This window comes from Pseudomonas sp. Irchel s3f10 (assembly GCF_900187515.1).
Taxonomy (GTDB): domain Bacteria; phylum Pseudomonadota; class Gammaproteobacteria; order Pseudomonadales; family Pseudomonadaceae; genus Aquipseudomonas; species Aquipseudomonas tensinigenes.
The window spans coordinates 111,982-342,667 of the sequence record NZ_FYDZ01000003.1 but is presented as its reverse complement, the minus strand read 5'-3'; the positions used below and the strand labels follow the sequence as shown (position 1 = coordinate 342,667).

Annotated in this window: 210 protein-coding genes and 1 pseudogene (2 of these 211 running past the window's edge); 86 read left to right on the top strand and 125 right to left on the bottom strand. The window is 58.8% G+C overall.

Features of this window, described 5'->3' with window-relative positions:
- A protein-coding gene (locus tag CKW17_RS10720) for a phospholipase D family protein (protein ID WP_095119817.1) crosses the window boundary here: on the top strand, nt 1-165 show its 3' end. It extends 1,404 nt beyond the left edge of the window; 165 of the gene's 1,569 nt are visible here — the last part of the coding sequence; the start codon falls outside the window, past its left edge; it ends in the stop codon at nt 163-165.
- 87 nt (nt 166-252) lie between these two features.
- Here CKW17_RS10720 and CKW17_RS10715 read toward each other — a convergent pair whose 3' ends face one another.
- A complete protein-coding gene (locus CKW17_RS10715) occupies nt 253-1,398 on the bottom strand; it encodes an MFS transporter (protein ID WP_095119816.1) in 1,146 nt (381 codons plus the stop codon).
- A gap of 191 nt (nt 1,399-1,589) precedes the next feature.
- The gene (locus CKW17_RS10710) at nt 1,590-3,083 is read right to left on the bottom strand and encodes an aldehyde dehydrogenase (RefSeq protein WP_095119815.1); all 1,494 of its coding nucleotides are present in this window, start codon (nt 3,081-3,083) and stop codon (nt 1,590-1,592) included.
- Between the two features lie 239 nt (nt 3,084-3,322).
- Between CKW17_RS10710 and CKW17_RS10705 the strand changes: the two genes are divergently transcribed.
- Together CKW17_RS10705 and CKW17_RS10700 are read left to right on the top strand one after the other, a co-directional pair.
- Entirely contained in the window at nt 3,323-3,685 is a 363-nt protein-coding gene (locus tag CKW17_RS10705; RefSeq protein ID WP_016985820.1) for a cupin domain-containing protein, read from the top strand.
- Between the two features lie 159 nt (nt 3,686-3,844).
- Nucleotides 3,845-4,054: a peptidase inhibitor gene (locus tag CKW17_RS10700; protein WP_095119814.1), complete on the top strand. Its 210-nt coding sequence runs from the start codon at nt 3,845-3,847 to the stop codon at nt 4,052-4,054.
- Between the two features lie 76 nt (nt 4,055-4,130).
- On the opposite strand, the gene rpmG is transcribed toward CKW17_RS10700, so the two are convergent.
- Both rpmG and rpmB read right to left on the bottom strand, forming a co-directional pair.
- Nucleotides 4,131-4,286 carry a 50S ribosomal protein L33 gene (gene rpmG / locus CKW17_RS10695; protein ID WP_003177274.1) on the bottom strand — a complete coding sequence of 52 codons (156 nt, stop codon included), beginning with the start codon at nt 4,284-4,286 and terminating at the stop codon, nt 4,131-4,133.
- Nucleotides 4,287-4,297: 11 nt separating this feature from the next.
- Nucleotides 4,298-4,531, bottom strand: a complete 234-nt coding sequence (gene rpmB, locus CKW17_RS10690) for a 50S ribosomal protein L28 (RefSeq protein ID WP_007920377.1) — start codon at nt 4,529-4,531, stop codon at nt 4,298-4,300.
- Between the two features lie 448 nt (nt 4,532-4,979).
- Here rpmB and CKW17_RS10685 point away from each other — a divergent pair, with 448 nt between their 5' ends.
- Complete coding sequence (locus tag CKW17_RS10685) at nt 4,980-6,569, top strand: ABC transporter substrate-binding protein (RefSeq protein ID WP_095119813.1); 1,590 nt, start codon at nt 4,980-4,982, stop codon at nt 6,567-6,569.
- 77 nt (nt 6,570-6,646) lie between these two features.
- On the opposite strand, the gene radC is transcribed toward CKW17_RS10685, so the two are convergent.
- Entirely contained in the window at nt 6,647-7,321 is a 675-nt protein-coding gene (radC, locus tag CKW17_RS10680; RefSeq protein WP_007920367.1) for a DNA repair protein RadC, read from the bottom strand.
- A 133-nt stretch (nt 7,322-7,454) separates the two neighbouring features.
- Here radC and coaBC point away from each other — a divergent pair, with 133 nt between their 5' ends.
- The 9 genes and pseudogenes from coaBC (at nt 7,455) to CKW17_RS10635 (ending at nt 15,128) form a co-directional block, all read left to right on the top strand.
- Complete coding sequence (gene coaBC, locus CKW17_RS10675; protein WP_095119812.1) at nt 7,455-8,663, top strand: bifunctional phosphopantothenoylcysteine decarboxylase/phosphopantothenate--cysteine ligase CoaBC; 1,209 nt, start codon at nt 7,455-7,457, stop codon at nt 8,661-8,663.
- A gap of 5 nt (nt 8,664-8,668) precedes the next feature.
- Nucleotides 8,669-9,124 carry a dUTP diphosphatase gene (gene dut / locus CKW17_RS10670; protein WP_034152055.1) on the top strand — a complete coding sequence of 152 codons (456 nt, stop codon included), beginning with the start codon at nt 8,669-8,671 and terminating at the stop codon, nt 9,122-9,124.
- Between the two features lie 243 nt (nt 9,125-9,367).
- A pseudogene (locus tag CKW17_RS10665) lies at nt 9,368-10,744 on the top strand (phosphomannomutase/phosphoglucomutase); the annotation flags it as partial.
- A 17-nt stretch (nt 10,745-10,761) separates the two neighbouring features.
- Entirely contained in the window at nt 10,762-11,667 is a 906-nt protein-coding gene (gene argB / locus CKW17_RS10660) for an acetylglutamate kinase (RefSeq protein ID WP_007954443.1), read from the top strand.
- 209 nt (nt 11,668-11,876) lie between these two features.
- Nucleotides 11,877-12,128, top strand: a complete 252-nt coding sequence (locus tag CKW17_RS10655; protein WP_095119811.1) for a hypothetical protein — start codon at nt 11,877-11,879, stop codon at nt 12,126-12,128.
- Between the two features lie 18 nt (nt 12,129-12,146).
- Complete coding sequence (locus CKW17_RS10650; protein ID WP_007920355.1) at nt 12,147-12,719, top strand: hypothetical protein; 573 nt, start codon at nt 12,147-12,149, stop codon at nt 12,717-12,719.
- Nucleotides 12,706-13,089 carry a hypothetical protein gene (locus CKW17_RS10645; protein ID WP_095119810.1) on the top strand — a complete coding sequence of 128 codons (384 nt, stop codon included), beginning with the start codon at nt 12,706-12,708 and terminating at the stop codon, nt 13,087-13,089. Before CKW17_RS10650 ends, CKW17_RS10645 begins: the two co-directional genes overlap by 14 nt.
- 123 nt (nt 13,090-13,212) lie before the next feature.
- A complete protein-coding gene (locus tag CKW17_RS10640; protein ID WP_095119809.1) occupies nt 13,213-14,271 on the top strand; it encodes a type IV toxin-antitoxin system AbiEi family antitoxin in 1,059 nt (352 codons plus the stop codon).
- On the top strand, nt 14,259-15,128 hold the full coding sequence (locus CKW17_RS10635) for a nucleotidyl transferase AbiEii/AbiGii toxin family protein (RefSeq protein ID WP_095119808.1): 870 nt from the start codon (nt 14,259-14,261) through the stop codon (nt 15,126-15,128). The genes CKW17_RS10640 and CKW17_RS10635 overlap by 13 nt, the downstream gene beginning before the upstream one ends.
- A gap of 51 nt (nt 15,129-15,179) precedes the next feature.
- Here the strand turns inward: CKW17_RS10635 and pyrE are convergent, their stop codons facing one another.
- Nucleotides 15,180-15,824, bottom strand: coding sequence for an orotate phosphoribosyltransferase (gene pyrE, locus CKW17_RS10630; RefSeq protein ID WP_008078597.1), 645 nt, complete (start codon nt 15,822-15,824; stop codon nt 15,180-15,182).
- An 82-nt stretch (nt 15,825-15,906) separates the two neighbouring features.
- Here pyrE and CKW17_RS10625 point away from each other — a divergent pair, with 82 nt between their 5' ends.
- Nucleotides 15,907-16,686 (top strand): exodeoxyribonuclease III, encoded by a 780-nt coding sequence (locus CKW17_RS10625; RefSeq protein ID WP_007920349.1) that lies wholly within the window; start codon nt 15,907-15,909, stop codon nt 16,684-16,686.
- Between the two features lie 80 nt (nt 16,687-16,766).
- On the opposite strand, the gene gltS is transcribed toward CKW17_RS10625, so the two are convergent.
- The 3 genes from gltS to rph all read right to left on the bottom strand — a co-directional run bounded on the left by gltS (nt 16,767) and on the right by rph (nt 19,455).
- Nucleotides 16,767-17,978: a sodium/glutamate symporter gene (gltS, locus tag CKW17_RS10620; protein ID WP_095119807.1), complete on the bottom strand. Its 1,212-nt coding sequence runs from the start codon at nt 17,976-17,978 to the stop codon at nt 16,767-16,769.
- Nucleotides 17,979-18,335: 357 nt separating this feature from the next.
- Nucleotides 18,336-18,704 carry a DUF4870 domain-containing protein gene (locus CKW17_RS10615; RefSeq protein WP_095119806.1) on the bottom strand — a complete coding sequence of 123 codons (369 nt, stop codon included), beginning with the start codon at nt 18,702-18,704 and terminating at the stop codon, nt 18,336-18,338.
- 28 nt (nt 18,705-18,732) lie between these two features.
- Nucleotides 18,733-19,455, bottom strand: coding sequence for a ribonuclease PH (rph, locus tag CKW17_RS10610; protein ID WP_027610407.1), 723 nt, complete (start codon nt 19,453-19,455; stop codon nt 18,733-18,735).
- A 270-nt stretch (nt 19,456-19,725) separates the two neighbouring features.
- On the opposite strand from rph, the gene CKW17_RS10605 reads away from it, so the two are divergent.
- The 6 genes from CKW17_RS10605 (at nt 19,726) to CKW17_RS10580 (ending at nt 25,029) form a co-directional block, all read left to right on the top strand.
- Nucleotides 19,726-20,589: a YicC/YloC family endoribonuclease gene (locus CKW17_RS10605; protein WP_095119905.1), complete on the top strand. Its 864-nt coding sequence runs from the start codon at nt 19,726-19,728 to the stop codon at nt 20,587-20,589.
- Nucleotides 20,590-20,601: 12 nt separating this feature from the next.
- Complete coding sequence (gmk, locus tag CKW17_RS10600; RefSeq protein WP_008078609.1) at nt 20,602-21,222, top strand: guanylate kinase; 621 nt, start codon at nt 20,602-20,604, stop codon at nt 21,220-21,222.
- Between the two features lie 167 nt (nt 21,223-21,389).
- On the top strand, nt 21,390-21,653 hold the full coding sequence (rpoZ, locus tag CKW17_RS10595) for a DNA-directed RNA polymerase subunit omega (RefSeq protein ID WP_016985812.1): 264 nt from the start codon (nt 21,390-21,392) through the stop codon (nt 21,651-21,653).
- A gap of 57 nt (nt 21,654-21,710) precedes the next feature.
- The gene (gene spoT / locus CKW17_RS10590; protein ID WP_007954439.1) at nt 21,711-23,816 is read left to right on the top strand and encodes a bifunctional GTP diphosphokinase/guanosine-3',5'-bis pyrophosphate 3'-pyrophosphohydrolase; all 2,106 of its coding nucleotides are present in this window, start codon (nt 21,711-21,713) and stop codon (nt 23,814-23,816) included.
- Between the two features lie 24 nt (nt 23,817-23,840).
- A complete protein-coding gene (locus tag CKW17_RS10585; RefSeq protein WP_003229509.1) occupies nt 23,841-24,221 on the top strand; it encodes a RidA family protein in 381 nt (126 codons plus the stop codon).
- Nucleotides 24,222-24,288: 67 nt separating this feature from the next.
- Nucleotides 24,289-25,029: a hypothetical protein gene (locus tag CKW17_RS10580; protein ID WP_095119805.1), complete on the top strand. Its 741-nt coding sequence runs from the start codon at nt 24,289-24,291 to the stop codon at nt 25,027-25,029.
- Nucleotides 25,030-25,168: 139 nt separating this feature from the next.
- Here the strand turns inward: CKW17_RS10580 and CKW17_RS10575 are convergent, their stop codons facing one another.
- Nucleotides 25,169-26,026 (bottom strand): SDR family oxidoreductase, encoded by an 858-nt coding sequence (locus CKW17_RS10575; protein WP_095119804.1) that lies wholly within the window; start codon nt 26,024-26,026, stop codon nt 25,169-25,171.
- Between the two features lie 188 nt (nt 26,027-26,214).
- Between CKW17_RS10575 and exbB the strand changes: the two genes are divergently transcribed.
- From exbB to CKW17_RS10545, 6 genes are all read left to right on the top strand, one after another.
- Entirely contained in the window at nt 26,215-27,168 is a 954-nt protein-coding gene (gene exbB, locus CKW17_RS10570) for a tonB-system energizer ExbB (protein WP_095119803.1), read from the top strand.
- Between the two features lie 6 nt (nt 27,169-27,174).
- The gene (gene exbD, locus CKW17_RS10565; RefSeq protein WP_007920333.1) at nt 27,175-27,603 is read left to right on the top strand and encodes a TonB system transport protein ExbD; all 429 of its coding nucleotides are present in this window, start codon (nt 27,175-27,177) and stop codon (nt 27,601-27,603) included.
- Nucleotides 27,600-28,346, top strand: a complete 747-nt coding sequence (locus CKW17_RS10560; protein ID WP_095119802.1) for an energy transducer TonB — start codon at nt 27,600-27,602, stop codon at nt 28,344-28,346. Before exbD ends, CKW17_RS10560 begins: the two co-directional genes overlap by 4 nt.
- 183 nt (nt 28,347-28,529) lie before the next feature.
- Nucleotides 28,530-29,459: a hydrogen peroxide-inducible genes activator gene (locus CKW17_RS10555; RefSeq protein ID WP_007920331.1), complete on the top strand. Its 930-nt coding sequence runs from the start codon at nt 28,530-28,532 to the stop codon at nt 29,457-29,459.
- 9 nt (nt 29,460-29,468) lie between these two features.
- Entirely contained in the window at nt 29,469-31,544 is a 2,076-nt protein-coding gene (gene recG / locus CKW17_RS10550; protein ID WP_095119801.1) for an ATP-dependent DNA helicase RecG, read from the top strand.
- Between the two features lie 79 nt (nt 31,545-31,623).
- Nucleotides 31,624-33,024: an aminoacyl-tRNA deacylase and HDOD domain-containing protein gene (locus CKW17_RS10545; protein ID WP_034152069.1), complete on the top strand. Its 1,401-nt coding sequence runs from the start codon at nt 31,624-31,626 to the stop codon at nt 33,022-33,024.
- Nucleotides 33,025-33,120: 96 nt separating this feature from the next.
- On the opposite strand, the gene CKW17_RS10540 is transcribed toward CKW17_RS10545, so the two are convergent.
- Nucleotides 33,121-33,504, bottom strand: a complete 384-nt coding sequence (locus CKW17_RS10540) for a helicase (protein ID WP_095119800.1) — start codon at nt 33,502-33,504, stop codon at nt 33,121-33,123.
- Between the two features lie 581 nt (nt 33,505-34,085).
- Between CKW17_RS10540 and CKW17_RS10535 the strand changes: the two genes are divergently transcribed.
- On the top strand, nt 34,086-34,457 hold the full coding sequence (locus tag CKW17_RS10535) for a DUF6124 family protein (protein ID WP_016985802.1): 372 nt from the start codon (nt 34,086-34,088) through the stop codon (nt 34,455-34,457).
- A gap of 112 nt (nt 34,458-34,569) precedes the next feature.
- On the opposite strand, the gene CKW17_RS30340 is transcribed toward CKW17_RS10535, so the two are convergent.
- From CKW17_RS30340 to tssA, 39 genes are all read right to left on the bottom strand, one after another.
- A complete protein-coding gene (locus CKW17_RS30340; protein WP_176470057.1) occupies nt 34,570-34,731 on the bottom strand; it encodes a hypothetical protein in 162 nt (53 codons plus the stop codon).
- A gap of 280 nt (nt 34,732-35,011) precedes the next feature.
- Nucleotides 35,012-35,443, bottom strand: a complete 432-nt coding sequence (locus CKW17_RS10530; protein WP_095119799.1) for a hypothetical protein — start codon at nt 35,441-35,443, stop codon at nt 35,012-35,014.
- Nucleotides 35,444-35,509: 66 nt separating this feature from the next.
- Nucleotides 35,510-36,583 carry a M48 family metallopeptidase gene (locus CKW17_RS10525; RefSeq protein WP_095119798.1) on the bottom strand — a complete coding sequence of 358 codons (1,074 nt, stop codon included), beginning with the start codon at nt 36,581-36,583 and terminating at the stop codon, nt 35,510-35,512.
- A gap of 2 nt (nt 36,584-36,585) precedes the next feature.
- Nucleotides 36,586-36,714, bottom strand: a complete 129-nt coding sequence (locus tag CKW17_RS29790; RefSeq protein WP_256586220.1) for a hypothetical protein — start codon at nt 36,712-36,714, stop codon at nt 36,586-36,588.
- 38 nt (nt 36,715-36,752) lie between these two features.
- Complete coding sequence (locus tag CKW17_RS10520; protein WP_095119797.1) at nt 36,753-37,301, bottom strand: hypothetical protein; 549 nt, start codon at nt 37,299-37,301, stop codon at nt 36,753-36,755.
- A gap of 19 nt (nt 37,302-37,320) precedes the next feature.
- Entirely contained in the window at nt 37,321-37,692 is a 372-nt protein-coding gene (locus tag CKW17_RS10515) for a hypothetical protein (RefSeq protein WP_095119796.1), read from the bottom strand.
- Nucleotides 37,693-37,696: 4 nt separating this feature from the next.
- A complete protein-coding gene (locus CKW17_RS10510) occupies nt 37,697-38,152 on the bottom strand; it encodes a hypothetical protein (RefSeq protein ID WP_095119904.1) in 456 nt (151 codons plus the stop codon).
- An 88-nt stretch (nt 38,153-38,240) separates the two neighbouring features.
- Entirely contained in the window at nt 38,241-38,993 is a 753-nt protein-coding gene (locus CKW17_RS10505; protein WP_238785182.1) for a hypothetical protein, read from the bottom strand.
- Entirely contained in the window at nt 38,986-39,474 is a 489-nt protein-coding gene (locus CKW17_RS10500; RefSeq protein ID WP_095119795.1) for a cell division protein, read from the bottom strand. The genes CKW17_RS10505 and CKW17_RS10500 overlap by 8 nt, the downstream gene beginning before the upstream one ends.
- A 138-nt stretch (nt 39,475-39,612) precedes the next feature.
- The gene (locus tag CKW17_RS10495) at nt 39,613-40,977 is read right to left on the bottom strand and encodes a lysozyme inhibitor LprI family protein (protein WP_095119902.1); all 1,365 of its coding nucleotides are present in this window, start codon (nt 40,975-40,977) and stop codon (nt 39,613-39,615) included.
- 20 nt (nt 40,978-40,997) lie between these two features.
- Nucleotides 40,998-41,459, bottom strand: a complete 462-nt coding sequence (locus tag CKW17_RS10490) for a hypothetical protein (RefSeq protein WP_095119794.1) — start codon at nt 41,457-41,459, stop codon at nt 40,998-41,000.
- Nucleotides 41,460-41,497: 38 nt separating this feature from the next.
- A complete protein-coding gene (locus tag CKW17_RS10485) occupies nt 41,498-42,427 on the bottom strand; it encodes a type IV pilus biogenesis/stability protein PilW (protein WP_095119793.1) in 930 nt (309 codons plus the stop codon).
- A 211-nt stretch (nt 42,428-42,638) separates the two neighbouring features.
- Nucleotides 42,639-43,367, bottom strand: coding sequence for a hypothetical protein (locus tag CKW17_RS10480; protein WP_095119792.1), 729 nt, complete (start codon nt 43,365-43,367; stop codon nt 42,639-42,641).
- Between the two features lies 1 nt (nt 43,368).
- Nucleotides 43,369-46,419, bottom strand: coding sequence for a hypothetical protein (locus CKW17_RS10475; RefSeq protein WP_176470056.1), 3,051 nt, complete (start codon nt 46,417-46,419; stop codon nt 43,369-43,371).
- Between the two features lie 16 nt (nt 46,420-46,435).
- A complete protein-coding gene (locus CKW17_RS10470) occupies nt 46,436-47,449 on the bottom strand; it encodes a tetratricopeptide repeat protein (protein ID WP_095119791.1) in 1,014 nt (337 codons plus the stop codon).
- A gap of 5 nt (nt 47,450-47,454) precedes the next feature.
- Nucleotides 47,455-49,491 (bottom strand): type VI secretion system tip protein VgrG, encoded by a 2,037-nt coding sequence (locus CKW17_RS10465; RefSeq protein WP_095119790.1) that lies wholly within the window; start codon nt 49,489-49,491, stop codon nt 47,455-47,457.
- 28 nt (nt 49,492-49,519) lie between these two features.
- A complete protein-coding gene (locus tag CKW17_RS10460; RefSeq protein ID WP_095119789.1) occupies nt 49,520-50,521 on the bottom strand; it encodes a serine/threonine-protein kinase in 1,002 nt (333 codons plus the stop codon).
- Nucleotides 50,518-51,246, bottom strand: coding sequence for a PP2C family serine/threonine-protein phosphatase (locus tag CKW17_RS10455; RefSeq protein ID WP_038359322.1), 729 nt, complete (start codon nt 51,244-51,246; stop codon nt 50,518-50,520). The genes CKW17_RS10460 and CKW17_RS10455 overlap by 4 nt, the downstream gene beginning before the upstream one ends.
- Nucleotides 51,246-54,785 carry a type VI secretion system membrane subunit TssM gene (gene tssM, locus CKW17_RS10450; RefSeq protein ID WP_095119788.1) on the bottom strand — a complete coding sequence of 1,180 codons (3,540 nt, stop codon included), beginning with the start codon at nt 54,783-54,785 and terminating at the stop codon, nt 51,246-51,248. Before tssM ends, CKW17_RS10455 begins: the two co-directional genes overlap by 1 nt.
- A gap of 13 nt (nt 54,786-54,798) precedes the next feature.
- Nucleotides 54,799-55,674, bottom strand: coding sequence for a type IVB secretion system protein IcmH/DotU (icmH, locus tag CKW17_RS10445; protein WP_095119787.1), 876 nt, complete (start codon nt 55,672-55,674; stop codon nt 54,799-54,801).
- 5 nt (nt 55,675-55,679) lie between these two features.
- The gene (tssK, locus tag CKW17_RS10440) at nt 55,680-57,011 is read right to left on the bottom strand and encodes a type VI secretion system baseplate subunit TssK (RefSeq protein WP_007920300.1); all 1,332 of its coding nucleotides are present in this window, start codon (nt 57,009-57,011) and stop codon (nt 55,680-55,682) included.
- 2 nt (nt 57,012-57,013) lie between these two features.
- A complete protein-coding gene (gene tssJ, locus CKW17_RS10435; RefSeq protein WP_095119786.1) occupies nt 57,014-57,514 on the bottom strand; it encodes a type VI secretion system lipoprotein TssJ in 501 nt (166 codons plus the stop codon).
- A gap of 5 nt (nt 57,515-57,519) precedes the next feature.
- Nucleotides 57,520-58,716: a type VI secretion system-associated FHA domain protein TagH gene (gene tagH / locus CKW17_RS10430; RefSeq protein WP_077575068.1), complete on the bottom strand. Its 1,197-nt coding sequence runs from the start codon at nt 58,714-58,716 to the stop codon at nt 57,520-57,522.
- Nucleotides 58,717-58,734: 18 nt separating this feature from the next.
- Entirely contained in the window at nt 58,735-58,875 is a 141-nt protein-coding gene (locus CKW17_RS10425) for a hypothetical protein (RefSeq protein ID WP_007920296.1), read from the bottom strand.
- A gap of 93 nt (nt 58,876-58,968) precedes the next feature.
- Nucleotides 58,969-60,489, bottom strand: coding sequence for a sigma-54-dependent Fis family transcriptional regulator (locus CKW17_RS10420; protein WP_095113199.1), 1,521 nt, complete (start codon nt 60,487-60,489; stop codon nt 58,969-58,971).
- Nucleotides 60,490-60,499: 10 nt separating this feature from the next.
- Nucleotides 60,500-63,157 (bottom strand): type VI secretion system ATPase TssH, encoded by a 2,658-nt coding sequence (tssH, locus tag CKW17_RS10415; RefSeq protein ID WP_095119785.1) that lies wholly within the window; start codon nt 63,155-63,157, stop codon nt 60,500-60,502.
- Between the two features lie 11 nt (nt 63,158-63,168).
- Nucleotides 63,169-64,176 (bottom strand): type VI secretion system baseplate subunit TssG, encoded by a 1,008-nt coding sequence (tssG, locus tag CKW17_RS10410; RefSeq protein ID WP_034152087.1) that lies wholly within the window; start codon nt 64,174-64,176, stop codon nt 63,169-63,171.
- Nucleotides 64,140-65,927, bottom strand: a complete 1,788-nt coding sequence (tssF, locus tag CKW17_RS10405) for a type VI secretion system baseplate subunit TssF (protein WP_007920286.1) — start codon at nt 65,925-65,927, stop codon at nt 64,140-64,142. The genes tssG and tssF overlap by 37 nt, the downstream gene beginning before the upstream one ends.
- 27 nt (nt 65,928-65,954) lie before the next feature.
- Nucleotides 65,955-66,380: a hypothetical protein gene (locus tag CKW17_RS10400; RefSeq protein ID WP_095119784.1), complete on the bottom strand. Its 426-nt coding sequence runs from the start codon at nt 66,378-66,380 to the stop codon at nt 65,955-65,957.
- Nucleotides 66,373-66,789 (bottom strand): hypothetical protein, encoded by a 417-nt coding sequence (locus CKW17_RS10395; RefSeq protein WP_095119783.1) that lies wholly within the window; start codon nt 66,787-66,789, stop codon nt 66,373-66,375. Before CKW17_RS10395 ends, CKW17_RS10400 begins: the two co-directional genes overlap by 8 nt.
- A complete protein-coding gene (locus tag CKW17_RS10390; RefSeq protein WP_095119901.1) occupies nt 66,789-67,163 on the bottom strand; it encodes a hypothetical protein in 375 nt (124 codons plus the stop codon). The genes CKW17_RS10395 and CKW17_RS10390 overlap by 1 nt, the downstream gene beginning before the upstream one ends.
- Before the next feature lie 23 nt (nt 67,164-67,186).
- Nucleotides 67,187-67,594 carry a hypothetical protein gene (locus tag CKW17_RS10385; protein ID WP_256586219.1) on the bottom strand — a complete coding sequence of 136 codons (408 nt, stop codon included), beginning with the start codon at nt 67,592-67,594 and terminating at the stop codon, nt 67,187-67,189.
- Between the two features lie 22 nt (nt 67,595-67,616).
- Entirely contained in the window at nt 67,617-67,961 is a 345-nt protein-coding gene (locus CKW17_RS10380) for a hypothetical protein (RefSeq protein WP_095119781.1), read from the bottom strand.
- The gene (locus CKW17_RS10375) at nt 67,951-68,775 is read right to left on the bottom strand and encodes a hypothetical protein (RefSeq protein WP_095119780.1); all 825 of its coding nucleotides are present in this window, start codon (nt 68,773-68,775) and stop codon (nt 67,951-67,953) included. Before CKW17_RS10375 ends, CKW17_RS10380 begins: the two co-directional genes overlap by 11 nt.
- Before the next feature lie 14 nt (nt 68,776-68,789).
- A complete protein-coding gene (locus tag CKW17_RS10370) occupies nt 68,790-69,290 on the bottom strand; it encodes a PAAR domain-containing protein (protein WP_095119779.1) in 501 nt (166 codons plus the stop codon).
- An 11-nt stretch (nt 69,291-69,301) separates the two neighbouring features.
- Nucleotides 69,302-69,709, bottom strand: a complete 408-nt coding sequence (gene tssE, locus CKW17_RS10365) for a type VI secretion system baseplate subunit TssE (RefSeq protein WP_007920274.1) — start codon at nt 69,707-69,709, stop codon at nt 69,302-69,304.
- A 9-nt stretch (nt 69,710-69,718) separates the two neighbouring features.
- Nucleotides 69,719-71,194 carry a type VI secretion system contractile sheath large subunit gene (gene tssC / locus CKW17_RS10360; RefSeq protein WP_016772499.1) on the bottom strand — a complete coding sequence of 492 codons (1,476 nt, stop codon included), beginning with the start codon at nt 71,192-71,194 and terminating at the stop codon, nt 69,719-69,721.
- A gap of 25 nt (nt 71,195-71,219) precedes the next feature.
- Nucleotides 71,220-71,723, bottom strand: a complete 504-nt coding sequence (tssB, locus tag CKW17_RS10355) for a type VI secretion system contractile sheath small subunit (protein WP_003229587.1) — start codon at nt 71,721-71,723, stop codon at nt 71,220-71,222.
- 32 nt (nt 71,724-71,755) lie between these two features.
- Nucleotides 71,756-73,318, bottom strand: coding sequence for a type VI secretion system protein TssA (gene tssA, locus CKW17_RS10350; protein WP_007920270.1), 1,563 nt, complete (start codon nt 73,316-73,318; stop codon nt 71,756-71,758).
- A gap of 715 nt (nt 73,319-74,033) precedes the next feature.
- On the opposite strand from tssA, the gene CKW17_RS10340 reads away from it, so the two are divergent.
- The 6 genes from CKW17_RS10340 (at nt 74,034) to CKW17_RS10315 (ending at nt 81,315) form a co-directional block, all read left to right on the top strand.
- Complete coding sequence (locus tag CKW17_RS10340; RefSeq protein ID WP_095119777.1) at nt 74,034-76,058, top strand: type VI secretion system tip protein VgrG; 2,025 nt, start codon at nt 74,034-74,036, stop codon at nt 76,056-76,058.
- A complete protein-coding gene (locus CKW17_RS10335) occupies nt 76,055-76,903 on the top strand; it encodes a DUF4123 domain-containing protein (protein ID WP_095119776.1) in 849 nt (282 codons plus the stop codon). Before CKW17_RS10340 ends, CKW17_RS10335 begins: the two co-directional genes overlap by 4 nt.
- A complete protein-coding gene (locus tag CKW17_RS10330; protein ID WP_095119775.1) occupies nt 76,900-77,691 on the top strand; it encodes a hypothetical protein in 792 nt (263 codons plus the stop codon). The genes CKW17_RS10335 and CKW17_RS10330 overlap by 4 nt, the downstream gene beginning before the upstream one ends.
- Nucleotides 77,688-78,530: a hypothetical protein gene (locus CKW17_RS10325; protein WP_095119774.1), complete on the top strand. Its 843-nt coding sequence runs from the start codon at nt 77,688-77,690 to the stop codon at nt 78,528-78,530. The genes CKW17_RS10330 and CKW17_RS10325 overlap by 4 nt, the downstream gene beginning before the upstream one ends.
- The gene (locus tag CKW17_RS10320; RefSeq protein ID WP_095119773.1) at nt 78,527-80,863 is read left to right on the top strand and encodes a lipase; all 2,337 of its coding nucleotides are present in this window, start codon (nt 78,527-78,529) and stop codon (nt 80,861-80,863) included. Before CKW17_RS10325 ends, CKW17_RS10320 begins: the two co-directional genes overlap by 4 nt.
- Before the next feature lie 95 nt (nt 80,864-80,958).
- Nucleotides 80,959-81,315 (top strand): hypothetical protein, encoded by a 357-nt coding sequence (locus CKW17_RS10315; protein ID WP_095119772.1) that lies wholly within the window; start codon nt 80,959-80,961, stop codon nt 81,313-81,315.
- A gap of 96 nt (nt 81,316-81,411) precedes the next feature.
- Here CKW17_RS10315 and CKW17_RS10310 read toward each other — a convergent pair whose 3' ends face one another.
- The 3 genes from CKW17_RS10310 to CKW17_RS10300 all read right to left on the bottom strand — a co-directional run bounded on the left by CKW17_RS10310 (nt 81,412) and on the right by CKW17_RS10300 (nt 83,215).
- A complete protein-coding gene (locus CKW17_RS10310; RefSeq protein ID WP_003213368.1) occupies nt 81,412-81,687 on the bottom strand; it encodes an HU family DNA-binding protein in 276 nt (91 codons plus the stop codon).
- 190 nt (nt 81,688-81,877) lie between these two features.
- Entirely contained in the window at nt 81,878-83,026 is a 1,149-nt protein-coding gene (locus tag CKW17_RS10305) for an NAD(P)/FAD-dependent oxidoreductase (RefSeq protein WP_095119771.1), read from the bottom strand.
- A gap of 21 nt (nt 83,027-83,047) precedes the next feature.
- On the bottom strand, nt 83,048-83,215 hold the full coding sequence (locus CKW17_RS10300) for a rubredoxin (protein WP_003177199.1): 168 nt from the start codon (nt 83,213-83,215) through the stop codon (nt 83,048-83,050).
- Between the two features lie 201 nt (nt 83,216-83,416).
- On the opposite strand from CKW17_RS10300, the gene CKW17_RS10295 reads away from it, so the two are divergent.
- The gene (locus CKW17_RS10295; RefSeq protein WP_095119770.1) at nt 83,417-83,977 is read left to right on the top strand and encodes a chorismate lyase; all 561 of its coding nucleotides are present in this window, start codon (nt 83,417-83,419) and stop codon (nt 83,975-83,977) included.
- The gene (ubiA, locus tag CKW17_RS10290; protein WP_095119769.1) at nt 83,977-84,867 is read left to right on the top strand and encodes a 4-hydroxybenzoate octaprenyltransferase; all 891 of its coding nucleotides are present in this window, start codon (nt 83,977-83,979) and stop codon (nt 84,865-84,867) included. Before CKW17_RS10295 ends, ubiA begins: the two co-directional genes overlap by 1 nt.
- Nucleotides 84,868-84,979: 112 nt before the next feature.
- On the opposite strand, the gene CKW17_RS10285 is transcribed toward ubiA, so the two are convergent.
- Complete coding sequence (locus CKW17_RS10285; protein WP_095119768.1) at nt 84,980-85,363, bottom strand: hypothetical protein; 384 nt, start codon at nt 85,361-85,363, stop codon at nt 84,980-84,982.
- A 151-nt stretch (nt 85,364-85,514) separates the two neighbouring features.
- Here CKW17_RS10285 and phoB point away from each other — a divergent pair, with 151 nt between their 5' ends.
- From phoB to CKW17_RS10270, 3 genes are all read left to right on the top strand, one after another.
- A complete protein-coding gene (phoB, locus tag CKW17_RS10280) occupies nt 85,515-86,204 on the top strand; it encodes a phosphate regulon transcriptional regulator PhoB (RefSeq protein WP_007896474.1) in 690 nt (229 codons plus the stop codon).
- A gap of 139 nt (nt 86,205-86,343) precedes the next feature.
- On the top strand, nt 86,344-87,630 hold the full coding sequence (gene phoR / locus CKW17_RS10275) for a phosphate regulon sensor histidine kinase PhoR (protein WP_238786360.1): 1,287 nt from the start codon (nt 86,344-86,346) through the stop codon (nt 87,628-87,630).
- Nucleotides 87,631-87,740: 110 nt separating this feature from the next.
- The gene (locus CKW17_RS10270; protein ID WP_095119766.1) at nt 87,741-89,081 is read left to right on the top strand and encodes a hemolysin family protein; all 1,341 of its coding nucleotides are present in this window, start codon (nt 87,741-87,743) and stop codon (nt 89,079-89,081) included.
- Nucleotides 89,082-89,195: 114 nt separating this feature from the next.
- On the opposite strand, the gene CKW17_RS10265 is transcribed toward CKW17_RS10270, so the two are convergent.
- The 8 genes from CKW17_RS10265 to CKW17_RS10230 form a co-directional block, all read right to left on the bottom strand.
- Nucleotides 89,196-90,092 carry a M23 family metallopeptidase gene (locus CKW17_RS10265; protein ID WP_095119765.1) on the bottom strand — a complete coding sequence of 299 codons (897 nt, stop codon included), beginning with the start codon at nt 90,090-90,092 and terminating at the stop codon, nt 89,196-89,198.
- 209 nt (nt 90,093-90,301) lie between these two features.
- Entirely contained in the window at nt 90,302-91,258 is a 957-nt protein-coding gene (locus tag CKW17_RS10260) for a response regulator (protein WP_095119764.1), read from the bottom strand.
- 176 nt (nt 91,259-91,434) lie between these two features.
- Nucleotides 91,435-92,196: a phosphate signaling complex protein PhoU gene (gene phoU, locus CKW17_RS10255; protein WP_007954334.1), complete on the bottom strand. Its 762-nt coding sequence runs from the start codon at nt 92,194-92,196 to the stop codon at nt 91,435-91,437.
- A gap of 121 nt (nt 92,197-92,317) precedes the next feature.
- A complete protein-coding gene (pstB, locus tag CKW17_RS10250) occupies nt 92,318-93,151 on the bottom strand; it encodes a phosphate ABC transporter ATP-binding protein PstB (RefSeq protein ID WP_095119763.1) in 834 nt (277 codons plus the stop codon).
- Nucleotides 93,152-93,244: 93 nt separating this feature from the next.
- Nucleotides 93,245-94,915, bottom strand: coding sequence for a phosphate ABC transporter permease PstA (pstA, locus tag CKW17_RS10245; protein WP_077575089.1), 1,671 nt, complete (start codon nt 94,913-94,915; stop codon nt 93,245-93,247).
- A 16-nt stretch (nt 94,916-94,931) separates the two neighbouring features.
- Nucleotides 94,932-96,965, bottom strand: coding sequence for an ABC transporter permease subunit (locus CKW17_RS10240; RefSeq protein WP_176470059.1), 2,034 nt, complete (start codon nt 96,963-96,965; stop codon nt 94,932-94,934).
- A gap of 422 nt (nt 96,966-97,387) precedes the next feature.
- A complete protein-coding gene (locus CKW17_RS10235) occupies nt 97,388-98,386 on the bottom strand; it encodes a phosphate ABC transporter substrate-binding protein PstS (protein ID WP_007920246.1) in 999 nt (332 codons plus the stop codon).
- Nucleotides 98,387-98,620: 234 nt separating this feature from the next.
- Nucleotides 98,621-99,919 (bottom strand): MFS transporter, encoded by a 1,299-nt coding sequence (locus tag CKW17_RS10230; protein WP_095119761.1) that lies wholly within the window; start codon nt 99,917-99,919, stop codon nt 98,621-98,623.
- A 376-nt stretch (nt 99,920-100,295) separates the two neighbouring features.
- Between CKW17_RS10230 and CKW17_RS10225 the strand changes: the two genes are divergently transcribed.
- Both CKW17_RS10225 and CKW17_RS10220 read left to right on the top strand, forming a co-directional pair.
- The gene (locus CKW17_RS10225) at nt 100,296-100,700 is read left to right on the top strand and encodes an acyl-CoA thioesterase (RefSeq protein WP_003229628.1); all 405 of its coding nucleotides are present in this window, start codon (nt 100,296-100,298) and stop codon (nt 100,698-100,700) included.
- Nucleotides 100,701-100,758: 58 nt separating this feature from the next.
- On the top strand, nt 100,759-101,658 hold the full coding sequence (locus CKW17_RS10220) for a D-hexose-6-phosphate mutarotase (protein ID WP_095119760.1): 900 nt from the start codon (nt 100,759-100,761) through the stop codon (nt 101,656-101,658).
- A gap of 123 nt (nt 101,659-101,781) precedes the next feature.
- Here CKW17_RS10220 and CKW17_RS10215 read toward each other — a convergent pair whose 3' ends face one another.
- From CKW17_RS10215 to CKW17_RS10195, 5 genes are all read right to left on the bottom strand, one after another.
- A complete protein-coding gene (locus tag CKW17_RS10215; RefSeq protein WP_007920225.1) occupies nt 101,782-102,318 on the bottom strand; it encodes a DUF3299 domain-containing protein in 537 nt (178 codons plus the stop codon).
- A gap of 92 nt (nt 102,319-102,410) precedes the next feature.
- Nucleotides 102,411-102,656, bottom strand: a complete 246-nt coding sequence (locus CKW17_RS10210; protein WP_007920223.1) for a GlsB/YeaQ/YmgE family stress response membrane protein — start codon at nt 102,654-102,656, stop codon at nt 102,411-102,413.
- A gap of 112 nt (nt 102,657-102,768) precedes the next feature.
- A complete protein-coding gene (locus CKW17_RS10205) occupies nt 102,769-103,851 on the bottom strand; it encodes a 5-(carboxyamino)imidazole ribonucleotide synthase (protein WP_095119759.1) in 1,083 nt (360 codons plus the stop codon).
- A 10-nt stretch (nt 103,852-103,861) separates the two neighbouring features.
- Entirely contained in the window at nt 103,862-104,353 is a 492-nt protein-coding gene (gene purE / locus CKW17_RS10200) for a 5-(carboxyamino)imidazole ribonucleotide mutase (protein ID WP_007920220.1), read from the bottom strand.
- Between the two features lie 331 nt (nt 104,354-104,684).
- Entirely contained in the window at nt 104,685-105,593 is a 909-nt protein-coding gene (locus tag CKW17_RS10195; RefSeq protein ID WP_064116481.1) for a LysR substrate-binding domain-containing protein, read from the bottom strand.
- A gap of 180 nt (nt 105,594-105,773) precedes the next feature.
- Here CKW17_RS10195 and aspA point away from each other — a divergent pair, with 180 nt between their 5' ends.
- From aspA to CKW17_RS10165, 6 genes are all read left to right on the top strand, one after another.
- Nucleotides 105,774-107,198, top strand: coding sequence for an aspartate ammonia-lyase (aspA, locus tag CKW17_RS10190; protein ID WP_007912102.1), 1,425 nt, complete (start codon nt 105,774-105,776; stop codon nt 107,196-107,198).
- A gap of 531 nt (nt 107,199-107,729) precedes the next feature.
- On the top strand, nt 107,730-109,178 hold the full coding sequence (locus CKW17_RS10185; RefSeq protein ID WP_095119758.1) for a sodium:alanine symporter family protein: 1,449 nt from the start codon (nt 107,730-107,732) through the stop codon (nt 109,176-109,178).
- A 170-nt stretch (nt 109,179-109,348) separates the two neighbouring features.
- Nucleotides 109,349-110,353, top strand: coding sequence for an asparaginase (locus CKW17_RS10180; RefSeq protein WP_095119757.1), 1,005 nt, complete (start codon nt 109,349-109,351; stop codon nt 110,351-110,353).
- A 247-nt stretch (nt 110,354-110,600) separates the two neighbouring features.
- Nucleotides 110,601-111,593 carry an AraC family transcriptional regulator gene (locus CKW17_RS10175; RefSeq protein WP_095119756.1) on the top strand — a complete coding sequence of 331 codons (993 nt, stop codon included), beginning with the start codon at nt 110,601-110,603 and terminating at the stop codon, nt 111,591-111,593.
- Between the two features lie 127 nt (nt 111,594-111,720).
- Entirely contained in the window at nt 111,721-112,752 is a 1,032-nt protein-coding gene (locus CKW17_RS10170) for a histone deacetylase family protein (protein ID WP_095119755.1), read from the top strand.
- Nucleotides 112,753-112,882: 130 nt separating this feature from the next.
- Nucleotides 112,883-117,496, top strand: a complete 4,614-nt coding sequence (locus CKW17_RS10165) for a dermonecrotic toxin domain-containing protein (protein ID WP_095119754.1) — start codon at nt 112,883-112,885, stop codon at nt 117,494-117,496.
- On the opposite strand, the gene CKW17_RS10160 is transcribed toward CKW17_RS10165, so the two are convergent.
- Nucleotides 117,453-119,006 (bottom strand): PLP-dependent aminotransferase family protein, encoded by a 1,554-nt coding sequence (locus CKW17_RS10160; RefSeq protein ID WP_095119753.1) that lies wholly within the window; start codon nt 119,004-119,006, stop codon nt 117,453-117,455. The two genes, CKW17_RS10165 and CKW17_RS10160, sit on opposite strands and share 44 nt — an antisense overlap.
- A gap of 92 nt (nt 119,007-119,098) precedes the next feature.
- Between CKW17_RS10160 and CKW17_RS10155 the strand changes: the two genes are divergently transcribed.
- The 3 genes from CKW17_RS10155 to CKW17_RS10145 are packed head-to-tail and all read left to right on the top strand — an operon-like array spanning nt 119,099 to nt 120,863.
- Nucleotides 119,099-119,722, top strand: coding sequence for an FMN-binding negative transcriptional regulator (locus CKW17_RS10155; protein WP_095119752.1), 624 nt, complete (start codon nt 119,099-119,101; stop codon nt 119,720-119,722).
- A 10-nt stretch (nt 119,723-119,732) separates the two neighbouring features.
- Entirely contained in the window at nt 119,733-120,179 is a 447-nt protein-coding gene (locus tag CKW17_RS10150) for a GNAT family N-acetyltransferase (RefSeq protein ID WP_095119751.1), read from the top strand.
- A 12-nt stretch (nt 120,180-120,191) separates the two neighbouring features.
- The gene (locus tag CKW17_RS10145; protein WP_095119750.1) at nt 120,192-120,863 is read left to right on the top strand and encodes a GNAT family N-acetyltransferase; all 672 of its coding nucleotides are present in this window, start codon (nt 120,192-120,194) and stop codon (nt 120,861-120,863) included.
- A 101-nt stretch (nt 120,864-120,964) separates the two neighbouring features.
- On the opposite strand, the gene CKW17_RS10140 is transcribed toward CKW17_RS10145, so the two are convergent.
- Nucleotides 120,965-121,864 (bottom strand): homocysteine S-methyltransferase family protein, encoded by a 900-nt coding sequence (locus CKW17_RS10140; RefSeq protein WP_095119749.1) that lies wholly within the window; start codon nt 121,862-121,864, stop codon nt 120,965-120,967.
- 113 nt (nt 121,865-121,977) lie between these two features.
- Between CKW17_RS10140 and CKW17_RS10135 the strand changes: the two genes are divergently transcribed.
- Complete coding sequence (locus tag CKW17_RS10135; RefSeq protein WP_095119748.1) at nt 121,978-122,799, top strand: ABC transporter substrate-binding protein; 822 nt, start codon at nt 121,978-121,980, stop codon at nt 122,797-122,799.
- Complete coding sequence (locus CKW17_RS10130) at nt 122,796-123,632, top strand: amino acid ABC transporter permease (protein WP_095119747.1); 837 nt, start codon at nt 122,796-122,798, stop codon at nt 123,630-123,632. Before CKW17_RS10135 ends, CKW17_RS10130 begins: the two co-directional genes overlap by 4 nt.
- Before the next feature lie 32 nt (nt 123,633-123,664).
- On the opposite strand, the gene CKW17_RS10125 is transcribed toward CKW17_RS10130, so the two are convergent.
- On the bottom strand, nt 123,665-123,943 hold the full coding sequence (locus CKW17_RS10125; RefSeq protein WP_095119746.1) for a helix-turn-helix domain-containing protein: 279 nt from the start codon (nt 123,941-123,943) through the stop codon (nt 123,665-123,667).
- Nucleotides 123,940-125,292 (bottom strand): HipA domain-containing protein, encoded by a 1,353-nt coding sequence (locus CKW17_RS10120; RefSeq protein ID WP_095119745.1) that lies wholly within the window; start codon nt 125,290-125,292, stop codon nt 123,940-123,942. Before CKW17_RS10120 ends, CKW17_RS10125 begins: the two co-directional genes overlap by 4 nt.
- Before the next feature lie 228 nt (nt 125,293-125,520).
- On the opposite strand from CKW17_RS10120, the gene CKW17_RS10115 reads away from it, so the two are divergent.
- Nucleotides 125,521-128,478 carry an autotransporter domain-containing protein gene (locus CKW17_RS10115; protein ID WP_095119744.1) on the top strand — a complete coding sequence of 986 codons (2,958 nt, stop codon included), beginning with the start codon at nt 125,521-125,523 and terminating at the stop codon, nt 128,476-128,478.
- 199 nt (nt 128,479-128,677) lie between these two features.
- Nucleotides 128,678-130,855, top strand: a complete 2,178-nt coding sequence (locus CKW17_RS10110) for an autotransporter domain-containing protein (RefSeq protein ID WP_095119743.1) — start codon at nt 128,678-128,680, stop codon at nt 130,853-130,855.
- A 198-nt stretch (nt 130,856-131,053) separates the two neighbouring features.
- Here CKW17_RS10110 and oadA read toward each other — a convergent pair whose 3' ends face one another.
- Together oadA and CKW17_RS10100 are read right to left on the bottom strand one after the other, a co-directional pair.
- Nucleotides 131,054-132,862 carry a sodium-extruding oxaloacetate decarboxylase subunit alpha gene (gene oadA / locus CKW17_RS10105; protein WP_095119742.1) on the bottom strand — a complete coding sequence of 603 codons (1,809 nt, stop codon included), beginning with the start codon at nt 132,860-132,862 and terminating at the stop codon, nt 131,054-131,056.
- 101 nt (nt 132,863-132,963) lie between these two features.
- Nucleotides 132,964-134,379, bottom strand: coding sequence for an acetyl-CoA carboxylase biotin carboxylase subunit (locus CKW17_RS10100; protein ID WP_025112637.1), 1,416 nt, complete (start codon nt 134,377-134,379; stop codon nt 132,964-132,966).
- A 190-nt stretch (nt 134,380-134,569) separates the two neighbouring features.
- On the opposite strand from CKW17_RS10100, the gene CKW17_RS10095 reads away from it, so the two are divergent.
- Nucleotides 134,570-135,532, top strand: coding sequence for a LysR family transcriptional regulator (locus CKW17_RS10095; protein WP_095119741.1), 963 nt, complete (start codon nt 134,570-134,572; stop codon nt 135,530-135,532).
- Here the strand turns inward: CKW17_RS10095 and CKW17_RS10090 are convergent.
- The 3 genes from CKW17_RS10090 to CKW17_RS10080 all read right to left on the bottom strand — a co-directional run bounded on the left by CKW17_RS10090 (nt 135,474) and on the right by CKW17_RS10080 (nt 139,781).
- The gene (locus tag CKW17_RS10090) at nt 135,474-135,677 is read right to left on the bottom strand and encodes a PA3496 family putative envelope integrity protein (RefSeq protein WP_008078845.1); all 204 of its coding nucleotides are present in this window, start codon (nt 135,675-135,677) and stop codon (nt 135,474-135,476) included. The two genes, CKW17_RS10095 and CKW17_RS10090, sit on opposite strands and share 59 nt — an antisense overlap.
- A gap of 239 nt (nt 135,678-135,916) precedes the next feature.
- Entirely contained in the window at nt 135,917-136,783 is an 867-nt protein-coding gene (gene hexR, locus CKW17_RS10085; protein WP_008078846.1) for a transcriptional regulator HexR, read from the bottom strand.
- Between the two features lie 127 nt (nt 136,784-136,910).
- Nucleotides 136,911-139,781 (bottom strand): bifunctional diguanylate cyclase/phosphodiesterase, encoded by a 2,871-nt coding sequence (locus tag CKW17_RS10080; protein WP_095119740.1) that lies wholly within the window; start codon nt 139,779-139,781, stop codon nt 136,911-136,913.
- 257 nt (nt 139,782-140,038) lie between these two features.
- Between CKW17_RS10080 and uvrD the strand changes: the two genes are divergently transcribed.
- The 3 genes from uvrD (at nt 140,039) to CKW17_RS10065 (ending at nt 143,941) form a co-directional block, all read left to right on the top strand.
- The gene (gene uvrD / locus CKW17_RS10075; protein ID WP_016984013.1) at nt 140,039-142,222 is read left to right on the top strand and encodes a DNA helicase II; all 2,184 of its coding nucleotides are present in this window, start codon (nt 140,039-140,041) and stop codon (nt 142,220-142,222) included.
- A 297-nt stretch (nt 142,223-142,519) separates the two neighbouring features.
- Nucleotides 142,520-143,395, top strand: coding sequence for a Tim44 domain-containing protein (locus CKW17_RS10070; RefSeq protein ID WP_095119739.1), 876 nt, complete (start codon nt 142,520-142,522; stop codon nt 143,393-143,395).
- Nucleotides 143,396-143,533: 138 nt separating this feature from the next.
- Nucleotides 143,534-143,941: an SMI1/KNR4 family protein gene (locus CKW17_RS10065; protein ID WP_003187120.1), complete on the top strand. Its 408-nt coding sequence runs from the start codon at nt 143,534-143,536 to the stop codon at nt 143,939-143,941.
- Nucleotides 143,942-143,962: 21 nt separating this feature from the next.
- Here CKW17_RS10065 and CKW17_RS10060 read toward each other — a convergent pair whose 3' ends face one another.
- Nucleotides 143,963-145,726 (bottom strand): cation:proton antiporter, encoded by a 1,764-nt coding sequence (locus tag CKW17_RS10060; protein ID WP_095119738.1) that lies wholly within the window; start codon nt 145,724-145,726, stop codon nt 143,963-143,965.
- A gap of 279 nt (nt 145,727-146,005) precedes the next feature.
- Here CKW17_RS10060 and CKW17_RS10055 point away from each other — a divergent pair, with 279 nt between their 5' ends.
- Nucleotides 146,006-146,488: an acyl-CoA thioesterase gene (locus tag CKW17_RS10055; protein WP_003229693.1), complete on the top strand. Its 483-nt coding sequence runs from the start codon at nt 146,006-146,008 to the stop codon at nt 146,486-146,488.
- A 101-nt stretch (nt 146,489-146,589) separates the two neighbouring features.
- On the opposite strand, the gene pdxY is transcribed toward CKW17_RS10055, so the two are convergent.
- The gene (gene pdxY, locus CKW17_RS10050; RefSeq protein WP_095119737.1) at nt 146,590-147,462 is read right to left on the bottom strand and encodes a pyridoxal kinase PdxY; all 873 of its coding nucleotides are present in this window, start codon (nt 147,460-147,462) and stop codon (nt 146,590-146,592) included.
- A 117-nt stretch (nt 147,463-147,579) separates the two neighbouring features.
- On the opposite strand from pdxY, the gene CKW17_RS10045 reads away from it, so the two are divergent.
- Nucleotides 147,580-147,993: a DUF3301 domain-containing protein gene (locus CKW17_RS10045; RefSeq protein WP_026000521.1), complete on the top strand. Its 414-nt coding sequence runs from the start codon at nt 147,580-147,582 to the stop codon at nt 147,991-147,993.
- A 6-nt stretch (nt 147,994-147,999) separates the two neighbouring features.
- On the opposite strand, the gene CKW17_RS10040 is transcribed toward CKW17_RS10045, so the two are convergent.
- The gene (locus CKW17_RS10040; protein WP_095119736.1) at nt 148,000-148,965 is read right to left on the bottom strand and encodes a GTP-binding protein; all 966 of its coding nucleotides are present in this window, start codon (nt 148,963-148,965) and stop codon (nt 148,000-148,002) included.
- 29 nt (nt 148,966-148,994) lie between these two features.
- On the opposite strand from CKW17_RS10040, the gene CKW17_RS10035 reads away from it, so the two are divergent.
- Nucleotides 148,995-149,351 (top strand): NADH:ubiquinone oxidoreductase, encoded by a 357-nt coding sequence (locus CKW17_RS10035; protein ID WP_095119735.1) that lies wholly within the window; start codon nt 148,995-148,997, stop codon nt 149,349-149,351.
- Between the two features lie 4 nt (nt 149,352-149,355).
- Here the strand turns inward: CKW17_RS10035 and CKW17_RS10030 are convergent, their stop codons facing one another.
- Together CKW17_RS10030 and zigA are read right to left on the bottom strand one after the other, a co-directional pair.
- Nucleotides 149,356-150,000, bottom strand: a complete 645-nt coding sequence (locus tag CKW17_RS10030; RefSeq protein ID WP_095119734.1) for a DUF1826 domain-containing protein — start codon at nt 149,998-150,000, stop codon at nt 149,356-149,358.
- Entirely contained in the window at nt 150,000-151,205 is a 1,206-nt protein-coding gene (zigA, locus tag CKW17_RS10025; protein WP_095119733.1) for a zinc metallochaperone GTPase ZigA, read from the bottom strand. Before zigA ends, CKW17_RS10030 begins: the two co-directional genes overlap by 1 nt.
- A 221-nt stretch (nt 151,206-151,426) precedes the next feature.
- On the opposite strand from zigA, the gene CKW17_RS10020 reads away from it, so the two are divergent.
- Complete coding sequence (locus CKW17_RS10020) at nt 151,427-151,804, top strand: glutamine synthetase (RefSeq protein ID WP_095119732.1); 378 nt, start codon at nt 151,427-151,429, stop codon at nt 151,802-151,804.
- Here CKW17_RS10020 and CKW17_RS10015 read toward each other — a convergent pair.
- Nucleotides 151,801-153,003 carry an N-acetylmuramoyl-L-alanine amidase gene (locus CKW17_RS10015; RefSeq protein WP_095119731.1) on the bottom strand — a complete coding sequence of 401 codons (1,203 nt, stop codon included), beginning with the start codon at nt 153,001-153,003 and terminating at the stop codon, nt 151,801-151,803. The two genes, CKW17_RS10020 and CKW17_RS10015, sit on opposite strands and share 4 nt — an antisense overlap.
- 84 nt (nt 153,004-153,087) lie before the next feature.
- Between CKW17_RS10015 and folE2 the strand changes: the two genes are divergently transcribed.
- The 6 genes from folE2 to CKW17_RS09985 are packed head-to-tail and all read left to right on the top strand — an operon-like array spanning nt 153,088 to nt 158,294.
- Entirely contained in the window at nt 153,088-153,984 is an 897-nt protein-coding gene (folE2, locus tag CKW17_RS10010; RefSeq protein ID WP_095119900.1) for a GTP cyclohydrolase FolE2, read from the top strand.
- Nucleotides 153,981-154,649 carry a metal ABC transporter ATP-binding protein gene (locus CKW17_RS10005; protein WP_095119730.1) on the top strand — a complete coding sequence of 223 codons (669 nt, stop codon included), beginning with the start codon at nt 153,981-153,983 and terminating at the stop codon, nt 154,647-154,649. Before folE2 ends, CKW17_RS10005 begins: the two co-directional genes overlap by 4 nt.
- Nucleotides 154,649-155,515 (top strand): metal ABC transporter permease, encoded by an 867-nt coding sequence (locus CKW17_RS10000; RefSeq protein WP_095119729.1) that lies wholly within the window; start codon nt 154,649-154,651, stop codon nt 155,513-155,515. Before CKW17_RS10005 ends, CKW17_RS10000 begins: the two co-directional genes overlap by 1 nt.
- An 11-nt stretch (nt 155,516-155,526) precedes the next feature.
- Nucleotides 155,527-156,402: a metal ABC transporter substrate-binding protein gene (locus tag CKW17_RS09995; protein ID WP_095119728.1), complete on the top strand. Its 876-nt coding sequence runs from the start codon at nt 155,527-155,529 to the stop codon at nt 156,400-156,402.
- The gene (locus CKW17_RS09990; protein ID WP_095119727.1) at nt 156,399-156,959 is read left to right on the top strand and encodes a carbonate dehydratase; all 561 of its coding nucleotides are present in this window, start codon (nt 156,399-156,401) and stop codon (nt 156,957-156,959) included. The genes CKW17_RS09995 and CKW17_RS09990 overlap by 4 nt, the downstream gene beginning before the upstream one ends.
- Before the next feature lie 3 nt (nt 156,960-156,962).
- Complete coding sequence (locus tag CKW17_RS09985; RefSeq protein WP_095119726.1) at nt 156,963-158,294, top strand: dihydroorotase; 1,332 nt, start codon at nt 156,963-156,965, stop codon at nt 158,292-158,294.
- A 113-nt stretch (nt 158,295-158,407) separates the two neighbouring features.
- Here CKW17_RS09985 and CKW17_RS09980 read toward each other — a convergent pair whose 3' ends face one another.
- On the bottom strand, nt 158,408-158,926 hold the full coding sequence (locus CKW17_RS09980) for a DUF3617 domain-containing protein (protein ID WP_095119725.1): 519 nt from the start codon (nt 158,924-158,926) through the stop codon (nt 158,408-158,410).
- A 131-nt stretch (nt 158,927-159,057) separates the two neighbouring features.
- Here CKW17_RS09980 and cls point away from each other — a divergent pair, with 131 nt between their 5' ends.
- Complete coding sequence (gene cls / locus CKW17_RS09975; RefSeq protein WP_095119724.1) at nt 159,058-160,497, top strand: cardiolipin synthase; 1,440 nt, start codon at nt 159,058-159,060, stop codon at nt 160,495-160,497.
- Nucleotides 160,498-160,545: 48 nt separating this feature from the next.
- Here cls and cfaB read toward each other — a convergent pair whose 3' ends face one another.
- The 5 genes from cfaB to hflK (CKW17_RS09950) all read right to left on the bottom strand — a co-directional run bounded on the left by cfaB (nt 160,546) and on the right by hflK (CKW17_RS09950) (nt 167,852).
- A complete protein-coding gene (gene cfaB, locus CKW17_RS09970) occupies nt 160,546-161,733 on the bottom strand; it encodes a C17 cyclopropane fatty acid synthase CfaB (RefSeq protein WP_095119723.1) in 1,188 nt (395 codons plus the stop codon).
- A gap of 167 nt (nt 161,734-161,900) precedes the next feature.
- Nucleotides 161,901-163,808 (bottom strand): cation-translocating P-type ATPase, encoded by a 1,908-nt coding sequence (locus tag CKW17_RS09965; protein ID WP_095119722.1) that lies wholly within the window; start codon nt 163,806-163,808, stop codon nt 161,901-161,903.
- Nucleotides 163,805-164,854 carry a protease modulator HflK gene (hflK, locus tag CKW17_RS09960; RefSeq protein WP_095119721.1) on the bottom strand — a complete coding sequence of 350 codons (1,050 nt, stop codon included), beginning with the start codon at nt 164,852-164,854 and terminating at the stop codon, nt 163,805-163,807. Before hflK (CKW17_RS09960) ends, CKW17_RS09965 begins: the two co-directional genes overlap by 4 nt.
- Nucleotides 164,851-165,891, bottom strand: a complete 1,041-nt coding sequence (hflC, locus tag CKW17_RS09955) for a protease modulator HflC (protein ID WP_095119720.1) — start codon at nt 165,889-165,891, stop codon at nt 164,851-164,853. The genes hflK (CKW17_RS09960) and hflC overlap by 4 nt, the downstream gene beginning before the upstream one ends.
- Nucleotides 165,888-167,852 (bottom strand): protease modulator HflK, encoded by a 1,965-nt coding sequence (hflK, locus tag CKW17_RS09950; RefSeq protein WP_095119719.1) that lies wholly within the window; start codon nt 167,850-167,852, stop codon nt 165,888-165,890. The genes hflC and hflK (CKW17_RS09950) overlap by 4 nt, the downstream gene beginning before the upstream one ends.
- Before the next feature lie 212 nt (nt 167,853-168,064).
- On the opposite strand from hflK (CKW17_RS09950), the gene lpdA reads away from it, so the two are divergent.
- Nucleotides 168,065-169,465, top strand: coding sequence for a dihydrolipoyl dehydrogenase (lpdA, locus tag CKW17_RS09945; RefSeq protein WP_095119718.1), 1,401 nt, complete (start codon nt 168,065-168,067; stop codon nt 169,463-169,465).
- A gap of 130 nt (nt 169,466-169,595) precedes the next feature.
- Here lpdA and CKW17_RS09940 read toward each other — a convergent pair whose 3' ends face one another.
- Nucleotides 169,596-170,069 (bottom strand): Lrp/AsnC family transcriptional regulator, encoded by a 474-nt coding sequence (locus tag CKW17_RS09940; protein WP_095119717.1) that lies wholly within the window; start codon nt 170,067-170,069, stop codon nt 169,596-169,598.
- A 144-nt stretch (nt 170,070-170,213) separates the two neighbouring features.
- On the opposite strand from CKW17_RS09940, the gene CKW17_RS09935 reads away from it, so the two are divergent.
- A complete protein-coding gene (locus CKW17_RS09935) occupies nt 170,214-170,843 on the top strand; it encodes a LysE family translocator (RefSeq protein WP_095119716.1) in 630 nt (209 codons plus the stop codon).
- Here the strand turns inward: CKW17_RS09935 and CKW17_RS09930 are convergent.
- From CKW17_RS09930 to CKW17_RS09900, 7 genes are all read right to left on the bottom strand, one after another.
- Nucleotides 170,840-172,978, bottom strand: coding sequence for a hypothetical protein (locus CKW17_RS09930; protein WP_095119715.1), 2,139 nt, complete (start codon nt 172,976-172,978; stop codon nt 170,840-170,842). The genes CKW17_RS09935 and CKW17_RS09930 overlap by 4 nt on opposite strands.
- Nucleotides 172,965-174,149, bottom strand: coding sequence for a DUF3142 domain-containing protein (locus CKW17_RS09925; RefSeq protein ID WP_095119714.1), 1,185 nt, complete (start codon nt 174,147-174,149; stop codon nt 172,965-172,967). The genes CKW17_RS09930 and CKW17_RS09925 overlap by 14 nt, the downstream gene beginning before the upstream one ends.
- 135 nt (nt 174,150-174,284) lie before the next feature.
- A complete protein-coding gene (locus tag CKW17_RS09920; RefSeq protein ID WP_095119713.1) occupies nt 174,285-175,124 on the bottom strand; it encodes a class I SAM-dependent methyltransferase in 840 nt (279 codons plus the stop codon).
- Nucleotides 175,118-176,272 (bottom strand): acyltransferase, encoded by a 1,155-nt coding sequence (locus CKW17_RS09915; protein WP_095119712.1) that lies wholly within the window; start codon nt 176,270-176,272, stop codon nt 175,118-175,120. The genes CKW17_RS09920 and CKW17_RS09915 overlap by 7 nt, the downstream gene beginning before the upstream one ends.
- Complete coding sequence (locus CKW17_RS09910; RefSeq protein WP_095119711.1) at nt 176,269-177,144, bottom strand: class I SAM-dependent methyltransferase; 876 nt, start codon at nt 177,142-177,144, stop codon at nt 176,269-176,271. Before CKW17_RS09910 ends, CKW17_RS09915 begins: the two co-directional genes overlap by 4 nt.
- Nucleotides 177,141-178,445 (bottom strand): glycosyltransferase, encoded by a 1,305-nt coding sequence (locus CKW17_RS09905; RefSeq protein ID WP_095119710.1) that lies wholly within the window; start codon nt 178,443-178,445, stop codon nt 177,141-177,143. Before CKW17_RS09905 ends, CKW17_RS09910 begins: the two co-directional genes overlap by 4 nt.
- Nucleotides 178,439-180,055 carry a glycosyltransferase gene (locus CKW17_RS09900; RefSeq protein WP_095119709.1) on the bottom strand — a complete coding sequence of 539 codons (1,617 nt, stop codon included), beginning with the start codon at nt 180,053-180,055 and terminating at the stop codon, nt 178,439-178,441. The genes CKW17_RS09905 and CKW17_RS09900 overlap by 7 nt, the downstream gene beginning before the upstream one ends.
- A 427-nt stretch (nt 180,056-180,482) precedes the next feature.
- Between CKW17_RS09900 and CKW17_RS09895 the strand changes: the two genes are divergently transcribed.
- From CKW17_RS09895 to CKW17_RS09860, 8 genes are read left to right on the top strand one after another with little or no spacing between them, the layout of a single operon-like run.
- A complete protein-coding gene (locus tag CKW17_RS09895; protein ID WP_095119708.1) occupies nt 180,483-181,397 on the top strand; it encodes a GDP-mannose 4,6-dehydratase in 915 nt (304 codons plus the stop codon).
- Nucleotides 181,394-182,365, top strand: a complete 972-nt coding sequence (gmd, locus tag CKW17_RS09890; RefSeq protein ID WP_011336673.1) for a GDP-mannose 4,6-dehydratase — start codon at nt 181,394-181,396, stop codon at nt 182,363-182,365. Before CKW17_RS09895 ends, gmd begins: the two co-directional genes overlap by 4 nt.
- Nucleotides 182,366-182,368: 3 nt before the next feature.
- Entirely contained in the window at nt 182,369-183,811 is a 1,443-nt protein-coding gene (locus tag CKW17_RS09885; protein ID WP_095119707.1) for a mannose-1-phosphate guanylyltransferase/mannose-6-phosphate isomerase, read from the top strand.
- Nucleotides 183,812-184,609, top strand: coding sequence for an ABC transporter permease (locus CKW17_RS09880; protein WP_095119706.1), 798 nt, complete (start codon nt 183,812-183,814; stop codon nt 184,607-184,609).
- Nucleotides 184,609-185,874: an ABC transporter ATP-binding protein gene (locus tag CKW17_RS09875; RefSeq protein ID WP_095119705.1), complete on the top strand. Its 1,266-nt coding sequence runs from the start codon at nt 184,609-184,611 to the stop codon at nt 185,872-185,874. The genes CKW17_RS09880 and CKW17_RS09875 overlap by 1 nt, the downstream gene beginning before the upstream one ends.
- Nucleotides 185,871-187,247, top strand: a complete 1,377-nt coding sequence (locus CKW17_RS09870; RefSeq protein ID WP_095119704.1) for a glycosyltransferase family 1 protein — start codon at nt 185,871-185,873, stop codon at nt 187,245-187,247. The genes CKW17_RS09875 and CKW17_RS09870 overlap by 4 nt, the downstream gene beginning before the upstream one ends.
- The gene (locus CKW17_RS09865; protein ID WP_095119703.1) at nt 187,231-188,361 is read left to right on the top strand and encodes a glycosyltransferase family 1 protein; all 1,131 of its coding nucleotides are present in this window, start codon (nt 187,231-187,233) and stop codon (nt 188,359-188,361) included. Before CKW17_RS09870 ends, CKW17_RS09865 begins: the two co-directional genes overlap by 17 nt.
- Nucleotides 188,362-189,492: a glycosyltransferase family 4 protein gene (locus CKW17_RS09860; protein WP_095119702.1), complete on the top strand. Its 1,131-nt coding sequence runs from the start codon at nt 188,362-188,364 to the stop codon at nt 189,490-189,492.
- Between the two features lie 132 nt (nt 189,493-189,624).
- Here the strand turns inward: CKW17_RS09860 and CKW17_RS09855 are convergent, their stop codons facing one another.
- The 24 genes from CKW17_RS09855 to rpmH form a co-directional block, all read right to left on the bottom strand.
- Nucleotides 189,625-191,655 (bottom strand): pyridoxamine 5'-phosphate oxidase family protein, encoded by a 2,031-nt coding sequence (locus CKW17_RS09855; protein ID WP_095119701.1) that lies wholly within the window; start codon nt 191,653-191,655, stop codon nt 189,625-189,627.
- Nucleotides 191,656-191,700: 45 nt separating this feature from the next.
- A complete protein-coding gene (locus tag CKW17_RS09850) occupies nt 191,701-192,327 on the bottom strand; it encodes a glutathione S-transferase family protein (protein ID WP_007911967.1) in 627 nt (208 codons plus the stop codon).
- Nucleotides 192,328-192,432: 105 nt separating this feature from the next.
- Nucleotides 192,433-193,359, bottom strand: a complete 927-nt coding sequence (locus CKW17_RS09845; protein WP_095119700.1) for a LysR family transcriptional regulator — start codon at nt 193,357-193,359, stop codon at nt 192,433-192,435.
- Between the two features lie 75 nt (nt 193,360-193,434).
- Nucleotides 193,435-195,267 carry a glutamine--fructose-6-phosphate transaminase (isomerizing) gene (gene glmS / locus CKW17_RS09840; RefSeq protein WP_095119699.1) on the bottom strand — a complete coding sequence of 611 codons (1,833 nt, stop codon included), beginning with the start codon at nt 195,265-195,267 and terminating at the stop codon, nt 193,435-193,437.
- Between the two features lie 2 nt (nt 195,268-195,269).
- Nucleotides 195,270-196,046: a DeoR/GlpR family DNA-binding transcription regulator gene (locus CKW17_RS09835; protein ID WP_095119698.1), complete on the bottom strand. Its 777-nt coding sequence runs from the start codon at nt 196,044-196,046 to the stop codon at nt 195,270-195,272.
- A gap of 160 nt (nt 196,047-196,206) precedes the next feature.
- Nucleotides 196,207-197,574, bottom strand: a complete 1,368-nt coding sequence (glmU, locus tag CKW17_RS09830; RefSeq protein WP_095119697.1) for a bifunctional UDP-N-acetylglucosamine diphosphorylase/glucosamine-1-phosphate N-acetyltransferase GlmU — start codon at nt 197,572-197,574, stop codon at nt 196,207-196,209.
- A 118-nt stretch (nt 197,575-197,692) separates the two neighbouring features.
- Complete coding sequence (locus CKW17_RS09825) at nt 197,693-198,118, bottom strand: F0F1 ATP synthase subunit epsilon (protein ID WP_007954164.1); 426 nt, start codon at nt 198,116-198,118, stop codon at nt 197,693-197,695.
- A 45-nt stretch (nt 198,119-198,163) separates the two neighbouring features.
- On the bottom strand, nt 198,164-199,543 hold the full coding sequence (atpD, locus tag CKW17_RS09820) for a F0F1 ATP synthase subunit beta (RefSeq protein ID WP_007911961.1): 1,380 nt from the start codon (nt 199,541-199,543) through the stop codon (nt 198,164-198,166).
- A gap of 27 nt (nt 199,544-199,570) precedes the next feature.
- Complete coding sequence (gene atpG / locus CKW17_RS09815) at nt 199,571-200,431, bottom strand: F0F1 ATP synthase subunit gamma (RefSeq protein WP_016984063.1); 861 nt, start codon at nt 200,429-200,431, stop codon at nt 199,571-199,573.
- Nucleotides 200,432-200,481: 50 nt separating this feature from the next.
- Entirely contained in the window at nt 200,482-202,026 is a 1,545-nt protein-coding gene (gene atpA, locus CKW17_RS09810) for a F0F1 ATP synthase subunit alpha (protein ID WP_095119696.1), read from the bottom strand.
- A gap of 21 nt (nt 202,027-202,047) precedes the next feature.
- The gene (locus tag CKW17_RS09805; RefSeq protein ID WP_007911956.1) at nt 202,048-202,584 is read right to left on the bottom strand and encodes a F0F1 ATP synthase subunit delta; all 537 of its coding nucleotides are present in this window, start codon (nt 202,582-202,584) and stop codon (nt 202,048-202,050) included.
- Between the two features lie 12 nt (nt 202,585-202,596).
- Nucleotides 202,597-203,067 (bottom strand): F0F1 ATP synthase subunit B, encoded by a 471-nt coding sequence (locus CKW17_RS09800; protein WP_003229781.1) that lies wholly within the window; start codon nt 203,065-203,067, stop codon nt 202,597-202,599.
- Between the two features lie 59 nt (nt 203,068-203,126).
- Nucleotides 203,127-203,384 carry a F0F1 ATP synthase subunit C gene (atpE, locus tag CKW17_RS09795; protein WP_003097235.1) on the bottom strand — a complete coding sequence of 86 codons (258 nt, stop codon included), beginning with the start codon at nt 203,382-203,384 and terminating at the stop codon, nt 203,127-203,129.
- Between the two features lie 133 nt (nt 203,385-203,517).
- Complete coding sequence (atpB, locus tag CKW17_RS09790) at nt 203,518-204,387, bottom strand: F0F1 ATP synthase subunit A (RefSeq protein ID WP_007911917.1); 870 nt, start codon at nt 204,385-204,387, stop codon at nt 203,518-203,520.
- A gap of 16 nt (nt 204,388-204,403) precedes the next feature.
- Nucleotides 204,404-204,811 carry a F0F1 ATP synthase subunit I gene (locus tag CKW17_RS09785; RefSeq protein WP_003229783.1) on the bottom strand — a complete coding sequence of 136 codons (408 nt, stop codon included), beginning with the start codon at nt 204,809-204,811 and terminating at the stop codon, nt 204,404-204,406.
- 148 nt (nt 204,812-204,959) lie between these two features.
- On the bottom strand, nt 204,960-205,832 hold the full coding sequence (locus CKW17_RS09780; protein WP_034152184.1) for a ParB/RepB/Spo0J family partition protein: 873 nt from the start codon (nt 205,830-205,832) through the stop codon (nt 204,960-204,962).
- Nucleotides 205,833-205,841: 9 nt separating this feature from the next.
- A complete protein-coding gene (locus CKW17_RS09775; RefSeq protein ID WP_008084406.1) occupies nt 205,842-206,639 on the bottom strand; it encodes a ParA family protein in 798 nt (265 codons plus the stop codon).
- A gap of 18 nt (nt 206,640-206,657) precedes the next feature.
- Nucleotides 206,658-207,302 carry a 16S rRNA (guanine(527)-N(7))-methyltransferase RsmG gene (gene rsmG, locus CKW17_RS09770; RefSeq protein WP_095119695.1) on the bottom strand — a complete coding sequence of 215 codons (645 nt, stop codon included), beginning with the start codon at nt 207,300-207,302 and terminating at the stop codon, nt 206,658-206,660.
- Nucleotides 207,299-209,197: a tRNA uridine-5-carboxymethylaminomethyl(34) synthesis enzyme MnmG gene (gene mnmG / locus CKW17_RS09765; RefSeq protein WP_016984066.1), complete on the bottom strand. Its 1,899-nt coding sequence runs from the start codon at nt 209,195-209,197 to the stop codon at nt 207,299-207,301. Before mnmG ends, rsmG begins: the two co-directional genes overlap by 4 nt.
- Before the next feature lie 552 nt (nt 209,198-209,749).
- The gene (gene mnmE / locus CKW17_RS09755) at nt 209,750-211,120 is read right to left on the bottom strand and encodes a tRNA uridine-5-carboxymethylaminomethyl(34) synthesis GTPase MnmE (RefSeq protein WP_095119694.1); all 1,371 of its coding nucleotides are present in this window, start codon (nt 211,118-211,120) and stop codon (nt 209,750-209,752) included.
- Between the two features lie 81 nt (nt 211,121-211,201).
- Nucleotides 211,202-212,884 (bottom strand): membrane protein insertase YidC, encoded by a 1,683-nt coding sequence (yidC, locus tag CKW17_RS09750; RefSeq protein WP_095119693.1) that lies wholly within the window; start codon nt 212,882-212,884, stop codon nt 211,202-211,204.
- A 2-nt stretch (nt 212,885-212,886) separates the two neighbouring features.
- The gene (yidD, locus tag CKW17_RS09745; protein ID WP_010465488.1) at nt 212,887-213,132 is read right to left on the bottom strand and encodes a membrane protein insertion efficiency factor YidD; all 246 of its coding nucleotides are present in this window, start codon (nt 213,130-213,132) and stop codon (nt 212,887-212,889) included.
- Nucleotides 213,125-213,526, bottom strand: coding sequence for a ribonuclease P protein component (rnpA, locus tag CKW17_RS09740; protein WP_016984072.1), 402 nt, complete (start codon nt 213,524-213,526; stop codon nt 213,125-213,127). Before rnpA ends, yidD begins: the two co-directional genes overlap by 8 nt.
- Nucleotides 213,527-213,542: 16 nt before the next feature.
- Nucleotides 213,543-213,677: a 50S ribosomal protein L34 gene (gene rpmH / locus CKW17_RS09735; protein ID WP_003213577.1), complete on the bottom strand. Its 135-nt coding sequence runs from the start codon at nt 213,675-213,677 to the stop codon at nt 213,543-213,545.
- Nucleotides 213,678-214,244: 567 nt separating this feature from the next.
- Here rpmH and dnaA point away from each other — a divergent pair.
- The 5 genes from dnaA (at nt 214,245) to CKW17_RS09710 (ending at nt 222,728) form a co-directional block, all read left to right on the top strand.
- Nucleotides 214,245-215,774, top strand: coding sequence for a chromosomal replication initiator protein DnaA (gene dnaA / locus CKW17_RS09730; RefSeq protein WP_034152191.1), 1,530 nt, complete (start codon nt 214,245-214,247; stop codon nt 215,772-215,774).
- A gap of 39 nt (nt 215,775-215,813) precedes the next feature.
- Nucleotides 215,814-216,917: a DNA polymerase III subunit beta gene (dnaN, locus tag CKW17_RS09725; protein WP_007911887.1), complete on the top strand. Its 1,104-nt coding sequence runs from the start codon at nt 215,814-215,816 to the stop codon at nt 216,915-216,917.
- A 14-nt stretch (nt 216,918-216,931) separates the two neighbouring features.
- Nucleotides 216,932-218,035 carry a DNA replication/repair protein RecF gene (gene recF, locus CKW17_RS09720; protein WP_003220208.1) on the top strand — a complete coding sequence of 368 codons (1,104 nt, stop codon included), beginning with the start codon at nt 216,932-216,934 and terminating at the stop codon, nt 218,033-218,035.
- A 5-nt stretch (nt 218,036-218,040) separates the two neighbouring features.
- Nucleotides 218,041-220,458 (top strand): DNA topoisomerase (ATP-hydrolyzing) subunit B, encoded by a 2,418-nt coding sequence (gyrB, locus tag CKW17_RS09715; RefSeq protein ID WP_007911885.1) that lies wholly within the window; start codon nt 218,041-218,043, stop codon nt 220,456-220,458.
- Between the two features lie 146 nt (nt 220,459-220,604).
- Nucleotides 220,605-222,728: a DUF6311 domain-containing protein gene (locus CKW17_RS09710; RefSeq protein ID WP_095119692.1), complete on the top strand. Its 2,124-nt coding sequence runs from the start codon at nt 220,605-220,607 to the stop codon at nt 222,726-222,728.
- A gap of 47 nt (nt 222,729-222,775) precedes the next feature.
- Here CKW17_RS09710 and CKW17_RS09705 read toward each other — a convergent pair whose 3' ends face one another.
- Complete coding sequence (locus CKW17_RS09705) at nt 222,776-223,495, bottom strand: response regulator transcription factor (protein WP_095119691.1); 720 nt, start codon at nt 223,493-223,495, stop codon at nt 222,776-222,778.
- A gap of 169 nt (nt 223,496-223,664) precedes the next feature.
- Between CKW17_RS09705 and CKW17_RS09700 the strand changes: the two genes are divergently transcribed.
- On the top strand, nt 223,665-225,197 hold the full coding sequence (locus CKW17_RS09700; RefSeq protein ID WP_095119690.1) for a HAMP domain-containing sensor histidine kinase: 1,533 nt from the start codon (nt 223,665-223,667) through the stop codon (nt 225,195-225,197).
- Between the two features lie 168 nt (nt 225,198-225,365).
- On the opposite strand, the gene CKW17_RS09695 is transcribed toward CKW17_RS09700, so the two are convergent.
- The 4 genes from CKW17_RS09695 to glyQ all read right to left on the bottom strand — a co-directional run bounded on the left by CKW17_RS09695 (nt 225,366) and on the right by glyQ (nt 229,777).
- Entirely contained in the window at nt 225,366-226,145 is a 780-nt protein-coding gene (locus tag CKW17_RS09695; protein WP_095119689.1) for a 1-acyl-sn-glycerol-3-phosphate acyltransferase, read from the bottom strand.
- A gap of 83 nt (nt 226,146-226,228) precedes the next feature.
- On the bottom strand, nt 226,229-226,768 hold the full coding sequence (gmhB, locus tag CKW17_RS09690) for a D-glycero-beta-D-manno-heptose 1,7-bisphosphate 7-phosphatase (RefSeq protein WP_175552759.1): 540 nt from the start codon (nt 226,766-226,768) through the stop codon (nt 226,229-226,231).
- 4 nt (nt 226,769-226,772) lie between these two features.
- Nucleotides 226,773-228,827: a glycine--tRNA ligase subunit beta gene (gene glyS / locus CKW17_RS09685; protein WP_095119687.1), complete on the bottom strand. Its 2,055-nt coding sequence runs from the start codon at nt 228,825-228,827 to the stop codon at nt 226,773-226,775.
- Entirely contained in the window at nt 228,824-229,777 is a 954-nt protein-coding gene (gene glyQ, locus CKW17_RS09680; protein WP_034152298.1) for a glycine--tRNA ligase subunit alpha, read from the bottom strand. Before glyQ ends, glyS begins: the two co-directional genes overlap by 4 nt.
- A gap of 81 nt (nt 229,778-229,858) precedes the next feature.
- Here glyQ and CKW17_RS09675 point away from each other — a divergent pair, with 81 nt between their 5' ends.
- Nucleotides 229,859-230,416, top strand: a complete 558-nt coding sequence (locus tag CKW17_RS09675; RefSeq protein ID WP_034152197.1) for a DNA-3-methyladenine glycosylase I — start codon at nt 229,859-229,861, stop codon at nt 230,414-230,416.
- 40 nt (nt 230,417-230,456) lie between these two features.
- A protein-coding gene (locus tag CKW17_RS09670; protein ID WP_008084359.1) for a lysophospholipid acyltransferase crosses the window boundary here: on the top strand, nt 230,457-230,686 show its 5' portion. 658 nt of this gene lie beyond the right edge of the window; the window shows 230 of its 888 coding nt (coding positions 1-230); its start codon is at nt 230,457-230,459; its stop codon lies off the right edge, out of view.

Genomic DNA, 230,686 nt, shown 5'->3' with positions numbered 1-230,686 from the left:
ATGGCGCCAGCGCTGAGTTACGAGGCGAAGTTACAGGATGGCCGGATTGTCTGGGTCACTGAGGACAACGGCCAGATGCACACCCTGACCAAGGAGCCGGGGAGTTGGTGGCGGCGGTTCAACGCGTGGTTCAGCACTACTGTCGGCCTTGAACGAATGCTTTGAAAAGCAAAGGATCGCAGCCTTCGGCAGCTCCTACAGAACGAATGCATTTCAACTGTAGGAGCTGCCGAAGGCTGCGATCTTTTGATCTTAGGCAGGCTCGGTTATCGGTCCGAATGCCCCTTGGCGCAAAAGCAGAATCACCAAACCAAACGCCCCAATCGCCATCAACAACGGCAACGCATGCCCATTGATCCACTGGCTGCCCGCCCCGGCCGCGAGCGGCCCGACCAGACATCCCACGCCCCACAGCTGCGCAATATGCGCATTCGCCCGCACCAGCGCATCGTCACGATAACGCTCGCCGATCAGAATCAGCGACAGCGTGAACAAACCACCGGCACTCGCCCCGAATAGCACCCACAACGGCCAGATCAGCAGCGTGTCGAGCAACATTGGAATCGCCAGACTCGACAGCATCAACACCACGGCGCAACCGGCGAATAGCGTACGCCGCGACAAGTAATCGGCCAACGCGCCAATCGGCAACTGGAGCAACGCATCGCCGACCACCACCGTGCTGACCATCGCCAGCGCGATTTCAGCGGTGAAGCCCTGTTGCAGGCAATACACCGGCAGCAACGTCAGGATCATCGCCTCGAACGCGGCGAACAACGACACCGCCCAGGCAATTGCCGGCAGCTCGCGAGCAAATCCCCACAGATCGCGGAACGTCACACTGCTGGCTTCACTGCTCGGTGCACCACTGCGGCCCAATAGAAGCAAAGGCGAAACCAACAGCAGACCGACGCCGACCCAGAATCCGTAATCCTTTTCGGTGCCGAGCGCACCCAGCAGCAATGGGCCAGACAACTGGCTCAACGCATAGCTGCTGCCGTACAGCGCCACCAAGCGACCGCGCCAGTGCTCGACCACCAGTTGATTGATCCAGCTCTCGCCGAGGATGAACACGATGGTCAGGATCACTCCGATCATCAGCCGTAGGACCAGCCAGACCGGATAGCTCGGCAGCAGCGCCAACAAACCGATCGACAGCGCCCCGGCCCACAGGCACAGGCGCATCAGGTTCGCCGTACCGAAACGTGCCGCCAGATGGCTGGAAATTTTCGCGCCCAACAACACGCCAATCGCCGGCATCGCCGCCATTACCCCAATGGCGAAGGAACCGTAACCCCAGCCTTCCAGGCGCAACGACACCAACGGCATACTGACCCCCAGGGCCAGACCGACACTCAAGACAGACGCCAACACGGCGAAATATGTCGCCCACCGCATGTTCCACGCTCCTGTGGATAATTATTTTTAGAGACCACATCAAGCAAATGTGGGAGCGAGCCTGCTCGCGAAAGCGGTTTCACATTCAGCACATGGGCTGACTGATACACCGCTTTCGCGAGCAGGCTCGCTCCCACAGGGATCTGCCTCGTCTGGAGGATCTGCTCTTGCGAACAGACCCTCCTAACGGCTTACAGCTTGATCCACGTCGCCTTCAGCTCTGTGTACTTGTCGAATGCGTGCAGCGACTTGTCGCGGCCGTTGCCCGACTGTTTGAAGCCGCCGAACGGCGCAGTCATGTCGCCGCCATCGTACTGATTGACCCACACGCTGCCGGCACGCAGGGCCTTGGCGGTCAGGTGCGCCTTGGAGATGTCCTGGGTCCAGACCGCAGCGGCCAAACCATACGGCGTGTCGTTGGCGATCTGGATGGCTTCTTCAGCGGTATCGAAAGCGATAACCGACAGCACTGGCCCGAAGATCTCTTCCTGAGCGATCTTCATCGCATTGCTCACGCCGTCGAAAATCGTTGGCTCAACATAAGTGCCACCGGTTTCCTGCAGAATGCGCTTGCCGCCAGCCACCAGTTTGGCGCCATCGGTATGACCGGATTCGATGTACGACAGCACGGTGTTCATCTGCTGGGTGTCGACCAGCGCACCGACGTTGGTTGCCGGATCCAGCGGATTGCCCGGCTTCCAGGTTTTCAGCGCCTCGATCACCATCGGCAAGAACTTGCCTTTGATGGAACGCTCGACCAGCAGACGCGAACCAGCGGTGCAAACTTCGCCCTGGTTGAAGGCGATGGCGCTGGCGGCGGATTCGGCAGCGGCTTGCAGGTCCGGCGCATCGGCAAAGACGATGTTCGGGCTCTTGCCACCGGCCTCCAGCCAGACGCGTTTCATGTTCGATTCGCCGGAGTAGATCATCAGTTGCTTGGCGATCTTGGTCGAACCGGTGAACACCAGTGTGTCGACGTCGTTGTGCAGGGCCAGCGCCTTGCCAACGGTATGACCATAGCCCGGCAGCACGTTGAGCACGCCTTTCGGAATACCGGCCTCAACGGCCAGCGCAGCGATGCGGATGGCGGTCAGCGGGGATTTTTCCGACGGCTTGAGGATCACCGAGTTACCGGTCGACAGCGCCGGGCCGAGTTTCCAGCAGGCCATCATCAATGGGAAGTTCCACGGTACGATGGCGCCGACTACACCGACTGGCTCGCGGGTCACCAGACCCAGTTGATCGTGCGGAGTCGCCGCGACTTCGTCGTAAATCTTGTCGATCGCTTCACCGCTCCAGCTCAGCGCTTGCGCCGCGCCCGGGACGTCGATGTACAGCGAATCGCTGATCGGCTTGCCCATGTCGAGGGTTTCGAGCAGGGCCAGTTCTTCGGCGTGCTGCTTGAGCAGGCCGGCAAAACGGATCATGGTGGCTTTGCGTTTGGTCGGCGCCAGGCGCGACCAGACGCCGGAATTGAAGGTGGCGCGGGCATTTTCCACGGCGCGTTGAGCGTCGGCGGCGTCACAGCTGGCAATCTTGCCGAGCAGACGGCCATCGACCGGGCTGATGCACTCGAAGGTCTCGCCGGAGACGGCGTCAGTGTATTCGCCATTCAGGTAGGCGCGGCCTTCGATTTTCAGGTCGCGGGCGCGTTGTTCCCAGTCGGCACGAGTCAGGGTGGTCATTTCGAGTGTCCTCCGCTTGTTGAATACGAGCGCCGCGCGATCTTCGCCAGCGTCCTCAAGAATTCTGCCCGGCCAGCCGGTTTTTCGGCCAGAGGCACCCGCCACCCTAAACCAGCGGCCGGGGTTGTTTCAATATATTTGACATAAGGTGGCCATACGGCCTTGCGGTGTTGATTTTAATCAACATAGACTTTGGCCCTTTCCAGCCAATCGCGCCGTATTCACGGGGGATAACAACAATGAACATCCAGAACGTCGTCGACATCAGCCTTACCAGCAGCGAAGCCGAACGCTATCGCCCGGATCCGGCGAAAGTGCTCAAGGGCGATCCTGAACAAGCTGTGTTCCATCAATACGACAGCCCGTGTGGGCAGATGGGCGTTGGCGTGTGGGAAGGTGCGGTTGGGCAGTGGACGGTGAACTACACCGAGCATGAATACTGCGAAATCCTCCAGGGCGTTTCGGTGCTGCGTGATGGTGAGGGCAATGCCAAGACGTTGCGCGTCGGCGACCGGTTTGTGATTCCGGCGGGGTTTCGCGGCACTTGGGAAGTGCTTGAGGCTTGCCGCAAGGTCTATGTGATCTTTGAACAGAAAAGCTGATCCGACACACACGGTGACGAGCAGGGTAAGGCATATCCAGCAGGTTTGAGTGAAACTTCGACTGGTCGCTTAGGAATCGAGAAAAGATCAGTCAAACCAAGAGGTTAGTCTGATTCGATGAATAAGGGGCCTTAACTCAAACCAAAGCAAGGAGGCACAATGTCCAGCCAATGCAATCTCTACAACGCGCAATTTTTCCTCGGTGATTTTGCTACTACTGACAATCTGCTCGCTGTGCGCAACGCAGCCGGAGTAACAAAGCATCGCCTCGAAGTGCCGGACGGCATGTACAACCTGCGCACTGATGCGGACCGCATCAGGGTCCTGGTCAACGAGAAAAACGAGATCATTGAACTGATCTGTGGTTGATCGATCACGCTTCAAGGCAACAAAAAAGGCCCGTATCGTGAGATACGGGCCTTTTTCGTAAGTCCGGAAAAATCAATTACTTGATTTTGCCTTCCTTGTAGATCACGTGCTTGCGAACAACCGGATCATATTTCTTGATCTCGATTTTGTCCGGGGTAGTACGCTTGTTCTTGTCGGTAGTGTAGAAGTGACCAGTACCGGCGCTCGAGATCAAACGAATCAATTCACGCATGATTAGCTCCCTTAAATCTTGCCATCGCGGCGAAGTTCGGCGAGCACGACAGTGATGCCACGCTTGTCGATGATACGCATGCCTTTGGCAGATACGCGCAGACGCACAAAACGTTTCTCTTCTTCAACCCAGAAGCGGTGATGCTGCAGGTTCGGCAGGAAACGACGACGGGTTTTGTTGTTTGCGTGGGAAATGTTATTCCCAGTCACCGGACCCTTACCGGTAACTTGACATACTCTCGACATGCCTCAGCCCTCTAAAACCACATGCCCAACCCGGCATGGGTTGGCCGCTTAATCTCTCAGTCATTTGGCGCCAGGCGCCGCGTTTCTTTAGAGGTCTTACCGGCTACACCTACAGTGAAGGAACCGGGCCCCTAGAAAAGAGCGCTGCTTTATACCAGAAAGACTTCGGAGCAACAACAATCGGTGTGCAATCAATCGGTAAAAAGGCGTTTTTTTGGCCCGCGAGCGCCTTGGATAAAGGCTGGCAACGGTTTTTACCACTCGTCGCAGAAAACCACCCTTGCCGGCGGTTCAGACTTTTTAACGCGCGCCACGGTCTGAAAAACCGCCATCACTGTGCCCCGAAAATGCAAAAGGGGGATAGTCATTTGTAATCCAGACCTCTAGGGTAGGCCTTTTCCAGACTGCACTTGCAGATGGGCCTTCGATCTGTAAAAGGAAACCGACCATGCGCCTCGCTGCCCTACCCCTGTTGCTCGCCCCGCTCCTGCTGAGCCCCCTGGCCCAGGCCGCCGCGCTGAGCGTCTGCACCGAGGCCAGCCCTGAAGGGTTCGACGTGGTGCAATACAACTCGTTGACCACCACCAACGCCTCGGCGGACGTACTGATGAACCGTCTGGTGGATTTCGACACCGCCAGCGGCAAAGTCGTGCCGAGCCTGGCCGACAGTTGGGAAGTCAGCACCGATGGCCTGACTTACGTGTTCAAGCTGCGTCCGCAGGTGAAATTTCACACCACCGAATACTTCAAGCCAAGCCGTGAACTGACCGCCGAAGACGTCAAATTCAGCTTCGACCGCATGCTCGACCCGGCCAATCCGTGGCACAAGGTCGCCCAGAGCGGCTTCCCGCATGCGCAATCGATGCAGTTGCCCGCGCTGATCAAGAAGATCGACGCGCTCGATCCGTTGACCGTGCGCTTCACCCTTGATCACCCGGACTCGACCTTCCTGGCGACTCTGAGCATGGGCTTCGCTTCGATCTACTCCGCCGAATACGCCGACAAACTGATGAAGGCCGGCGCGACGGACAAGCTCAACAGCCAGCCAATCGGCACCGGCCCGTTCGTGTTCAACCGCTTCCAGAAAGATGCAGCCATCCGCTACAAGGCCAACCCGGATTACTTCCGCGGCAAGCCTTCGGTTGACCCGTTGATCTTCGCCATCACCCCGGACGCTAACGTGCGCCTGCAAAAACTGCGGCGCAATGAATGCCAAATCGCCCTCTCGCCAAAACCTTTGGACGTACAGGCCGCGCTGAAAGAGCCGACGCTAAAAGTCGAAAAGACTGACGCGTTCATGACCGCTTTCGTTGGCATCAACAGCCAGCATCCGCCGCTGGACAAGCCGGAAGTGCGTCAGGCGATCAACCTCGCGTTCGACAAGGCCAATTACATCAAGGCTGTGTTTGAAGACACCGCCGAAGCGGCCAACGGCCCTTACCCGCCGAACACCTGGAGTTACGCGAAGAGCTTGCCGGGTTACCCGCACGATGTTGCCAAAGCCAAGGCGCTGATGGCCAAGGCTGGATTGAAAGACGGTTTCCAGACCACGATCTGGACGCGTCCGTCGGGCAGTCTCCTCAACCCGAACCCAAGTTTGGGTGCGCAGATGTTGCAGTCGGATCTGGCGGAAATCGGCATTCAGGCGGAAATCCGCGTGATCGAGTGGGGTGAATTGATCCGCCGCGCCAAGGCCGGCGAGCATGATCTGTTGTTCATGGGTTGGGCGGGTGACAACGGTGACCCGGACAACTTCCTCACGCCGCAGTTTTCCTGTGCGGCGGTCAAGTCGGGCACCAACTTCGCCCGCTACTGCAATGCCGATCTGGACAAGTTGATCAGCGCCGGCAAGACCACCAGCGAACAAGGCGTGCGCACCAAGCTGTACGAACAGGCGCAGACGCAGATTCAGCAGCAGGCGTTGTGGCTACCGCTGGCGCACCCAACCGCCTACGCACTGACGCGTAAAGACGTGCAGGGTTACTCCGTGAGCCCGTTTGGCCGGCAGGACTACTCCAAAACCAGCGTCAAGCCGTAAGCGACAAGCCTCAAGCTAGAGCCCTCCGCGCATGGCTCTAGCTTGCCGCTTGCCGCTCGATGCTTGCCGCTGCTTTTTTACATCCAGCCACACTCCGCCATCGACAGCGGCTCCCCATCGCCAACGATGAAGTGATCGAGCACCCGCACATCGATCAACTCCAGCGTCTTCTGCAGACGCTTGGTCAGCAATCGATCTGCCTGACTGGGGTCGGTATTCCCCGATGGATGGTTGTGGCACAGGATCAGCGCCGCCGCGTTATTGGCCAGACATCGCTTCACAACCTCGCGGGGATGCACGCTGGTGTTGTCGATCGAGCCACGAAAAAGTATCTCGAAATTCAGTACTTGATGTTTGGAGTCGAGAAACAGGCAACCAAACACCTCATGCGGTTCGTGACGCAGCATCGATTTCAGATAATCGCGAACGACCTGAGGGTTTTCCAGGGCTGGTTTCTGCCGTGATTTCTCAGCCAGATGCCGCCTGTTCATTTCCTGAGCCGCCTGCAGTTGCGCAAACTTCGCCGGCCCGAGCCCTAATTGTTTGCTGAATGCGTGCTGATCGGCCTCGAGCAGCAAACGCAGGCTGCCGAATTGAGTCAACAGATTGCGCGCCAGGTCCACAGCGCTTATTCCGGGCAATCCGGTGCGCAGAAAAATCGCCAGTAACTCAGCGTCCGAAAGACTCGCTGCCCCGTGTTCCAACAACCTTTCCCGCGGGCGTTCCGCCGCAGGCCAATCGCGAATACTCATACACATTCCCTGTCTGTGGGCGCCGCTGTTCCGTAGCGGTCGCTGTGATATCGTAGCCCATCTTTTTTGCGGTCGATTCAACCCTGGGGAGGGGCATCGCATCGCAGTCATCAACGAAATGAAAGGCAGACCTATGCAGCGGCTGTATCGGAAACGCATCGTTCTGGGCGTCGGCGGCGGCATCGCGGCCTACAAGAGCGCTGATCTGGTTCGTCGCCTGATCGACCAGGGCGCCGAAGTGCGCGTGGTCATGACCCACGGTGGCGCCGAGTTCATCACCCCGCTGACCATGCAGGCGCTGTCCGGCCACCCGGTGCACCTCGACCTGCTCGACCCGGCCGCTGAAGCCGCGATGGGCCACATCGAGCTGGCCAAGTGGGCCGATCTGGTGCTGATCGCCCCGGCTACCGCCGACCTGCTCGCCCGACTGGCCCAAGGCATCGCCAACGATTTGCTGACCACCCTGGTGCTGGCCACCGACGCCGTCGTCGCTGTTGCTCCGGCAATGAATCAGGCGATGTGGCGCGATCCGGCGACCCAGGCCAACCTGCAACTCCTGGAAAGCCGTGGCCTGAAGACCTTCGGCCCAGCCTCCGGCAGCCAGGCCTGCGGCGACGTTGGCATGGGCCGCATGATGGAAGCCACCGATCTGGCGCAATGCGCAGCCGACTGCTTCCAGCGGCAGGCGCTGACCGGTAAACACGTGGTGATTACAGCCGGCCCGACACAGGAAAATATCGACCCGGTGCGCTACATCACCAACCACAGCTCCGGGAAAATGGGCTTTGCCCTCGCCGAAGCCGCGGTTGAAGCCGGCGCCCGCGTCACGCTGATCAGCGGCCCGGTGCACCTGCCGACGCCGGATCGCGTCACCCGTATCGATGTGGTCAGCGCTCGCGACATGCTCGCGGCTTGCGAATCGGCGATCCCGTGCGACGTGTTCATCGCCTCGGCAGCGGTCGCGGACTACCGCCCAGAAGTGGTTGCCCCGCAAAAACTCAAGAAAGATCCTACGAGCGGCGACGGTTTCGTCCTGCAAATGGTGCGTAACCCGGACATCCTGGCCACCATCGCGACCCGTCCCGACCGTCCGTTCAGTGTCGGCTTTGCCGCCGAGACCGAACACCTGCTCGACTACGCTGCACGCAAGCTGAAGGACAAGAATCTCGATTTGATCGTCGCCAACGACGTCGCCAACCCGAGTATCGGTTTCAACAGCGAAGAAAACGCCTGCAGCGTGATTGACCGTGCGCTGCACGCCACGGTTTTCGCCCAGACCAGCAAGAGCAAGATCGCTCGCCAACTGGTCACTTTTATCGCCGAACGTCTGAACCAGGTTTAATTTACATGCACGCTTTGCAAGCCAAGATCCTCGACCCACGCATCGGCACCGATTTCCCGCTGCCGCAATACGCCACCCCGGGCTCCGCCGGCCTCGACCTGCGCGCCATGCTGGATCAGGACATCGTGATCAAACCGGGTGAAACCGTGCTGATCCCGACCGGTCTGTCGGTTTACATCGGCGACCCGAACCTCGCCGCGCTGATCCTGCCGCGCTCGGGCATGGGCCATAAGCACGGCATCGTGCTGGGCAACCTCGTGGGTTTGATCGACTCCGATTACCAGGGCCCGCTGATGGTTTCCTGCTGGAACCGTGGCCAGTCCGATTTCACCATGACCGTCGGCGAACGCTTGGCGCAACTGGTACTAGTACCTGTGGTGCAAGCGCACTTCGAAATGGTTGAAGAGTTCGTCGAAACCGAACGCGGCACCGGCGGGTTTGGCCACACCGGCACCAAATAACCGAGTACATCTCCTACAGGGGAAATTTGTGCAGTTTCAGCGACAGGTTTTAACACCGTAAATCAAGGTTTTGCCGGCCCAAAGCCACGCCCGCCGAGGCGTCATGGCCCTTTCACACCACGAACTCTCTGTGAAAAACGCCGTCATACCCTTCAGTTTGAGCCTGCCGTCGAACGATTCGTCGGTCTGTCCCGCCCCTTTCGAGATGGAGCATTTCCGTAGATGAGCACCCCAGCCAAGATCGCCCCGAAGCTGCCCGACAGCATTTTCCGCGCCTATGACATTCGTGGCACCGTGCCGGAATTCCTCAATGCCGAAACCGCTTACTGGATCGGCCGCGCCATCGGTTCGCAGAGCCTGGCCCAAGGCGAGCCGAATGTATCCGTCGGTCGCGACGGTCGCTTGTCCGGCCCGGAGCTGGTTGCAGAACTGATTCGCGGTATCGCCGAGAGTGGCTGCCACGTCAGCGATGTCGGCCTGGTGCCAACGCCGGCGCTGTACTACGCCGCCAACGTGCTGGCCGGCAAATCCGGGGTGATGCTCACCGGCAGCCATAACCCGTCGAACTACAACGGTTTCAAGATCGTCATCGCCGGCGACACCCTCGCCAACGAACAGATCCAGGCCCTGCACGAGCGCCTCAAGACCAACAACCTGAGCAGCGGCACGGGCAGTGTCACCCAGGTCGAGATCCTCGACCGCTACAACACCGAAATCGTCCAGGACATCAAACTGGCGCGGCGCATGAAGGTCGTGGTCGACTGCGGCAATGGCGCGGCCGGTGTGATCGCCCCGCAATTGATCGAGGCGCTGAACTGCGAAGTCATCCCGCTGTTCTGCGAAGTCGACGGTAACTTCCCGAACCATCACCCGGATCCGGGCAAGCCTGAAAACCTCGTCGACCTGATCGCCAAGGTCAAGGAAACCAACGCCGACATCGGCCTGGCCTTCGACGGCGACGGCGACCGTGTCGGCGTGGTGACCAACACCGGTAGCATCGTCTACCCCGATCGCCTGCTGATGCTGTTCGCCCGTGACGTGGTGGCGCGCAACCCGGACGCGGAAATCATCTTCGACGTCAAATGCACCCGTCGTCTGGTACCACTGATCAAGGAATACGGTGGTCGGCCGCTAATGTGGAAGACTGGTCATTCGTTGATCAAAAAGAAAATGAAACAATCCGGCGCGCTGTTGGCCGGTGAAATGAGCGGGCATATCTTCTTCAAAGAGCGCTGGTTCGGTTTCGATGACGGCATCTACAGCGCCGCACGGCTGCTGGAGATCCTCAGCAAGGAAAAATCCACTGCGGAAGAGTTGTTTGCGACCTTCCCGAACGATATTTCTACGCCGGAAATCAATATCCATGTGACCGAAGAGAGCAAATTCAGCATCATTGATGCACTGCACGACGCACAGTGGGGCGCAGGCGCTGACCTGACCACCATTGACGGCGTGCGAGTCGATTACGCCAAAGGCTGGGGCCTGGTGCGCGCCTCCAACACCACACCGGTGCTGGTGCTGCGCTTCGAGGCCGATGACGAGGCTGAATTACAGCGCATCAAGGACGTGTTCCACGCCCAATTGAAACGCGTTGCACCTGATCTCCAACTACCGTTCTGATCCACCCGGAGCCCTGAATGACCCTCGAACGCGATGCCGCCGCCAACACTGCCAAGGTCCTGTCCGAAGCGCTGCCTTACATCCGACGCTATGTCGGCAAGACCCTGGTGATCAAATACGGCGGCAACGCGATGGAAAGCGAGGAGCTGAAAACCGGCTTCGCCCGCGACATCGTGCTGATGAAAGCCGTGGGCATCAACCCGGTGGTCGTGCACGGCGGCGGCCCGCAGATCGGTGATCTGCTCAAGCGCCTGTCGATCGAAAGCCACTTCGTCGATGGCATGCGCGTCACCGACGCGGCGACCATGGACGTGGTGGAAATGGTCTTGGGCGGTCAGGTCAACAAGAGCATCGTCAACCTGATCAACCGTCACGGCGGCAGCGCCATCGGCCTGACCGGTAAAGACGCCGGGCTGATTCGTGCGAAGAAGCTCACCGTGACCCGCCAGACTCCGGAGATGACCCAGCCGGAAATCATCGACATCGGTCACGTCGGCGAAGTGGTCGGCATCAACACCGAACTGCTGAACCTGCTGGTCAAAGGCAACTTCATCCCGGTCATCGCGCCGATTGGTGTGGGTGAGAACGGCGAGTCGTACAACATCAACGCCGATCTGGTGGCCGGTAAAGTCGCCGAGGCGCTGAAAGCCGAGAAGCTGATGCTGCTGACCAACATCGCCGGCCTGATGGACAAGTCGGGCACCGTACTGACCGGCCTGAGCACCCAGCAGGTCGACGATCTGATCGCCGACGGCACCATCTACGGCGGCATGCTGCCGAAGATCCGTTGCGCACTCGAAGCGGTTCAGGGCGGCGTGGGCAGCTCGTTGATCATCGACGGTCGAGTACCGAACGCAATCCTGCTGGAAATCTTCACCGACACCGGTGTGGGCACGCTGATCAGCAATCGCAAGCGTCCTTGATCGGTAACCGCTGAAAAGCAAAAGATCGCAGCCTGCGGCAGCTCCTACAAAAGCGAATTTCGTATGTATGAAATTTCTGTAAGAGTTGACGAAGTCTGCGATCTTTTTTATGCGCGAAAGAAACGTCCGACTTAACACAGCGAAACGTCCGACATCACCTCAGAACAAATCTCCCTAGGATCTTCCCTTCATCCACCGGAGATTGACTCATGCAAAAAGACTACGTCCCTTACGGCAGCGATGTTTCCCCAGGCACTTACGAGTGCGTTGATTGCGGCCATCAGTATTCCAATCAAGCCAAAACCTCGATGCCACCGTGCCGACAGTTTCGCAAAACGGCGCATGCGTTAAATGGCTGGAAAATCCTCACCGGGCAAGGTGATGCGATCAAAGACCCTTATCCAGAACAGCCTGCCAACATCAAAAGCGCCGAGGTCATCACGCCCTCGAACAAAAAATAACCCCGGAGCGCCTGAGCCATGCAGATCTCGTTCACGATCGACGCCGACGCTTTCGAGCTGGAACAAAAGGAACCGGTCAAGAAAACCTTGCGCATCGGCGACGCGGAAATCGCCCACGCCTTGCAGCGTATCGCCAAGGCCAGCCTGACCGAGTACCTGAAAATGCTGGTCGAGGGCGGCATGCCCAGCCGTGCTGACGAGGCCAAGCAGGATCGTCTGCTTTATCTGATTCAAAGCTACTTCGGGCAGACACTGCCGACGGAATCGCAGATCTCGACGATCTTTCAGCTGACCCAAAGCCAAAGCAAAACCTTGCTGAAGAACACCGTGTCGCGGTTTCGCAATCAGCTCGACGACATCCTCCAGCACAGCATGCGTGCCGTGATCGAGACCGCAGAGCACGCGCAAACCGTGTTTCTGGTGGTCATCAGCTCGGACGTGATACGCGATGAGCTGAACATGCTGATCACGCAGAATGAGCCGACCTTCAAACCCATTACCAAGCGCAAGGGCAGCGCCGGGCAGTTCGAGATCAGCGAGGATTCTCACGCCTTGCTCTGCGCGACGTTGGGGCTCAATGCCGTTCAGTGACATCGTCGCGGTCAGTGGCTTGCTGCTGACTCTGACCACGTTCATGTTCAATCTGGCGTGGCCAGCACTCAGTGCAGCGTTGGCGCTGGATGAATACCAGTCTGGTCCACAGAACCGAAGGCGCAATCGAGAGAAAGTAGGGAAGGCGTTTTATTCGCGGGCGCTGCCGTTGACGTGCGCGTTTGTGGGGCTGTTTTACGTCAACCTACCCTCGGCCATTCGCATCTTGAGTACCAGCACACTGGATCTTTGGAACTTCGACGTGAGCAGTACCCTTTACGTGATGGTCGTGTGGGTACTTCTGGTTTTGGCACTGTTCAGCGGGCTGATTGCGGCAAAAATCGCTCTTAAATGGAGGAGCCTCCGCTGAAACAGCGGCGGCTTCACTTTTTCAGGCTTTTTCAACAAACGCTGAAATACTACATTTTAGTGAAATATCGACAAATTTCACCAGAATAGCTATTTTCAACATTCGCTGAAAAGGTCGATAGCAATGAAAGATCTAGATAACCGCTCAAGAGAAAAACTAAGTGATCTCCTGAACAGAATTCCTATTCTGGTAGTAGAGACGTTGAAATCCGCCCCGCCCGCAAATCGCTGGAATCCTGACTTCATTGTAGAAACCAGGGTATCCGGAAAGCCCCACCACCTGATTTGCGAAGTGAAGGCAAATGGGCAGCCGCGATTTGTCAGCACAGCGATTCTCCAGCTGCGCGACTATGTTTGTGACTCACCCGTAAGCTCCACTCCCATCCTCATAGCGCCCTATCTGTCGCCTGCCGCGAGGCAGCTTTGTCGCGAAAAGAGCGTCGGTTATCTCGATTTGGAAGGCAACTGCTGGATCGCATTCGACGGTATTTCCATTGATCATCAAGTGACAGACAAACCGGCTACAGAGCGCAGAGAGTTAAAGTTTCTCTTCAAGCCTAAATCTGCTCGAATCATGCACACCATGCTTCAAAAACCAGAACATGCGTGGCGCGTTGTAGAGCTTTCCGAAGCGGCGGGAGTGAGCTTGGGCCAAGTCAGCAATGTGCGCAAAGCACTACTGGACAGAGAATGGGCCGACTCAACGAACGAAGGAGTACAGCTATCTGACCCGACTGCGCTGCTCGATGCATGGGTTGAAGTTTATGAACCACCCGTGGCTGCGCGTAAAACGTTTTACACCACATTACATGGACATGCTTTGCAAGAAGCAGCGCGCAATGCGCTTAGCGACCGCAGCAGTGGAAGCGCCGTTTTTTCTTCATTTTCTGCTGCTCAATGGCTCGCGCCCTATGCACGAATAAACACGAGTTTTTTCTATGCAGATAACGAAGGGCTGGAAAAACTGATCAACGCATTGAAGCTCGTTCCTGCTTCGAAAGGCGAAAATGTCGTCATCAATGTCACCCAAGACGAAAGCTTACTGCTAGATACCATTGAACCTGCTCCAGGCATCTTATGCACGAGCCCGGTTCAGACTTATCTGGATCTGAGTGTTGCTGGTGAGCGCGGCAAGGAAGCAGCGGAACACTTGCGCGAGGAAAAACTCATATGGCCGCTCTGATCCCTCAAGAACCCCAGTCAGCTTCGGATTATGACGATCGAACAACGAAGGCCGTGAAGACGGTACTTGTTGAAATGGGGCAGATACTGGGTAGCTTCAAAGGTAAATTCGTGGTGATCGGCGGTGCCGTGCCATGGTTGTTGCTTGCAAATGAGGATATGCAACACGTTGGCACGCTCGATGTGGATTTAAGCCTGGACGCAGAAGCTCTCGGGGATGGGGAATACGCAACGTTAGTTGAGGCCCTTATGGGCAACGGGTACGAGCAGAGAGGGGAATTACGCCGCTTTCAACTCGTCCGCCAAGTACCCGCACAGAACGAAGGGGCTGCTATAGATGTGATCGTGGACTTCCTGATGCCACGTGACGCTGAAATCATCCAGAACAAGCCACCTATTCTCACCGAGTTTGCAGTTCAGCGTGCTGATGGGGCCGATCTGGCGCTGCGATTTTATCAAATGGTTGCGATTGAAGGCCCCATGCCAATGGGTGGGACGAATCGCGTCGAGGTCGCTGTTTGTTCAATCCCCGCATTGCTGGCGATGAAAGGGTTCGCGCTAAATGGCAGGTACAAACAGAAAGATGCTTATGACATTTATTATTGCGTGCGCAATTTCCCTGGAGGAATAGAAGCGCTCGCTGATGAGTGTCAGCCCGTTCTCGCAACGGGAAACGGTGAGCAAGGCTTCCTTCACATCAATGAAAAATTTGATGTCGTTGGTGGTTACGGACCCGTGTCAGTAAGACGATTCGTAGAAGACAGCCAAATCCTGGAAGACCGAACACCGGAACAGTGGCAGCAAGATGCTTTTGGCCAGGTTGATGCGCTACTGCGCGCAATACACCTACGCGACTGAATGTTTTCGGCAGCAGCTAATAAAGCCCTGTTCTCACAGGGCCTCTCATCATCAGACGCCGAACTGGGCGCGGTAGGCTTCCACGGCGGGCAGGTGTTGCTTGAGCTGCGGATCATCGGCGAGGAATTCCAGCACCTGATTCAGCGAAACAATGCTGATCACCGGAATGCCGAAGTCGCGCTCGACTTCCTGGATCGCCGACAACTCACCGTTGCCACGCTCCTGACGGTTCAGCGCGATCAGCACGCCGGCAGCCTTGGCGCCGTCCTGCGAAGCGATGATCTGCATCACTTCGCGGATTGCCGTACCGGCGGTAATCACGTCGTCGATGATCAGCACGTCGCCGGTCAGCGGCGCACCGACCAGACTGCCGCCTTCGCCGTGGGCCTTGGCTTCCTTGCGGTTGAAGCACCATGGCAGGTCACGGTCGTGATGCTCGGCCAGCGCCACGGCAGTGGTTGCCGCCAGCGGAATGCCTTTGTAGGCCGGGCCAAACAGAACGTCGAAGGGAATACCGCTTTCAGCGATGGCTGCCGCGTAGAAACGCCCCAGCTGCGCCAGAGCCGAGCCCGAGTTGAACAGGCCGGCATTGAAGAAGTAAGGACTGGTGCGCCCGGACTTCAGGGTGAACTCACCGAAGCGCAAAACGCCGCGATCGATGGCAAAACGAATGAAATCGCGCTGATACGCTTGCATGAAAAAAACCCCAAATACCACGGATTTAGCTAATTAGCTTGACGCCGTGTATCATACACGCACGCGATTTTTGGGGCCATTTATGCGGATCATCAGTGTGAACGTCAATGGTATTCAGGCGGCAGTCGAGCGTGGTTTGCTCAGTTGGCTGCAAGCACAGAATGCCGACGTCATCTGCCTGCAGGACACCCGTGCCTCCGCCTTTGAACTGGATGACCCAGCCTTCCAACTGGATGGCTACTTCCTTTATGCCTGCGATGCTGAAGTCCCTGCCCAAGGCGGCGTGGCTTTGTATTCGCGGTTGCAACCGAAGGCTGTCATCAGCGGTCTCGGTTTCGAGACGGCCGACCGCTACGGGCGCTACCTGCAAGCAGATTTCGACAAAGTCAGTATTGCCACCTTGCTGCTCCCTTCGGGGATGAACGGCGATGAGGACTTGAACCAGAAGTTCAAGCTCATGGACGACTTCGGCAAGTACCTGGACAAACAGCGACGCAAACGTCGCGAGTACATTTATTGTGGCTCGCTGTACGTGGCGCAGCAGAAGCTCGACATCAAGAACTGGCGCGACAGCCAGCAATCCCCGGGCTTCCTGGCGCCTGAACGCGCCTGGATGGACGAGATTGTCGGCAACATGGGCTATGTCGATGCCCTGCGCGAAGTCAGCCGCGAAGGCGACCAGTACAGTTGGTGGCCGGACAACGAACAGGCCGAGATGCTCAATCTGGGCTGGCGCTTCGACTACCAGATCCTGACTCCAGGGCTGCGACGCTTCGTACGCAGCGCACGCCTGCCACGTCAGCCGCGGTTCTCGCAGCACGCGCCGCTGATTGTCGACTACGACTGGACGCTGACCATCTAAGCGACGTTTCGCCGTACAAAAAATGCCCATATCGCAAGATACGGGCATTTTTTATGCCTGCGCTCAAGACGGAATCGAATTCAGACGGCGGCGAAGAACGGCAACATCAAGTACAGCTTGATCACGACGACATTGATAATGTCGATGAAGAACGCCCCGACCATCGGCACCACCAGAAACGCGATCTGCGAGGGGCCGTAGCGCTGCGTCACGGCCTGCATGTTGGCAATGGCAGTCGGCGTGGCGCCCAGGCCAAAACCGCAATGCCCTGCCGCCAGCACGGCCGCATCGTAGTTGCGGCCCATCACCCGGAACGTCACGAAGATCGCGAACAGCGCCATGACCAGCGCCTGCACGGCCAGAATGATGAAGATCGGCAAGGCCAACGCGGCCAGATCCCACAACTTCAGTGACATCAAGGCGATTGCCAGGAACAACGACAGACTGACATTACCCAGCACCGAGACTTCACGCTCAAACACCTGATACAGGCCCAGCGCTGAAAGACCGTTGCGCAGCACCACGCCTACAAACAGGACGCAAACAAACGTCGGCAACTCGAATGCGGTCCCCTGCAGCAGGCCGTTCAACAGATTGCCCGCCAGCAAACTGACCGCGATCAAGGCGAGTGTTTCTATAAACGAAAATGGGGTAATCGAGCGTTCTTTGTTTGGTTGCTCGAAGCCTTTTGGCAACCGCGGCGGCACATCCTGACTCTGACCACCGGGCACCTGCACTCGCTTGATGAGCAAGCGCGCGACCGGTCCGCCGATCAAACCACCCAGCACCAGACCAAACGTCGCGGAAGCCATCGCCAGTTCGGACGCAGAGGCCAGACCGTACTTCTCGCTGAATACCGTACCCCACGCAGCACCCGTGCCATGGCCGCCCGCCAATGTGATCGACCCGGTCAACAGCCCCATCAATGGATCAAGCCCAAGCATTTTTGCCAAGCCGATACCCATCGCATTCTGCACCACCAACAGCCCGGTGACCGCCAGGAGAAATATCCCGACGATGCGCCCGCCTTTCTTCAAGCTGGCAAAATCTGCGCTTAGACCGATGGTGGCAAAAAAGGCCAGCATCAGAGGTGTCTGCAGAGAAGTATCAAAACGAATTTCAATATCGAACGTTCGCAGCAGCAACAACAGCAAGGCAACTACCAGACCACCCGCTACAGGTTCAGGGATATTGTAACTGCGCATAAAACCAACACGCATAACGAGCCCGCGCCCTAGCAGAAGCACTAAGGAAGCGGCCACAAGTGTTCCGTAAAAATCGAGCTGAATCATTGGGATTATTCTTGGCTATATATTCAGAGGCGCGCTTTTTACCTGCACGCGCCTCATGAACCGGCTGATTGTCTCAACACTGATTACTCGGAAATTCAAAAGCCTTCGATGGCTTGAATATATCTTAATATTTCAGGAGAAATATTATTCGGCCAACTTTAACAATCGTCGCCGTTGATTCCAAGGCCATGAATCCAAACTAAGCCAATGCAGTTGTGACCAAAAGTGTATATATGGAAAGAGTATCGACCAGTCATCGCGGTCAGATTATTCCTACATATAGTAGAGACTAATTTAGTTGCATAAATAAAAATGCCCTGACAAGTCAGGGCATTGGTTTTAAACTTTTCGAGCTTCTTATTTGATCAGCCGCCAGGTAAACGGATATCGATAAGGAAAACCTTCATTGGCTTTCACACCGGCGATGATCGTCAAAACCAGCGCGCCGATCGCCAGTATCCCCAGCAGGAAGAACCCGATGATCAGCACCATCAGCAGGAAGCAAATCAATGAGGCGATGGCGACGGTGATCTGAAAATTCAACGCCTCCTTGCCCTGCGCATCGATGAACGCATCTGTCTCGCGCTTCATCTGCCAAAGGATCAAGGGTCCGATCAGATTGCCGAACGGAATCCAGATCCCCAGCAAGGCGGACAAGTGACAAAACATCGCCCATTGGCGAACCTCTTGGCTCGGTTTGGGCAACAACTCTTGCTTGTCACTCATCGCATCCTCCTTGCGGCTATCCACCTGCTCAGTCGGCCAGTGCAGCCTTTTGCAGTTCGAAGATTTCGTTCATACCTTTCTTGGCCAGTTCCAGCATGGCGTTGAGGTCTTCAGGCTGGAACGGCGCGCCTTCAGCGGTGCCCTGTACTTCGATGAAGCCACCGGTGCTGGTCATCACCACGTTGAGGTCAGTCTCGGCAGCGGAGTCTTCAAGATAGTCCAGATCCAGCACTGGCTCACCTTGATACATACCCACCGATACGGCACCGATCATCTGCTTGAGCGGATCGCCGCCCTTCAGGCCACCACGCTTCTTGATCACTTTCAATGCATCAACCAGCGCAACCATGGCACCGGTGATCGAAGCAGTGCGGGTGCCGCCGTCAGCCTGGATCACGTCGCAGTCGACGTACAGGGTCACGTCGCCCAGCTTGGACATGTCCAGCGCAGCGCGCAGGGAACGACCGATCAGACGCTGGATTTCCAGGGTGCGACCGCCCTGCTTGCCACGGCTCGCTTCACGCTGGTTACGCTCGCCAGTGGCGCGCGGCAGCATGCCGTACTCGGCGGTCAACCAACCTTGGCCCTGACCCTTGAGGAAACGCGGCACGCCGTTTTCGACGCTGACGGTGCAGATGACTTTGGTATCACCGAATTCGACCAGTACGGATCCCTCGGCGTGTTTGGTGTAGTTGCGGGTAATGCGGATCGAGCGGAGCTGATCGGCAGCGCGACCACTTGGACGTTTCATAGGGAATACCTGTACTGGGGACGGAAAACTGCCGAGCATTATAGAGCCCTGCACCGCGACTGGGCACTTGTTAAAAATCCCGACCGACGATCGAAGCCCCTGAAACACCCATTACCGACGGGCTGCAGCCCTTTGTCACACCGTGTGTTTGGGCGCATTCGCCGCACTGCGCTACAATCCTGCGCCTTTGCTGCCAGTCGGCTTAAATTCATTCATATCGTGCTCGCGAAACTCACGTTTCGCGCCGATCTGCATTGCGAGGTCACCGCCATGGTGCACAGCATGACCGCCTTCGCCCGCGTCGAAAAAGCCGGCGCACAGGGCACCCTGAGCTGGGAGCTGCGCTCGGTCAACAGCCGCTATCTGGAGCCCCACCTGCGCCTGCCGGAGTCGTTTCGCGACCTCGAAGGCGCGGTACGTGAAGCGCTGCGTCAGGGCCTGTCGCGGGGCAAACTCGAATGCACCCTGCGTTTCACCGAAGAAAGCACGGGCAAAACACTGCAAATTGATCGCGAGCGCGCCGCGCAGTTGGTCGCCGCCGCTGAGACGGTCGCTGGTCTGATCAAGAATCCTGCCGCATTGAATCCGCTGGAAGTGCTGGCCTGGCCCGGCGTATTGGTGGGCGATGCGACTGACCCGCAGGCATTGAACGCCGACGCACTGGCCCTGTTCAATCAAGGCCTGAAAGAGTTGAAGGCTGGCCGCGAGCGCGAAGGCGCGGAGTTGGCACGCTTGATCAACGAGCGCCTGACCTCTATCGAAGAAGACGTCGTGACCCTGCGCGAACTGGTACCGCAGATGCTTGCGACCCAGCGCCAGAAAGTCCTCGACCGCTTCGCCGACATGAAGGCCGAACTGGACCCGCTGCGCCTCGAACAGGAAATGGTCATCCTCGCGCAAAAAAGCGACGTGGCCGAAGAACTGGATCGCTTGAGCACCCACATCATCGAAGTGCGCCGTGTGCTCAAATCCGGCGGTGCGGCCGGACGTCGCCTCGATTTCCTGATGCAGGAACTCAACCGCGAAGCCAATACACTGGGCTCCAAGGCCTTCGACCCGCGCAGCACCCAAGCCGCCGTCAACCTCAAGGTTTTGATCGAGCAGATGCGCGAACAAGTGCAGAATATTGAGTAAGGCAACCCCGACATGACCCACAGCACCGGCACCCTGTACATCATTTCCGCGCCATCTGGCGCGGGCAAGAGCAGCCTGGTCAAGGCGTTGACCGACGCCATTCCGGAAATTCGCGTTTCAGTTTCCCACACCACTCGCGCCATGCGTCCGGGTGAAGTGGACGGCGTGAACTATCACTTCGTGACCCGCGAAGAGTTCGTGAAGATGGGCGAGCATGGCGACTTCCTCGAACGCGCCGAAGTCTTCGGCAACTTCTACGGCACCTCGCAAAGCCGCCTGCAGCAGACGCTGGACGAAGGTCACGACCTGATTCTGGAAATCGACTGGCAGGGCGCCGAGCAAGTGCGCAAGCTGATGCCGCAAGCACGCTCGATCTTTATCCTGCCGCCGTCGCTGCAGGCCCTGCACCAGCGCCTGACCAATCGCGGCCAGGACAGCGACGAGATCATTGACGGCCGCATGCGCGAAGCGGTCAGCGAGATGAGTCACTATGTCGAGTACGACTACCTGATCATCAACGACGATTTTGCTCACGCACTGGATGATCTCAAGGCGATTTTCCGCGCCAATCAACTCCAGCAGAAACGCCAGCAGGTACGTTTCGGCAAATTGCTGGCCGAATTGCTCGGTTAATCAGCACTTCCCAAAACAGCTGCAAGCGCTTTACATTGGTGCTTGCAGCGCGTTGAAGGGCTTGGTCAAAAAATCAGCGCTTCCCTAATCGCTGGTGATTTTTTAAACTGTTGAGTCCGCTCGCCCAACCGGGCAGCGCGCATATTGCATTCGCTCCGAGGAATACCATGGCCCGCGTAACCGTTGAAGACTGCCTGAACCACGTGGAAAACCGTTTTGAGCTGGTCATGCTCTCTACCAAACGTGCCCGTCAACTGGCCACCGGCGGCAAAGAGCCACTGGTTCAGTGGGAAAACGACAAGCCTACCGTTGTAGCGCTGCGTGAAATCGCTGAAGGCCTGATGAGCTACGAGTTCATCGCCGAGCAGGAAATCGTCCAGGATGAGCCGCTGTTTGCAGCGTTCGAGGACGAGTCCAACGAGGCCGTCTAAGCCTATGCCTGGTCGACGTAGCACGGCGCGGGATCACAGCTTACGGCAGGAATTATCATGCCGAGCATAGACGCCCTCGCCGATCGCTTATCGACCTACCTCGGCAATGACCAGGTCAACCTGGTCCGCCGAGCGTATTTCTACGCCGAACAAGCCCATGACGGTCAACGCCGTCGCAGCGGCGAGGCGTACGTCACGCATCCTCTTGCCGTGGCCAATATTCTTGCCGACATGCACATGGACCATCAGAGCCTGATGGCAGCGATGCTGCATGACGTGATCGAAGACACCGGTATCGCCAAAGAAGCGCTGCAAGCGCAGTTCGGTGAAACCGTGGCCGAACTGGTCGACGGGGTCAGCAAACTGACCCAGATGAATTTCGAGACCAAGGCCGAAGCCCAGGCCGAAAACTTCCAGAAAATGGCCATGGCCATGGCGCGCGATATTCGCGTGATCCTGGTCAAGCTTGCCGACCGCCTGCACAACATGCGCACGCTGGAAGTGCTGTCCGGCGAAAAACGCCGGCGGATCGCCAAGGAAACCCTCGAAATCTACGCGCCCATCGCGAACCGGCTGGGCATGCATGCGATCCGCATCGAATTCGAAGACCTCGGGTTCAAGGCGATGCACCCGATGCGTTCCGCGCGGATCTACCAGGCGGTCAAACGCGCCCGGGGCAACCGCAAGGAAATCGTCAACAAGATCGAAGAATCCCTTGGCCATTGCCTCGCCATCGACGGCATCCAGGGGGAAGTCAGCGGTCGGCAGAAACACCTCTACGGCATCTACAAGAAAATGCGCGGCAAGCGTCGGGCCTTCAACGAGATCATGGACGTCTATGCGTTCCGGATCATCGTCGACAAGGTCGATACCTGCTACCGCGTGCTAGGCGCTGTACATAATTTGTACAAACCGTTGCCGGGGCGCTTCAAGGATTACATCGCGATCCCCAAGGCCAACGGCTATCAGTCGCTGCACACCACGCTGTTCGGCATGCACGGCGTACCGATCGAGATTCAGATTCGCACCCGCGAAATGGAAGAGATGGCCAACAACGGCATTGCCGCCCATTGGCTGTACAAGTCCAGCGGTGACGAACAGCCGAAAGGCACTCACGCCCGTGCCCGCCAGTGGGTCAAAGGCGTGCTGGAAATGCAGCAACGCGCCGGCAACTCGCTGGAATTCATCGAGAGCGTGAAGATCGACCTGTTCCCGGACGAGGTCTACGTCTTCACCCCGAAAGGCCGGATTATGGAGCTGCCGAAAGGCTCCACGGCGGTCGACTTTGCCTACGCGGTCCACACCGATGTCGGCAACAGCTGCATCGCCTGCCGGATCAACCGTCGCCTCGCACCGCTGTCCGAACCGCTGCAAAGCGGCTCTACGGTCGAGATCGTCAGCGCCCCCGGCGCACGACCAAACCCGGCGTGGCTCAACTTCGTGGTCACCGGCAAGGCGCGCACGCACATCCGCCATGCGCTGAAACTGCAACGTCGCTCCGAGTCCATCAGCCTCGGCGAACGCCTGCTGAACAAGGTCCTCAACGGTTTCGACAGCGCGCTGGAGCAGATCCCGGCCGAACGCGTCAAGGCGATGCTTACCGAGTACCGCCTCGAACTGATCGAAGATTTGCTTGAAGACATTGGCCTCGGCAACCGGATGGCTTACGTCGTTGCCCGACGGCTGCTCGGCGAAGGCGAACAGCTGCCAAGCCCCGAAGGGCCGCTGGCGATTCGCGGCACCGAAGGTCTGGTGCTGAGCTACGCCAAGTGCTGCACGCCGATCCCGGGCGACCCGATCGTCGGGCACCTGTCGGCGGGCAAAGGCATGGTCGTGCACCTGGACAACTGCCGCAACATCAGCGAAATCAGGCACAACCCGGAAAAATGCATCCAGCTCTCGTGGGCCAAGGATGTCACCGGCGAGTTCAACGTCGAACTGCGTGTCGAGCTGGAGCATCAGCGCGGCCTGATCGCCCTGCTGGCCAGCAGCGTCAACGCAGCCGACGGCAATATCGAGAAAATCAGCATGGACGAACGCGATGGTCGCATCAGCGTGGTCCAGTTGGTGGTCAGCGTCCACGACCGTGTGCACCTGGCCCGCGTGATCAAGAAGCTGCGCGCCTTGACCGGGGTGATCCGCATCACCCGCATGCGTGCATAACCTGCCTATTACAAGGAGTCATTCATGACCAAAACCGTAATCACCAGCGACAAGGCCCCGGCCGCCATCGGTACTTACTCCCAGGCGATCAAGGCAGGCAACACCGTTTACATGTCGGGTCAGATTCCTCTGGACCCAAAAACCATGGAACTGGTTGAAGGCTTCGAAGCCCAGACCGTCCAGGTGTTCGAGAACCTGAAGGCCGTGGCCGAGGCCGCTGGCGGTTCGTTCAAGGACATCGTCAAACTGAACATCTTCCTCACCGACCTGAGCCACTTCGCCAAGGTCAACGAGATCATGGGCAAGTATTTCGACCAGCCATACCCGGCCCGCGCCGCCATCGGCGTGGCTGCCCTGCCAAAGGGTTCGCAGGTTGAAATGGATGCCATTCTGGTCATCGAGTGATGCGCACGGCGCGGCCTTCAATCGCCGCGCCGACTGCTGCAAGAAAAGGTTTTGAAAGGATTCCACCATGCGCAAAGCGCTAGCTCTCCCGCTGCTCGCCATTTTCCTCGGCGGCTGCGCCAGCAACCCTGCCGACCGTGACATCAGCGGCACCTGGATCAATCAGGTGGCGATCGATGCCGCAGCCAAGGGCGGCCCCCTGCGCGAAGCGCTTCAGGCTTACGGCCCCAACCTCGAGTGGGACGTCAACACCAAGGCCAGTCAGGCCCGCTACACCAACGGTTTTGAGAACGTCGAAGGACGGCTGCTGGGTGAGAAATCCGGCGCCTGGAAAGTCGACTTCTATGGCAGTTCTGCCAGCGAGCTGAAACGCGACGGCGGACAACTGCAGCAAGCCGCCAGCGACAACGAACCCGAGCAGGTGTTCGACCGCGCACAGATTCCGGTGCCGGAAGGCGCACCGATCGGCGCCAGCTTCGAACGTGCGCTGTATTCGGCCTATCTGGGCGGAGACTGGAAAATCACCAACGGCCAGGGCGAAGGCAGCACGGTGCAATTCCAGGCTGACGGCCAAGTGTCCGGCTTGCCCGGAGCCGATCGCTACGCACTGTGTCTGGCGGGTGATTGCGCATCGATGAGCAACGGCAACGACAGCATGTGGCTGCAGCAGAACGGTCAGGGCAATAACTGGATCTTTGTGCGCAAGGGCAAAGAGCTGGAGATTCTGCAGGCGGTGAATGCCGCGCTGGCGGATGAACAACCGCAGTTCACCGCGGGTGAGCGCAAGTGGTTGCTCGAGAAGCAGTAACCCGCTTCTGAAACCGCTGAAGATCAAATGTGGGAGCGAGCCTGCTCGCGAAAGCAGTGTGTCAGTCAAAGTAATATTGCCTGATACACCGCTTTCGCGAGCAGGCTCGCTCCCACAGTTGTTTTGTGTTGTTAGAAAGTCAGCATTTACCTTCGAGGATCGAGGCGTAGCCTTCGCGGTAGCTCGGGTACGTTGGCGTCCAGCCCAGGGCCTTTGCTCGCGAATTGCTGCAGCGTTTGCTGCCGGTACGCCGCACGCTGGCATCTTCCGACCATTCGGTCACGCCCAGATACTCACGCAACCAGCCCACCACCTCGGCCAAGGGTGCCGGCGCGTCGTCGACGCCGATGTAGAAATCCTCCAGTTTCACGCCCTGCCGATCTTTCTCCAACAGGAACGCCAGCAACCCTGCCGCGTCGTCAGCATGAATCCGGTTGCCATACAGCGGCGGCTCGACCGCCACGCGATAACCGCGACGCACTTGAGTCAGCAGCCATTCGCGGCCCGGCCCGTAGATCCCGGTCAAACGCAGAATGCTCGCAGGAATGCCACTCTTAAGCGCGACCTGCTCAGCCTCAAGCATCAATCGTCCTGAATAACCGGCAGCGATGGTCTCTGAGTTCTCATCAACCCACTCACCCTCCTGCTGCCCATACACACTGCTGCTGGAGACGAAGATCAGCCGCTCCGGCACTTGACCGTAATCCTCCAGCCAGCTCAGAACATTCTGCAAACCCTGCACATAAGCCGCGCGATAACCGGCTTCATCGTGATCGGTTGCCGCTGCGCAATACACCAGATAGTCCACGGCACCCACCGGCCAGGTCGCCGGACAGTCTTCGTTGAACAGGTCACCAGCAACGCCAATCACACCGTCAGGCAGTTTCGAAACATCCCGGCGCAGGCCATGAACTTCCCAGCCAGCCGCCAGCAATTGCTTGGCCAGACGACTGCCGACATCACCACAACCGGCAATCAAAACAGAAGGCGCGGACATCAAAAAACTCCTATCGGAAAGACACAGACTAGCCTCGGGACAGGACGAGCGGCTAGCAATGCAGGAAAAAAAGATACTCTATTACTTTTGTTAACAAGAATTACTTGCAATAATGCACGCCACTTTTGTTCTCGGCCTCACGAGGCCTGGTAGAGCATCACCGTTTTTCTATCTCAGGTCCGGCCAGCATGACACGTAATCAAATCCCCGCTTCGCCAACCAATCGACCTCGCGCCTGGAGCGCAGTGGCGGCTCTGCTGCTCAGCTTGATGCTGGCGCCGACTGCCGCTTTCGCCGACGCCCAGGCACCTGCAACGCCAGCCGCCACCGAGCAAAGCGCACCAACTGCCGCTCCGGCTACGCCGGCCGCGACCGATCCGGTGCAAGCAGTTGACGCTGCCGACGCTCCTGAAGTTCTCGAAGCCGACAACAGCCTGGGCATGGCCCACGACCTGTCGCCGTGGGGCATGTACCAGAACGCCGACATCATCGTGAAAATCGTGATGATCGGTCTGGCCATCGCTTCCATCATCACCTGGACCATCTGGATCGCCAAAGGCTTCGAGCTGATGGGCGCCAAGCGTCGTCTGCGTGGCGAAATCGCCGCCCTGAAGAAAGCCACCACCCTTAAAGAAGCCAGTACCACTGCCGGCAAGGAAGGCACCCTCGCCAACCTGCTGGTGCACGACGCCCTCGAAGAGATGCGCCTGTCGGTCAACAGCCGCGAGAAAGAAGGCATCAAAGAACGCGTGAGCTTCCGTCTCGAGCGTCTGGTTGCCGCCTGCGGTCGCAACATGAGCAGCGGCACCGGCGTCCTCGCCACCATCGGTTCCACCGCGCCGTTCGTGGGCCTGTTCGGTACCGTGTGGGGCATCATGAACTCCTTTATCGGCATCGCCAAAACCCAGACCACCAACCTAGCTGTCGTAGCGCCGGGTATTGCTGAAGCATTGCTGGCCACCGCACTGGGTCTGGTTGCCGCGATCCCGGCCGTGGTGATCTACAACGTCTTCGCCCGCTCCATCGCCGGTTACAAGGCGCAGGTTTCCGACGCCTCGGCAGAAGTGCTGCTGCTGGTCAGCCGCGACCTCGACCACCAGCCTGAGCGCAGCTCGCAGCCGCACATGGTCAAAGTGGGGTAATCGGCCATGGGCCTGCATTTGAAAGAAGGCGCAGACGACGATCTGGCCGAGAACCACGAAATCAACGTCACGCCGTTCATCGACGTGATGCTGGTGCTGTTGATCATCTTCATGGTGGCCGCTCCATTGGCCACCGTGGACATCAAAGTCGACCTGCCTGCCTCGACCGCCAAACCGGCGCCGCGGCCGGAGAAACCGGTGTTCCTCAGCGTCAAGGCTGACCAGCGCCTGTACATCGGCGACGATGAAGTGAAAGCCGAAACCCTTGGCGCCGTGCTCGACGCCAAGACTCAGGGCAAGAAAGACACCACCATCTTCTTCCAGGCCGACAAAGGCGTGGATTACGGCGACCTCATGAGCGTGATGGACAAGCTGCGCTCCGCCGGTTACCTGAAGGTCGGTCTGGTCGGACTTGAGACGGCAGCCAAGAAATGATCACGACGCGCCATAAGCTGACGCGTTACAGCGGTAGCCTGGCCGTGGTGCTGGGCGTTCACGCGCTGGCCATCGCGCTGGCGCTGAACTGGACCGCCCGCCCGCCCATCGAATTGCCCCCGCAGGCAATGATGGTCGAGCTGGCCCCGGTTCCGGCCCCGCCACCGCCTGCTCCGCCGAAAGTCGTCACACCGCCGCAGCCACCGGCTCCGGTTGAAGAGTTGCCGATTCCGAAGCTGGCCGAAGCACCGAAAGCGGAAATCGCGGTGCCCAAACCCAAGCCGAAGCCAAAGCCGAAACCGCCGAAGCCGGTCGAGAAGAAGCTGCCGGATCCACCGAAGGAAAAACCTTCCGAGGAGAAACCGGCCGACACTCAACCGACTCAGGCACCGACGGAGAAATCCGCCCAGCCTGCGCCGGGTCCGTCGCCGGCACAGTTGGCAGCCAAGGCCAGTTGGCAAGGCACCCTGCTCGCGCATTTGGCCAAGTACAAAAAGTACCCGGCCAGTGCTCAGGCACGCGGTAAAGAAGGCTTGAACCGTCTGCGCTTCGTGGTGGATGCCGAAGGCAACGTGCTGTCGTTCGAACTGGTGGGCCGCTCGGGCAACGCTGATCTGGACCGGGCAACCCTGGAAATGATCCGCCGCGCACAACCGCTGCCCAAACCACCGGCCGACATGCTCAACAACGGCTCGATCGAAATTGTTGCGCCGTTTGTTTACTCGCTGGAACGCCGCCGTTAAGTAGCAAGATCAAAAGATCGCAGCCTTCGGCAGCTCCTACATTGGAATGCATTTCCCTGTAGGAGCTGCCGAAGGCTGCGATCTTTTGCTTTATGACGTACTCGCATTGGGCCCTCAGTCTGATAACGTGCGTCTATCGATTGCAGCCGGTATGCTTGGCCCGCATCTTCATGGACGCTTGCTATGACCCTCACAGAATTACGCTACATCGTCACCCTCGCCCAAGAGCAGCATTTCGGCCACGCCGCCGAACGTTGCCACGTCAGCCAGCCGACCCTGTCGGTGGGCGTGAAAAAGCTTGAAGACGAACTCGGTGTGCTGATTTTCGAGCGCAGCAAAAGTGCCGTGCGCCTGACCCCGGTCGGCGAAGGCATCGTCGCCCAGGCGCAGAAAGTCCTCGAACAAGCGCAAGGCATCCGTGAACTGGCCCAAGCCGGCAAGAACCAGCTGACCGCGCCGTTGAAAGTCGGTGCGATCTACACCGTCGGCCCGTACCTGTTCCCGCATCTGATTCCGCAACTGCACCGGGTCGCCCCGCAGATGCCGTTGTACATCGAAGAAAACTTCACCCACGTGCTGCGCGACAAACTGCGCAACGGCGAGCTCGACGCGATCATCATCGCCCTGCCGTTCAACGAAGCCGACGTGCTGACCCTGCCGCTCTACGACGAGCCGTTCTACGTCCTGATGCCGGCCCAACACCCGTGGACGCAAAAAGAAACCATCGACGCCGGCCTGCTCAACGACAAGAGCCTGCTGCTGCTCGGTGAGGGCCACTGCTTCCGCGACCAAGTGCTGGAAGCCTGCCCGACCCTGACCAAGGGCAACGACGGCGCCAAACACACCACGGTAGAATCCAGCTCGCTGGAAACCATCCGGCACATGGTCGCGTCCGGTCTGGGCATCTCGATCCTGCCGTTGTCGGCCGTCGACAGCCATCACTACGCCCCCGGCGTGATCGAAGTGCGGCCACTGTCGCCGCCGGTGCCGTTCCGCACCGTGGCCATTGCCTGGCGCGCGAGCTTCCCACGGCCGAAAGCCATCGAGATTCTCGCCGACTCCATTCGCCTGTGTTCGGTGGCCAAGCCAGCGGCACCGGTTACGGCCGGTTAAGCGAGCGTCATGACGGAGCTGTCGCAAGTGTCGGTGACGGCACTCAAGGGTGTCGGCGAAGCCATGGCCGAGAAACTGGCCAAGGTTGGTCTTGAGAATCTGCAGGACGTGCTGTTTCACCTACCGCTGCGCTATCAGGATCGCACCCGCGTGGTGCCGATCGGCGCGCTGCGACCGGGACAGGATGCCGTGGTCGAAGGCACCGTCAGCGGTGCCGACGTGGTCATGGGCCGCCGGCGCAGCCTCGTCGTGCGTTTGCAGGACGGCACCGGCGGTCTCAGTCTGCGCTTCTACCATTTCAGCAACGCGCAGAAAGAAGGCCTCAAGCGTGGCACGCGGGTGCGCTGCTACGGCGAAGCCCGACCCGGCGCGTCAGGACTGGAAATCTACCACCCGGAATACCGCGCCATTACTGGTGACGAACCGCCGCCAGTCGATGAAACCCTGACCCCGGTCTACCCGCTCACCGAAGGCCTGACTCAGGCGCGTCTGCGCCAGTTGTGTCTGCAGACGCTGACCATGCTAAAGCCAGACACCCTGCCCGACTGGCTACCCACCGAACTGGCGCGCGACTATCAACTGGCGCCGCTGGCCGATGCGATCCGCTACCTGCACAACCCGCCCGCCGATGCCGACGTCGATGAACTCGCCCTCGGCCATCACTGGGCGCAGCATCGCCTCGCTTTCGAAGAACTGCTGACGCACCAACTGTCACAGCAACGTCTGCGCGAAAGCATGCGTTCACTGCGCGCGCCAGCCATGCCGAAAGCGAAAAAGCTGCCGCCGAAATATCTGGCCAACCTCGGCTTCAACCCGACCGGCGCGCAACAGCGCGTCGGCAACGAAATCGCCTACGACCTCAGTCAGCACGAACCGATGCTGCGCCTGATTCAGGGCGACGTCGGCGCCGGCAAAACCGTGGTTGCCGCCCTCGCCGCCCTGCAAGCGCTGGAGGCCGGTTACCAAGTCGCGCTGATGGCGCCGACCGAGATTCTCGCCGAGCAACACTTCATCACCTTCAAGCGCTGGCTCGAGCCGCTGGGCATTGAAGTCGCATGGCTGGCCGGCAAGCTCAAGGGCAAGAACCGCGTTACCGCGCTGGAACAGATCGCCAGCGGCGCACCGATGGTGGTCGGCACTCACGCGCTGTTTCAGGACGAAGTGCAGTTCAAGAATCTGGCGCTGGTGATCATCGACGAGCAGCACCGCTTCGGCGTGCAGCAGCGTCTGGCGCTGCGGCAGAAAGGCGTCGGCGGACGCATGTGCCCGCACCAGTTGATCATGACCGCCACGCCGATTCCACGGACATTGGCGATGAGTGCCTACGCCGACCTCGACACCTCAATCCTCGACGAACTGCCACCCGGACGAACGCCGGTTAACACCGTGCTGGTCACCGACACCCGCCGCGTCGAAGTCATCGAGCGCGTGCGCGGTGCCTGCGCCGAAGGCCGTCAGGCCTATTGGGTATGCACGCTGATCGAAGAGTCGGAAGAGCTGACCTGTCAGGCCGCCGAAACCACGTTTGAAGACCTCACCCTCGCCCTCGGCGAACTGAAAGTCGGGCTGATTCACGGGCGCATGAAACCCGTCGAGAAAGCCGCCGTCATGGCCGAATTCAAGGCCGGCAACCTGCAACTGCTGGTCGCCACCACGGTGATCGAAGTCGGCGTCGACGTACCCAACGCCAGTCTGATGATCATCGAAAACCCCGAGCGCCTCGGTCTCGCGCAACTGCACCAGTTGCGCGGCCGCGTTGGCCGGGGCAGCGCCGCCAGCCATTGCGTGCTGCTCTACCATCCGCCGCTGTCGCAGATCGGTCGTCAGCGCCTGGGCATCATGCGCGAGACCAACGACGGTTTCGTCATCGCCGAAAAAGACCTCGAACTGCGCGGCCCCGGGGAAATGCTCGGCACCCGCCAGACCGGCCTTCTGCAATTCAAAGTCGCCGACCTGATGCGCGACGCCGACCTGCTGCCAGCCGTCCGCGACGCGGCCCAAGCCCTGCTGGAACGCTGGCCAACCCACGTCAGCCCATTACTCGATCGCTGGTTGCGCCACGGGCAGCAATACGGCCAAGTGTGAGCACCGTCGCAGTTTCTGACAGATCGTTCTGACCAAGCTGGTTATACTCCTGCCATTGTTTCAAAAACGGATACAGATCATGACCGAAGCCGCTCTCGCCCCCGAATCCCCGCACGCGCCGTCTGTCATTCGGCTGCTGCTAGGCAAGCTGGGCATCGCCTACGAAGAAGTGCTCGACCACCACGGCCTCAATGCCTCGCGCAAGGTACAAGCCGTGTTGCTGGACGACGCCGTCGGCGCGCTGATGGTGCTGTTTCCGCAGAGCCAATTGCTCGATCTCAATCGCCTCGCCGAACTGACGGGCCGGCGCCTCACCGCCGTCTCGACCGAGCGCCTGGAAAAGATGCTCGGCAAACACAGCCTGAGCCTGCTGCCGGGCCTGCCGGCGTTGACCAGTTCACCCTGCCTCTACGAAGAAAGCCTGCTGCGCGAACCGAAGTTGCTGATCAACTCCGGCGAGCCGGGCCTGCTGCTGGAAATCGCCAGCGAAGATTTCAAGACCATGCTGACCAAGGCCAGCGCCGCCAACTTCGGCGAAGCCCTGAGCAGCATCCGCCCGAATCTCGACCGCCCGGACGATGACCGCGAGGAAATCACCCAGGCCGTGCAAGCGTTCACCGCGCGGCGCATTCAGCAGCGTCTGGAAGCGACCATCGAGATTCCGCCGCTGGCCGAAACCGCGCAAAAAATCATCAAGCTGCGCGTCGATCCCAACGCCACCATCGACGACATCACCGGCGTGGTCGAAACCGACCCGGCGCTGGCCGCGCAAGTGGTGAGCTGGGCGGCGTCGCCGTACTACGCCTCGCCGGGCAAGATTCGTTCGGTGGAAGACGCGATCGTCCGCGTACTCGGCTTCGATCTGGTGATCAACCTTGCGCTGGGCCTGGCCCTCGGCAAGACCCTGAGCCTGCCCAAAGATCATCCGCAACACACCACGCCGTACTGGCAGCAGTCGATCTACACCGCCGCCGTCATCGAAGGCCTGACCCGCGCCATGCCGCGCGCCCAACGCCCGGAAGCCGGCCTGACGTATCTGGCCGGTCTGCTGCACAACTTCGGTTATTTGCTGCTGGCCCACGTGTTCCCGCCGCACTTCTCGCTGATCTGCCGCCACCTGGAGGTCAACCCGCACCTGTGCCACAGCTACATCGAGCAACATCTGCTCGGTATCAGCCGTGAACAGATCGGCTCATGGCTGATGCGCTACTGGGACATGCCCGACGAACTGGCCACCGCCCTGCGCTTCCAGCACGACCCAAGCTACGACGGCGCCTACGCCGAATACCCGAACCTCGTCTGCCTGGCCGTGCGCCTGCTGCGCAGCCGCGGCATCGGGTCCGGGCCGGATGAAGATATTCCGGATGCCCTACTCGAACGCGTTGGCCTGACCCGCGAAAAAGCCAACGACGTCGTCAGCAAAGTGCTTGAAGCCGAAGTCCTGCTGCGCGAACTGGCCTCGCAGTTCAGCCAGGCCTAAAAGCTTCGCGAGCAAGCTCGCTCCCACAAGGTTTCGGTGACCTCCTGTGGGAGCGAGCTTGCTCGCGAAGAATCCAACTCGGTCTAACTGACCACCTCAAGCCTTAGGCTTAGCCTTCCTCGGCACCAAATACTTCATCAACCCTTGAAACCACATCACCAGCGCCGGATTACCCTTCAGCTGGATCGACTTGTCCTGAATCCCCTGCATAAACGCCAACTGCTTGTTCTTCGCCTGCATCGTCGCAAAGCCATAACCGGCATCTTTAAACGCAATCGCAAACGCCGGCTCCTCCACCACGCCAGACTTGCTGGTGATGCGCTGATCCTTGACCACGAAATGCCGCGCCACTTTCCCATCCAGCGTCTGCAGCTGAAACACCAGATCCTTGTCACCCAACTGCTGCTGGAACGCAGGATTTGTCCGGCTGGCCTTACCCATCAACAAACCCATCATCCACAGAAGAAAACGAAATTTCATGCGCACAGCCTCAAAAGGAAAATGAACGGCCGGGGCAGTGTAAGGGATTCGGACGATAACGCCAGTATCTGACGCTGTTGGAAGAGGATGCTGACTATTCCCCGCACGATGACCGCCAAGTCACGATTCAGCGCTCGCCCACTGATCGTTACCCCGCTGCGCGTGGGAATGCATCCCGAGACGCTCGGCGTCTCACCACTCACCTTTCCTACACCTGTTGAAACACATCCCTGTAGGAGTTGGCGAAGCCTGCGATCTTTTGATCTTCCGCCCCGCGAATCTATGGGAAATTTCCTGCAAGGTGCGGTGCTGTCCATGAACTAGGCGAGTTGGTGCGGTGGGGATAGGCTCTGTGGGTCGCCGCAAAATCGGTGACTCGGACGTGCAAGTCCAGACTCGTCATGCATTCAGTTATGGCTATTCGCCGAGTGTTTTCCTATGCTCGCGAACTGTTATGGCGGCTGTGTATGGGAGGCCTTCGGGTCTGCCGGTTTCCGAGTCCGGTCTTGCACACCTATACACAGCTGCCACCCTTTCGAAGCAAGCGAAACGGTGTTGGCTCCATAACTCGGAAAATACCTATGATCAAACCAACACCCAATCCCCCAGAAAACCCGGATATTTCGCCCTACGAATCTCTGGAATCAAAGAAATTCCACGAAGCCGCCGAGCGCGCCCTCGACCACCATTTCAAACCAGCCGTCGAACCACATCCCAAACGTGAAAACGGCCTCTTCAAACTCTCTCCCGGCACCGACGCCGAAGCCCTCATGGCCAACGCCTCCGAAGACCTCCTGTCCATCAGCGTCATCGCCTGCGACCTCGCCGACGACCTCCACGGCTCCCGCCGCTCGGTAGCCCTTGCCCTGAGCAGAATGGCGGACGGGGTGAGATTGATGGTGGAAGGGACGCTCGACCAGATTGAAGTGCGAAGCGTGGCGGCCAAGCCGTAGCGAGATTTGCGGATGAAAAAAGGGGACGTTAAGTCCCCTTTCTGCAACTACCTGTAAACCCAGGCACAAAAAAGCTGCCAATCACGGCAGCTTTTTTGATAGTCCGAAATCATCAGCCAGCTAGTCGACCGACAGGCTCGAAATCACTGCCATTGGACAGAGCAACATCCAGAAAGCGGCTGCGCTTATCGGAACGCTTGGCCAAAACTTCACGAGCTTCAGCCTGGAGCCGGGCAGCCATCATAGGCTTAGGTTCATGTTTGGACTTTTTCATGGAAACCTCTCGGGTCTCGAAATTTGACTGGATCGCCCTGTCTGGCGGCGCCACCCGCCCCTTTGATTCTTGGGCATGGATAATCAATGGCAATTTTGAAGGTCGAGAGAGTAGCGATATTTGAAAGCTCTTGAATAGCCGCCGGAAACACCCCGACATTGATTATCTGATCGAAGAAAACCGCAGGCTCTAACCCTGTCGCTGACTCATCACGCATCGGCGAGACGGGATTGACTACCCATAAAGGGACGTTAAGTCCCCTTCCTGAATATTCTCTGCCTCACCATTGGCAACCTGTTTCAGGTTTCGAATCCACGTTGTAATCGTTTTCAAACGAATACTTCTTTGCGGATTTGTAATTCGTATACGACATCGCATCAACCCGGCCACCCTGAGTGACCATCTGATACTCACCTGTCAGTGCGCCATCAACTACTTCAACCCAAGTTGTCGTGTACTGGTAGGGCCGGCCATACACGAGTTCTTCTTGTTCAGTACTGCGATGAACCAGCCCAATAGCCTTTTTTGACTTGCTGTACTTGACGCCAGCACCGCTCCATTTGGCGACAGAGTCGTAATAGGTTCGGAATTCAAAATTTATGGGTTTGCCTTCGTAGGAGCGGAAGCAAAAAACCTCGGTCGTGACCTCGCTATGCGCCGCCAGAGGAACGAAAACGAGCAACGCGGAAAACAATGCAGACGAAAATTTCAAACCGAATATTCCTTTAGCGGTTCATGGGTACAGAACACACAGTTACAGCAACTCAACGAGCTCTTGTCACGCCTCGGGCGCCACAGCGCTGCGCTCCCCCACCCTCGCCGGGATTTTCGAAGCTTTTCCCGCTTCAGACATTCGCGATGAGTATTGCTTGTACGCCGGCACCGCTCGCTCTTTATCGTTCACGGCCCAATAACTGTCAGCGAGATTCAGGTAAGCAACCGTCCTATTTGGGTGGTTGGCAATCACTGCATTGAGCAACTCAATCGACTCAGCGTAGAAACCCGCCTCGCCCAGTAAAAACCCAAGGTCGTTGGACCAGCCGGGACGCTGCGGGTAGTAGTACTTTGCGGCGATATAGCTATCCGGGGGACAAGTGTCATGTGAGCCACCGCCCATCAACGCGTAGCTCATCGTATCCTTGAAGGAAGAGTCATCACCCTTTCGGTAGGCTGCCAGCGCCATATCCAGCAAATCAGCCGAATCGACGGTCATCAATTTCTTTCTCACGCCCTTAATACTGCCAGTACGAGCAACCTGCAGCTTCTGCAGCGCCTCACGCCCATCGAAAGAGGCCAGAGTGATTGGGCCCAACGTCTGCACCGGCAACTCCACTACGCTGACAAGCGACCGGTCACAGGAGTCGTTGTTCGCCACTTCCAGCAGAGCTTTCAGCTCAAACTGCTTTGAACCTCTGTTGAAGGCGAACAACAGGTTGAAGTTGTAAACCGCGTTATCTTCTTCGCTAGTTACCAGCGCGATGTAATCCCCAGCCTCAACGAACGGCTGCTTGACGACAGCTTCCTCAGACTGCGGATCAATGACAGTCATGACGCCGGGGCGACCTTTGACTACATGGACGCTGAAGACACCCTGAAGAGCGGCCGAGTACTGACTCTTGATCAGAGGCAGCGCCTTCGACGTATCGAGCAAAATTTCCTCATTACGTGCCTGCACCGGCGCGATCAACAACCGGTTGGAGGCCTCGTCCGCATCCCCTGTCAGAACAAATACCTTTTGCCGTGATGCATCACCCAGCAAGCTAGCCGGAATTTCCTTCAGGACTTGGGGCGCAGCAAGCGCGCATGAAGTGGTTAGCAGCCCAAGGCTCAACACGATAAAGCGGAAGAACATATTCACTGTTTCAGTCCCTGAATTTCAGATCGCTCAACGACGCGTTGCGGAATCTTCTGCGCTTTACCGGCGGCACTCATCGCGTCGCGGTATTCGCGGTAATAACGCTGCGCTTCTTCTTGCCGAGACATTGGTAGCGCTGAACAAACTGCTGATCATCAACACCCACTTAAGGCTGGCCATAGACGATCCTCTTCACCACCGGGCTTTCTGACATTAACTGTCTCTTCGTAACGCCATAGGCCTTGATCAGCTCTTCCCGAGATCCCTTCGAGCCAAAAGAGCGTTGGTTATTATCGAAGCTGTATTGCTCCAATCGCCCTGCTGTCGAGTAATACCCATGCCACTCCGCGCAGGCACCACAACCGCCATATCCGCCTATCGAAACAAGACTGCCCTTGGTGCCCTCCACGCAATCCATCGCCACAACGACATTGCTCAACATCTTCGTCTTCGCACCATCGGAAGTGAGTTGTGAAACTTTGCTGATATCGCGTCGAAGCACCTTGCTACCGATGTTGATGGTCTGGTCGGAGCAGACCGGGATGACGTGGGTTTCCGTGTCCTGCACTGTCACGGATCGGCAGGACGAAACCAACACCACTTCAACACCGCCACACTGCATGACATCGCGTTGGGTGTAAGCATCCGTCGGCGCGGCGAAGGCTGGGGAAGAGAACAACCATGCCAGGCTCCCGGCGAACAAAAGCTGATTCATTGAGAAATCCTTTTCGCCGTTAGCCGGCCTTTTGTTTTGTCAGGCACTTTGCATAGCCGTCCGCAAACTTGGCGTCGAATGACAACGCCACCGGTTCATCCAACTCGGCCGAGGTGTTGAGCAATTCGTGGGTAGCCGGGGTGTATTTGATCCAGCCAATCGTGCCGCTGCCGTCGGTGTCGAAAAACAGCTGAGCGCGCACTACTTCACCGTCGTCCTCGTCGATCAGCAAATTGACCTTGTGCTTGCCGACATAACGAAACGGAAAATCGCTGCTCCTGACAAGCTCAGTAAGGTAGCCGTAGCAACTCCCTTCACTGGCAGTCGCGGGCAGTGAATGAGATAAAAACAAAAGCGCAATCAGCACAGGCCGAATGAAAAACCAGTTCATCCACTCACTCCTCATCCATCGGCGACGATTCCACATCGGTCGTGCTCAGCAGCCGGAATTCGTTGTTCACAAATTCGTAGTAACGGTCCCGGTTACCACTTTCCAAAGCATTCCCCTGCGCATCTTCTTCGCCGTCGAGCGTGATGCCGGACACGATGATCAAGCGGCTGTCGGGCTGGTAAACCATGCCGAACGTGCTGCCGTCGTAAGCATTCGGCAGACCGCCAACTACTTCACCGGTCTGGGCGTCCAGCACTTCGCCGCAAATGGCGCTACCGCCACAACCGAGCCTGTGCAGGATGTAATGGCCGGCGAAGTTGACCTTGCCTTTCAGGGCTTGCACCCGTGTCTGATCCATCATTGGGCTGCTGTTCTCTTGCGGCACCAGCTTATGGTTGGGGCCGGTGAAAACTGGCGTGACGGTGTAATCCTTGAAGGTTGGATCGGCAGCGAATGCCATGGACGCGGCAGCCAATATCAAGCTGCCGAGAAGAACTGAAAATCCTTTCACGCTGTAGCTCCATCTATGCAATGCATCATCAACATCCTCACTCGAAGGTGATGCTCCGCACTGCTGTTTTGATTTTTTCAAATCCCTCAGCGCTTATCGCCAACGGGGCTGATGAGCCCGACTCTGCCGAACCAATCAGCACCTGTTCGTTATGCATAAGGCAGAAGGTGATGCGACTGAACAGACGTCGACTTTTATCGTGATAACCGATGATGAATCCTGACGACTTTGTCCCCTCCAGCGACTCGAACGTGTAGGTTTGCGGATCCCCCGCCAACAATGTCGGGCTCCAGCCGTGATCAGTCAAAGTTGCCGGACACTTGAGGTTGTTGGCTTCACGCAACAGCTGCACCTCAATCGAGTCATCAGACGGCAACTTCTGAGCAGTGAGGGCGGAAAAATTCCCCGCGTTTTCACACATAACACCAAACCATGGCTCGCTCAGACCTGCTGACTTTTCGAAATTCCACTCAGCGCTGTTTGAGCTTGACGCCTGCCACAACTGCGGCGCGTTCAATGTGTTGGGAAGTTGTTTTGTCGCAACGAATACCAGATCAGGCGAATTGAACTGCAGCCATTGATCTTGCGTAAGCGTCATGGAAAACCGGCAGGGTGTCATCACGACCAAAGCGGTGATTGGCCCTTTAGCCGCCTGCGATTGACCGGAAGCATTACCGACCAACACGGTCTTGTCGGCAATTGCATGATTAACCTGCGTGAGTGCAAAACCAAACAGCAGTCCGCGTAGGTATCGAGGTTTTATGAGACTTATCGGTGATACATCAGCCACGGCTCGGGTCGCTCGATACGATCTCGCAAATGCCTTTCCGACAGTCATGTCGATAGAGCCAAAATAGCGGCGGCAACAATGCGAGCAGCGCAAAACCGTCAAGCCACAGGTGCGACCAAACTTCCTTTTGCGCCGAGAGCCACATGTCCTGCGGCGCCCATAACAGGATGCCGGCGCTCAACCAGCCCCAGACTGCCGGGGCTTTCAAGCGATCGCCCAAGTGCACCAGCGCGAGCATGTACAGCGAATAACTTTGCAGCGTCGCGCCGAACAGCGCGAGCCACCAGACTTGTTGTTCGTGGCCGGCGGCGGGCACCGGGTCGGCGCCCCAGAATGCGAGTTCGAGGGTGTGCAGATAGCCGTCGAGTAAACCGGAATGCCCGGCCCAGGTCAGGGTGAGTCCGGCGAGTATGTGCACGATTGCGGCGGCGTATAACCAGAGTACTAACGCGGGGCGAAGGGAGATCGAGGGGGCTGGCATTCCGTGTCCTGAGCGCATTCCTTGGGGGTGGGGAGTTTAAAGGAAAATCGCGGTCGTCAGATGCTCAAAAACTAAACGTTTTACCGGACGGATTCAGACCCAACGACTGCGAAAACGCATCAGACATGACCCGGCATTTCAGATGCAGTGACTGGCCTTGATAGGTTCAGCGCCCTGCGATCCCAATCGCCCCACGTTGAAGATGCCCAACTGATTACCTTTGTCAGCCGCCATCTGATAACAGGCTAACGCCCGGGACATATCCTTCGTTCCAAACTCGCCACCTTCAAAGGTCGAGGCCAGATAATTCATCGCATCAGCTGAGCCCATGGAAATAGCACGAATAACCTGCTCTTTTGCCTGCTCGGGATGGAGGCAAAGGCCGTTATAGTCGGTCGAGTTTCCTGAACAAAGAAACGTGGCATAGGCCAACGCGCCACTCGGTATTTTCGAGGCCGCTTTGAATAGCGCCTCAACCTTCGGGGTTTCCAACTGAGACGCCATTTGCGAAAGGCTTAGGCTTGCCGCCGACAGGCTCGCCTGTGCATCACTCGATTCTGCAGCACACACAAAATTTTCCAGCGACGCTTCAATCAACTCCACAGTCAGCGGATATTGCTCAAGAAACCCCAGCCCACCTAGCGCTTCGGCACGCTGATAACAGAAGTTCTCGGCGCGGCTCATTCCCGGGTTATCTGTTGCGACAAGATCCTTCTCGCTGATCGACCAATCCTCAATCCCCTCAAGCACCCAGCACGCCTGACGAGAGAAGTTGAAGATTTTCACATTGCTGTTGCCTGCCCTTTTATCCACAACGTTGACGTGACTGTCGTCGACCTCTTCGATCTCGACTCCAGGTGTCTTGCCGGGTGTAATGGCGGCCATCAGCGGGTAGGTGAACGTTGTTCCACTAACACCGGAGGTCGAAGGTTCAAAGGTACTTCGATCCTTTCCCGCCACCGGTTTCAACACCAGGGACTTGACCGTCATCGCAGTGAGACGGCGTTGTGATTCGCTGTTGGCGGAAAACGCTGCCAGGAAAGGCGCGAACTCCTCCGAGGGGCAAGCGTCGCTGGTGGGAGCCGTCGAAGCGTTCTTGTCGGATGAAAGTACAGGGACGATCTTGTCCAGATACTCCGAACGCTCACGACTCATTCTGGCGATACACGAGTTAACGGCGAACACATGCGCCGGCATCCCCGTCTCGATTTCGAATGCCTCCAAAGGGCAGTTCGCATCGCGCAACTTCAACCACGCACGTTGCGACTCTTTGACCTTCGCGGCGTACTCCGCGCCCAATGCCGGATCTGCTCGATAGTCAGACTCAAGTCGCGTCATCAGCTGCTTGTAGCTGACATTCAACTGCGCATCGGCAGCCTTCTTCGCCGCCTCCGAGCAGGACACCATTTCCAGACTTGAGGTGACCTGGCTGCAGTCATCCTGCGCATAGACCGCTGAAGACGGCAGCAATACGGCCAGCAGGGTTAAAACAAAACGGTTCACTGTGTTCATCCTTGAGTCATTCAGGTTTTGCGTTTGGTGAATCGGGTGATGCATTGCTTGGGTATGTTCATTTCCCAGTAGGTGCTGAGCAACGCTTTACGCTTTTTGTCGACGCGCAGGTTAACGAAGCCATCGCCGCAGTCCGGTTGCAACTCTTCGAAGGTGCCGGTTTTGACTTGGTAAATGAACACCCGGTAGTAGTGGTAAGTGCCCATACCGTCATCGAGTTGCCAGACCGCGAAATCCTGGGCGCCGTCGAAATTGAAATCGTCGAACTGCAGATGGAGTTCGTTTTCGGCTTCAAAATCGATTGTTCGCGACTCGCTGTGCGTTTCGCTTTTAACCGCGATGTTCAGCTTGGAGCCTTCGAGAACCAGCGTCGCGTCGACGCCTTTGGTTGGACTGAACGTGGTGGTTTGGGCTAACGCCGGGATCGTCCACATCAGGCCGAGCAGTGATACCGCTAGAGTTTTGAATTGCATGTACTCGCCCTACTCCTCCCCGTGAAACGCGGCTCGTCTCAATTGCAGTTTTCTCGAGATTTCGCTGCCTGCGGAATACGTTCACCCTTTCCGTTCATTGTCATTTTTTCGATGTATTCCTTATAAAGCGGACATGCGTCGGACTTCATTCCGATATCCCAATAAGCATCTGCCAAATTCAATGTTGCAACGACTCTCTCCGGAAACTTTTTATGAATCCCCCTCAAAAGCAAAGCAGCTAAAACATTGTTTTTGCTACGATACAAATAATAAGCATAGTCATTTAGAGGCCCGACATTATCATTGGAAATTATCAACGTTAGCTCATACACCAGCTCTTGAGGAATACTCCTCCTTACCTTGTTACCGCTATCATCGAGCCCATAAAATAATTCTCCTTTTTCGCCCTGAGGAAGCTTACCAAGAATATATTTGAAGTCTTTCCTGATTTCTGCAAGCTGATCCTCATTACTCAAATAGCTAAAATCGGGCCCATTTTCGGGGAACTGAGAAAACAGGGTGCAACACGCCACACGCTGAACATTAAACTTTTGCGGAAATAGTGCTTCAACTGGTACCTTCTCACCACCCAAGGTATATTTTTCATTTCTACTAGGTTCCGCCCAAGTAGATTTTTTATAGAGAACCCAGTCTTTCCGCGCAGAATTCCATTTAAAACTATACTGCGTAAGATCAGTATTACGAGTATAAAAATCCAGCAACAACGAAAACTCACCTGGTAGATAACCTACAGATAACCCACCGTCTCCAAGTTCAAAAACCCCCGAAACTGACTTGTTACCCCCACCAATATCTATAGTAATTCGCGAAATTGTACCGTCATCCTCAAGTGGTCTAACACCATACGGATCGCAGATTCCATCCCCATTCAGCTCAGCCTCGCAGCTAGAGCTCGCATTGACCACTGACGCCAGGAGCGCGAAAACTAAAAAAGCTACCACTCTCATTCTACGGCCCCCTCAAGTGCAACTATGCGCGCTTCGGCGTATTGTTTAGCCGCTGAAAATAAAAATGGACAACAAAGGGTAAAAATGGGGACAGACCACGTTTTTCGGATCTTTTTTTAAAACGTGGTCTGTCCCCATTTCACATTCCTATCTTTAAGCATCGCACCAAGATCAAAACCGTCTAGCTTAAAGCAAAAATCCGCCCCTTAGATTAGAATAACTTATCTATAGCAACTTGATCGTACCTAGTAAACACCCCTCCCAATGCGCCGGAAGAAACATCGAAATAGATTGGGCGAGCCAAATCACCAACTTTATAAACAGAAAAAACTTGGCTTGAGCCAAATGAATGCTTTCCAGTCCCCTTTTCAATTACAGCTTCCGGCGCTGATACACTCAAATTATCTTTTGAGTTATATATTCTCGACAACTTTGCCTCACCCAGTGTTGACTCACTGACCTCCAGTGGCAACGGAGGCACTCTCAACAAAGGTTCGATAGCTATATTATCGGTTGAACTTTTCCACTCATCTGAAAATTCGTAAATCGCCTCATCATACTCCTCTGCAAGAGGTCGATTTAGTCCACATACCGCCTTGTTAATAAGAATTCCGTTCTGCTCATTACGTACATTTGCATAAATGCAATCTATGAAGACGTCCTTGGCATTTCTCATCAGTGTAAAATAAGCTTCAAATGTTGAGCGGGACGCCAAATTTTCATAATGTAGGGCTTTCCCCCCATTAAAGTCGACTAGTTCTCTGGTTGTTTCACCCTCACTACCAACAACGTTCTCGATCGTCCGGCTCCCGCCGGCCCAAGTCACGTTTAAACTTTTAGTCTTCGCATTCGCTAAATAAACGTCATCTTGGCCAGCCACAGAAATGCCAGAGACCATGAAAACTGAAAACATTAAAACAGCTTGAAACCTTAACTTCATACTATTTCGTCTCCGGAGCAGAAGAAGTCGCTCTTAAAATTGATTCAAATTTAACAGCGTAACTTGCAATAAGTTCTTTTCGGTCAGACCCATTGATAACCTTGCGAGCACCCTCATAATCTTTAGTTGAACTATTAACATAATCACTGAGCTTTTTGCCGGTAAAAATCCCTTCCTTCATACCCCATATCATGATCGGTATCGAATTTTCGAATCCCGCAGCCTCATCAGGCCTATTCACAAAGTCAATACCGAAATGATCCTTAGCCTTTTGATAGTTTTTCTTCCACGTCAAATGAACAAGGCCTCGACCGCGATACTTAAAACCATCGCCTTGTACTGTATTGCCATTCGCGATTGCTGTTTGCCGGCCTTCTTCGGAACTCGCAAGAACAGGATCATACTTATTAAAATAAGAAACCTCACCATATTCTGGAGCCACACTAAAATACTCAGGTATCATAAATTGATAAGCCTCATGCCGAGCAGTCGCAAACATATAAGACCATTCATATATGGTGTATACTTCTTTCGTTTCATCTATATATTTATTTATATGCTCAGCAATTTTTTGCAAATTAACTCTTGAGTTTGGAGTGAAAGCAGGAACATTTGGTTGAAATGACGCATGCTGTTCAGCGTACATCGCTACAAATCGCTCAACATCTATGAGCTGCGACCGGCTCATGAAATTACTCAACATTTCTATAGGATGGAAATGCCAAACCAGATCTGTATCTACGACAGCCTTCCCAATTAGGTCTTCCCAAAACACGTATTTCGTGATCCTTTCTTTTTCGTGTTTCAGCGTTTTCGGAGAATTTTCCAATAGCTGATCAAGTCTGCTCCACTTTTGAGCATCTGCTTTTTCTTTCCACTCAGTCGGATGATGGGCCACCAGCCTGGACCACTGCGAGCGCGTATCAGGTTTTTTCAAAGCCTCGGCCAACTCGGTTGGATCGACTTCCCCGCTCTGGTCTTTATCGATCTTCGCAAACAGATCCTGAAAGAACGTAGGCATATCTTTCGGATCGAGAAACCCGTCCGCTGTCGCATTGGTTTCTTCGACGATCTGAAACCCCAGCTTTTCCCAATCATGCTGAGTGATGATTTGTGCACCGGCTTTCTTGACCAGACCATTGACGGCCTGAGCATTGTCGGTAACGGTCACATCGTAGTAATCGTCGGCACCCACTTTGATGACCGGCGTCTTGTTCAAATCAACCGCATGTTCCGTTTTCAGCAGCGTACTGTCAGTCGCAGGTGCTTTTTTCTTCAGCTCACCTCCGACCGGCAAATACAGGTATTGCTTGCCGATCTTCAGCCCAACCGTATTCTTGAGGAAGTCTTTTACATCGGCTTCGGCAGTAAATATCTCGACGTGTACTTGATACTTACTTGCTACACCGCCATCTTCGCCGGTCAGATTTTCAGTCAATCCCAGATAACCGATCGGATCTCCCGCCTTGATTCCGGTACTGGCAGGTTCTACAGAATTGAAGCTACTCGGGATTACATCCCAGGCAACATATTCGTTTTCCACAATCGCCCAGAAGCTGGGAGGAAGGCTTCCATCCCCAGCCAAGCTACCGCTGCTCGTACATTTCGCCATTCGACGAATTGTCCCTGCAACATTGAGGTTCAGTACCTCTTTGCTTTCAAATTCAACCGAACTTTGAGGGTTAAGTTGCAGCGAGCCAATCTTATCACCGGCATTCTGCCCATTTTGGGCAGAGATAGGACCCTGATAAAGATCCAATCTTGTCAACGCGGTTCCTTTCACCTTACCTTGCCAATATTTTGGCTTTAAACGCTCCGGGATCGGGTCTGCCAGCCATATACGTGCGGGTTTGGAGTTTTTGTAGGGTTCTCCATCTTTCAAGTATGCGAACCAGACCTCTTTGCCAGCCTCGCGAACTTTGTGGCCACTCTTTTTAACGCTACCTGACAGGATTTTCCCTTTCGCATAGGTGACGTTGCCTAAGTCCTTTTGATCCAATATCTCAAGTTTGGTCCCCGCAACGAGCTTGCCAACGTTCTGAACGCTACTGGATTCAGGGAAATCGTCGTAAGCGTTGAAGTCACTTACTTTCATGGTCACTTTAGGCTTCGGAGTTTCTTCCTCAGTCAGTGGATAACGTTTGAAGGGCAGAAGGTGCATGTACAAGCTGTAGAAATTCAACTTGTTTTGCTTGCCTTTACTCGGTCCTTCTTCTGGGTTTGGCGCAGATTTATACTCATGTCGCACCAAACAAAATGAGTTGGAATACTTCAGTTTCTTCTCATTTTCACCGAACGTAGATTCCAGATAATCTTCGTTAAGGCGATAGGCCACGACTTCACCATCAGCCATACAACGAATCGGTTCGTTCAAAATACATTGAGGTGCGCTGGCATTGCTGATGTGAATCCCACCGTGCCAGAACTTGTTACTCCCCAGCAAATAATGCCCGGATGTTTCATTCTCAAGTACCTTATATACTTCTTCCGCATCAGAAAACTGTTTACCGTCTGCTTTTCGAAATGGATATTGAAAATTCAATAACGGCACCGCTGCAGATGGAGCAGGTGCAGGTGCAGGTGCAGGTGCAGGGCTTGTACCTGTTCGAAAACTTTCCTTTGCTCTTAAGAATTTTGTAGCTTTCGGCCAATAGTAACTGGGTGGTTTGGGACCAAATATTGTTATCGCTGGCCCTGTACTATTTTGAGCACCAAATATGTGCCCAACTTCTGTAGCGGGGTTGTAGTCCTCGATAATCCCTGTATGAAAAATCGGATCACCTGGTTTGTTAGGAGTAGCATTTATCCATAAGGCGATGTCACCTCGCTTTACGCTCTGTGGCTCAATTGTTGTGTAGTAACTGGAAGTATCCATGTTACGGGTGTCTTCATACGGAATATTATATCCAGCGCCTGTCAGCAGCAGATTAACCATATGAGAACAGTCAATCTTTTTCTTACCGGCGGCGTTCGTTTGAAAACCATCGCCGCCCATTTTATAAACGTAGTCGCCACCGGTGTAGTTACTTTTTAAATCAAGTGGTTCAGTCATTTCTGCTTCCTGCAAATTAGTAGCAATAGCTGCTGTCTTCAGCTGATTGCGCTTTCAATCGATTAAAATTTTTCAGGGCAGTTTCATTACCGTTATCCGCTGCCAAGCGATAGCAGGCCAGTGCTCTTGATAAATCCAGGGTTACTAGCCCTCCCGTTTCGAAGGAGTAACCTAAATAGTTCATTGCATCCGTCGACCCCATTGAGGCAGCACGAATAAGTTCTTTTTCGGCCTCATCGGGGTGTTGGCAAGCACCTTCTGCGGATGAGTTGTTTCCGTAACAATAAAATGTCGATAGAGAAGCTGCGCCATCCGCGAGGGTTGTTGCCGCAGCTTTGAAAAGCGACTCAACCTTGCCTGATTCCAACTGCGGTGCCATGCCAGAGAGGCTCAAACTCGCAGCATCCAAACTCGCCTGAGGATCCCCCGAAGCAGCGGCGCAAACATAGTTTTCCAACGCGGCCTCGAAAAACTCTCCTGTCAGATAATACTTTTCCAGTCCACCTAGACCTTCGAAACTCCGCGCGCGTTGATAGCAAATGCTCTCGGCCGTACTCATGGTCGGAGAACCCGATACAACAAGGTCTTTCTCACTAATCGACCAATCCTCAACACCTTCCAGAACCCAACACGCCTGGCGAGAAAAGCTAAAGATCTTGATGTTGCTATTACCTGCACGCTTATCAACAACGTTGAAATGACTGTCGTCAACCGCTTCGACCTCGACACCTTCGGTCTTTCCTGTGGCTACGGGTGCCATCAGTGGAAATGCCAACGTCGAACTCTTAACCCCCGTCGTTTGCGGATCAAAGCTTCCGCTCTCCCCGGTAGGTTTCAACACCAGCGACTTCACCGTCATCGCAGTCAACCGCTGCTGAGTTTCGGCATTCGCAGAAAACGCCGGCAGAAACCGGGAAAAATCCTCGGACGGACACTCATCCGCATAAGCGCTGCCATGAAACAGGCTCAACAGCGACGCGGTGAAAACCGCGATCGCGATGCCATTGCTCTTCTTCAAAACTCCATTCATGTCGATCACTCAGAAAACACAAAAAAAGCCTTCGGCTTAACCTTCTCAGGCGGTGCATTCAACAACGCCTGATCCATCAAACTCCCCGCCTTATCCTTATCCGCCGCCCCCGGCAGCACCGGCGGCTTAATCCCAATGCCCGTGCCCGACCCAGCCGACCCACCGGCATTGATTTTGATCACCGGCCCAACCACCGTGACCCCACCGCCATCCAGCTTGATAAAGCTCCCACCCCCAAGAATGGTCAGCTCCGTCCCCGCCTCAATAACAATCTTGTCCCCAGCCTTGAGGTGAATCTCTTTCCCCACGCTGGTCAGTTGCGCAGTCCCCAGCTTCACATGCTGGTTCTGCCCAATCGTGAGGTGATCATCCAGCTTCGCTTCAATCTTGCGGTCGGCAATCGTGGTGCGGTGTTCTTCAGCCTTCAGCTCGGTGTAGGTGTTCTTCACCACCGTGTCGTGACGTTCATTACCGACCCGAATCTTCTGGTCATGCTCAACGTTTTCATCCCAATCGCGCTGCGCATGGATGTAGATCTGCTCCGCACCTTTCTTGTCTTCGATGCGCAGTTCGTTGTACCCACCGCCACCCGGTGAGCTGAGCGTTTTGAACACGCTGCGCGTCTTGTTCGCCGGCAAAGCGTACGGCACCGGGTTTTCCTTGTGGTACAGGCAACCGGTGACGAGGGGTTGGTCGGGATCGCCTTCGAGGAAGGTGACGAGGACTTCCATGCCGATGCGCGGGATGCTGATGGCGCCGTAGCGGTCGCCGGCCCAGGAGCTGGATACGCGCAGCCAGCAGCTGGTTTTGTCGTCGGCCTGGCCTTCGCGGTCCCAGTGGAACTGGACTTTGATGCGGCCGTATTGGTCGCAGTGGATTTCTTCGCCTTTGGGGCCGGTGACCATGGCGGTCTGGCTGCCGAGTACGCGTGGTTTCGGGTGTTCGAGGGCCGGGCGGTAGAACACGTCCCAAGGGGTGGCGAGGAAGGTGTTGCGGTAGCCCTGATGGAAGTCGTCTTTGTTGTCGGTGGTGTCGCTGGTCACGCCTTCTTCGAGGACTTGCGGCTGCTTGCCTTCGTGGAAGATTTCGGTGAGCAACCACAGGTCATTCCACTCGGTGCGCGGGTGGTCGGACATTTCCATGAAGTGGCCGCTGACCAGTTTGGTCTGGTCGCCGCGACCTTCGGCCTGACGATAGTCGGCGCGGTGGCGTTCGAGGGCGCGCTGGCTGAGGAACTTGCCACGGGCGCGGTCGATGAAGCGGCCGGGGTAGTCGTAGTCTTCGAGATCCGGCTCAGTGCTCTCGCCTTCGGGTTTGTAGGCGGCTTCCATTTGCAGGCGCGGTTTTTCGAAGTCGTAGTCGCGGCGTGTGGTGCGGCTGGTGCGGGTTTCCAGGCGCAGCTTGAAGCCTTTGATCACCGGCTCTTCGGCGACCATGCCGCTGCCTTGCACGTACGCGGTCGGCTGGCCGAGGTCGGGGAACACGGTCTGGTCGTCGCCGAACACCAGCAGGTGGCCTTTGTCGCTGTGCTGGAAGTGGTAGTGAATGCCTTCCTCTTCGCACAGGCGCTGGACGAAGTGCAGGTCGGTTTCGTCGTATTGCACGCAGTAGTCGCGATCCGGGCACGGCTGGCTGAGCTGGAAGCTGTAGGCGTTGCCCTTGATGCCGTGTTCTTCGAGGATCAGCGCGATGATTTTCGGCGCTGACATCTGCTGGTAGATGCGCTGGTTGGTGCGGTGATGCAGGTATTGCAGTTGCGGCACCATCGACACTTTGTAGCGGGTCAGGCGCTTTCCGGCATCGCCTTGGGCAACACGGTAGATCTGGCCGTGGATGCCCGAGCCTTGTGGATCGAATGCGAGAAACGCCTGCTTGTGCAGCAGTTGTTCGAGGTCCAGATCAGGGTTTTCGCTGACCAGTTCGAGGTCGAAACGAAACGGCTGGCTGATGCCTTCGGTGCCGGTGAACGACAGCACTTGCAGGTCGCCGACGTAGTCTTCGACCTTGAGGCTGAAGTGGGTTTCGTTAGCTGGGTTGAACATAAAGTGCTCCCTGTTCGAATGTCATCCGTTACGCCCGAAGTCGCAGACGTTGCAGCCAGGACGAAGTGGCGCCCAAGGCGTCACGCAATTGTTGGGCAGTGATGCTGCGTTCTGCCGGGTCGAAGCTCAGCGCGGTGCGCAGCGCTGGCCAGCCGTGTTTCGGTAAGTTCGCCGGCGCTTGCAGCTCGCGCTCCAGGTGCTCGTCGCGCGCCTGGGTCGAGGGCAAGCGGCGGAACGGGTGTTTGCCGCCCGCCAGTTCGTAGATCACGCAGGCCACGCCGTACACGTCCGCGCTGGCCGACAACGGTTGGCCCTCAAGCAGTTCGGGGGCGGCGTAGCCCGGGGTCCAGGCGTTGAAGCGTTCGCGGCTCAGGTGCGGCAGGCCGGGCATCACGCCCTCCTCTGCCTGGCCGAGACCGAAGTCGAAGAGGCGCAAGCCGTCTTCGCTGAGCATGACGTTGCTCGGTTTCATGTCACCGTGCAGCACGCCGCGACCGTGGGCGTAGGCCAGCGTGTCGAGCAGCGGCAGGACGATGTCGCGCAGTTCTTGCCACGGCAGGCCGAGGGGCCGCTCGCAGAGCAATTTGTCCAGGGTCAGGCCACGCATGTATTCCATGGTGATGAAGGCCCGCTGGCAGTCGGTGTCGACTTCAAAAGTGTGTGCACGCACGACGTTGTCGTGGCGCAGACGCCGGGTCAGGGCGAACTCGCTGTAGAGCAAGGCACTGGCGTCCGGCGATTCGGCAAATTCTTCGCTGAGGATTTTCAGCGCAATGTAAGGGTCGGGATCACCGAACTGTTCGTGCAGCAGATCCCGTGCCCGGTAAACGGCGCCCATGCCACCGGCCCCGAGCAGACGCTCGAGGTGGTAGCGACCGGCGAGTACATCCGGCAGTGCACCGATGCTGGCCTTGGTCGGCGCCAGCAAAGGTTCTGCTTTGTTCTCCTTGGCGAAGGCGAAGTAGGTCAGGTTGTTGGCCTGTTCTTCGCTCATCAGCAAGTCGTCGACTGAGGATTCGATTTCAGTCATTGGCGGATCACCACGGCTGTCAGGTTGTCGCGCGCGGCGCCACGCAGGGCGCCGTCGAACAAACGTTCCAGCGCCACGTGCGGCGCGCTGAGGCTGAGGGCGTTGCCGAGGGCATCGCTGCTCAGGCCCTGATACAAACCATCGCTGCAGAGCAAAAACGCATCGCCCGGATAGACCTCGAGTTCGAGGACATCCAGGGTCAGTTGTTCGGCGGCACCGACGGCTCGGGTCAAGGCCTGAGCCGCTGGGTGCGCTGCCGCTTGTTCGACGCTCATCTGTTGCTCGTCGATCAATTGTTGTTGCAGCGAATGGTCCTTGGACAGCTGATACAGCCGCTGCCCGCGCCACATGTAGCAACGGCTGTCGCCGGCCCAGATGCAGGCCGCGCGATTGCCTTCCACCAGCAGCGCGACGACGGTGCTGCCCATGATGCTGTCGTGGCGTCCGGCGGTGACCGTCAACTCCTGCCCCAAGCGCCGGTTCAGCCAGTGCAGGCACTGGCGGATGGCTTTGAGGCGTTCGTCGAAGTCCTCGTGTTGCGGCAGTTCAGCCAGGCTGGCGACGATCAACTGGCTGGCGATGTCGCCACCCTGATGACCGCCCATGCCGTCCGCGACCACCCACAGCCCCTGCTGTGGCGAGTCGAGGAAGGCATCTTCGTTGCGCGCCCGCACCTTGCCCGGGTCGGTACGCGCCGCGCTGCGCCAGGCACTGGCCACCAGCATCAGAGCTGCACCGGCATACGGAAGGTGCGCAGTACGCCCATGTCGAACGGGTTCGGCGTGCGCTGGCTGGTCAGCAGGTAGTTGGCGCGCAGACCACCTACATCGGCTTTCAGCACCAGCACGTCGCGACCGGTCAGGTACTCGGTCTGCATCAGGTCGAACAGACGGAACAGCGACCATGGGCCGGAGTTCTTCTCGATGCCGATCGGGCGCCCGGCCATTTTGTCCATGACCAGACTGGTGCGACCGTCTTCAGCATCGGTCGGCCATTTGAACGACATTGGCAGGATCGGACCGTGGCGGTATTCCATGGTCTTGTCGCCGAACTTGAACTCGGAACGGCTGACCGCCGGGTCGAGGGTGTACGGCTCCAGTTTGAACTGCACAGTCGGTTCGGCCGGGTTGATCGAGAAGAAGCTCTGACGAATCGTCAGCGCCGCCGCCATCTGGTCGAGATACATCTTCGATACCGGCAGGCTGTGACCGTCGACGCTGCGCATGCGGTAGTTGCCCGGATCGCCGCTGACAAACGGACGCATGTAGCTGTCGAAGAAACGGTCGACGGTGCCTTGAGCGCGGAAGAACTCGCGGAAATCGCTGATCGCCACGTCGCTGGTGCTGCTGGCGCTGAACGGATAACGCTTGCTGATGGTTTTGCCATACACGCTGTACAGCTCGTTCTGATAACGGCCGTTCAAGTATTGGTAAGCATCGTTGAGCACCAGACGCCAGGAGTCTTCAGCCAGCACGTTGAACCACACGCTCAGTGGACGCGGCAGACGACCGGAAGCATTGCGCAGGTTGGTCAGCGCATCACGCTGGCCGCTCATGCGGGTTTTCGCCATTTCGAACGCGGCTTGTTCCGGTGTGCTGGAACGGGCCAGACCGGCAAGTTGCAGTTGCAGGTCGTTGAGCGCGCTCAGTGCAGGCGTCAGGTCCGCCGCCGGGCCGTTGTTGTCATCGAGCAAACGATGCAACGGTTCGAAGCGGCGCTGCAGCGACTTCTTCGCGGTGTCCGGCAGGGTCTTCGCCACGTTCAGGGCCGAAGCCTTGTCCGCTGCGGCGGCGGCAAGTTTGCCAACCTTACCCAGTTTGCCTTTCTGCCCGGCCAGCGCATCAGCAGCGTCGCCAGCTTCTTCAACAGGATCTGCAGCGGCCTGGAAACGGGTGTTCTCACGCACTTCGGTGAGCAATGCCAGCACCGGCGAATTCGCCGAGGTCAGGCCCGCCAGCTGTTCGGCGCCTTCACCGGCGTCGCTGATCGGCGGCAGGGCAACCTGGCCAACCGCTTCGCTCCAATAGTTGGCGTAGTCGCGGAAGTACAGCTGCTCCAGCTCGACCATCAGACGACGCAAGTCCATGTCGCTGATGCCCGCGCCTTCGCCCAGCACCCAGTTGTCACGCAGGATGTCGGTAACCAGCGCCGAACCCTGTACCGAGAAATACTGCTGATAACCGGTTTGCGTGTAGAAACCCGGGATCACGTATTCGGTGCCGATAAACAGCGAGCCTTGTGGGCCGAGGTGTTGGCTGAAACGATAGTCCGGCAGGTTGCGCGCCTGCTCGCGGAGCATGCGGTAAACCACGGTGGCCAGCGATTCGCTGCGCAAAACCTGACGCGCCTGAGTGACCAATTGGTCGTTCAGCGGGTAGATAAACGGCTGCTTCAGCAGACGCTCCAGATGCGTGCTCAGACCGTTCTGTACGGCGGTGTTGCCGGTGTAGCGCGTCGACCAGTCAGTGGCGACCCAGTCCTTGAGCCACGCCGCATCGCGACGGTCCTTCATGTTCAACATCAGGTACGCACGCAGGCTGTTGAGCAGGCGGTCGCGGTCCTTCATGTTGGCGCGAATCTGCCCTTCGAGCATGGTCGCAACCCGTGGCAGCAGTTGCTTTTCAAGCTCGCGCTCGTAAGCCTCTTTGACCACTGGATTGACGTCTTCGCCCTGATACAGACCGCCACGCTCGTGGTACGAAACGTCGCCCTTCTTCGGGAACACCTGTGTCGCAGCGTAGCTGGTGTCGAGGGTTTTCAGCACGCCCATGGCGTCATCACGCGGCGACAATGCCGTGCGCTGCTGCGTCCAGTTCTGCGCCAGATTGCGCAGGTTTTCCAGGCGCTCGTAGTTGGCCGAGAAACCGCCCGCCCAGAGCATGCCGAACAGTGCCAGTGCCGCCAGTGCGCCAACATATAACGCACGTTGGCCCCAATGAATACGGCTGCGTTCGCGCTTGTCCAGACCGGCCAGGTCGGATTCCGGGAAAATCACCTGGCTGAACAAGTGGTGGATAAACCGCGAACGGCCGCTGCGCAGGGTCGGCAGCACGCCGGCGCTCATGCCGAGGCTGGCGCCGATGCCGGCGGTGGTCGCATCCATCTCTTGGGTCAGGTGCGGTGCGCTGGTCAGGTAGAAACCACGCAGCTGCGTGGCACGCTGATAACGGTTGCCAGTGAACGCCATGTCGACGAACAGGCACAGGCGCTCGCCGATCTGCCCCAGTTGATGCGGGAAATCGAGGATGCGGCCACGGCGCTGGGTATCGCGCTCGGAGTGCATGCGCATGATCACTTGGCTGTTGAGGCGACGCAGCAGCTCTTCGAACTCGTTGCGCAGCACAGCGACGTCGGTGCCGACCTGATCCTTGCGGAAGCTGGTGCCGAGCACCTGATCGCTTTCTTCGCGGGTCAATTGATCGAAGAACTCGTCGAAGCCCAGCAGCTTGTCAGCCTTGCTCAGGACCAGATACACCGGCACGTCGACGTGCAGTTTCTGATGCACGTCTTGCAGACGGCCGCGAACCTGGCGCGCGAGGGTGTCGATGTCCTGCTCACTGCCGCCGAGCAGGGTTTCCACCGGAATGGTCACCAGCACGCCGTTCAACGGACGCCCGCGACGGCGCTTGCGCAGCAGCTCCAGCAACGTCGTCCAGGCACCGCCGTCGACTTCCACATCCGGTTGCGTGGTGTAACGCCCGGCGGTGTCGATCAACACACCGTGGTCGGCGAAGTACCAGTCGCAATGACGGGTGCCGAGGGTGTCGCGGGTCAGCTTGCGGTCGATCTTGTTGATCGGAAATTCCAGACCGGAAAAATCCAGCAGGCTGGTCTTGCCGGAAGCCTGCGGACCGATCAGCAGGTACCACGGCAAGTCACTGCGCCAGCGCTCGCTGCGGCCGCGATACAGGCTCGACGTCTTCAGGGTTTTCAGCGCGTCTTTGAAGCGCGCCTTCAACTCTTTCTGCTCTTCGTCGATCAGCTCTTCGCGGCGAATGCGGTCCTGGCCGTCCTCGCTTTCTTCCTCGGCTTTCTTACGGATACCGCTGCGCCAGCTGACGAAGACCATGGTCAGGCCCCAGATCAGGAACAGCACAGCGATGGTCAGCAAGCGCGCGGTCGCGCTCTCCCAGAACTTGTAGTCATCAACCGCCAACAACGGGCCGACGAACCACACCAGCAGCGCCACGAACAGCACCAGCAGCAAAGTCCAGACCCAGGTCTGGCGCAGGAAGGCGCCGACTTTCTTGAAAAACTTTTTCATCACACGTCCCTGTTTACGGCTGCGACTGCGGTTGCACCGCGGCCGGATCAAGCGGCTGATAAGGTTGCAGAACGGTGTCGCGCTGCTCGCCCAAGACCCAGGCGAAGCCCGAATACATCACCCCCAGGCAGACAAGAGTGAACAACACCACCATCCACGCCGGCACGATGCGCACCAGGTTGCGGCGCTGATCGTTCAAGCCTTCCCAGTGCGGCGACAACTCGCGCGGCACGTCGCCACGCAACTGACGGATCTGCCGATACAGAGCATCGCGGATGCCTTCAAGTTCGAGCATGCCGCGTGCCTGTACGCGGTACTTGCCTTCGAAACCGAGGGACAGGCACAGATACATCAGCTCGAGCATCGGCAAGTGCTTGACCGGGTTCTTCGACAGTCGATCGAGCAACTGGAAGAACTTCTCGCCACCGAAGGTTTCGTTGTGGAAGCTGCTCAGCAGGCTCATCTGCGACCATTCGCTTTCGTTGCCCCACGGCGTGGTCACGACAGCTTCGTCGACCACGGTGCAGAGCACGTATCGCGCGGCCATCACCTGGCTGCTTTCGGCGCCGTTGTGCAGGGCGCGTACTTCAAACAGTTTCAGGCCCGCAGTCAGTCGCTCATTCAGCGCGTACAAGTCTTCGCGGGTTTCGCTGTGTTTGAGGCGCACCACTTCCGAAAGCAGCTCGGACGAGGCCGCCACCAGCGAATTGAGGCTGATGTTGAACGCTTCTGCCGGGCGCAGGCGCGCGGCGTAGATCATGCGTTCTTCCAGTTGCTCGAAACGCGGCGGCGCGGCGAAGTCGGTCAGCGGACTCGATGCCGGTCCGTGGCCCTGACGATCGAGCAGGACGGTTTTGTCGTCCTGGTTGTAATCCGTTTCCTTGATCATGTCGGTCAGTTCCTGATGGCCCAGAATTTCAGTTCAAGCTCGGCAAATTCGCCGGACACGTGGAACGCGAAACCGCCGGAGCGCTCGAGTTGTGCCAGGTCTTCGGAACTGAGTTCGAGGATGAAATAGGTTTTGTTCGAGTGGAACGCGATCTGCCGTGGGGCCACCGGCAACGGTTTGACCTTGATCCCCGGCAAGTGCAGGTTGACCAGTTGGCGGATACGCTCCACCGGGCCAACCTTGAGGTGCGCCGGCAAGCGGTGGCGCAGTTCTTCGGAGTCGCAGTTGGCACTCGCTGCCAGCACGAACGACGCCGAGCCGAGCAGTTTGTGGTCGTGCAACGGCGAGACGATGATGCCGTACTGACGCGCTTGCAGGATCAGTTCGATGGCGTGCTGTTCGAGCACCATCGACAGCACCTGACGAATCGCTTCCATCAGTTTGCGGAAGCTGCCGCCCTGATCAGCGTGGGAGTAGCGGCTGTCCAGACGCGGGCGTTTGCTCTCGCCGGAGAAGGTCGCCAGATCGCCGAGCATGGTCAGCAGCGTGCGGTACAACTCTTCCGGGTGCACTTGCTCCAGGCCGAGGTAGTGACGCAGCAGCAGTTCGGTGCGGTTGATCAGTTGCAGCATCATGAAGTCGCCGACCTCCGCGCCGCCGACCTTGCCGTTGGAGCGAATCCGCTCGGCAATCGTGTCGCCACGGTGGTTGAGCATGCTGATGACTTCTTTCAGGCACGACAGCAGATAGCTGGAGGCGTGGGCCTGAATGTAGGTCGGCACGAAGTCCGGATCGAGGCTGATCACGCCGTCCGGCGTGGTGTCGAGCACGTCGCAGATCTTCAGCTTCACGTAGGCCTGATCGCTCTGCTGCTCGCCGAGCAACAGTTTGAAGTCCGGGCGACCGCAGCTGACCTGACTGGCAGAGTCGTCGCCGGCGTTGGAGTCAGCCACTTCAGCGTCGTACGCGGTGTAACGCGCGAGCACGTCGGATTGCTCCGGGCGGCGCGACTCGATGTGGTTACCGGTGACCAGCGGCAGCGCCAGATAGATCGGTGTGTTGCCGGTGTTCGGCGGTACGTCCAGCGCCAGCGGCTCGGTGTTGCCACCGAGTTCGAACAGGCTGCCGTCCGGCAGAATCCCCGAGGCTTCACTGATCACCAGTTTGCCCATGTTGAGGAACTGCAAGTCGATCTCCAGATTGAGGAAACCCCAGGTGTAACCACCCAACAATTGCGTGCGGGTTTTCATCTGGTGATCGTAATAACGATCGTTGTGCTGGAAGTGCTGCGGACGCAGCAGCATGCCTTCCTGCCAAATGACTTTATGGGTATTCATGATCAGTCATCCGCCTTGGCGAGCACTTGATTGGTGTTACGGATGCCGGTCTGGTCCAGAGTCAGATCGACTTCGGTGACTTCCAGCGGAGTGATCTGAATGGTGTGGCGCCATTGGGTGTCCGGCAAGTCGCGGTAAGCGGCGAGAACGCCGACATAAAGGCTGCCCTCTTCCACCTTGAGCTTCATCTCCACGGTTTCACCCGGGCGCAGTTCGAGTTCTTCGCTGGCCACCAGATCCGGGTTGAGGGATTCCTTGGCGCGTTCATAAAGGCTGAAGAAGTCAGCGTTCTCGAAGGTCACCGGGTGCTTGAGTTCGAACAGGCGCACGACGATCGGCGACGGCCGACCGTTGAGGTCCGGGTTGAGCTGATCGCTGCCGGTCAGCTTCAGGTTGATCTTGGTCACTTTCGAGTACGGCGACAGCGACGAGCAACCGGCGAGCAGCACCAGCACGGTGAGCGCAGTCAGCGTCTTGAAAAAAGCGGTCGAGCGGCGAGACATGCGCATCATCCTTGGTGGTCGGTGTGGAGGGTGGAGATCAGGCGGATCTGTTCTTCGTAAGCCTGGGCAAAGTCGCGGGCCAGCAGACGCTCGCTCCAGTCATCGTCCTGACGCAGCGCCTGGTGATAACGGCCGAACGCTCTCCAGCGCCCGCCCGAAGTGGCGATCAACGGCTTGTTGTCGCGCTCGAAACGCAGGGTCAGTTGCTCCGGCGAGAAGTGCTCCAGGGTGCCGCGCACGGCGGCGCGGCTGGCGGTCAGCAGGGCCACTTGATGCGCCTGCAGATCGCGGAACGCGCGGGAGATGGCTTGCTCGGCCGGCAGATGGCCGGGCTTGCTTGGCTGCAACAGAATCTGCAGGGCTTCGCTCGGATCGACAGCGAATTTCAGCGGGTTTTTGTTGGTGCCTTGCACGGTGGTCTGGGCCAGACGCAATTCGTTTTTCAGCTCCGAGCGGGTACGCAGGCTCTGCTGCAAACCGCCGATGCTTTGGCGCAGCAAGCGCGCAGCATTCAGCGCCAGGGCTTCGCGTTCGTCGTGGCTGAGGCCTTTGACGTCGACGCCCAGCGCAGCACCGAAATGATCCCAGAAACCTTCGCTTTGACGCTCAACGGCTTTCGGCGCCGGAGCGGGCTCAGGTTCGGCGGGTGCTGCAATCAGCTCCGGCACCATCAGGCTTTCCATGTCGATACGTGCGTAGTCGGCACGCTGACGGGAGTCTTCAGGTTTGGTGTTCGGCGCCAGCAGTTCGTCGATTTCCGAATACACACGCTCTTGTTGCTCGAGAGCATTGAGCGGGTCGAGATCAAGGAACGCGTCGTCCGGGATGATGCTGCCGGCAGCGCGTGGGCGGCCGACTTCACCGTCGAAGGTCGCCGGGTCGCGCACCAGCCGGGCGCGAATTTCGAAATCACCCAGCACGTAGGTGCTGCCGTGCTCGATGCGCACCGGTTCGCCTTTGTGCAGGCGTGCGCCGCTCTCGCCGTCCTGGACACCGTTGCTGCTGGTGTCGGTGAGGAAGAACGTGCCCTCGCGGTAGCTGACAATCGCGTGGTGATTGGACAGGTGACGCTTGCGGTCAGGGATGATCCAGTCGCAGTCCTCGCCCCGCCCGATCACGCCGCCGGCCTGTTTAAAGGTCTTCTGGCACAACTCGGTGGGCACGAACTGCTTGGTGTTCAGCATTTCGAAAACCAATTCCATGTTTGATGCTCCTTGCGGTCACTTGCCGCGATTGACCGCTTGCGGATCACCCAACGGGCGATAGTCGTTGTCGTTGAATTTGTAATTGCCGCTACAGCCGCCCAGGCCGCATAGAACGACGAGGGTCAGCAGGACAGCTTGCCAGTGACGAACAGACATCAGAGGGTCTCCAGGGGTAGACAAAGCACAAAGCGCCGACCCTTGCGGGCGGCGCTGAAATTGGTTTTTGCGAGGATTTCGATGATGTTTTGCCTACCCATCGAAATCTCCCAGATTGATGTTCAGACGGCCGAGCCGATACAGCAGCGTGCGTCGCGGCAGGCCCAATTCGCGCGCGGCGAGGGTCTGGTTGCCATCGTTCTTGCGCAGACAATCGAGCAATAAAGTGCGTTCGACCTGCTCCAGACGTTCGCGCAAATTCAGGTGGCTGTTGTCTTCCGGCATTGCCTCCATGCGCAGGGAGAAATGCTCGGCGAGCAACTCGCCGCCTTCGCACAACAGCACCGCGCGCTCAACGAGTGCCTTGAGTTCACGCACGTTGCCGGGGAAGTTGTAGCCGGACAGGTGTTCCAGCGCCGCACTCGACCAACGCACCGGATCGCGCTGCAAATACGTGCAGGTCTTCTCGGCGAAGTGCTGGGCCAGTTCGAGGATGTCGCCTTCACGCTGACGCAGCGCCGGCAGCTCGATCGGGAATTGCGCGAGGCGGTAGTACAAGTCCTCGCGGAATTTGCCCTCGCTGACCAGCGTCGACAGATCGCGGTGGGTCGCGGCGATGATGCGTACGTCAATCTTGTGGGTGTCGTTGGAACCTAGCGGACGGATCTCGCCTTCCTGCAACACGCGCAAGATCTTCGCCTGCAACGACAGCGGCATGTCGCCGATCTCGTCGAGCAGCAGCGTGCCGCCATTGGCCGCATCGAACAGGCCGGCGCGGTCGCGATCAGCGCCGGTGAAGGCGCCTTTGCGATAGCCGAACAGTTCGCTTTCCAGCAGGTTTTCCGGGACCGCCGCGCAGTTCTGCACGATGAACGCCTGAGAACGACGCGGGCCGCAATCGTGAATCGCCCGCGCCACGACTTCCTTGCCGGTGCCGGTTTCGCCGCGCAACAACACGGTGTACGGGCTGTGCAGGACTTTGCTGATCAGCGAATGGGTCTGGCGCATCGCCGCGCTTTTACCGATCAAGCCATAGCCACTGATGCTCGGCACGCTGCGCGCCACTGTTGCCGATTCTGCCAGCGGCTGACGCAGACGTTGCAGCAGATGCAACTGGCCAAGCACGAACGAGCCGAGCTGGCCGAGGGAATCAGCGAAACCTTGCAGGTGGGTGCGACGACGGCTGGCGCACAGCAGCAAACCTTCAACAGCTTTGTGCTGATTGACCAGTGGCACGCACAACAGCGACTGCCACGGCGAGGTTGCCGCCGGCAGAAAACTGGTTTCGTGCAGGCTGCCGCTCAAGTCATCGAGGCACACCACGCGGTTCTGGCACAGGGCGAATTGCAGCAGTTGTTCACCGTTGTAATCCGCCGGCAGGCTCGCCGCTTCACGCGGTTGCAGAGCGCCGTCGAGGCATTCGGCGTTCATCCCCAGGCAGGTGTGGGTGGCGTCGAGCAGATACAGCTGCGTCAATTCGCAACCGCTCAGCTCGGCCAGACCACGCACGAAGTCACCCAGCAACGCAGCACCGTCCGCCGCCCGCGACAGACTGGCGAACTGCGCCAGCAACGCTTCGGCATAGACCAGTGGCTGCGGCACCTGAGTGAACATCACACCCACCTCAGGCGAACTCGCACGTCACGCTGGCTTCACCGTCCAGCGTGGCATGCACACGCTTGAGGCTTTCACCGGTGGCCATGGCGTCGAGCAGACGATCCGCCACCAGCGGCAAAACGTGCTGGTCGAGCAGATGGTCGATCAGGCGCGCGCCGCTGTCGCTTTGCGTGCAACGCTCGGACAGGTGATCGACGAGGTTCTGGCACCAGCTGAAATCCAGCTGACGACGATTCAGTCGCTCGCCGAGACGACCGAGTTTGATCTCGATCAGCTCGCGCAATACCGGGCCGCCGACCGGGTAGTACGGCACCACTTTCATCCGCGCCAGCAGCGCCGGTTTGAAGTGTTTGCTCAGCACTGGGCGAATGGTTTCTTCGAGGACTTCAGCGGTCGGGCGTGCGCCGTTTTCGCAGAGGTCGCTGATCTTGTCGCTACCGAGGTTCGAGGTCATCAGGATCAACGTGTTGCGGAAGTCGATCTCGCGACCCTCGCCATCGTTGGCCACGCCTTTGTCGAAGATTTGGTAGAACAGGTTAAGCACGTCCGGGTCAGCCTTTTCGACTTCATCGAGCAGCACCACCGAGTATGGCTTCTGGCGTACGGCTTCGGTGAGCATGCCGCCCTCGCCGTAACCGACGTAGCCCGGTGGCGCGCCGATCAGGCGGGAAACGGTGTGCTTCTCCTGGAATTCGGACATGTTGATGGTGGTGATGAAACGATCACCGCCGTACAGCAAGTCAGCGAGGGCCAGTGCAGTTTCGGTTTTACCGACGCCGCTCGGGCCGACCAGCAGGAACACGCCAACCGGTGCGTCCGGTTTGTTCAGGCCGGCAGCGGTGGCGCGCATCGAGCGGTCCAGTGCGTGCACGGCTTGTTCCTGACCGCGAATGCGCGTGCGCAGGTCGGTGGCGAAACTGGCGACTTTGGCGTTGTGCTCGCGGGCCAGTTGCGCCAACGGCACGCCGGTCCAGGCGCTGATCACTTCGGCAACGAGACGCGGGCACACTTCGAAGCTGACCAGACGTTCTTTGACTTGGGCGGCAGTCAGTGCACTGTGGGTTTCGTTGAGCTGGGCTTCCAGCGCTTCGACGCTTTGGCCTTCTTCGACCTCGGCGGCGATGGTCTCGATCACGGTGCCTTCGGCGTCTTCTTCAACGCTGACGGTCGGCTCGACGGCGGCGGCTTCGCGAGCCTTGGCCAGTTGCTGACGCAGTTCCAACAGACGCTCGGCCAGTTGTTTCTGTTCAGTCCACAGGGTTTCCAGCGCGACCATTTCGTCTTCGGCTTCGTCGAGACGAGCTTCCAGCGCGTCCAGTGCTTCGTGGTCGATCAACAGACCAGCCTCGGCATCGCGACGCAGGGCCTGACGCTGACGGCCACCTTCAGCCAGTTCGCCACGCAGGCGCTCAAGGCTTTCCGGGGCGGCGGCGAGGCTGATGCGTACGCGGGCGCAAGCGGTGTCGAGCACATCGACGGCTTTGTCCGGCAGTTGCCGACCAGCCAGGTAACGTGCCGACAATTCCGCCGCCGAAACCACCGCGTCATCACGCAGATAGATGCCGTGGCTCTTCTCGTAAACCTGGGCCAGACCACGGAGGATGGTCACCGCTTCGCTGACGGTCGGTTCGTGCAGTTGCACCGGTTGGAAACGACGGGCCAGCGCCGGGTCTTTCTCGAAGTATTTCTTGTACTCGGCCCAAGTGGTCGCGGCGATGGTGCGCAGTTCGCCACGGGCCAGTGCCGGCTTCAGCAGGTTGGCCGCGTCGGAACCGCCCGCGTTGCCGCCCGCGCCGATCAGGGTGTGGGCTTCGTCGATGAACAAAATGATCGGTTTCGGCGAGGCTTTGACTTCGTCGATCACGCCTTTGAGACGACGTTCGAATTCACCTTTGACGCTGGCGCCGGCCTGCAGCAAGCCCATGTCCAGCGACAGCAGTTCAACGCCTTTGAGCACTTGCGGTACTTCACCGGCAGCAATGCGCGACGCCAGACCTTCGACGATGGCGGTCTTGCCGACACCGGCCTCACCGACCACGATCGGATTGTTCTTGCGGCGACGGGCGAGGATGTCGACCATCTGGCGGATCGCGCCATCGCGGCACAGCACCGGGTCGAGTTTGCCGTCGCGGGCCTGTTGGGTCAGGTTGTGGGTGAAGCGCTGCAACAGCGATTCGCCCTGAGCGGCCGGTTTGCCATTGGCCGCCGGTTGCTCTTTTTGCGACAGGGCAAATTCCTTCAGGCGATCGATGTTCAGCTTGGCGAGCAGCGGCTGATAACGGCTGCCGGCGTAGCGCATCGGGTTACGCAGCAGAGCGAGGATCAACGCCGCGTCTTCAACCTGGGTCTGGCCCAGTTCGAGGTTGGCCACCAGCAGCGCGTCTTGCAGCCACTGCACCAGCTCCGGGGCGAACACCGGGTTGCGCGAAGCGCTGTGTTCGACGCGCGATTGCAGCGCGGCGCTGAGTTCGCCGGCGTCGACGTCTGCATCCTGCAGTGCGCGCGACAACAAGCCGTTCGGACGCTCGAGCAGACCGAGCATCAAATCTTCGACGAGGATCTTGCTGCCGCCACGGGCCACGCAACGCTCGGCAGAACGTTCCAGATCACGACGGGTTTCGGCGTCCAGCGCCTGGATGAGTTGTTGCAGGTCTACGTTGATCATGGCTCACGTCCTTAATGAATTTTGCTGCCCAGGGTCACCACGCCGTCCGCTTTTTCGCGGCCCAGCCAACTGGTCCAACCGAGGCGACAGGCGTTCTGCTCACCGATGCGCAGTTCGCGGATTTCTTCCTGGCGCAGAACCAGGCGGATGTCGTAATCGAGCGGGTCACGCAAGGTGAACCGCACCAGCGCGCAGAGCGGCTGGTAACCGAAACCGATCGGCAGGAATTCATGGAATCGCTGCCAGTCGAGTTCGGTGATGTGAATGCGGAATTTGCCGCTGCGGTCGCGCACGTGTTCGCCGAGCACAAGGTCTTCGCCGAGCAGGCTGTTGGCGCGGCCCAAACGATTGCGCTGCTCTTCGAGAATTTCTACGCGGCGCTCGATGCACTGCTCGATGACCAGGTCTTCGTGCTTGAAGTAGTAACGCAGCACGGCTTCGATCAGCGCCGCCGAGTGCGCACGCAAGCTGAGCAGGCCGAGGTACGGCAGCAAGCGCTTCCAGTTGAGTTCCTTGGCCTTGCGGATCTCTTCGCCACCGAGGCCGATCAGGGCGAACAGCTGGGAAGAGAACGGGTCAATCGCGCCACTCTGGAAGCTTGCGCGATAGCGATATTTGCGCCAGATCGGCAGCATCAGCCGTTGCAGGCGATGGTGGAACAGGTCGAGGAAGTTGCGTGTCGGGTTGCCGTCCTCGCTGTCGCCCAGGGCTTGTTCGCCATAGAACGCCGGCAAAGGCGAACCCGAGCCGACCAGGCCGATCAGGTTGAAACGCATGCGCGCGCGCATCTGCCCGTGTTCTTCGAAAAACTCCACGCGATCAACGTCGCTGCGCGGAAAGCCCAGGCTCGGGTTGGCCTGGAACTCCACGTGGTCGTACAGATCGTCTTCGCTCAGGTACGGGTGTGCCTCGCGCAGCCGGTCGATCACCAGCAGCACGGCCTGAAACAGCGAGTACTCGCGTATTACCTTGGTCAGCCCGCTTAAAGCAGGGGCTGCAGGCCCATACGTGGTGTCCATTGGTACACCTCTCCCTGTGTGCTTTTTACGCGCAGCTCATGGAATGAATTGAGACTGGCGTAAAGCGCGAAAAACTCGTTAAGAACCGAAGCGAAAACGAACAGGTCGCCTTCGCCGATGTACCCTTCCGGGTCGATGGTCAGTTCGGTGCGCAAACCGCGCACCGGCAACCCACGGTGCAAGCGGTCGACGTGGTGATGCTTGATGTGTTTGAGGCCGCCGAGCAGGCGTTTGCTGACCTTCTCCGCGTGCTGGTCGTAGTAGCGCGGCAGGTCGTAGGTTTCGAGAATCACCTTCAACGCATTGACGTCGGCCAGCGACAGATAGTTAAGCGACATGTTGCTGATCAGCTTCCACAGGAAGTCACGGTTCAGCGGTGGCGCGAAGCTGGAAGTGGCCGGGGTGATGTTGCGGAAACTGAGGAACTCCGGCGTCTCTTCGCAGGCCATGCAGATGTCGCCAAGCTTGAGCTTGCGCGGCAGGTTCTGGTTGGTGCAGATCAGCTCGATCGACAGGGTTTCGTGGGCTTCGGTGTGGCGGATGCCGAAGCTCAGGTAGGTGTCGAGGCCGTCGTGCAGCAAGGACGAGCGCTGGCGGATGCTGTAATGCGGACGGCTGTTGGGCACGTCGAAACTCGGGTCGTGCTCGAAGGATTCGAACGGCACGTACTCCTGATAACCAAGGCCACCGGGTTTCCAGCCGGTCACGGTTTCCACCGAAAACACACCGCAGTTTTCCAGATCGTATTCCGCTGGCAGCAGCAGGTATTCATCCTGCTTGCCGTCGAGGCGGATCGGCAGCGCGTCGTGGGCGAACAGGTTGGCAATCGGCGTGCAGAACAGCTTCACGTTATCCAGGGTCGGCCGCATGCGCATGATGCCGCTCTTGCGAATATCGAAGCGCAATTCCAGGCCGCGCATCTGCTTGAGGGTGTCTTCCGGCAGCGCGTTGATGATGTCCAGACCGTTGACGTCGACGAACAGGAACTTGTCCTGAAAGGCGAAGTATTCCTGCAGGTAGCGATAGCCGCGGAAGGTGTTCAGCGGATACGGGATCAACGCTTCTTCTTCGGCAAAGCCCACCGGTTTGACCCGATCACCGGGAATCTTGAACGCCATCGGCTTGCCGCTGACGCCATCGATCGGCTTGCCAGCGCCGTCGAGCGGGATCAGCTCGATACCTTCAAGGTTGCGCAGCAAGCTCAGATAAAGCATCTGGCTGATGTAGCGCTCACCGGCAAAGTGCAGACGCAGTTTGCTCAGCTCCAGCTCACCAAGGTGGCCGTCGGCGCTCATTTCCAGACGCAGGCTGAGCAGCGAGCCGTCGCCCTTCACCGAGTAATTCAGCGCGGCCAGATCCAGCGGCAGCACGTCAGTCGGGTAGCAAGTACGGAAGCGGCAACGCACGTCTTCGATCGGCTTGCTTTCGATCGGCGTATCGCGCTCGACACGCAACGCCGGCCCGGATCGCTTGAGCGGATCGAACTGCAAAATGCTGAACGCCGGCAGCGGACGCATGTAGTTCGGCCACAGCAATTGCATCAGCGAATGGCTGAGTTCCGGCAACTCGTCATCAAGCTTCTGGCGCAGCCGCCCAGTCAGAAACGCAAAGCCTTCGAGCAACCGCTCCACGTCCGGATCCCGCCCGGCCTGGCCCAGATACGGCGCCAACGCCGGACTACGCTCGGCGAAACGGCGACCGAGTTGGCGCAGTGCGGTGAGTTCGCTTTGGTAGTAGTGGTTAAACGACACGGGTTACCTGCCTGGTAGTGGAACGCATCAAAAAAATATCCTGTAGAGCGCGACCGTCACGCCGGCACAGACGTAACCGCCAATCAGGAGAAACGGCACAATCGAGATCCAGCCGTACGCCATGTAAGCGTCACTGAACGGCCCGACGAACAGACTGAACAAGCCATACAGCATCCATGGCACGGCATAGAACGGGATAAACTTCACCGGCGCCCACCACACCATCCGCAGTGCCTGTTGCTCATTGCGGCTCTGCGCCGAACGGGACATCCACAGCGAAAAGCCCAGAAGCCCGGGAATTCCCCACCACAACAGGTACTGCCAATAAATCCCGGACGACTCGGGTGTTGAATACTCGCCATTCCACAGGTCATAGGAACTGATCGCCAACACCGCCAGCAATGGCCACCACAAGGCGCCCATAAAGAAGCTCAGTTGCGCACGACTAAGCATGAGCGGGACTCGCAAGCGACGTCTGTCGCATCAGCGCAAGCTTTTCCCAACGCAGTTCAATGACCTGCGTGAGCAGAATCGCCAACAACGTGACTCCGCCTTGGGCCACGGTGTAGAACAGCGCACGTAGCGGGTTTTCAGGCACCATCATGAACAGAATCCAGGCAACCATCAGAGCGAGCAGACCGAGCTTGGCCCACAGGTTCGGGATGATCGCGGCCAGCGCGTTTATGCCAAAAAATATGTAGATGAACATGTAGTGGGCGATGCCAATCGCCACGCCACGGGTGGTGAATCCGCCGTTGAAAGCCTTGTAGGCCACAACCACTGCGTTATTCAGAAACACGTAGGCCACACATCCCGCCGCGTGGACCACCAGACAGAGTGCCAGACGCGCATAGATATTCATCACTGCGCCACTCCCTGCTTTTTCGGCGTGATCGCCATCCCCGAATACACATAGAGCTCGACGCCGTCATAGCCGCCAATGGCTGCAGCGCTCAATGGGTAGCTGTCCCGTGTGCCGTATCGAACCCAGCCCTCAGTCCACACTCCGCCACTTTCGTGGCGAATCTCGACGTAGTAGTCCGGCGCCTCGTTCCTGGTAACTTCAACGAATACCCCGCCATCCTCGGCGCCAACCCACAACGCGTTGGGATGAGCGAACAGCTTTGGTTCGGTCGAGCTTTCCATTCGCAACAGCAGCGCGAAGCCGACCATAATCGTCAGCAAACCGACCGAGCAGAGGAAAGCGGCCAGGCATTGCCACGCTCTTGATTTCACTGAGCCGTTCCCGCTAAAAAACTTCATGGGCAGAAAGAACCATCAGTAATGCCCCATGAACGAACAGCTTTTTCTTTAGTTCTTTCGGTGCTTGCGACAGCCTTTCGCAACGTCTGCGCGTCGATGGTTTTGGTCGCCGTCGGGCTCTTGATCGACAGGCTGTACTGGTCGCTGATCTGATCGGCCACGTCCTCGCCGAACGATCTGTAGTTGGCGATAGTTCTGCGCTGATTTGGATTCAACACCAAGCGGCGGGCTTTATCGTCATAGTTGGAGTCATGCACCACGGACAATTCCAGAGGCACGCCACAGGTGTTCAGCAGGAAAACATTATTGCTGTAGACCTGCTGAGCGGCGTAGGTAGTCACTGGGATGAAAAACGTGAAAAACACTGCCCCCCCCGACATGGAAATCATCCTTGACTGTTTCATGAGCAGATCGATGCCTCGCTGATCATTTCTTCGTACCTTGTTTCGCACTGCACCATGTTTTGAAATTCAGACGATCAAACCCATGACAAACATTTGCTTTGGAAATAAAAATGTAAGGCGCAGCCGCGTCATAAGAAAAATAATAATAATTTTCCCCATCCTGACCGTAGATCCAATAGGAAGACGACCCTTGATTTATCTCATAAGGTTCAAAGGCGAGGATTGAAGATTCCGCAGGAATAAAATTAACGCCGTCCATTAACAGCATCAGCGAATTGGAGAAAATATTTGTCCACACGACAACCCCCACAGCCAAAATGCCGGCAGCAAGCGCAAGAGTGGTAGACGTCGAGAGTTTACCTTTCATAAAAATACAACCACGCCGTACCTGCTTTCGCTGCGTCTAACAACGTCATAGCATCGGTTGAATACTTTTCGGCAAGCGGCCCCGAACCGTTGTAGGAAGCAATCACCTTTTTCAGCTGGTCGGCGGTCAGCGCTCCGGAGTGACAGCGAGTCCCAGTAGCCCGGTCAACCAGTTCACGTAGATGGCCGGCGCAATAGTAGAGGTCTGCCTTCCAATCATCACCCGGGATTCGCGTGTCCTGGTTCCAGCCAAAAATCCGGTACTGAACGTCTTCGGGCAAAGGTTTCTTGCAGTAATAGTTCTCTGTGTATTGAACGGACTTCTGCAATGTTGCCCTACTCATATTGGCAAAGCCGCTGGAGCCACCGGCCAATTTGTCCGGGACGGCATCGAAAGCCAAGTTGTCAACAATTGCCAGCAGAGTGGTCAGCGACCGCTCGCCGAATTGCATGGTTTGAAGAAATTTACTGCCCTTAGGTCCATTCTCCTGCTGCAGAATAACCGCCAGCAAAATATGCGGGACGCCATAATATTCAGCCGCCTGCTTTATCCAGACACGAATTTCTGTATCAGAGAAACTTGCCTTGAGCATTTCTTTGGTTTTTGGCACGTACCACATAATTTGCAACGGAGAAGGCAGCTCGCCGGTATAGCTCGGGATGCTGTCGTAGCCAGCCAGCGTTGTGACTTCTTTTCCGTTACAGCGGCAAACCTGCAACTCTACCGGCGCAACCTCAGAGGTTTTTGTGCTCGCGGCCGCGCCAGCTGGCACATATTCCTGCCCGTCCTTATTGATTTTTTCAGCCTCGGCCATGAATGAGTACTCCCTCAGCTCTCAATAAAAACTTCGATTTTTTCGGAAGCTGTGTGGGCCTTCACGCGATGAGTCAGGCCCAACTCATTGGTGATTCCACTTTCGAGAGAACCATCCGCTCGACGGAGTAGGTATTTAGTATCCGCAAGCGGATTGCCCAGACCGTTTTTCAGCTGGAACTGAGCATCGAAGCCCGGAATGATCAAAGGCACTGGCGGCACAAACGCCACAGGCGAATGCGAATTCCCGATAATCACCGTGCCAGAACCGGCGGTGACCTTGTTCCCATGCGACCCCACCGAACCGACCGTTGCAGCAGGTTTGCCGTTAATCAAAACCGTGGTCGCCAGATCGCCGACCATCGCACCACCACACGCCGAGGCATCGCCTTGGCGGGCGGCCGCGAGGCCGTCGAAGAACACGTCGCCGGAACCGGCGGCGATCGGGTTGGTACCGTGGCCTGGAAGTGGGCAAGCGGTTGGGTCGGATACGCGTGCTGCTGGTTTGCCAGACATCGGGGATCTCCTTAGGTGACCTTCACTTGTCCGCTGCCATCCAGGCGCGCGGAAAAACTGACCTGACGCTTGAACCCTTCAACTTCCAGCAGACCTTCGATACTGAAGGCCAGGCGAAGTTGATCGTGGTCACGCGGCAGGGAAATGACACGCACGTTGCTCAGGCGCGGCTCGTAGGCTTCGATGAAGTTTTCGATGGCCAGACGGGCCTGACTCAGGGAGTCGTGCAGGCTCAGACGCATGTCATTGAGATCGGGCAACCCGTAGTCGGCCAGCGTTTGCACGCTGCCGGCCCGGGTGCTGAGCATTTTGGCCAGATGGGCAGCCACTGACGCCATGGCACAAGCCTCAAGGCTGTTGCCCTTGCGTAGTTGCGCGTCGCCGTTGAGGCGTTCGAACAGGCTGCCGTATCCGTCCATGAGTCGCTCTTACTCTTTGTCCAGCTTGCCAACCAGCGACAGGGTGAAATCGGCACCCATGTACTTGAAGTGCGGACGCACGTTCAAGCTCACGCGGTACCAGCCCGGCTCGCCTTCAACGTCGCTGACGATCACTTGCGCAGCGCGCAGCGGACGACGGCCACGCACTTCGGCGCTCGGGTTTTCCTGGTCGGCGACGTACTGACGGATCCACTTGTTCAGTTCCAGCTCGAGGTCGGTACGTTCTTTCCACGAACCGAGTTGCTCGCGCTGCAGCACTTTCAAGTAGTGAGCCAGGCGGTTGACGATCATCATGTACGGCAGTTGGGTGCCGAGCTTGTAGTTCAGCTCTGCGGCCTTGCCTTCTGCGCTGATGCCGAAGAACTTCGGCTTCTGCACCGAGCTTGCGGAGAAGAACGCCGCGTTGTCGGAGCCTTTACGCATGGTCAGGGAGATGAAGCCTTCCTCGGCCAGTTCGTATTCACGACGGTCGGAAACCAGAACCTCGGTAGGGATCTTGGTTTCGATTTCGCCCATGCTTTCGAAGTGGTGCAACGGCAGGTCTTCAACCGCGCCACCGCTCTGCGGGCCGATGATGTTCGGGCACCAGCGGAATTTGGCGAAGCTGTCGGTCAGCTTGGTGCCGAACGCGTAAGCAGTGTTGCCCCACAGGTAGTGCTCGTGGCTGTTGGCAACGGTTTCCTTGTACACGAACGATTTGACCGGGTTTTCTTCCGGATCGTACGGGTTACGCAGCAGGAAACGCGGCACGGTCAGGCCAACATAACGGGAGTCTTCCGAAGTACGGAAGCTCTGCCATTTGGCGAATTGCGGGCCTTCGAAGTGGTCTTTCAGATCCTTCAGATCCGGCAGGCCGGTGAAGCTTTCCAGACCGAAGAATTTCGGGCCGGCAGCAGCGATGAACGGCGCGTGCGACATGCACGAAACGCTGGCCACGTACTGCATCAGCTTGACGTCTGGCGAGCTTGGCGACATGTAGTAGTTAGCGATGATCGCGCCCACAGGCTGACCACCGAACTGGCCGTATTCAGCGGTGTAGATGTGCTTGTACAGGCCCGACTGCATGACTTCCGGCGAATCTTCGAAATCGTCCAGCAGGTCTTCTTTCGAGACGTTGAGGATTTCGATCTTGATGTTTTCGCGGAAGTTGGTGCGGTCGACCAGCAACTGCAGACCACGCCACGACGATTCCAGAGCCTGGAAGTCCGGGTGGTGCAGGATTTCGTCCATCTGACGGCTGAGCTTGGCATCGATCTCGGCGATCATGCGGTCAACCATGGCCTTCTTGACCGGCTCACCGTTGTTCTGCGGCTTGAGCAGTTCTTCGATGAACGCCGACACACCGCGCTTTGCGATGTCGTAGGCTTCGTCGTCCGGAGTCAGACGGGTTTCGGCGATGATGCTGTCGAGAATGCTGTATTCGCCGCTGGCGGCGCTCTTCTCTTGTGCTGCGCTAGTGCTCATTGTGTTGGCTTCCTTGGCTGGAGTCTCAGGCGTCCGGGGCTGCGGCGTTCAGGCCCAGCTCACCGAGTACGCGACCGCGGGATTCGTCGTCGGCGAGCACGCCTTCGATCGCTTTACGGAACGCAGGTGCGTTACCCAGCGGGCCTTTGAGGGCCACCAGCGCATCGCGCAGTTCCATCAGTTTTTTCAGCTCAGGCACTTGCTCGACCAGGCTGGCCGGGTTGAAGTCCTTCATCGAATTGACGCGCAGTTGCACAGCCAGCTCGTCGGCCTCGCCATCTTCCTGCAGACGGTTCGGCACGCTCAGCGTCAGACCCAGTTCTTGCTTGGCCAACACTTCGTCGAAGGTCATCTTGTCGATGCTGATCGGCTTGCGATCTTCGATTTTGCGATCGTCCTTGCGGTGGGTGTAGTCACCGATTGCCAGCAGCTTCAGCGGCAGTTCAATCTCTTCCTGAGCACCGCCGGTGGCGGGTTTGAAGGTGACGTTGATGCGTTCCTTGGGGGCTACCGAGCCTTCTTTGGCCATGGCTTTTCTCCTTGCGGTTGTGGCCCTGGGGCCTATTCGAGTACCACTTCGAGGTCGAGGTGGCACAGCCTGCGATAAATCTCTTCCTTGCGTTCACGTACGGCATGGTTCTGCGGCAACAATTCGCAGCAGCTATGCAGTAGATGCAGCACTTCCAATGCAAGATCGGGCTCCCAGGCGTGCAGGCCTGAGTCCTGTAATGTCTGATCGAGGGTTTCCAGCTGGTTCTTGGCCAGTTCGTATTTCTTGGCCATGAAGCACAGCCGTGCGAGGGCGAACTGCCAGAAGAAGCGTTCGCGACCACCGTGGGCCGACTGCAAGCCTTGCTTGAGCGTCTGCACGGCAGGCTTCAGGCCTTCCTTGCGCAGCAGCGGCAGAACTTCTTCGAGGGCCTTTTCCCAGGCCGGCTGGGTTTCGACGTTTTCGCTTTCGACCTTGCGCGGCGCGCTGGCGCTTTGCAGGTGCGGCATGACGTTGGCGGCGATCCACGCCCGGGTGGACGGATCGGCAAACGGCGCGCCGTCATGGAAACGCAACTCGACAATGCCGGGCAGCCGTTGAACCAAAAGCGCGAAGTGGATTTCCACTTCGCGCATTGCCAACTCGGCGTTGAGGTTCTGGAGACATTCCCAGACCATCCTCTGGCCATCGAACCAGAACGGCGCCTTCGCCAGGCTCGCCTCCAGTTCCACCAGCAGGTCGGCGTATTTGCCCTGATCGAAACGGTCCTGATAAAGCTTGAGTTTTTCCAGCGGCAGGCCGCGCAGCACGGTGATCTGCTCGGCGTTGCGTTCGGGCACCGCGTCGATGGTCATCCACAGCAGCGTGCGATTGAGGCGCAGGGCGCGCAGGTCGGTGGCTTTCTGCTTGAGCCACCAAGCGCACAGCGGCCGGGCGCTTTCCTGTTGGGCGCGCAGGGCTTTGTGTGCATCACGTTCGTTGTCGATCGGTGCGCCGGGGGTGAGCAACTGGCTCGCGGCCTGCTTGACCTGCGCCACCGCCGCACCCACAACGCCGGGGGCCGGCTGGTTGTCGGCCGCGCGCTGGATCATGGTTTTCAGGCGACGGGAGATCGGCAGCAGCAGCGGCGAGTCATCGCCCAGGTGCTCAGCACACGCCGCTTCGAGACCGGACAGGTGCTCGGAGAGCTGCCGGAACATCGGCAACTGCTCTTTGATCGCAATGTTTTCGGTGATGACCTGCTCGAGACGCGGCACCAGCCAGCCGATGGCGGCGGCACGGGTGCGGGGCTTGAGCGGGTGAACGTCGGCCCAGTTGTTTTCCGACAGATGGTGCAGCAAACCGAGGCCGGCCAGCAGCCCGGGGAAGGATTCGCGCTGGTACAGCGACCAGGTCAGCCAGGCGCCGACACGCAAATCCTTGGATTGGGTACGCAGCAGATTTTCGCTGTTTTCGCGAATTTTCAGCCAGTCGATCTGCCCGCTTTCGTGCATCGACGAGGCTTTGGCCAGCTCGCTTTCCAGCGCCTCGAATTCGCTCGAAAAACGAACGTCTTCGCCCGCGAAATTCTCTTTGGAAACAGAGACTTTAGCGAGTTCGAGGTAATGGGCGGAAAGTTTGCTTGAGTAGGACATCCATGGCCTTTATTAAGGATTACAGTCAGGCGCCTATTGGGGTAACCGCGGCGCGGGACAGTATCGAAGAGCGGTGGTGCGACTCATCCAATTGAGATGTGCTCTTTCAAGTGGGCGCATCGTAATCACTATGATGGCCACTAGCAAGCATCTGATTAAACAACAAGACGAAGTGTTCATTGGGGTCTGTAGGAGATTGCCCTATATGTCACAAGGGAATCCCTGATAGTCATTTATATTCGCCACATTTCTCTCTCCCCAGCCAAAGCCCTGAGCCAGAGCGCTTCCGGGCGGCGAGACGACATCTTGCCGGACGCTCGTCCCATTACAGGGTGGCAAGCATGACAACTCTTGAAAAAAATAGAAGTAGGACACTTCCGAAAATGCATCAGCCTCTTTGAATAATTCAGCGAGGACAATGACGAACACAAAAAGTGCCATCAATTTGATGGCAGAGTATTTTTGTGAAACTTTCACAGCCCCGTAAACACTGCACATTCGTGCTAACTCAATAAATACCGAAGTAGTCTCCTACAGCCCTTTCCTTCAATTCATACAGCGTTTTACAACCCAGAAGTCTCTGACAGATGACAGAGACACTTCTTACATCAATTTATTTCCCACACAGCTAGCGTGCCTTGGCAAATTTTTTATGCGTGGCGATCAGGGAGGATCGAACACCGCGCAAAGACTCACTTTGCTTAAGGACAAGCCTATGTTCGGTACGGTCAATTGCGCACTGTTTACCCTGCAAATTCCTGCTTTTCGTCACGACTTCAAGGTGCTTTCGTTTAACGGCGTTGAAGCCATCAGTCAGCTGTATGCCATCCGTGTCGCACTGGTGAGCGAGCGGACTGATGTCGATCTGGAAGCGTTGCTAAGCCGACCTGCGTTCCTGCAATTCGGCGCCAATCAGGAAGGCATTCACGGGCGCATCGAAAACGTAATGCTGGCGGAGTCCGGCAAACGCCTGACTCGCTATGAGCTCACACTGGTGCCCGCGCTGCACTACCTGCAATTCAGTCGCGACCAACGGATTTTTCAGAACCTGACGGTGCCACAAATTGTTGCGCAGGTTCTGCAACGCCAGGGCATTCAGCCCGATGACTTCACCTTCAATGTCACCACCAGTCCGGTGCGTGAGTACTGTACGCAATACGGCGAAAGCGATTTCCGTTTTATCCAGCGCCTGTGCGCCGAGGACGGCATCGCGTGGCATCACCAGCACTCGGTCGACAGGCATTTGCTGGTGTTCAGCGACAGTCAGGTGTTTTTCCCCAAATTGGGTGTGACCCCTTTTCAGCCTGACAGCGGCATGGTTGCAGAACATCCGGTGGTCAATCACCTCACCATGGGCTTCAACACTCGCACCAGCACGGTCACCCGTCGCGACTATGACCTGAAACGCCCGAGCCTGTTGCTGGAGAGCCGCTTCACCGCCGAGTTCACGCCCGAACTTGAAGACTATCGCTATCCGCTGCTCATGACGTCCGAGAAACACGGCAAGCAGCAGGCGCGCCAAGCACTGGAACGGCACCGCAGCGACTATCAATGGATTGAGGGCAAGAGCAATCAAGCGACATTGCGCAGCGGTCATCTTTTCGACCTGACCGAACATCCGCGACCGGACTGCAACGAGATGTGGTTGTTGTTGAACATTGCTCATGAAGGTAAGCAGCCCCAAGTGCTGGAAGAGGCTTTCAGCAGCGATGACAAAACGGCTGATGGCTTCACTCAAGGTTATCGCAACACTTTCAAGGCCATCCCGGCCGACGTGCTGTATCGCCCGCCGCTGCCAGCGCCAAGACCTGTGCTGGTTTGCCAGACCGCGCGAGTCACCGGGCCACCCGGAAGAGAGACGTTCTGCGACGAATACGGCAAGGTTCGCGTCGAGTTTCCATGGGACCGGGCAGAACTCGATAACGAGAAGAGCAGTTGCTGGATACGCGTTGCCTCCAGCTGGGCGGGGGAAGGTTTCGGTGCGATAACCATTCCGCGCATCGGCATGGAAGTGGTCGTGACCTTTCAGGAGGGTGATCCCGACCAACCACTGATCACCGGTTGCGTACCCAACAAGGTCAAATCCCCCGCCCACCCACTGCCGGCCAACGAGACCCGAACGGTGTTGCGCAGCCAGAGCTCTCCGCGCAATGGCGGATACAACGAACTGTCGATCGAAGACCGTGCAGGCCAGGAGAAAATCTACCTGCGGGCTCAGCGCGATCTGGAACAACTGATCCTTAACGACAGCCACAGCCTGATTACCCGCGACCGCTTCGAGCAAATTGGCAATGACAGCACCAGCCTGATCGAGGGCAAGACACTGCGCACCCACCACGGAGTGCGAAGTACGCAGATCAACGCCGATGATCTGCTGACCGTCAGTGGCATCAGCAGTCACTCGGTTGGAGCGCTGGTGATTCAGGCCGGCCAGCAGGCGCATGTCACCGCGAGCAGCGTGGTGATCGACGCCGGCATGAGCCTGACGCTGTCGGCGGGTGGGCACCACATCGTCATCAACGCCGGCGGGATTTTCAGCAGCGTGCCCATCGTCGAGGGCGGTGCGCCGTTGGCGGGCATCGCGCCACTCCAGCCGCTGCAGGCAGTGGGCGGCATCGCCCCTCCTGTCAGTGCCACACCGCTGTCGATCGTCAACAGTGCTCGCCAGCAAGCGGCGGATTATTGCCCGCTGTGCGAAGCCTGTGCGGCTGGGCAGTGCGGCCTGGGAGAAGTCGCATGAACCGGGTCGAACTATGGCTGCACGAGCAGTCCCGCGCCGGACTTGATCTGTTTCTAATGCTCGACTCCGACGGTCAGAGTGAAGCACGCACGGCGCTGGCCGCCGACCTCGGCACTGAGCGATTTCGTCATTTGTACGCGGGCACGGCGGCTGAGTCATTGGCGCAAACCGGCCCGCTGCTTTTGCAGATCGACACGGCGCGCCACCCCGTCATCCTGTCATTGCTCGCCACCCCCGAACGCCATTGGGGTTGGCTGGCCAGCGCCGAGCATGTCGCTCTGGATGATCTGGCAAGCCATTGGCGCGAGCGCGTGGTGACCGGTGAACGCCCCAACCTGGCGGTGTATCGCGTGCATGACAACCGCGTGCTCGGACGCGCGCTGGCGCATCTGCAACCCGAGCAATACGCAGCGTTGCTCGGGCCGGTCAGCAGCATCTGTTACTGGCATGCCGGGCAATGGAACGTCGCCGACAACCCGGACCCCGGCGAACACCCGCTGCCCATCGACCCGCCATGGCTGCAGACGCCCATACCGGAGCTGATTTACGCAAACGTGCTGTTCGACAACGCCCGCCGTTATTTGGTGGGCGAGCACACTGAAGCGATGGCCAAGCTAGCGGAGCACGTCGACATCGATGACTGGCTGTGGGGACAGATTCAACTGACGCACCTGTGGGGCTGGCAGCAACCGGAGCAAGTGCACTTTTTGCTGACCCAAAGTCTTCAGCTACCGGTGTATGTGCCGCCCAGGTCATGGTTGCCCAAACCCGGAGAAGACTCGGCGGTGCACTTTGAGCGGGTGTATCAGCAGGTACTGTATTGGCAGGAGAGCGGCCCCCTATGAGACGTGCATTTCAATATCTGGCACTTGGCAGTTGCACTGCATTGACCCTGGGTTGCTCTACGGTTGGTACGCCGAACACGTTTACCTTTGTCCCCGACTTTCCACCCAACTTCAAGTACGACCTGACGGCCACCTATGTGCCCACCAAAGATCAAACATGCTCGGTGCCGGGTGGAAAAGGTACTCAACTTGGGTTCAACAAAACCAACATGAAATACGAAAGCACCTCCGTAGTCCCGCTTTACAGAACCGTAAGCGACTGCCCGCTGGCGCTGAACCATGTGGAGATCAAGGTCATCGGTGTTTTTGGCCCCGGACGAAGTAACAGCAGCTATGACTACGCCTCATTTGCTGTGCGCCCGGAGTTGCTGGAGCGACAAATGGGTAGTTTCAGAGATGACGAGACAGCTGAGTTCTTCGGTGAGTGCATGTGGTCTTTTCGCACGGTGGGCCCGAAGCGTTACCTGATCAAACTGCTGACCTGCAAAAAAATGGATGCGCAGGGCAATGTCGGGCGAAGCCGTCCTTCCACGGCGTACACGCTGACTCAGCTAGCGGGGATAACCGTAAGGCTGAAGATCAAGTTGTCCGACGAGGAAGAGCCCTACATGGGTGACACATGGGTAAAGCAGCCAAATGGATGGAAGCGTTGCATGGGGAAAGGCTTCGAAGATCAACATGCTTTTTGTTACGGCAATCACAAGGACTTCAGCACCTTCAGGATGGTGGATGAGCGGATCTGCACTATTTATCCGGGCTGCACTGAAAACAAGGACGAAACCCCATGACGGATCAAAAAACACCGCATTCGCGGGTGTATTTCCCCCACTTCAAACGAGTCTTTCAGTGCCTGACATTGAGCACTTGCCTTGTTTTGACCTTGGGTTGTTCAGCTGTCAGCAAGCCAAACACATTCACCTTTGTTCCTGACTTTCCGCCTGACTTCAAATACGACCTGACTGCCACCTATGTTCCCGCGAAGGGACAAACGTGTTCCGTACCGGGTGGAAGAGACACTCAACTTGGGTTCAACAAAACCAACATGAAATACGAAGGCACCTCCGTAGTCCCCCTTTACAGAACCGTAAGCGACTGCCCGCTGGCGCTGAACCATGTGGAGATCAAGATCATTGGCGTCATTGGCAGAGACAAAAAACGCGACTATTTGGGCTATGACTACGCCTCGTTTGCCGTGCGTCCCGAGCTGTTGGAGCGACAAATGGGTAGTTTCAGCGATGACAACACCGGAGAGTTTTTCGGTGAGTGCCAGTGGCTGTTCCGCACGGTTGGCCGAAAGCGCTACATCACAAAAATACTCACCTGCAAAAAAATGGATGCACAAGGCAAAGTCGGTAGAGGTCGGCCTTCCACGGCGTACACGCTGACTCAGCTATCGGGCAAAACGGTAAGGCTGAAGATCAAGTTGTCCGAACAGGAAAAACCCGCCATTGAAGATACCTGGAGCAAAGTGCCCGGTGGATGGAAGCGCTGCATGGGCGACAACTTTGAAGACCAGTACGCGTTTTGCTACGGCAATCACAAGGACTTCAGCACCTTCAGGATGGTGGATGAACGGATCTGCACTATTTATCCGGGTTGCACTGAAAACAAGGACGAAACCCCATGAGCATTGAACCGTTAGATCCGAGCATCGCTGCGTTTATGCAAGGCAACATCCACGCTTGCCCACTGCGTGGGCATTCAACTAGTTTCCAATTGGTGGACGAGTTCGGTGCTGGCAAACCCTATGCCGGATTGACATACGAAATCATCGATCACGAAGACACCGTTTACACGGGCAAACTGGACGCCACAGGTTACGGCAAGTTAGAAAACCATTACTGTGGCCCGGTGGTACTCAAACTGTATAACGCATATCGAGGCAGTGAGAAAACATACACTTTTTTACAGGGCAGACCCCACTATCCACTTCCCATCACCGAACTCCAGGTGCGCGCCGAAAAAACCCGGTTCTTCAACAAATCAGGTGTACGCACCCAAGCCAATCCTGCAAAAGACCTTGCCGCAAACGCTGCCTATTACCAGGTTGAGGTCAGCGAACTTGTCAAGCATGTAGCGCACTTGCCGCCCTTGGCCCAGCGTAGTGATCCGCCGAATATGGTGGTTCACGCACTTATGCGATCCGCGCCAAAAACCAGATCCTTTGCGCAAGTTGATGAAAATTTGCCGGACAAAGGGACGAGCGCGATCTTCAGTCAGGAAGACCGGGGCATGGTGGAGCTGGGTTTTTCTCCACCCCCGCCCAAACTTACAGGGATTGCCTTGCTGCCTAACAAACATCATGTGCTGGAGGTGCGCCCCATGAGGGCGTTGCGCCCGATGTTGTCGACGAGCAATGAGTTCTGCGCACTCAACCTCTATCAACTTTCACTGATGGCGACACTGAGTTACACCGACTTCGGACAGGAGCCCAACACACAACTGGTCGAGACCGACAGTGTGAGCTTCCCCGTGCAGCCCAGCAGCGGCAACTGGTTTGGCCATGCCCTGCCGCAGTTTGATGAACTGTGGAAAGTCGATGCCCTGCAAACGAAGAAGTACTACCCCTTGTATGAGGAGGTCCCTTACTCGAAACGTCTAGAAGTGGTGCCGTTCGATCCATCGCTCTATCCCGAGGTCAACGACCCGGCATTGGGTGATGAGCAGGAAAACGCGGCCAAGTTGCACTTTTTTGATGATCGCCAGCAGGTCCAACGCACGGACACACAAGCCTTCATCTGCCACCACGACGAGCTGATCCTCATCAGCGTGCGCGGCACCAGTGAAATATGGCCTGACGGCCTGCGTGATGGCGATGCCTATCAGGTTCCATTCGAAGAAGGCGAAGGCAAAGTACACCGAGGTTTCTACGGTGGGGCTCTGGCGGCATACCCCTTTATTGTGACCTATCTGGATAAGTTCTACAGCGGGCAAAAGCTGCTGATCACCGGGCATAGCCTGGGCGGTGCAGTGGCTTTGATACTGTCCGAAATGCTGCGCCGTGATAAGCGTTTCGACCCCGACATCGTTCTCTACACCTACGGCGCCCCTCGCGCCGGCGACACCACTTTCATCGAAAGTGCCAAGGCGTTGATCCACCACCGCATCGTCAATCAGAACGACCCTGTACCCAGCGTACCCGCCACATGGATGAATACCTTTGCCAACCCCAAGCCAATGTATATCGCCAACGGAGCAGTGCTGGTTATTACCCCGGCTGCCGGTTTTGCCTTGCTTGTCTGGGGAATGACCAACTTCTTTGGTGACGATTACGGCCATCACGGGGCGCTGCGCCATTTCATGCCAGTGGTGTTTGGCAAGGAACACCAATCCTCCATTCTCTGGCAGCCGGGCTGCAGCATCATCAACGATCACGGCTGTGCCGAAGCCTTGCGAAATATCAATGGCTTGCCCAAGCGCGGCTCTTTTCTGAAGCAGCTCTTCGCGGCAGGCGATCACTCGATGGTTGGCAGCTACATCCCCGGCTGCTGGGCAAGCCTGCGCCGCTGGCAAGAGGCGCAGCAGCTCAATCGCTCGTTGGTCACACCCCGGGAGTTCGAATGGGTCAGCGGCGCATTGGAAAATATCAGAAAGCAACTGCGTGCCGTTGAGCGCGAGATCCAGGCTCATCCCAGCGCCTATGTCCGCCACCAGGAAAGAAACCACAAGGTCACGGTTCTCAACAATGAAATAGACAAAATCAAAATGACCCATGACCGCCTGGTCGCCCTGCGCAGCCAGCGAGTCACCGAAGCCGACGTTTACGGCAGCTACGCCGACCAGCCCGAGTGGGTGCAGGAAAACCTACTGCGCTGGAACGCTCACCCGGAAAACCTCGTTCAGGAACAACTGGCGATGATTCCGCCAGCCGCCGAAGACCACGATGCCGCTATTGCCGCAATGACCGGTGGGCATGCAGTTGGCGCGCCGTTTCAGCTGGATATTGATTCGATTGTGTAGTGGCTAAACAACGCGCGGGCAAACCTTGGCTATGCCAGAATCCAGTGCCAAAGAATTCGGCACCCTATACAAAGGCTGGTAAGGAGCTTCACCTCATGGAATTGAAAGCCGTATTTTTCGTAGCACTTATGTGGCTACCAACCACCCAAGCATCAGCGGACACCCCGTCACTGGACGGCCATTATTACCTGGTTGGCGCGATGGAAATGGGCGCTGAATTGCTGCTGCGCAAGGACGGCACCTTTGACGCGGGTGTGTCGTACGGCAGTGCCGACGGTTTTGCCAAAGGCAACTGGCAGGTGGACAAGGACATACTGACGCTGAAAAGTGCAACCAAGCCTGCTTCCGATAACGATTTGTCTGCCCTCTTCGAGGATCTGCAATTGACTATTGAGCCAAATTGCCTGGCCGTGGACTTCGGCAATGGCAAGGCCTGCTTCCGGCGTCAATAAGCCGATTTGCAGCCACAAAAAATGGGCACCCGACCGCAATCGGTGTGCCCATTTTTTATTACAGTGTTCCCCCGCTATTCAGGGGATCCGCCGCACTTATGGATTAACGCTGTCTTTCAACGATTTGCCTGGCTTGAACGCCACGGTGTTGCTGGCCTTGATTTTGACCGGTTCGCCGGTCTGCGGGTTTTTGCCGGTGCGGGCGCCGCGGTGGCGTTGCAGGAAGGTGCCGAAGCCGACCAGCGTCACGCTGTCCTTGCGGTGCAGAGCGCCGGTGATTTCTTCGAGAACGGCGTTGAGTACGCGGTTGGCCTGTTCTTTGGTCAGATCTGCTTTTTCAGCGATTGCAGCGGCGAGTTCTGGTTTACGCATTAGTGAAGCCCCTTTGACGGTTTTTTGTTGTTATGTCCGTGCTGTTCTCGTTGGAACAGCGCCCAAGGCGCCGCAGGCTCTACTCTGCGGCAGACGGGAGTGAGAATGGCACGCGGATACCGGCGGCGCCAGTCTCCCCGCGACCTTTGTAGGGGCAAAAGCGGGGTGATTCCGACAGAACGACCGGTATTTACGCCAGCAGGGCCGGAAGCTGTTTGTTCAGGGCCAGTTTTTCCATGACCGCCGCACCGGTCAGCGCATAACCGAGCAACTGACCGTCGGCACCGTGGCACAGCGCCTTGATGTCGGCGCCCTGCCCTTCAACGGTCCAAACGCCTTCGCTACCGCGTGGCGGCGGCGAAACCACCAACGGGCAAACCGGGGTTTTCACGGTGATCGGCATCGGGCCGTAGCTGACCGCCGTAGGGTTTCCTGCCAGTGTTTGTGCCAGTGCTCGCGCACAGCTCATGAGGGGCATTACGTACAGCAGATTCAGCCCGTCGACCTCGGCGCAGTCGCCCAAGGCGTAGATATTGGCGTGAGAGGTTTTCAGGTGCCGATCGACCACGACGCCGCGATTGACCTGTACGCCAGCGGCCGCCGCCAGATCGATGCGCGGACGCAGGCCAATGGCCGAGACCACCACGTCGCAAGGAATGACCTGGCCGTCGGACAGATGCGCTTCGAGGCCGTCGGCGACTTTCTGCAATCGGGTCAGTACGGGGCCGAGATGAAATTTCGCACCGAGGCTTTCCAGCCCGGCCTGCACCGCTGCCGCAGCGGCCGGGTGCAGCAGCATCGGCATGACTTGTTCGCACGGCGCCACCAGTTGCACTTCGTAGCCGCCAAGGATCAAGTCATTGGCGAATTCGCAGCCAATCAGGCCGGCGCCGAGCAACAACACACGGCGCTTGCCCGCCGCAGCGGCACGGAAACGTGCGTAGTCTTCGAGATCATTGATCGGGAACACCAGATCCGCGCCATCGCCTTCGATGGGCACACGCACGGTTTCTGCGCCCCAGGCGAGGATCAGATCGCGGTAATAAACCGCTTCTTCGCCGATCCACAGGCGCTTGTGGCCGGCGTCGATGCCGCTGATGCGCGTGTGGGTGCGCACTTCGGCCTTCAACTGCTCGGCCATGGCGCCCGGTTCGGCCATGCTCAGGCCATCGGCGTCCTTGTTCTTGCCGAACCCGGTGGAGAGCATCGGTTTGGAGTAAGAGCGGCCGTCATCAGCCGTAATCAACAGCAACGGGGTTTCGCTATCGAGTTTGCGAAACTCGCGGGCCAGGTTATAGCCCGCCAGCCCAGTGCCAACGATGACGACAGGTGCGCTCATGCCTTACTCCTTTCGATTTGCTTAGTTGATTTCGATCATTTCGAAGTCCATTTTGCCAACGCCGCAGTCCGGGCACAGCCAGTCTGCCGGTACGTCTTCCCAACGGGTGCCCGGCGCAATGCCGTCATCCGGCCAGCCATCGGCTTCGTTGTAGATCAGGCCACAGACGATGCATTGCCACTTTTTCATTCAGGTACTTCCTCAGGGTTCAGGCTGGGTGCCGGCGCGGACGGTCGATGGGTGTTGCGCTGCCATCCGGCTCAGGGCGTTTTGTACTGATGGTGCCGGGTAGATGCAAGCCTGTTCGGCGCAATGGCGACCCGGATCAATCAATAGCGCAGCTCGCCATGGTAAGCTCGCCGCCTCATTTGCGGCTAATAATGACTCATTGTGCAACATTCAAATGCCTGCCCGACCCCGCTCTGGCTGACCCAAAGCCGACTGACGCCCCTCCCCGATTCGTTGACCCTCGACTGGTTGTTCGACGAAGGCTCCCTCACCCGCCGACTGACCCGGTTGTCCAATGACGGCTTCAGCGTCACGCAACTGTTTGAAGGCTGGGACACCCTGCGCGCTGACGAATGTGCCGCGCTGGATCTGGCCGAAGGCAGTGAAGGCTGGGTGCGCGAGGTGTATTTGCGTGGCCACGGCGAGGCTTGGGTGTTTGCCCGCAGCGTCGCTTCGCGCGCCGCTTTGCAGGGCGACGGTTTGCACATGGACGAGTTGGGCAGTCGCTCGCTGGGCGAACTGCTGTTTTGCGATCAGGCGTTCCAGCGCCGCGCCCTCGAAGTTTGCCACTACCCTGAACAATGGCTGCCGCCAGCCGCCAAAGCGCCAGAATTGTGGGGCCGGCGTTCGCGCTTCGACCGTGGTGCGCTGAGCGTCCTGGTTGCGGAAATCTTCCTGCCGAGCCTGTGGAACGCCGCCCGCGCCCATCCGGAGAACTGCTGATGTATCAGAGCCTGCTCAAGTCGCTGAACCGCTTGAACCCGCGTGCCTGGGATTTCATTCAGTTGACGCGGATGGACAAGCCGATCGGCATTTACCTGCTGCTCTGGCCAACGCTGTGGGCGTTATGGATTGCCGGTAAAGGCTCGCCGTCGCTGGCCAATATCGTGATTTTCGTCCTCGGCGTGGTGCTGACCCGCGCCGGGGGCTGCGTGATCAACGACTGGGCCGATCGCAAGGTCGACGGCCACGTCAAACGCACCGCACAACGACCATTGGCGGCCGGCAGAATCAGTTCGAAAGAAGCGCTGGTGTTCTTCGCGCTGTTGATGGGTGTGAGTTTTCTGCTGGTGCTGTGCACCAATGCGCCGACGATCTGGCTGTCGCTCGGTGGTCTGGCGTTGGCGTTCACTTATCCGTTCATGAAGCGCTACACCTATTACCCACAAGTGGTGCTGGGTGCGGCGTTTTCGTGGGGCATGCCGATGGCGTTCACTGCCGAGACCGGCGAGTTGCCGGCGGCGGCGTGGCTGCTGTGGATCGCCAATCTGCTGTGGACGGTGGGTTACGACACCTATTACGCGATGACCGATCGCGATGACGATTTGAAGATTGGCGTGAAGTCGACGGCGATTCTGTTTGGTGAGGCGGATCGGGTGATCATCCTGAGTTTGCAGGCACTGTCGCTGGGCTGCCTGTTGCTGGCGGGGTCGAAATTCGAGTTGGGGATGTGGTTCCATCTCGGCTTGCTGGTGGCTGCCGGGTGCTACGCGTGGGAATTCTGGTACACGCGGGATCGCGACCGGATGCGCTGCTTCAAGGCGTTTTTGCACAACCACTGGGCCGGGTTGGCGATTTTCGTCGGGATCGTGCTGGATTACGCGTTGCGCTAAACACCAATCAATGTAGGAGTGAGCCTGCTCGCGATAGCGGTGTGTCAGTTAACGAAAATGCCGACTGACACACCGCTATCGCGAGCAGGCTCACTCCTACAGGGGACCGCGTTTATTTGGCTTTGGCGACTTTCCACGCGCCGTCCATTTTGCCGTCACCGGTCATGTCGCCGGCTTTCTTGTCCATCACGAAGGTGTACAGCGGCATGCCCTGGTAAGCCCACTGCTTGCTGCCATCATCGCGAGTGATCACGGTCCAGTCACCCATCGACTTGTCACCCGCGGTCGCCATCAACGGCGGCCAGTTGGTTGCGCATTTGTCGTTGCACATCGACTTGCCGCCCGAGTCCTTGGCGAAGGTATACAGGGTCATGCCCTTGTGGTCGGTGTACATGCCGTCCTTCTCCATCGCAGGATCCGCAGCCAGCGCAAATCCAGGCAGAGTCAGGGCCGCAGCCATCAGCAGGGCTTTGAAAGAAACAGTCATTTGAGTCATGGAAACCTTCTTTTGTGGTTGTCAGGATTCGGACTTAGAGCTTAGTTCAGGATTTGCACAATCGCCGCCGGACTAAAATACTGTCACACGACTGCAATAATTCCGTTATCTAATGCGGCGCAAGACAGTTAAATGACAAGAGGATTAAGGCATGGTTGGCAGGAGCATTCTGATCGTCGACGACGAAGCGCCCATTCGCGAAATGATCGCCGTTGCGTTGGAAATGGCCGGCTATGACTGCCTCGAGGCAGAGAACTCGCAGCAGGCCCACGCCATCATCGTCGACCGCAAGCCGGACCTGATTCTGCTCGACTGGATGCTGCCCGGCACCTCCGGCATCGAGCTGGCCCGCCGCCTCAAGCGTGACGAGCTGACCGGGGACATCCCGATCATCATGCTCACCGCCAAGGGCGAAGAGGACAACAAGATCCAGGGTCTTGAAGTCGGCGCCGACGACTACATCACCAAACCGTTTTCCCCGCGCGAACTGGTCGCCCGTCTCAAAGCCGTGCTGCGCCGCGCCGGTCCGACCGACGGCGAAGCGCCGATCGAAGTTGGCGGCCTGCTGCTCGACCCGATCAGCCACCGCGTGACCATCGACGGCAAACCGGCCGAGATGGGCCCGACCGAATACCGTCTGCTGCAATTCTTCATGACCCACCAGGAACGCGCCTATACCCGTGGCCAGTTGCTGGATCAGGTCTGGGGCGGCAACGTCTACGTTGAAGAGCGTACCGTCGACGTGCACATCCGCCGCCTGCGCAAGGCCCTCGGCGACGCCTACGAAAATCTGGTACAAACCGTGCGCGGCACCGGCTACCGGTTTTCCACCAAAGCATAAAAAAACAGCTGCAAGCTTCTAGCTACAAGCGGCAAGTAACAGCGAGCCGCTCTGACTTGTAGCTTGCAGCTTGAAACTTGAAGCTGCGGCTAAGGACGCCCCCGTGAATCAAAACTGGCATGGCACCCTGATTCGCCACATGCTGTTGCTGGTCACCGCCTGCCTGGTGATCGGCCTGATCACCGGCTATTACGGCTGGAGCCTCGCGGCGGGTCTGGGGATTTATCTGGGCTGGACGCTCAAGCAATTGCTGCGGCTGCACGAATGGCTGCGCCAGCACCAACCCGATGAAGCACCGCCCGATGGCTATGGCCTGTGGGGCGAGGTGTTCGACAGCATCTACCACCTGCAACGCCGCGACCAACGCGTACGCGGGCGCCTGCAAGCGGTGATCGACCGGGTGCAAGAATCCACCGCTGCGCTGAAAGACGCGGTGATCATGCTCGACAGCGACGGCAACCTGGAATGGTGGAACCGCGCCGCCGAAACCCTGCTCGGTCTCAAGACCCCGCAAGACAGTGGCCAACCGGTGACCAACCTGGTGCGCCATCCGCGCTTCAAGGAATATTTCGAGCAGGACAGTTACGCCGAGCCGCTGGAAATCCCCTCGCCGACCAATGATCGCGTGCGCATTCAGCTGTACCTGACCCGCTATGGCAACAATGAACACTTGATGCTGGTGCGCGACGTCACGCGTATTCATCAGCTGGAACAGATGCGCAAAGACTTCATCGCCAACGTCTCCCACGAGTTGCGCACGCCGCTGACGGTGATCTGCGGCTATCTGGAGACCCTGCTCGACAACGTCGAAGAAGTGAATCCGCGCTGGAGCCGCGCTCTGCAGCAGATGCAGCAACAGGGCGGACGCATGCAGACGCTGCTCAACGATTTGTTGTTGCTGGCGAAACTCGAAGCCACCGATTACCCGTCGGACAACCAGCCGGTGCAGGTCGACACCCTGCTGCAATCGATCAAGAGCGATGCGCAGCAATTGTCCGGCGCGAAGAACCAGCGCATCAGCCTCGAAGCCGATGCCAGCCTGTTGCTCAAGGGCAGCGAAGCGGAGTTGCGCAGCGCGTTTTCCAATCTGGTGTTCAACGCGGTGAAGTACACCCCGGCCGAGGGCAACATCCGCATTCGCTGGTGGGGTGACGATCAGGGCGCGCACCTGAGCGTGCAGGATTCCGGGATCGGCATCGACAGCAAACACCTGCCGCGCCTGACCGAACGCTTCTACCGCGTCGACTCCAGCCGCAACTCCAACACTGGCGGCACAGGCCTGGGCCTGGCCATCGTCAAGCACGTGTTGCTGCGCCACCGCGCACGCATGGAGATCAGCAGCGTGCCCGGTCACGGCAGCACGTTCACCTGCCATTTCGCCCCGGCACAAGTGGCCCAGGCGCGGGCGATCAGCGCCGCTGAGTAATGTCGCACTAGGCAATCGCCAGGTCAGCCGCTACATTGGCTGACTTGTGCCTGCCTTTCAGGCGCGACTTTTACCTCTCTTGAATCACACGGAACCCGCAAAACTCCATCATGGACCCTTCCCCTGGCTTGTCCCTCGCTACAATTTTCGCCGACTTCGGCATGATCCTTTTCGCTCTGATCCTGGTTTTGCTCAACGGCTTTTTCGTTGCGGCGGAATTCGCCATGGTCAAACTGCGCTCGACCCGGGTCGAGGCCATCGCTGAACAGAACGGCTGGCGCGGGCATATCCTGCGCACCGTGCACAGTCAGCTCGATGCGTACCTCTCGGCGTGTCAGCTGGGTATCACCCTCGCCTCGCTTGGCCTCGGCTGGGTCGGTGAGCCGGCGTTCGCACACATCCTCGAACCGCTGCTGAGCGCGGTCGGCGTGCAGTCGCCGGAGATCGTCAAAGGTGTGTCGTTCTTCACCGCATTCTTCATCATTTCGTACCTGCACATCGTGGTCGGCGAACTGGCCCCGAAATCCTGGGCGATCCGTAAACCCGAGCTGCTGTCGCTGTGGACGGCGGTGCCGCTGTACCTGTTCTATTGGGCGATGTACCCGGCGATCTACCTGCTCAACGCCAGCGCCAACGCGATTCTGCGTATCGCCGGTCAGGGCGAACCCGGCCCGCACCACGAACACCATTACAGCCGCGAAGAACTGAAACTGATCCTGCACTCCAGCCGTGGCCAGGATCCGAGCGATCAGGGCATGCGTGTATTGGCATCGGCGGTGGAAATGGGCGAGCTGGAAGTGGTCGACTGGGCCAACTCCCGCGAAGACCTGATCACGCTGGAATTCAACGCACCGCTGAAAGAAATCCTGGCGATGTTCCGTCGCCACAAGTTCAGCCGTTATCCGGTGTACGACAGCGAACGCCAGGAGTTCGTCGGCCTGCTGCACATCAAGGATCTGCTGCTGGAACTGGCGGCGCTGGACCACATTCCCGAGTCGTTCAACCTGGCTGAGCTGACCCGCCCGCTGGAGCGCGTGTCACGGCACATGCCGCTGTCGCAGTTGCTGGAGCAGTTCCGCAAGGGCGGCTCGCACTTCGCCGTGGTCGAGGAGGCTGACGGCAACATCATCGGCTACCTGACCATGGAAGACGTGCTGGAAGTGCTGGTTGGCGATATTCAGGACGAACACCGCAAGGCTGAGCGCGGGATTCTCGCCTATCAGCCGGGCAAGTTGCTGGTGCGTGGCGACACGCCGCTGTTCAAGGTGGAACGTCTGTTGGGCATCGACCTTGATCACATCGAAGCGGAAACCCTCGCCGGGCTGGTCTATGAAACCCTGAAACGGGTGCCGGAAGAGGAAGAAGTGCTGGAAGTCGAAGGCCTGCGGATCATCATCAAGAAGATGAAAGGGCCGAAGATTGTGCTGGCCAAGGTGTTGATGCTGGATTGATGGGCTGATCCGGCACCGCGCCGCGCCCTTCGCGAGCAGGCTCGCTCCCACAGTTGAAATGCGTTCCAGGGTGGGAGCGAGCCTGCTCGCGAAGGGGCCCGCAGGTGCAGCACATCATTGCTTGCCCAACGCAAAGTTGGGCAACGCCCCCAGCGGCTGATTGAACTGATACGGAATCGACACCAACCCGTCTCCGGTATTGCGCTGCACCACAAAGTGCAGGTGCGGACCGCTGCTGTTGCCGGTGTTGCCTGACAGCGCCAACGGACTGCCCACCGTCACCCTTTGCCCCTCGCGCACGCTCACCGAACCTTGTTTGAGGTGCAGGTACACGCCCATCGTGCCGTCGTCGTGCAGCACCCGCACGAAATTACCGGACGCATCATTACCGCGCCCGCTCTGTGCGTTTTCGGTTTTAACCACCACCCCCGCACGCGCGGCAATGATCGGCGTGCCGACCGGCATGGCGATGTCCATCGCGTACTTGTTCTTCGGCCCGTAGTGGCTGTATTGGCCGTTGGCGCCCTGGCTCAGGCGGAACGGTCCGCCGCGCCATGGCAGCGGATAGCGATAGCCCTGAGCGGTTCCGCCAGGGTCGCCGAGGGAATAATGAAATTGCGGGGTATACACCAGCGGCTGCTTGCCGGACACCGCCGTCAGCAACGCCAGCCGCGTATTGCTGCGTGCCGGCAGCACCCGGCGGATGGTTTGCGCCGGTGCACCACGCACATTGCTCAACCCGGTAAACGCCAGTGCCACCTCAACCGGCGCATACAGATCGTTGCGTACGAACACTACGTCGGTGCCCTTCTGCTTCTTGATATCGAGGTAGACCTGGCGCTCGAGGCGTTCGACCATCCGATCCTGAAAGACGAACACCTGCGCGCCTTTGCTCGGGCGGTCGCTGTACGAGACCACGCCGTTGGCATCGGTGGATTTGTAAATGGTCATGGCCACAGCCGAGGAGGAGGCCATGAAGAGACCATAGAAAAACAGCAGGCGCGCGAGCATGGGCAAGAGTCTGTCGAAAGGAAGGCCTGGAAATGAGCCTAGCAGGTGAAGCAGACCAGGCTAGTCGACAGATGTTTCAAATTGGCCAGTCTGGGAGATTGGTGGTGCAAGTGATGGCCCCTTCGCGAGCAGGCTCGCTCCCACATTTGGAATGCATTCCAGGGTGGGAGCGAGCCTGCTCGCGAAGGCGGACTGTCAGGCGACGAAGATCACGCGCCCGGAACGAAGTGCTTCTGCGCCGTGCCGCGGGCGATCAGGCGGGAGATGTAGTCGAGTTTCTGCGCGTCCTGGTCGACGAAACGGAAGGTCAGTTGCAGCCAGTCGCTGTCCGGTTTCGGCTCAAACGCGACAACCGCGTGCAGGTAGCCGTTGAGGCGGGCAATCTCAGCGTTGTCGCCCTGCTCCAGATCGAGCACGGCGCTGTCGAGGATCTGCGGCAGGGTGTCGGTGCGTTTCACCACCAGCAACGCTTCCTTGATGCTCAGGGCCTTGATCACGCATTGCTGAGTACCGCTTGGCAGGCGCAATTGGCCCTGACCGCGCCCACTGGCCGGAGCCGACGCGGCGGCTGGTGCCTTGACCGGTGGGCTGTTGAGCAGGCCACGGGATGGCGCAGCAGCGGGCGCTGGCGCGGCAGCAACCGGTTTGGCAAACGGGTTGACCGCCGCTGCTGCCGGAGCACCGCCGACCACGGCAGGCTTGCCACCGGTCAAGGCGCTCAGGGAATCGTTGCCGAACGCCGAGTTCATTTTGGTCGGCGCGCTGTTCATCAGGGTGTCGAGCTTGCCGACTTTGTTCAGCGCCTGCTTGACCTTGGTCAGCAGTTGCTCGTTGGTGAACGGCTTGCTGACGTAGCCGGAAACGCCGGCCTGAATCGCCTGCACGACGTTTTCCTTGTCACCACGGCTGGTGACCATGACGAACGGCATGGTCTTGAGGTTGTCTTGCTCGCGGCACCAGGTCAGCAGTTCAAGACCGGACATTTCCGGCATTTCCCAGTCGCACAGCACCAGGTCGAAGGCTTCTCTGGCCAGCATGGCCTGCGCCTTTTTACCGTTGACGGCGTCCTCGGTGCGGATCCCCGGGAAGTAATTACGCAGGCACTTTTTCACCAGGTCACGAATGAACGAAGCATCGTCCACGACCAACACACTGATCTTGCTCATCCAACACCCCTATTAAAATCCCGGCAAGCATAACGCTGGCTGATGGCACATTGCCAAAACTCTTCAGTCACGCCGGGACTTTTCGTTCGCGGGTGCTGCTTTTTAATCGAATCTGCCCATGAAAAGCACAAACAAAAACGCCCGGCCAAAGGGCCGGGCGCTTTTCTCAGGCAATCTTACTTATCGTCAGCATCGCCCGGAACATTAGCGGTTTCGCCGCTTGTGCCTTCAACTTCTTCTTTCATGCGCTTGAGGCCCATGTGGCGCACGTCGGTGCCGCGCACCAGGTAAATGACCAATTCGGAGATATTGCGCGCGTGGTCGCCGATGCGTTCCAGCGAACGCAGCACCCAGATGATGCTCAAGACCCGCGAGATAGAGCGCGGGTCTTCCATCATGTAGGTCGCCAGCTCGCGCAGCGCGGTCTTGTATTCGCGGTCGATGATCTTGTCGTACTGCGCCACCGACAACGCCAGATCGGCGTCGAAACGGGCGAAGGCGTCCAGCGCATCGCGAACCATGTTGCGCACTTGGTCGCCAATGTGGCGAACCTCGACATAACCGCGCGGCGCTTCGCCTTCTTCACACAACTGAATCGCGCGACGGGCGATCTTGGTCGCTTCGTCACCGATGCGCTCCAGGTCGATCACCGATTTGGAAATACTGATGATCAAACGCAGGTCGGAAGCCGCCGGCTGACGACGGGCAAGAATGCGCAGGCATTCTTCGTCGATGTTGCGTTCCATCTGGTTGATCTGGTCGTCGATCTCGCGCACCTGCTGAGCCAGACCGGAATCGGCCTCGATCAGCGCGGTCACCGCGTCGTTGACCTGCTTCTCGACCAGCCCGCCCATGGCCAGGAGGTGGCTGCGCACTTCCTCAAGCTCAGCGTTGAACTGCGCAGAGATGTGATGGGTAAGGCCTTCCTTAGAAATCATTGTGTTCGCTCCGCAAAAGCTTTAACCAAGAGCTGCAAGCTACGAGCTGCAAGCTGAAATTTGTCGTTACGCTGAACCGCTTTGACTTGCCGCTCGCAGCTTGAAGCTCGCGGCTGTACGGTCAACCGTATCGACCGGTGATGTAATCTTCGGTCTGCTTCTTCGCCGGATTGGTGAACAGGGTATCGGTGTCGCCGAATTCGACCAGTTTGCCCATGTACATGAACGCCGTGTAGTCGGACACCCGCGCGGCTTGTTGCATGTTGTGCGTGACGATGACGATGGTGAACTTGGATTTCAGCTCGTAGATCAGCTCTTCGACTTTCAGCGTCGAGATCGGGTCGAGGGCCGAGCACGGTTCGTCGAGCAGCAGCACTTCCGGCTCGACCGCGATGGTCCGGGCGATGACCAGACGCTGTTGCTGACCACCGGACAGACCGAGTGCCGATTCATGCAGACGGTCTTTGACTTCGTCCCACAGTGCCGCGCCTTTCAACGCCCACTCGACCGCTTCATCGAGGACGCGTTTCTTGTTGATGCCCTGGATGCGCAGGCCGTAAACCACGTTTTCGTAAATGGTTTTCGGGAACGGGTTGGGCTTCTGGAACACCATGCCGACGCGACGACGCAACTCGGCGACGTCTTCGCCCTTGCGATAGATGTTGTTGCCGTACAGGTTGATCGCGCCTTCTACGCGGCAGCCGTCAACCAGGTCGTTCATGCGGTTGAAGGTACGCAGCAGCGTCGATTTACCGCAGCCGGACGGGCCGATGAACGCGGTCACGCGCTGCTTCGGGATGTTCATGCTGACGTCGAACAGTGCTTGTTTCTCGCCGTAGTACAGGCTCAGGCCCGGTACTTCGATGGCCACGGTTTCCTGCTCGAGACTGAGGCTCTGCTTGTCGCGGCCCAGGGCAGACATGTTGATGCCGTGGCTATGTGTTTCGTGCTGCATGGTTCTCACTCCGTTCGTAGCTGCGAGCTTCTAGCTGCAAGCTGCAAGTTTGAGCAAAAGCGGCTTGTAGCTTGCCGCTTGTGGCTAATGGCTTTAGCTATCCAGTGCTTTGTATTTTTCACGCAGGTGGTTGCGGATATACACCGCCGACAGGTTCAAGGTCGCGATCACCAGCACCAGCAGCAGCGCCGTGGCGTACACCAGCGGGCGGGCCGCTTCGACGTTCGGGCTCTGGAAGCCGACGTCATAGATGTGGAAGCCCAGGTGCATGATCTTCTGGTCCAGGTGCAGGTACGGGTAGTTGCCGTCCACCGGCAGCGACGGCGCCAGTTTCACCACACCCACCAGCATCAGCGGCGCCACTTCACCGGCGGCACGGGCCACGGCGAGGATCATGCCGGTCATCATTGCCGGGCTGGCCATCGGGATCACGATCTTCCACAAGGTTTCAGCCTTGGTCGCACCGAGGGCCAACGAGCCTTCACGCACAGTACGTGGAATACGCGCCAGACCTTCCTCGGTCGCCACAATCACCACCGGCACCGCCAGCAGCGCCAGCGTCAGCGAGGCCCAGAGCAGACCCGGTGTACCGAAGGTCGGTGCCGGCAAAGCTTCGGGGAAGAACAAGCGGTCGACCGAACCACCCAGCACGTAAACGAAGAAGCCCAGACCGAACACGCCGTAAACGATCGCCGGAACGCCAGCGAGGTTGTTCACCGCGATACGGATGATCCGTGTCAGGGTGTTCTGCTTGGCGTATTCACGCAGGTACACCGCCGCCAGCACGCCGAACGGGGTGACGATCATCGCCATGATCAGGGTCATCATCACGGTGCCGAAGATCGCCGGGAAAATCCCGCCTTCGGTGTTCGCTTCACGCGGGTCGTCCGAAAGGAATTCCCAGATCTTGCTGAAGTAGAAGCCGACCTTGGTGAAGGTGCTCATCGCGTTCGGCTGGTAGGCGTGAACCACTTTGCCCAGACCGATTTCAATCTCTTTGCCGTTGGCATCGCGAGCGGTCAGGGCATCGCGGTTGAACTGCGCATGCAGATCGGCCAGGCGCGCTTCGATGTCCTGATAACGCGCATTCAGCTCGGCACGCTCGGATTCCATGTCCGCTTGCGCGGTGGCGTCGAGCTTGCCTTCCAGTTCCAGTTTGCGACCGTGCAGACGGATGCGCTCCAGACCTGCGTTGATTGCACCGATGTCAGTCTTTTCCAGCGACTTCAGTTGTGCCGCCAGACCGTTCACACGGTTGATCCGCGCCTGCAACTCAGGCCACGCGGCCTCGCCCTCGGCGATGACTTTGCCATCCTGTTTGACGTTGACCAGGTAGCCGTAGAAATTGCCCCACTCGCGACGCTCGATCGCCATCAGTTCTGGCGGCGTGGTCTGGTTGGTCAGCCACTCGCCGACGATCCAGGTGAAGTCGTTGCCGTTCAGGTCACGGTTGCCGACCTTGATCAGCTCGCGGGTCATGAATTCCGGGCCTGCATCGGGCACCGGCAAACCGGCGCTCTTCAGACGGGCGCGAGGCACTTCTTCTTTCTGTACCACTTCGCCGATGACCAAGTGATTGGCCTGACCCGGTACGTCGTAATTGGCGTGGACCAGATCCGCCGGCCAGAAGTGACCCAGACCGCGTACGGCAATCACGGCCAGCAGGCCAATGGTCATGATGACCGCGATGGACACCGCGCCACCGCTGATCCAGACGCCCGGGGCGCCGCTCTTGAACCATCCTTTCAGGGAGTTCTGTTTCACAGACTTCTACCTTTGCTTAAAGCGACGAGTATTTCTTGCGCAGACGCTGACGAATCAGTTCTGCCAGGGTGTTCATGACGAAGGTGAACAACAGCAGCACCAGCGCCGAGAGGAACAGCACGCGGTAGTGGCTGCCGCCGACTTCCGACTCGGGCATTTCCACCGCGACGTTGGCGGCCAGGGTGCGCAGGCCTTCGAACAGGTTCATTTCCATGACCGGGGTGTTGCCGGTGGCCATCAGCACGATCATGGTTTCGCCGACCGCACGACCCATGCCGATCATCAGCGCCGAGAAGATCCCCGGGCTGGCAGTCAGGATCACCACGCGAGTCATGGTCTGCCACGGCGTGGCACCGAGGGCTAGCGAGCCGAGGGTCAGGCCACGCGGCACGCTGAACACGGCGTCTTCAGCGATCGAGTAGATGTTCGGGATCACTGCAAAACCCATGGCCAGACCGACCACCAGAGCGTTGCGCTGGTCGTAGGTGATGCCCAGGTCGTGGGAAATCCACATGCGCATGTCGCCGCCGAAGAACCAGTTCTCCATGAACGGGCTCATGTACAGCGACAGCCAGCCCACAAACAGAATCACAGGAATCAGCAGCGCACTTTCCCAGCCATCCGGGACTTTCAGGCGGATCGATTCAGGCAGGCGGCTGAAGGTGAAACCGGCGACCAGAATGCCGATCGGCAGCAACATCAGCAGGCTGAAGATGCCCGGCAGATGCCCTTCAACATACGGTGCGAGGAACAGGCCAGCGAAGAAACCGAGGATCACCGTCGGCATCGCTTCCATCAGCTCGATCACCGGTTTGACCTTGCGGCGCATGCCCGGGGCCATGAAGTAGGCGGTATAGATTGCCGCAGCGACGGCCAGTGGAGCAGCGAGCAACATCGCGTAGAACGCGGCTTTCAGGGTGCCGAAGGTCAGTGGCGAGAGGCTCAGTTTTGGTTCGAAATCGGTGTTGGCGGCGGTCGATTGCCAGACGTATTTAGGCTCGTCGTAGTTCTCGTACCAGACCTTGCTCCACAGCGCGCTCCACGAGACTTCCGGGTGCGGGTTATCGAGCAGCAACGGTTGCAGCTTGCCGCCGGCTTCGACGATCACGCGGTTGGCACGTGGCGACAGCCCGAACAGGCCTTGGCCTTCGACCACCTGATCAACCAGCAGCGTGCGGTGCGCGGTGCTGTGGAACACGCCGAGCTTGCCGCTGGCATCCAGGGCGAGGAAGCCTTTGCGACGCTCTTCAGCGCTGATTTCAACGATTGGCGTGGTGCCCATCTGGAAGGTGCGGATCTGCTTCAGACGCAGTTCGCCGTCGGTGTCGCGGGCCATGAACCATTGGGCCAGACCACCCTTGGAGTCGCCGACGATCAGCGAGATACCACCGACCAGTTGCGTGGTCGCGGTGACTTCAGCGTCAGCGTTTTCCAGCAGTTTGTAGCGACCGTTGAGGCTCTTGTCGCGCAGGCTAAACACATCGGCCTGAGCGCGACCGTTGACCACGTACAGCCACTGCTGGCGCGGGTCGACGAAGATGTTTTTCACCGGCTCAGTCATCTGCGGCAGATCGATACGCTTCTGCTCGTTGGTGACTTCGCCGGTCATCATGTTTTCTTCGCTGGTCAGCGACAGCACGTTGAGTTGCGAACCGGTCGAACCAACCAGCATCAGCGTCGTGTCGGTGGCGTTCAGGCTGACATGCTCCAGCGCACCGCCGGCTTCGTTCAGGGCGATCGGCGTCTCGCCATACGGATACTCGATGGCCGGGCTGATGGTTTTCTTGCCATCGGGGTAGCTGACTTTATAGGTGTGACGGAACACCAGCGCCTGCCCATTGGACAGACCCACGGCCACCAGCGGATGGCCCGGCTGGTCTTCACCAATCGAGGTCACGGTGGCACCGGCAGGCACCGGCAGATCGACGCGCTTCAGTTCAGCGCCACTGTCGATATCAAAGAACAATGCCTGGCCCTTGTCGGAAACGCGCATGGCCACCTGATTCTGCTCTTCGAGCGAAATCATCAGCGGCTTGCCGGCGTCCTGCATCCAGGCTGGGGTGATCGAGTCTTTCGCGGTCAGGTCGGCACCCTGGAACAGCGGCGCAACCACGTAGGCGAGGAAGAAGAAGATCAGGGTGATGGCTGCCAGCACCGCGAGACCGCCAACGAGGACGTACCAGCGGGTGAAGCGATCCTTGAGCGCGCGAATGCGGCGCTTGCGTTGCAGCTCAGGCGTATTGAAATCAATGCGCTTGGGAGGATTAGTAGTCATGTGGGAATTGGCCAGATCATTCATGCGCTCACCCTAGCGATCCTGTATGACAGAAAGATGACAATGCAGTGACGCAGCAAATCCACCGCCAGCGGGACTGGCAGAGGATCAAAAATTTGAGGTGTGGAAAAGGCCGGCCTGCGTGCAGATCCGGCCTTTTACCTGAGTCCGGTGGGGTTCACCCTGGACTCAATTTGTTACTTCTTTGCGACAGCGCCGCCTTCTTGCAGACCCAGGTCAGCCAGTGCTTTTGCAGCAACCTTGGCTGGCAGTGGGATGTAACCGTCTTTCACTACCACTTCCTGGCCCTGCTTCGACAGCACCAGTTTCACGAACTCGGCTTCCAGCGGAGCCAGAGGCTTGTTCGGGGCTTTGTTGACGTAAACGTAGAGGAAACGCGACAGCGGGTATTTGCCGTTCAGGGCGTTTTCTTCGGTGTCTTCGATGAAGTCAGTGCTGCCTTTCTTGGCCAATGGCACGGTTTTCACGCTGGCAGTCTTGTAACCGATGCCCGAGTAACCGATGCCGTTCAACGAGGAGCTGATCGACTGCACCACCGACGCCGAACCAGGTTGTTCGTTAACGTTTGGTTTGTAGTCGCCTTTGCACAGGGCTTCTTCTTTGAAGTAGCCGTAGGTGCCGGATACCGAGTTACGACCGAACAGCTGAACTGGCTTGTTGGCCAGGTCGCCGGTCACACCCAGTTCGCCCCAGGTTTTCACGTCGGCTTTGGCGCCGCACAGACGGGTCGACGAGAAGATCGCATCAACCTGTTCCATGGTCAGGTGCTGGATCGGGTTGTCCTTGTGTACGAATACGGCCAGGGCGTCCACGGCAACCGGGATAGCGGTTGGCTTGTAACCGTACTTCTGCTCGAAGGCCGCCAGTTCGGTGTCCTTCATCTTGCGGCTCATCGGGCCCAGGTTGGAGGTGCCTTCAGTCAGCGCAGGTGGCGCAGTGGCGGAGCCAGCGGCCTGAATCTGGATGTTTACGTTCGGGTATTCTTTTTTGTAGTTCTCAGCCCAGAGGGTCATGAGGTTGGCCAGGGTATCGGAGCCGACGCTGGACAGGTTGCCCGACACACCAGTGGTCTTGGTGTAGCTCGGGATAGCAGGGTCAACAGCGGCAACCGCGTTGGCAGTCGCAACGCCAGCAGCGACAAAAGTCATTGCCGCCATCAAACGCTTCAGTTTCATGCCTTACTCCTAGCAGATAGGGTGTGTTAAGTCGGGGCCAAGTATCAGCAGGCCGTGTGAACACTCTATGGCTGAAATATGACAATTGGATGAAAGGCCAGCATTCGGGTTTTACAAGATGATTCGAGTTTGCCCCCCATTCGCGAGCAGGCTCGCTCCCACAGTTGAAATGCATTCCAATGTGGGAGCGAGCCTGCTCGCGAAAGGGCCGGTACTGCTAGAGGAAATTCCGGATCAACGCCCCTTCTTCCAGAGCCACGCCCCCACCAGAATCCCCATCGCACACAGCACCGCCACATAGTAGGCCGGCCCCATCGCGCTTTCTTTCAGCAGCAGACTCACCACCATCGGCGTCAACCCGCCAAAGATCGCGTAAGCCACGTTGTACGAGAACGACAAACCGCTGAAGCGCACCACCGGCGGAAACGCTTTAACCATTACATATGGCACCGCACCAATGGTGCCGACCAGAAAACCGGTCAACGCGTACAGCGGGAACAGCCAGTTCGGGTGATCGGCGAGGCTGTGATAGAAGGTCCACGAGCTGATCAGCAGGCCCAGGCAACCGAACACAAACACGCGCCCGGCACCAAAGCGATCCGCCAGTGCGCCGGAAATGATGCAGCCGATGCTCAGGAACACGATCGCCAGACTGTTTGACTGCAGCGACTCGGTAGGCGAAAAGTGATAGACCGTTTGCAGCACGGTCGGCGTCATCAGGATGACCACGACGATGCCAGCGGAAAGCAGCCAGGTCAGCAGCATCGAGATCGCGATCGCGCCGCGATGGTCACGCAGCACAGCACGCAGCGGCACTTCTTCAGCCAAGGCTTTGCGCAGTTGCAGCTCGGCGAACACTGGGGTCTCGTGCAGCCAGCGGCGCAGATACACCGAGAACAGGCCGAACACGCCGCCCAGCAGGAATGGAATCCGCCAGGCGTAATCGGAAACCTCTGCTGGCGTATAAATGCTGTTGATCGCCGTGGCGACCAGTGAGCCGAGCAGAATGCCGGCGGTCAGCCCGCTGGTAAGGGTGCCGCAGGCGTAACCCATGTGCTTTTGCGGCACGTGTTCGGAAACGAAGACCCATGCCCCCGGTACTTCACCGCCAATCGCCGCGCCTTGAATCACCCGCATCAGCAAAAGCAGGATCGGCGCCCACATGCCGATCTGTGCATACGTTGGCAGCAGACCCATGATCAGGGTCGGCACGGCCATCATGAAAATGCTCAAGGTGAACATCTTCTTGCGCCCCAGCAGGTCGCCGAAGTGCGCCATGACGATGCCGCCCAGCGGCCGCGCGAGGTAGCCGGCGGCGAAGATGCCGAAGGTCTGCATCAGGCGCAGCCACTCGGGCATGTCGGCCGGGAAGAACAGCTTGCCGACCACGGTGGCGAAGAAGACGAAGATGATGAAGTCGTAGAATTCCAGCGCACCACCGAGGGCGGACAGCGACAGAGTCTTGTAGTCATTGCGGGTCAACGGTCGTGCGGGTTGCTCGGGCTGCGCGAGGCTCGAAGGCGCTGTGGTCATGGCAAGGGCTTCTCTTATAGTCGGATCTGCCGCCACAACAACGCTGGCGGTGGCTTGGGCAGGTTCGGCACCATAGCAAATTGTTCGAAAAAGCACATAGAGGCGCGTAATTGACGGTCGAAATGAGAACCGGATGGTCGTCGTGGAGTCTACCGACCGATATACTCGCAACCTGCTCCGGTTTGTAAGGGGTTGCTGTGCGAAAACGTCGTTGGCCCGGCCTTTGCTCGGGATTAGCCGGTTTCGCAGAGTTTCTCCTTAGGCGCCTGATGGAAAACGTGACGAACGTAGTAGGTTCGGTGCTGAATCGTTTTTCCCGAAGACGGCTACCACCAGCAATACCAACGAAGAGTCACGGGTCAGAGGCACCCCCGGCATGATAGAGCTCGAACAAGAAGATCCAATCCCGCAAGGCGACCTGGCCCTGCAAATCACCGCACTTCCACGTGAAACCAATGGCTTTGGCGATATTTTCGGCGGCTGGCTGGTAGCGCAGATGGATTTGGCCGGCACCGCAATGGCCAGCCGTGTCGCTGGCGGCCGCGTCGCCACGGTTGCCATTGATCGCATGGCGTTCCTCGTGCCAGTGGCTGTCGGCGCACAATTGTCCTTCTATACCCAGACCCTGGAAATCGGCCGCAGCTCGATCCAGATGATGGTCGAAGTGTGGAGCGACGACCCGCTGTCCAGCGAATGGCGTAAAGTCACCGAAGCGGTATTCGTCTTCGTCGCCATCGACGGCAGCGGCCGCACTCGTTCAGTGCCGCCACGCGCGCGTTAAACCTCGTGGCCGTTTTGCGGTCGATAACCGTCCCAAGTGTCTGATCGAGAGCTGTCCCATGAACACGCCCAACGTTGAAGCGGTGAAACTGGATGAACTGAACTGCTGGCGCATCCGCCACGGTCAGGCCGAAGTGCTGGTGGCCCAGCAAGGCGCGCACATCCTCAGTTATCAGATCGATGGGCAACCGCCGATCATCTGGCTCAACGACAAGGCCGACTTCAAGACGGGCAAAAGCATTCGCGCCGGCGTGCCGGTGTGCTGGCCGTGGTTCGGCAAATTCGAACGCAACCCGCAGAGCGTGCAGGCCATGTACACCGGCGAGCAACCGGCACCCGCGCACGGTCTGGTGCGGGCGATGGATTGGGAGCTGGGCGGCATCGAATCCGAGGCTGACGGCGTCAAGGTCGAATTCAAGCTGCCCTATCCCGAAGGTGGCCTGCCGGGCTGGCCGCATCAGGTCGATCTGACCCTGACCCTGCACTTGTCCGAGCAACTGAGTTTCAGCCTGACCAGCCACAACCGTGGCAGTGACAGCGTCAGCCTGAGCCAGGCGCTGCACACCTATTTCGCGGTCAGTGATGTGCGCAATGTGCATGTCGCTGGCGTGGATGGATTGAAGTACATCGAGACGCTGGATGACTGGAAAACCACCAGTCAGCAAGGCGATCTGCATTTTGCCGGTGAGACCGACCGCATCTACCTCGATGCTCCGCCGCAGCTGAGCATTGTCGATCCGACGTGGGAAAGACGCATTGTGCTGACGGCTACCGGTTCACGCACGGCGGTGATCTGGAACCCGTGGATCGACCGTGCTGCAGCGTTGGCGGATATGGACAACGATGGCTGGCAGCGCATGTTGTGCATCGAGACGGCGAATGTGATGGATGACGTGGTGAATCTGGCGCCGGGTGCGAGTCATACCATGGGCGTCAGTGTCGCCAGCACACCGCTCTAATCAAAACCGCCAAACCAATGTAGGAGTGAGCCTGCTCGCGATAGCGGTTTGTCAGATCCATTAAATTGGCTGACACGACGCTATCGCGAGCAGGCTCACTCCTACAGTAGTTTGTGGCGCCTGTTAGAGATCGGACTCCTGCACCACCCGCACTTTGTCCGCTTCCAGCGCATACGCCGCATCGGCCAGATCATTGCTGACCTTCTCGACCTTCAGCGTGCCGGTCACCCACAACGGCGTGTAGATATCGTCCAGTTTCAAACCTTTCGGATACCGCACCAGCACCAGTTGATTCGGCGGCGGTGGCGGCACGTGGATGCACGCGCCCGGGTACGGCACAAGGAAGAACAGTGTGCTGCGACCCTTGGCGTCAGACTCCAGCGGCACCGGATAACCGCCGATGCGAATGTGTTTGTCGTTCATCGATGCCACGGTTTTGGTCGAATACATCACCGCTGGCAGACCTTTGGCCTGCTTCATCCCGCCCTTCTCGGTGAAGGTGCCGGTGGCTTCCGGGGAGTTGTGGTCGATTTCAGGCATGGCCTCGAGGGCCTTTTGATCCGACTTGGGCATCAGTTCGAGCCAGTCGGTTTCCGGCAGTTCGCCGGCGTGGGCCAAACCGCTGCCCAGGAAAAGGAGAGTCAACAGAAGACGGCGCATGAAGGTGCTCGGTATAGAAAGGAAGGAACAGTGAATCGCCGAGCATTCTAGCCCTCCCGGCCACTTTGGCAGAGAGGGCTTTGTCGCTTTGATCAGTTCTTTTTGATCAGGCCGTAGATCACTAGCAACACGATGGCGCCGACCAGTGCGCCGATGAAACCTGCGCCCTCGCCTGCGTGATAGATGCCCAGAGCCTGGCCGCCGTAAGTGGCTGCCAGCGAACCGCCGATACCGAGCAGGATGGTCATGATCCAGCCCATGCTGTCATCGCCCGGTTTCAGGAACCGTGCCAGCAGGCCGACGATCAAGCCGATAAAGATGGTTCCGATAATTCCCATGGCATTTCCCTCTGATTTGGTAGATATGCCAAAGCCTAGACAGACTTTGGCATCCTGCCATGAGAGAACGGCGGCTCCTGAATGGTTCCGCCGCTGCCACATGAAACTGTCGTTACTCGGCGATCAGCGCTTCGACCTTGACGATCTGCGCTTGCAGCGTGGCCATGTCGGCGCAGCGCAGGTTGGCGTGGCCGACCTTGCGCCCGGCCTTGAAGGCCTTGCCGTAGTGATGCAGATGGCAGTCTTCAATGGCGATGACTTTCTCAACCGGCGGCACCACACCGATGAAGTTGAGCATCGCGCTCTCGCCAACCTTGGCGGTCGAACCCAGCGGCAGGCCGGCAACGGCGCGCAGGTGGTTTTCGAACTGGCTGCACTCGGCGCCTTCGGTGGTCCAGTGCCCGGAGTTGTGCACGCGCGGGGCGATTTCGTTGGCCTTGAGGCCACCGTCGACTTCAAAGAACTCGAACGCCATCACGCCGACGTAGTTCAACTGCTTGAGCACACGGCTCGAGTAGTCCTCGGCCAACGCCTGCAACGGGTGATCAGTGCTGGCCACCGACAGCTTGAGAATGCCGCTCTCGTGAGTGTTGTGCACCAACGGATAGAACTTGGTTTCACCATCGCGAGCACGTACGGCGATCAGCGAGACTTCACCGGTAAACGGCACAAAGCCTTCCAGCAGGCAGGACACGCTGCCCAACTCGGCAAAGGTGCCGACCACGTCTTCCGGTTTGCGCAGGACTTTCTGACCTTTGCCGTCATAACCCAGGGTGCGGGTTTTCAGTACGGCAGGCAGGCCGATCGAAGCTACGGCGGCGTCCAGATCGGCTTGCGATTGAATGTCGGCGAAGGCTGGAGTCGGGATGCCCAGGTCCTTGAACATGCTCTTTTCGAACCAGCGATCGCGAGCGATGCGCAGGGCTTCGGCGCTCGGGTAGACCGGGACGAATTGCGACAGGAATGCCACGGTTTCAGCCGGGACGCTTTCGAACTCGAAGGTCACCAGATCGACTTCATCGGCGAGTTGGCGCAGATGATCCTGATCGCCGTAATCGGCCCGCAGGTGTTCGCCCAACGCCGCGGCGCAAGCGTCCGGCGCAGGGTCGAGGAAAGCGAAGTTCATGCCCAGCGGAGTGCCCGCCAAGGCCAACATGCGACCCAACTGGCCGCCACCGATTACACCGATCTTCATCTCAACAACCTCAGGCAATACGTGGGTCTGGATTGTCCAGGACGCTGTCTGTCTGCTCGGCACGGAAGGTTTTCAGTACCGCGTGGAACTGTGGATGCTTGGCGCCGAGGATGCTCGCCGAGAGCAGCGCTGCGTTGATCGCGCCGGCCTTGCCGATGGCGAGGGTGGCGACCGGAATGCCCGCTGGCATCTGCACGATCGACAGCAGCGAGTCGACGCCCGAGAGCATGGCCGACTGCACTGGCACGCCCAGCACCGGCAGGTGGGTCTTGGCCGCACACATGCCTGGCAAGTGCGCTGCGCCACCGGCACCGGCGATAATCACCTCGATGCCGCGGCTTTCAGCCTCTTCGGCGTACTGGAACAGCAGATCCGGGGTGCGGTGGGCAGAAACCACCTTGACCTCGTACGGGATGCCGAGCTTTTCCAGCATATCGGCGGTGTGGCTAAGGGTGGACCAATCGGACTTGGAGCCCATGATCACGCCAACCAGTGCACTCATCGTCGCGCCTCTTCTCTCTGGAGCGCCCGCAGGCGCGTCATAAAACAACAAGCCACGCAGGTTGCGTGGCTTGATTGTACGAAAAATGGCCGGACGTGCCGGCCGAAGGCCGCGCAGTATACCGCAATGAAAGCAATAAACAGCCCCCCACGCGACCATCTGTCATCTGCCGCAAATGCCCGGTTTTATTGACCTGAAGGTCAGCGACAGAACACCGCAAATCCCCTGTAGGAGTGAGCCTGCTCGCGATGGCGGTGTGTCAGTCACATCGTCGCTGAATGTGCTGACGCTATCGCGAGCAGGCTCACTCCTACAAGGGGTCCGCGTAGGCTCAGGAAGCTTGGGCAGCGCCGCCTTCGAGCTTGCGCCACAGCAGGCGCACGTTGGCTTTACGCACCAAGGCGCAGCGATACAGGCGAATCTCCAGTGGCACGTGCCATTGCGGGCCACCGCAGACCACCAACTCACCACGCGCCAGCTCAGCACGCACGCTCAACTGCGGCACCCAGGCAATGCCCAAGCCCTCCAGCGCCATGCTCTTGAGGCTGTCAGCCATCGCAGTTTCGTAAATAGTGGTGAAACGCAGCTGACGCTGACGCAACAATCCATTCACCGAGCGACCCAGAAACGCCCCGGCGCTATAGGCCAGCAACGGCACGCTCGCCTCTCCTTCCAGATCGAACAGCGGCTTGCCCTCGGCATCCGCTGCACACACCGGCAGCATCTCGGTCTGGCCCAAATGCAACGAGGGGAAAATCTCCGGGTCCATCTGCATCGCCGCGTCCGGGTCATAGAACGCCAGCATCAGATCGCAGCCACCTTCACGCAACGCATGCACCGCGTCACCCACGTTAGTTGCGACCAGTCGCGTGGCGATGTTCAAGCCTTCATTACGCAGTTGCGCGATCCAGCGCGGGAAGAAACCCAGCGCCAACGAGTGAGCGGCCGCGACTTGCATCACTTCGCCCTGCCCGCCTTCCAGATGATGCAGATGGCGCAGCACTTCACCCAGCTGTTCGACCACCGTGCGCGCCGTCACCAGAAACAACTGCCCCGCTGCCGTCAGTTCGATCGGCGTGCGCGAGCGATTGACCAGGGTCAGCCCCAGCGCAGCCTCGAGACTGCGGATCCGCCGACTGAACGCCGGCTGGGTCACGAAGCGCCGTTCGGCCGCCTGCGAAAAGCTGCGGGTGGCGGCCAGAGCACTGAAGTCCTCGAGCCATTTGCTTTCCAGATTCATCACGTCCTCCCGGACACGCACCAAAACAGGTCACACGTCTGCCGCGCACGCGGCGTCACACGGGCATTATGCCGAATGTGCATAGGGCAGTGCTGAACAGCATTGGCCCAAAATTTCCCACAAGCCTAGCATTCGCAGCGTTCCGGCACAGACCGGGTCCATATCGAGATGATTTCTATCATGTCCTCCGCTGCATCTTTCCGCACAGAAAACGACCTGCTTGGCGCCCTCGAAGTACCGGCTCAAGCGTATTACGGCATCCAGACCCTGCGAGCGGTGAACAACTTCCGTCTCTCCGGCGTTCCGATTTCGCATTACCCGAAACTGGTTGTCGGCCTGGCAATGGTCAAACAGGCCGCTGCTGACGCCAACCGCGAGTTGGGTCACCTGAGCGAAGCCAAGCACGCTGCCATCAGCGAAGCCTGTGCCCGATTGATCCGCGGTGATTACCACGAAGAGTTCGTGGTCGACATGATTCAAGGTGGCGCCGGTACTTCCACCAACATGAACGCCAACGAAGTGATCGCCAACATTGCGCTCGAAGCAATGGGTCACCAGAAAGGCGAGTACCAGTACCTGCACCCGAACGACGACGTCAACATGGCGCAGTCGACCAACGACGCCTACCCAACGGCCATCCGCCTGGGCCTGCTGCTCGGTCACGACACCCTGCTGGCCAGCCTCGACAGCCTGATTCAGGCGTTCGCGGCCAAGGGCAAAGAATTCGATCACGTCCTGAAAATGGGCCGTACCCAACTGCAAGACGCCGTGCCGATGACCCTCGGCCAGGAATTCCGTGCCTTCGCCACCACCATGGGCGAAGACCTGGCCCGTCTGAAGACGCTGGCCCCGGAACTGCTGACTGAAGTGAACCTGGGCGGCACCGCTATCGGTACCGGCATCAACGCCGACCCGCGTTATCAAGCGCTGGCGGTACAGCGTCTGGCCCTGATCAGCGGTCAACCGCTGGTTCCGGCGGCCGACCTGATCGAAGCGACTTCCGACATGGGCGCCTTCGTGCTGTTCTCCGGCATGCTCAAGCGCACCGCGGTGAAGCTGTCGAAGATCTGCAACGACCTGCGCCTGCTGTCCAGCGGCCCACGCACCGGCATCAACGAAATCAACCTGCCAGCGCGTCAGCCAGGCAGCTCGATCATGCCCGGCAAGGTCAACCCGGTGATTCCGGAAGCCGTGAACCAAGTTGCATTCCAGGTCATCGGTAACGATCTGGCGCTGACCATGGCAGCTGAAGGCGGCCAACTGCAGCTGAACGTGATGGAGCCACTGATCGCTTTCAAGATCTTCGACTCGATCCGCCTGCTGCAACGCGCCATGGACATGCTGCGCGAGCACTGCATCGTCGGCATCACGGCCAACGAAGCGCGCTGCCGTGAACTGGTCGAGCACTCGATCGGTCTGGTCACCGCACTGAACCCGTACATCGGCTACAAAAACGCCACCCGTATCGCCGGCCTCGCTCTTGAGAGCGGCCGCGGCGTGCTGGAACTGGTGCGCGAAGAAGGTCTGCTCGACGAAGCCATGCTCGCCGACATCCTGCGCCCGGAAAACATGATTGCTCCGCGTCTGGTTCCGCTCAAAGCCTGAGCCGACGCGTTACTTGTAGCACCGCTCACCAGGTCGAGGGACTAGACACCTCTCACCTTTTGAGGGCTTGGGGATTTAGTCCCCAAGCCCTTTTTTTTAACTTTGTGACCCTGAGACCCGTATGTCTGGGGACTGAACAATGTGGGAGCGAGCCTGCTCGCGAAGACGGCGGCACATTCAAAAACGATGTGTCTGCAATACCGCTTTCGCGAGCAGGCTCGCTCCCACACAGAGCAGTTCCTGCACAAGCCCGGCGCCGGTAACGCCGGGTGTTTCAAAGCCTCGTTTCGTCGCTTGCACCACTACCGTGCAGACGGGCGCGTCACTGATCGGTATAGTGCCGCCCCTCTTCGCGTGAGCGGTCGTCGGTAACGAGGCCATAACCCATGCGAAACCCGAACTAATAACAAACCCGCGAAATGGAACCGGACGAAACCTTCGCCTCACCCGTGGTGCCGCGCGCACACCGGTGTAACACGATGTTTCTTCCATCCAGTATTTGCTTACACAATAAACAGCGAGGAAAAATCCATGCTCGAAGTCATTAACGACTTCCTCTCAGGGAAAGTACTGATCGTGCTCATTGTCGGGCTCGGTAGCTACTTCACGATTCGCTCGCGTTTCGTTCAATTGCGCCACTTCTTCCACATGTTCGCGGTGTTCCGCGACAGCCTCAAGGGCAGCGCCGGGCAACTCAGCTCGTTCCAGGCCCTGATGCTCAGCCTTGCCGGCCGCGTTGGTGCGGGCAACATCGCCGGTGTCGGCATCGCCGTGACACTCGGTGGTCCAGGTGCGGTGTTCTGGATGTGGGTAACCGCACTGGTCGGCATGTCCAGCAGCTTCTTCGAGTGCACCCTGGCCCAAGTCTACAAGCGCGCCGATGGCGACGGCCTGTACCGTGGCGGCCCGGCTTACTACATCCAGCACGGCCTGAAACTCAAAGGCATGGCGGTGGTGTTCTCGGTCCTGCTGCTGGTCACCTACGGCTTTGCCTTCATTGGTCTGCAGTCGTACACCGTGACCCACTCGCTGCAGAACGCCTTTGAATTCAACCCACAACACACCGGTATCGTCCTGGCGGTGCTGCTGGCTATCACCTTCATCGGCGGCATCAAGCGTATCGCCTCGGTGTCCGACCTGCTGGTGCCGATCAAGACCCTGGCCTATATCGGCGTGACCCTGTACGTGATCGGTACCCAGATCGAACACGTGCCAGCCATGCTGGAAACCATCTTCAAGAGCGCTTTTGGTCTCGACCCGGCCTTTGGCGGTCTGCTTGGCAGCGCCATCGTCATGGGTGTGAAGCGTGGCGTGTTCGCCAACGAAGCGGGCCTGGGCAGTGCGCCGAACGTCGCCGCCGTGGCCGCCGTGAAGCACCCGGGCGCTCAGGGCGTGGTTCAGGCTTTCAGCGTGTTCCTCGACACCTTCGTGATCTGCACCTGCACCGCGCTGCTGATCCTGCTGTCGGGCTTCTACACCCCGGGCTTCGAAGGTGATGGCATCGTCCTGACCCAGAACTCGCTGGCCGCTGTGGTCGGTGACTGGGGTCGCATGTTCGTCAGCGTCGCGCTGTCGCTGTTCGTCTTCACCTGCATCCTCTACAACTACTACTTGGGCGAAAACAGCCTGCAGTTCCTCACCCGCAACCGCGCCGCGCTGATGATTTTCCGCGGTTTGGTGCTGGCGCTGGTGGTCTGGGGTTCGATGCAGGACCTGTCGACCGTGTTCGCCTTCGCCGACATCACCATGACCTGCCTGGCCTTCGTCAACCTGGTGGCCCTGGCCATGCTGTTCAAGGTCGGCATGCGTGTGATGCGCGACTACGACGAGCAGCGCCGCGCCGGGGTCAAACAGCCGGTGTTCGATTCCAGCAAATTTGCTGATCTGGATCTGGACCTGAAGGCCTGGCCGACCAACCCGCCGGCAACAGCGGGCAAGACCGAAGCCGAGCCGCAAGGCGTACCTGCAGCGCAACGCTGACAGGTGAATGACGGGCGCATCCCCAGCGCCCGTCAGTTATTGTGATGCAATAACTTGTAGGAGTGAGCCTGCTCGCGATAGCGGTTCATCATTCAACATTTATGTTGGCTGAAAGACCGCTATCGCGAGCAGGCTCACTCCTACAATGTCATCTCTTGTGGAGACCTCAGATGATTGCCAATTCCTACCCCGCCGCCCAACACGTCATGGTGCTCTACACCGGTGGCACCATCGGTATGCAGGCCAGCGCCAATGGCCTGGCCCCGGCGTCCGGTTTCGAAGCGCGGATGCGTGACTACCTGCACAGCCAGCCTGAACTCGTCTTGCCGCAGTGGCGCTTCCGTGAAATGTCGCCGCTGATCGACAGCGCCAACATGACCCCGGCCTATTGGGAGCAACTGCGTGAAGCGGTGGTCGATGCTGTTGATGTGCAAGGCTGCGACAGCGTGCTGATCCTGCACGGCACCGACACCCTGGCTTACAGTGCGGCGGCGATGAGTTTCCAGTTGCTCGGCCTGCACGCCCGCGTGTGCTTCACCGGCTCAATGCTGCCGGCCGGCGTTACCGACAGCGATGCCTGGGAAAACCTTGGCGGCGCACTGGTTGCCCTCGGCCAGGGTCTGGCACCGGGCGTCCATCTGTATTTCCACGGCGAACTGCTGGCGCCGACCCGTTGCGCGAAAGTGCGCAGTTTTGGCCGTCATCCGTTCAAGCGTCTGGAGCGTCAGGGCGGCGGTGTCAAAGCGCCTTCGATTCCAGCGTCGTTGAACTACAACCAACCGAAGCAACTGGCCAAGGTCGCCGTGCTGCCGCTATTCCCCGGCATCAGTGCCGAGGTGCTCGACGGACTTCTCGCCAGCGGCATTCAAGGTCTGGTGCTGGAGTGCTACGGCAGCGGTACAGGGCCGAGCGACAACCCTGAGTTTCTGGCAAGCCTTGGCCGTGCGCGGGATAACGGCGTGGTCGTGGTTGCGGTCACGCAGTGTCATGAGGGTGGCGTCGAGTTGGATGTTTACGAGGCTGGCAGTCGTTTGCGCGGTGTTGGCGTGCTGTCCGGCGGCGGCATGACTCGCGAAGCAGCGTTCGGCAAGTTGCATGGGTTGCTGGGTGCAGGGCTGGATACAGGTGATGTCCGCCGGCTGATCGAACTGGACTTGTGTGGTGAGTTGCTCTGAGCAAGGCTCTGGATCGGCCCTCACCCTAGCCCTCTCCCGGAGGGAGAGGGAACTGACCTTAGTGTCTTGCGCTATACGCCGACCTGAAAAAAGTGTCGATTATGGATTCGGCACAGTTTTTTCACGTCGGCGTATCTCTTCAATATCCCCCAATCGGCCCCCTCTCCCTTTGGGAGAGAGCTGGGGTGAGGGGCTGCTGCGGCATGCAACTTGCTGCGTTCCAGCCATCTCAAGGCTGGAAGATCCCATGCTTCACTCCCACCTCACCACCCTCAACGCCGTCTCGCTGATCCTCAACACCTTCAAAGCCGAAGGCCTGTCGAGCGAAGCGCTGCTGGCCGGCAGCGGCATCAGTGCGGCAGATTTGCAGCGCGCCGACACCCGCATCACCACCAATCAGGAGATGCAGGTTTGCGCCAATGCCGTCGCGCTCAAGCATGACATCGGCCTGGAACTGGGTCGGCGCATGCACGTTTCCTGCTACGGCATCCTCGGTTACGCGCTGCTTACCTGTGCCACCTTCGGTGACGCTTTGCGTCTGGCGATCCGTTATCCGGCGCTACTGGGAACACTTTTCGAGCTGAGTCTGGAAGATGACGGCGAGCGCGTCTGGTTCGTCGCCGCCGATTATCGCGAGAGCCCGGCGATGGCGGTGTTCAATGCCGAGTTTTGCCTGGTTTCACTGAAAGTGATTTGCGATGACTTGCTCGGGCATCCGTTGCCCTTGCGCGCGACGCGGTTCGAGCACGCCGCGCCGGACTACCGCGACAGCTATGCCGAACACTTCAGCTCACCGTTGCACTTCACCGCCAAGGACAACGCCTTCGCCTTCGACCGTCACTGGCTCGATCAACCGCTGCCGCTGGCCGATCTCATCACCCATCAAGCCATGGCCGAACGCTGCCGCAAGCAGAACCTTGAGTTCACCGGGCGCCAAGCGTGGCTGGGGCGGATTCGTCAGTTGCTCAGTGCCCAACTGAATGCCGCACCGGGGCTGGAAGGTCTGGCGCAACAGATGAAGTGTTCGCCACGTACCTTGCGCCGGCATCTCAAGGACATGGGCAGCAGCTATCAGGAGTTGCTCGACGAACTGCGCTTCGAGCGAGCCAAGCAGATGTTGTGTGAGGATCAACTGCCGATCTACCGCATCGCCGAAACCCTAGGCTTCAGTGAGACCGCCAGCTTCCGCCATGCCTTTGTACGCTGGAGCGGCGTGGCGCCGAGTCAGTTCAGGGCCTGAAGCAGGGGCGAATTTCGGTCAGTGTTTTTGGCCATATCCATCCCCTTTTGGCCTTTCCTGCCGTTCTCCGATTCGCCGCCCGCCGCAACACTGACAACAACCGAATCAGCCCTGCGGAGAACAACAAATGCTGACGATCTACTCAGACGATCACCACCTGCACCATGGCCGTTGCGAATTGATCGATGGCCAGCTCAAGCCCTGCTTCGAGATGCCATCGCGCGCCGACCATGTGCTGCAAAGGGTGCAGCAGCAGAACCTCGGCCCGGTCGAAGCGCCGAAGGATTTCGGTCTGGAGCCGATCGCGCGCATCCACAGCCGCGAGTACCTCGACTTCTTCAAAGGCGCGTGGGCGCGCTGGACGGAATTCAACACCGACGGCGATCTGCTGCCCTACACCTGGCCGGCGCGCACGCTACGTGCAATCAAACCGACCAGCCTGCACGGCCAGCTCGGCTATTACAGCTTCGATGGCGGCGCACCGATCACTGCCGGCACCTGGCAAGCAGCGTATAGCGCAGCGCAAGTGGCCTTGACCGCGCAAGCCGAAATCCAGCGCGGCGCGCGCAGTGCCTTTGCGTTGTGCCGGCCACCGGGACACCACGCTGCCAGCGACTTGATGGGCGGCTATTGCTACCTCAACAACGCCGCCATCGCCGCGCAGGCCTTCCTCGATCAGGGCCACCAGAAGGTCGCGATCCTCGATGTCGACTATCACCACGGCAACGGCACCCAGTCGATCTTTTACGAGCGTAGCGACGTGTTGTTCACCTCGATTCACGGCCATCCGGAAGCTGAGTTCCCCTTCTTCCTCGGGTACGAAGATGAACGTGGCGAAGGCGGCGGTGAAGGCTTCAACTTCAACTATCCGCTGCCTGCCGGTTCCGCCTGGGATGCCTGGAGCGCGGCACTGGATCAGGCCTGCGATGAAATCGACAGCTACGGCGCCGACATCATCGTCGTCTCGCTGGGGGTCGACACGTTCAAAGACGATCCGATCTCGCAATTCAAACTCGACAGCCCGGACTATCTGGCAATGGGCAGGCGCATTGCCGCCCTCGGCAAACCCGTACTGTTTGTAATGGAGGGCGGTTACGCGGTGGAAGAAATCGGAATCAACGCAGTGAACGTACTTGAAGGTTTCGAAAGCGCGCAGTAACCCGAAAACAGCTGAGGACCCGCGCTCGCGGGTCTTTTTTTGCCCGCAAGATTTATGTACCGCACACCGCCAAGACGCGACCTCTACCTTGCCCTGATATGAATCTCTCTCGTCAGATCAGGAATGGCTCATGCCCGATTTTCCCCTCCCCAATACCATTGATGTAGTGACCCAACTGATGACCGGCCCCTCGTTGCGCGAGGTCGCCTCGAAAACCCTGCAACCGGCACTCAAGACGCTGTATCCGACGCTGAACATTGATCCGCAACAGGCCATGGTGGTGACGCCGTCCTGGTTCTACGAGGGCGGGCGCATCGTCCCCGGCCGCGAGCAGATCGAATCGCTGACCGATGCTCTGGTACGGCTCACGCTGAACGGAACCACCGTGACCTACCTCGATGCAGAGCACTTTCTGACGTTGCAGCCCGGCAGACTGGCGATCCAGTTACCGGTAAAGATCGACGCCGTCGGCCGCCTGCTCAACGAACTCGCGCCCCTGATGTTCGTGGCCTTCAAAGAACAACATATTGCTTATTGGGGCGCATTCACCGCTGCGCATCAGCCACGCTGGCAGCAAATGTCGGACGCTCTGCGCAACGTCTGGAATGTCAGCGCCCGTACTGGCTGGGACACCGATCAACTGGCCATGGCTCAGGCTGTTTTCAAGGTCCCGGACAAGCACCAGCGTTTGCCCGCAGACCCCTACAAGACCCGCGCCTGCCTGATTGACCTCGATCAGAGCCAGGTCGCAGACGAAGACAGCAGTCACCTGACCCTGCTGGACAGCGCCGTACTGATCGGCACCGTCGGGCAGCGCACGATGATCCTGACGTATTCAGTGATCCATGGCTTCCAGAGTTTCGATTCGCTGGATGAACTCGGTGAAGCACTGCCGCGCAAGTACTGGCAACGCACCCCTGATCGCGGGCTCAAGTGGCGGCTGGTGGAACCGCAAGGCAACTTCTTCGACCACCAGGCCTGCACTCTGATCGCGCTGGAAGGCGACGCGCTCGGCGAGATCAATTTCTTCGAAGGCCCGACATTCAATCTGCCCTACCCTCACACCGGTCGCCCCCGGCGACCACCGCCAGGCATCAAGCCCCATGTCGACCGTCTGCGCCCGATGCTGCCTGCCTGGCTGGACAACGCCGCGCCCGCCGATCAGGCCGCTTTCAGTCGTTACCTGTTGGACCTGACGGTGTTGCAGCATTCGCACAAGGGTCGGTCGTTTCAGGCACAGGTCGTCAGTCTGCAGACTTTTACTCGCGAGGCCCTGACGCGGCAGATTCTCAAGGAGCACCCGAGCGCGGGCGAGGTGAAAATCGACGACATCGAGATCAGCATCGCCAGTCTTGAGGTTTGGGGCACATTCGTCTTGCCGGGCCAGATTCAAACCAGGAGCCTGTCGCTGACCGAGCTTGCCCTGCAAAACCTGGCAGGTCTGCCGCTGGGCAATAAAACCGTACGCTACAAGGACGACAGTGCACTGCCGGACTGGATGACCGTGGCTTATGTCGAGCGACTGGTGAGCACCGTCGACATCGGCAAAACCTACCCCGCACACCTGAAGAAGCTGCTGATTGACGATGCCGTGCAAGCGGCTGCCTTGCAGAAGCTTTACACCGGTCAGTTGGCTCTCGAACTACCGTTGCTGGCACTGCAAAACAAGATTCGTGGAACAGCAGGTATCGACGAGCAGGGTTACCGATACGTGGTCGCCGTCCTTGACGACCGTGCCGAAGCGCGTCAAGTCGATGGGCAAGAAATCGTCATCCGGCCACTGGCGTTCGTAGCCCATCGCACAAGTTCAGCGGCCGACACCGTGACCAACATGTTCGTCATCGGCCCGCGCGACGCAAGCAAGGGCCCCTGCGTGCTTTATCGGCCGCTGTTCGACATGGCACTGATTCAGTACCCCAGTCACGCCAACCTGCTGTATTCGATCCGGCATTCACGACACCTGCGCGAGTCGGTACTGGCCTGGTTGCCGGACGATGTGCGATTCAATTACAGCCAGTTCGTGTTCACCGCTAAATTGCCGTCGGTGTGGACGATCCCGCAACTGTTGGTCAACCCGCTCACCTCAATCGATATGTCCGGCCCCGTTGCCCTGGGTACTGCCGTCATCGAAAGTGACATCCTGGCGACCTTGCACACCACCAACGCTCAGGCTGTCATCACTCAAGCCGACCGCCAGTCTGTCTCCAACGCGGAGGCGCGTTGGGCCACACTCAAAAGCGGCGGCTGGATGCTTTTCAATGCGGCACTGCCGTTTCTGGGCCGCAGTGTCGGCACGGCGGCATGGATCTGGCAGATCATGGACGACTTGCAGGAGATCAGCGACGTCGCCAATCAAGAGTCCGGCAAGTTTGCCTGGACGGCGCTGGCCGATATTTTCCTCGCGCTGGGCATGGTGCTCGCTCATCGCGCCGCGGTCGGCGACGCGCCCCCCGCCGAATCAGCCTATGTGGAACCAGAGGAAGAGGCGCAGGCAACAACCCCACGCCCGGCGCCGATCAAACCGTTGCGCTTGCCCGACGTCACCCGTACCGAGCTGCCCGCCGCCCATGAATCCTCGGTCAACGCCATGGCCGCGCTACTGCGCTCGCCCCTGGCGCTGAAATCCCTGCTCGACCGTTTCAACGTCGAGAAACCAGAAGGGCTTGGTGATGCCGCCAGTACCGGTCGACATCAACACCTCTATGCACATCAGAACAAATGGTACGCCCCCGTCGGCAAACGCTGGTTTGAGGTTGCGATCAATGACAACGAAGATGTGCAGATCATCGACACGCGTATGCAATCGCTGATATCCGGCCCCTTACTCACCCGCAGCACCGGCGGTCTATGGGTGGTCGACCTGCGCTTGCGCCTGCGCGGGGGCGGGCTGCGCAATCGCCGCAAGGACGCCAAGAGCAAAAGCGACAGGCAAGCGAAAAAACTGACCATCGACCTCAAGGCTTTCGACTTGACGATGGAGGACAAACAGAACCGACTCGATCAAGCCCACAGCGCAATGCTCTCGGCTCAGCCACAAGCCCTGGCAGCGGCACGCCAGCAGTATCTGGACACCCTCGATGCGCAGAGCAAGGACTACGGCGCGAACATCGAGAAGATCAAGGCATTGAACCTCGCGCAGGACATTCCCAACTATCGCACGACCATGATCCAGCGGTTGGAGATGCAATTGTTTCTTGGCCAGGAGTGGCTCAGCCAGCATTCCACCGACTATCAAGCCAATGTAATGACGACGATGGCGATGATTGCGGACGACACCCGCGTCGAGCGGCAGGCCTTTATCCAGGCCTGTGAACAAATGACCGATCAGACCCAGGGCATCATCGACAAGATCGAGTCGGCGCATAGCCGATTCCGCGAGCTCGAACTGCTTGGCAGGGACGCCGTGGAAACCCTGGCCATTTATCGAAAAGCGCTGCCGGCCTACGATTTGAATGATCTCAAGCTGTTGCAGATCAGCCTTGGCCAAGAGATTTGCATCAAGCCCGGCGAAACAGCAATCCGCGCCGATGCGCAGCAGACACTGGAAACGCTTATTGAAGATGCTGCGCTGAATATTCAGAGTTCACTGAACCTGACCGCTGACGAAAGCCTGAGCAATCTGCGCGAAAGAATCGACGCCCTGAGCAATGTCTCGGAACAGTTTGCCGCTGTGGATCAACGCTTTGCCGATTTCGCCGTAGAGTTTCCCGAGCAGATTCAGTCGGCTCGACTGGGGCACGTGCGCACTCGAGTGATCGAGTTCAAGGCGCAAACGGATGTGCGACTGGCGGATCTGCTGCGTAACAAACACTTGCTGGATCCCCAGCCCGGCCCATCGAGGCCGTCTTCGGCCTCGGCCTCCAGCCGAAAAATCATCAAGACCCGATTCAAAGGCACCCTGGTCGGCGAACGAAAAAAGAGTATTGATGGCCACGACACCGACCTGGTTGAAGTGCGCAGCGAACTGACCGGGGTAATCGCTACGTTTCATGAGAAGACGCCGGGGGAGTGGGTCGAACACGGCACGACGCCATCGCCTCCTGCCAGGCCCAAGGCCAGGCCGAATCTTAAAACCAGCATTGAGGAGGGGCAGGCGTTGATCGATGGCCTGCCTGCGTTCGAACAGCGTACCGAGGCCCGCATCAAACGCGCGCAACGAATTCCGGTCGAGATTGAAGAGGCCTTTCATAATCATGCTGCCCGCCTGCGCAAGGCCAACGCGGCGATCGATGAAGCGTTGACGGCAAGCAATCTCACTGCCGGCTCGTCACCCGGGACGGAAACCCTTGGTCACGCCCTCAATGATGCCGCGACCCGTCTTTACGAAAAAGGCACCAGCCTGCGCATCAACATGATCAAACAGCAACCGCCCACGGCCGCAGGGGTTGAGTGGCTGAAAAGCCAACGTGAAGTAAACATCACCAAAACCGTTACTCGACGCAGGCTGAAAAAACACGCCAACGACTTTCTCGACGAATACGAAGTACGCGATGCGAAAACCGACAAGGTCCTGTGCTATGCGCACTTTCACTATCAAAGTGTCGACGCCCCGCTGACACCCATCGGCGCCGCACACATGAAAACCGTGGCACAGCGTCGCCTCGGTGGTGCATATGACTTGCGCGGCTTGAACAATCAGCAAGTGATCGAAATTCATCGCAGCGAGATTCTTTCAAGCCAACTGGCCGAAAGCGTGTTCTTCACGCCCGCCAAGCCTGATGTAACCGGGTCAGCGCCGCTTTGATCGCCGGCTCAGGGACAGCGGCAAAACCCAGCACCAGCCCGGCACGCTGGTCCAGAGGCGTGGTGGAATCGGGCAGCCAATAGCTGCTCAAGCCGTTGATCTCAACATCGACACGAGCAGCTTGCGCGATCAACTGCTGCTCGCGTTCGATGCTGTCAACGGCCACGGTCAGATGCAGCCCGGCCGATACCGCGGGTAAATCGCCCACACCGGCAATGGCTGCCGGCCAACCGTCGAGCAAGGTGTTGCGACGGCTCAGGGCGGCGCGGCGCATGCGCCGGATATGCCGCTGGAAATGCCCGGCCGCCATGAACTCGGCCATCACCGCTTGGGTACTCACCTCGGAATGCCGGACATCCACCGCCCGGCGTTGCGAGAACGCATCGACCAACGCCGGGGGCAGCACCAGATAACCGAGGCGCAATGCCGGGAACGCGACCTTGCCGAAAGTGCCGACATACAACACGCGTCCCTGTCGATCGAGTGCCGCCAACGGTGCCAGTGGTGCACCGGTGTAGCGGTACTCGCCATCGTAGTCATCCTCGACGATCCAGCCTTGGCAACGCTCGGCCCAGGCGAGCAGTTCAAGACGTCGCGCCAGGCTCATCACCACGCCGGTCGGGTACTGATGAGAGGGCGTGACATAAGCCACGCGACAATCCCCAGTGGCCGACAGCGCAGCGCAATCCATACCCTCGTCATCCACGGCAATACCGTGCAAACGAGCGCCTGCCACGGCGAACGCATGACCGGCCGCACGGTAGCCCGGATTTTCGATCGCCACACCGTCGCCCGGCTCCACCAGCAACTGTGCACAAAGGCTAATGCCCTGCTGTGCGCCGCTGGTGATCAGAATTTGCTCAGGTGAACACTGCATGCCACGCGAACTACGCAGATACGCCGCGATCATGGCGCGCAAACGCGCATCGCCGGACGGATCGCCGTAACACAGTTGCTCCAGATTCGGTTTGCGCCAGAAAGCCGCATTCAGCTTGGCCCATACCTCGAACGGGAACAGATCAAAGGCCGGAACACCGACCCGAAAGGCTCGCGGTGGACCGCTCGGCGGCCGGGGCAAATGGTTCTTTTCGATACGCGAAAAGGTCCCGCTGTGGATAACTTTACTGGATGGAATCACAGGTGAATCCAGCCAATTTGTGGATAAGGCTGTGGGTAAGCCTGTTGAAAACCCTGTGGATACTTTTGTGGATAATTTTTTCGGCGAGGCTGCTACCGGCATCAATTGCGCGACATAAGTGCCATCGCCGACCCGCCCCTCGATAAACCCTTCGGCATACAGTTGATCGTAGGCGCGCACCACGCTGTTGCGGGAAATCCCCAACGCCGCCGCCAGATCGCGACTGGCCGGCAACCGCGTGCCACTCGCCAGCCGCCCGTCCAGTACCCGCAGGCGCAACGCCTGATATAGCTGGCGACTCAAACCCTGGCGGCGATCAAGCTCGATACCTGCAGGGTTGAAGGGCATGGACAACGTTGGCGAATCGGGCATGACAATGGACCTATGAAATTGGTCATCAATGGCTCTTACAACAGACCAATAGCCTGCCTACGATGCAGGCATTCGCCAAGGAAAATCTGTCCATGTACACGCCACGCGCCTTTGCCATCGAAGACCTGTCCCAACTGCACGAACTGATTCTCGCCACCCGCCTCGCCATTCTGGTGACCCACGGCGAAAACGGCCTGCAAGCCAGCCATGTGCCGGTGCTGCTGCATTGCGAGCAAGGCGATTACGGCACGCTGTACGGGCACCTGGCCCGCGCCAATCCACAGTGGAAAGACTTGCGCGACGGTGCCGAAGCCATGCTGATCTTCGCCGGCGCCGATGCCTACGTCAGCCCGGGCTTTTACCCGAGCAAGGCCGAACACGGCAAAGTCGTGCCGACCTGGAACTACATCGCCGTGCATGCCTATGGCCACGCCGAAACCTTCAGCGACGGCGGGCGCCTGCTCGACATCGTCAGCACCCTCACCGACCGCCATGAAGCCGGCCGCGCACAACCGTGGTCAGTTGCCGATGCGCCTGCCGATTACATCGACGGCATGCTCAAAGCGATTGTCGGTTTCGCCATTCCCATCGACCGCCTCGAAGGCAAACGCAAGCTCAGCCAGAACCGCAGCGCCGAAGACATTGCCGGCGTGCGCGATGGCCTGGCGGCCAGCCCGGAAATCAATGATCAAACCCTCGCCCGATTGATGCGCTAAGGAAATCTCCATGAGTCAGATCGACATTCGCCCGGTCAGCGCCGCCGACCACGCCGCGTGGCTGCCGCTGTGGCAGGCTTACCTGCGTTTCTACAACACCGAACTTCCAGACGCCGTGACCGACAGCACCTGGCAGCGTTTCCTCGACCCGAGCGAACCGACCCACGCAGCATTGGCGTGGGCCGACGGTAAAGCCGTGGGCATGGTGCATTACATCTACCATCGCTCGAACTGGAGCATCGAAAACTCCTGCTACCTTCAAGACCTGCTGGTGATACCCGAAACCCGTGGCACTGGCGTCGGCCGTCTGTTGATCGAACACGTTTACGCCACAGCCAAGGCTGACGGCTGCTGCAAAGTGCACTGGCTGACCCACGAAACCAACGCCACCGCGATCCAGCTCTACGAGCGCATCGCTGAACGCCCGGGCTTCATCCAGTTTCGCAAAGCCCTTTAAGGAGACGCACGCATGACCGCTTCACTCGCTGACTGGAAAGGCGTCCCCGCCCCCACCGCCACATTGCTTGAAGGCCGTTTCATTCGCCTGGAAAGACTCGACCCGGCGCGCCACGGCGACGAGCTGTTCGCCGCCCTCGAAGGCCCCGGCGCCGACCCGAAACTCTGGGATTACTTGCCCTACGGCCCGTTCCCGGAACGCAGCGTTTTCGACGCTTGGCTGAACAACCACGCGGCCGCCAGCGACCCGTATTTCTTCAGCGTCGTTGATCGCGCCAGCGGTCAGGTACAAGGCATCCTTAGCCTGATGTCGATCGTCCCGGCCCAGGGCCGTATCGAAATCGGCCACGTCACCTTCGGCGCGCCAATGCAGCGCTCGCCGAGAAGTACCGAAGCGGTGTACCTGCTGGCCAAACACTCCTTCGACCTCGGCTACCGCCGCCTCGAATGGAAATGCAACAACGGCAACGCCCGCTCCAAATACGCCGCAGAACGTCTGGGCTTCAGCTTCGAAGGCGTGTTCCGCCAGCATATGGTGGTCAAGGGGCAGAACCGCGATACCGCGTGGTACTCGATTCTGGATAGCGAGTGGCCGACGATTGCGGCAGGTTTCGAGCGGTGGCTGTCGGATGAAAATCAGACGCCCGACGGGCAGGTCAAAGGCTTGGTTGAATGCCGATCGTGATTACCTGAAAAGCAAAAAATCGCAGCCTGCGGCAGCTCCTACAGGGTGAACGTCAATCCCATGTAGGAACTGCCGCAGGCTGCGATCTTTTGATCTGTTGTTCACCCCAGCTTTTGCGCCAGCACCGCAATGTGTTCCGGCCCGATCCCGCAGCAACCGCCCAAATGGCTGGCGCCACGCTGCTGCCAATCAATTGCCCAATGCAAGTAACCCGGCGGATCCAGATCCTCGCGTAGCGGATCGAGTCCGTCATTGGCGGTAGCTTCTTTTGGCTGCGGCGGAAACGCATTGGCGTAAGCACCAATGTGAATCTTCACCCCCAGACGCTCGAAGGTTGCACGCGCGGCATCAATCGCGGCACCGATCACTTCTGGCTGACTGCAATTGAACAACAACGTCTCGACACCCAACTCAGCCGCCACCGCCGCGGCTTCGGCGACAGGCTCTCCAGAGCGCAGGCGCGGCACTTCATCGGTGTCTTCGTCCTTCAAGGTGAACGACAACCAGAACGGTTTGCCATCCTTCGGCAACCCGGCGTGAATGGCGCGCGCCTCGATGATCGAACTCTGGGTTTCCGCCAGCCACAGATCAACGTGCGGTGCCAGGCCATTGACCAAGGGCGCCAGCAACTCGGTCACTCGTGCGGCCTCGAACAGATCCGGACGATAAGAGCCAAACAGCGGCGGCAATGAGCCGGCCACCCGCACGGATTTCCCCGAGGCCTGCACCGCACGTCGCGCCAGCTCACCGGCCAACGCGGCCAGCGCCTGCCCTTCGGCGGCGAAACGTTCTTCGCCAATATGGAACGGCACCACGGCGTAACTGTTGGTGGTAATCACATTGGCGCCACTGGCGATATAAGCGGCATGCACCCCCTCAACCGCTTGCGGCGCCTCGCTCAACGCCAGCGCCGACCACTCCGGCTGACGAAATGGCGCCCCGGCGCGCTGCAACTCACGGCCCATGCCGCCATCGAGAATAATCGTGCTGCCTGCGCCCATATGCTTTTCACTCATATGCTTATGAAAATAACTCACTATCAGAGTCGTTCTTATAACTATTTAATACGCACCATTCCGTTAAAAACAACTTCTTTTTTACCCAGGGATCGACTGTGAAATTTCAACCGCTACTGGCCCTGGGCCTGACGATTCTGGCCGCCTCCACTCAAGCCTTTGCTGGCGCCACGCTGGATCGTATCGAGCAGAAAAAACAGCTGGTCGGTGTGCTGATGGAAAGCTATCCACCGTTCTCGTTTCTCAATGACCAGAACCAGCTCGATGGCTTCGACGTGGACGTCGCCAAAGCAGTGGCTGACAAGTTGGGCGTCAAGCTGCGACTCGAAACGCCGTCGTGGGACGTCATTGCCGCCGGCCGCTGGAGCGGGCGTTACGATATCTGCATCTGCTCGATGACGCCGAGCAAGGCCCGCGCCGAAGTGTTCGATTTCCCGGTCGAGTACTACGCCTCACCCGCCGTGATCGTAGTCAACGCCAAGGATGAGCGGATCCACGACGCCAAGGATTTGAGTGGTAAAAAAGTCGGCCTCACCAGCGCGTCCAGTTACGAAAGTTATCTGAACAAGAACCTGGTCATCGAAGGCGCCGAAGACACGCAGTTGCAGTACCCGTTCGACGATGTGCAGATCGCGCCATACGATACCGACAACGTCGCCTTCCAGGACTTGGGCCTGGGCGCCGGCGTACGCCTGGATGCAATCCTCACCAACCTCGTCACCGCGCAACCACGTCTGAACCAGGACAAACGCTTCAAACTGGCCGGCGCGCCGCTGTATTCGGAGCCGAACTCGGTGGCCATCGAAAAGGGCGACGCGCAATGGGACGCCAAAGTGCGCGAGGTGTTCGCGCAACTGAAACAGGACGGCACCCTGAGCAAGCTGTCGCAAAAATGGATCGGCGCTGATATCAGCCAATGACTTCTTTCCCGACGCCTCCCCAGCCACCGCAACCGGTGGCTGAATCACGCCTGCAACGGCTGTTCGGGTTTCGTACGCGGCTGTACCTGACCTGGGCAACGCTGTTCTGCCTGTTCGCCGGGTTCTTCCTGAGCTTCGACCTGAAGTTCTCGATCATCCTCGACAAACTGCCCAATCTGGTTGGCCTGCACCTGGCGCCCAACGGCTTCTTGCAGGGTGCAGCGCTGACGCTTTTCCTGTGTCTGTGCTCGATTGTTGCCTCGTCCCTGCTGGGCTTCATCACGGCATTGGCACGCCTGTCGAAAAGCGCCGTGGCGTTCGGCATCGCCAGTTTTTACACCTCGTTCTTTCGCGGCACACCACTGCTTATCCAGATTTTGCTGATCTATTTGGGCTTGCCGCAATTGGGCATCGTGCCTGGCGCCATCGTCGCGGGCATCATTGCCCTGTCGTTGAACTACGGCGCCTATCTCAGCGAGATCTTCCGCGCTGGCATCCTCGGGGTCGACCACGGCCAGCGCGAAGCTTCGCTGGCCTTGGGGATGCGCGAGACAGTGATTTTCTGGCGCATCACCCTGCCGCAAGCCATGCGCACGATCATCCCGCCCACGACCAACCAGTTCATCTCGATGCTCAAGGACTCGTCACTGATTTCGGTGATGGGCGTCTGGGAAGTGATGTTTCTCGCTCAGTCTTATGGGCGCTCAAGCTACCGCTACATCGAAATGCTGACGACGGCGGCGATCATTTACTGGCTGATGTCGATTGGCCTGGAATTGATTCAGGCGAAAATGGAACGTCATTATGGAAAGGCATATGTGCGGCGGAGCTAGGGCGATCAGCACATTGCGGGCTGCGTCGGATTTTAATTGGTCTCTCGGCGTACCCGCACGACGCCCATTTTCAGGCCAAACGGACGAAACACTGCATTCAACGATTTAAGTGTCTGGTTGCCCTCGCCGTGTTCGATATGTACCAGCGTACGTACCGATATCTTGCACATCTTGGCAAACTGGGTCTGATGCAGCCCCGTCACTTCCACGCGCAAACGGCGAACGGCCTCACCGATCTCCAGTGTTCCTTGCGCGAGAGCCTCTTGAATGCTTTCGATGAGCACCGTGCGCTCAGCTACCGTCATGCTCATTGCAGATCCCACTTTTTCAAGCGTTGCTCCAGATTTTTCAGATGAATGCCTGGGTGATTCATTGTTTTGTCGGGCAAACCACTGGCCGTCAGTATGTCGGGCAGCGCCGCCAGACGTTGGGCATCTTCGCGCAGTCGTTCGAATAGAGCCGGCGCATCACACAGCGCAGCCAATGGGTCATCCGGTTCAGCAATATCCGCCAACGCACGGCACACTCCACGCCAATCGACGTCTCCCGCTCGCTCTAGATCTCTTGGCCACTTGGTCGTACGGGTCACGCCTTCGTCATCCATGACCATAGGCGCCAGGTCATAAATCGGCGCTAGGCGAAAGGTGTTTGCCTGGCGAATGATCGCGGTGTTACGTCCATGGTTATCCGAATTACCAAGGATTTTGTTGATCAGATCCCGGCGTAAGTAGTCCGTCACAAGAGCGGGTATCTGACTGGCCTGCCCTGCTCTGCGCCAGAGCCCGGCGAGCATGTGGATGACCTCCATATGGTTCATCGCACTTCCCGGTGTCGTCACTTGAGCCAGCGAGTAAATCGATTCGACAGCCAAGCGGCTTACCTCGCCATCGCTCACCTTGCGATCAAAACGCTGCATCCACAAACTTGGCTTGTTCGCTTCTTCCAGCGCCAAGCCTTCGGCCGCGATCGTTTCAATGCCGAGTTTCTGAAGCGCCTTGTAGTAATGGAATTCGCTTCGCAGGATGTCTTGATCGGTCAGACCGCCTCTGTTTCGGGCAAATTTCACAAACCAGTGCTGTCTGACTTTATCGTCATCCAATACGGCATCGGGATACAGGAGACCAGCCTTGTTCTCGGCCAATAAAAGCTTCGGCGCTTCACCACCCGCGCCGGTAGCTCCACCGATTGCCGCACCCAGCTCATAGGCATATTCGAGAAAGCGGTTGTCACGCTGGATCACATCCTCACGCTTGAATCCGATTGGCTTGCGCTCATCGATCACCTCAGCCGACTCTTTTATGCGCATATTGCCGATGGGGGCTGGCGTGCTGCGACCGAGCAGATATAGATCGGCGCTGATGTTCGCCGGTTTTTCTTGACCTAGACGTGCAAGCAAAAAACGTTTGGCTGCCCCGGCGGGGGCAATGTCGTGCACGAATGCCGGCGTTTTGGAACGATGTCCGTCCCAATCCAGTGGGTACAACGCACTGACGGCCTTGGAAAACGGAGAGCCCATGGCTTCAATATTTTCAGCAAGGTAGGTCGTCTCGTAACCAAAACTGCAGCGACTCTCGAAACCCTTCTCAGGATCGTCGAAGCTCAGAATCATCGCGTCTTGCCATTTACCCGCCGTGAATATCTGTAAGGTCAGGTCGTACATGTTTTCCCACCTGCATTTAAATGCATTTCAACAGAGCTTTTGTTGCTGATAGATGCAATATAGTGCATTCCAAGTCCACCAGAGCGCCTAAATCTGCAACAAAATGCAGATAAAACCCTGATCATCAAGCTCTGAACGCAAAATAATGCAGATCAGCAACCGACATCATTCTGTAAAAACCCTTCGCTATACAGGACGGCCCGCTTATAACAAGAAGGCCGTACGACCATGCCGTTCCCGCCCCAGCGTCTGTCCCTCGCCATTGCCCTGTTGATCACCGCCACGGCAGCCCACGGCAAAACCGTGCAGATCGACACCGCCACCACCGCAGCACAAACGCTGGGCGGCAGCGACACGTTGACGATTTCGGCGCCGGGCAGCATCACCAACAGCGGCAAGGCCGTGAGCCTGAAAGACAGCACCAGCGGTGTCGGTGTGGTGATCGATAACGCCGGGAAAATCGTTTCCAGCGGTGGCCGGGCCATCGACAGCAGCGGCGACCTGACCCAAGCGCGCAACTACACGATCTACAACCGCAGCGGTGGGCAGATTCTCGGCGCCAACGACGCCTTGCGCATCGACAGCAATTTCGTCAGCGGCAGTTTGGTGATCGACAACAGCGGCGTGATTCGCTCCACCACCGGCCAGGGTCTGGATCTGGACGCGATGCGCAGTGACGGCGTGAAGACCACCATCATCAACCGCGCCAGCGGGCTGATTCGCGGCGACGCCAGCGACGGCATGAAGACCGGCGCCAACGCGACCATTACCAACTACGGCGAGATTTCCACCGGCGATTCGCACAATGCCGACGAGAAATTCGACGGCATCGATATCGATTCCGCGAGCGGTGTCAGCGTGACCAACTACGGGGTAATCTCCGGTGGCCGCCATGGCATCACCACTGATCTCGGCGCGACGCTGATCAACTACGGGCAGATCACCGGCCGCAATGGTTCCGGCTTCGGTTCCGACGGCGATGGCACGGTGATTAACCACGGCACCATCACCGGGGCTTACTCAGGCTTGCAAGCGAACGGTGACGGCGACGGCGTGGACATCGACAAGATCGCCCACATCGAAAACTACGGGACCATTCAGGGCGTCGGCGCCGGCGGTGTGGACAAGGGCGGTTTCGCCAATGGCAGCGAGGGTATCGCGCTGGGTGGCGGTTACATCCTCAACGCCAGCAACGCTTTGATCAGCGGTGCCGACAGCGCCATTCTGGTCGACGATGGCAGCGGCGGTTCGGGACTGGCGGCGACCACGCTGGAAAACTTCGGCACGATTCAAGGCCTCAACGGGTTCGGCGTGAAATTCGTCGGCGAGTTCGCCGACAGCGTCATTAACGGCGGCACGATCAGTGGCAGCAATGGCCTGGCGCTGGATCTGGGCAGCGGCAACGACAGCCTGACCTTGCGCAACGGCAGTCGCTTTGTCGGCGTTGTGGATGGCGGCAGCGGTTACGACCGGGTGGTGATGGATGACGCGGCCGGTGGCAGCTTCGGCGCCAGTCGCAACTTCGAATGGCTGGAGGTCAAGCAAGGCACCTGGACGCTGACCGGCCATGATGATTTCAGCGACGGCGGCGCGGTGCGCAACGGTGCCACACTGGTCAACCAGGGCAGCATCGCCGGCAACCTGACCGTGGATGCCGGCGGTGTATATGCCGGTGGCGGTTCGGTGGGCAGCCTCACTGTCAACGGCACATTGCGCACCGATACCAGCCTCGGTCGCGCAACCATCGTGCGCGATTTGAACATGGCCAGCACAGCCACCCTCGCTTACGGCGTCAATGCCGACGGCAGCAGCGCGCCGGTACAGGTCGGCGGCATCGCCAATCTCAACGGCGCAACCCTCGCGGTGAATCCCGGCAGCGGCACGTATCCATGGCAGAGCCACTACACCGTGCTGCAAGCGGCACAGGTCAACGGCACTTTCGGCACGGTCAGCAGCGACTACGCATTCCTGACGCCGACCCTCGCCTACACGCCTACCCAAGTTGACCTGACCTACACTCGCAACGACGTGGCTTTCAATGAGTTCGCCACGGCCGGCAACGGCACAAACGCCGCCAACAGCCTCGCCTCAATCGGCAAAAACAGTGCGCTGTACAACGCCTTGCTCAATACCAGCCAAAGCAGCGCCGGCGCGGCGATCGAGCAACTGGCCGGTGCCAGCAACGCCAACCTGACCAGCGCCACCCTCGGCGCCAGCAGTCAGGTCGGCAGCAGCATGCTCTCGGCCATGCAGCAAATGGGCGGCAGCCCGGGACTGCTGGTCGGTCTCGATCAGCGTGACACCCCCGTGCTGGCAGCCAATGGCGTGCCGTCCGAGGCGCGCAACCTGAATGACCCGAACGCACGCGGCCGCCTCTGGCTGCAAGGCATCGGCGGCTACGGCAAACTCGATGGCGAGCACGGCAGCAGTGGTCTGGAGCAACGCACCAAGGGCAGCGTGCTGGGCGCCGACTGGTCACTGAACCCGGCGTGGCGTCTGGGCGTACTGGGCGGCTATTCGAAAACCGATCTGGATGCGACCGGCGTCGACGGCAACGTCCAGAGCTGGCACGCCGGCGTCTACGCATTGCATCAGAACGGCCCGATCGCGCTGCGTCTCGGCGCGGCGTACAGCGGCCATCAGGGCGAAAGCAAACGCACCATCGCCTTCAATGGTTTCAGCGACCGCCCGAAAGGCGACTACGACGCCGACAGCCAGCAAGCCTTCGCCGAAGTCGGCTACGCCATGGGCAGTGGCCGCCTCAGCGCCGAGCCGTTCGCCAGCCTCGGTTATCAGCGTTACCACCGCGACAGCTACCAGGAAAAAGGTGGCGCCGCCGCGCTGCAAGTCGACAGCCAGACCCAGGACAACTTCAGCAGTACCTTCGGCCTGCGCCTGGCGCACCTGAGCAGCCTCGACAATGGCATGAGCGTAACGCCGCGCATGGCTGCTGGCTGGAAACACACTTATGGCGATGTCGGCAGCTCGACGCGTCAGGCGTTTGTGACTGGTGGCACGGCATTCAGCGTCGATGGCAGCTCGCTGGATCGTGACAGCCTGGTGCTGGAGGCCGGGCTGGATGTGGGGATTTCTGCGCGGCATACCTTGGGTGTGGGATACAGCGGTGAGATCGGCAGCAACAGCCGCAATCACGGTTTGATCGGGCAGTGGCAGATGAGTTTTTGAGGTTGAACAGGCGGCGCGGTCTTGATTGTTTGTAGGAAAAAGGACCGCTGCGACCGAGTAAAAATCGAGGTAGCGGTTCTCTCGGTCTTTTTCTACAAAACGATCCGATGTCGCCTGCAAGCGTGCGGGAAGCAGCCGACATCGGATTTTTCGGTGCATCAATAGAGTTGAGGTCTCCTGCAAACAGAGGCTCCACTCAATGCCCATTCGACACACGTTCAAACCAAAACACCTGGCCTTGGCCATTTCGCTGGCGCTGGCTTGTGTAGAGCTTGCCAACGCTCAGCAATCCTCTGAAGTCGCTGATTCAACCGCAGTAGTGAATGCCACTGAATTGCCCGAAACCAGCGCTAAAGAAATGGCGCTTGAACGACTCAAGGGATTTCTCACCGACCCAAGTACGGTACCCATCGCTTTTAAAACCCCTGAAGAAACGTTTAAAGGTACCGCTGTAAACGATCTGATCACGCTCACGGACGGCGCAAGCTTTACCGGCCTGCTGGATGGTGGCGGGGGAGATAACGTCCTGTTCCTGGATGCAGCGGCAGGCGGCGAGCTGAAAGACACGCGTAATTTCAACGGCCTGCTCCTCAGCCGGGGCGACTGGACTCTGAGTTCCAGGGGAGACTTCAAGGACGGCGTGCTGGTCAACAGCGGTAGCGCTTTGACCAACCTGGGGGGCATCAAGGGCGACGTCTATGTCGAAAGAGGTGGCAGCTTTGCCGGTAAAGGTGTGGTGGGAAGCCTGGAGGTCGCCGGCCTGCTCACCGTCAATGGGGTACTCGGCAGCCCGCGCGTGAAAGGCGACTTGCGCTTGTCCCCAACCGCCGAACTGGCTTATGAGGTCACGCCCAGTGGCAGTCAAACGATCAAGGTCGATGGCACTGCCAGGCTGGAAGGTGCAACCCTGAACGTCGTTGCCGTTCCAGGGGAGTATCCGCAAAGTCGCCAGTACAAAATCATCGAAGCCGGCAAGGTAGAAGGCGAATTCGGCAATGTCCTTAACAACCTCGCCTTTATGACCGCCACACCTCAATACAACAAAAAATCCGTCGGGCTGACTTACGCCCGTAACGGTGAGCCGCTTGCGAGCGTTGCCACGACAGACAACGCTCGTGCCGCTGCCGAGGGCATTGTCGATCCAACATCACCTGCGCCATCATCGACACCAACGCCATTGACGGCGTCTGCACCAGCTCCAATTTCTGTTCCTGTTCCGACTTCAGCGCCGACTCCCATTGCAGAGTCCGTCCCATCGCCAATGCCGGACGAACCTCTTACTGCGCAAGTTAACGAGTCCGCCGAACAGCCCGCACCTGCGCCAATAAAACCTGCAAACGCAGCAGTCGCCGCGCTTCTGACCAGCGACAAAACCACCGCACCGGTCGCCCTCGAACAACTCGCCGCCGGCAGCAATGCCAACCTCGCCAAAGCCACGCTGAGCAGTATCACTCCGGTGAGCGCGAGCATGCTTTCGGCCATGCAACAACTGAATAGCCGTTACGGTTCTGCCTACAACTCCGGCAACTCACCGCGTCAGGCCGCCGGCGCTGCCGATTCAGGGCGCGTGTGGATTCAGGCGCTTGGCCATGGCGGCAAGGTCGACCGCGACTTCGACAGCACCCTCAAACACGCCACTCAAGGTCTGGTCATGGGCGCCGACTGGCGGCTCGATGAGCAATGGCATATCGGCCTGGTCGGTGGTAAATCGCAGACCAGACTCGACGCCCGGCAATATGAGGGCGACCTCGACAGCTGGCACCTCGGTGCCTATGCCGTGCGTCAAGACGGACCATTTTCACTGCGTCTCGGGGCGACCTATGCCAGCCATGACGGCGACAGCAAACGTCGCGTGGCCTTCAACGGCTTCAGCGATCGCCTCAAGGGCAACTACGACGCCAACACTCAGCAAGCCTTTGCCGAACTGGCGGTCAATGTTGGCCGGCACAACGCGACGCTCGAACCGTTCGCCAGCGTCGGGTATCAGCGCTACCAGCGCGACAGCTACAGCGAAAAAGGCGGAGATGCGGCGCTGAAAGTCTTTGGGCAAACCCGGGACAACCTCAGCAGCACCTTCGGTCTGCGCACGGCAAAAATCAATCGGCTGGATAACGGCATGACGTTGACGCCGCGCTTCAGTGCCGGCTGGAAACACACCTTTGGCGAGATCGAAAGCGACACCCGCCAACAATTGGTCAAGGGTGGCAAGCGCTTTGAGGTTGCCGGTGCCGCGCTGGATCGCAACAGCCTGGCCTTGGATGCAGGCATTGATCTCGGGCTGTCTGCCAATCACACGGTCGGTGTTGGTCTCACCGGTGAGATGGCCACTGACAGCCGCACTCACGGTGTGATGGGCCAATGGCGCATGGCGTTCTGACGGATTGAACATCGTCACTGTGGGAGCGAGCCTGCTCGCGAATGCGATCTGTCAGTTGAATAAATATCGACTGACACTCCTCTTCGCGAGCAGGCTCGCTCCCACATAGGTCTCATGTGATGCAGACAAATTCCGCATGAAAAAAAAGGGGAGCACATGCCCCCCCGAGGTTTAAAGCGTTCGATCGCGGCCGTTATCTCAGCCTTCGATCTCGATCAGAATTTCGCCCGGGTTGACCCGGTCACCCTTAGCCACATGAATCGCGGTGACCTTGCCGGCAATCGCTGCCTGGACTTCGGTTTCCATCTTCATCGCTTCGGTGATCAGCACAGCCTGGCCGGCCTTGACGGTATCGCCCTCCTTGACCAGCACATCAACGATGTTGCCCGGCATGGTGGTGCTGACGTGGCCCGGTGCAGAGGCTTGCTTTCGCTTGCTGCTGCCACCGCCGACGAACTCGTTGAGCGGTTCGAACACCACTTCTTCCGGCATGCCGTCGATGGACAGGTAGAAGTGACGCTTGCCTTCAGCCTTGACGCCGACACCGGTGATGTCGACGCGGTAGGTTTCACCGTGGACGTCGATGACAAACTCGGTCGGCACGCCTTCGCCACCCGCCGAAGCAACGCTGCCAGCCTCCGGAATCGGCAGCAACACTTCTGGCGTGAGGGTGCCGGCGGCACGCTCTTCGAGGAACTTGCGGCCGATGTCCGGGAACATCGCAAAGGTCAGCACGTCTTCTTCGGACTTGGCCAGTGCACCGATATCGGCACGCAGCTTGGTCATTTCCGGCTTGAGCAGATCGGCCGGACGCACATCGATAACTTCTTCACTGCCGATCGCCTGACGACGCAGTTTTTCGTTGACCACGCCCGGCGCCTTGCCGTAGCCGCCCTGCAGGTACAGCTTCACTTCGTTGGTGATGGTCTTGTAGCGCTCGCCGGCCAGCACGTTGAAGAACGCCTGGGTGCCGACAATCTGCGAAGTCGGGGTCACCAGCGGCGGGAAGCCGAGGTCTTCACGCACGCGCGGGATTTCCGCGAGCACTTCGGCCATACGGTTGAGGGCGCCCTGCTCCTTCAGCTGGTTGGCGAGGTTGGAGATCATCCCGCCCGGCACCTGGTTGACCTGCACACGGGTGTCGACGGCAGTGAATTCGCTTTCGAACTGGTGGTACTTCTTGCGCACGGCGTAGAAGTACAGACCGATCTCTTGCAGCAGTTCGAGGTTCAGACCGGTGTCGTACTCGGTGCCCTTGAGTGCCGCAACCATCGACTCGGTGCCGGGATGGCTGGTGCCCGACGCGAAGCTGGAGATCGCGGTGTCGATATGGTCGGCGCCGTTTTCGATGGCCTTGAGCTGGCACATGGTCGCCAGACCGGCAGTGTCGTGCGAGTGGATAAACACCGGCAGCGACTGCTCGGTTTTCAACGCGCGGACCAGTTCGCCAGTCGCGTAAGGGGTCAGCAGACCGGCCATGTCCTTGATCGCCACCGAGTCGCAACCCATGGCTTCCATCTGCTTGGCTTGGGCCACGAACGCGTCAATGGTGTGCACCGGGCTGGTGGTGTAAGCGATGGTGCCTTGGGCATGTTTGCCGGCCGCTTTCACTGCTTCGATGGCCACGCGCAGGTTACGCACATCGTTCATCGCGTCGAAGATACGGAAAACGTCGATGCCATTCACCGCGGCCTTGGCGACGAAGGCTTTGACCACGTCGTCGCTGTAGTGGCGGTAGCCGAGCAGGTTCTGGCCGCGCAGGAGCATTTGCAGACGGGTATTAGGCAGCGCCGCGCGCAGTTGGCGCAGACGCTCCCACGGATCTTCCTTCAGGAAGCGAACGCAGGCGTCGAACGTCGCGCCGCCCCAGCACTCCAGCGACCAGTAGCCGACTTTGTCGAGCTTGTCGCAGATCGGCAGCATGTCTTCGGTGCGCATGCGGGTGGCGAGCAGCGATTGGTGAGCGTCGCGCAGGATGGTATCGGTAACGAAGATCTTCTTAGTCATTGGTATCTCCTCATAGCGGCAAGCTTCAAGCTACGAGCTGCAAGAAAAAGCCAATCTGCTTTTACTTGCCGCTTGCAGCTAAAAGCTCGCAGCTGTTTCATTCATAGGCCTGCGTGGGCGGCGATGGCGGCGGCGATGGCCAGGGCCAGCTCTTCGGGTTTGCGCTTGATCGAGTAGTTGGTCAGTTCCGGGTGGCTTTCAACGAAGCTGGTATTGAACTGGCCGCTACGGAATTCCGGGTTGCGCAGGATTTCCTGGTAGTACGCGGCGGTGGTCTTCACACCTTGCAGGCGCATGTCGTCAAGGGCGCGCAGGCCACGGTCCATCGCCTCTTCCCAGGTCAGTGCCCAGACCACCAGTTTCAGGCACATCGAGTCGTAGAACGGCGGAATGGTGTAGCCGGTGTAGATCGCTGTGTCGGTGCGCACGCCCGGACCGCCGGGGGCGTAGTAACGGGTGATCTTGCCGAAGCTCGGCAGGAAGTTGTTCTTCGGGTCTTCGGCGTTAATGCGGAACTGCAACGCGAAACCACGGTGCTGGATGTCTTCCTGCTTCACCGACAACGGCAGGCCGGAGGCGATGCGAATCTGTTCGCGGACGATGTCGATCCCGGTGATTTCTTCGGTGATGGTGTGTTCCACCTGCACCCGGGTGTTCATCTCCATGAAGTACACCTCGCCCTCGGCGAGCAGAAACTCCACGGTGCCGGCGTTCTCGTAACCGACAGCCTTGGCCGCACGCACTGACAGGTCGCCGATGTAGGCACGCTGTTCCGGGGTCAGTTGCGGGCTCGGGGCGATTTCGATGAGCTTCTGGTTGCGGCGCTGGATCGAGCAATCACGCTCAAACAGGTGCACGACGTTGCCGAAGCTGTCGCCGAGTATCTGCGCTTCGATGTGCTTGGGATTGACGATACATTTTTCCAGGAACACTTCGGCAGAACCAAAGGCCTTGGTCGCTTCGGAGATGACGCGAGGGAAATTCTGTTCGAGTTCTTCGCGGCTGTTGCAGCGACGGATGCCACGACCGCCACCACCGGAGGTGGCTTTGAGCATCACCGGGTAACCGATACGGTCGCCCTCGGCCAAGGCCTCTTCGATGTCAGCAACGTTGCCTTCGGTGCCCGGCGTCACCGGTACGCCGGCCTTGATCATGCTGCGGCGCGCTTCGGTCTTGTCGCCCATGCGGCGAATGACTTCTGCCGACGGACCAATGAATTTGATTCCGCGTTCGGCGCAGATGTCTGCCAGCTCGGCGTTTTCCGAGAGGAAACCGTAACCGGGGTGCAGCGCATCACAGCCGGTTTCAACCGCCAGGTTCACCAGCTTGCGCGGGTTCAGGTAACCGGCCAGTGGCTCGGCACCGATGCTGTGGGCCTCGTCCGCACGCTTCACATGCAGTGCATGGCGGTCGGCGTCGGAAAAAATCGCAACCGAGCGAATGCCCATTTCGGCGCAGGCTCGCACGATTCGTACGGCAATCTCACCACGGTTGGCGATCAGGATCTTTGTTATCACTTGGAGGTTCCCTTGAGCCGGTGGCACCACGACCTGCTAGACCCAGGTCGACGCGTGACCAAATGTTTCAATTTAGTCGCAGGTCCACACTAGCGCTCATGAGGAATTAACAAAAATGAATAAAAATTGGGTCAGGCATAAGCAAAGACTTATAGTTGAAACATCCGCCAGCGGTCAGAGCCTGTAAAAAATGCGTAAGTCCTTGATGCGTATGACATTGCGTCAGTTGCAGATCTTCAACGAAGTGTGTGATTTACGCTCCTACAGCCGCGCAGCCGAGGAAATGTCCCTCACACAGCCAGCCGTCAGCCTACAGATTCGTCAACTCGAAGAGCTGATCGGCCAGCCATTATTCGATTACGTCGGCAAAAAACTCTACATGACCGAGGCCGCTGAAGCCTTGCAGCGTGCCAGTCGGGACATCTTCGGGCGCCTGGAAAACCTCGATATGCAGCTGTCGGACATGCAGGGATCGCTGCAAGGTCAGCTGAAACTGGCGGTGGAATCCAGCGCCAAGTATTTCGTGCCGCACCTGTTCGCCGCATTCAAGCGACAGCATCCGGAAGTGAATCTGCAACTGACCGTGGTCAACCGTGGCCAAGTGATTCGCAGGCTCTCGGACAACCGCGACGATCTGGTGATCATGTCGATGGTGCCGCAGGACATGGGTCTGGAATTCCTGCCGTTCCTCAACAACCCGATTGTTGCCGTGGCGCGCCCGGATCACCCGCTGGCGCACATGGGGCCACTGCGTCTTCAAGATCTTGAGCCTTACACGCTGCTGATTCGCGAACCCGGTTCAGGGACGCGGTTGGCGTGCGAGGAATATTTCAAAGAGAAACGCGTGCACTTCACCCAGACCCAGGAAGTGGCCTCGGCCGAAGCGCAGCGTGAATGTGTGCAAGCGGGTCTGGGCCTGGCGCTGTTGACGCGCCACGCCCTGAACCTGGAGCTGGCGACCGGCGGACTCGTCGAGTTGCCGGTCGAGGAATTGCCGCTTTTCCGTAGCTGGTGCCTGGTGCAAGCGAAAGCCAAACGCTTGTCACCGGTGGCGCACGCCTTCCTGGCGTTTATCCGTAGCGAGCGCGTGCAGATCAGCGCGCTGGTTGAGCGCTTCGACGGGAAGCTGCGGGTGCCGCCTGCCAGTGAGTAATCTCGGGAAAGTCTCCGATTTCGGCTTGAAGCTGACGGAGTTCGAAACGATCTTCGATGGCGCGGCGAAATTCCATGCGGCGCTGATCTTCCTGCTGACGACGGGTTTTCGCGGCGCTGTTGCGTTCTTCGTAGGGCTGAGCCATTTCGAGTCTCCCAAGGCGATGACGGGAGTTTCACGATAGGCGGCGGGGATGACGGTTTGGCTGCGTGTGGATGACAGTGCGATGAAACTTGCGCAAGGTTGTGGTGTTTTTGAGGACGCCTTCGCGAGCAGGCTCGCTCCCACATTTGATATCGGCATGACACAGAATTTGTGTACCCCGGAGATCCCCTGTGGGAGCGAGCCTGCTCGCGAATAAGGTCGGAACGACCTTGGATGGCTTCAGTCATCCAACGCTTTGGCGGCTTTTGGCGACAAGCGCAGACTACGTAGACTGCGCTTCACGCTCTTGAGGTGATTGACCAGGCTCGGCCCGCGCGCCATGGCCACGCCCATCGCCAACACATCGATTACCACCAGATGCGCAATGCGCGAAGTCAGCGGCGTATAGATTTCCGTGTCCTCATGCACATCGATCGCCAGATTGACCGTCGACAATTCGGCCAACGGCGTCTGACTCGGGCACAAGGTAATCAGCGAAGCGCCGCTCTCACGCACCAGATTGGCAGTGATCAGCAAATCCTTGGAACGCCCGGACTGCGAAATGCAGATCGCCACATCGGTCGGCTTCAAGGTTACCGCTGACATCGCCTGCATGTGCGGATCGGAATACGCCGCTGCGGTCAGCAGCAAACGGAAGAACTTGTGCTGGGCATCAGCCGCCACCGCGCCCGAGGCGCCGAAGCCATAGAACTCGACCCGCTGCGCTTGCGACATCAGTGTCACCGCACGCTGCAACTCGATCGGGTCGAGCTTCTCGCGAACCTCCATCAGGGTGTGCAACGTGGTGTCGAAAATTTTCAGGCTGTAGTCGGCGACCGAGTCGTCTTCGTGGATCGCGAACTGGCCGAAGCTGGCACCGGCGGCCAGGCTTTGCGCCAGTTTGAGCTTGAGATCCTGAAAACCGGAGCAACCGATGGCGCGACAGAAGCGCACGATGGTCGGCTCGCTGATGCCGACGCTGTGGGCCAGGTCGGCCATGGAACTGTGCATCACCGCCGCAGGGTCAAGCAGCACGTGGTCGGCGACCTTGAGCTCCGACTTGCGTAACAGGTGACGTGACTGGGCGATGTGTTGCAGCAGATTCAAGGGGCTGGACTCTTCTTATGGGCAAGGATGTAGCACGCTTGTAGTTATACTACATGAATTGGCTTTTTGCCTGCTCAATGCGTAACTCGATGTCCCCATATCAGGCGCGATGAAGCGCATGTAGCCCTTAAAACGGTTTTTCCTGTTCACGCAAAAGCCCCGCCAGACTGTCAGCCTCCACGGGCCGGCTGATCAGATACCCCTGCACTTCATCGCAACGCTCGGCACGTAAAAACTCCAGCTGATCCTGGCGCTCGACGCCTTCGGCCACGACTTTCAGCGACAGCCCATGGGCCATGGCAATGATCGCGCGAGTGATCGCCGCATCTTCACTGCCCTCACCCAACCCGCGAATGAATGCCTGATCGATCTTCACGTAATCCACCGGAATACGCTTGAGGTAACTCAGCGACGAATAGCCGGTGCCGAAATCATCGATCGCCAGTTTCACCCCCAGATCGCGCAACTGCTGGAAGGTCGCGATGATGTGTTCGACGCTGTCGAGCAACTGGCTTTCGGTTAGCTCCAGCTCGAGGTAGTTCGGCGCCAAACCGGTTTCCTCCAGCACCTGGCGCACCAGACTGACCAGCTTGCCCTGACGCAATTGATGCACCGACAGATTCACCGAAACACGGATCGGCTCCAGCCCCTCGCGCTGCCATTCGCACGCCTGCCAGCACGCCTGACGCAGGACGAATTCGCCGATCGGGCCGATCAGACCTGTTTCCTCGGCCAGCCCGATGAAATCTCCAGGCGGTACTCGACCCATGGTCGGATGATCCCAGCGCACCAGCGCTTCCGCCGCATTCAAGCGCCCTGTTTCCAGACACAGTTTGGGCTGATAGAACACTTTCAGTTGCTTGTCTTCAATGGCCTTGCGCAACTGGTTTTCCAGCTGCAAGCGCTCAAGGGTGCTGGCCTGCAGGCTTTCGGTGTAGAACTGGAAATTGTTACCGCCCAGGTGCTTGGCGTGTTGCATGGCCATGTTCGATTGGCTGACCAGCGCAGAAATCTCCCGCGCGTTGTCCGGCAACATGCTGATGCCCATCGACGCGCTGACCACCAGTTCATGCCCTTCCACGGTCAGCGGCAAGCGCAACTTGGCCGACAACCGCGTGGCCACCCGGGCCAGACTCGACAGGTTGCCGTAGGCGTCGAACAGCACCGCAAACTCATCGCCGGAAAGACGGGCGATGGTGTCGGCTTCCGGCAAGGCGTTGACCAGCCGGCGCGCCATTTTCTGCAGCAACTGGTCGGCAATCTCATGGCCCAAACTGTCGTTGAGCAATTTGAAGCGATCCAGGTTGATGTGCAGCAACGCCAGACTGCGTCGGCCCTGGCGCGAGCGCTGATGCGCTTCGTGCAGTCGCTCGCGGAACAGCGAGCGGTTGGCCAACCCAGTCAGTTCGTCGTAATGGGTCAGGTAACGCATGCGCTCTTCGGATTCGCGTCGCGCTGAAAGATCGGCGAAGAAGCCGACGATATGGCTGACATTTCCCCGACCATCACGTACTGCATTCAGTTGCAACCACTGCGGATACAGCTCGCCATTCTTGCGGGTTTCAACCAGTTCGCCCTGCCAACTGCCGTGTTGCTCAAGTGCATGACGGATGGCGACGTAATGGCGGCGGGCATCACGGCTGCACGGTAACTCGACGACGTTGCGACCGAGCATGTCCTCGATGTCGTAACCGGTGACCCGGCTGAACGCCTGATTGATCGCGATCAGCGCGTAGTTCGGGTCGAGAATCACGATGCCTTCACTGGCCGCTTCGAACACCGTCGCCGCCAGCCGTTGCTGCTCTTCGAGGCTTTTACTGGTGCTGATGTCGCGGCGGGTGCCGACCATGCGGATGACTCGCCCGCTGTCGCTGCGTTCTACTGCGCGGCCACGGTCCTCGATCCACACCCAATGGCCATCGCTGTGACGCACGCGGTATTCGATCTGATAATCCTCGGTGCGTCCCTTCAAATGCTCGATCAAAGCGTATTTCAGCGTCGGCACATCGTCTGGATGCAGACGCGGCTTGAGGTCGCGCAGGAGCGCCGTGACGTATTCCGGAGCGAGGCCGAACAGTTCCTGAATCTGCGTGTGGTGGACTTCGTCAGTTTGCAGGTTCCAGTCCCACAGGCCCAACTCACTGGCCTTCAACGCCAGCGCCAGCCGCGCCTCGCTTTTGCTCAGGGCTTGATTGGCCGCGTCCAGTTCTCGACTGCGCTGTGCCACGCGGTCTTCGAGTTCGACCTGGGCTTCGCGCAGCTTGCCCTCGGCACAGCGCCGGTGGTCGATTTCCTTGGCCAGTTCCTGATTGAGCTGTTCGCTGCGCGACTGAGTCTGCTGCAGGTGTTCGATCAAGTGCTGATTCTGGAAGCGCCGCAGTAAACCGCGATCAATCAGCCGATTGACCTGCCACGCCACCACGCTCAGGGAGCCGAGCAGGATCAACCCGAGCCAGCCCCAGCCGCGCGCCTGCTCGTCGCCGCCCCAGAACAGATAACCGATCGCCGGCAATAGACAGGGCAAGGTAAACGACAGAAACGCCGGCAGGCTCACCGCATAGGCGACGCTGGCCGACAGGGTTGCGGCGCCGATCAGGCCGAACACCCAGGCTTGTTGCATGAAGTTGTCGGCGGGTACCAGGGCGATGCCGGCGCCGGCCAGAGTCAGACCGGTCATGGTCGAGCCAAGCAGAAACATCCGCCGCCAGATCGGTTGCGCCTGACGGTCAGGGATCGCCGAATCGAACGCGGCAACCTGAATCACCCGCAACGCCACCAGCGACAACAACCACACCAGCCAGACGCTGACCACGAAATAACGCTGCGGGCTCCAGAGCAAAGCGGCGCAGACCAGACCATTGATCAACATGAATAACGTGGGCAACAACGAGCCCTGATACAGCAGACGCGTGCGCTCCACCGCCATTTCGACGGCATAGTGCTTGCGGATAACCCGGGGTTCCACAGAGGGGCCCGACAGTTCGGCGCTGAGGGTCATGGGCAACGTTCTTGTTCTTATAAGGAGGGCGTGCGCCCGAAACGTGGACGGAGCATACACAAGCCGATCCCGTTGCCAAACTGCTCCAGGTCATATTTTCAGCGAAACTTTTCGCCCCCGCGAAGCCAACGAAACCCGCAGAGCGAGGCAGGCTGACGCTTGCAGCGGGTGACCGACCGGTCGTCATTCGCAGCACTTTCATCGGCTAATGCAAAGCTCGGTTTGCCCGGGCCTGCGGCGCACCCTAGAATGCCCCGATGCGCGATGATCTCTCCCTTCTGCTGAACTCCCTCAACGATGCCCAACGCCAGGCCGTAGCAGCCCCCGTTGGCCGTCAGTTGGTCCTGGCCGGTGCTGGCTCCGGTAAAACCCGAGTGCTGGTGCACCGTATCGCCTGGTTGATCCAGGTCGAAAACGCCTCGCCCCACTCCATCCTGTCGGTGACCTTCACCAACAAGGCCGCTGCGGAGATGCGTCATCGCATCGAGCAGTTGCTGGGTATCAACCCGGCGGGCATGTGGGTCGGCACCTTCCACGGCCTGGCGCACCGCTTGTTGCGGGCACACTGGCAGGAAGCAGGCCTGAGCCAGACTTTCCAGATTCTCGACAGCGACGACCAGCAACGGCTGGTCAAGCGGGTGATCCGCGAGCTCGGTCTCGACGAGCAGCGCTGGCCGGCCCGTCAGGCGCAGTGGTTCATCAACGGCCAGAAAGACGAAGGTCTGCGTCCGCAGCACATTCAGGCCAGCGGCGACCTGTATCTGGCGACCATGCGCGGCATCTACGAGGCTTACGAGGCGGCGTGCCAGCGTGCCGGAGTCATCGATTTCTCCGAACTGCTGCTGCGCGCACTCGACTTGTGGCGCGATCATCCGGGCCTTTTGGCGCATTACCAAAAGCGCTTCCGGCATATTCTGGTGGACGAGTTCCAGGACACCAACGCCGTGCAGTACGCTTGGTTGCGCCTGCTCGGCAAGGGCGGCGATAGCCTGATGGTGGTCGGCGACGACGACCAGTCGATTTACGGCTGGCGTGGCGCGAAGATCGAGAACATTCATCAGTACTCGTCCGACTTCGCCGACTCGGTGACCATTCGTCTGGAGCAGAACTACCGCTCCACCGCCGGCATCCTCAAGGCTGCCAACGCCCTGATCGCCAACAACACCGGGCGTCTGGGCAAAGAGCTGTGGACCGATGGCGGCGACGGCGAAGCAATCAATCTGTACGCCGCGTTCAACGAACACGACGAAGCACGCTACGTTGTCGAAACCATCGAAAGCGCGCTGAAAACCGGCTTGGCCCGTAGCGATATCGCGATTCTGTACCGCTCCAACGCCCAATCGCGCGTTCTGGAAGAAGCTTTGCTGCGTGAGCGCATTCCGTACCGTATCTACGGTGGTCAGCGCTTCTTCGAGCGTGCGGAAATCAAGAACGCCATGGCCTACCTGCGTTTGCTCGAAGGTCGCGGCAACGATGCGGCGCTGGAACGCGTAATCAACGTGCCGGCCCGTGGCATCGGCGAGAAAACCGTCGAGGCCATCCGCGATCACGCGCGCCACAGCGATGTATCGATGTGGGAAGCGATGCGTCAACTGGTCGCCAACAAAGGCCTGACCGGTCGCGCGGCGGGTGCCCTCGGTGCGTTTATCGAGCTGATCGAGAACCTCGCCGCCAAGTGCATGGAGATGCCGCTGCACTTGATGACGCAAACCGTCATCGAGCAATCCGGCCTGATTGCTTATCACGAAGCGGAAAAAGGCGAGAAAGGCCAGGCCCGGGTAGAAAACCTTGAGGAACTGGTCAGCGCCGCGCGCAACTTCGAGAACACCGAAGAGGACGAAGAGCTGACGCCGTTGGCGGCGTTCCTCGGCCACGCTTCGCTGGAGGCCGGCGACACCCAGGCCGACGAGCATGAAGACAGCATTCAGCTGATGACCCTGCACAGCGCCAAAGGCCTGGAATTCCCTTACGTGTTCCTCGTGGGCATGGAAGAAGGCCTGTTCCCGCACAAGATGAGCCTGGAAGAACCCGGGCGCCTTGAAGAAGAGCGGCGTCTGGCTTACGTGGGCATTACCCGGGCGATGCAGAATCTGGTGATGACCTACGCGGAAACCCGACGCCTATACGGCAGCGAAACCTACAACAAGGTTTCGCGTTTCGTACGAGAAGTACCGAAAGGCCTGATTCAGGAAGTGCGCTTGTCGAATAGCGTCAGCCGACCGTTCGGCGGCAATCAGTCGATGAGCGGCAGCAACCTGTTCAGCGGCAGCGAAATTCCGGAAACGGGGTTCAGCCTTGGTCAGGCGGTGCGTCATTCGGTCTTTGGCGACGGTGTGATCCTCAACTTTGAGGGTGCTGGCGCACAGGCGCGAGTGCAGGTGAACTTCAGCGAAGGCAGCAAGTGGCTGATGCTCGGTTACGCCAAGCTGGAAGCGATCTGACGCCGATTTTGCTTTTATGTGGGAGCGAGCCTGCTCGCGAATGAAATCACCGCGGTTGATCTGATAGACCGCGGTGCGGCCTTCGCGAGCAGGCTCGATCCCACAGGGTTCGGTGTTCTGAGCCAATAATCCCGCTGAACCTATCTCCTTTTCCTACAGACAAAAGTACATAGGCTGATTGCCTCGCGAAGCTGAACGCGACCTGTCAGGCAAAAGCCCGAAACACTCTCTCGCTAGCCAGTAACACTTCAGCTGTGCAACATGGCGCGCGTGTCTCCACAAACGGGAATACCCTTTATGAAACGTTTTCTTAGCATCGCCATGGCGTTGTGCATCGGCCTGACGATGAGCCTCGACGCCAACGCCAAGCGCTTTGGTGGTGGCAAAAGCGCCGGCGCTGCGCCGACGCACCAGACCAGCCAGATGGCTCCTTCTTCTCCAGGTGTCGGCGGCGCTGCTGCGACCGCAGGTGCTGCCGGTGCCGCAGGCGCTGCTGCCAAGGCCGGCGGTGCTTCGAAATGGCTCGGCCCTCTGGCCGGTATCGCCGCCGGTGGCCTGCTCGCATCCATGTTCATGGGCGGCGGCTTCCAGGGCATGCAGATCTTCGACATCCTGATCATGGCCGTCATCGCGTTCGTGATCTTCCGCTTCATCGCCGCGCGTCGACGCAAGCAGCAGGAGCAATTCGCTCCGGCCGGCGCGCCGATGCAGCGTGAAGCGTTCGAGCAGAAGCCTGCTGCCATGGGTTCGATCTTCGGTGGTTCGGCTGCACCTGCTGCCGCCCGTCCGGTGATCAACGCGCCGGCCTGGTTCAATGAGCAGAACTTCCTTGAAGCTGCACGCAGCCACTTCCAGTCGCTGCAGCAGCACTGGGACGCCAATGAAATGGACAAGATCGCCGAGTTCGTGACCCCGCAAATGCTCGAGTTCCTCAAGCGTGAGCGTGCGGATCTGGGCGACGCGTTCCAGTCGACCTACATCGACAACCTCCAGGTACAACTGGATGGCGTGGATGACCGTGCCGACAAGACCATCGCCACCCTGACCTTCAGCGGTGTGTCGAAGTCCTCGCGCTTCGACCAGGGCGAAGTGTTCAGCGAAAGCTGGAACATGGAACGTCCGCAGGGCGACAACCAGCCTTGGCTGGTTGCAGGTATCCGCCAGAACGGCTGATCCCTCCCCATGCTTCACTTGCGGTAATAAAAACCCCGGCCTCGGCTGGGGTTTTCTATTTCACGGTTGCATCTATAGCGAGCTACTGTATAAACCGGCCCATATAAACCGCGCCATTCAAGCAAGAGGATCCCGGACGTGGAAGAAATCATCGAACAACTGCGTGAAGCCAACGAACCCGTGCCGGTTCCTTTGGAGTTGCCTGACGAAGATCTGCTGGTCGAAATCGAAGAACAGCTGTTCATCGACATTCCGTTTGTCTTCAGAGAGTTTTTGCTGACCGTCAGCGATGTGGTGTACGGCAGCCTCGAACCGGTGACTGTCACCGACCCACAATCCCACACCTACTTGCCGGATGTTGCCGCCAACGCTTGGGATGCCGGTGTTGATCGCAGCCTGATTCCAATCTGTCAGGACGGCGATGACTACTACTGCGTCGAAGAGGATGGCACGGTGGTGCTGTGGCAGGCCGAAGAAGAGTTGATTGCCGAAGAAACCTGGGAATCGGTATGGCACTGGGCGCGGGACGTCTGGCTGGAAAGCTGATCGGCCAGCCGCCCCGGCAGGTCAATGCTCCGACGACTCTTTGTGGTTGTCGAGGGTTTCCAGCAGCGCCACCTGCATCCGCGTGTGCACGCGGATGAACCAGCGCCAGAGCAGTGCCGCCACGGCGGCCGCGACCACGGCGATCAGCATCAGCAGCTTGTTGGTCGGCAAGATACTGGCCGACAAGGCTGCCAACAGCAGGAAAATCACCAGCAGCGAGAGGATCGGGATCACTTCGGAGATCACCCGACGCACTCGCTGCGTGTGACGCCCGGCCATCTCTGGCTTCACGCCCATTTCCGCCAGCAGCATCGACAGTGCCTTGAGCTTGCGATAGGCCGCGATCAAGAACGGCAGCGAGACCAGCAGCGCCCCACCCCAGATCAACGCCTTCTGCCAACTCGGGTCGGCAATCCAGTCCTGCAGCCAGGTCGAGAGGCGCTCGGCGAAGAATGCTCCGCTAAAGAAGATCGCAATCACCAGCGCCAGATTGACCCCGACCTGCAGCAAGATCTTGCGGATAATTGAAGCCAGCATCGCGCCCTCGCCTTGCGGCTGAATGCTGCGCAACCATTCGCCGTACATGCCCAGCACTCGGCCAAGAGGCTTGGGCACCGCCGCCGACAGCTTGATCGACAGCGGATCCGCCGCACGGATCAGATACGGCGTCAGCAGCGTGGTAATCACCGACACCGCCACGGCGACCGGATAAAGGAAGTTGCTGGTCACCTGCAAGGTCATGCCCAGTGCGGCGATGATGAAGGAAAATTCGCCAATCTGTGACAGCCCCATCCCGACGCGCAGTGAGGTACGTCCGTCATTGCCGGCGATAAACGCCCCGAGGCCACAGGACAACATCTTGCCGAGGACAACGGCCACGGTGATCACCGCAATCGGCCACGCATATTCGAGAAGAATCATCGGGTCGAGCATTAACCCGATGGCGACAAAGAAGATTGCGCTGAACAAATCGCGGACCGGCTCGATCAACCGCTCGATTTTCAGCAATTGCCGCGACTCGGCCATGATCGCGCCGATCAGGAAGGCACCGAGCACCATGCTGTACTCAAGCTTGACCACCAGCAGGCAGAAGCCGAAGCACAGGCCGAGCACGGTGATCAGCAGCATCTCGTTGCTTTCGAATTTGGCCACATAAGCCAGCAGACGCGGCACCAGCAAAATGCCGATGACCAGCGCGACGATCATGAACAGCGACAGCTTGCCGACTGTGGAAAACACTTCGCCGGAGCTGACCGTGCCGCTGACCGCAATGCTGGAAAGCAGCGCAATGATGCCGATGCCGAGGATGTCTTCGACGATCAGCACGCCGAAGATCAACTGCGCAAAGCGCTCGTTCTTCATCTTCAGGTCATTGAGCGCCTTGACGATGATGGTGGTCGAGGATATCGCCAGAATCGCGCCGAGGAACAGCGAGTCCATGGTGTTCCAGACGAACCATTGGCCGATTTCGTAGCCGATCCAGATCATCAGGACGATTTCGAGGAACGCCGCAATAAACGCCGTGGCGCCGACCTTGAACAGCTTGCGCAGGCTGAACTCCAGTCCCAGGCAGAACATCAGGAAGATCACCCCGAGCTCGGCGAGGGTCTTGATGGTTTCTTCGTCGTGGATCAGGCCGAACGGCGGCGTATGCGGGCCGATGATGAAACCGGCGACGATGTAGCCAAGCACTACCGGTTGCTTGAAACGGTGGAACAAAACGGTCACCACGCCTGCGACCAACATGATCACTGCCAGGTCCTGAATAAAACTGATGGCATGCATGGCGTGGGCTCCTTGAATGACGAGGCTCGCCGGCAGACGTCAGAAAAGTCTGGGCGAGCTAGGTAAAAATCCGCTTTTGGTGTGGGAATTGCCCTTGAGGCGGGCTTTTGCAGGGTAACACCGCGACTTCCGCCTGGAAGGCGGTGCAATATATGGAAACAGATCGATTCCGGCGTGACGGCGGCCAGTCGCCCGGCGTCCCGATAACGGTGCTTTTGAAAAGCGACCAGGCACCCGCAGAGGTGCTTCCAGCAACCAGCCTTGATCCGTGAGAACGTTATGGAACCCGGAAACGCCCAGCTGTCGATGACGGTACTGATGACCCCCGACATGGCCAACTTCTCTGGCAATGTCCACGGCGGCACCCTGCTCAAATACCTCGACGAAGTGGCCTACGCCTGCGCGAGCCGTTATGCCGGCCGCTACGTGGTGACCCTGTCGGTGGACCAGGTGATTTTCCGCGAGCCGATTCATGTCGGCGAACTGGTGACTTTCCTCGCCTCGGTCAACTACACCGGCAACACGTCCATGGAAGTCGGCATCAAAGTCGTCACCGAGAACATCCGCGAACGCTCGGTGCGCCACACCAACAGCTGCTTCTTCACCATGGTTGCGGTGGATGACCAGCGCAAGCCGGCCGCCGTGCCGCCGCTGCAACCGCAGAACAGTGAAGACAAGCGTCGTTATATGCAGGCGCAGCAGCGTCGGCAGATTCGCCAGGAGCTGGAGAAGCGCTATCAGGAGATCAAGGGCGACGCCTGAGATCAAAAGCAAAAGATCGCAGCCTTCGGCAGCTCCTACAGGGTTTTGCATTCCCATGTAGGAGCTGCCGAAGGCTGCGATCTTTTTGAACGATTAGGCGATTACAGGCTGATCGCCGTCGCCTCGAACTTCACCCGCGGATGTGCAATCCGATCCTGCGCCCGCACCAGTTGCAGTTCATAACTGGCACACGCCTGAGTCTCCAGCAACACCTCATGCACCGCCGCCGCCGTGAATTCGAACGCCGCCACCAGACTGTCACCCAGCAGCACCCGCGCCAGGAACAGGCCGGACGTCAGATCGCCAACGCCCACCGGCTGACGCGGAAACGCCAGTAACGGACGACGCAGGTGCCAGCTGCCTTCGGCCGTCACCAACAACATCTCAAAGCCATCCGCCGGTTTGCCCGGATAATCCAGATGCTTGACCAGCACCGCTTTCGGCCCACGCGCCAGCAACGCGCGCGCCATCGCCAGGCAATCAAACAAGGACTGCGGCTTACGCCCGGAAAAGCTGTCCAGCTCCAACTGGTTCGGGCACATGATGTCCGCCACGGCCGCCGCCTCTTCCAAGAGGAAATCGCTGACCTCGGTCGGCACGCTGCAACCCTTCTCCGGATGGCCCATCACTGGATCACACAGATACAACGCCTTTGGATTGACCGACTTGATGCGCTCGACGCCGCTGAGAATCGCGCGGCCCTGCGCCGCGCTGCCAAGGTATCCGGACAGCACCGCATCGCAGTTGCCTAGCTCGCCAATCGCGGCGATGCCTTCGACCAGTTCGGGAATCTGCTGCGGCGCCAGCACTTCCCCGGCCCATTGGTCGTACTGGGTGTGGTTGGAAAACTGCACGGTGTTGAGCGGCCAGACATTGACCCCGACCCGCTGCATCGGAAAAACCGCGGCGCTGTTGCCGGCGTGGCCGAACACCACGTGGGACTGAATGGCGAGCAGATGAGGCGTACGTTTCATTCGGGTCATTCCGTAAAACGATTGAAATTCAAGCCGCGCAGTATGCGACGAAACGCAGCCTGTACGACAGACCGGCGACGCAGTTAAGCTGACGCTATCTTTTGGAGTTCGATGTTGATGCTGACCCTGGAAAACATCTTCGTGCTGATACTGTTCGCCGCTGCCGGCGCGTGGCTATGGCACAACCACGGCTTGCGCGAACGGGCGCTGGAGCGAGTCAAACAGCATTGCCTGAACGTGCGGGTCGAATTGCTCGACGGCAACGTCGCCCTGAAGAAGATCGGGTTCATCAAGGACGCCAACGGTCGCCGACGACTGGCGCGGGTGTACAACTTTGAATTCACTGTGACCGGCGAAACCCGGCATAACGGCACCATCACCCAGTTTGGCGCGCACAGTGCGCAGATCGAACTGGCGCCCTACCCGGCACCGTTCGACGACACGCCGCCGGTGGTTGAAGTACACAAGCCGCGCGCCGAAGTCATCGAGTTAAGCCAGTGGCGCCAGGAACATACAAAGTGGAAGCCTTGAGCTGACTCACTGAATCCGGCATTGCGCCAAACCCTTCTGCAACTCAGCGATAGTGTGCGGGTCGACGAAGATCAGCTCGATTCGTGAATCTTTTCGCCATTCGCTAGCCTGCCAAATCAGCTCTCCGTTATCCAAAGCATTCGCGGACACCCAACCCTCCGAGCTGTGGATAACCAGTTTCGCCCGCTGCCAATTGAGGCTGGCTAGCCAGTCAGCGATGCGCCGCTTGTCGAACGTCTGCCCCGGATGCCAACGCCAACCAATGCTCCAGCCGCCCTCCTGCGCCTGACTCAGGCAAATCGGCAGCGTCGGATCAGTCCAGACGGCCGGTATTTGTCCTGATCCCTTGGGTAAAGCCAGGTTATCCACACCGTTGAGCGCTTTTGCGGCCAGGCCCGGCAGTTCGCTCAGGCTTAATTGCGCCTCTCGAGTCCAGATCAACGGCACTGGCGGCAACTGGCTGGCGATTTTTTCCCTGGCCCTGTCATCAAGGTTTTCAGCCTTGTTCATCAACAGCAGGCCAGCGGTTGCCAAGGCTTCCTGTTGCGCTGCCGGCAAGGCTCTCCCCGCTTCAAGCGCCTGAGCATCCAGTACCAACACACAAGGCTGCACCGCCAGCACACCTAACCACGGCGCCTCATTCAACTGTTTGAGCAACTGCGCCGGATGCCCCAGCCCGGACGGTTCGATGAATAGCCGATCCGGCCGCGCCTTGCGCAACAGCCGCCCAAGACCAATCTGAAAAGGCGCGCCATTGACACAGCACAAGCAGCCACCGGCCACTTCGCCCAGTGCGATACCATCGGCGTCACTCGTCAGCAATGCGGCATCGAGGCCGATCTGGCCGAACTCGTTGATCAACACCGCCCAGCGCTCGCCAGCCGGCCGCTGAGCCATCAGTTGACGAATCAGGCTGGTCTTGCCGGCGCCCAAAGGGCCAGCAATGACATGGGTAGGAATGTTCTGCAACATGGTCGGGAGCTTTTTTGGGAGATGCAAAGATGCGTTGGATGGGATGGTCGTTGCTGTTGACGCTGCTGTCGAGTGAAGCGTGGGCTCAGGCCTGCGTGGTGCACAGTCAGGGTGAGCGGCTCGACGTCAAAGTCTGTCAGCAGAACCGCAACATTCCGGAAAAACTGTTCAGTGACGGTTTCTGCCAGCCAACGCTGGCCGGACAGAAAGTCGAAGTACAGTACGTCGATCAATGCCCGAGCGGTGCGTTTGGTGTGTGCAGCAACGCGCAGATCGCCAATATGCCTTATCGCCAGGACATCCATTATTACGGCATCGCCACCGATGCCGCGTATCTGAAGCCGTACTGCGAAGGCCAAAGCCAGGGTTCTTGGCTCAAGCCTTGAGGCATCAGCCGAGCCAGTCGAGGGTCAGTATCAGACGACGCTCGCCCGAGCCCGGTTGCGGCGAGCGATGGATCAAGCCGAAGCCTTCATTGCCGTGCCATTTCTCGCCTTTCAACAGCGCGACGTCACCACTGGTGAGTTGCTGGATTTGCACTTGGGGTTCGGCGTTGGCCTGTCCCAGCTGACTGCGATCCATCGCGCCTTCCTTGAGCCATTGGCTACCGACGCCGGCGTAGGTGGTGATCAGCCGTACTGGCACGTGATCGACGTGGAAACGCGGGCACATGGCTTTATCGAGTACCCGCAGGCGCAGGCCAATGCGCTTGGCTCCCAGCAAACAGGCGAAAGCGCTCACCAGCCATTTCAGATCGGCGATAAAGCCTTCATAGCCTTCCAGATCACGAAAGCCTGATGCCAGCCCGGTGAGATCAGCCTCGGCGTCCTCGCTCGCCAGCTCCAGACACAACGATTCCGCTAACGGTTCGTTGAGCGACAGCAATAACTGAGCGAAATCACTGATGTGCAACGGCAGTTGCCGCTGCCAGACGGCGAGATTGGTGTCGTCATCAAGAATTCGCGTCAGCGTCCCTGGCGTCGGGCCTTGATGCTGATGACGCGTGCGGTTTTGCATGAGTTTGAGTGCAAGCATCAGGCAGCCTCTTCATGCCAAGGGCCGAACGGATCCGCCAGCAATCGCCAGCCTTCTACGCCGAGGGCCATTTCTTCATCGGTCAGCAGGCAGCCGTCCAATTCGTCGGAGAGCTGTAGGAAATCGATGTTCTGACCGATGAAAACCAGCTCCTGACGACAGTCGCCTACGCTCGGCGTCCAGTTTTCCATGATCGCGGCGGTACTTTCCTGATCCTGTGGCCATTGGTTTTTCGGCACAAAACGCCACCAGCGCCCGGCGAAACCATGACGCATCAGCCCGCCGGCCTGCGACCAGCTGCCAGCGTCTGTGGGTTTGCTCGCCAGCCAGAAGAATCCTTTGGAGCGCAGCAATTTTCCGTTCAGCCACGGGCGGTCGATGAAGTGGTAGAAGCGCTCCGGGTGAAACGGGCGGCGTGCGCGGTAAGCCGTGGAGGCAATGCCGTACTCGTCGGTTTCTGGCACGTGCTCACCGCGCAACTCTTGCAGCCAGCCCGGTGCCTGGGCGGCTTTGTCGAAGTCAAATCGACCCGTGTTGAGGATCTTCTCCAACGGCACTTCGCCCATCACCATTGGAATGATTTCAGCCTGGGCGTTGAGGCGTTTGAGGATGGCAATCAACTCTTCGCGCTCGTGCTGGCTGATCAGGTCGATCTTGCTGATCAACAGCACGTCGGCGAACTCGATCTGCTCGATCAACAGGTCGGTGATGGAGCGTTCGTCTTCTTCGCCGAGGATTTCGCCACGCGAAGCGAGGCTTTCTGCCGCCTGGTAGTCCGGGAGGAAATTCACACCGTCGACTACAGTGACCATGGTGTCGAGACGAGCGATGTCCGAGAGGCTTTGCCCGTGTTCATCGCGAAAAGTGAAGGTTTCTGCGACCGGCAGCGGCTCGGAGATGCCGGTGGATTCGATCAGCAAATAATCGAAGCGCCCTTCCCGGGCGAGCTTGCTGACTTCTTCAAGCAGGTCTTCGCGTAACGTACAGCAGATACAGCCGTTACTCATTTCGACTATTTTTTCTTCTGCACGATTCAGGCTGACATCACGCTGGACTTCGCTGCCATCAATATTGATCTCGCTCATATCGTTGACGATGACAGCAACACGCAAACCCTTTCGATTACGTAGTACGTAATTCAAAAGTGTACTTTTTCCAGCGCCGAGAAATCCTGAAAGTACGGTGACGGGCAATTCGGCTGACATTGGATAATCCTCTTTAAATGGCAGCCGATTAGCGCTTTGGAGGCGCTTGGCGTTTTTGTGCTTCGTGCGATGGTTTTCGCTGAAAGTAAACGCTTGAAATCGGCCTGCTCAGGCTTGGTTATTTTTTATGTTATAGTATAACAATATGAATAAACCAGCCCTTCTCTTGTCTTGAGCGATAAACCGCAGGAAGCTGAGCCGATACCACTCCGGAACTCGTAATGAAAACTGCGCTGAAATACTCGTTGTTGAGCCTTGGATTGTTAATGATCGGCAATGCATCGGCTCAGTTACCGGCACTTGCAACCTGTACACGCAGCGCAAATCTGTTGGCCTGCGTCGATGCCGACGGCAACGCCTATAGCGTCAACACCGTCGGCGACACGCTTTATCTGCGTGGGTTTGAAAAAACTGGCCGGCGTTATTGGGCGCAAACCAATAGCCGTTTCGGTCAGTTGACGTTCTTTACTGGCGTCGCCTCTGACGGCGAAGCCTGGGTGGGCTACACACGACGTGTCGGCTGGACGACGATCAATCGGTTCTCTAGCTCGGGCGGTAGCAGCGCGAAGTTCACCTGCAGCCGGATCACCGGCTGTTAGACCTGGTCCTCTTGCTGCGCCTGCTGCCAGGCCAGGTAACTGTCGACGGGAGGATTCTTTTCAAAGTAGCGCTGCAATCCTTTAAACAAACCGTCTGCTACGGCTTGCTGATGCCGAGCGGTGACCAATCGCTGGCTGTCCCGCGCATTGGAAATAAAGCCGGTTTCCACCAGGATTGAAGGCACGTCCGGCGATTTCAGTACTGCGAATCCGGCCTGTTCCACGCGCTTCTGGTGCAGAGTCGTAATGTCGGCAAGGCTGCCCAGCACCGTACTGCCAAGCTGCAAACTGGCGGCAATCGTTGCATTCATCGACATGTCGAGAATCACACCGGCGAGCATCGGGTCTTTATCTTTCAAGTTGAGCAGACTCGTTGCACCGAGCAGGTCGGCGCCGTTCTCTCGCTGCGCCATGAAGCGCGCAGTCGCCGACGTTGCGCCCCCCTCAGAAAGGCAATACACCGATGCGCCAGAAGCCGTCAGACGCGGCGCTGCATCGGCATGCACCGAGATAAAAATGTCAGCTTTGTGCTGACGGGCGATCGCCACGCGCTTACGCAATGGAACGAAAAAGTCGTCATTGCGTACCAGCTTTACGTCAAAGCCCTTCTCCTTTTTCAGGCGCTTGGCGAGTAGCTGAGCAATGGAAAGCACCACATCTTTTTCCCGCTCACCTTTCGCACCCACCGCACCGGGATCCTTTCCGCCATGCCCTGGATCGACGACTACGATGATGTCGCGCTTCGGATGAGCGCTGATCTGCGGTGTTTCACGTGGAACCTTTGGAGCTATTTGCATCGGTTTTGCGCTGACCAAATCCAATACCAAGCGATGACTTTGTCCGTCTTGCGGCGCCAAAAGAAAGCTGTTCAGTAATACCGGGCTGCTCAGATCCAGAACAATCCGCGTATCACCCTGACCCAATGGCCCGGATCGGATCGCGCGTATCACTGTGTCGTTGAGCGCCAACTGGCTGAAATCTCCACCCAAGCTTGCCCCACTCACATCAATGATTAGTCGTTCAGGCGCACTGAGCGTGAAGGTCTTGTAGCTGACCGGCCCACTCAAATCGAACACCAGCCGCACTTTGTCCTCAGATCGCCAAAGTCGTGCCTGACGAATTTGCGTAGCAGACACACTGAAGGGCAAAGCAAAAGCGGCGCTGGCCAAAATCAGATTGAGCACTTGACGTCTGTGCATATGAAAACCTGTTCATGAAAAAGACATCGTGATTTGAATTGTTATAATGTAACATTGAATTGAATCACCATGATGGTCCCGAACATGAATTCGCTTTCACTCCCGGATATCGCCGCGCAGACTGCTCGCCAAGCTTTGCCACTCGAATGGGTGGGCATGCAGGGCATCGCGTTACCTGTTTTTTTGGAAGGCCAACACCTGAATGCCAAGGCTGACGCTGGAGTGAGCCTTGATGATGGCGAGGCGCGCGGCATTCATATGTCTCGGCTGTATTTGGCCCTGGAGACACTTGAACAGGAACGCCTGACACCTACTCTCCTGCACCAGCTACTCAAGCGTTTTCTGGAAAGCCACCAAGGGCTGTCCAACTGTGCGTACGTGAATATTCACTGCGACTTACTGCTGAAGCGCCCTGCGCTGATCAGCCCATTGGCCGGCTGGAAATCCTATCCAGCAACTATTTCGGCAAGCCTGAAAAATCAAATGTTCCACGTGGAACTCAAAATTGACGTGCACTACTCTTCGACCTGCCCTTGCTCAGCGGCGCTGGCGCGGCAGTTAATCCAGCAACAATTTATCGACGACTTCGCCAACAAAGGCCTTCAGCACGCAGACGTTTTGGCATGGCTAGGTTCGACTCAAGGCATCGTCGCCACGCCTCACAGCCAACGCAGCACTGCGCAATTGCATCTACACCTCGACGAATTCATCGATGAGTTCCCATTGAGCGTGATCATCAATGACGCCGAAGCGGCCCTTGGCACCGCCGTACAAACCGCCGTAAAACGTGCGGACGAACAAGCCTTCGCCCTCGCCAACGGCCAAAACCTGATGTTCTGTGAAGATGCCGCACGCCGTCTGAATCTGGCACTGCGTCGCACACCGGGAGTCCACGCATTCCAGCTGCGAGTGATTCACGCTGAAAGCCTGCACGCCCACGACGCCGTCGCCGAAAGCCACTGGCAGCGTGAACAGGCATGATTCGCTGCCAATCGCTGAGTTGGGGCGCACCGGGCCAACCACTGACGAACCCGCTGAGTCTTGAGTTCGACAGTGGCAGCCTGACCGCAATCATCGGTGCCAATGGCTGTGGCAAGAGCAGCCTGCTGAAAGTCATCGCCGGATTGCAGAAACCTTTGGCAGGTAACGTTGCCCTCAGTGTTCCACGTCAAAGCGGGTTGTCATTCCTGCCCCAGCAACAGCATCTCGACCGACAATTCCCCATCAGCCTGGAAGAGTTGATCAGCGCCGGTTTCTGGGGGCGACGGCTTTCAACACAATTGCGCGCACAACGTCTGAAAGACGCTCTGGAAAACTGGCACCTCAGCGGGCTTGAACGGCGTCCCCTCATGGCCCTGTCCGGCGGCGAACTGCAACGTGCCCTTCTCGCCCGACTGAGTCTGACCGACGCTGCGGTGCTGTTGCTCGACGAACCCCACGCCGCACTCGATGAACTCGGCCAACAACTGCTCTGGCAGCACATCCATACCTGGCATCGCGAAGGCCGAACACTGCTCGTCGTGTGCCACGACCTCGCCGCCGTACGCCAGCACATCCCGCAAACCTTGCTGATCAAAAACCGCGAATGCGTGTTCGGAGCCAGCAACGAATTGATCCGGCAAACCCCTCACACGCAGGTGGCCTGATGCTCGCCGTCGCTCATTTCTGGCAGCCGTTCAACGAATTTGTATTCATGCGCCGCGCCCTGCTCGGCGGCTTGGTATTAGCGTGCAGCACTGCGCCGCTCGGCGTGTTTTTGATTCTGCGACGGATGAGCCTGATCGGTGACGCTGTTGCCCACGGCATCCTCCCCGGCGCTGCATTGGGTTTCTGGTTCGCCGGTCTGAGTCTGCCTGCACTGACGCTCGGTGGTCTTGGCGCAGGCCTGAGCATGGCCGGCCTCGCCGCCTGGATCACCCGTCGCACGGGCCTGCGTGAAGACGCCAGCCTCGCCGCGATCTATCCCATTTCCCTCGCCAGCGGCGTACTGATTCTCGGCATCGCCGGCAAACGCCTCGATCTGTTGCACCTGCTGTTCGGCTCAGCACTGGCCGTCGACGGGCCGACCCTCAACGGCATGTTATGGGTCTCGGCATTCAGCCTGATCGCTATGGCGCTGATCTACAAACCGCTGTTGCTTGACACCCTCGACCCACTGTTCTTGAGAACGGTCAGCCGCCTCGGTCCACTCGCTCACGGCGTCTTTCTGACGCTGGTGGTGCTCAATCTGGTGATCGGTTTCCAGGCCATCGGCGCACTGATGGTGGTTGGACTGATGATGCTTCCCGCCGCCGCTTCGCGATTCTGGAGCCGCCGACTGCCGATCCTGATCGTTATCGCAGCGGTCATCGGGTGTCTCTCGGTCTGGATCGGCTTGCTCTTGTCGTTCTACTACTCGCTGCCAAGCGGCCCGGCCATCGTGCTGGTCGCAGGCCTCGGCTATCTGTTGTCCGTGGTGTTCGGGCCGGTACACGGTCTGTTACGCCGCCCACCGTTGCTCACATCCCAATGAGGTGTTTCCCGATGCGCGTTCTACTCGTGCTGTTCAGCCTGATGCTGTCGATGTCCTTGTCGGCGGCGGAAAAATTGCCGGTGGTGACCAGCTTCAGCATTCTCGCCGACATGGTTCATCAGGTCGGCGGCGAGCATATCCAGATCACCAACATGGTCGGCCCGGACGCCGACGCACACACCTACGAGCCGACACCGGACGATGCCAAGGCATTGCTCAGCGCCAAACTGATCATCAAGAACGGCCTCGGTTTCGAGCCATGGCTGGACCGACTGGTGACCAGCACCGAGACCAAAGCCACCGTCATCAGTGCCAGCCATGGCGTGATTCCCCGATCACTGGATGAGGACGGCGAAACCGTTCCCGACCCGCATGCCTGGCACAACCTGGCGAACGCCGAGTTGTACGTCGCCAATATCACCAAGGCACTGATCGCTGCGGATCCGGCGAACAAAGCCGACTACGAACGCAACAGTAAAACCTACCTGAAGCAGATCTACGCGCTGCTGGCTGAAGCCAAGGTCAAACTCGGTTCGCTTCCGCCGGGCAATCGCAAGATCGTCACCAGCCACGACGCCTTCGGGTATCTCGGTCAGGCGTACGGCATCGATTTCATGGCGCCACAGGGTTTGTCCACGGAGCGTGAACCCTCGGCCGCCGAAGTCGCCGCGCTGATCACCCAGATTCGCCAGGCCAAAGTCAAAGCGGTGTTCATGGAAAACATCAAGGACGCACGCTTGCTCAAGCAGATCGCTGACGAAAGCGGCGCGCACATCGGTGGCACGTTGTACTCCGACGCCCTCGCCGCGAAGGGTCCGGCAAGTACCTTCACCGGTCTGTTCGAATACAACCTCAACACTCTTTACGACGCGCTGGGCCGACCATGATCCGCAAGAATCCATCCGGTGATTTACCGCAAATTGCTGAGTCAGCCTACGTCGACAAGACCGCAATCATCTGCGGCAAAGTGGTGATCGGCGAGAACGTGTTCGTCGGTCCCTACGCGGTGATCCGCGCCGACGAAGTGGACGCCTCGGGCGAGATGGAGCCGATCACCATCGGCGCCAATTCAAATATTCAGGATGGCGTGGTGATCCACTCCAAATCCGGCGCGGCAGTCACCATCGGCGAGTTCAGTTCCATCGCCCACCGCTCGATCATGCATGGCCCCTGCGTGGTCGGCGATCGGGTGTTTATCGGTTTCAACAGCGTGCTGTTCAACTGTGTCGTCGGTAACGGCTGCGTGGTGCGGCACAACTCGGTGGTCGACGGCCGCGATTTACCCGAGGCGTTCTACGTGCCCTCCACCACCCGCATCGGACCGAACACCGACCTCTCGCAATTTCCGCCGGTGAGCGTCAGTGCCTCGGAGTTTTCCGAAGACGTGGCGCGCACCAACGTCGATCTGGTGCGCGGCTACAAAGCCTTGCAGAACGAGTTTTGAACCATGAGCAGCGTGCTGATTCGCAACGCCAGACTGGTTAACGAGGGTCGCGAGTTCGAAGGAGAGGTCTTGGTCAGCAACGGGCGAATCGTCAAGATCGCCCGTAGCATCGACGGCGAAAACGCGGCGGTAGAAATCGACGCCAATGGCCAATGGCTGCTGCCGGGCATGATCGATGACCAGGTACATTTCCGCGAACCGGGTGCGCCGGCCAAGGGCAGCATACATACCGAGTCGCGTGCGGCCGTCGCCGGCGGCATCACCAGTTTCATGGACATGCCCAATACAAACCCGGCCACCCTCACCCTCGAAGCACTGGCGGATAAAAAACGTCGAGCAGCGATCAGTTCGGTGGCCAATTATGGTTTTCACTTTGGCGTGAGTCAGGACAACCTTGCCACAGTCGCCGCGCTCAATCCCTGTGAAGTTGCCGGCGTCAAAGTGTTCATGGGCGCATCAACCGGCAACATGTTGGTGGATGATCCACAGATTCTTGAGCGGCTGTTCTCAGAGGTGCCGACAATTCTGTTGGCGCACTGCGAACACACGCCGAGCATCGACGCCAACGCGGCCAATCTGCGTGAGTTGTTCGGTGAGCGAATACCGCCCGGCGCTCACCCGCTTATCCGCAATGCCGAGGCATGTTATCGATCCTCTTCACTGGCGGTGGAGCTGGCGCAACGTCACGGCACGCGCCTGCACGTTTTGCACCTGACTACGGCGCGTGAACTGGCGTTGTTTGAAGACAAACCGCTGACACAGAAACGCATCACCGCTGAAGTCTGTCTGCATCATTTGCTGTTCGATGATCGCGACTACCCAAGCCTCGGCAATCTGCTCAAGTGCAACCCGGCGATCAAGACTCAAAATGATCGCGATGCCTTGCGTGAAGCTTTGAACAGCAATCGGCTGGACGTGATCGGCAGCGATCATGCGCCGCATACCTGGGAGGAAAAGCAGCGGCCTTACGCTCAGGCACCCTCGGGACTGCCACTGGTGCAGCATGCATTACCGGCACTGATGGACCTTGTGGCGGATGGAATTTTGCCGATCACGACCTTGGTGGCGAAGACCAGCCATCGCGTCGCGGATCTGTTTGCGATTCCGGATCGTGGGTATTTACGTGAGGGGTATTGGGCGGATCTGGTGCTGGTTGAACGGCAAACGCTGGAGGTCGATCGGCAACCGATTCTGTCGCAGTGCGGATGGACACCGTTCGCCGGGCGCAGCTTTCGGCATCGGGTGAATGCGACGATTGTTTCGGGGCAGATTGCCTGGCGGGATGGGCGGGTGAATGAGGGATGTCGGGGGTTGGCGCTACGATTTATGCGCTGATTCAAAAACCCTGTAGGAGCTGACGAGTGAAACGAGGCTGCGATCTTTTGATCTTGTTTTTGACAATCAAGATCAAAAGATCGCAGCGTGCCGCAGCCCCTACAGGGATCGCATTAGGCTCGGGGTTTCACAGCGCCGCAATCCTGGCCGAGCCAAACAGCGCGGGTCTCCAGACTGCCCTTCTGGTTGATCCCGATCGCATTGAACGTGCCGTTGGCCACGGTGGTGAACTCACGATCACTGAGGAACGTCGCCACCCCGGTGCCCTGCGCTTTCGGGCAACTGAAACGGAATTTCCATTGGTTGCCGCTGCGCTCGGTAATCTGCTGTTTGCAACCCGATTGCGGATCGGCCAGCGGAATATCGTTGGTCGCCACTTGCTGCGGCGTCAGACACGCGCGAATACCCTTGCCGCCGATATTGATCCCGTTCTTCTCCAGCGCTGCACGCTGTTGCGGGGTCATCTGGCCTTGCAGCTGGCCGAGGATCGATTGCACATCCATTGGCTGATCATCAACCTTGACGTTGCTCGATGTCATTTCCCACAGCCCCGGCTGCAGCATCTGCGCCTGCGCAACCACCGGCAATGCCAAACCCAGGCCCAGCGCCAAACCCAGCAGACGAACGTTCATCGAAAAACTCCTGATCAGTAGTGGCCGTTAGACGTCGGCCGATTGCTTCGGTTCATGCCCCAATTAAATAGCGACATTCGTGGCAGAACATGGTCTGTTAAGCATTGAATCTTCCGGAGCAAGGCTGCCCCATGGATTATTTTGGACCGCACATTTTCGGTTATCTGATCGCCCTGATACACACCCTCGGCATGATCGCCGCCATCCATGCGGTGCTCACCGTGCGCACGGCCCAAGGCTCGATCGCCTGGGCATTGTCGCTGATCTTCATTCCCTACCTCACGCTTATTCCGTACCTGGTGTTCGGCAGCAGCACTTTTGATGGTTACATCAAGGCGCGGCGCCAGGCGAATGAACAGATGCGTCAGGCCATCTCCGAATTGAACTGGCGTCCGTGGGTGGAAGAGGCACTGACTGCGCGCGCCTCGAATGCCTACGCCTCGTTACGCGCCATGCCCAAACTCGGTCGCATGCCGTGCCTGGCGAACAATCAAGTGCAACTGTTGATAAACGGTGCGGCCACTTTCGACGCGATCTTCCAGGCTATCGATCAAGCGAAAGAAGCGGTGCTGATCCAGTTTTTCATCATTCACGATGATCGGCTCGGCCAGCGCCTGCGCGATCTGTTACTGAGGAAAGCCGCCGAAGGCGTGTCTATTCACCTGCTCTACGACGGCATCGGTAGCCACGCCCTGCCCCACAGTTATGTGCAGGCATTGCGCGATGGCGGCGTCGAGGTCAAAGCATTCGCCACACGCAGCGGCTGGCTCAATCGCTTTCAGGTCAACTTCCGTAACCACCGCAAGATCGTCGTGGTCGATGGCGTGGTCGGCTTTGTCGGCGGACATAACGTCGGCGATGAATACATGGGCGAAAAACCACCACTGGCACCTTGGCGCGATACCCATGTGAAGGTACGTGGCCCGGTCGTCGCGTGTATGCAGGAATCCTTTGCCGAAGACTGGTTCTGGGCCGCGCGCACCCTGCCGCCACTGATCCTGCCCGATGAATACCCGGATGACGGCGTGCTCTGCCAATTGCTCGCCAGCGGCCCGGCGGATGCCTACGAAACCTGCTCGCTGTTCTTTGTCGAAGCGATTCACGCGGCGACCGAGCGAGTGTGGATCACCAGCCCGTATTTCATCCCTGATGAAGCCGTGTTCGCTGCATTGCGTTTGGCCGTGTTGCGTGGGGTCGATGTTCGATTGCTACTGCCGTCGCGTCCCGATCACCGCATCGTCTACGCCGCTTCCAGCCTTTACGCATTTGAAGCCGTGCGCGCCGGCGTGCGGGTATTCCGCTACGAACCCGGTTTCCTGCATCAGAAAGTGGTGTTGATCGACAGCGAGATCAGCGCCATCGGCAGCGCCAATCTGGACAACCGCTCATTCCGGCTGAATTTCGAAGTGATGCTGCTGACCGTCGACAGTGACTTTGCCGCCAGTGTGGAAAACATGCTCAAAGAGGATTTCGAGCAAGCCTATGAAATTGCCAAGGAAGAAAGCCGGGAGATCCACCGCCTGCAACAGGTCGGCATGCGGATCGCCCGGCTGATTTCGCCGATTCTCTAAAAACCCTTCACCCTGACCATCGGCCAAGGGAGAGAGGATTGTTCAGTGTTAAGGGTTATAGATGTCGTCGCGAGTCCACGGCAATTCATGGCTGCCATCCGGGTGGGCCTTTACCGCGAGGATCTGGTGCAGATTGATCCAGCCACGCGCGAACGCGTAGGCGCAACCGGCCAGGTACAAACGCCAGATGCGCAGCGCTTGATCCGGTACCAGTTTGCCGGCGGCTTCGAGATTGTCCTCCAGCCGCTCGCTCCAGTGATCCAGCGTGCGCGCGTAATGCAGGCGCAGACTTTCGACGTCGACAATCTCAAGGCCCGCTTCGCTGATCTCGGCCGAGATCATCGCCAGGTGCGGTAACTCACCGTTGGGGAATACGTATTTCTCGATGAATTCCCCGGCACCGCGCCCCACCGGACGACCATCGGTGTGTTTGGCGGTGATGCCATGGTTCATCACCAGACCGCCCTCCTTGACCGCGCCGAACAGGGTTTTGCAGTACTCGGCGAGATTGGCGTGGCCGACGTGTTCGAACATGCCGACGCTGACGACCTTGTCGAAACGCCCGTCCTGCGGCAAATCGCGGTAGTCGAGCAACTGCAGTTCGATCTGGTCTTCCAGGCCTTCGGCTTCAACCCGCTCGCGTGCCAGTTCAAGCTGTTCCTTGCTCAGGGTGATGCCGAAGACCTTGGCGCCGAACTCTCGAGCGGCATACCGTGCCAGCCCACCCCAACCGCACCCGACATCCAGCAGATAGTCACCCGGCTGCAAACGCAGCTTGCGGCACAGATGACGGAATTTGGCTTGTTGCGCTTGCTCAAGCGTTTCGCTGCCCGTTTCGAAATACGCGCAGGAATACGCCATGTCGCTGTCCAGCCAGAGCTGGTAGAACGCATTGGACAGGTCGTAGTGGTAGGAGATGGCTTTGGCGTCGGTTTCCTTGTCGTGCACCGAACGCACGGGGTTACTGTCTTCATCTTCACCGAGCAAGGCATTGCTCAATTCGTCGCAGACCCGGATGACTTCGCTGATCGAGCCCTCCAGTTCGAGTTTGCCTTCAACGAATGCCGCTCCGAGCGCATCAAGGCTAGGATGGGTGAACTGAGTGACCATCTGCGGGTCCTTGACCACGATGGTAACGCTGGGCGCCGGCCCCAGATTGAACTCATGGCCGTCCCAGAGCCGCAGTCGAAGCGGTAGCTGCAGATTCTGTAAGGCCGGTGGAAGTTGCGCGAGCATGGAAAATCCCCCTTGTTTCAGACGTCTGATCTGAGGGTAGACCATCCTTGAAAAATAGCAGGCTATCGATTTGATAGCCGCCGACTATGAACCTGGAAGGCTGTTTGATCCGTTTTCAACGCGCCTGATCTGAGGACATACAGCCCGGCGCGCAGTTCAAAAAACGATCAATTCTGCTCTTTCATCTTTAGCAGAGGCTCCTGAAAACGCAACAAACGACCGGCGTTACCCAGCACCAGCAACGTGCTGAGGTTGTGCAGCAGCGCGGCGATCATGGCCCCGGCAGCGCCGAGCCAACCGAAGGCGGCGAACACGACGATGGCCAGCGTCCAGCCCAGCCCGATGATCACGTTGACCTGCAACGTCCTGCGGCACTGACGACTGAGTCGTACGCAGGTGCCGAGCCGACGCAGATCGCTGCCAATCAAGACGATGTCCGCCGAGGCCAGCGCGATATCCGCTCCGCCCGCGCCCATCGCCACACCGACCACGCCAGCCTTGAGTGCGAGGGAGTCATTGATGCCGTCACCGACCACCATCGGCCGGAAGCCATTGTCGATTTCCTTGAGTACGCGATTGAGTTTGTCTTCGGGCAAGGCCTGGGCCTGGACTTCGTGCAAACCGACATCACGCGCCAGGGTCTGGGCCACGCTCTGACGATCCCCCGTCAGCAGCAGTTGCCGACCAAGGCCCAGTTCACGCAATTCGCCGAGGGCAAAGCGGGCTTCCGGCTTAACCGTGTCGGCCAGCAATAACCAGGCGAGGAAATCACCGTTCAGGGCCAGTCCGGCGATCGGTCCATCATGCTCAGGGACCGCGGTGGTTGCGATCCCCAACTGCGCGAACAACTCCGGTCGACCGAGCGCCGCTTCGCCCTGCTCCGTCATGGCCACCACGCCAAGGCCTTGGCGTTCGTGGATATTGCTCAGCGGTAAACATTCTTCCTGACCCACCAACCCCGCAAGCGCACGACTGACCGGGTGACTGCTTGCGGCGCCGAGGCTGGCGGCGAGCACCATGACCATGGAGGACTCTGCGTGCGGGCTATTGATCGACTGCAAACGCAGGGAGCCATATGTCAGGGTTCCAGTCTTGTCGACGACCAGTGAGGTGAGGTCGGCCAGCTCTTCAAGGAACGCCGAACTGCGGATCAGAATGCCGTGACGTGCCGCTACCGCGACACCGGCAATCGCCGTGGCCGGAGCCGACAGCACCAACGCACACGGACAAGCGGCGACCAATACCGCAAGCATCGCTTGCGCATCGTGAGTGATAAACCAGGTCACTGCCGCCAGCAGCAACACCAGCACCATGTAGCTGCCGGCGTAACGTTCGAGCAAGCGCGTGATTGGCGGTTTCGAGCGCTCGGCGTTCTGCATCAACGCAATGACCTTGCCCAACGTCGACTCGCCACCGGTGCGCGTTACTTCAATCCGCAACAAACCGTCGAGGTTGATCGCCCCGCCGAACACCGACAGGCCGACACCCGCCTCGACCGGTACCGATTCACCGGTAATCGAAGCGGTGTCGAGACTGGCCTGACCGGACAACACTCGACCATCGGCGGGAACCCGATCACCGGCGCGCACTTCAACGGTGTCGCCTGCCTTCAAAGTGCCGTTGTCCACTTCGATGATCGAGCCATCTGCTTGAACCTTGCGCGCATGGCTGCGGGTCAGTTGACCGAGGGCGTGGATCGCTTCCTGCGAACCAATGACACTGCGCTCTTCCAACACATGACCAAAGATCATGATGATCGGCAGCAACGCCGCCGTCAGCAGATCACCGGTCGCCCAGGCGCCGAGCATCGCCAGGGCGATCAATTGATCGGTGATGCCGTGCAGGCTCGGATAGCGCAGGCTGAACCACGCCGAACGCATCACCGGCACGCCCACCAATAACGATGCAAACCCAAGCAGCAACTGACTGACACCGGTTTGCTCGGGCATCTGCCAGCGCCAGATCAGACCCAGACCCAACAGGCCCAGCGCAAGCATGGCCAAGGTGAGTTGCCGTGCAGCGCGGCGTTGTTCGGCCGAAGACAACAGGCTCGGTGCGGCGGTCGTCGCAGTCATTTACTGGCTCCCTGAATGATCAGGCGGGAATCGTCTTTCGGGTCGACCGTGGTCACCGATCCGGCCTGGCCGAGAATCTTCGGCATGCGCTCGCGGTACAGGCGCAGGAGCATTTGCGGATCGGTAGTTTTGGCCAGACTCGACACTGTGGCTGTGTCAGCAGAGGCTTTGGCCAAACGCTCACCGGCCTGCGCATGGGCGATTTGTAGCGTGCGATCGGCTTGTTCGTTGGCGCTTTGGGTGAGTTTCTCGGCGTCGGTGCGCGCGTTAGCTACGATTTTGTCGGCCTGCTGGCTGGCGGTCAGCACCGCGTTGAAAGCACTGACCGCGGGATCCGGCAGACTCGATTGCACATCGACCCGCGCCACTTCAATGCCGATGCCCTGACCGCTCGCTTTCAACTCGGCCAAGCGTTTGTTGATGCCTTGCACCAGATCACCACGCAGTTTTTCCCGACGTTCCGCGGCTTGATTGTCAGCACCGATCAACTCCGGCCGAGCGACCAGAATGGTGTCCAAATCTCGTGCGGCCGTCAGCGCCACCGCGCTGCGTGTCACCAAACGATCCAGTGCCGGCAAGACATGCTCGCCCAGCAACACGAAGTCGTAAGGGTCAGTGACTTTGTAGAACACCCGCACATCGAGTTGCACTACGCCGGCATCACCGGTCAATAAATAACCAGATCCCGCCAGCGCATCGCTTAACGGTACGGCGAAAGACGCGACACGATCAGCCTTCAAGGCTTCATCGCTGCGCAACAGGTTTTCCACTCGACGTTCAATGATCCGATCCGCTGCCGGCAGCAAAATCACCTGCTCGAACGGCTGTGGCCAGGCCAATAACAGACCGGCATTCTGGATGCGATCAAGTGCGCCGAAATGCAAAACCACCGCACGACTCTGCGGGTCGATCTGCCGCACATTAGAAAATGCCCACGCCAGCGCGGCCAATATTGTCACCGCATACAGGGCGAAAAACGCCAAACGCCCTGCCTGAATCCACGGACTATTCAGCACATGTGTTCCACGTGGAACTTCGTCATTCATGGCTGCGTTCCGGTTTTGCTGTCGAGTGTCGGCGGGCCGTCGACCAATACACGGAATGGCGCGGCGTCGGTGCGCAGAATCAATTTGGTGTCCGGCGTAACGATGGTGCCGAGGGTGTCGAGCGAGCGCAGCAAATTGTAGAGCTGTGGTGAACTGGCGTAAGCGCGACCATAAATCTGGGCCGCTTCGACCCGAGATTGCGCCTCGATTTCTGCTGCCTTCACCGTGGCATCCGCTTGAACGATCCGTGCATCACGCTCGGCAGCGGAACGGATTTGCGCGGCTTCACGTTTGCCGATCGCCGTGCGTTCAGTGGCGATGGTTTCCCGCTCGGCGCGCATGCGATCGACGGTGGCGGTAAGTGTCACCGACGGCAAGGTCAAACGTTCAATGCCGACTTGCACCACCCGCACGCCATAGGTCGCGAGCAATTGCTGATCGATCTGCTCGCGCAACTGCGCTTCGAAATCGGCGATACGTACCTGACTGGCATCGGTGTTCACCAGATTCGCCAGATCGAAGCTGCTTGCGGTGGTTTCCAGGGCCGAGCCGACGAAGGTGCGAATCTGCCGCGCCGCTTCATCCGGTTGATTCTGCACCGCACGCATAAAGCGCTGCACATTGTCCGGATCACCCTGTACCTGCCACGCCACATAGGCCTGAACGATGATGCGCAAACCGTCGCGCGTGCCGACATCCTGCAAACCACTGGAGGTCGTCCGCAAACGCAAATCCACCGGAATCGCTGCCTCGAACGGTGCCGGCCAGCGCCAGCTCAAACCTGGGTCAAGCAGCACCCGCGATGGATTACCAAAACGGGTGATGACCGTGGCTTCGCCGGAGCGCACTTGCACCAGGCTCGCCGCCGCAATGGCAAACGCCACCAACAAGGCTGCCCAGCCCATCCGTCGCCACGGAAAAGGCCCGGCCTCTTCCGGTGCACCATGGTGATGATGGCCATGATGATGGTGATGCCCGCCGTGACCGTGATCGTGGCCGCTGTGGTCATGATGATCGTGTGTGTGCAACTGGCTCAATGGGCGACTCCTGGTTGAGCGGTGATGCGCGCGGGCGTCGGGTCAGCCGGCAGCGAGAACGTACGCAGGTCGATGGTCGGGGCATTGCCGCTGCCACCCAGACGATGATCGAGTATCAGCAATTTGGCTTTGCTCAGGCCTTGGCTGAGCTGGCCGAGGTATTGCTCGAGCACAAAAGCCTGACCAGCACTCACGAAGGCTTTTTGCTCGGCACGGAATCTCAGATCCGCCGCCTGCGCCGTAGCGCTGGTTTCCCGCGCATTGGCACTGGCCTGATCGCGAGCCAGGCTGGCCTGCAACTGCGCCTGATTGCTCGCTTCAGCTGCCGCGCCACGCTCGCGGGAGATCAAAGCCTGCGCACCAATCTGCGCCGCTTGCACGCTGTGATAGGCATTGGCGGCACCGGCCGGTGGGTGAATGGCTTCAACGACCGTGGCGAGAATTTCCACACCGCTGTCGAGTTTTTGCAGATCGTTTTGCACCGCGCGACCGATCTCCTCACCCAACCCGACACGGTCTTGACCGAGCAAACCGTCGAGCGTGCGTGAGGCAAAGTCGTGCACCAGAATCCGGCTGGCGGTGCTGCGGATCAACGTCGGCACATCGGCACTGTTGTAGGTGGCGGCCAGCGCAGCCTGATCAGTCAGGCCAATGCGATAGACGAAGCGCACGTCCATGTTGACGATCTGAAAGCTCTGCTGCTCGCCACGGCTGCTGGCGATGACTTGCGACTTGTCGTTGACATGACTGGCGTCCCACAAACGATTGGCGGTAATGGGCGCCGGACCTTCAGCTGGGTCGGCTTGCAGCGGCGCAGAGTTCTCGCCGACGCTGGTTGCCAATTCATGAACCACGCCGTTTTCAACGATCAACACCCGCCCCAACGGCCACGGCAGACCCGTGTGCAGTCCCGGGCCGAACACCTGCACCGGTTTGCCGAAACGTTCATAAATACCACGACCCTGTAACGGGATTTCATGGATTCCAGTGAGTAACCAACCCACCGCTGCAACCAATGCCAGCACCGGCAGAAACGCCCGGCGCATGTAACTGAATGCCCAGATCTGGCGCAGATCGATGCCGAAGCGGTTGTGCAATTCATGCTGCAAGGCAAGTAACGGCTGCGGAGGCCAACGCAGCATGTCGGCGACAAAACTGCGCGCCAACAACGTCGGTTCAAGCCGCTCACGGCGAGGGCTGAATACCGAGAGAACAGCGCGCAATAGCAGCTCGATCGCGACCAGTCCCGGCAAGATGCCGATCAACACGGCAACACGCGCCGGGCACACGGCATTCTCGCCGGCAAACAACAAACACAACGCGCCCAGCACCAGACTGATGATCGCCACGCGCGTCAGTTGTGCCAATGCCCCTGCTTCGGGCCATTGCGCTGGATGTTCCTGGGCCAGTTGCCGCTCCAGTACCAGCAAACCGAACGCCAGCATTAGCGCCAACGCAGCCCCCACCGTGGCAGATAACCCCATGGCAGCGGCCGGCAACGCGAGGTTCCACACTGAATCGATGCTCAGCACCACCAGCAGCGCCCAGCCCGCCAGCCACAGCGTCGCCGCACCGATCTGGTTGAGCAGATGCAGACTGCCTTGGCTCAAGCGCTCCAACAGCCGCTCGTACCAGCCCTGCGGTTCGGATTGTTCCTCCTCAGCAAGCGGCGCCAGCACAACAGCAGGATTGATCACCTGCGCGCGCCATTGCGTCACCCACCACGCCGATTGCAGCCCTGCGACCTGCACCAGCAACGCTGCACTCTGATTGACCAGCAGCGGCAGCCACAAGGACTGCGGGGAGAACAGCCCGACAAAAAACGCCAGCACCCACCCTGCCCCGGCCAATCCGCCGAGACCGATCGCCCAGCGTCGCAGGCGTCGGCTTTGCACGGCTGCCTGCTGAAAGCGCGGCAGTCCGGTCACTTGCGTGCCTTCTTCGTCCAGATCGACTTGCATATCACCCCAAATTCATTGGCTCACACCTGTATTTCGTTACGATATAACGAAATAGGTGAAATATTCGTACACAATCACGCTTATTCAAAGATGCCCAACCTGTCGCTTGCCTGAAGCCTTGACCGAAATGTGGAGAAACGCACATATTACGCTCGTAATTTTCATCCGGAACTACTTTTAGCGATCCGCATCCATCAAACAGGAGCAAGCGCATGAGCAACTATGACGTGGTGATTCTGGGCGGCGGCCCCGGTGGCTATAACGCAGCAATTCGCGCCGGCCAGTTGGGCCTCAAGGCCGCTTGCGTGGAAGGCCGGGCAACGCTCGGCGGCACCTGCCTGAACGTCGGTTGCATGCCGTCAAAAGCGCTGTTGCATGCCTCGGAGCTGTACGACGCGGCGATGGGTGCGGAATTCGCCAACCTCGGCATTGAGGTCAAACCGACGTTGAACCTCACGCAAATGATGAAACAGAAAGATGAGAGCGTGGCCGGCCTGACCAAAGGCATCGAGTTTCTGTTTCGCAAAAACAAAGTCGAGTGGATCAAGGGCTGGGGCCACATCGACGGCCCCGGCAAGGTCACAGTGACCGACGATCAGGGTGGCAAAGTCGAGCTGACCGCCAAGGACATCATCATCGCCACCGGTTCCGAGCCCACTCCCCTGCCCGGCGTCGAGATCGACAATAAACGCATCCTTGATTCGACCGGTGCGCTGTCCCTCAGCGAAGTGCCCAAGCACTTGGTGGTCATCGGCGCCGGCGTCATCGGCCTCGAATTGGGCTCGGTATGGCGGCGGCTGGGCGCGCAGGTCACCGTGGTCGAATACCTTGATCGCATCTGTCCGGGCGTCGATGGCGAGGCCGGAAAGACCCTGCAACGCTCGCTGAGCAAACAAGGCATCGCCTTCAAGCTGAGTTCGAAAGTCACCAGCGCCACGTCTTCCGCAAGCGGTGTGCAACTCAGCGTTGAGCCGGCCGCTGGCGGCACTGCCGAGTTGCTTGAAGCCGATTACGTGCTGGTCGCTATCGGACGTCGCCCGTACACCCAGGGCCTCGGTCTGGAAAACGTCGGCCTGAGTACCGACAAACGCGGCATGCTCGCCAACAAACAGCACCGCACCGAAGCCGCCGGGGTCTGGGTGATCGGCGACGTCACGTCCGGGCCGATGCTCGCGCACAAGGCTGAAGACGAAGCGATGGCCTGCGTCGAGCAGATCCATGGCAAGGCTGGCGAGGTCAATTACGACCTGATCCCCAACGTGATCTACACCCGACCGGAACTGGCCAGCGTCGGCAAGACTGAAGAACAGCTCAAGGCTGAAGGCCGTGCCTACAAGGTCGGCAAGTTTCCGTTCACCGCCAACAGCCGGGCGAAGATCAACCATGAGACCGAGGGGTTCGCCAAAGTCCTCGCTGATGAGCGCACCGATGAAGTCCTCGGCGTGCACCTGGTCGGCCCGAGCGTGAGTGAAATGATTGGCGAGTTTTGTGTGGCGATGGAGTTCAGTGCTTCGGCCGAGGACATTGCTTTGACTTGCCATCCGCATCCAACAAGATCAGAGGCGTTGCGCCAGGCGGCGATGAATGTCGAGGGGATGGCGACGCAGATGTAGGCAGGAAATACATCAGGTGACTGGACGTCCGCTATCGCGAGCAGGCTCACTCCTACAGTTGACCGAGTTCTTCAGAAACACCGCGATCAATGTAGGAGTGAGCCTGCTCGCGATTGGGGACACCTCGGTCTCAGGCAGGAAGATGCCCCAACGGCAACGCCCCCGGCGTCTTCACCGTATGAATCGCAAAATTGCTGCGAATATCGCTCACCCCCGGTAGTTTCAACAGGCAGCCGCTGAGAAAACGGTCATACGCACGCAAATCCGGCACCACCACTTGCAACAGAAAATCCGACTCGCCCGAGACCAGAAACGCTGAAATCACCTCCGGCAGCGCCGTCACCGCGGTGTAAAACGCCTCGGCCTGTGCATCGTTGTGGCGCTCGACCTTGACCCCGACAAACACCGTCAGCCCCAGGCCGACCTCATCACGATCGAGATTGGCCTGATAACCGCGAATCACCCCGGCCTCTTCAAGCATCCGCACCCGGCGCAGACACGGTGAGGCCGACAAGCCGATTTCGTCCGCCAGCTCGACATTGCTCAGCCGCCCGTTACGTTGCAGGGCCGCGAGAATCTTGCGATCAAAGGCGTCGAGTTTCATGTTTGGTAGATCCTGATAGTCGGGATGTTGAAAACCAGCAGGTTATGCCAAAGCAACAGGCTTTTGAAGCGGACTACGCAAGCACCTGCCCCACCCTTCGGCCCTAGACTTGGCTCACCGAATCGACAACGAAAGGGGTGTAGCGTGGCGAGTCTCTGGCTGTTTTTCCTGGCATTGGCCGTGGTCTATCTGTTGCCCGGCCCGGACATGATCCTGCTGTTGCAAACCGGTGCCCGCCAGGGACGCGGCGCGGCACTGGCCACGGCCATCGGCCTGGGAGTTGCCCGCGGTTGTCACGTGGCCTTGGCGGCGCTGGGGCTGGCGGCGCTGTTCAAAGCGGCGCCGTGGACATTCGAAGTGGTGCGATTGGCGGGGGCGGCGTATCTGTTGTGGATCGGCATTCAATGCCTGCGCAGCAGCCTGCTGCCGAACCTGAATGCTGGCGAGCCTGGCGATTCCCGCGGGCAATGGCGCGAAGCCGTCCGACGCGGTTTGCTGACTAATCTGCTCAATCCCAAAGCGTTGTTGTTCTGTTCGGTGTTGCTGCCGCAATTCATCGTCAATGATGGTGCGCCGGTGCTAAGTCAGTTTGCCGTGCTTGGCACGCTGCTGGTCGGCGTCGGCCTGCTGTTCGACAGCGCTTACGCGCTGACCGGCGCCGCGCTGGGCCGTTGGCTGCAACACAGTCCAACGGCCCAACGCGTACAACAATGGCTGTTCGGCAGCCTGTTGATCGGTTTCGCCGTGCGCCTGACGTTCGTCCAGCAGGCTTAGCCTTTGCGGACCTTGCGCTGGCGACGGCTGATCAACAGCAACGCAGCACCCGCGACCAGCACAATCGCGCCGATCTGCACCGGCCATTTGTACGGCCGCAGCGACGAGCGCACAGCATCGGTTACCTGAGTGACATAACGCTTGTCGGCGTTTTCGAAATCCGGGTACGGGCACTGATTACCGAAATCCACGGCCCACGGTACGAACGGGCCTTCCTTGATGTAGCGCTGATACAGCGCGCTCTGATCTTCCAGGCTGCTGTTCCAGCCAGCAGCGTTGCACAGCACGGCGGCAAACGCCTGACTGGTGTGCGGCAGATTGTCAGCGGCGCGCCCGGCCAGCTCAGTGGCAACAAAACGGTAGTGATAGCGCTGATCCGGTTTCGCTTCGCTGGCGGCCTGACGCTGCACTTCGGCTTCGCTGACCAGCGGGCCGACTTTCAGCTCAGCGCTTTCCAGGCTGTAGTTGCCACCGAACGTGGCGTAGTCCGGCGCCATCTCGTAACCGAGAATGTCCATGCCCCACTCGCGAGCCGTCCACGCGGCGTTGTACAGCGCACTGGCGCGTTTGGTCGGCCACCACGAAGCATCGGCCTTCAGCCGTTGTTCGCCGTAGAGTCGGGCCTTGTTTTGCAGGTCGGGATTGTCGAAATAAGCGACCGCATCAGCGTAATGCCCTTCGCGCAGCAAGCGCCGACCGAGCAGATTGCGCAGGCTGGCGGCAACCGGCAGCGGCACGTAGTTGTCGCGCTCCTGCTGGGTCAACGCCGGCGGCGCCGGGACGTTGTCATCGACGTACTTTTGCAGTTCTTCGACCGTCAGCACGCGCTCGGCCACGCTCGCGGCATCGAACCAATAGACACTGTTGCTGCGATACAACTGCACGAACGCTTGCAGATACTCGCCGCGCTGCAAGGCGAGAATCGCACTTTCGCCCTCGACCCGGCACTTCGGCTGAACGGCTTCATACGCCCAGTCCGGTGTGCGCCGGTAACCCCAGTCTTCGCTCTGCGGGAAGGCCTGCGCGGCTTTCGAATAGGCGGCGGCCGCGGCATTTTTATCGCCGTCACGCACCGCCAGCTTCGCCCGTAGCCACCACGCCAGGCCGCCGTCACCGGCATTTTCAAGGAAGGCTTTGGCGCCAGCGTAATCGCCCTGTTGATAACTCATCGCCGCCAGACGATCAGCATTGTCGAGGCTGCCACGGGTGCTGTTTTGCAGCAGCTTGACCAGTTTCTTCTCGTTCGGCGGCTCATCGCCAAACGACCAGCCCTGGCGGCTGACCAGCGATGCCGTGACCAGTTGCTGCACGGCTTTGTGCTGCAGCAAATCGGCGAGTCTGGCCTCGGGCAACTCCGCCAGTTCATTCATCAATTGCTTGAGCGAGGTGTAACCCACGGCAGAACCGTGCAGATTCTGTGCTTCATACAATTCGATGGCGCCGTTCCAGTCGCCCGCCGAGCGTAACACCCGCGCCTCTTCACCGAGGCTCGCAACACCCAACTCCAGCGGATCGCTGAAACCGTCGATGCTCAGTTGCCGAGCCTGGCGGAACGCATCACGCGATTGCTCCAGCGCCTCGACCGCAGCCCCGCCTTCGCTGCTCATGGCAAACCAGGTACGGCCCAGCGAATACGCCGCCCAGGTGCTGCGCAACGGACGCTGATCTGCCGGCAGCGCCAGCAGCTTGTTGAAATACTCGACAGCGAGTTGATGATCGCCCGTGGCAAACGCCACCGCACCGGCCACGTAAAAACGGATTTCCGCCGGCAGACTGGCGCCCTGCGCCTCGACCTGTTGGGCATCGGTCAGACCGCGCAGTTGTTTGACCAACGCTTGCTGCTCGGCGCTCAGTCCGGCCTGTTCGGCCTTCTCCCGGGCCTCGGCGGCCGCGTTTTCTTCACCGTACATATCGTTGGGATTGTGCGTCGCCGCAGTGACATTCTTCAGCCCGGCGATGGTCTTGCCGAGCCGGCTGAGCTCGAAGTTGAAGTTGCCCTCAGGCAGATCCGCGAGGGTCTGCCCGCGATTATCGAGCAGGCGCATGGGGAAATCCGGCCCGCAGGCGAACGCCGAACCCAGCGGCAGGCAGAGGCTCAGGCAGAGCAGATGGCGGGGCCAGTTACGGGTCAACATGCGAACCTCCTTGATCAATATTTGCGCAACGCGCCCAACCGATGGCGCGTTGTCCGCCCGTCGGCAATCGGCCGTCGCGCAGGCGGGTGAAGGTAAGCAGATCCGGGCTTTGTTGCAACGAGTAACCGGCGAGCGCATCGGCGCCTTCACAGCTTTGCGCCTTGAGGGTGATTCGCGCAGGCCAGGCACTGTCGAGGTTGCCGGGGTTGTCGAGTCTGATGTCGTAGAGACCGTCGTGTTCGCTCAACGTCACGCCGAGCTGACTGCTGAGTTGATCACCCCGGGCCACCGCACGCAGGGTGGTCAGACTCCAGGCGCGGCGGTCATTGGCCAGCGGCAGGCGAAACCAGATCAGACCAGCCAGATGCGCGGGCGGGTCTGCGCGCAATGCCTGACCGAGCTGGCTCAGTTGCAGCGGATCAGCCAGCAGTTCCCGGCGTTGCCCGCCTCGTTCAAGTTGCACTTCGCTTTCCACCACCGGCGCCCCGCCGTCATCGGGCAACAGCGCAACGCCGTAAGCCGGCAGCGCCAGATAGAACGGTTTATCAGTGATGCGCGCCCAGGCCTTGGCCCACTTCAACGCCTGATCAGGATCGAACAAACCGCGACGCGGATCACTGACCGCATGCACTTGCAGCACGCTGCTGTCGACGGTTTGCAGAAGTTCGGGCAATTGCGCACTGCCGAGCCAGGCCGGCAGTGCCGTGATGCTCAAGGGCAGATTCGTCGGTAAGGCCGAGCGCAGATGTCTGAGAAATTCAGCGTACGCCGGTAACCGCGCATTGCCCGCGTCGTGATCGATTTCGACGCCGTTCAATGTCAGGCCTTGTGTTTGCCAATCGGCGAGCACCTGCAGAATCTGCGCGGTAACCTGATCCTGATCCAGCGACTTGAGCTGGCCGTCGAGACGAATCACGGCTATCAATGGACGGCCATCGGCTTTCAATAATTGCGCATTGATCCGCGCGCGGCTCCATCCGGCATTGGGAAAGGCTTGCAGTGCGAGGACGCGTAACGTCGAGAAATCCTGGCGACTGTCATGCAGCGCCGCCTCGTGGGCCGGCGTCCATTGGCGTTGCCAGATGTAAAATTGTTGGTCGAGGGGTGGCGCGTCTTGCTGCTTGCAACCCACAAGCAAGATGCCCAAGAACAGACCCACAATAAATCGCATACCTTCCAACCCCTGACACCACAAGGCTGCAAGGGTACACAAAACCCTGTAGGAGCTGTCGAGTGAAACGAGGCTGCGATCTTTTGACCTTGTTTTTCAGGATCAAGATCAAAAGATCGCAGCGTGCCGCAGCTCCTACAGGGGTGCGGCGGGTTTGCGGGCGATGATGACTTGGCTCTTCGCAACCACCGCGTCCAGCGCCTGTTTGATCTGCGCACCGCGCGGCGAGTCCAGCACGGCTTGCCAGGTGTCGGCCCAGTGATTGAGCAGCGGATGATCCGGGTTGCTGAAATCGACCTTGGCTTCCCAGAACAGCAGCATCCACATCGACCAGTAAAAACCGTACTGGCTGTGGCTGACGATCTCCAGCCCGGCCTCGCTGACCAGCGCCTTGAACTGCTCTTCGCTGATGATGCGAATGTGATTGGGCTTCTGGAAATACTCGGCCGCGGCAATGTCTTTCTGCAGGTCTTCGGAGCTTGGGTGCGGCACGCTCAGCAAGTACAAGGCACCCGGTTTGCCGACACGCACCAGTTCGGCGAGGAACTGCGCCGGATCATCGACGTGCTCGATGACTTCGGTGGAGACCACGCGCGTTGCGGTGCCGTCGGCGATCGGCAACGGATTGCAATCGGTGACGTGGCATTCGATGTCCCGTGCCGGCGTATCGCTCAGGCGCTGACGAGTCGCTTCGACCTTGGCACCGTCGATGTCGGCGATGATGATCTTCGCCCCGCGCATGCCGCAAAAATGCACGTTGCCGCCATCACCGCAGCCGACATCAAGCAGGGTGTCATCGGCAGACACCACAAAGCCTTTGAACAGCTCGTTGGTTTCCTGGTTGAACCAGCCGCTGAGCTTGGCATCGTACAGGCCGAGCATGTACGGATCGACCTTGCTGGCGACCGGTTCCACTGCCTGCGTGGGCGCCGGTGCTGGCGTCGCCGCCGTGAGTTTCTTCAGTAGGCTCAGCATGAGGTGGCTCCGGAGGATGGGACGGTGGATCGGGACGTACCGAGGCGTCGCACGAGCGCGGCACCACGGTCGCGCATGGGCATTTCGACCAAGCGGTAATTGAGTTCGCTGAGCAACACGATCAGGCCGAAAGCGATCAGCAGCGTCAGCACCGGGTGGCCGGCAGGGCTGGAGAGACCGGCGCCCTGCAGGCGAAAGATCAGCTCACGCACCAATTGATAAGCGGGTATGTGAATCAGGTAGATGCCGTAGGACCGGCTGCCGACCCACCCCAGCAGCCGCTGCATCGCGCCAGCGGGCATCAGGTAATTGCAGTTATACGATGCGATCCACACCAGTATTGCGCTCAGTACAGCGATTGAACCGATGCGGTACCAGGCAAACGTGAAGCGATCGGTGGCCATGAAACTCAACAGTGCGCCGATCAGCATCAACGCCGAAATCCCGACCCATGGCCGATCGAGAAAATTCGGCCGCCAACGCTGATAACTCGGCTGCGCACTCCACATCGCCAGCAACACACCGAGGGCCAGCGCATCCGTACGCACCACCATCAGCAACGGCGTACGCAGGGTGAAAATCTGCACCGCGACCAGCGCCAGCAATGCCCAGACCAGATGTTTGCGAAAGAGCAGAATCAGCAGCGGGAACAGCAGATAGAACTGCTCCTCCAGTGCCAGGCTCCAGTAGACGAAACTGCTGCCGTACTCGTAGCGAAAGAAGCTGTCGGCAAAACGGAAGTTGGCGTACTGCAACACCCCGGCCAGCGTCGCTTGCAGGTTGGCCGACAACGTACCGAACGCCCCAGAACGATTGAGAAACACGCACGCCAGCAACATCAGCGCCAGCCATAGCCAGGCCGACGGCAATAACCGGAAAACCCGGCGAAGCCAGAAATTGCGCGTCTGCTGCCAGTATTCCTGGCGGGTTGTACAGCCTTGCAGCGCCGGGATCAGGCTTCGGGCAATGACAAACCCGGAGATGGCGAAAAACAGATCGACGCCCCACCACGGCTGCGCCCAGGCATGGATCTTTTCCAGCGACGGCACGACATCGGTGAACAGGCTCCCCTGCAGGTGATGGAACAGCACGCCCAGTACGGCAACTGCGCGCAGCACTTCAATGTCCATGATCCGTTTGCCGCTCATGGTGCCTCCCCCACAACCGCTGGCTTGCGGGCGATGATCACCTGGCTCTTGGGCATGAAGCGGTCAAGCGTCTGCTTGATCGCCAGCCCGCCCGGCTGAGCGAGCAGGTCCTGCCAGGTCTTGGCCCAGCTCTCCATCAATGGCATGAAGGGCTCCTGAATCCGGTCACGTACCGCACCGCCCGGGTCACGCCCGGCAGCCCGTTCGCCGGCCCAGAAAAAGATCATGCCCATCACCCAGAAGAATCCGCTGGCCTGACGATGTTCGATCACCAGACCGGCATCTTCTACCAGCGCAGCGAAGCGCTCCGGGGTGAAAATCTGCACATGATTGGGCGACTGATAGTAACTGTCCGGGGCGATGCCTTTTTGCAGGTGTTCGCCCGTCGGTGCCGGCACGCTGAACAGATACTGCGCACCCGGGCGCCCCATGCGCACCAGTTCGGCCATGAACGGTTGCGGCTGGTCAATGTGCTCCAGCACTTCCATGCACACCACTTTACTGGCGCAGCCGTCAGCCAGTGGCAGCGGCAGGCTATTGCTGACCAGCCCCAGACTGGCTTTGCCGCTTTGCGCTTCGACCTGCCGTGCGAGCTCGCGCACCTTGGCGTGTTCGCTGTCGGTAAAAATCACCGAAGCACCCTGACGCACAGCAAACAGTGTCGCCACGCCTTCGCCGCAACCGACATCCAGCAACGTATCGTCAGCGCTGATCGCAAAGCCCTTGAGCAACTCGCCGCTGTCATTCAAGAACCAACCGTCGAGCACGGCGTCATGTAAACCGACGTCGCGAGGCGACACCTTGGCCAACGGTGCCGACAGCGGTTGCGCGGCACGCGTCGGGCGCCATCGCGCGAGCAGACGCCGGATCATGCGAGCGTGACTTGCGCAGGCAACGTTCCGCGGGCTTGCAGTGGCTGCGCAAAAAAATCGCGCAATCTCTGCTCGGTGCTGGCCTGGCTGCAGAATCGCTGCAGACTGCGAATCGCCTCGGCGGACATCGCGGCGTAACGCTGCTCATCGGTTTTTGCCACGTCATAGCTGGCGCGATACGCCAGACACAGCGAATCCCAGTCGGTGATGTAACGCATCGTGCGATAGGCCGCACGCGGGTCATGAGGCCAGGCGGTGAGCTCTTCGGTGAAGTCGACGATAAATGCATTATCGCTGCTCACATAATCGGCCATTGCGGTGTTCAACGGCGCAATCGCCGGTTTGCCGCAAGACATGAACTCCATCAGCGGCAGGCACTGTCCTTCACCGTAAGAACTGTTGACCACGTAGCTGGTGGCCTGCACCAGGGCTTCGTAATCGGCATCCGCCAGATAGCCATGGATCAGCACGATCCGGCACTGGAACGACTGGTTCTTGTACAAGTGATGCAGCATGTCGCTCAGCGCATCGGCGATGTCATGGTGGGTCAGCTTGAGCACCAGGGTGACATCGCTGATGTCGCGAAACGTGGTGCAGAACGCGCTGACCATATCCTGCCAATTCTTGCGGCCGTCGTAAGGATTGAACACCGAGGTGTAGACCACGCCCTCCAGTTGCAATTGGCAATCCTGCGGCGGTCCTGCGAAGGACATCGGCGTGCCTTCGCGCAATCGTGGCGGGCCATAAGGCCGCAAGTCCGTGCGACGACTGTCGATCAGCAATCCACGCAGGTTCAGCGTCACAAGGTCAACCACCGGACGCTTGGCCAATTGCTCGCCGCGAGCGGCAAAGCGATCCCACACCGGAGCCGGGATCGCGCAGATCGGATAGTCCGCCCCCATCACGTCGCGCACCGCGTTCACTGTGAATGTCGAATGCGTAATCGCCCGGCCACACGCCTGCAGCACCACACGCCAATCGTGACGGGATTCGCCCTGCCAGCTTTCAGTCGGGATGGTGCTGAATTCCCAGGCGAACACCGGGATGGTCGGGCATGCGTAATGGATGGGCGTGCGATGCGGCGGCGAGAACGACAGGAAGACGCAATCCTCGCCCCGGCTCAAGCAGTCGAAATACAAGCGATCAACCAGCTCGTCAGGGTGGCTGACTTCGATGACCTGACCGAGTCGCTCCAGCACCGGGCGGAATTCCTTGAGCACGAAGTAATAGCTGTACTCCGGGCGTCCGAGGTTCTGCTGGATGTTGCTCTTGTTGGTTTCCGAATGAATGATGATCAGCATGAGGCCGCTCCGGTCTCGACCGCCAGCGAGGTGATCGCGCGATTGGCCTCCAGGCCGAAAAACGCCGCCACACGCTGCTGCAGCGGCGCGAATCCACAGTATTCACGCATGCGTTCATTGGCGGCAATGGCCATCGCCTGGTAAGCCTGCGGGTGGTTTTTGGCCATGGCGTAGCTGTCCTCATAGGCGGCTTTCAACGAGCCCCAGTCAGGGCGATGGCGCAGGGTGCGGTAGAGGATCCGCACATCTTCCGGCCAGATGGTCGGCTCGCGACTGGACTTGACGATGAAGCCGACACGTTCGTCGATGTAATCGCGCATTGCCGTGTGATCCGGCGCGATCACCGGCCGAGCGCACGACATGAACTCCATCAGCGGCAGGCACAAACCTTCGCAGCGTGACGCGTTGACGTAGAAACTGGCGGCGCCATACAACCGGGCAAACTCCTCGTCTTCCAGGTAGCCATGCAGGACCACGACCCGACAGGCAAAGGGCGATAGCTGCGAGAGCAGCGTAATGAGATGAACGTAGTAGCTCGACAGGTCGTTCTGGGTGATTTTCAGCACCAGTGTCGCGTCTTCGACATCACGCATGGCCCAACAGAACGCAGTGATCAGGTGGTGCCAGTTCTTGCGCCCGTCCTCGGGGTTGAACACGCTGACGTATACCACGCCACTGACGTCGATCCGGGCATTTTCACGGGTGTCCGGCAACAACGCTTGCGGATGCTCAATCAGCTCCGGCACCTCACTCTCGGCTGCAGCCGATGGCACTGGCTCGGACAACTCGGGTCGGTTCTCGCGGCTGGCAGCCGGCAGCAAATCACTGACGGCTTCGCGATACCACAGCCGCAGATTGTGCTTGAGCAAAAACAGCGTTCGATGCTGCGAAGGCGTCGCGACGGCTTTGTAGCCTTCGTACAAATAATGCTTGGTGATGAACGCACGCCGACGCAAGGTCAGTGGCGGTGGCGATTCTGGCGTCGGCTCCGGTACTTCCTCGACAGGGCTCGGCGTCAGCGCTTCCTGTTCATTGAGTATCGGTGCGATCAAGCCATCAGCCGACAGTCCCAGCGCGCGGCTGTCGATGATGCAGCCCTTGATCTGCAACGTGGTGCCGGGGTTTACCGGGACACTCGGGTAGTCTCGACGTACCTGAGCGAAGCGTTCCCACAGCGGTGTGGGCAATACCAGTACGGGGAAATCTTCACCCAGGCTGCGACGTATCGCCTGCGCCGTGTGGGTCGACAACGTAATCACCCGGCCATGGCGCGCCAGTGTCTGGCGCCAGTCCTGGCGCACATCGTTGTCAGCGCATTCGGAGGGGATCGAGTCATATTCCCAGGCAATCACACACACCATCGGGCATTGCAGGCCGATCGGGGTTTTATGTGGCGGCGCAAACGAAAGGAACAGACATTCCTGACCGTCCTGAAGCAACTGCAGATACAGCGGGTCAACTTCAGCGACCGACGCCACAACATGCACTCGGCCGAGGCTTTCCAGCACCGGGCGATACGCCTTGAGCACAAAGTAATAGCTGTATTCGGCACGCCCGAGGCTCTGGCTGATGGAGCGCTCGTTGACGTCCGAGTAAAGAATGAAATTCATGGCATCCCACGATGAAGCAGCCGTCCCGGCAACCTCATGCTATGACGACCGGGCGTTGGATCAAGTCGGCATCGCCGCTGCTTGTCCATCATCCTCAGGCACGTCTTCGTTCTTGTTTTAGTGGTTGGTTTCACCCTGTTGCGCTATACCCACGGCGGACCTGGGGGAATGGCGACGAGGGCCATTCTAAACACATCCTTCAAGGATCCGGGAACCGCCCGACGAGAATAAATCGGACTACGCTGACGAGAACTGACCGGTCACGGTTTGGCCTGTTGAAATTGCTGCGCAATTGGCACAGATTGGTAACAAACAACTACAACAACTGACTTCGCCCGTCTTTCACCCGGTTTTTCCTTCGGTCTGACAGACCTCTCCTTAAAGCCTGTGAGAAAGTGGCGCAAGTTCAAGACCAAGGGGTCGCTGTTTGAAAAAGCGTCTGTTCGTCACGGGTCTCAGTGGATTCGTGGGACAACATATTCAGTCGCGTCTGGCATTGCCTGATTCGTCGTGGGAGCTGCTGCCTGCCGCATCGCCCTACGACCTCACGAAGGCTGACAGCCTCACCGGTCTGTGGCCGCAAATGCCCGACGCGGTGATTCACCTGGCCGGGCAGACCTTCGTCCCGGAAGCCTTCCGTGATCCGGCGCGCACCTTCGACATCAATCTTTTCGGCACCCTCAATCTGCTGCAAGCACTCAAGACACGTGGCTTTGCCGGCACCTTCCTCTACGTCAGCTCCGGCGATGTCTACGGTCAAGTCGGCGAAAGCGATCTGCCGATCAGCGAACAACAGCCGCCCTGCCCGCGCAATCCTTACGCGGTGAGCAAACTCTCGGCAGAATTTCTCAGCCTGCAATGGGGCCTGAGTGAAGGCTGGCCGGTGTTGGTGGCGCGTCCGTTCAACCACATCGGCAGCGGCCAGAAAGACAGCTTTGTCATCGCCAGTGCCGCCCGCCAGATAAGTCGCATCAAACAGGGCCTTCAAGCACCGCAACTGGAGGTTGGCGACATCGACGTGACGCGAGATTTCCTCGATGTCGGCGATGTGATCTCGGCCTACTTCGCGCTGCTGGAAAAAGGCACACCCGGACAGGTCTACAACATCTGCTCGGGCCGCGAGCAAAGCATCCGCAGCCTGATCGAGCAGCTCGGCGATCTGGCTGAAGTCGAGATGCAACTGGTGCAAGACCCCGCGCGCATGCGGCGCGCCGATCAGCGTCGCGTTTGTGGCAGCCACAACAGGCTGACCCAGACCACAGGATGGACGCCTGAAATCACCACACAACAATCCCTGCGGGCGATCCTGTCCGACTGGGAGACGCGAGTACGACAAGAATGACAAAAAGTGCACTGATCACAGGGATCACCGGCCAGGACGGCGCGTATCTGGCCAAGCTGTTGCTCGACAAGGGCTACAAGGTTCACGGCCTCGTCGCACGGCGCAGCAGCGATTCGCGCTGGCGCCTGCGCGAGATGGGCGTCGAAGCCGACATCGTCTATCTGGACGGTGACATGGCCGACGCCTGCTCGGTACAGCGTGCAGTCATCAAGTCGGCGCCGGACGAGGTCTATAACCTCGCCGCGCAAAGCTTCGTCGCCGCCTCGTGGGATCAACCGGTGACCACCGGTATCGTCGATGGCCTGGGTGTTACTCACTTGCTCGAAGCGATCCGTCAGTTCAGTCCGCACACACGCTTTTATCAGGCCTCGACCAGCGAAATGTTCGGCTTGATCCAGGCTGAGCAGCAGGATGAAAACACCCCGTTCTACCCGCGCAGCCCTTACGGCGTGGCCAAGCTCTACGGTCACTGGATCACTGTCAACTACCGCGAAAGCTTCAACCTGCACGCCAGCAGCGGCATTCTCTTCAACCACGAATCGCCGCTGCGTGGCATCGAGTTCGTGACGCGCAAGGTCACCGATGCCGCCGCACGCATCAAGCAAGGCAAACAGCAGGAGCTGGCCTTGGGCAACATCGATGCGAAACGCGACTGGGGTTTTGCCGGCGACTACGTCGAAGCCATGTGGCTGATGCTGCAACAGGACAAGCCTGACGATTTTGTGGTCGCCACCGGCGTCACCACCACGGTGCGCGAGATGTGCCGCATCGCCTTCGATCACGTCGGCCTCAACTATCGTGACTACGTGAAAATCGACCCGGCATTCTTCCGCCCGGCCGAAGTCGAAGTGCTGCTCGGCAATCCGGCCAAGGCTCAGCGCGTGCTGGGCTGGAAGCCGAAAACTGACCTGGATACCTTGATCCGCATGATGATGGATGCGGACATGAAACGCGTCGCCAAGGAGTAGGCCATGCTGATCCCCGTGATTCTGTCCGGCGGTGCCGGCACCCGTTTATGGCCGGTGTCCCGCGAGGGCCATCCCAAGCCGTTCATGACCCTGCCCGACGGCCAGTCGCTGCTGGGCAAGACCTATCAGCGTGCTGCCGCGTTGCTGGACGGCTGGGGCGATATCGTCACGGTGACCAACCGCGAGTACTACTTCCAGAGCAAGGATCACTATTGCGCCGCGCACGTGTCGCGCCATCGCGGGCACTTTCTGCTCGAGCCGACCGGCCGCAACACTGCTCCGGCCATCGCTGCGGCGGCGTTGTCGTTGCAAGCATTGCATGGTGATGACGCGATCATGGTGGTGATGCCCGCCGACCATTTGATCGTCAATCAGGACGCGCTGAAAACCGCCGTCGAGCACGCGGTCAATCTGGCCAAAGACGGTTATCTGGTGACCTTCGGTGTGACGCCGACCGCCCCGGAAACCGGCTTCGGCTACATCGAGACCGGCGCCCCGCTGGACGCCAGAGGCGCGGCGAAAGTGCAGCGTTTCGTCGAGAAACCCGACCTGCAAACCGCCACGGATTATCTGGAAAGCGGCAATTTCCTGTGGAACTCAGGGATGTTCTGCTTCACCACCGCAAGTGTGCTGGCCGAGTTGCAACTGCATGCGCCGCAGTTGCTGGAACAGACCCGCGCCTGCATGGCGGCAAGCGCCCCGCTGGAAACTGTCGGCTGCCTGCAACAGGAACTGTCGCCAGCGCTGTTCGCCGAGATCACCGACATCTCCATCGACTACGCGTTGATGGAGCGCTCGGAAAAAGTCGTCGTGGTACCCGCCGGTTTCGACTGGAGCGATATCGGTTCCTGGGGCGCCGTCGCGGCTCTGGTACCGGCCGATGCCGATAACAACCGTGCCAGCGGCGAAGCGATTTTCATCGACAGCCACAATAACTTCGTCCAAAGCGAAGGTCGGCTGGTAGCTGCCGTCGGCGTCGACAATCTGATCGTCATCGACACCGCCGACGCCGTACTGGTCGCTCACGCTGATCGCGCGCAGGACGTACGACGGGTGGCCAAGCAACTCAAGGACAAATCCCACGAAGCCTACCGCCTGCACCGTACCGTGAGTCGGCCATGGGGCACCTACACCGTGCTTGAGGAAGGCCCGCGCTTCAAGATCAAGCGCATCGTGGTCAAACCCGGCGGCAAGCTCTCTCTGCAAATGCACCATCACCGCAACGAACACTGGGTGGTGGTCGAAGGCATGGCCAAGGTCACCAACAACGGTACCGGCACCCATCTGGTGGCGAAAAACGAATCGACGTTCATCGCTGCCGGCCACCGCCATCGCCTGGAAAACCCCGGCGTGATCGATCTGGTGATCATCGAAGTACAAAGCGGCGAATACCTGGGAGAGGACGACATCGTTCGCTTCGAAGACCAATATGGCAGGACGGTTTGAATGCTGCTTTCCCTGTACCGCTCAATGCGCAGTTATCGCGGATTCATCCTCGGTAGCGTCAAGCGGGAGTTTCAATCGCGTTATCGCAACTCGTTGTTCGGCGCGCTGTGGACGGTACTCAACCCGTTGTCGATGATCGTTGTGTACACGGTGATCTTTTCCCAGATCATGCGCGCGCGGCTGCCGGGTGTTGATGACGGCCTGGCCTATAGCGTCTACCTGTGTGCAGGCCTGCTGACCTGGGGACTGTTCGCCGAAATCACCTCGCGCAGCCAGAGCATGTTTCTGGAAAACGCCAATCTGCTGAAGAAAATCAGCTTCCCGCGCATTTGCCTGCCAGTGATAACCCTGCTCAACGCCGGGATCAACTTTGCGATCATTCTGGCGCTGTTTTTCGGCTTTCTGCTGATCAGCGGGCGCCTGCCCGGCATGGCGTTGCTGGCGTTGATCCCGCTGCTGATCCTGCAGATGATCTTTGCCGCCGGGCTGGGCATGTTGCTCGGCATTCTCAATGTGTTCTTTCGCGATGTCGGGCAGATGTTCGGCATCTGCCTGCAGTTCTGGTTCTGGCTGACGCCCATCGTTTACCCGTTGTCGATCCTGCCGTCAGGCATCCAGCACGTCATCAGCCTGAACCCGATGACGGCACTGATGACCAGCTACCAGAACGTGTTCCTCTACAACCAATGGCCGCAGTGGTCGTCACTGACACCGCTGCTGATCATCGGCGTGCTGCTCTGCGCCATGGCGCTGTGTCTGTTCCGTCAGCGTGTCGGTGAAATGGTGGACGAACTCTGATGGGACACATACGCGTCACTGGCCTGGCCAAAGCCTATAAACAGTACCCGAATCGCTGGAGTCGCCTGCTGGAATGGCTGGTGCCGTTCTCCCCGAACCGCCACCACCTGCACTGGGTCTTGCAAGACGTCAATTTCGAGATCAGCCCCGGTGAAGCCGTTGGCATCGTCGGCGTCAACGGCGCGGGCAAAAGCACCCTGCTGAAGATGATCACCGGCACCACCCAACCGACCTGTGGACAGATCCATCTGCAAGGCCGCGTGGCCGCGTTGCTGGAATTGGGCATGGGTTTTCACCCGGACTTTACCGGTCGGCAGAACGCTGTCATGGCCGGTCAATTGCTGGGGATGCAGGTCGAAGAGATCGAAGCGTTGATGCCGCAAATCGAAAGTTTTGCCGAAATCGGCGAAGCCATCGATCAACCGGTGCGCACCTATTCCAGCGGCATGCAGATGCGCCTGGCATTCAGCGTCGCGACTGCGCGGCGTCCGGATATCCTGATCGTCGACGAAGCTCTGTCAGTGGGCGATGCGTATTTCCAGCATAAAAGTTTCGAGCGTATCCGCAGCTTCCGCAAAGCCGGCACTACCCTGCTGATCGTGTCCCATGACCGCTCGGCCATTCAATCGATCTGCGACACCGCGATTCTCCTGGAGAACGGCCGTCTGGCCATGCGTGGCAAGCCCGAAGAGGTCATGGACTACTACAACGCCATGCTCGCTCAGCGCGAAGGCCAGACGGTACGTCAAGAAATGCTCGCCAACGGTCAGGTACAAACCATTTCCGGCACTGGTGAAGCCGCGATTCTCAGCGTGCGCCTGCTCGATGCGCAGGGCCGCAGCCTTGAAGTCGCGGAGGTCGGTCAGCCTGTGGTGCTGGAAGTGCAGACCGAAATTCGTGAAGACATCGAGCGGCTGATTCTCGGCTTCATGATCAAGGATCGTCTGGGCCAGGCCATTTATGGCATCAACACCCATCGCCTCGACAAAGCGATTACCGAGCTGAGTGCCGGCGAACGCGTGACCTTTCGCTTCGCTTTCGACATGCGTCTGGGCAAGGGTAACTACTCGGTGGCGTTGAGCCTGTCACGTCTGGACTCGCACCTGGATCGCAACTTCGAGTGGCGCGACTATGGTTTGATCTTCCACGTGATCAACAATCGCCAGGAAGACTTTGTCGGCTGCTCCTGGTTGCAAGCCCGGACCGAAATCAGCCGCTCCAGTGAAATCCTTGTAGAAGCGCCTGATACGGAGATCTTGCGATGACACGATTGTTGGTGGAGTGCACCTACGTATTCGAACATCCCTCCGCCAACTCGGGCATTCAACGTGTTGTACGCAACGTCATTCAGCAGTTGCCGGCGGCCGATGAAACCGTCGAATGCATCCCGGTGGTGATGATCAATGGCGGTTTGTACGAAGTTAAAAGTCTGGCGCCGCTGAAGTCCACGAAGCTCGACCTGATGGGCCTGCGGGTGAAACTGGAACAGTGGGCCAACGCCTTCTGGCTACGTCACCGGGCAGTGGAACGGCGCTGGCCGTTCAACCGGTCGCATTTCACCCGTCGGGTGCTATACGTCGGCTGCCGGCTCACGGCATTCGCTTGTTTGAGCTTGCCCATGCGCCTGCTTGAACGAGTCCTCAAGGGCCAACATATTCCCGAGCGCTGCGTACCGCTGGCCCACCGGGCAGGCGATCAATTGGTGCTGCTCGATTCATCCTGGCACGCCAACTTTTTCCCCCTCGCCGAGCAACTCAAGCGTGAGGGTGTGGGCATCATTTCAGTGATTTACGACCTGATCCCCCTGACCCACCCGCAGTTTTGCGATGCCGGGCTGGTCAAAGTGTTCAACGACTGGTTCGACTGGATCGCGCGCACCGCCGACGGCTATGTCGCGATCTCGACCACTATCCGCGATCAGGTGCGCGAGGAAATGCTGCGCCGGATCGGCACGCAACAGGTCGGGCAGCGCTGGTTCGATTACTTCCACCTCGGCTCCGAGCTGGACTTGAGCGAGGCCGATGCCAAGGTCGACCGTGGCCTGCTGGACATGTTCCAGACGACTGACCCGGTGTTTCTCATGGTCAGCACCATCGAGCCGCGCAAAAACCATGCGTACCTGCTCGAGGCGTTTGAGCTCGCTTGGGCAACAGGATCGAAAGCGCGGTTATGCATCGTCGGCAAGATTGGCTGGAAGTGCGACGCACTGATCGAACGAATCCGCCAGCATCCCGAGCTGAACCGACGTTTGTTCATGTACAACTCGCTCTCTGACAAAAGTCTCGAACACGCCTACTCCCACGCCACGGCGCTGGTGTTTCCGTCCCATGTCGAAGGTTTCGGCTTGCCACTGGTGGAAGCCATGCAACGCAAGTTACCGGCAATGGCCAGCGATATTCCGGTGTTCCGCGAGATCGGCGGCGACTACATGGCGTATTTCGACCTGGCGAATCCACAGAGTCTGAGCGATCTGGTGACCGGCATGGAGCGCTCCGGCGAGTTTCCGGCAGCGCTGGGCCTCGAACAATGGCGCTGGCTGAGCTGGCGTGAAGCGAGCGCCCAATTGGTCGAGCGTATTGAGCGCAACTTGCATGCATCGTTGCCTGCCCCTGAGAGCCAGCATGCGCATTGCTCTTAACGCGCGCATTCTCCAGGCACCGCGTACCGGCATCGGCCATTACGTTGCCGAGCTGGTCAACGCCTTGCGCAGCGAGCCGGAGATTGACGTGACGTTGTTCCATGGCTGGGGCTGGAGCTCGGCACTGCCGGAAGCGGCCATGCCCGGTTACTCGCGTCTGACACCGCTGCTGCGGCAGATTCCCGGGGCCTATCAGGCGCGTCGCTGGCTGGAGCAGAAACGCTTCGATCAGGGCCGCGCGCAAGGCATCGACCTCTATCACGAACCGAGCCTGTGGCCGCTGGCCTTCGACGGCCCGACCGTGATCACCCTGCACGACCTAACTCACCTGCACTTCCCCGAGACTCAGCCACCGGCACGGCTCAAGGAAATCGAGCGTCGATTGGCTGTCGGGGTGCAACAGGCGCAGGTGATTCTCACCGACTCGCAAGCGATTGCCGACGAAGCTCAAGCGTATTTCGGCCTGCCTGCCGAGCGTTTTGTGGTGGCACCACTGGGGATCGCCGCGCGCTTTCATCCGCGCGAGGCGAGCGCCATTGACGCGGTGCTCAAGGCGCACGCGGTCGAGGCGCGGGAGTATTTTCTCTGCGTGGGCACGCTGGAGCCGCGCAAGAATCTTGGCCTGGCCCTGCGCGCCCATGCCCTGCTGCCGGAGGCGGTACGTCAGCGCTTTCCATTGCTGATCGTCGGCATGGCCGGGTGGGAGCGCGAGCAATTCAGTGAACCTTTGCGTCAGGCACTGGCCAGCGGGCATGTGTGCCTGCTCGGCTATCTGCCCGACGAACAAGTGGCGCAGCTGTTGGCTGGCGCTCGGGCGCTGATTTTTCCATCGTTGTATGAGGGTTTTGGTCTGCCGGTACTGGAGGCCATGGCCAGCGGCACACCGGTGCTGCTCACGCGATCTTCGGCGATGCCGGAAGTCGCCGGTGCAGCGGGCAACTATATTGAAGCTGACGATGCAGAAGGCCTGCGTGATGCGCTGAGCCGACTGATCGACGATCAAGCGCATTGGCAGGCATGCCAAGAAGCCGGGTTGCAGCAGTCACGGCTTTTTTCCTGGGAGCGTTGTGCACAGGCCACGGCCGGTGCCTACCGCCAGGCCATGGGAGGTTGAATGCGAGTTCTTCATTTTTTCAAGACGTACCTGCCTGACTCGGTCGGCGGCATTGAGCAAGTGATCTTCCAGCTCTGCGAAAGCGGCGCCCAGCACGGCATCGACGGCCAGGTGCTGACGCTCAGCGCGGATCCAACGCCGGCCGTGGTGAAATTGGGTCAGCACGAAGTGCACCGGGCCAAACTCGACATCCAGTTCGCCTCCACCGGGTTTTCCTGGAGCGTGTTCAAGCAGTTCCGCGAAATGGCGGCAGAAGCCGACGTGGTCAATTATCACTTCCCGTGGCCGTTCATGGACCTGGTGCATTTCGCCAGTGCGATGAAGAAACCGAGCGTGGTGACCTACCACTCGGACATCATTCGCCAGAAGCACTTGCTCAAACTCTATCGCCCGTTGATGAACCGCTTCCTCGCCAGCGCCGACCGCATTGTTGCCGCTTCGCCGAACTACCTGCACACCAGCGATGTGCTGCAGCAGTTTCAGGACAAGACGCGAGTGATTCCCTACGGTTTGAACAAGGCCGGTTATCCACAGCCCGATCCCGAACGAATGAATCGCTGGCGCCAGCAGGTTGGGGATAAGTTTTTTCTGTTTGTCGGCGTGATGCGTTACTACAAAGGCCTGCACATTTTGCTGGAGGCCCTGAAAGATGTGGATTATCCCGTGGTCATTGTCGGCGCCGGGCCGCTGGAACTGGAACTGCACGCTCAAGCGCAAGCGCTGGGCCTGCGCAATATTCATTTCCTCGGACGCCTGGGTGATGAGGACAAAGTCGCGCTGCTGCAACTGAGCTACGCGATTGTGTTCCCGTCGCACCTGCGCTCGGAAGCGTTCGGCATTTCTTTGCTGGAAGGCGCTATGTACGGCAAACCGATGATCTCCAGCGAAATCGGCACTGGCACCAGTTACATCAATATCCATAACGAAACCGGACTGGTGGTGCCGCCCAGTCATCCACAGGCGTTTCGCGAGGCGATGCGCACACTTTGGGAAGATCCGGTGCGCGCCGCCGCCATGGGGGTGAAAGCCGAAGCGCGGTACCGGCAGTTATTCACGGCCGACGACATGGGCCGCAAGTGGACAGAGCTGTATCAGGAATTGCTGGAAGAGAAATCGCTGTCCTACGCCTGAGCGTGGGTTGAATACCGATCCCCTGTAGGAGCTGCCGAAGGCTGCGATCTTTTGATCTTGTTTTTAAAAATCAAAATCAAAAGATCGTCCGATCGCGGCCCGAGCCTTCGGCAGCTCCTACACGGGTTCGGGTTACAGGTCCAAGACCAGTGGATGATTGCTTTGCGCCGGCACCGCGCAGCAAATCAGCACATGCCCCGCTTCCGGAATATCCGCCGGTACCTGTGGATAATTCACCGCACCACTGACCAGACGGGTCTTGCAGGTACCACACGAGCCACCGCGGCAACTGAACTCCGGGCGTAATCCGCGGCTTTCCGCCAGCTCCAGCAAACTGCCGCCATCGGGCTGCCACCGCGCCTCTTTTGCCGAACGCTCGAACACCACCGGCACCGATGTGGTCGCTGCGGGCGGTTGCTCGATCACGATCGCATCCGCATCGGCCTGACGTTTCAGGGTCGACGGGCCAAAGGTTTCCGCATGAATCTGCGCGTCACGTACATCCAGCTCGCGCAGGGTGTCGTACAGCCCTTGGGTAAAACCACCGGGGCCGCAAAGCACAAAGTCGAGCTGGTCGAAATCTTCGGCATCCAGCAGGTTTCTCAGCACGCTGCCGTCGATGCGCCCACGCACATCAAAATCTTCGCCCTCTTGCAGATCGGCTTCCGGCTGGCTGAGCAAGCGCAGGACTCGCACAGAGTCGCCTGCGGTTTCCAGCAAACGATCCAGCTCCTGGCGAAACGGCTGGTCCGCCAGACTGCGCGAACTCTGCAGCAACAGCGTCGGACGAATCCCCCGCGTACGTAAGCCTTGGTAAACCACCTCGCGCAGCATCGACAGCAACGGCGTGATGCCCACACCGGCGGCCAGCAGCACCAACGGTCGCTGCTCCAGCGGTGCCACGGTGAAATGCCCCTGCGGCGCCCGCGCCTCAAGCACATCACCAACGCGGATCTGCTCATGCAGGTGCGACGAGATCAGTCCTTCGCGCTTCACGCTGATGCGATAGAAACCATCCGATGGCGCACTCGAAAGACTGTAGGTGCGGATATGCACCTCGCCATCGATCGTGAAACGCAGCGGCAAATGCTGGCCAGCGAGAAACACCGGCAAACCGGCGCCATCGGTTGGCTCCAGATAGATCGAGCGGACGCTGCGGCTTTCCGCCTCGATCTTCGCCACGCGCAACGGCCGCCATTGATTGCCCAGCGCCTGCGCCTGCAAACGCGCATCGGCTTCGGCCCAGTTACCGGTCAAAAGACTGGTCGGCGACATGCCGTCGAAGCGCCAGCGCAAGGCCAATGCGGCCGGGCGCCGCACCAGTTTTTCCACTTCAAACGTCCACAGCCGTTCCGCGCCTTGAAAGGCCTCGATCTGCGGGTCATCGAGAAGGATCTCGGTACGCCCGCTGAGTTGCAGCAGATCGCCTGTGGAAAAGTCGATGAACAGCAAGCCAGCCTTGGGATTGAGCAGCAGATTGCCCAAGGTGTTGAAATGCAGATTGCCGGCGAAATCGGGGATGGTCAGACGATTGCCTTCCACCCGCACGAAACCGGCCTGGCCACCACGGTGAGAAACATCCACCGCGCGCAGGCCGTCGACATCGACATAACTGGCGACGAAGAACGTGTCGGCGCCATTGATCAGGGCGATGGCCGCGTCATCGAGGCCGTTCAGATGCAGAGCCGGACGAGTATTCGGATCCGTCAGCGGCACACGTTGAAACTGGCGCAACTGAATGTACTGCGGGCAATTGCCGAATGCCTGATCCACGTTCACGTCAAAACCATCAGCGTTCAGATTACCGACATGGCCGTTGAGGCGATTGCGCCGACGGGTGTGCAATTCGATACCGAGCAAACCGATCGGTTCGCCGTTACGCAGTTGCGCCGGGTCATCGGCAGCAGGCTGGCTGGCGAAATGCAGATGCTCAGGATTAGGCGAATGAGCAAACCCCGGCGCGCCTTCGAGCACACTGGCCCACGGGCGCCCATCTGCATCGACTGCGCCGTACAGCATGAAGGGTAATTGCTGATAGAACTCACGGTGCTGATCCGGCATCCAGGTGCGAATCACCTTGCGCCCGAAGGCTTCCATGCGTTCGGCAACGCCGACATGGGCCTGTAACTGTTGCTCGCCAGCGTGCCACGGTGAACGTTCCATCACGACCTCTCCCCTGCACCGTCGGCACAGTGTGGATTGCGAAAATCAGGCGGTGGTTTGCAGACCGGCGACGGTGCGCGGCATGCCGACGAAACCAGGCAAGGCTTCAACCCGGGCCAGCCAGGCGCGGACGTTGCCGTAGTCGTCCAGCGACACATTGCCTTCCGGTGCGTGGGCGATGTAACTGTAGGCCGAAACGTCGGCAATAGTCGGTTCGGCGCCGGCCAGATAAGGCGTTTTGCCCAACTCGATGTCCATCACCTTGAGCAGGTTGTGCGCACGGGTAATCGCTTCTTCTGCATTCAGTTGGGCACCAAACACCGTGACCAATCGCGCAGCGGCGGGGCCGAAAGCAATCGGTCCGGCGGCAGCCGACAACCAGCGCTGCACCCGTGCGGCGCCGACCGGATCGGTTGGCAGCCAACGACCGTGGCCGTATTTCTGCGCGAGATAAACCAGAATTGCGTTGGAGTCGGCCAGCACCACGCCGTCGTCGTCGATGGCCGGCACTTGGCCGAAACTATTGATAGCAAGGTACGCCGGTTGCTTGTGCTCACCTTTGGCCAGATCGACGAAGATCAGCTCGGTCGGCAATTGCAGCAGGGACAACATCAGCTCGACACGGTGGGCGTGGCCGGAACGTGGAAAGTTGTAGAGTTTGATCGCTTGCATGGTCGACTCCGCTGAACAGGGGCGCCACTGCGGGGATGAGAGCGCCGATGCAGGCCATCTTCCACTTATCGCGAAAACAACAGAATCACCAGCAACTGCAATCGGTTATTTCACTGAGTGAAATAACGCAGCATTTTTCAAGGCCGGATGTTCGCGCAAAGCCTCTGCCGTGAAATCGACAAAACTGCGGATCCGCGCTGGCGCCTTGCGCCCGCCCTGATACACGACGTGGATGGGCAGCGGCGGCAGTTCAAATTCGGCGAGCACTATTTCCAGTGTGCCGGCGGCAACCTGACTCGCCACTTGATAGGACAACACCCGGGTCAAACCCAAGCCCGTGCAAGCTGCTGTAATCGCAGCCTGATTGGCGGTCACGATCAGACGCGGCTCAGGACGCACGCTGAGCGGTTCGCCCGCGTCGAGAAACGGCCAACTGCGTTGCTGGCCAATCGCTGAAGTCGCCACCACTGGCGCGCCCGCCAATGCGTGGGGATGAGCCGGTCGGCCATATTTGGCAAAGTAGTCCGGCGAGCCGCAAATAACCCGACGCACCTCACCCACGCGAACAGCATGCTGACTGCTGTCCGGTAGATCACCAATGCGCACCGCCACATCGATGCCCTCCTCGACCATGTTGACGATCCGATCAACCAGCACGGCGTTAATCGTGACATCCGGATATTGCGCGAGATAACTCGCCATCACCGGCGTCACAAACAAATCACCGAACAACACCGGCGCCGTCACCGTCAGTTGTCCACGCGGCTCGGCATGACTACCCGCCGCCGAATCCTCGGCTTCCTGCACTTCGGCGAGAATCCGGCGACAGTCTTCCAGATAACGCTGCCCTGCTTCGCTCAAGTGCACACTGCGCGTGGTGCGAATCAGCAACTGCGTACCGATCCGCAACTCCAGCGCCGCCACCGCCCGCGTGACACTGGCCGCTGACAAACCCAGACGCCGCGCCGCCGCTGAGAAGCCTTGCTCCAGGGCGACAGTGGTGAAGATGTGCATTTCCTGGAAGCGATCCATGGAGACCCTCAAGTCAGATACAAAAATCGCAGCCGAAGCTGCGATTTTTTTGCGTCGATGTCAGCTGTGGATAACTTATTCCACCGTCACCGACTTCGCCAGGTTACGCGGCTGATCGACGTCCGTGCCCTTGAGCACCGCAACGTAGTACGACAGCAACTGCAGCGGAACCGTGTAGAGGATCGGCGAGAGAATGTCGTGGATGTGTGGCATCTGCACCACGTGGGTGCCTTCGCCGTTGGTCATCCCGGCTTTCTCGTCGGCGAACACGATCAGTTCGCCGCCACGGGCGCGGACTTCCTGCAGGTTGGACTTGAGCTTTTCCAGCAGTTCGTTGTTCGGCGCCACGGTGACCACCGGCATGTCGTTATCCACAAGTGCCAACGGGCCGTGTTTCAGTTCGCCAGCCGGGTAGGCTTCGGCGTGGATGTAGGAGATTTCCTTGAGTTTCAGGGCTCCTTCCATCGCCACCGGGAATTGCGCGCCACGACCGAGGAACAGGGTGTGGTTCTTCTCGGCGAACAGCTCGGCGATTTTTTCCACGGTGCTATCCATGGCCAGTGCTTCGCCGAGACGGGTTGGCAGGCGACGCAGTTCTTCAACCAGACGCGCTTCAACGCCGTCGGCCAAGGTACCGCGCACCTGGCCGAGCGACAGAGTCAGCAGCAACAGGCCGACCAATTGCGTGGTGAAGGCTTTGGTCGAGGCCACACCAATTTCGCGGCCGGCCTGAGTCAGCAGGGTCAGATCGGATTCGCGTACCAGCGAACTGATGCCAACGTTGCAGATGGCCAGGCTGGCGAGGAAGCCCAGCTCCTTGGCATTGCGCAGCGCCGCAAGGGTGTCGGCGGTTTCGCCGGACTGCGAGATGGTCACGAACAGGGTGTCCGGCTGCACCACCACTTTGCGGTAGCGGAATTCGCTGGCGACTTCGACCTGGCACGGAATGCCGGCCAGCTCTTCAAGCCAGTAACGGGCGACCATACCCGCGTGATAACTGGTGCCGCAGGCGACAATTTGTACATTGCGGACTTTGGCGAACAACTCGGCCGCTTGTGGGCCGAATGCTTGCACCAGCACCTGATCATTGCTCAGGCGACCTTCGAGGGTGCGTTGCACAACGGCTGGTTGCTCGTGGATTTCCTTGAGCATGTAGTGGCGGTATTCACCTTTGTCGGCGGCTTCGGCACCGTCGCTGTACTGCACGGTCTGGCGCTCGACGGCATTGCCGTTGATGTCCCAGATCTGCACGTTATCGCGGCGAATTTCGGCGATATCGCCTTCTTCCAGGTACATGAAGCGGTCGGTGACCTGACGCAGGGCCAATTGGTCAGACGCGAGGAAGTTCTCGCCCAGACCCAGACCGATCACCAGTGGGCTACCACTGCGCGCGGCGACCAGACGATCCGGCTGCTTGGCATTGATCACGGCCAGGCCGTAAGCACCGTGCAGTTCCTTGACCGTTGCTTTAAGAGCAACGCTCAGGTCTGGCTGATCCTTGAGCTTGTGGTTGAGCAGGTGGGCGATAACTTCGGTGTCGGTGTCCGAAGTAAAAACGTAACCCAGCGCTTTCAGTTGTTCACGCAGGGCTTCGTGGTTTTCGATGATGCCGTTGTGCACCACCGCGATGTCGCCGGAGAAATGTGGGTGGGCGTTGCGTTCGCACGGTGCACCGTGAGTCGCCCAACGGGTGTGGGCAATGCCGAGACGGCCGACCAACGGGTGTTCGGCCAGCGCCGCTTCGAGCTCGCTGACTTTACCCGGGCGACGCATGCGCTCGAGGGTTTCGTCGTTGGTGAAGACCGCGACACCGGCGCTGTCGTAGCCGCGGTATTCAAGGCGCTTGAGGCCTTCGAGCAGGATGGCGGTGATATTACGTTCAGCAACTGCGCCGACAATTCCACACATGCTTATTTCTCCTGACTGACAGCCGCGCAAATCACGGTGATACCGCGGGCCTGTATCTGATCGCGCGCTTCGATAGGCAGGCGATCATCGGTAATGAGGGTATGGACGCTGCTCCACGGCAGTTCCAGATTGGGAATCTTGCGACCGATCTTGTCGGCCTCGACCATGACGATGACTTCCCGCGCCACTTCGGCCATCACCCGGCTCAGACCGAGCAATTCATTGAAGGTGGTTGTGCCGCGCACCAGATCGATGCCATCGGCGCCAATGAACAACTGGTCGAAGTCGTAAGAGCGTAGTACCTGCTCGGCAACCTGGCCCTGAAAGGATTCCGAATGCGGATCCCAAGTGCCGCCGGTCATCAACAGCACCGGTTCGTGCTCGAGTTCACTCAGGGCGCTGGCGACGTGCAGGGAGTTGGTCATCACCACCAGACCTGGCTGCTGGCCAAGTTCCGGGATCATCGCAGCGGTGGTGCTGCCGCTGTCGATGATGATGCGCGCGTGTTCGCGGATGCGTTTCACCGCAGCGCGGGCAATCGCCTGTTTGTACTTGGAAACGCTCTGCGCCGTTTCCGCGACCAGCTCCTGCGGCATGGTGATCGCCCCGCCGTAGCGGCGCAGCAACAGACCGTGGCTTTCCAGCGCGGCGAGATCCTTGCGAATCGTAACTTCGGAGGTTTCGAAGCGCTTGGCCAGTTCATCCACACTGACTTCGCCCTGCTCGTTGAGCAAGGCGAGGATGTTGTGGCGGCGTTGCGGCGTGTTGCGTTTCGACATGGCGGCTTAAGTTTCGTTTCGAAAGATAACGTAAGCAATCAAAACCTATCGGCTCTAAATCGTCAAGCGGTCGCCCAAAAAAAATTGCAACCCCAACAGTCCCCATAGGAGCTGCCGAAGGCTGCGATCTTTTGGTCTTCAAAAAGCCGCTGTGGATAACTCAACTCTTCTTGATCTTCTCCGGCCGTTTCCAACCGTCGATATTTCTCTGCCGCGCTCGGCCCACGGCCAACTGCGCGTTGTCCACATTCTGCGTAATGGTCGAACCGGCTGCCGTGGTCGCACCGGCAGAGATATCCACAGGCGCGACCAGCGAATTATTGGAGCCGATGAACACGTCTGCACCCAACACGGTTTTCCACTTGTTGGCGCCGTCGTAGTTGCAGGTAATGGTGCCCGCGCCGATGTTGGTGCGCGCTCCGATCTCGGCATCGCCCAGATAAGTCAGATGACCTGCCTTGGCGCCTTCACCCATGCGGGCGTTTTTCAATTCAACAAAGTTACCCACATGTGCGCGCGCTTCGAGCACGGTGCCTGGACGCAGACGCGCGAACGGGCCGGCATCACTGCACTCGCCCAGAACGGCACCTTCAATGTGCGAGTTGGCCTTGATCACCACACCTTTGCGCAGGGTGCTGTCCTTGATCACACAGTTCGGACCGATCTCCACATCATCTTCGATGACCACGTTGCCTTCGAGGATCACGTTGATGTCGATCAGCACGTCACGACCCACAGTCACTTCGCCACGCACATCGAAACGTGCCGGATCCCGCAAGGTAACGCCTTGCGCCATCAACCGCCGACCGGCGCGCAACTGGTAATGGCGCTCCAGCTCTGACAATTGCTTGCGATCGTTGGCGCCCTGCACTTCCATTGGATCATGCGGTTGTTCGGTGGCGACAACCAGGCCATCGCTGACCGCCATTTCGATCACATCGGTCAGGTAGTACTCGCCCTGGGCATTGTTGTTTGACAGACGACTCATCCAGTCGGCCAGACGATTGGCCGGCACGGCGAGAATGCCGGTGTTGCCTTCGGTGATCGCGCGCTGCGCTTCGCTGGCGTCTTTGTGTTCAACGATGGCTGCGACCTTACCGTCTGCATCGCGCACGATGCGGCCGTAACCTGTCGGGTCATCCAGCTCGACGGTGAGCAAACCCATCTGCCCCGGAACGACGTGCTTGAGCAGACGCTGCAGGGTTTCGACTTCGATCAACGGCACGTCACCGTAGAGGATCAGCACGGTGTCGGCAGTAATGAACGGCACCGCTTGCGCAGTGGCGTGGCCGGTGCCCAATTGCTTGTCCTGCAGGACGAAATTCAGATCATCAGCGGCCAGACGTTCACGCACCACATCGGCGCCATGGCCGATCACCACATGAATGCGCTGTGGATCAAGTTGCCGGGCGCTGTGGATAACATGACCCAGCATGGAGTTGCCGGCAATCGGGTGCAAAACCTTCGGCAGTGCCGAACGCATACGAGTGCCTTGACCGGCCGCGAGGATAACGATTTCAAGAGACATGACTGGCTACCAATCCTGGGTGGTCAGCAACTGCGACCGGGTTTCGGGAATTCGGAAAAGAAAAAAGGGTAGCCGAGGCTACCCTTTTTTATCAATCGCACAACAAGCGGCTGACGGATTAACCGCCAAACTTCTTGCGGATCTGCTGGACGGTGCGCAGCTGAGCTGCAGCCTCGGCCAGACGTGCGGACGCAGCTCCGTAATCGAAATCTGCGCTCTTCTCGTGCAGAGCAGCTTCGGCAGCCTTGAGAGCTGCTTGAGCTTGAGCTTCATCCAGGTCGGCGGCGCGTTGCACGGTATCGGCAAGCACCTTGACCATGTTCGGCTGAACCTCGAGGAAACCACCGGAGATGTAGAACACCTCGGCTTCCCCGCCTTGCTTGATCAGGCGGATCGGACCTGGCTTCAGATTAGTGATCAGCGGCGCGTGACCCAGAGCGATACCAAGATCACCCAGTGCACCGTGCGCAATCACCATCTCGACCAGGCCGGAAAAGATTTCTCCTTCCGCGCTGACGATATCGCAATGGACTGTCATAGCCATCTGATTGCCTCAACCTAAATGAGCGCCCGTTGCCGGGCGCCGGGATTACAGTTTCTTGGCTTTCTCGATCGCTTCTTCGATGCCGCCAACCATGTAGAACGCTTGTTCTGGCAGGTGGTCGTAGTCACCGTTGAGGATGCCTTTGAAGCCAGCAATGGTGTCTTTCAGGGAAACGTATTTACCCGAAGCACCAGTGAAGACTTCAGCCACGAAGAACGGCTGCGACAAGAAGCGCTGGATCTTACGAGCACGGTTTACCAACTGCTTGTCGGCTTCCGACAGCTCGTCCATACCCAGGATCGCGATGATGTCCTTCAGCTCTTTGTAACGTTGCAGAACGTACTGAACGCCGCGAGCGGTGTCGTAGTGGTCCTGGCCGATTACGTTCGGGTCCAGCTGGCGCGAAGTCGAATCCAGTGGATCTACCGCTGGGTAGATACCCAGAGAGGCGATGTCACGGGACAGAACGACGGTGGCGTCCAAGTGGGCGAAGGTGGTCGCTGGCGACGGGTCGGTCAAGTCATCCGCAGGTACGTATACCGCTTGGATCGAAGTGATCGAACCTTCCTTGGTCGAAGTGATACGTTCTTGCAGAACGCCCATCTCTTCAGCCAGAGTCGGCTGGTAACCTACTGCCGAAGGCATACGGCCCAGCAGTGCGGATACTTCAGTACCGGCCAGGGTGTAACGATAGATGTTGTCGACGAACAGCAGAACGTCGTTACCTTCGTCACGGAACTTCTCGGCCATGGTCAGACCGGTCAGTGCTACGCGCAGACGGTTACCCGGCGGCTCGTTCATCTGACCGTAAACCAGTGCCACTTTGTCCAGAACGTTGGAGTCCTTCATCTCGTGGTAGAAGTCGTTACCCTCACGAGTACGCTCACCCACACCGGCGAACACGGAATAACCGCTGTGCTCGATGGCGATGTTACGGATCAGTTCCATCATGTTTACGGTTTTGCCTACACCGGCACCACCGAACAGACCGACTTTACCGCCTTTGGCAAACGGGCAAACCAGGTCGATAACCTTGATGCCGGTTTCCAGCAGGTCGTTGCCGCCTGCCTGTTCAGCGAACGAAGGTGCTGGACGGTGAATGCCCCAGCGCTCTTCGGTGTCGATCGGGCCAGCTTCGTCGATAGGGTTACCGAGGACGTCCATGATCCGGCCCAGGGTCGCTTTACCGACCGGTACGGAGATGGCTGCGCCAGAGTCGGTAACTTCCAGACCGCGCTTCAAGCCTTCGGTGGAACCCATCGCAATGGTGCGAACCACGCCGTCGCCCAGCTGCTGCTGAACTTCCAGGGTGGTTTCAGCCGCGCTCACTACTTTCAGCGCGTTGTAGATGCTCGGTACGCTGTCGCGTGGAAATTCCACGTCGATAACGGCGCCGATGATTTGAACGATACGTCCGCTACTCATAGCTGGATCCTCTGAATATTTGAACCGTTAAACCGCGGCAGCGCCGCCGACGATTTCCGAGATCTCTTGGGTGATCGCAGCCTGACGCGCCTTGTTGTAGATCAGCTGCAAATCGCTGATCAAATCACCGGCGTTGTCGGTAGCGTTCTTCATCGCGATCATCCGCGCAGCTTGTTCAGCCGCGTTGTTCTCGACCACCGCCTGGTAGACCTGCGACTCAACGTAGCGGACCATCAAGCCGTCAAGCAGCTCTTTGGCATCCGGTTCGTAGAGGTAGTCCCAGTGGTGCTTGAGATCCTGATCCGGGGTCGCCACCAATGGAATCAACTGCTCCACGGTAGGCTGCTGCGTCATGGTGTTGATGAACTTGTTGGACACCACGGACAGGCGGTCAATACGGCCGTCCAGGTAGGCATCCAGCATCACCTTGACGCTGCCGATCAGATCATTGATCGACGGCTCTTCACCCAGGTGGCTGATAGCTGCAACGACGTTACCGCCGAAGTTGCGGAAAAAGGCCGCACCCTTGCTACCAACGACACACAGATCAATCTCGACGCCGTTTTCGCGGTTTACCGCCATGTCCTTGACCAGGGCCTTGAACAGGTTGGTATTCAAGCCGCCGCACAGACCACGGTCACTGCTCACCACAACATAACCAACGCGCTTGATTTCGCGCTCGATCATGAACGGGTGGCGGTATTCCGGGTTGGCGTTGGCCAGATGCCCAATAACCTGGCGGATACGCTCCGCATAAGGACGGCTAGCAGCCATGCGCATTTGTGCCTTGCGCATTTTGCTGACCGCCACTTTTTCCATGGCGCTGGTAATCTTTTGCGTGCTTTTGATGCTCGCAATCTTACTGCGAATCTCTTTTGCGCCTGCCATGTAACACCTATCAGGTTAGCAAGCGGGAGCCTCGCGGCTCCCGCTGCGGCTTACCAGGTTTGGGTGGCCTTGAACTTCTCGATACCGGCTTTCATGCCAGCGTCGATTTCGTCATTGAAGTCACCTTTAACGTTGATCTTGGCCATCAAATCGGCGTGATCGCGGTTGAAGTAAGCAATCAGCGCTTGTTCGAAGCTGCCGATCTTGGCGATTTCAATGTCAGTCAGGAACCCACGCTCAGCGGCATACAGCGACAGCGCCATGTCAGCGATCGACATTGGTGCGTATTGCTTCTGCTTCATCAGCTCGGTAACGCGCTGACCATGCTCAAGTTGCTTACGGGTCGCTTCGTCCAGGTCAGAAGCGAACTGGGCGAATGCCGCCAGTTCACGGTACTGAGCCAGAGCGGTACGGATACCACCGGACAGCTTCTTGATGATCTTGGTCTGAGCGGCACCACCCACACGGGATACCGAAACACCGGCGTTCACTGCAGGGCGGATGCCCGAGTTGAACATGGCCGATTCCAGGAAGATCTGACCGTCGGTGATGGAAATCACGTTGGTCGGAACGAACGCGGAAACGTCGCCAGCCTGGGTTTCGATGATCGGCAGTGCGGTCAGGGAACCGGTTTTGCCGGTCACTGCGCCGTTGGTGAACTTCTCTACGTATTCTTCCGAAACGCGGGATGCGCGCTCCAGCAGACGGGAGTGGAGATAGAACACGTCGCCTGGGTAAGCTTCACGGCCTGGTGGACGGCGCAGCAGCAGGGAAATCTGGCGGTAAGCCACTGCTTGCTTGGACAGATCGTCATAAACGATCAGCGCGTCTTCACCGCGGTCGCGGAAGAATTCACCCATGGTGCAACCGGAGTACGGTGCCAGGAATTGCAGCGCAGGAGATTCCGAAGCACTGGCAGCCACGATGATCGTGTTGGCCAGGGCGCCGTTTTCTTCCAGCTTGCGAACAACGTTGGCGATGGTCGATTGTTTCTGACCAATAGCTACGTAGACGCAGAAAATGCCGCTGTCTTTCTGGTTGATGATCGCGTCGATCGCCAGAGCGGTTTTACCGATCTGACGGTCACCGATGATCAGCTCACGCTGGCCACGGCCGACAGGGATCATGGCATCGACAGCCTTGTAGCCAGTCTGTACAGGCTGGTCTACCGACTTACGCCAGATCACGCCCGGAGCAACTTTCTCGACCGCGTCGGTCTCGGTGTTGCCCAGTGGACCTTTGCCGTCAACAGGGTTACCCAGTGCGTCGACTACGCGACCCAGCAGTTCCTTACCAACAGGAACTTCAAGGATGCGGCCGGTGCACTTGGCGCTCATGCCTTCAGCCAGAGACTGGTAAGCGCCCAGTACAACGGCACCTACGGAGTCTTGCTCCAGGTTGAGGGCCATACCGTAGACGCCGCCCGGAAACTCGATCATCTCGCCGTACATTACGTCGGCCAGACCGTGAATCCGCACGATACCGTCAGATACGCTGACGACAGTGCCTTCGTTACGGGCTTGGGAGGTCACATCGAGCTTGTCGATGCGGCCCTTGATAATTTCACTTATTTCGGAAGGATTGAGTTGCTGCATTGCTCTGCTGCCCCTTCAAACTCAAGATTTCAATGCTTCGGCAAGTTTCGCGATTTTGCCGCGAATCGAGCCATCGATAACCAGGTCGCCGGCGCGGATAACGACACCACCTATAAGGGCAGCATCCTCCGCAACTTGCAGGCGCACTTCCCGGTTGAGTCGTGCACTGAGAACCTTGGCGAGTTTGTCTTGCTGTTCTTGGTTCAATGCAAAAGCACTGGTCACTTCAACGTCTACCGACTTCTCTTGTTCGGCCTTGTACAGGTCGAAAAGAGCGGCAATCTCCGGCAGAAGCGGGAGACGGTCGTTTTCGGCAACGACATTGATGAAGTTCTGTGCCTTGGCATCAAACTTGTCGCCGCACACGTCAATAAACGTGGCGGCCTTTTCTGCGCTCGTCAGTCGCGGGGCCTTGAGCACGCGCTGCATGGTGTCGTCTTGCGACACCGCTGCAGCCAGGCCGAGCATGGCTGACCAATTGGCCAGTTGCTGGTGGGCCTGAGCGTGCTCGAAGGCCGCCTTAGCGTAAGGTCGGGCCAACGTGGTCAGTTCTGCCATGATCGCCCTCGCTTAGATTTCAGCAGCCAGTTGGTTAACCAGCTCTGCGTGCGCGTTTTGATCGATTGTGGCACCCAGGATCTTCTCGGCGCCGCCGACAGCCAGCAAGCCCACTTGGGCACGCAGCTTGTCTTTGACACTGTTCAGTTCCTGTTCGATCTCGGCTTGAGCCTGAACCTTCACACGGTCAGCATCGACACGGGCCTTTTCAACGGCCTCTTCGACAATCTGGTTACCGCGTTTCTTGGCTTGCTCGATGATTTCAGCTGCCTGAGCTTTCGCTTCGCGCAGTTGCTGACCCGCTTTTTCTTGGGCCAACTCCAGGTCGCGAGCTGCACGGCTGGCAGCGTCCAGACCATCAGCGATCTTCTTTTGACGTTCGTGCAGAGCAGCGATGACCGGAGGCCATACATACTTCATGCAGAACAGTACAAAAATCAGGAACGCAACGGACTGGCCAATCAGGGTCGCATTAATGTTCACGCCAACACCTCGCAGTTACGTTGTCCATCACATCAAATTACTCGGAAGAATCCGGGTAATTAGCCAGCGATCTGACCAACGAACGGGTTCGCAAAGGTGAAGAACAGAGCGATACCAACACCGATCATGGTTACGGCGTCGAGCAGACCGGCAACGATGAACATTTTAACTTGCAGCATTGGAACCATTTCTGGCTGACGCGCTGCGCCTTCCAGGAACTTGCCGCCCAGCAGGCCGAAACCAATTGCGGTACCCAGTGCGCCCAGGCCGATCAACAGTGCAACAGCGATAGCGGTTAGACCAACTACAGTTTCCATCTTTCCTCCCGACTTTTACGTCGTATGGTTTAGGTTTTTTAGATTAAAGCGGTAAAACAAATCGTTTCAGGTGCCCTGTGAAGAGCCCCTTCCCGTTTGACCGGGAAGGACATCAGACTAGTCGAGACTGGCCTTAATGGTTTTCTTCGTGCGCCATCGACAGGTAGACGATGGTCAGCATCATGAAGATGAACGCCTGCAGCGTGATGATCAGGATGTGGAACACAGCCCACGCCCACTGCAGAACAACGCCCAGGCCGCTCAGCCAGAGCAGACCGCTGCCGAACATCACAGCGATCAGAATGAACACCAGCTCGCCGGCATACATGTTGCCGAACAGTCGCAGAGCCAGAGAGATCGGTTTAGCGATCAGGGTCACGAATTCCAGCAGGAAGTTCACCGGGATCAGCAGGGCTTGAACGAAGATGTTCTTGCTGCCGAACGGGTGCAGGGTCAGTTCGCCGATGAAGCCGCCGAAGCCCTTGACCTTGATGCTGTAGAAAATGATCAGTGCGAAAACCGAGAACGCCATGCCCAGGGTCGCGTTCGGGTCGGTAGTCGACACGGCGCGGAACGGGATGTGGTGGTCACCGGAGATCAGGATGGCCAGCTGAGGAATCCAGTCGACCGGTACCAGGTCGACGGCGTTCATCAGGAACACCCAGACGAAGATGGTCAGTGCCAGCGGTGCAATCACCGGGCTACGGCCATGGAAGCTGTCTTTCACGCTGCCATCGACGAATTCGACCAATACTTCAACGAAGTTCTGCAAAGCACCCGGCTGACCCGAAGTCGCTTTCTTTGCCGCCATGCGGAAAAGAAGCACGAAGATCAGACCCAACGCGACCGACCAGCCGAGAGTATCGACGTGGAAAGCCCAGAAGCCCATTTCTTTGGCCTCTGCTGCGGTATGGGCAAAGCCCCAGCCGCCGTTAGGTAGCTGACCGAAGGTCAGGTTCTGCAAGTGGTGCTGGATATAGCCCGAAGCGGTTGTTTCTGCCATGGTTGCCTCAAACGCCCTAAGGTCTCGAAAGTCTTGTTCTCATCAGCAGGGGAGCGAACCAGCTGACCGACTGAGTCAGCACGAACGCGCCGAATACAGCTATCGGCGCCAGTGGCTTCACACCTGCAAACACCAGTGCAAAGAGCACTGCCGTCAAAATCAGTTTGCCTGCCTCGCCGGCATAAAATGACCGGACGATGGACTGGGCTGCTCGGGCGCCGGAAAACCGAAATGCCTTGTGAGCAAAATAAACATTGGGCAGCAAGGCTATCAGGCCTCCGCAAAGTCCCGAGTATCCGGCAACGACTCCGTGCCATTGCCAGAGCGCCAAAGCGGCAATGAGCAAAATGACAAATTGAGCCATCAACACCGGAAAAACCGCCAGGCGATGGAACGGCAGGCGGTTTGGCTTGCGGGTTTCCATCACGTTTGCTCTCCAATGGTCGGCTGCCAGAATTCAATAACTTGGCATAATTTGTGCCGACAAAATGCGCGCAGAGTATAGGGGCGGTTCTGCCCCTATTCAACTGTCAGGTAGTGATTTCCGACTGCGCGCTACATGAGGAAATGTTTCAGCGGATGTGCGCGAGCACACCTTGAAGCTCATCGAGGGAGTTATAACCGATCACCAACTGCCCCTTTCCCTTCTTGCCGTGGCGAATCTGCACCGCAGAGCCTAGGCGCTCGGCCAGACGCTGTTCGAGACGGGCGATATCCGGGTCGGGTTTGGTCGCTTCCACAGGCTCCGGTTTGCCACTCAACCACTGCCGAACCAGTGCTTCAGTTTGGCGCACGGTAAGACCGCGTGCGACAACATGTCGCGCCCCTTCAACCTGTTGATTGTCCGGCAGACCGAGCAAAGCACGGGCATGACCCATTTCAAGGTCGCCATGGGACAACATGGTCTTGATGACTTCCGGCAATGCAATAAGCCGCAACAGGTTAGCCACAGTGACGCGGGACTTACCCACAGCCTCGGCAACTTGCTGCTGAGTGAGCTGGAATTCCTGCTGCAAACGCTGCAGGGCCACCGCTTCTTCGATCGGATTGAGGTCTTCGCGCTGGATGTTCTCGATCAGCGCAATGGCGATTGCGGTTTCATCCGGCACATCGCGGACCATCGCCGGGATGGTTTCCTGCCCGGCTTGCTGACTCGCGCGCCAGCGACGTTCACCGGCGATGATCTCGAAGCGGCCACCGCCAATCGGGCGCACCACGATCGGCTGCATCACGCCTTGCGCCTTGATCGACGCGGCCAGTTCTTCCAGCGCCTGCGGATCCATGTCGCGGCGCGGCTGGTATTTGCCGCGCTGCAGCAGATCCAACGGCAAGTGCTGCAGTTCGCGGGTGTCAGCTTGCGCCGCTTGTTCTTCCAGCGCGCTGACGGTCGGACCACTCAGCAGTGCATCCAGTCCACGTCCGAGACCTCGTTTCTTGACGGCCATGGGGATTCCTTAAGTTGCCTGAGCGGCGGCGATGCGTGAGTTTTTGCGCTGACGACGAACCATCTCGCCGGCCAGGGCCAGATAAGCCAGGGCGCCGCGCGATTGCTTGTCGTAGGCCAGCGCCGGCATGCCGTAGCTCGGCGCTTCGGCCAGGCGGATGTTGCGCGGAATCACCGTGTCGTACAGCTGATCGCCGAAGTGTTCCTTGAGCTGCGCCGAAACGTCGTTCATCAGGCTCAGGCGCGGGTCATACATGGTCCGCAGCAAACCTTCGACTTTCAGGTTCGGATTCAGCAGTTCAGCGATGCGCTTGATGTTATCCACAAGGTCGCTCAAGCCTTCGAGCGCAAAGTACTCGCACTGCATGGGGATAATCACCCCGTCAGCGGCGACCAGTGCGTTCAGCGTGAGCATCGACAGCGACGGCGGGCAGTCGATCAGAATGTAATCGTAGTTTTCACGGATCGGCGCCAGCGCGCTGCGCAGACGGCTTTCCTTCATCTGCATTTCCAGCAGCACGACTTCGGCCGCCGTCAAATCGCGGTTGGCCGGCAGCAGTTGGTAACCGCCGTGCTCGGAATAGTGCATGGCCTGGGCCAGATCGCATTCGCCGATCAGCAGGTCGTAGACCGAGTTTTCCAGGCCGTGTTTATCCACACCGCTACCCATGGTGGCGTTGCCCTGTGGATCGAGATCGATCAACAGCACCCGGCGCTTGGTTGCGACCAGTGATGCTGCGAGGTTGATGCAGGTGGTGGTCTTGCCCACACCACCCTTCTGGTTCGCTATCGCGAATACCTTAGCCATTCTTGCTTGTGTTCCCAATCATGCCGTGCGGCGCAGTATCAGCAGATGGCGTTGGCCTTGGCAACCGGGTACGGCCAGGGCGTGTTCGCTATCGAGTTTGAAGTCTGCCGGCAATGCTACCAGCTCATCGGCCGGATGAACGCCCTTCATTGCCAGCCAGCGTGTATCGGCATCGCCCAAGTGGCGAGTCCAATTAGTGAAGTTCTCCATGCTGCTGAACGCCCGGGAAATGATCCCGTTGAACGGTTGAGCAGGCTGGAAAGCTTCGACACGACTGTGGATAACTTGCAGGTTATCCAGTTTGAGTTCGAGTTTGACCTGGGTCAGGAAGCGGGTTTTCTTGCCGTTGCTGTCCAGGCAGGTCACTTGCGAGTCCGGATACAGGATCGCCAAAGGAATCCCCGGCATGCCGCCGCCGCTGCCGACGTCGAGCCAGCGACCGTTTTCGATGAACGACATGACGCTGAGACTATCGAGCAAGTGCCGCGAGACCATTTCGTCCGGATCGCGTACGGCGGTCAGGTTGTAGGCCTGGTTCCATTTGATCAACAGGGCCAGATAACCCAGCAGCAATTCATGCTGGGCTTCAGTGAGATTGACACCGAGCACGCGGGCTCCTGTGGATAACTCTTCGGCGTGTTGCGAAGTGACCTTAGAACTCAAGCGCTTTGCTCCAACTGACGGCCCGCGCCGCGTTTTTTCAAATGAATCATCAACAGCGAAATCGCTGCCGGGGTCACACCCGGGATCCGCGAAGCCTGACCCAGCGTCTCTGGTCGAGTCGCGCCGAGCTTGCTCTGGATCTCCTTGGAGAGACCGGAAATGTTGGTGTAATCGATATCCACAGGCAATTTCGTGTCTTCACTGGCGCGCAGACGGGCGATTTCGTCCTGTTGGCGGTCGATGTAACCGGCGTATTTGGTCTTGATTTCAACCTGTTCGGCAACCTGTGGATCTTCGGCGCCATTGCCGGTCACTTCGACCAGCCCAGCGTAGTCGATTTCCGGACGGCTCAAGAGGTTGAGCAAGTTGTATTCGTGAGTCAGCGGTGTGCCGAATTTCTCGGCAATCGCATCGCCCTGCTGCGTATTCGGACGAACCCAAGTGCTTTTCAGGCGCTGTTCTTCCAGCTCGATGCTTTCGCGTTTCTTGCAGAAGGCCGCCCAACGCGCGTCATCGACCAGACCCAGCTCGCGACCTTTTTCGGTCAGACGCAGGTCGGCGTTGTCCTCGCGCAGGATCAGGCGGTACTCGGCACGGGAAGTGAACATGCGATACGGCTCTTGGGTACCGAGGGTGATCAGGTCGTCGACCAACACGCCGATGTACGCTTCATCGCGACGCGGACACCAGGCTTCTTTGCCCTTGGCGCGCAGTGCGGCGTTGGCACCCGCGAGCAAACCTTGGGCGCCGGCTTCTTCGTAACCGGTGGTGCCGTTGATTTGTCCGGCAAAGAACAGACCGCCGATGACTTTGGTTTCCAGGCTGTACTTCAGGTCGCGCGGATCGAAGTAGTCGTACTCGATCGCATAACCCGGACGCACGATGTGCGCGTTTTCCATGCCGCGGATCGATTGCACGATCTGCAATTGCACGTCGAACGGCAAGCTTGTGGATATCCCGTTCGGATACAGCTCATGGGTGGTCAAACCTTCCGGTTCGATAAACACCTGATGGCTTTCCTTGTCGGCAAAGCGGTGGATCTTGTCTTCGATCGACGGGCAATAGCGCGGGCCAATGCCTTCGATCTCGCCGGCAGCGGAATACATCGGCGAACGATCGAGGTTCGCGGCAATGATTTCGTGGGTGCGGGCGTTGGTGTGAGTAATCCAGCAGCTGACCTGCCGTGGATGTTGTTCTTTGTTGCCCATGAACGACATCACCGGGATCGGCGTATCGCCCGGCTGCTCGGTCATCACCGAGAAATCCACAGACTTGCCGTCGATACGCGGCGGTGTACCGGTTTTCAGGCGACCGACACGCAGTGGCAGTTCACGCAAACGGTGAGCCAGGGCAATCGACGGCGGATCACCGGCGCGACCGCCGGAAAAATTCTGCAAACCGATGTGGATAAGTCCGCCGAGGAAAGTACCGGTGGTCAGCACCACGGAATCGGCGAAGAAGCGCAGACCCATTTGCGTGACAACACCACGGACTTGTTCCTGCTCGACGATCAGGTCGTCAGCGGCTTGTTGAAATATCCACAGGTTCGGCTGGTTTTCGAGGATTTCGCGGACAGCGGCTTTGTACAGAATCCGGTCGGCTTGCGCACGAGTCGCCCGTACGGCTGGGCCTTTGCGGCTGTTCAACACGCGAAACTGGATGCCGCCCAAATCGGTGGCCGTTGCCATCGCACCGCCGAGGGCATCGATTTCCTTGACCAGATGGCTTTTGCCAATGCCACCGATGGCCGGGTTGCAACTCATGGCACCGAGGGTTTCCACGTTATGCGTCAGCAGCAGGGTTTTTGCCCCCATACGTGCTGAGGCCAGTGCTGCCTCGGTACCGGCATGACCGCCGCCGATGACGATCACTTCAAAACGGGAAGGGAAATCCACCACGCACCTCGTGCCTGCTTAAGTAGGTAATTCAGGAATAGTTTGAGATCAGGTTTCTGGACCTGGTCGACAAGTATAGGGACTTCGCCCTTCCTAAAGAACCCTTTGCACAAAATTTAACCAGCTGTGGAGAACTCGAGGTTAAAAGAATAAAAAAGAGAGAAATTTATAAAACCTTTGTTTTTATGTTTATTTCTACTGAGGCACATTTCTGTGGATAGATTGCTACAGGCCTTTATATTCAATATGTACAGAGTTTCAAAACCCTGTGCTCATGTGCCAATGAGACCATTGGATAACCGCTGTAAGCCTGTGGATGAAAGGGGTGGTTATCCACAGAGGGGGTTATATCCAGTTTTCAGGCCCTGTTATCAACTGCCCTTAGTGGCAGTTATTCACAGGGCTTAATCCACAGAAATGCGGTGAATGAAGAAATAACGGGCATGAGAAATCCGCTCAGGGAGACGAAATCTGCCCGGCACTGGAGAAAGGTTTGAGAAAGAGGAGGCGCAGACAGGTCGCGAATGGACCTGTCTGTGGGAAGCGGAGGGGTTATTTACCGATACAGAAGCTGGAAAAGATCCGTCCCAGCAGATCATCAGAGCTGAATGCCCCGGTGATTTCCCCTAGAGAGTGCTGAGCCTGACGCAGGTCTTCGGCCAGCAACTCGCCGGCACCGGCCAGAGTCAGTTGTGCACGACCGTGTTCAAGGGCTGCACTGGCATGACGCAACGCTTCCAGATGGCGACGACGAGCACTGAAGCTGCTTTCCGACGTCTGCTCGTAGCCCATACAGGCCTTGAGGTGATCGCGCAGCAGTTCCAGACCATCACCTGCAGATTTGGCGCTCAGGCTGATCGTCACGTGGCCATCTTCACTGACTTCCAGGGAAATGGATTCACCCGTCAGGTCTGCTTTGTTACGAATCAACGTAACCTTGGCCGGATCCGGCCGGGTTTCGAGGAATTCCGGCCACAGGGCAAACGGATCCAGCGCTTCCGGAGCGGTCGCATCGACCACCAGCAGGACGCGATCCGCTTCGCCGATGGCTTTCAGTGCGCGTTCAACGCCAATCTTTTCCACCTGATCGTCGGTATCACGCAAACCTGCGGTATCGACAACGTGCAACGGCATGCCGTCGATGTGGATATGTTCGCGCAGGATATCCCGCGTGGTGCCGGCAATCTCCGTCACGATGGCAGCTTCGCGACCGGCCAAAGCATTCAACAGGCTGGACTTGCCGGCATTCGGACGACCGGCAATTACCACAGTCATGCCATCTCTTAGCAAAGCACCCTGCCCGGCTTCACGCAGTACTGTGGATAATTCATCGCGGACCTTGTCCAGCATGCTCAGCACATGGCCATCGGCGAGGAAGTCGATTTCCTCTTCGGGGAAGTCGATGGCGGCTTCGACGTAAATGCGCAGACCTATCAGTTGTTCGGTCAAGTTATGCACACGCTGGGAAAACGCGCCTTGTAATGAGCGCAGAGCATTACGCGCAGCCTGTGCAGAACTGGCCTCGATCAAATCGGCAATCGCCTCGGCCTGGGCCAGGTCGAGTTTGTCATTGAGGAAGGCACGTTCACTGAATTCACCCGGACGGGCCAAGCGACAGCCTAGTTCCAGGCAACGCTTGAGCAGCATATCAAGGACGATCGGGCCGCCGTGGCCCTGCAGTTCCAGCACGTCTTCGCCGGTGAACGAGTTTGGCCCCGGGAAATACAGCGCCAGACCTTCGTCGAGCACTTGCTGGTCGTCACTGAAAAATGGCCCGTAATGGGCGTAACGCGGTTTCAGTTCGCGGCCGCTGATAGCTTTGGCTGCAACGCTGGCCAGCGGTCCGGAAATACGGACGATGCCCACACCGCCGCGACCTTGAGCGGTGGCGACTGCGGCGATGGTTTCACGAGGTGTGCTCATAAACCGGAATCCAGACAAAAGTGGCAGATAGCAAAACGCCCCACGAGGGGGCGTTCTGAGTGGTGTTATCCACAGTGCAAGTTACGCCTCGGCTTTTTTCGTCGCCGCTTCGATCTTACGCGTGATGTACCACTGTTGTGCAATCGACAGGCAGTTGTTCACAACCCAGTACAGCACCAGACCTGCAGGGAACCACAGGAAGAAGAAGGTGAAGATGATTGGCATCATTTTCATGACCTTCGCCTGCATCGGATCCGGAGGAGTCGGGTTCAGCTGCTGCTGGATGAACATGGTTGCGCCCATGATGATCGGCAGAATGAAGAACGGATCCTTGATCGACAGGTCAGTGATCCACAGCATGAACGGCGCCTGGCGCATTTCCACGCTTTCCAGCAGAACCCAGTACAGCGAAAGGAAAACCGGCATCTGCACGAGGATCGGCAAGCAGCCGCCCAGCGGATTGATCTTCTCTTTCTTGTACAGCTCCATCATGGCTTGCGACATTTTCTGCCGGTCATCGCCATGTTGCTCTTTCAGAGCAGCCAGTTTCGGCGCGACAGCACGCATGCGCGCCATCGATTTGTAGCTGGCAGCCGACAGAGGGAAGAAAATACCCTTGATCAGCATGGTCAGGAAGATGATCGACCAGCCCCAGTTACCGACAATGGCGTGGATGTGTTGCAGCAGCCAGAAGATTGGCTGGGCAATGAACCACAGAATGCCGTAGTCGACGGTCAGTTCCAGACCTGGGGACAACTCTTTCAATACAGCCTGGCTTTTCGGACCGGCGTACAGCACAGCGCTGGTTTCAACTTTGGCACCCGGAGCAGCGGTCAGTGTTGGACCGGTGTAACCGATGATGTAGTTGCCTTTGCTGTCTTTACGGGTCTGGACGATGTTGTTTTCGCCCTTCGCAGGAATCCACGCAGTCACGAAGTAGTGTTGCAGCCAGGCTACCCAACCACCGGTGACGGTTTCTTTCAGTTGCGCCTTGTCCATGTCCTTCATGGACACTTTTTTGTACGGCTCCGAACTTGTCCACAGGGCGGCGCCCAGGTAAGTCGCGGTGCCAGTAGCGGTTGTGGACGAAGGATCAGCGCTAGCATCGCGCTTCAACTGCGCGAACATCGCGCCATTCCAGGGCTGAGCGCTCTGGTTATCCACAATGTAGGAAACGGCTACGTCATACAGGCCGCGTTTCAGAGTGAAACGCTTGATGTAATTGACGCCGTCCTTGCTGAACTTGAGGTCGACGACCAGTTGGTCCTGACCGTCAGCCAGTTGATAAGTCTTCTTCTCCGAGGAGTAGACCGGACGACCGGCCGGATTTGCATCCGGACCATTGGTGCCGATCAGACCGCTTTGTGCCAGATAAACACGTTCGCCGCCGTTATCGAACAGCTGGAACGGAACATCAGGACGATCCTGACGACGTGGATACAAAGGCAAGGTCAGTTGAGCAACATCGCCACCTTGTGGATCGATCGCGAGATCGAGCACGTCGGTTTTGATCTGGATCAGATCCTTGCTGGCGGCTACCGGTGTTTCGGCAGGTGCGCTGGTATCGCTAGCGGCGCGCGGAATATCGTCACTGGCGGCAGCATTATTGCCAGTGGCGGTGTCCGGCAAACCGGATGTAGTCGTACTGGAAGCAACATTCTGAGTCGGCAGGGCAGCCTGGCCATAGTCCTGGTTCCATTTAAGAACCATAACGTAGGACACGATTGCCAGGGCGACGATCAGGATCGTGCGTTTGATATCCATGATTACTCGGCCATCGAAGAAGAACGGGAGGTAGGGATAGGTGGAACCGGGTCATAACCACCGGGATTCCACGGATGACAGCGACCTAAACGACGAAAGGTCAGCCAGCCACCGCGCAGAAGGCCATGATTTTCAATGGCTTCATACGCGTAGCAGGAACAACTGGGGTAGAAACGACAGTGGCTGGCCATCAAAGGACTAATGGCATAGCGATAAAACTGGATCGGAACGAGGGCCAGTTTACGCATCGGTACTGTCTACCCCTACAGTTTCGGTTTTGACTTCCGGAACCGGCTTGCTGCGTGCCAGGCGTTTCCAGAGCTTGCCGAAATGCTGAATCAATTCGGGGTTTTCTACATCGCCCAGACCTTTGCGCGCGACGATTACGATATCCCAGCCGACCAGTGAATCCTGGTGCAGACGGAACGATTCGCGCATCAAACGCTTGAGGCGATTGCGCTCAACGGAGAGCTTTACGCTCTTTTTCCCGATAACCAGCCCGAGACGGGGGTGATCAAGATCGTTGTTGCGTGCAAGGAGCAGGAGATTTTTCCCCGGAACCTTGCCGGTAGGGGAGTCAAAGACTGCCTTGAAATGCCGGGGGGTAAGCAGACGCTTTTCCCGACTGAAGTCCTGACTCACCTCCAGTACCGGATTATCAAACTGCCAGACGCGCACGACCTTTGGCGCGACGACGCGACAGGACTGCGCGGCCGTTCTTGGTAGCCATGCGAGCACGGAAACCGTGGGTACGAGCGCGTTTGATAGTGCTTGGTTGGAAAGTACGTTTCATTGTCGTGTTACCTGGTTCGTCCACAACGGGCCGGAATGGCCCCCGTTTTAAGAGACCGGGGATTCTAGAGAAAGCAAGCCTTCAGGTCAATTTCCAACCAACGTTTCCTTATAAATAGATCTCGAGGTGTTCTTTGCCTGATCACCTGCTCGCCATACATAAAAATAAAGAAGGGAATTATTTAAAGCTTTTCTGTAAAGCTTATAAAAGCTAGGCAAGCCTTCTTCTGTGGATAAGTGACACCGGCCCATGTTTTACCTGATGTACAGAGAATGACAACTACAGTGGAAAACCGTGTTCAGCCTGTGCTGCGCCATCGGATAACCTGTGCGTGGAATGGGCTGTTATCCACAGGCAGGTTATCCACCGAGTTCAACCCCTACTTGTCCAGTGCCCTTAGAGGCGGTTATCCACAGAGCTTATTCACACACCGTTGGTCGCCTTTTTCTGATTTAACGCATTGATAAATCATGCTCACCCGGCAACCTGCATGTGGATAAGTGGACGGCTCGCCGCTACAATGGCCGCTTGTTTTTGCCTCACCGGCTTTCAACTTAGGGGATATCCGTGTCAGTGGAACTTTGGCAGCAGTGCGTGGAGCTTTTGCGCGAGGAGCTGCCTGCCCAACAATTCAACACCTGGATCCGTCCACTACAGGTCGAAGCCGAAGGCGACGAGTTGCGCGTCTACGCACCGAACCGTTTTGTGCTGGACTGGGTCAACGAAAAGTATCTGGGCCGCGTCCTTGAACTGCTGGATGAGCACGGCAACGGCATGGCGCCTGCGCTTTCCTTATTGATAGGCAGCAAACGCAGTTCCGCTCCGCGTGCCGCACCGAACGCGCCGCTTGCAGCCGCGCAGGTTTCCCAGCAGGCCCAGGCAAATGCCACACCTGTGAGTACGCCGGCACCCACCCAGACGTCAGCCCCGGCAGCCAAGCGTTCAACGCAGAAAAGCCCTGAAGTCAGCGATGAACCGTCTCGCGACAGTTTCGACCCGATGTCCGGCGCTGCTTCGCAACAGGCCCCGGTCCGTGCCGAACAGCGCACCGTGCAGGTCGAAGGTGCGCTCAAGCACACGAGCTATCTGAACCGCACCTTTACTTTCGAAAACTTCGTCGAAGGTAAATCCAACCAGCTCGCCCGCGCGGCGGCCTGGCAAGTGGCGGACAACCCAAAGCACGGCTACAACCCACTGTTCCTTTATGGTGGTGTTGGCCTGGGTAAAACTCACTTGATGCACGCGGTGGGTAACCATCTCTTAAAGAAGAACCCGAATGCCAAGGTCGTGTACCTGCATTCCGAGCGTTTCGTCGCCGACATGGTCAAGGCGCTGCAACTGAACGCGATCAACGAGTTCAAGCGCTTCTACCGTTCGGTGGATGCCCTGCTGATCGACGACATTCAGTTCTTCGCCCGTAAAGAGCGTTCGCAGGAAGAGTTTTTCCACACCTTCAACGCTCTGCTTGAAGGTGGCCAGCAGGTCATTCTCACCAGTGACCGCTACCCGAAAGAAATCGAAGGCCTGGAAGAGCGCCTCAAATCCCGCTTCGGCTGGGGCCTGACGGTTGCCGTCGAGCCGCCGGAACTGGAAACCCGCGTCGCGATCTTGATGAAGAAGGCCGACCAGGCCAAAGTCGAGTTGCCGCACGACGCTGCGTTTTTCATTGCCCAGCGTATTCGCTCCAACGTCCGAGAGCTGGAAGGCGCGCTGAAACGCGTGATTGCCCACTCGCACTTCATGGGCCGCGACATCACTATCGAGCTGATTCGTGAATCCCTGAAAGACCTGTTGGCGCTGCAAGACAAACTGGTCTCTGTGGATAACATTCAGCGCACCGTCGCCGAGTACTACAAGATCAAGATCTCGGACTTGTTGTCCAAGCGCCGTTCGCGCTCGGTAGCACGTCCGCGTCAGGTGGCCATGGCGTTGTCCAAGGAACTGACCAACCACAGTCTGCCGGAAATCGGCGATGTGTTTGGCGGCCGCGACCACACGACCGTGTTGCACGCCTGCCGCAAGATCAACGAACTTAAGGAATCCGACGCGGACATCCGCGAGGACTACAAGAACCTGCTGCGTACACTGACCACTTGATGAACACCAGCGCAGCTTATTAAGGCAAGGGACTAGACCATGCATTTCACCATTCAACGCGAAGCCCTGTTGAAACCCCTGCAACTGGTCGCAGGCGTCGTCGAGCGTCGACAGACCTTGCCGGTACTGTCCAACGTGCTGTTGGTAGTCGAAGGCCAGCAACTGTCGCTGACCGGTACCGACCTGGAAGTCGAGCTGGTCGGTCGTGTGCAACTTGAGGAGCCGGCGGAAACAGGTTCCATCACCGTGCCTGCACGCAAGCTGATGGATATCTGCAAAAGCCTGCCTAACGATGCGCTGATCGACATCAAGGTCGACGAGCAGAAACTGGTGGTGAAGGCTGGCCGTAGCCGTTTCACCCTGTCGACTCTGCCAGCCAACGATTTCCCGACCGTTGAAGAGGGTCCGGGCTCGCTGACTTGCAGCCTTGAGCAAAGCAAACTGCGTCGTTTGATCGAACGCACCAGCTTCGCCATGGCCCAGCAGGACGTGCGTTACTACCTCAACGGTATGCTGCTGGAAGTGTCCGAAGGCATCATCCGCGCCGTGGCCACCGACGGTCACCGTCTGGCCATGTGCTCGATGAAAGCCGATATCGGCCAGCCTGATCGCCATCAGGTGATCGTGCCGCGCAAAGGTATCCTTGAACTGGCACGTCTGCTCACCGAGCCGGACGGCAACGTCAGCATCGTGTTGGGCCAGCACCACATCCGCGCGACCACCGGCGAATTCACCTTCACCTCGAAACTGGTTGACGGCAAGTTCCCGGACTACGAGCGCGTTCTGCCGAAGGGCGGCGACAAGTTGGTACTGGGCGATCGCCAGGCGCTGCGTGAAGCGTTCAGCCGTACCGCGATTCTGTCCAACGAGAAGTACCGCGGTATCCGTCTGCAACTGGCCAGCGGTCAGTTGAAGATCCAGGCCAACAACCCGGAGCAGGAAGAAGCGGAAGAAGAAGTGGGCGTTGAATACAACGGCGGCTCCCTGGAAATCGGCTTCAATGTGAGCTATTTGCTCGACGTGCTGGGCGTGATGACCACCGAGCAGGTTCGCCTGATCCTGTCCGACTCCAACAGCAGTGCGCTGGTGCAAGAGTCCGACAACGACGATTCGGCTTACGTTGTCATGCCGATGCGTCTGTAATCAGCTGACTCTGGATGTCCTTAAGTCGTGTTTCGGTCACCGCGGTGCGCAATCTGCACCCGGTGACCTTCTCCCCCTCCCCCCGCATCAATATTCTTTACGGCGCCAACGGCAGCGGCAAAACCAGTGTTCTGGAAGCCATTCATCTGCTGGGGCTTGCCCGTTCGTTCCGTAGCACGCGGCTTTTGCCGGTCATCCAGTATGAGCAGCTCGCCTGTACCGTGTTCGGTCAGGTCGAACTGGCCGAGGGTGGGCATAGCGCTTTGGGCATCTCGCGCGATCGTCAGGGCGAGTTCCAGATCCGCATCGACGGCCAGAACGCCCGCAGCGCCGCGCAACTGGCGGAGATCCTGCCGCTGCAGTTGATCAACCCCGACAGCTTCCGCCTGCTTGAAGGCGCGCCGAAGATTCGTCGGCAGTTTCTCGACTGGGGCGTGTTCCACGTCGAGCCGCGCTTCATGGCCACCTGGCAGCGTTTGCAGAAGGCCTTGCGCCAGAGAAACTCATGGCTGCGGCATGGTACACTTGACGCCGTTTCGCAAGCGGTTTGGGACAGGGAACTGTGCCAGGCCAGCGCTGAAATCGATGAATACCGCCGCGCTTACATCAAAGCCTTGAAACCAGTCTTTGAACAAACCTTGAGCGAACTGGTTGAGCTCGAAGGTTTGACGCTCAGCTATTACCGAGGCTGGGACAAAGACCGGGAGTTGAGCGCCGTACTGGCAGGTTCCGTGCAACGGGACCAGCAAATGGGTCATACCCAGGCAGGACCACAACGGGCTGATTTGCGTCTTAGATTGGGCGCACACAACGCCGCGGACATTTTGTCCCGGGGTCAGCAGAAGTTGGTGGTCTGTGCACTGCGGATTGCCCAAGGGCATCTGGTAAGCCAGGCCCGACGCGGTCAGTGTATTTATCTGGTGGATGACTTGCCGTCCGAGCTGGACGAGAGCCATCGTCGCGCGCTGTGTCGCTTGCTGGAAGACTTACGCTGCCAGGTGTTTATCACCTGTGTAGATCACGAATTATTGAGGGAAGGCTGGCAGACGGAAACGCCAGTCGCTTTGTTCCACGTGGAACAGGGCCGTATCACCCAGACCCACGACCATCGGGAGTGAAGGCATTGAGCGAAGAAAATACGTACGACTCAACGAGCATTAAAGTGCTGAAAGGCCTGGATGCCGTACGCAAACGTCCCGGTATGTACATTGGTGACACCGACGATGGCAGCGGTCTGCACCACATGGTGTTCGAGGTGGTCGACAACTCGATCGACGAAGCCCTCGCCGGCCACTGCGACGACATCAGCATCATCATCCACCCGGATGAGTCCATCACCGTTAAAGACAACGGCCGTGGCATCCCGGTAGACGTGCACAAAGAGGAAGGCGTTTCCGCCGCCGAGGTCATCATGACCGTCCTCCACGCTGGCGGTAAGTTCGACGACAACTCCTACAAAGTTTCCGGCGGTCTGCACGGTGTAGGTGTGTCGGTAGTGAACGCACTGTCCGAAGAGCTGGTTCTGACTGTTCGCCGCAGCGGCAAGATCTGGGAACAGACTTACGTCCACGGCGTACCTCAGGCGCCGATGGCCATCGTTGGCGATAGTGAAACCACCGGTACCCAGATCCACTTCAAGGCTTCCAGCGAAACCTTCAAGAACATTCACTTCAGCTGGGACATCCTCGCCAAGCGCATTCGTGAACTGTCCTTCCTCAACTCCGGTGTCGGCATCGTCCTCAAGGATGAGCGCAGTGGCAAGGAAGAGCTGTTCAAGTACGAAGGCGGCCTGCGTGCGTTCGTTGAATACCTGAACACCAACAAGACTGCGGTCAACCAGGTGTTCCACTTCAACATCCAGCGTGAAGACGGCATCGGCGTGGAAATCGCCCTGCAGTGGAACGACAGCTTCAACGAGAACCTGTTGTGCTTCACCAACAACATTCCGCAGCGCGACGGCGGTACTCACCTGGTGGGTTTCCGTTCGGCACTGACGCGTAACCTGAACAACTACATCGAGCAGGAAGGTCTGGCGAAGAAGCACAAAGTCGCCACCACCGGTGACGATGCCCGTGAAGGCCTGACCGCGATCATCTCGGTGAAAGTGCCGGATCCGAAGTTCAGCTCGCAGACCAAAGACAAGCTGGTCTCTTCCGAAGTGAAGACCGCGGTCGAACAGGAAATGGGCAAGTACTTCTCCGACTTCCTTCTGGAAAACCCGAACGAAGCCAAGCTGGTCGTCGGCAAGATGATCGACGCTGCGCGTGCCCGTGAAGCTGCGCGCAAGGCCCGTGAGATGACCCGCCGTAAAGGCGCGCTGGACATCGCCGGCCTGCCGGGCAAGCTCGCTGACTGCCAGGAAAAAGACCCGGCGCTGTCCGAACTGTACCTTGTGGAAGGTGACTCCGCGGGCGGCTCTGCCAAGCAGGGACGTAACCGCAAGACCCAGGCCATCCTGCCGTTGAAGGGCAAGATCCTCAACGTCGAGAAAGCCCGTTTCGACAAGATGATCTCTTCCCAGGAAGTGGGCACCTTGATCACCGCACTGGGCTGCGGTATCGGTCGCGACGAGTACAACATCGACAAGCTGCGTTATCACAACATCATCATCATGACCGATGCTGACGTTGACGGTTCGCACATCCGTACCCTGCTGCTGACCTTCTTCTTCCGTCAGTTGCCGGAGCTGATCGAGCGCGGCTACATCTACATCGCTCAGCCACCGCTGTACAAGGTCAAGAAAGGCAAGCAAGAGCAATACATCAAAGACGACGACGCCATGGAAGAGTACATGACGCAGTCGGCCCTGGAAGATGCGAGCCTGCACCTGAACGAAGAAGCCCCGGGCATTTCCGGTGAAGCGCTCGAGCGTCTGGTGAACGACTTCCGCATGGTGATGAAGACCCTCAAGCGTCTGTCGCGCCTGTACCCGCAGGAACTGACCGAGCACTTCATCTACCTGCCGGCCGTGAGCCTGGAAAAGCTCGGCGACCACGCAGCGATGCAAGAGTGGCTGGCCCAGTACGAAGCGCGTCTGCGCACCGTTGAAAAATCCGGTCTGGTCTACAAGGCCAGCCTGCGTGAAGACCGTGAACGTGGTGTCTGGCTGCCAGAGGTCGAACTGATCTCCCACGGCCTGTCGAACTACGTCACCTTCAACCGCGACTTCTTCGGCAGCAACGACTACAAAACCGTCGTCACCCTCGGCGCTCAACTGAGCACCCTGCTCGACGAAGGCGCGTACATCCAGCGTGGCGAGCGCAAGAAAGCGGTCACCGAGTTCAAGGAAGCACTGGACTGGCTGATGGCGGAAAGCACCAAGCGCCACACCATCCAGCGATACAAAGGTCTGGGCGAAATGAACCCGGATCAGCTGTGGGAAACCACCATGGACCCAAGCGTGCGCCGCATGCTGAAAGTCACTATCGAAGACGCCATTGGCGCAGACCAGATCTTCAACACCCTGATGGGTGATGCGGTCGAACCTCGTCGTGACTTCATCGAGAGCAATGCTCTCGCGGTATCCAATCTGGACTTCTAGGTTGCCGACTCCGCAGAGGAAAGGCCCGCGCAAGCGGGCTTTTTTTTGCGTTCAATTTCGTCTTGAAGCGCGATACGATGCGGCTCTTTCGTCGCAGACAGGCGGCGGCCAGATTGTAGAAAAACGACTAAAAAAAGAGCAATCAATTGACTCATCAATGCGTAAGGAAGGATTCCGTCACACGTCTATCGGTCAATGTGCTGCCCCTGCTGTTGGGGGTTCTGGCCTTTTTTATTGTCATCGGTCCAAGGGCGCTAAACCCGCAAAACATTGCGTGGCTGGGCAGCGGTGATCCGGCAACGCACTACCTTGGCTGGGTGTTTTTCAGGCATTCGCCCTGGTCGTTGCCGCTGGGGCTCAATCCTTCGTATGGATTGGAGCTGAGCAGCGCGATCATCTACTCGGATTCGAACCCGCTGCTGGCGTTGATCTTCAAACCCTTTGCCGCATGGCTTCCCGAGCCTTTCCAGTACTTTGGCCTGTGGCTGTTGTTGTGTTTTGTGTTGCAGGGCTGGTTTGCCTGGAAGCTGATGGGCCTGGCCACCGCCAACATTGCGCTGCGTTTGCTGGGGGCGGCACTGTTTCTGTTCAACCCGGCGCTGATTTCGCGGATGGCAGAGCATTTATCCCTCGCCGGGCACTTCCTGATCCTGGCTGCCCTGTATCTGGCCCTGCGCCCTCATGTCGAGCGGCGTTGTCCGGCCTGGGGCACGTTGCTGGCGGTCGCGGCCTTGGTACACGCTTATCTGTTGGCAATGGTTGGCTTGATCTGGCTCGCCGACTTGCTGGCCCGATCATTGAGGCGGCAGCTGCTGCTGAAAAAGGCGTTTGTCGAGCTGGTTGGCCTGCTGTTGCTGACCGGGGTGTGTTGCTGGCAAGCAGGCTATTTCACCGTTGAAGGTGAGGGACTGGCTTCATTCGGATTCGGATTGTTTCGCGCCAATGTGCTGACGTTTTTCGACCCCGCTGGATGGTCTCGCGTCCTCGGCGATGTACCTGGCGTACCTGGGGATTCGGCCGGCATGGCTTTCCCGGGGCTGGGGGTGATGTTTCTGCTCGTTTGCGCGCTGTGGTTCATTTGCTCCGGCGAAGGCCAGATCGTTGCAACGATGCGCAAACGCTGGTTATTGCTGCTGGCACTGTTTGGACTGATGCTTTTTGCGTTCTCCAACAGGATCGGCGTCGGACCGCTCGAGTTCGTCTACTGGTTGCCTGACCCCATCATTTCCATGGCCGGTATTTTCCGCGCTTCGGGGCGGATGATCTGGCCGGTCATGTACGCGGCGATCTTTGCGGTGGTGTTCCTGATCGCGCGTAACGCGGCGCCACGGACTGCGCTGTTGCTGCTGGTGACAGCCCTTCTGGTACAGGTCTTCGACACCCGTGCCGGTTGGTCAGGCATACGCCGGCAGCAGATGGTCACACCTGCTGCGACGTGGAAAACCCCGATGGTCAATCCGTTCTGGCAAAGCGCGGCAGCGCATTATCAAAAAGTCCGCTACGTGATTCCGCAGAACCTGACGACTCATTGGATGACCCTCTCCGATTACGCGGGCCGGAATCATCTCGCCACCGATGCGGTGTACCTGGGCCGAGTGAGTGCGCAAGCGCAGGAGGATCTGCAGCGTACTGCCGCCAGAACCATCGACTCCGGCAAGTATGAGCGCGATACCCTCTACGTGCTTGAGCAGCGGTCAGCGCTGCAAGCGGCGCTCAACGTGGATGACGACAGCGATATGCTGGCCAGGATTGACGGCTTCCATGTGCTGGCCCCGGGCTGGAAGCGCTGCGCTGATTGTCTGCCGCTCATGGCCGGTGCTTCCCGGGATTTGATCCCTTCATTCGACGCCGGGGAAAAGCTGCAGTTTGTGGAGGGCAGTCGGGGCACGGCTGCACTTGGAAAAGGCTGGTGGTTTGCCGAGGCGTGGGGCACCGGATCGGTCGGGCCGGATGCCGAGATCATCCTGCGCCCCAAGGCTGGCGTGAGTTCACTGACGCTTGAAACCAACGCGTTCCTGTCTGAAAAAACGCCGCGCCAAACGGTGGATATCAGCATCAATAACATGCCGGTAATCTCTGCCAGCCTGACCAACGCCACCAGCAACACAATCAATATCAACCTGCCTGCCGAGGTGCAGGCCCTCGTTGCGCAACAAGGCGTGCTGCGTATCCAGCTGCATTTTCCGCTGGCAGTCAGTCCGCATGATCTCGGCTGGGGAGAAGACATCCGCAAACTGGCGATTGGATTGCTGGCATTGACCTTTCATTGATCACTGGTGCCCGCCAGGGCCAACGCAATGCCGTTGGCCTGCCCTCGTCACTCGCTCGCTGCCGTGACACTCTCCAGCCGATATCCATACCCGTAAATGGTCAGCAGTTGCCAGCCCCGCTCCGCCGTCAGCCCAAGTTTGTTGCGCAGACGGTAGATGTGCGTATCCAACGGTCGCGATGACGCCATCTCCTCATGCGGCCAGAACCGCTCATAGAGATAATCCCGCGACAACGGCCGGCCCAGATTGCTGAACAGGCACCGAGCCAGTCGATATTCACGCTCGGTCATGACGATTGGTTTTCCCTCCCGGGTAACGGTCAGTTCGGCGTCATCAAACGTCAGGTCATTAAAGCTCAGCACTTCCGTCGCTGCCGCACGTTGCTGACTATGTCGACGCAACACCGCAGCTACGCGCGCTTTCAGTTCATTCGGCCGGAATGGCTTGCTCACATAATCATCCGCCCCCGCATTCAACGCCTGAACGATATCGTTTTCGCCATCGCGGCTGGTCAGCATGATCGCTGCCGGTGGCGCTTCCATGTGCTCGCGGGTCCAGCGCAGCAGGGATAGACCCGTGAGGTCGGGCAGTTGCCAGTCGAGGATCAGCAGGTCGAAGGTCTCCCGGCGTAGCTGTCGCAACAGGTCTTCACCACGCTCGAAGCTGTGCAGTGACCACGGCTGTTCGCCGGCATCGGCCATTTGCTGCAGGGTTTGCTCGACCCGGCGCAGTTCGGCGGGTTCGTCGTCCAGTATCGCAACGCGCATACGCGGTGGTTCCTTGTTGCTTGGGCAGTTGGGCGTCAACCATAGTCGCTTGGTCATCACCTTGAAAGTAAGCGGCCCGCCGTTGGTCGACGTCCGCTATGATTCTTCGGGTCTACGTCTCAGACCTTTGACCTATGAAAGCATTCACCCTGCCCTGCCCTTTTTCCCCATGAACAATCAGCGCCGGCGCGAAAGCCGTGAGCCGAGTCAGGTGCAGCGACTGTTTCGACAGTTGGTGCGTGAGTGGTTGTGGATAAGTCTAGTGCTGTTGCCGCTGACTGCGCTGCTGTCTTACCGTGCGCAGATCAACTTGCACGATGCGCATCCGGCGACGGGCGCATTGTTGTCGGTCGCTTGGGTGGCAGGCAGTCTAGGGCTGCTGTTATGGCGTCCGCGCTGGGCGCTTTGGGTCACGTTGATCGGCATGGCGTGTGCACTGCTAGCCAGTGCGGCTCTGGCAGAAATGCGCCTTTGGTGGTCGCCGACGCCGGCATTGCTGGGCATGTTGTTCGGTTATCTGATCTGGAATTGGCGGCGCCTGAGTGTGGTGTTGACCTATTTCGGTTGGGAATTGGCACGACTGGACAGTGAACCGAAAGTTTTCCCCGAGCGCCGTCGCTCGCAATTCACCGGGGCTGACCGCCTGCAGGGTCAGATCATGGCGCTCGAACAAGCCATGAGCCGCACCCGCGATACCCGGCGTTTTATCGCCGACGGTCTGGAGTACCTGCCGGTTGCCACACTGATCAGTGACCCCAAGGGGCAGATACTGTTGGGCAATCGCAAGGCTCGCCAGCTCTTCGATAACAACCTGGTGGGGGATGACGTCCTCGATCAACTCGAGTGGCTCGGTTACCCGGAATTATCCACAGAGCTGCGCCCGCCGCTATCCGGCCTGCCGCTGTTGGAGTTCCGTGATCACAAGGAGCGCAGCCTGCGTCTGGAACGTGCCGCCCTCCTTCCGGTGGACGGTGACACGCCAATTGGCTGGCTGCTGAGCCTCACCGACCTCAGTGCCGAACGCGCCGCCGAAGAACAGCGCAGTGTGTTGCTGCGCTTTCTTTCCCACGACTTGCGCGCGCCGCATTCGGCGATCCTCGCCTTGCTCGATGTGCACCGTTATCAAGTCGGGGCCGATGCGCCGTTGTTCGAACAAATCGAACGCCAAGTACGTCGCGCGCTGGATCTGACTGACGGGTTTGTTCTGTTGGCGCGGGCCGAATCCGAGGCTTACCAATTTCAGCCGACGCTGTTCGCGATGTTGGTGCTGGACGTGCTGGATCAAGCGTTGCCCATCGCCCAGCAGAAACGTATCGAGCTGCTGCATGACATGGATGAAGAGTCGCAGGAGCGTCTGATCAATGCTGATCAGGGCTTGCTGACCCGCGCGCTGTTCAACCTGCTGGAGAACGCGATCAAGTACAGCCCGGCGGATACCACTATCACCCTGCGCGTCAGTTGCCGCGAGGGGTGGCTGCACTGTGAATTGATCGATCAAGGCAAGGGCATCGCCGCTGATGAATTGCCCGACCTGTTCAGCCAATACCGACGTTTTTCTTCCGCGCAGGGCATCGACGGCGTGGGCCTCGGCTTATCGATGGTCAAAGCGGTAGTCGATCATCACGGCGGCAAAATCGAATGCCGCAGCGTGGTTGATCAAGGCACCACCTTCCTGCTTGAGTTACCGCTTGTCCCTGACTGATCATGCACAAAAAAACCGGCTATATCAGCCGGTTTTTTTACATTCGAAAAAAACTTATGCACCTTTTACGGTCTTTTATGAGCTTGAGAAATATATAAGTAAATCAATCACTTAATTTCAATATTCAAGCGTTTTCAACAAAACCGTACACAGGTTATCCACAAAATCTCAGACAGCGATCTGATCACTTGCGGCCGGTGCCTGCGGGGCCGGTGGCAGTGAGCCCATTTCGCGCTGGGTCTTCTCGTTCCAGGCTTGTACCCGGTCGTTCAACTCAGCGACGGCGCGAGGGCCAGTGCCTTCGGCATACATCGGCTCACCGATGACCACGGTGATCACTCCGGACTTTTTGCCCCAGCCGATTTTCGGCCAGAACTTGCCGGCATTGTGTGCAATCGGCAGCACCGGAAGCGCCGCATTCACCGCCAAAGCGCTGCCACTGCGGGAGAACTTGCCGACAGTGCCGTAAGGAACGCGTGTACCTTCGGGGAAGATCAGCACCCAAACGTTGTCCTTCAGCAGCTCATCACCCTTCGCCGCGACTTGTTTCAAAGCAGCTTTCGGGTTGTCCCGGTCAATCGCGATCGGCCGCAACATGGCCATGGCCCAGCCGAAGAACGGCACGTAAAGCAATTCGCGCTTGAGCACTTGGCTCAGCGGCGAGAAATAAGCGGAGAGAAAAAACGTCTCCCAAGTGCTCTGGTGGTTCGACTGAATCACGCAGGGCCGGTCAGGCACGTTTTCCGCGCCTTTGATTTCGTAACGGATACCGAGAAACACCTTGGTCAACCACAAGGCGCAACGGCACCAGTACACGTTGATAAAACGATAACGCGCCTTGAATGGCAAAAACGGCGCGATAAAAAAACTCAAACTGCACCACAGCAGGGAAGTGGTGCCCAGCAGCAGGTAAAAGAGAAAAATCCTGATGGCCCGCAGTATCGACATAGTGACGTTTACCGTTACGGGGCAATGCCCGAGTGTTCAAGCGCACTCCCGATCAATCCCTGGTCAGGAACTTCAGAAGTACTCTAGTTGTGGATAAGTTCTGCGGCAATCGCCGCCAGATCGTCAAAAATCAGAGTGCCAACCGGCAGGGTTTTGCCCTGAGTCTTTGCGCCTTTTCCGGTCTTTACCAAAACTGGCTGTGAATCGACGGCTTTGGCGGCCTCCAGGTCACCAAGGCTGTCGCCGACGAACCAGACATTGGTCAGCTCGACGTTGTAATGCGCGGCGATGGTTTTCAACATCCCCGGTTTCGGCTTGCGGCAATCGCAGCCTTCGTCCGGGCCATGCGGGCAATACACGATCAGCCCGACTTCACCGCCCTGCTCCGCCACGAGTTCGCGCAACCGCGCGTGCATGGCATCGAGGGTGGCGAGGTCGTAATAGCCGCGAGCAATGCCCGACTGGTTGGTGGCGACCGCCACCGTCCAGCCGGCCTTGCTCAACTGCGCAATCGCTTCGATCGAGCCGGGCAACGGAATCCACTCCGCCACCGACTTGATATAAGCGTCGGAGTCGTAATTGATCACTCCGTCCCGATCGAGAATCAGCAGTTTCAACAGCAATCCCTCAACCCAGCAGCGAAATGTCGGCAACACCGAGGAACAGACCACGCAGACGCGCCAGCAGCGCGTAACGGTTGGCCCGCACATTGGCGTCGTCGGCATTGACCATCACTGCGTCGAAGAACGCATCGACCGGCTCACGCAATGCCGCCAGGCGTGCCAGCGATTCGTTGTACTGACGCGCTGCAGCCATTGGCTGTACAGCCTGATCCGCTTGCTGGATCGCCGAGTACAGAGAAAACTCGTTGGCGTTGTCGAAGTACTTGGCTTGCACCTCGGTCGGTACCGCGCCTTCGAGTTTGCTCAACAGGTTCGATACGCGCTTGTTCACCGCCGCCAGCGCTGCCGCTTCCGGCAGTTTGCGGAAGGCTTGCACCGCTTGCACACGCTGATCGAAGTCCAGCGCCGAACCCGGCTTCAAAGCACGGACCGACAGGTAAGTGGCCACTTCAACGCCTTCGTCTTCGTAACGCGCACGCAGACGGTCGAAGATGAATTCCAGCACGGCTTCGTTGAGGCCGGCAGCCTTGACCTTGGCACCGAACGCGGCCACGGCGAAAGCCACGGCGTCGTTCAGGTCCAGATCGAGTTTCTTCTCGATGAGGATACGCAGCACGCCGAGTGCCGCACGGCGCAGGGCATACGGGTCTTTGCTGCCGGTTGGCAGCATGCCGATACCGAAGATACCGACCAGAGTGTCAAGCTTGTCAGCGATCGCGACGGCTGCACCGGTCAGCGTGGCCGGCAGTTCTGCACCGGCACCGCGTGGCATGTACTGCTCGTTCAGCGCCAGCGCGACGTCTTCCGGCTCGCCGTCATTGAGGGCGTAGTAGTAACCGGCGACACCTTGCATCTCCGGGAACTCGCCGACCATTTCGGTGGCCAGGTCGCACTTCGACAGCAGGCCTGCACGGGCAGCCCACGACGCGTTGCCGCCGATGCGTGCGGCGATGTACGCAGCCAGTTTCGATACGCGCTCGGCCTTGTCGTAGACGCTGCCGAGTTTTTCCTGGAACACCACGTTCTTCAGGCGATCATTGAAAGCTTCGAGTTTCTGCTTCTTGTCCTGCTTGAAGAAGAACTCTGCGTCGGTCAGGCGTGGGCGAACCACTTTCTCGTTACCGGCGATGATCTGCTGTGGATCTTTGCTTTCGATGTTGGCCACAGTGATGAAACGTGGCAGCAACTTGCCGTCGGCATCCAGCAGGCAGAAGTACTTCTGGTTGTCCTGCATGGTGGTGATCAGCGCTTCCTGCGGCACGTCGAGGAAGCGTTCCTCGAATGAGCACACCAACGGCACCGGCCATTCAACCAGCGCGGTTACTTCGTCGAGCAGTGCCGGCGGAACGATGGCCGTGCCTTCCTGACGGGTGGCCAGCTCTTCGGTGCGCTTGCTGATGATTTCGCGACGCTCGTTGGCGTCGGCCAATACATAGGCGGCACGCAGGTCAGCGAGGTAGCTCGACGGCGAACCGATGCGCACGCTTTCCGGGTGATGGAAGCGGTGACCACGGGAATCACGGCCGGCCTTCTGCGCGAGGATGGTGCAGTCGATGACCTGGTCACCGAGCAGCATCACCAGCCATTGGGTCGGACGCACGAACTCTTCCTTGCGCGCACCCCAACGCATGCGTTTCGGGATCGGCAGGTCGTTCAGCGAATCTTCGACGATGGTCGGCAGCAGGCTTGCGGTCGGCTTGCCAGCGATGCTCTGGCTGTAACGCAGTTTCGGGCCGCTCTGGTCGATTTCGCTCAGATCAACGCCGCACTTCTTGGCAAAGCCCAGTGCTGCCTGAGTCGGATTGCCGTCAGCGTCGAACGCCGCCTGACGCGGCGGGCCGTCGAGGTTGATGCTGCGATCCGGTTGCTGGGTCGCCAGCGCGGTGATCAGCACAGCCAGACGGCGCGGCGCGGCGTAGACGGTTTTGGTTTCGTAGCTCAGGCCAGCGGCTTGCAGGCCCTTGTCGATACCGGCGAGGAACGCCTCAGCCAAGGTGTTCAGGGCTTTCGGTGGCAGTTCTTCGGTGCCCAGTTCAACCAGAAAATCTTGCGCACTCATTGTGCAGCCTCCAGCTTGGCCAGTACTTCGTCACGCAGGTCCGGGGTCGCCATCGGGAAGCCCAGCTTGGCGCGTGCCAGCAGGTAGGCTTGCGCAACGGAACGCGCCAGGGTGCGTACGCGCAGAATGTATTGCTGACGTGCGGTTACCGAGATCGCCCGGCGCGCATCCAGCAGGTTGAAGGTGTGCGAAGCCTTCAGGACCATTTCGTAGCTCGGCAACGGCAGCGGCTGGTCGAGTTCGATCAGACGCTTGGCTTCGCCTTCATAGAAGTCGAACAGTTCGAACAGTTTGTCGACGTTGGCGTGCTCGAAGTTGTAAGTGGACTGCTCCACTTCGTTCTGGTGGAACACGTCGCCGTAGGTGACTTTGCCCATCGGGCCGTCAGCCCAGACCAGGTCGTAGACCGAATCCACGCCTTGCAGGTACATGGCCAGACGCTCGAGACCGTAAGTGATCTCGCCGGTCACCGGGTAGCACTCGATGCCGCCAGCCTGCTGGAAGTAAGTGAACTGAGTCACTTCCATACCGTTCAGCCAGACTTCCCAGCCCAGACCCCAGGCGCCGAGGGTCGGCGATTCCCAGTTGTCTTCGACGAAGCGAATGTCGTGAACCAATGGGTCCAGACCGACATGCTTGAGCGAGCCCAGGTACAGTTCCTGGAAGTTGTCCGGGTTCGGCTTCAGGACGACCTGGAACTGGTAATAGTGCTGCAGACGGTTCGGGTTTTCACCGTAACGGCCGTCAGTCGGACGGCGGCTTGGTTGCACGTAAGCGGCGTTCCAGGTTTCCGGGCCGATGGCGCGCAGGAAGGTCGCGGTGTGGAAAGTGCCGGCGCCTACTTCCATATCGTAGGGCTGAAGTACCACACAACCTTGCTCGGCCCAGTATTGCTGGAGCGCGAGGATCAAGTCTTGGAAGGTACGCACGGCTGGCGTAGGCTGGCTCACGAAATTCACCTGTTTCTTGGGCTGCGATTTAAAGAGCGGGAGTATACCCGATTCATTGCTGCGCACGCCCCCTGGAGCCTTATGCCACGCTGCTTTTGGTGTACCGAAGATCCGCTGTACATGGCTTATCACGACCAGGAGTGGGGCACGCCGCTACGCGATGCGCAGGGTTTGTTCGAGTTGCTTTTGCTCGAAGGGTTCCAGGCCGGGCTGTCCTGGATCACCGTGCTGCGCAAACGCGAGCGTTATCGCGAGGTGTTGTTCGGCTTCGATGTGCAGCGGGTGGCGCAGATGAGCGACGCCGAAATCGACGAATTGATGCTCGACCCGGGGATCATCCGCAACCGCCTCAAACTCAACGCCGCCCGCCGTAATGCCCAGGCCTGGCTGGCGCTGGAGGATCCGGTGGCGTTCCTCTGGTCGTTCGTCGGCGACCAACCGATCATCAATCATTTCAAGGATCGCAGCGAAGTCCCGGCGATCACCCCCGAAGCGCTGGCGATGAGCAAAGGCCTGAAAAAGGCCGGGTTCACGTTCGTCGGCCCGACCATTTGCTACGCGCTGATGCAGGCCTCGGGCATGGTCATGGATCACACTCAGGATTGTGACCGCTACGCGCAGCTCGCCAACGGCGGTTAGAATGGCCGCCTCGCGCACCGCACAAGATCAGGAGTGACCTGTGGAAAAGTTTAAAGGCGCCTTGCTGGTAGGCGCTCTGCGGCTGTTTGCCCTGCTGCCATGGCGGGCTGTGCAGGCCGTGGGTTCGGCGATCGGCTGGATCATGTGGAAAACCCCCAACCGCTCCCGCGACGTGGTGCGGATCAACCTTGCGAAATGTTTTCCACAGATGGATCCGGCCGAACGTGAGCGTCTGGTCGGGCAGAGTCTGAAGGATATTGGCAAGTCGCT

Coding starts and splice junctions, on each gene's coding strand:
- CKW17_RS10540 (WP_095119800.1), bottom strand. CDS start 33,504: ATGAAATTTCGTTTTCTTCTGTGGATGATGGGTTTGTTGATGGGTAAG.
- argB (WP_007954443.1), top strand. CDS start 10,762: ATGACCCTCGAACGCGATGCCGCCGCCAACACTGCCAAGGTCCTGTCC.
- CKW17_RS10005 (WP_095119730.1), top strand. CDS start 153,981: ATGATTCGCTGCCAATCGCTGAGTTGGGGCGCACCGGGCCAACCACTG.
- CKW17_RS09805 (WP_007911956.1), bottom strand. CDS start 202,584: ATGGCAGAACTGACCACGTTGGCCCGACCTTACGCTAAGGCGGCCTTC.
- CKW17_RS10340 (WP_095119777.1), top strand. CDS start 74,034: ATGTTCGGTACGGTCAATTGCGCACTGTTTACCCTGCAAATTCCTGCT.
- CKW17_RS10500 (WP_095119795.1), bottom strand. CDS start 39,474: ATGCCAGCCCCCTCGATCTCCCTTCGCCCCGCGTTAGTACTCTGGTTA.
- CKW17_RS09785 (WP_003229783.1), bottom strand. CDS start 204,811: ATGGAAACCCGCAAGCCAAACCGCCTGCCGTTCCATCGCCTGGCGGTT.
- atpE (WP_003097235.1), bottom strand. CDS start 203,384: ATGGAAACTGTAGTTGGTCTAACCGCTATCGCTGTTGCACTGTTGATC.
- tssC (WP_016772499.1), bottom strand. CDS start 71,194: ATGAGCACTAGCGCAGCACAAGAGAAGAGCGCCGCCAGCGGCGAATAC.
- CKW17_RS10205 (WP_095119759.1), bottom strand. CDS start 103,851: ATGAAGATCGGTGTAATCGGTGGCGGCCAGTTGGGTCGCATGTTGGCC.
- CKW17_RS10460 (WP_095119789.1), bottom strand. CDS start 50,521: ATGACTGAAATCGAATCCTCAGTCGACGACTTGCTGATGAGCGAAGAA.
- CKW17_RS09930 (WP_095119715.1), bottom strand. CDS start 172,978: ATGTTGACCCGTAACTGGCCCCGCCATCTGCTCTGCCTGAGCCTCTGC.
- CKW17_RS09865 (WP_095119703.1), top strand. CDS start 187,231: ATGCGCATTGCTCTTAACGCGCGCATTCTCCAGGCACCGCGTACCGGC.
- CKW17_RS09775 (WP_008084406.1), bottom strand. CDS start 206,639: ATGGCTAAGGTATTCGCGATAGCGAACCAGAAGGGTGGTGTGGGCAAG.
- CKW17_RS10635 (WP_095119808.1), top strand. CDS start 14,259: ATGGCCGCTCTGATCCCTCAAGAACCCCAGTCAGCTTCGGATTATGAC.
- CKW17_RS10605 (WP_095119905.1), top strand. CDS start 19,726: ATGGTGCACAGCATGACCGCCTTCGCCCGCGTCGAAAAAGCCGGCGCA.
- glyS (WP_095119687.1), bottom strand. CDS start 228,827: ATGAGTGCGCAAGATTTTCTGGTTGAACTGGGCACCGAAGAACTGCCA.
- CKW17_RS10305 (WP_095119771.1), bottom strand. CDS start 83,026: ATGAGCGCACCTGTCGTCATCGTTGGCACTGGGCTGGCGGGCTATAAC.
- CKW17_RS10270 (WP_095119766.1), top strand. CDS start 87,741: ATGGACCCTTCCCCTGGCTTGTCCCTCGCTACAATTTTCGCCGACTTC.
- CKW17_RS10465 (WP_095119790.1), bottom strand. CDS start 49,491: ATGTTCAACCCAGCTAACGAAACCCACTTCAGCCTCAAGGTCGAAGAC.
- CKW17_RS10235 (WP_007920246.1), bottom strand. CDS start 98,386: ATGAAACTGAAGCGTTTGATGGCGGCAATGACTTTTGTCGCTGCTGGC.
- CKW17_RS10575 (WP_095119804.1), bottom strand. CDS start 26,026: ATGTCCGCGCCTTCTGTTTTGATTGCCGGTTGTGGTGATGTCGGCAGT.
- CKW17_RS10180 (WP_095119757.1), top strand. CDS start 109,349: ATGATTGCCAATTCCTACCCCGCCGCCCAACACGTCATGGTGCTCTAC.
- CKW17_RS10480 (WP_095119792.1), bottom strand. CDS start 43,367: ATGAAGTTAAGGTTTCAAGCTGTTTTAATGTTTTCAGTTTTCATGGTC.
- exbB (WP_095119803.1), top strand. CDS start 26,215: ATGACACGTAATCAAATCCCCGCTTCGCCAACCAATCGACCTCGCGCC.
- gmd (WP_011336673.1), top strand. CDS start 181,394: ATGACAAAAAGTGCACTGATCACAGGGATCACCGGCCAGGACGGCGCG.
- CKW17_RS10145 (WP_095119750.1), top strand. CDS start 120,192: ATGACCGCTTCACTCGCTGACTGGAAAGGCGTCCCCGCCCCCACCGCC.
- CKW17_RS10380 (WP_095119781.1), bottom strand. CDS start 67,961: ATGAAAGGTAAACTCTCGACGTCTACCACTCTTGCGCTTGCTGCCGGC.
- CKW17_RS10545 (WP_034152069.1), top strand. CDS start 31,624: ATGACCGAAGCCGCTCTCGCCCCCGAATCCCCGCACGCGCCGTCTGTC.
- CKW17_RS10385 (WP_256586219.1), bottom strand. CDS start 67,594: ATGAAACAGTCAAGGATGATTTCCATGTCGGGGGGGGCAGTGTTTTTC.
- gltS (WP_095119807.1), bottom strand. CDS start 17,978: ATGATTCAGCTCGATTTTTACGGAACACTTGTGGCCGCTTCCTTAGTG.
- CKW17_RS10685 (WP_095119813.1), top strand. CDS start 4,980: ATGCGCCTCGCTGCCCTACCCCTGTTGCTCGCCCCGCTCCTGCTGAGC.
- CKW17_RS10400 (WP_095119784.1), bottom strand. CDS start 66,380: ATGCTTAGTCGTGCGCAACTGAGCTTCTTTATGGGCGCCTTGTGGTGG.
- CKW17_RS10125 (WP_095119746.1), bottom strand. CDS start 123,943: ATGAGCATGACGGTAGCTGAGCGCACGGTGCTCATCGAAAGCATTCAA.
- CKW17_RS10000 (WP_095119729.1), top strand. CDS start 154,649: ATGCTCGCCGTCGCTCATTTCTGGCAGCCGTTCAACGAATTTGTATTC.
- CKW17_RS10585 (WP_003229509.1), top strand. CDS start 23,841: ATGACCAAAACCGTAATCACCAGCGACAAGGCCCCGGCCGCCATCGGT.
- CKW17_RS09880 (WP_095119706.1), top strand. CDS start 183,812: ATGCTGCTTTCCCTGTACCGCTCAATGCGCAGTTATCGCGGATTCATC.
- tssG (WP_034152087.1), bottom strand. CDS start 64,176: ATGGACACCACGTATGGGCCTGCAGCCCCTGCTTTAAGCGGGCTGACC.
- rpmH (WP_003213577.1), bottom strand. CDS start 213,677: ATGAAACGTACTTTCCAACCAAGCACTATCAAACGCGCTCGTACCCAC.
- hflK (WP_095119719.1), bottom strand. CDS start 167,852: ATGCAAGTCGATCTGGACGAAGAAGGCACGCAAGTGACCGGACTGCCG.
- pdxY (WP_095119737.1), bottom strand. CDS start 147,462: ATGAAACGTACGCCTCATCTGCTCGCCATTCAGTCCCACGTGGTGTTC.
- CKW17_RS10090 (WP_008078845.1), bottom strand. CDS start 135,677: ATGGCTCAGCCCTACGAAGAACGCAACAGCGCCGCGAAAACCCGTCGT.
- CKW17_RS10645 (WP_095119810.1), top strand. CDS start 12,706: ATGCCGTTCAGTGACATCGTCGCGGTCAGTGGCTTGCTGCTGACTCTG.
- CKW17_RS10580 (WP_095119805.1), top strand. CDS start 24,289: ATGCGCAAAGCGCTAGCTCTCCCGCTGCTCGCCATTTTCCTCGGCGGC.
- CKW17_RS10710 (WP_095119815.1), bottom strand. CDS start 3,083: ATGACCACCCTGACTCGTGCCGACTGGGAACAACGCGCCCGCGACCTG.
- CKW17_RS10705 (WP_016985820.1), top strand. CDS start 3,323: ATGAACATCCAGAACGTCGTCGACATCAGCCTTACCAGCAGCGAAGCC.
- CKW17_RS09965 (WP_095119722.1), bottom strand. CDS start 163,808: ATGACTGCGACGACCGCCGCACCGAGCCTGTTGTCTTCGGCCGAACAA.
- purE (WP_007920220.1), bottom strand. CDS start 104,353: ATGAGTGCACTGGTTGGCGTGATCATGGGCTCCAAGTCCGATTGGTCC.
- CKW17_RS10170 (WP_095119755.1), top strand. CDS start 111,721: ATGCTGACGATCTACTCAGACGATCACCACCTGCACCATGGCCGTTGC.
- CKW17_RS10325 (WP_095119774.1), top strand. CDS start 77,688: ATGACGGATCAAAAAACACCGCATTCGCGGGTGTATTTCCCCCACTTC.
- CKW17_RS10515 (WP_095119796.1), bottom strand. CDS start 37,692: ATGAACTGGTTTTTCATTCGGCCTGTGCTGATTGCGCTTTTGTTTTTA.
- CKW17_RS10510 (WP_095119904.1), bottom strand. CDS start 38,152: ATGGCATTCGCTGCCGATCCAACCTTCAAGGATTACACCGTCACGCCA.
- CKW17_RS10120 (WP_095119745.1), bottom strand. CDS start 125,292: ATGTACGACCTGACCTTACAGATATTCACGGCGGGTAAATGGCAAGAC.
- coaBC (WP_095119812.1), top strand. CDS start 7,455: ATGCAGCGGCTGTATCGGAAACGCATCGTTCTGGGCGTCGGCGGCGGC.
- CKW17_RS10700 (WP_095119814.1), top strand. CDS start 3,845: ATGTCCAGCCAATGCAATCTCTACAACGCGCAATTTTTCCTCGGTGAT.
- phoU (WP_007954334.1), bottom strand. CDS start 92,196: ATGATTTCTAAGGAAGGCCTTACCCATCACATCTCTGCGCAGTTCAAC.
- CKW17_RS09995 (WP_095119728.1), top strand. CDS start 155,527: ATGCGCGTTCTACTCGTGCTGTTCAGCCTGATGCTGTCGATGTCCTTG.
- CKW17_RS10220 (WP_095119760.1), top strand. CDS start 100,759: ATGAACACGCCCAACGTTGAAGCGGTGAAACTGGATGAACTGAACTGC.
- CKW17_RS09870 (WP_095119704.1), top strand. CDS start 185,871: ATGACACGATTGTTGGTGGAGTGCACCTACGTATTCGAACATCCCTCC.
- CKW17_RS10615 (WP_095119806.1), bottom strand. CDS start 18,704: ATGAGTGACAAGCAAGAGTTGTTGCCCAAACCGAGCCAAGAGGTTCGC.
- tssM (WP_095119788.1), bottom strand. CDS start 54,785: ATGAAAAAGTTTTTCAAGAAAGTCGGCGCCTTCCTGCGCCAGACCTGG.
- exbD (WP_007920333.1), top strand. CDS start 27,175: ATGGGCCTGCATTTGAAAGAAGGCGCAGACGACGATCTGGCCGAGAAC.
- dnaN (WP_007911887.1), top strand. CDS start 215,814: ATGCATTTCACCATTCAACGCGAAGCCCTGTTGAAACCCCTGCAACTG.
- CKW17_RS10625 (WP_007920349.1), top strand. CDS start 15,907: ATGCGGATCATCAGTGTGAACGTCAATGGTATTCAGGCGGCAGTCGAG.
- uvrD (WP_016984013.1), top strand. CDS start 140,039: ATGCGCGATGATCTCTCCCTTCTGCTGAACTCCCTCAACGATGCCCAA.
- CKW17_RS09910 (WP_095119711.1), bottom strand. CDS start 177,144: ATGATCCGGCGTCTGCTCGCGCGATGGCGCCCGACGCGTGCCGCGCAA.
- tagH (WP_077575068.1), bottom strand. CDS start 58,716: ATGGAATTGGTTTTCGAAATGCTGAACACCAAGCAGTTCGTGCCCACC.
- CKW17_RS10040 (WP_095119736.1), bottom strand. CDS start 148,965: ATGTTGCAGAACATTCCTACCCATGTCATTGCTGGCCCTTTGGGCGCC.
- CKW17_RS09850 (WP_007911967.1), bottom strand. CDS start 192,327: ATGCAAGCGATCAAACTCTACAACTTTCCACGTTCCGGCCACGCCCAC.
- CKW17_RS09940 (WP_095119717.1), bottom strand. CDS start 170,069: ATGAAACTCGACGCCTTTGATCGCAAGATTCTCGCGGCCCTGCAACGT.
- CKW17_RS10300 (WP_003177199.1), bottom strand. CDS start 83,215: ATGAAAAAGTGGCAATGCATCGTCTGTGGCCTGATCTACAACGAAGCC.
- CKW17_RS10315 (WP_095119772.1), top strand. CDS start 80,959: ATGGAATTGAAAGCCGTATTTTTCGTAGCACTTATGTGGCTACCAACC.
- CKW17_RS10210 (WP_007920223.1), bottom strand. CDS start 102,656: ATGGGAATTATCGGAACCATCTTTATCGGCTTGATCGTCGGCCTGCTG.
- glmS (WP_095119699.1), bottom strand. CDS start 195,267: ATGTGTGGAATTGTCGGCGCAGTTGCTGAACGTAATATCACCGCCATC.
- CKW17_RS09875 (WP_095119705.1), top strand. CDS start 184,609: ATGGGACACATACGCGTCACTGGCCTGGCCAAAGCCTATAAACAGTAC.
- CKW17_RS10035 (WP_095119735.1), top strand. CDS start 148,995: ATGCGTTGGATGGGATGGTCGTTGCTGTTGACGCTGCTGTCGAGTGAA.
- folE2 (WP_095119900.1), top strand. CDS start 153,088: ATGAATTCGCTTTCACTCCCGGATATCGCCGCGCAGACTGCTCGCCAA.
- CKW17_RS09905 (WP_095119710.1), bottom strand. CDS start 178,445: ATGCTGATCATCATTCATTCGGAAACCAACAAGAGCAACATCCAGCAG.
- CKW17_RS10370 (WP_095119779.1), bottom strand. CDS start 69,290: ATGTCTGGCAAACCAGCAGCACGCGTATCCGACCCAACCGCTTGCCCA.
- icmH (WP_095119787.1), bottom strand. CDS start 55,674: ATGATCAAGGAAACGGATTACAACCAGGACGACAAAACCGTCCTGCTC.
- CKW17_RS10045 (WP_026000521.1), top strand. CDS start 147,580: ATGCTGACCCTGGAAAACATCTTCGTGCTGATACTGTTCGCCGCTGCC.
- yidC (WP_095119693.1), bottom strand. CDS start 212,884: ATGGATATCAAACGCACGATCCTGATCGTCGCCCTGGCAATCGTGTCC.
- CKW17_RS09915 (WP_095119712.1), bottom strand. CDS start 176,272: ATGAGCGGCAAACGGATCATGGACATTGAAGTGCTGCGCGCAGTTGCC.
- CKW17_RS29790 (WP_256586220.1), bottom strand. CDS start 36,714: ATGTCTCGGCAAGAAGAAGCGCAGCGTTATTACCGCGAATACCGCGAC.
- CKW17_RS10110 (WP_095119743.1), top strand. CDS start 128,678: ATGCCCATTCGACACACGTTCAAACCAAAACACCTGGCCTTGGCCATT.
- CKW17_RS10655 (WP_095119811.1), top strand. CDS start 11,877: ATGCAAAAAGACTACGTCCCTTACGGCAGCGATGTTTCCCCAGGCACT.
- rpmG (WP_003177274.1), bottom strand. CDS start 4,286: ATGCGTGAATTGATTCGTTTGATCTCGAGCGCCGGTACTGGTCACTTC.
- CKW17_RS10215 (WP_007920225.1), bottom strand. CDS start 102,318: ATGCGCCGTCTTCTGTTGACTCTCCTTTTCCTGGGCAGCGGTTTGGCC.
- CKW17_RS10485 (WP_095119793.1), bottom strand. CDS start 42,427: ATGAGAGTGGTAGCTTTTTTAGTTTTCGCGCTCCTGGCGTCAGTGGTC.
- pyrE (WP_008078597.1), bottom strand. CDS start 15,824: ATGCAAGCGTATCAGCGCGATTTCATTCGTTTTGCCATCGATCGCGGC.
- CKW17_RS10715 (WP_095119816.1), bottom strand. CDS start 1,398: ATGCGGTGGGCGACATATTTCGCCGTGTTGGCGTCTGTCTTGAGTGTC.
- CKW17_RS10230 (WP_095119761.1), bottom strand. CDS start 99,919: ATGACCACAGCGCCTTCGAGCCTCGCGCAGCCCGAGCAACCCGCACGA.
- CKW17_RS10650 (WP_007920355.1), top strand. CDS start 12,147: ATGCAGATCTCGTTCACGATCGACGCCGACGCTTTCGAGCTGGAACAA.
- tssA (WP_007920270.1), bottom strand. CDS start 73,318: ATGTCCTACTCAAGCAAACTTTCCGCCCATTACCTCGAACTCGCTAAA.
- CKW17_RS10060 (WP_095119738.1), bottom strand. CDS start 145,726: ATGCATGCCATCAGTTTTATTCAGGACCTGGCAGTGATCATGTTGGTC.
- CKW17_RS10335 (WP_095119776.1), top strand. CDS start 76,055: ATGAACCGGGTCGAACTATGGCTGCACGAGCAGTCCCGCGCCGGACTT.
- CKW17_RS10520 (WP_095119797.1), bottom strand. CDS start 37,301: ATGAATCAGCTTTTGTTCGCCGGGAGCCTGGCATGGTTGTTCTCTTCC.
- CKW17_RS10015 (WP_095119731.1), bottom strand. CDS start 153,003: ATGCACAGACGTCAAGTGCTCAATCTGATTTTGGCCAGCGCCGCTTTT.
- atpA (WP_095119696.1), bottom strand. CDS start 202,026: ATGCAGCAACTCAATCCTTCCGAAATAAGTGAAATTATCAAGGGCCGC.
- recF (WP_003220208.1), top strand. CDS start 216,932: ATGTCCTTAAGTCGTGTTTCGGTCACCGCGGTGCGCAATCTGCACCCG.
- CKW17_RS09900 (WP_095119709.1), bottom strand. CDS start 180,055: ATGAATTTCATTCTTTACTCGGACGTCAACGAGCGCTCCATCAGCCAG.
- CKW17_RS09695 (WP_095119689.1), bottom strand. CDS start 226,145: ATGTCGATACTGCGGGCCATCAGGATTTTTCTCTTTTACCTGCTGCTG.
- CKW17_RS09860 (WP_095119702.1), top strand. CDS start 188,362: ATGCGAGTTCTTCATTTTTTCAAGACGTACCTGCCTGACTCGGTCGGC.
- CKW17_RS09845 (WP_095119700.1), bottom strand. CDS start 193,359: ATGGATCGCTTCCAGGAAATGCACATCTTCACCACTGTCGCCCTGGAG.
- tssH (WP_095119785.1), bottom strand. CDS start 63,157: ATGATCAACGTAGACCTGCAACAACTCATCCAGGCGCTGGACGCCGAA.
- glmU (WP_095119697.1), bottom strand. CDS start 197,574: ATGTCTCTTGAAATCGTTATCCTCGCGGCCGGTCAAGGCACTCGTATG.
- atpD (WP_007911961.1), bottom strand. CDS start 199,543: ATGAGTAGCGGACGTATCGTTCAAATCATCGGCGCCGTTATCGACGTG.
- lpdA (WP_095119718.1), top strand. CDS start 168,065: ATGAGCAACTATGACGTGGTGATTCTGGGCGGCGGCCCCGGTGGCTAT.
- CKW17_RS10535 (WP_016985802.1), top strand. CDS start 34,086: ATGATCAAACCAACACCCAATCCCCCAGAAAACCCGGATATTTCGCCC.
- CKW17_RS10225 (WP_003229628.1), top strand. CDS start 100,296: ATGATAGAGCTCGAACAAGAAGATCCAATCCCGCAAGGCGACCTGGCC.
- CKW17_RS09885 (WP_095119707.1), top strand. CDS start 182,369: ATGCTGATCCCCGTGATTCTGTCCGGCGGTGCCGGCACCCGTTTATGG.
- CKW17_RS10265 (WP_095119765.1), bottom strand. CDS start 90,092: ATGCTCGCGCGCCTGCTGTTTTTCTATGGTCTCTTCATGGCCTCCTCC.
- pstB (WP_095119763.1), bottom strand. CDS start 93,151: ATGCAGCACGAAACACATAGCCACGGCATCAACATGTCTGCCCTGGGC.
- CKW17_RS09675 (WP_034152197.1), top strand. CDS start 229,859: ATGCCACGCTGCTTTTGGTGTACCGAAGATCCGCTGTACATGGCTTAT.
- CKW17_RS09700 (WP_095119690.1), top strand. CDS start 223,665: ATGAACAATCAGCGCCGGCGCGAAAGCCGTGAGCCGAGTCAGGTGCAG.
- CKW17_RS10260 (WP_095119764.1), bottom strand. CDS start 91,258: ATGAGCAAGATCAGTGTGTTGGTCGTGGACGATGCTTCGTTCATTCGT.
- CKW17_RS10285 (WP_095119768.1), bottom strand. CDS start 85,363: ATGACTCAAATGACTGTTTCTTTCAAAGCCCTGCTGATGGCTGCGGCC.
- aspA (WP_007912102.1), top strand. CDS start 105,774: ATGTCCTCCGCTGCATCTTTCCGCACAGAAAACGACCTGCTTGGCGCC.
- tssB (WP_003229587.1), bottom strand. CDS start 71,723: ATGGCCAAAGAAGGCTCGGTAGCCCCCAAGGAACGCATCAACGTCACC.
- dut (WP_034152055.1), top strand. CDS start 8,669: ATGCACGCTTTGCAAGCCAAGATCCTCGACCCACGCATCGGCACCGAT.
- CKW17_RS09825 (WP_007954164.1), bottom strand. CDS start 198,118: ATGGCTATGACAGTCCATTGCGATATCGTCAGCGCGGAAGGAGAAATC.
- CKW17_RS10130 (WP_095119747.1), top strand. CDS start 122,796: ATGACTTCTTTCCCGACGCCTCCCCAGCCACCGCAACCGGTGGCTGAA.
- rpoZ (WP_016985812.1), top strand. CDS start 21,390: ATGGCCCGCGTAACCGTTGAAGACTGCCTGAACCACGTGGAAAACCGT.
- spoT (WP_007954439.1), top strand. CDS start 21,711: ATGCCGAGCATAGACGCCCTCGCCGATCGCTTATCGACCTACCTCGGC.
- CKW17_RS10490 (WP_095119794.1), bottom strand. CDS start 41,459: ATGCAATTCAAAACTCTAGCGGTATCACTGCTCGGCCTGATGTGGACG.
- atpB (WP_007911917.1), bottom strand. CDS start 204,387: ATGGCAGAAACAACCGCTTCGGGCTATATCCAGCACCACTTGCAGAAC.
- CKW17_RS09990 (WP_095119727.1), top strand. CDS start 156,399: ATGATCCGCAAGAATCCATCCGGTGATTTACCGCAAATTGCTGAGTCA.
- tssK (WP_007920300.1), bottom strand. CDS start 57,011: ATGAATACCCATAAAGTCATTTGGCAGGAAGGCATGCTGCTGCGTCCG.
- CKW17_RS09855 (WP_095119701.1), bottom strand. CDS start 191,655: ATGGAACGTTCACCGTGGCACGCTGGCGAGCAACAGTTACAGGCCCAT.
- CKW17_RS10155 (WP_095119752.1), top strand. CDS start 119,099: ATGTACACGCCACGCGCCTTTGCCATCGAAGACCTGTCCCAACTGCAC.
- CKW17_RS10080 (WP_095119740.1), bottom strand. CDS start 139,781: ATGACCCTCAGCGCCGAACTGTCGGGCCCCTCTGTGGAACCCCGGGTT.
- zigA (WP_095119733.1), bottom strand. CDS start 151,205: ATGTCAGCCGAATTGCCCGTCACCGTACTTTCAGGATTTCTCGGCGCT.
- CKW17_RS09705 (WP_095119691.1), bottom strand. CDS start 223,495: ATGCGCGTTGCGATACTGGACGACGAACCCGCCGAACTGCGCCGGGTC.
- CKW17_RS10175 (WP_095119756.1), top strand. CDS start 110,601: ATGCTTCACTCCCACCTCACCACCCTCAACGCCGTCTCGCTGATCCTC.
- CKW17_RS09980 (WP_095119725.1), bottom strand. CDS start 158,926: ATGAACGTTCGTCTGCTGGGTTTGGCGCTGGGCCTGGGTTTGGCATTG.
- CKW17_RS10095 (WP_095119741.1), top strand. CDS start 134,570: ATGCGTAAGTCCTTGATGCGTATGACATTGCGTCAGTTGCAGATCTTC.
- CKW17_RS10020 (WP_095119732.1), top strand. CDS start 151,427: ATGAAAACTGCGCTGAAATACTCGTTGTTGAGCCTTGGATTGTTAATG.
- oadA (WP_095119742.1), bottom strand. CDS start 132,862: ATGACTAAGAAGATCTTCGTTACCGATACCATCCTGCGCGACGCTCAC.
- CKW17_RS10140 (WP_095119749.1), bottom strand. CDS start 121,864: ATGGGCGCAGGCAGCACGATTATTCTCGATGGCGGCATGGGCCGTGAG.
- gmk (WP_008078609.1), top strand. CDS start 20,602: ATGACCCACAGCACCGGCACCCTGTACATCATTTCCGCGCCATCTGGC.
- CKW17_RS10115 (WP_095119744.1), top strand. CDS start 125,521: ATGCCGTTCCCGCCCCAGCGTCTGTCCCTCGCCATTGCCCTGTTGATC.
- CKW17_RS09835 (WP_095119698.1), bottom strand. CDS start 196,046: ATGTCGAAACGCAACACGCCGCAACGCCGCCACAACATCCTCGCCTTG.
- radC (WP_007920367.1), bottom strand. CDS start 7,321: ATGAGTATTCGCGATTGGCCTGCGGCGGAACGCCCGCGGGAAAGGTTG.
- CKW17_RS10555 (WP_007920331.1), top strand. CDS start 28,530: ATGACCCTCACAGAATTACGCTACATCGTCACCCTCGCCCAAGAGCAG.
- cls (WP_095119724.1), top strand. CDS start 159,058: ATGGATTATTTTGGACCGCACATTTTCGGTTATCTGATCGCCCTGATA.
- CKW17_RS09780 (WP_034152184.1), bottom strand. CDS start 205,832: ATGGCCGTCAAGAAACGAGGTCTCGGACGTGGACTGGATGCACTGCTG.
- CKW17_RS09925 (WP_095119714.1), bottom strand. CDS start 174,149: ATGCGATTTATTGTGGGTCTGTTCTTGGGCATCTTGCTTGTGGGTTGC.
- CKW17_RS30340 (WP_176470057.1), bottom strand. CDS start 34,731: ATGAAAAAGTCCAAACATGAACCTAAGCCTATGATGGCTGCCCGGCTC.
- CKW17_RS10420 (WP_095113199.1), bottom strand. CDS start 60,489: ATGTTCACTCAGGTGCCGCAGCCACTGGTCTATGCCGAAGCGTTGCTG.
- mnmE (WP_095119694.1), bottom strand. CDS start 211,120: ATGAGCACACCTCGTGAAACCATCGCCGCAGTCGCCACCGCTCAAGGT.
- CKW17_RS10165 (WP_095119754.1), top strand. CDS start 112,883: ATGCCCGATTTTCCCCTCCCCAATACCATTGATGTAGTGACCCAACTG.
- CKW17_RS09985 (WP_095119726.1), top strand. CDS start 156,963: ATGAGCAGCGTGCTGATTCGCAACGCCAGACTGGTTAACGAGGGTCGC.
- ubiA (WP_095119769.1), top strand. CDS start 83,977: ATGTATCAGAGCCTGCTCAAGTCGCTGAACCGCTTGAACCCGCGTGCC.
- CKW17_RS10395 (WP_095119783.1), bottom strand. CDS start 66,789: ATGAATATCTATGCGCGTCTGGCACTCTGTCTGGTGGTCCACGCGGCG.
- atpG (WP_016984063.1), bottom strand. CDS start 200,431: ATGGCAGGCGCAAAAGAGATTCGCAGTAAGATTGCGAGCATCAAAAGC.
- recG (WP_095119801.1), top strand. CDS start 29,469: ATGACGGAGCTGTCGCAAGTGTCGGTGACGGCACTCAAGGGTGTCGGC.
- CKW17_RS10240 (WP_176470059.1), bottom strand. CDS start 96,965: ATGCAGGACGCCGGCAAGCCGCTGATGATTTCGCTCGAAGAGCAGAAT.
- CKW17_RS10640 (WP_095119809.1), top strand. CDS start 13,213: ATGAAAGATCTAGATAACCGCTCAAGAGAAAAACTAAGTGATCTCCTG.
- rph (WP_027610407.1), bottom strand. CDS start 19,455: ATGAAACGTCCAAGTGGTCGCGCTGCCGATCAGCTCCGCTCGATCCGC.
- CKW17_RS10030 (WP_095119734.1), bottom strand. CDS start 150,000: ATGCTTGCACTCAAACTCATGCAAAACCGCACGCGTCATCAGCATCAA.
- tssJ (WP_095119786.1), bottom strand. CDS start 57,514: ATGTCTCGCCGCTCGACCGCTTTTTTCAAGACGCTGACTGCGCTCACC.
- yidD (WP_010465488.1), bottom strand. CDS start 213,132: ATGCGTAAACTGGCCCTCGTTCCGATCCAGTTTTATCGCTATGCCATT.
- CKW17_RS10560 (WP_095119802.1), top strand. CDS start 27,600: ATGATCACGACGCGCCATAAGCTGACGCGTTACAGCGGTAGCCTGGCC.
- CKW17_RS10475 (WP_176470056.1), bottom strand. CDS start 46,419: ATGACTGAACCACTTGATTTAAAAAGTAACTACACCGGTGGCGACTAC.
- rpmB (WP_007920377.1), bottom strand. CDS start 4,531: ATGTCGAGAGTATGTCAAGTTACCGGTAAGGGTCCGGTGACTGGGAAT.
- CKW17_RS10330 (WP_095119775.1), top strand. CDS start 76,900: ATGAGACGTGCATTTCAATATCTGGCACTTGGCAGTTGCACTGCATTG.
- hflK (WP_095119721.1), bottom strand. CDS start 164,854: ATGAATGACGAAGTTCCACGTGGAACACATGTGCTGAATAGTCCGTGG.
- CKW17_RS10195 (WP_064116481.1), bottom strand. CDS start 105,593: ATGAATCTGGAAAGCAAATGGCTCGAGGACTTCAGTGCTCTGGCCGCC.
- CKW17_RS10455 (WP_038359322.1), bottom strand. CDS start 51,246: ATGCTGGTGGCCAGTGCCTGGCGCAGCGCGGCGCGTACCGACCCGGGC.
- CKW17_RS10525 (WP_095119798.1), bottom strand. CDS start 36,583: ATGTTCTTCCGCTTTATCGTGTTGAGCCTTGGGCTGCTAACCACTTCA.
- CKW17_RS10150 (WP_095119751.1), top strand. CDS start 119,733: ATGAGTCAGATCGACATTCGCCCGGTCAGCGCCGCCGACCACGCCGCG.
- CKW17_RS10160 (WP_095119753.1), bottom strand. CDS start 119,006: ATGCCCGATTCGCCAACGTTGTCCATGCCCTTCAACCCTGCAGGTATC.
- CKW17_RS10185 (WP_095119758.1), top strand. CDS start 107,730: ATGCTCGAAGTCATTAACGACTTCCTCTCAGGGAAAGTACTGATCGTG.
- CKW17_RS10055 (WP_003229693.1), top strand. CDS start 146,006: ATGGAACCCGGAAACGCCCAGCTGTCGATGACGGTACTGATGACCCCC.
- CKW17_RS10310 (WP_003213368.1), bottom strand. CDS start 81,687: ATGCGTAAACCAGAACTCGCCGCTGCAATCGCTGAAAAAGCAGATCTG.
- phoB (WP_007896474.1), top strand. CDS start 85,515: ATGGTTGGCAGGAGCATTCTGATCGTCGACGACGAAGCGCCCATTCGC.
- cfaB (WP_095119723.1), bottom strand. CDS start 161,733: ATGCTCGCGCAACTTCCACCGGCCTTACAGAATCTGCAGCTACCGCTT.
- CKW17_RS10470 (WP_095119791.1), bottom strand. CDS start 47,449: ATGAATGGAGTTTTGAAGAAGAGCAATGGCATCGCGATCGCGGTTTTC.
- CKW17_RS10375 (WP_095119780.1), bottom strand. CDS start 68,775: ATGGCCGAGGCTGAAAAAATCAATAAGGACGGGCAGGAATATGTGCCA.
- CKW17_RS10320 (WP_095119773.1), top strand. CDS start 78,527: ATGAGCATTGAACCGTTAGATCCGAGCATCGCTGCGTTTATGCAAGGC.
- CKW17_RS09920 (WP_095119713.1), bottom strand. CDS start 175,124: ATGCTGAGCCTACTGAAGAAACTCACGGCGGCGACGCCAGCACCGGCG.
- phoR (WP_238786360.1), top strand. CDS start 86,344: ATGCTGTTGCTGGTCACCGCCTGCCTGGTGATCGGCCTGATCACCGGC.
- CKW17_RS10425 (WP_007920296.1), bottom strand. CDS start 58,875: ATGTCTGTTCGTCACTGGCAAGCTGTCCTGCTGACCCTCGTCGTTCTA.
- CKW17_RS10070 (WP_095119739.1), top strand. CDS start 142,520: ATGAAACGTTTTCTTAGCATCGCCATGGCGTTGTGCATCGGCCTGACG.
- tssE (WP_007920274.1), bottom strand. CDS start 69,709: ATGGACGGATACGGCAGCCTGTTCGAACGCCTCAACGGCGACGCGCAA.